The organism is Paenibacillus terricola (assembly GCF_014779765.1).
GTDB classification, from domain to species: Bacteria; Bacillota; Bacilli; order Paenibacillales; family Paenibacillaceae; genus Paenibacillus_T; species Paenibacillus_T terricola.
On the sequence record NZ_JACXZA010000005.1, the window covers coordinates 115,343 to 346,028 of the forward strand.

The following is a 230,686-nucleotide window of genomic DNA, read 5'->3' on the forward strand; positions in this document are numbered from 1 at the left end:
GCGAGAAGCAGAAGCTGCTCATCGCACGTGCGCTTATGGCTAAACCTCGTATCCTTATACTAGACGAGCCTTGTAACGGATTGGATTTATTTTCGAGAGAGAGATTGTTGGAAAGCATCAAGGAGCTCGCGGAAAGTCCAGACGCACCAACGATCATCTTCGTCACACACCATACCGAGGAAATTCTGCCGGTGTTCACGCATACGCTGCTCATTCGGCAGGGAGAGATCGTGCGCAGCGGTCGGAACGAGGATGTACTGACGTCAGATGTGCTCAGCGGGTTCTATGATTCGCCAGTTGTGGTGGATACGCATGGCGAGCGGGTATATGTGCGGATTGCGGACTAAATGATGAAGGACCATGGATAGGTGGCATCCATGGTCCTTCTTGGCATTACTCGTTAAGGCGTGGCTTGCTGGAATGGAGCATCTCTACGAACTTCACGTCCGCAGGGGCGAAAGTAAATGCTGTGAGCTCTCGCGCGGTGATCCATCGGTACTCATCATGATCGGTTAGCGTAATCGTACCGCTTACGTACCGCGCGCGATATGCGATAAGCCGAATATGCGTCGCACCATAGTGATGGTCATTCACACCGAAGAAGGCGTACGGATCGATCTCAATCTCCATCTCTTCCATAAGCTCACGGCGGAGGCAGTCATCTGCCAGCTCACCTTGCTCAATCTTGCCGCCCGGAAACTCCCACATCCCCGCCTGCGACTTGCCCGGCTTGCGCCTTGCGATTAGAATCCGGCCTTGCTCGTCTTCAATGATGGCAGCTGCTACTTGGATCATTATCTCACTTCCTACACAATTGCTTTATTCGCCGCTGGAATTAGTGCTGGCGGCATTTCTTGTTTCAGACGCCAAATGAAACTAATAGGGCGATTACCCTCATGACTCACATACTCTGCCTCACCAAGGAATGTGAATGGCATCGTATAGTTGTTGTCTTCTTTATACTCACGGACGAATAGTGCAACTCGACTTCCGAGTTTCTGGTGATTAATGTATCGCTGAGCAGTCTTCGTCTCCTCTGAAATTCTACTCTGTGACTGCCAGTGAAACAACCGCTCGTTAATCGCATAATCTTCATACAAGGTAGATGGTGAGAAATCCTTGTCGGATTTATTAAGTGTAATGAAGAAAATGTCAGTTCCCTTATCTTCGAAGTATTTGACTCCTTCACGGAAAGCTGGCGCTTTCTCCCCGTTCCAGAACCCAAAGGCGGCCAAAACCTGATCCGTTGAATACCTGCAATGCACATCAAGCGGACAAGGGAACGGAAACTCATTTGCCGCATCTACAAACTCGATATGCTTCGCATTATACCGTAGAATATCCAGGATCTCTTCTCGGAACTCCGGACAGGCAATGATGGACCGGATACCATCCTCAATGCAATTGAAACCATTCTTCCACGGTTCCGAGCGGTAGAATGTATAGTAGAACATATTCAACATAAGTTGCTGTTCCTCGGTTACAGCCTGAATCTCACCCGAAAGATAAGCAATCATAAATTGCAACCATCTGCGGGAATTGAGACTAATTAACGCAGGCAACCGCTTTGTCAAAAACTCCTCGTTCTCGAACTCAAAAGGCGGAAGTAATTCTGCCTCCACAAGCAGACGCCTGAACGAACGATTTCCTGATCTGCCGCCATAAAACTCATATAGCGTCATACCGTGATATCGAACAAAATGATCCAGTGTCAGTTCAAGGCCTGAATCCCCTTCGAAGTATTTGAGCTTATGTACCAAGCTTCTTCGATTCGTAGTAGCTTGCTTCAAATTCCTCAAGATGTGATCCTTCGCCATCTTCTCAAGTTGGATAAAGCTTCCTCTTGGGAGACTGGAAAATCCATTCTCCACATAGTGCTGAACAGAATGCTTCGTTCGACCGAGTATTGCTCTAAGCTTATCATGGAAGTTGTAATCCTTATGCGCTTGTCCAATGAAATCAAGTACAGTCAGGCATTCCTTGCCCTCTGCCAGACGGAGTCCACGTCCTAATTGCTGTAAGAACACCGTTAAACTTTCGGTCGGACGAAGGAATAGCACCGTATTCACCTCTGGAATATCGACACCTTCATTATAAAGATCAACTACGAATATGAATCGAATCTCGCCACTAACTAATCGATGCTTCGCATTTAAACGATCATCATCACTTGAGCCTCCATGCAATGCCATTGCCGGTAATCCTGCTTCATTGAACACCTTAGCCATATAAAGGGCATGCTCAACACCCGCACAGAAGCCAAGTCCCTTCACTTCATCCATATCCGTCACATACTTCTGCAGGCTATTCATGATTTGAGTAGCTCGAATCTTATTGTTCGTATATAAATTCTCGAGCTCATGTAGATCATAGCCACGTCTCGACCACTTCACCTGAGATAAATCGATATGGTCGCTTACGCCAAAGTATTGAAAAGGACAAAGCAGCTTGCGATCAATCGCATCAGTCAGACGAATTTCGGCTGCAATCGTATCGTCGAAGTAGCGCAGCACATCTTTACTGTCCATACGTTCCGGCGTAGCAGTAAGGCCTAACAATATCTGGGGCTTATAGTGAGTTAACAGTTTTTGATACGATGGTGCGGCGGCATGGTGAAATTCATCGACAATAATGAAATCATAATAATCAGCTGTCGTATTCTCAGTTAACTTGATCGAGTTCAAACTCTGGATACTAATAAATAGATGATCCAGCGCTTGGGCCTGGTGATTACCCACGTGAAGCTCGCCGAAATTCAAATCCCTCATGATGAAACGAAATGAGTCCATGCTTTGCTTTAATATTTCTTCTCTATGAGCAACGAACAGTAGTCTCGCTTCAGGTTGACGTTGAGCAAACCTTCTATAATCAAAGGCGGAAATGACCGTTTTACCGACACCGGTCGCAGCTACTAGCAAGTTATTGTGCCTGCCATACAGCGTTCTCTCCGCCTCAAGCTTCTCAAGGATTTCCTTCTGATAATCGTATGGCATGATATTGAAGGTGAAAGTCATCGCTTCATGATCGTTAAGTTGCTTCTTATTCCTACCGAGTGCTTGCTGTAATCGCTCTTCGTGAGTTGGTTCATCCCCAACATAAGTTGTAAACTCTCGATCATTCCAGTAGCTTTCGAAAGTCGCTTCGATTTTCTTCAATACGTCATACGAGTCCTTCTCTGTGACTTTCAAATTCCATTCCAGTCCACTAGTGAGAGCTGGATTGGATAAATTAGAGGATCCAACGTAGGCTGTTGTAAATCCTGTATCCCTTTTGAATACATAGGCTTTCGCATGAAGTCGGGTACGAGTGCTATCGTAAGAAATCTTGATCTCTGTATTAGGAAGTTTGCTCAGCTCCATTACAGCCTTGTAGTCTGTCGCTTCCATGTAGGTCGTAGTAATAATCCGGAGTTGTCCGCCTCTAGCTGTAAATTGCTCTAATTGCTCGATCATGCATCTTAGGCCGCTCCACTTGATGAATGATACAAGAAATTCTATGCGGTCAGCCGTTACGATCTCATGCTGAAGTTCATTGAGCATATTGGGCTCGGAATGGGAACCTGTAAATAACGAACTCTGTGACAAAGGTGTCGTTGGACGAAGCACTTTATCAGCCTTAATCGCCCGTATTGAGTTTAGCTTGGCATAAACATAAGTTAACACTTCTCCTTGTTCACTTAATTGCAGTTCATCATAATCTTGTTGATCAAGACTATTCTTGAGCGTTGCGATTATTTCATTACAAGCTCGGACCTGCGCTAGAACCGCCTCTTCATCGTTCTCAGAGCTCTCGCGGACTGCTTTCAAGGCACGCCGAATAACTGTGGCAATATAGCTGCTTAAAAGCTTCCTTGCTTCCTCCGCGTCCAATGGCTCCTTGCCAATATCGTAGGCAGATGGGTCCAATGCAGCAAGCTGAGTTAAAGTACCGTTATTTAGAATTTGCTCATACAGACCTTGCTTCATGGGATACCTCCATCGCTGCTGTTCATTGCTTTCAACTTAATTCGCCTTAAACCACCTTGTTCCTGGCACTTCGTCGAATTTTAGTAAAACAAAAGAGCCCTAGCATTGCTAAGGCTCTCTTCACTCATTTCTAATTTATTCTATCTCAATTACTGTACCGACCCAGCAACGTCCGGTATACTTCCTTCGGCCTCAGGCCGATCAACTTCTCCACTGGTACACCGTCGTTGAATAAAATAACCGTCGGCATCGACATCACGCCAAAACGCGAGGATAGTTCAGGCGATTCGTCGCAATCGACATAGGCGATGGATACGCGATCCCCTTCCTCTTGCTGCAACTCCTCCAAGATCGGATGCAGCACTTTGCATGGTGGGCACCACTCCGCACTGAAATCAACAAACGTCAGCTTATTCGACTGAATCGCTTGGTCGAAGCTGTTTACGTCAACGACTGGTAGGCTCATCTCTCATTCCTCCACTTGACCCTCAGGCCGTTCATCTAGAATTGACCGAATGCGATCCTCCAGGTTCAGCTTAATGTTCTGCAGTAGCTGGATCTGCGAGTCAATCTCCGCGAGCTTCTCGCGGTAGATCGGCAGCACCTCGTTGCAGAATGCTTCCCTGTTCTTCAAGACGCAGTGCAGAAATCCGGCGATCTGATCCGTCGACAGGCCAAGTTGAAGATATAGCTGTATCGTCCGGACCTGCTCCTCCGCCAGCGGCGAGAATTCCCGATATCCGTTATCGCTCCGCAGTGGAGACAGCAATCCCTGCTCCTCATAATAGCGAAGCGAACGGATGCTGACGCCCGTCCGAGCCGCAAGCTCACCGATTTTCATAAACACAACGCCTCCTGCATGGTCGATTCGAGTTGATTATAAACCGTGACATTGGTGTGAGGGTCAAGGTGTGATTGAAGAAAGGGGCAATTGGAGACTGCCTGAAATAGCGATTTCCAAATCTACTCGTCGAAATAACCTTTCTTATTCGTTGGGGCAGGGATGAACACGCCATATTTGTTGAATTGATTGTTTAGCTTATCGGTTGGTTGTCCAGAAATCTTCAGGCGGCTTGCGTCCGTAGTCTGCACGAGCTGCGATCGATGCTTAATATGGGACAGCGACTCATAGATACGATCATTATGTATAACATGAATCTTATAAGGACTGTTGCTCGTTTGAAGAGTCGTAGATTGCTGTCTGCGGAGCATCCACTGATGACAGGAGCCGCACTGATATGCTTCGCAAGGGGTGTAGATCTTTGCATTGTCTTCTCGTGTGAGACAAAGCTCGATCATTTGTTTCATCAAGGAGTTTCCGCAGTTCACACAGGCCTTTACCTGATCCCCGATAATGAAGTCGATCGTCTCAATGCGCGTCAGTGTAACGTGAACCACTGGGTTACTATGTGTGATCGGTGCCCCTTTAACTGGTGATCGCACAGTTGAGCCTGCTGACTTCGATCGCCCCACCTCCATAACCCTCCAACTGCGATTCGACGCATCCAAGACGGTCTTGAACGCATCCAGCAGATAACCATGATCGCATCGCGCACAATACCACACATCCGCCATCAGGAATGCCGTCTGCCCCTTCCGCTGATTCGACTGGTACTGCAACTCCAGTTTACGGACTTCTAGGAGGCCCTTACAATGCTTGCATTTGGACAGAAAGGCCTGGGTGAGCTCTACGCCCTCGAGTTTGATGACGCTCATGTGAAGAATCCATCCTTTCGATACAGTCAAGAAGACCGGGAGTTGCGGTAATATTTGGGGTATGGATTATTTACCAATAGAAATTATATGCACTAGTATAATGATACATTTTGTCTTCTGCTTCAAGCCGTTAAAAACAAGTTCTCCTTAATTGGTTAGAGATACAGGTGTTATCTGCAGGTCCGCCCACTGCAGAAATTACATTCTTATTAACTTGGTTACCAACTCCACGTTAATGGTATACATCGTCTCGCCTCATAGTGTCAGTATATCCCAATGGACCTAGCCATTGAATTACCAACTCCCACTTCCCATCCCTTAGTTCCCATAAAATAGTCATTTTTACACTGGAAAATATAATAATCCTTAACCCCTTCGTAATAATACAGAACTAGTGAGGAAACGGAAGCATATCCGAAACATACGGCGAAAAAGTAAGGTTTCACTGCCCCCAATTACCCTCTTCCGATATTTTGCCCCGCAATCCGTTCTGTGTCGGAATTGTGTCGGGTGGCTTTCTTTGTAAGCGTGATATAATCTCCATAGTTTGCAATTCGGGAGCAATTTTCCCGGGGGTAGAGAAACCACAACTTACAGAAGCTGGTGATCAAACAAATGTTTCAACTGAAGTGGCTTTGGCACAATTTGCGAGGGGATCGAGCACGTTACATAATCGCACTTATCCTCTCTGTAGTAGGCTGTTCGCTTACGATTATTAACCCGTACATCGGCCAGCGGATTGTGGATACGTTCATCGCGGGTGATGATGCGGTACAGAATCTGACTGACAAGCGGTCGCTGCTTATCGCGTTATGCTTAGGCATGGTCGGTTTCTCGCTGCTGCGTACAGGCTTGGCTTACTTTACAACGCTGTTATACGAACGTTCTTCGCAGAACATGCTGTATCGCGTTCGGATCTTCCTGTACAACAAGATTCAAGGACAAGACATGCACTATTACGATCATAACCGCACGGGCGACCTGATGACGAAGATGACCGGTGACCTTGATATGGTCCGTCACACGATGGCGTGGATTATTAAGACCATCATTGAATCGCTTACGGTGTTCCTCGCTGCCGTCGTCTATTTCTTCTATATAGATGCGGAACTCACTTGGTGGCTGCTCATTCTGTCGCCTCCGATCTTCATTGTGGCATTCATCTTTGCAAGACGCGTTCGTCCGATGTATGGCGATCTGCGGGAGAAGTTGTCCCAACTCAACACGATTACGCAGGAGAATATCGCGGGCAACCGCGTGGTCAAAGCGTTCGCGCGTGAAGAGTATGAAGTACAGAAGTTCACGGAGAAGAACGTCAATTACTCCAAAGCCAATAAGGCTGCGGCAATGGTATGGCTCGATTACTTCCCGTACCTGGAGACGTTCGCGCAAGCTTTCAACGTTATTCTTATGATTGTCGGCGGTATGCTCGTCATGGACGGCCGCATTACATTCGGTGAATTCTCGGCTTTCTCTGCACTCATCTGGGGTCTATCGAACCCAATGCGCAACATCGGTATCATCATTAACGATATTCAACGTTTCTTCGCCAGCCTTACGAAGATCGTCGACGTTTACTACGCGGAACCGCGTATCGTGAACGAGCACAAGATGGAAGCGAAACGTCGTTACAAAGGCTCCATCCAATTCGATAAAGTAAGCTTCAAATACGATAACGCAACCGTTCTGGATGACATCAGCTTCACAGTCAAACCAGGCGAGACGATTGCAATTATGGGCGCAACTGGCTCTGGCAAAACAACGCTCATCAACCTGATTCCGCGTTTCTATGACGTTACTAAGGGACGCGTCCTCGTGGACGGCAAGGACGTGCGTGAGCTGGAGCTCGATGAGCTGCGCGGCAATATCGGTGTCGCAACGCAGGACGTCCTGCTGTTCTCCGACACGATCGACGGCAATATCGCTTATGGCGATCCAGATATGCCGGAGGATGATGTTGTGGAGTTCGCCAAGCTGGCGGCAGCGGATGATTTTATTCGCAAAATGCCCGAGAGCTACAATACGATCGTCGGTGAGCGTGGCGTCGGCCTGTCCGGCGGTCAGAAACAACGTATCGCCCTTGCCCGCGCAATGGCTGTGCAGCCTCCGATCCTCATTCTCGACGATACGACTTCGGCCGTCGACAACGAGACCGAAGAGCATATTCAGAAGAGCTTGCGCGAGCTGGACTTCGATTGCACGAAGATCATTATCGCTCAGCGTGTGTCCACTACGGCGGAAGCGGACCGTATCCTCATTCTGGAGAACGGCCGCGTAATCGAAGAAGGTACGCACAGCGAGCTGGTGGCGAAACGCGGCTACTATTACGAAGTATTCAAGCTGCAGAACGAAGGCATCGGAAGGCAGGCGACTACGCATGGCTAGGAATAAGTTCGACATCGACGAGAATCTGGAGTCCCCCTTCAATATAAAGCACTTCAGACGTGCACTCGTCTATATCCGGAAACAGCAGAAACCAATGATCATCGCCTTCCTGCTGAGCGCGCTCTCGGCAGGGATCGCACTCTCGGCGCCGCTCATTATCCAGCACGTCGTTGACGTAACGATTCCATCCAAGGACAAATCGGCGCTGGTCTTCTGGGCGATGATGACGCTCCTTACGATCATCGTCAGCGTCATTCTAGCGACGATCCGTTCGCGGATCATGACGCGAGTCGGACAAGATATTATTTTCGACATACGTACCGACTTGTTTAAGCACTTGCAGAAGCTGCCATTCCAATACTATGACGACCGCCCGCAGGGCAAAATCCTGATCCGCGTCGTCAACTACGTCAACTCGGTATCCGACGTCCTATCGAACGGTATTATCAACTTCATTCTCGAGATCTTGAACTTGATCTTTATCGCAATCTTCATGTTCGCTGTCGATGTGAAGCTGAGCTTCGTCATTCTCGGCGGTCTGCCAATCTTCGCGGTCGTCATCCTGCTTATCAAGAATAAGCAGCGCCGCGCCTGGCAATCGGTATCCAACAAAAGCTCGAACATGAACGCATATATGCAAGAGAGCATCAGCGGCATTCGCGTTACGCAAATTTTCACGCGGGAGAAGCGCAACGAAGGCACATTCACACGTCTGTCCACGAACTATCGCAACGTGTGGATGAGAGCGATGTACTTCAACTTCTTGATCCCGTTCTCGGTTGATAACTTGGCAACGATCGTTACGACGGCGATCTACTTCGTCGGTCTGGTTACGCTTGGTCCAGAAGAAATCACCTTCGGTGTCATTCTCGCGATGAGCAGCTACGCAGCGCGCTTCTGGCAGCCGATTCTCAACTTGTCCAACTTGTACAACAGCTTCATCAACGCCGTCTCTTATCTCGAGCGTATCTTCGAAACGTTGGATGAGCCAGTGACGGTCAGCGACATCCCGAATGCACGTGCACTGCCGCCGATCCAAGGCCGCATCACGTTCGACAACATGACCTTCGCTTACGATCCGGGTCATAACATCTTGGAGAACCTGACCTTTGATGTCCGAGCAGGCGAGAGCATCGCCCTCGTCGGCCCGACAGGCGCCGGCAAGACGACGGTCGTCAACCTGATCTCCCGCTTCTACAACGTGTCCGATGGCCGCATCCTCATCGACGGTCACGACATTGCGGAAGTGAAGCTGGAATCGCTCCGCAGCCAGATGGGCATCATGCTGCAGGACAGCTTTATTTTCTCCGGTACGATTATGGACAACATCCGTTACGGTCGTCTGGACGCTACCGAAGAAGAGGTTATCGCAGCGGCTAAGACGGTCTGCGCCGACGAGTTCATTCGAGAGTTCGAGAAAGGCTATATGACAGAGGTTAACGAACGCGGTTCGAAGCTGTCACAAGGCCAACGCCAGTTGATCTCGTTCGCTCGTACGCTGCTCGCTAACCCGCGCATCCTCATTCTCGACGAAGCGACATCGTCGATCGATGCACGGACGGAACGCCTGCTGCAGAAAGGTCTCAATGAGCTTCTGAAAGGCCGTACTTCGTTCATCATCGCCCACCGTCTCTCGACGGTTAAGAACTGCGACCGTATCATGTACGTCGCGGATAAGGGCATTGCCGAGTCCGGCTCGCACGATGAGCTGATCGCGATGCGCGGCCGCTACTACAAGCTGTACACGGCGCAGAAGATGGAAGCTTAAGCTCGAATGAGTTAGAATGTACACAAGTGGCCCCCGATCTCGGCTGAGATTGGGGGCTTTTATAACATCGTACAGAGGTGATTATAGATGAGCTTCATGCTTGAACGGATTACCGATAAGGTCGAATGCTTTGAGGCCTATGATATGAAGACGCTGGAGAAGAAGATCGAAGAGCAGATCGAGAAGAACAAATCGCTTATGCTGCAGGTGCACGCTGTCACGCACAACGTTGTGTTTGATCAGAATCATAAGAAGATGCATTACAGCGCGGTGGTGCATTTTAAGGCGTAGATCATCATTCCTTTAACTAGCAAGCGAACGCGGCATGCTCAATTGAACGTTTGGGCATACCGCGTTGTTTGTGACGAGGACATATTTCACACAGCTCACCACTAACTCTTAAACCTTAGATAGCTCGTCCAGGAAGGCTGGTCTCTTGCTATGTTCGTTTCTTAGCTTTCCGACGATCTGAGACTGACCTGACGAGTCGAAAACCTTACGATAACGTTTAATCATAGCGCACACTTGCTTATATTCTTTACGATTGGTGGATGAACCCGCTGCTTTATAGATATAGTTGCTATAAATTCGTTCCACTTCCTCATTGTAGTCAGCAGACAACCTTGCAGCATAATTCTCTATTGCGGAAGGATTCGATCTCACATAGGCTAACATTTCGTCCCGATCATCCTTATCAGAGATCAACTTCAGATAGACATCACGTGTTCGCCAATTTCCGCTCTTCTTCAGTTCGATCAAGATGGCTCGATAGAAGTCCTCTTTATCTCCTTCCGCTAGAGACTCCAGCTCTTGATAGTACGTATAATCTCCATTTAATAAAAGCTCCTGTGCCAACTGCATCTGTTCGTTGCGAAGGGAAAGCTTCTTGTAAGCGGCATAACGGTAATTTTGCCACTTAGACATTAATCCCGCAAGCCTCTGATCCTGTTGTTCTCCCTCTTCAGCTAATTGAATCACACGACGATAATCTTTACCTCTCAACGCTTGTTCAATTGCAAGCTCTCGGAAAGATGAGTATTGAAGATGCTCCTCCATAAACTTGTTCACTTCCTCTAGGGAGCCATAGTCCTTGAGGAGCTGAAATAATAGCTGAAGCAGAGCCTCAACTGTGTAATCCCCATACTTCATCTGAGCAGCAACAGCGATCTTCTGCTCGATAGCTTCCTTTAACTGTTGTCTGAAGCTCTGTTCACACGCAAACTCGGTACAAATTTGGAGCATATCCGTCTCAAAATTGTCCCAGCCTTCAAAAATATCGCTGTTACATACGTTTAGCAGACGCTCGAATATATTTGCCTGGGAAGAGAGATCTTCATCCTGTAGGCCGCTCACGATTGCTCGAATACGTTCCAAGCATTCTTCCACCAGCATGCCGATATCGCCGTTCGAATCATCCGCATATTGGAACGACGCCACGCCTTCTCTCAGCACCATCAAGACAACTTCTAGTGCCGATCCGCTGTCCATTTCGCTATCCGCTTCATCCAACAGGTTCAGCATATCCTGTGCAAAAAGATGCGTATCACGATATGGAATGAATCCTTCTTCTCCCGTGTATTTATCCACAATGGCGTCCATCAGCTTTTTAAGTAACGCAAGCTGCTGAGCACCATCTTTGCCTTGAACATATTTCACCAACAAACTGTTCTTGAATAGATCATCCTGCTCTGCAAGCTTGACAATGATGCGAATCAGTTCTTCTTTGGACAATTCATTCAAAACTTTTATTACATCCTGTTGTCTCTTCATCTAATCCACTCCCGTTACTCCCGACTGTGATTCAGAAACAAGTAACACCATATTGTGATCTGTCTGCCTCGACATTAATGATACAAGCCACTACTCTAAGTTGTAAATCGTATTAGCCGTTCCTCTTGGAATACAAAACATCGGCTCCGCAGCAAACGCCGCAGAGCCGATGTAGCAATCGATTGTATCTTTACTCAAGCATCTTATTACTCCGCATACTTAATCTGGCTCAGCTCAATGAAGTCATCCGCCGCAAGGAAGGTGTTGCCGCCTTCAAGGGCTGCAGCCGCACGAAGCTCGCGCGTCTCGCCATCTGCCGTCGTTGCCTCCGTGCCGCGCAACTTCAGGCTGTACAGGACATCTTCTCCGCTTCGAACCTCAATGTTCTTCGCTGTCGCATTCCACTTGATCTCGTAGCCAAGCGACTCTGCCAGCTTGCGCAGCGGCAGCATGAGCTGGCCGTCCTTCACGAATGGCGCTTCGCCTTCGGAGAGCGCTACTTTCTCGCCATTCACGGACACCCCATCGAGATTCGCCGATACATAACCTTTGTAGCTGTATGGGAATACCATCACCTTAGCTGCAGCGTTCGAAGCCTTCACGCCGTCGATTGCTGCCGTCTCCCAGACCAGCACCTTCTGGCCAGGAATCAGCATGTCGGCTGTAATGATATTTTTCGTCAGATAGGGGTTTAGCGTCGTGTCTGCCGTTACCGTGAATTCCGTGTCGCGATTCGTTCCGACTACAACCGAGCCGTCCTCACCCTTCGTTACGCGTTCGATCTCAGCAAATGTCGGTACCGCGAAGTCAGCCGGAATGCCTGCAAGGATCAGCTCCGCATGGGACATTGGCGGCAAGCTCATCGTCATGGCAGGACCTACGTAAGCATACAAAATTTCATTCTCGCGAATGTCCGATAGCTTCATCGGCATGCCCGTTATGGCATTCAGAATTCGCGTATCTTCGCTAACGTTCACAATGATCGATGGGATATCGCCGTTCTCTTTATCATGGCCGAGCAGGATTCTCTTCTCTTCAATCTTAGTCGCCTCGCCATATACTTGGACGGAAGGCAGTCGATGCGTCTGCCCAATCTCATACAGCGGAGCGCTGATTGGCACTGCTTCAATCGGGGCACTGATTGGTACAGCTGTGATAGGCGCGCTAATCGGCATGATCTCAACTTGTTGCGCAGCTGCAATCGAGGCTCCACCCGTCAGGCAGGATACCGTTGTTAGGACTACAAAAGCTTTCTTCATCTTCTTGTTCATTGTCGTTCATCCTTTCGATTATTGATTATTTGATTGAAATAAATAGGAATATGTTGTAACCCAATCATCGGACAACTTGTATTGGCTATCCCCAATAGAGATTAGGCGCAGCCGAGGCGTCAGCAGCATATCGATTGCCGTGCCGTCTTTCAACACTACGCGAAGCTTATACGTCTCGCCTGGAACTCTTGCCTTCGCCAGTTGTTCGTACTGCTCATTCGTCAGTTTGCCTGCCGACTCGAATGCGGCAATATGTTTGACCCACTCGCGAACTTCCTTCTCGATGCTCCACGCATGCAGCAGCTGGCTGCCGGTATATTCCAACAGTTCCACTCGCTCCACCAGCTTGTTCAAGCGAGCAGCCGCTACATAATCTTTAGCCGCGATGGCGCTATCGTCTGTATGACCTACTAGCTGGACAATATAATAGCGATCATCTCGTGCGACAGCTAATCGGAAAGCAGGATCATAGCCGGGCAGCTTGTAAAGAATGCCTTCCGTCATATACGTCGTGCCGAAATCCCGGCTCGCGTATCCATTCGTTCCGCCGTTCTGCATATCCACCGTAATGTCATACTCCAGCTTCCCGAGCGGCTCGCTCTCTTCCAGCTTCAACTCCGATAGGTCATACGGCTGGCCGTTGTTCAGGAACTCGTACCGACTGCCGTTGTAATTCAGAAACTTACGGACTTCGCCTAACTGAGGTAAATGGAGTCCACGTGGACTGATATCTATCGACATTGGCACAGGAGTGACGATAGGCTTAAGCACGACAATGGCAGGCTCCTCTTCCCCGTTCATGAGCAATGGCAGACCGAATCCGATAAGCAGCGCACCCAGCATAGCCGGCAACGCAATGCGATAACTCCAGCGCCATTGCCGCTTCTGCTTCGACTTCGCTTCGGACGGATTCATAATTCGCTGCAGCATTCTCTCCGTCTGCGTGTTCGTAGGACCTATACGGGCCAGGCGTTCGAGCAGTTCCTTCTCAGTCATCGCTATCACCGCCTATCCTCAGCTTCAAGAGCTTTCTGCCCGTATGCAGCTGCGTGCGGACCGTCGCCTCATTCACGGCAAGCAGCTCCGCGATCTCCTTCGTCTTGTAACCCTCGTAATAAAACAAATATATCGGAAGCCGGTATTTGGCAGGCAGGGCCAGTACCTCGCCAAGCGTATCGTCATGCTTAAGCTGTTCTGTCAGCAGCTTCTGATCGGTCTCCTCAAGCGATGTCCGCATGCGCCTCCACCAGTGCTTCAGCACATTGCGGCTGTGGTTGCGGGCAGTAACGATCAACCAAGCTTTCTCATGTTCATGATCGCGAAAAGCTACGTCCGACTGCATCAGCTTCAGGAAGACGGTCTGCGTCACTTCTTCCGCGTCGACCACGTTCTTCAGCAGCATGAAGCTGACTTTGTAGACGGTGTGGACATGACGCTGGTAGATTTGAGTGATGTCCTTGCTCGTACGCCGCAAGGGCTCCTCCATGATGAATGACCCCCTTCTCTAGTAACACAAACGAGATGCATGAAATGTTTGGTGCAGCTTAGAAAAAATTGATATGAACATTCGGTGGCAAAATGAAAAAGACCCCCGATCTCGATGGAGATCGGGGGTCTTGCGCAACGAATAAGCATTCCTACGTTCCTGTGCCTGCAGGAAGATCAATCCTTATTCGCCGTCCTTAACATGCTTCTATGCATTCCGACATACTCGAAACCCTTGATCAGGGCCAAATCCGCTCGCCTCGAACTTGCCCCGGTAAGAAACCTCGTTGCTCACCACGTCGCCCAGCCAGCCGCCGCCCTTCACCACGCGCATAGCGCCGCTGCTATTGTCCAAGCCGTCTCCGTACCAGTTCCAGCTCCACTCTCTAATATTGCCTGACATATCGTAGAGCCCGAGCTCATTGGGCTTCTTGCTGCCAATGTATTTCGTCGTATTGAGATTGGATTCGATGATCGGCCAGTTCCAGTCGCCCGACAGATACTTCGTACCCGCGTTTCTCCAGTTCCACGACACCTCGTCCGGAGCGTTGCTTCCGCTATACGTATAGCTCTGACTCAACTGGCCTCCGCTTGCAGCGTACTCCCATTCCGCTTCCGACGGCAGTCGATAGCCGTTGGCGTCGGCATTCGTTGTTACGATCCATTTGATCGTATCGTATTCGCTCTTATTGTTCGGATCCTGCTTGCTCTTGTCGATCGTATAATACGGCGTTAACCCTTCCCTGACGCTTTTCTTGTTGCAGTACTCGATAGCGTCATACCAGCTCACCATCTCAACCGGTCGATCGCCGCCCTTAAACTGCGATGGATTGGTCCCCATGACCTCAATCCATTCGCGCTGGGTTACTTCGTACTGACCGATATAAAAGTCAGGCAATGTAATGGATTGCCCATAGAAGTTGGACTTAGTATCCTTGAATGTTCCGCCTTTAACAAGAATGAGCTGACCGGCCTTGGCTTGATCCGCATCGGACTTCGGCGGCGTATTCGCAGGCGAGGCTTGCGAACAAGCGCTGATGGCGGCAGCTAGTAGGATCATTGCCACGCTAACGGATAACCTTCTCATCTCGATATCTCCCATTGGCTTGTCTACAAAAGCATTCGGAAGTGCTTAAGACCGCCGGCGGTGAGCCGGCAGTCCTTCGCCATCCGATTATTGCCGATTACCAGACCGTTACGTTCGAGCTGCCGCTGCTTTGGTAGCCTTCCGTCGCCAGAACCTGATAAGTCCAGCTGCTGCCCAGATTCATGCCTTTGCTCTTCCATGCGTTAACGTGATTAGCGAATGTGATCGCAACGTTGCTGCCCGTTGCACGCTTCGACTGACGAACGCTCCAGTACTGCGTAAACGTTGCCGTGCCATCGATGGAAGGCGCATTATAACGAGTAGCCGTGTAGATATCGTACGTGCCGCCGTCGCTCGATACCGACCCTTTGTACGTTCCCGTAGGACGATAGGTGCCCCAGCTATCTACAACATAATACTCAATGAGCGAATTGCGAGTCCAGCCATAGAGCGTCAGATAGCCATTGCCAGATGGCGCCCATACGCCCGCATTGTAGTTGATCGTCCGTGTAGGTGAGCCTACGGTCCAACCCTTGCCGACGACAAAATTGCCGGTGTTAGACCAATTGACGCTGTAATTGCCGCCAGAACCGTTCACCGCGTTAACCGTGCCGCCGCCGTCCGTCCAATTCTGCCAATAATCAGTTGCCGCACTTGAAGTTGCCGCAAACATGCCCATGCTCATTGTTGCTGCCAGAACAGTCAAAACCGCTTTCTTCGTCCATTTCATCATCACTATAACCTCCTAATATTGTATTAAATGTCACTTGCTGCGAGCATCCTGCATAGCCGTTACCTTAACTCGAGGATCGATTCTAGCTGCAGAGCCTTCTTCGTAACGTGACATAACGCAATGTTATCAGCTTGTCCCCCTTTCGGAATGAGTAATAAAGGCCTGAATCATGTTACGCCTTGTAAGTTAGCCGTTCTCTCTTGGTGCATCTAGATATTACCAAGTAAGCGCATACAAAACACTTTACAAATTTAAGAGTAAGCTTTGTTTTCTATAGATATTTTTAAGAGGAATAAGAAGAAGACGCCCAGGTCAGTCCAGGGCGTCTTCTTCTTATTGTTCATTTCGGTTTCAGCCCGAGGTATGATGCGGTTAACGGACAACGCCCCTCACACAGGAGCAGCGTATCTGCCGCCGCTCAGCACGCTCCTAAGTTTGCTGCCATTGCCTATGCGTGGGCTGCGCCAGAAGGCTACTCGTTGGAAGTGCTGCAGCAAAATTGACGATGCGACCTCGGCAACTCGATCTGCGGCAGGAACGACAGCCACTGCGAGCAGCAGAGATAGGAGGATGCTTAGAAACCTTGTCATAAGTACACCTGCTTTACTATTGGATTTGCGAATTTCCACTGAGCGGATTACGAAGATGCCTTTTTATCGCCATATACGGCCTAGGGAGGATCACCCACTCCACTAGCGTCTCTATTGTTTAGTCTTTATACGGATCAAACTCGTCTGCTCCGGCCATGCACACGCCAATCGGTTTCAGCACATGCATAACTTCGATCGTTTCGGCATGAGCGTCGAGCACCTCTTGCAGCTTCCGGTATACAAAAGGACTCTCATCCGTTCCCGCACCGCGCAGCTCCACTCCGTAATCCCGAACCGCATCCATCATCTGCTTCTGCGAGATTTGGCCGCCGCTGCGAGCACGGGTTTTCCAATTCATCCGACCCGCCGCCTGCGTACGGCTCATCAACCGACCCGCTCCATGAACGGTACTGTAATAAGCATCCCGATTCTCCACACTGTCTTTGCCCTTCACAATAACCGAGATATCTCCCATGCTGCCGCCGATGAATCCTACCTGGCCAGGCGCCGACGGTGTCGCCCCTTTACGAACGACAACAACCTCTCGACCGTTATGCATCTCCTTCCAAGCATAATTATGATGGTTATGTACCTCGTAATCGGCCTCCGCACCTAGTATAGACAGCACCTGACGGATCACATAGTCTCTTCCCGCGTACGCATAACGTCCAGCCAGCTTCATTGCGCGATAGTACATATCACCAAGCTCGCTGCTCAAGTCTAACAGAACGGGAGGTTGATCCATCGTCTCTCCAGGAGCTTTGCCTAGAAATTCTCTGCCTGCTGCAAGATTGAGGAATCCGCTGGCTGTCTTATGTCCGAATCCTCTGCTGCCAAAATGATTCGCGATCCACAGACGCCCCGTCGTCGTCTCTTCGAACAAATCAACAAAATGATTGCCGCTTCCGACCGTGCCAAGCTGGCTCTGCGCCAATGCCTTCAGCTTGTCATGCTCCTGCTTGCCAACCGACTTGTACACATCCCAATCAGGATCGTCGAACAAGTCATGATCGACCTTGTCGTTATTGACTCGACCCACTCCGAAGGAGATACGCCGAGCAATCTCGTCCATTAGGCGCACTAACTTCGGCTTAATGTCTGCCGCTAACAGATTCGTCCGCACAGCCTTATTCCCGCATGCGATGTCATAGCCAACACCGGAAGGGGAGATTTGCCCATCGTAGACAACAACGCCCCCGATTGGCTGGCTGTAGCCTTTATGATGATCCGCCATGAGCAGCGTTTGCACGACATTGCCGTGTTCCGCACATGTTATCGCTTGCGCCAGCGCCCCATCATCTGGTTTTCCCCAGACGCGTACGCCGTTAATCAATTGATAAGCCATAATTTCATTCAACTCCTCTGGGAGTTATCTTCGCATGTTATGGAATAGATGAACATGGTGGAAGTATTACGAGAAAAAAGCGTCCCAAACCTCCCGCAGCCTAGTACGCGGATGTTCGAACGCTTTTTATTCATCAGCTCATGCTGTTACTTCGCTTCATATTCCTTCGTCGCTGTATCCAGCATCGCTTGCCAACTTGAGAATTTCGTTTCTCTTGCCACATGACGATCGAATAACTCATCTTGAATGTTCTTAATCTCCTCGCGCGTATTCGCTTGGAAATTGCCCTTCTCCATAAACGCTTCGAAACTGTTCATATTCGTATACTTCACCATGAACGATTCGTGGAACAACTTCTCGAACGATACATGCTTCGGATCCTCTTGAACCGTCTTCTGACCCTTCAACTCCAGCAACAAATCATCAAATGACATCGGCTTATGCTTACCCAGACGATCACTCCTCAATATTGTGTATTATAGTGTATGACGTTACTTCTGTGCCTTATCCGGCTTGGAATTCGCAGCAGCGGCTGTTGCATCGCTTTTGCCTTTCGTGCCTTTGCTTGTGTAAGGCTTAGGCGCATTCTTCTTTCTATTCGCGCTTGCCTGCCAACGGTTCCAGCCCTTCTTGTCGGTACCTCTGCCTGTGCCCTTGCCCTTGCTCAAAAGATCACTCCATTAATAAACTACTCTTATTCATTGCAATTTGTTCGAATCCTTAAACGCCAGTACGCTTCTTCTGATTATTCGGCTTCTTCTTAATCTGGCTCGTCATCTTCTGAACGCCTGCGTTCAGATGCGATTGCTGCTTCTTGCTCTGGGACTGTGCTTGTTTCTTCTCTTCCAACTTACGTTTCATTGCTTCCGCCAGGCTGATCTTCTTCGGCCCAGTCGGTTCATCGACATTCGGTTTATTGTTGTCTTCCATCGACTTCTTATCTCCTCGCACTGCAATCTTGAATAATCCGTCCATTTCTGATTCGTATCCCTCATGAAATCTTAGCACAATTCGAACATATTCCATAGCTAATAAATAATGGCGCCTCGGCAAAATGAAAAATATGGCTACTTACTCTCTAATAACTTGTCCATTATCCATGGGGGAATTCCATACAAAAGACCGTGCCAATAGGGATCGACCTTCCCTATCAACACGGCTTTTTGAATATCGATCCCTAACATCTTACATGCTTACGTTTAAAACCAAGCTGGTTTTTATCAACGGCCTTCTGAATATTCGCTGCGGTGCTTAGAACAGCGCTCTTGCCGCCTTTGACAACCTCAACAGGACCAATCGCCTCGACCGTCTCAACGGCTTTATCATGGAGAGCCACATACGATACGGCCACTGTATATAAGAAATTACCCATCGAATACTTCGCGCGCAGTGGTGCGTCATGAATCGTATTGCGTACCGTTTCGAGCATTGCGGCGATTTTGCCTTCAGAGAACTCGCTGTCCTTCCGATTGCCGAGCAGCCAACAGTAACAGCTATAGCCCGCCGACATCCGCAGCTCATCGCCGCTTGCAATCCACTTATCCGCGACCTGCTGCGCAATATCCGCTTCCGACAAGGTGACAGACACAACAAAGTCAGACAACATATAGAAGTAAGCCCCGTCCATCCAGCGGTCGTAATCCGCCTCGGTCATCCCGTTCGGATCGGCAATGATGCCGGCGAAATACATCGCGTCATAGTTTCCAGTCGCGTAAAGCTCGTCCGCCAACGCTTGATTGATTTTGATTTTCTTGAAGAGAGGCTTCATCTCGCCAGTCGCCACTCCGAAGAGCGGTTCATGCGCTCCATTGGATAGGTACATTTTCTTCAGCCGTTCCTTGCCCAGCGCTTCGAGCTCCTGCATGACGGATTCTAGATTCATTGGTTTATGCTCCTTTAGCTGTTATATAGAAGTTAGAGAATGACATAAGGCAAAGAGCAGCCTATACGACAAGGCTGCTCTGTTTATGTTGACTCTATTTTGATAAGTGGAATATCCGATTCATGAATTCCAGTCCTCGCGTGCTCTCTTTACTTCTTCAAGGAGTTCTTTTCCTCGTTCAGGTGTCAAGGTACCGGCAGCTTCCACAAGATCATCAATCGCATAATCATCCTCTTGGGTTTCCACCGGCTGCTTATCGGGTTTGGAGATCATGGATAATCCTCCTTTGCCTTAAGTCGGTTAGCCTCATTATAACATACGTAAAGATACTTCTATAATCCCAACGTCAAGAGCTGGTACTCCCACCTACCTCATTTCACCCCCGCCCGATCGCGGAACTCCTGTGGAGTCATATTCGAGAACGCCTTGAACAGTTTGATAAAATGCGGCACGGCCTGGTAACCAACCGTCTGGGCAACCTCGTAGATCTTCTTGTCGCTGCTGCGCAATAGATACGAGGCTAATTCCATCCGATACCGCAGAATAAAATCGCTTAGATTGTTCCCTGTCTCTGCCCGATAAGCTCTTGATAAGTACGCTGGATGCAGATCGATGTGCGCCGCAATCGTCTGAAGCGATAGGTTGTCATTGATATTCTTCTCGATGAACGCATGAACCCGATCCACCAAACCCTTCTGCCTGTCGGACGAATCGGCTGATTGCTCTCGAAGATTGCGCAGGATCATGAACGCCCATTTCTCCAACTGACCAAGCGAAGGCGCCGCCGGCATGAGGCCAAAAGAAGGAGCGCCGAACTCGCTCAGCAGCTTGCCTTTCTTATGCGCCATATATTGATACGCGTTCGCTATCGCGAAATACGCTTCATTCGCATGCTCCGGCGGATAGTTGACGCTCCTCAGCTCAGCGAAAACCTCCGTCAGCTTCTCCTCCGCTTGCACCCAGTTCCCTGTATCCAACAAATGCATCAAGAGTGGCGGCCGATACAGTGACGTCAATGTTCCGATCCGAGGCTGACCATTCTTGCCCGCAAACCGGAGAAACACGCTCTGCCTTTGCTCTTCGATCATCCGCATGCCATCGATAACCGATCGATACAGCTGCGGCACCCCCTCGGGGAAGCTCGCCCAATTCTGAGCGACGATGATCGAGATCGTGCCGCTCAGGAGCGACTCCGCTTTCTTCTTAAGCGCCGCCGCCTGAACATCCATCACATGCTGGAGCATCTGCGCCCTTGTCCCGCTCGCATCCTTCGGCGTAACGAGAAACACGAGATATTCGTTATGATCCCGACAGAACCAGAGATGGAAGTCTTCCCGGAACAGCTCTTCCGCCATGTTCGTAACCGCATATTCGATCAGCCCTTTGTCCATCCGCTCGTATTGCTGAAGCTTACCCTCCAGCCTGACGATGAATAAGCCTGCCTTCTGATGAAGTGGAAAAGGAACATTCAGCAGAAACAGCTTCCGTTCCAGTTCTGCGCATGGAATGCCGTTGTCATACAACAGCCGGTTGAGCAGCTCATTACGGAGAGCCGGAAGGCTCTCGCGAAGCGCGTAAGTATCGCGCTGTTGCTGCTCCTGCAGCTTACGCTCAGAGGCAATCTCTTCGGACAATTGGTTCAGCGTAACTCGCAGCTGATCCGGGTTCACCGGCTTCATCATATAACCGGATGTATTATAAGGAACTACGCTTTGCGCATATTCGAAATCCGCGTATCCCGAAATGACGATAATCTTCGCCTTGCGTCCCATCTCGCGGATTTCCCGGATCAGCTCGACTCCGCTCATCTCGGGCATCCGGATATCGGTAATGACGATATGGATATTATGGTCCCGATAGAGCTGCAGCGCTTCTTCCCCGGAATAAGCCTTATGAATGGCGCCTATGCCAAGCTCGTCTTTCGGAATGGTAGCGGCGATACTATCAACTTGAGATGGGATATCGTCTACGATTAGAACCTCTAGCATCGTTAATCGCCTCCGTCTTTAATCTTCAGCCCAACGCGAAGTCCTCCGAGCGGCGAATGATCGATCATTAAGCCTGACGACGGTCCATAATAATGCTTAAGACGCTGATGAACGTTTCGCAGCCCAAGGCTGTGATCCGCGCTCGTTAATAAGGTCAAGGAATGTCTTAATGCAAGCAGATCGCCCTGCTTCATGCCGACGCCATTGTCCTCTACGACAAGCTCCCAGCCATCTTCCGTCCTGCTGCCGGTAATAACAATCTCGAACTGTCCTCTCTTGCCCTCCATGCCATGCACGATCGCATTCTCGACAAGCGGCTGGAACAGCAGACGAGGCATTAGATTCGACATCAATTCTTCTTCAATATGCTCCTGGTAATGCAAGCGCTCCGACTGCATCCGATGTATCTCCAGATAGTTGCGGATAAGATCCATCTCTTCGGCCAATATCGTCAACTGCTGCTCTGTCCGCGTCGTGTACCGATAGTACTGGCTTAAGTGCTGGGTGAAGGCGATGATGACCTTCGTCCGATCCAACTGCGCCATACTCTGAATATATGCGAAGTTGTTGTATAGAAAATGAGGATTGATCTGCGCCTGCAAATGCTTAAGCGAAGACTCCTTGGCGCTAAGCTGCTCCGCGTACACCTTATCGATCAACGTCTGGATGTCTTCGGACATGAGGTTGAACTGCTCGATCAAATAATGGAACTCGTTATTCGGCCCGCTATTAATTCGATGATCGTACGCTCCTCGCCGAAGCGACTTCACGCCTCGAATCAGATCATTGATCGGCTTCTGCACATTGCGGTACAACAGCGATGCACTTGCGATTCCCATCAACAACAGCAGCAAACCCGCGCCATAGAACGTCAGCTTGCTGTGATTGATCGGCTGCAGCACCTTCTTCATGGGCTGGAAGTCGACCAAATACCAGCCAAGCGAGGATGAAGCGACATAGTTGACGAGATACGGTTCATCGCGAAACGTTATCGTGACAGAACCCTCAGCAGGGTTCTCCGCTTTAATAATATTGAACTGCTCAGCCATTGCCTTGATCAGTTCGGGGTCTAGCTCGCGAGACATGATCGGATCATAATCGGGGTGGTAGAGAAACGGTTGCGAGGCGCTGCCCTGCATGAATCGGTCGAGCATCTTCACCAAATTATCGGCTGTGAACATCACTTCGACATACAAATTCGGATCGCCCAGCTTCGTAAGGGTCTCGAACGGCGTATTAAGCACGCGTACGAACACCTTCTCCGGTCCTCGATCCGTCAAGGCGACGCGATAATCCCACCGGTCATAGACAGAGTCCTTGAAATAGGCAGAATCGTAAACCTGTTTCATATTCGTAGAAGCAACAACATCGGACAGCGGCGAATAAACAGTGAAGTCGTTCTCCCATTCGAAGGAGGTCGACTGCATATCCAGCTTCTGGAGCAGCACCCGCTTCGTCTCCAGCGTGGAGTAATTAGGTTCGGAGGAAGTCCGAAGCTGCAGCTGCAGCGTATCCGGATCCGCCGCGATGACGAAGGCCGCTCGCCACAGTCGGTTCACCTCGACATCCATCTGTTCGACGAAGAAACGAATGCGGTTCAAGTTAATCTGCAGCAGCTCTTGTTCGACAACACGGGTACTGGTCTTGTTCGAAGAATTATACATGGCGATAATCGGGATGAGCATCAGAACGATGACAATCATGACCTTCGTGAAAATATTCATTTTGCCGGCAGGTCTGCGTCTGATTCTGAACATGAGCTCCCCCGATTCAGTTGTATGATAGGGCCGGGAACCATCCGATTAGGATTTGACCGATCCGAGTACGATCCCTTTAACGAAATATTTCTGCAAGAAAGGATAGACGATCAGAATAGGAAGGGCGCCGATGAAAATTTGTGCCGCTTTGATCGTTCGGTTGGAGAAGTTTTCTACACTATCCAATGTTACACCGATGCGCGACAGGTTGTCACTTACAATCATAGAGTGCAAATAGGTGGCTAGCGGATACCCATCTGGATTGGACATATAGATCATCCCGTCAAACCATGAGTTCCAATGGGACACCATCGTGAACAACGACAACGTCGCAATCGACGGCATCGATACAGGCAGGTACACGCTCCACAACACCCTCAGATGACCCGCTCCGTCAATGAAGGCAGCCTCCTCTAAGTCCTCAGGGATCGTACGGAAGAAATTGAGCATCAGAATCATATTCCATACGCTGACGGCAGGCGGAAGCACGAGCGCCCAGATGGAATCGATTAGGTGCAGCTTGCTGATCAGAATATAAGAAGGAATAAGTCCGCCCGAGAACAACATCGTGAAGACGAAGATCCAGATGTAGATCTGGCGCCCCTTGAACTTATAATTCGTCTTGGACAAGCTGTATGCCGCCATCGTTACAACGACCATTGACAGCACGGCGCCAAGCACCGTCCGCTCGACGCCAATCCATAACGACTTCAGAAACATCGCATTGCCAAGCGTCTTCACATAAGCATCGGTCGTAAAGCCGACCGGCCAGAAGTTCACGATATTCGCTGTTGCCGCAGCACGCGAACTGAAGGACAACGCCAATACGTGAATGAGAGGAAGAACGCAGATCAGCGACAGCAGCGCAAGAAAAATCGTGTTCGAGAACGTAAATACGGAATAACCTCGAGAGCGATATTTCATGATGACGAGGAGGCCCCCTTTTTAGAAAATGCGATAGTTAGCAAGCTTGAAAGCCATTCGGTAGCTGATCACGATTAGGATGAAACCGATAAACGATTTGAACAGTCCCACCGCTGTACCGAAGCTGAACTGTCCGTTATTCAGACCTTCGCGATAGACGAACGTATCGATAATATCGCCATGCGAATAGACGAGCGGATTGTATAAGTTCAGAATCTGGTCGAAGCCCGCATCGAGAATCCGACCAAGCGACAACGTTGCGACAACGATCACGATCGGCATGATTAGCGGAACAGAGATCGAGATGACCTGCTGCCAACGGGATGCCCCGTCGATTTCAGCTGCTTCATACAGTGCCGGATTAATGCCAACCAGCGTAGCTAGGAAAATAATTGCGGAGAAGCCGAATTCCTTCCACACGTCGCTAAGCACAACCGTAAACCGGAACCACGAGCCATTCCCCAAGAAGAAGATGCTGTCCACGCCGAACGCGTTCAGCACGCGATTGACGATTCCGCCTTCCGGCGACAGAATATCCAGCATGATGCCCCCGAGAATAACCCACGACAGGAAGTGCGGCAAATAAACAAAGGTCTGCACGGACCGCTTGAAGAATGTCTTGCTCACCTCATTGAGCAGCAACGCGAACACGATTGGAATGATTAAGTTAATGACCAGCTTGAACGCCGAGATAATAAGCGTATTCCAGATGACCTGCTTGCCGTCCGGATACGTGAACAAGTATTGAAAATGCTCAAAGCCTACCCAAGGCGAGCCCTTGATACCAAGCCATGGCTCATAATCTTGGAAGGCAATGACAACCCCGAACAACGGGATATATTGAAAGATAATAACCAATGCTAGAGCCGGCAATAAGAGCAAATGAAACGGCCACGTTTTGCGCCAATACGCTGCCATGATGCACCTTCCTTTATTGCAAAAATGAAGGAGGAGCGAGCCGAAGCCCCCTCTCCTCCTTGTTTAGCTTACTGGCTTACTGGTTCTTCGCGTACCATTCGTTCACTTCGTCCGTAATCTTCTGGCCGCCGTTGTCGAGCCATTGCTTGACGAATTCGTCGAAGTACTCGATCGGCTTCTCGCCGTAGATGATCTTCAGATAGCTCTCAGTCGCGAGCTTCTTGAGCAGTTCGCCTTTGGACTTCATCGTTGCTGTCATTGGACCGGTGAAGTAGTTCTTGCCCTCGCTAACCTCTTGGTTAATGCGAACGCCGGCTGCGCCCAGCTGTCTCTTCTTCATTTGACTTACATCAAACTCCAGCGAGGAGGTAGCTTCAGCGTTCGGGTCTGCTAGGAACTTCTTGACCGCTGCCACGTTCGAGCCCGGAATGCTCGTGAAGTTGCCCAGGATGTTCGTCATCATGTAACGGATATCGAGCGTACCGCCGTCCTTCAGCGGCCATTGTTCAGCTGGAACGCCAGCTGCCTCGTAGTTGCCTTTGACGACTTTACCGTTGAACTTCACGTAATCGTAGCCTTCGAGGTAGCCGTCCTTCCAGCGTGGGTCGAAGTATGGATCGCCTGCTTGCTCCAGCTTCTTCGCGAAGATTTTGTTGAAGTATGCGAACCAAGCGTCGATATGCTGGAAGTCTTTGTTGAACACCGTGAAGCCCTGCGTCAGCGGTTTCTCTGCGCGGCCTACGAGACCAGTTGGACCTGTCGGAAGTGGGAACGGCTCGAAGTCGGCTTTCGGATCGTTCTTCGTTGCGTCGCCCAGCGGCCATTCGCCCATCCAGAATGGACCGAACATGATGCCGGCTTTGCCGCTTGCGGCCAGCTCCGACGATTTGGACGGATCCTTGATGCCCGCTTCTTTGTCCAGGTAACCTTTGCTCATCCAGTCGCGCATCTTCTCTAAGTACAGCTTCGCATCCGGATGAATCGCACCGTAGCTCAGCTTGCCGTCCGCGCCTTTGTTCCAGAACAAACGCACGTCGTACGTATTAATCATTTGGTCCGTGAGGGCGCTGACGATTGCGTCCGTCTGTCCCATCCACGTCCAAGGACCTTCTTTCAGTGGAACAGCCAAGCCGATCGTGTCGTTCTTGCCGTTCTTATCGGGGTCGTTCTCCGTGAACGCCTTGAGAACGTTCTCGAAATCGTCCAGCGTCTTCGGCGGCTGCAGGCCAAGGTTGTCGAGCCAGTCTTTGCGAATCCACATGACCGTACCTTCGTCACCCATGAAGAATGCTGGCAGACCGTAGATCTTGCCGTCCTTCTTCACTTCTCCAAGCGCATAGCTGTACTTCTCCAGCAGCTTCTTATACTCCGGGTGCGCGTATTTCTCAATCGCCTCATCCAGTGGCATCAGCTTGTTCGCCGATAGCAAGCTCTGCAATGGGTCGTTCGATGCAGCGAAAGCATCAGGCAGCTTGCCGCCGCTCGACAGCAGCAAGCGAAGCTTTGTATCGTAATCTTCCGGCTTCGTGACGATGAAATCGAATTTGACGTTAATGCCCATGTTGTCTTTCATCCACCGGATATTCGCGTTGTCTTCCATCGACTCGCCCGGCTTGAACGCATTGCCCCTGGACGTACCGTCGTCCATAAAAGCCGTCGTAATAGTAACTGGCGGATCGTATTTCTGATTCCACAGCTCTCCTGAATTACCGGTGTCTGTAGATTGCGTCGTACCTGTTCCCGTATCGGACTGACTAGTGGATTTGCTTGGCGACCCTTCATTGCTGTCTTTCGAGCAAGCAGCGAGTGTCGGCAGCAGACCGATCGCAACGGAGAGCGTCAACACTTTAGCAAACTTCGCATATCGACTCATAACCTTCCCCTTTTCTATATGGTTGTGGTACATGTTTAATTGTATTGAACTGGTAAAAGCGAGTATATAATTCGTTTTTAACTTGATAGCGTAAAACGTACATGAGGGGATGAGAGGAGGAGGTGAGGTTAAGTAAGGCTAGGGAATACACGTTAGGAGTAACACAGCAAAAAGGAGTGCCCCTTTAGTTATGATTGTAACCTTGGGGTCGACTCCTCGAATTGAACAAAGAATATTTAAAAGAAATACTGAATAACAAGCCCTTTGTCTCGATATTTATCTTCGACTTCCGATAGTTCCATTTTGTTCCTGATATTTTGCAGTGAGCATGTTTCGCAGGATAGACAATCGATTAGCCATGTATCAATGTATATTTGATCCCCTGGAGTATTTGAAGATAATGCATACTCTGCTATTTCCGTAAGTATTAGAGAATCCAAAATATTGGACTTTATCTCATAAGATTCATTACCGTTATACGTCCAATTGCACTTATCGCGGTTATGCTCATATCCGCATTCATTGCACTTCATATTCTCCTCCTGGCCTAGCCGATCGACGATATTTATCAAGTTCCGAACTTTGTTCACTCTTCTAAAACCTACTTTGAAATTATTGGATATATCAAGTCTACATAATAGGCCTATTCCTTTCTAGAACCACATTATTCCGTAAGCTTCTATACTGCCGCTGTTGATCATTGCTTAGTCGTAACGAAATCAACAAGAAAAGCCTAGCCCTCACATAAGGAGGACTAGGCTTTTCTGCTCTCAACCGATCCTTAGGATGTACCGAGCAGGCTTTTGAAATGTCATGGACTTAGTTAACGTTTTATTCATCTATCGACGTGGCTGCCGCTTGATGGGAACCCGTTTCATTGTGGCCCTCGATCCATGTGATCATTTCCTCGCCGTTCATCGGTTTGCCGTAGAAGTATCCTTGCATGACATAACAGCCCAATTGCGTCAGGAATTCAATATGCTCTTCATTCTCTACGCCCTCGGCAATGACATCCAGATGAAGTCGTTCCGCCATCAATATAATTGCATGAATTATGGCGCGTTTGCCCGGCGTATCCAGATCATTCGTAAATAAGCGATCCAGCTTAAGCGCATCGATCGGCATCCGGTCCAAGAGCCCGATAGAAGAGTAACCTGTTCCAAAATCGTCCATCGAAACCCGAACGCCCAGTTTGCGAATGTTCTCGAGTTGATGAATAATATCGTTGACGTCGTAGAAAACCATGGACTCCGTAATTTCAAGCTCCAGATAGTGCGGGTCCAAGCCCGCTTCTTCCAGAACGTTCTGAATCCATTCCAATAAGATGTCGGGTTGAAACAACCGAACCGACAAATTGACCGATACCGGCTGATCAATTCCCCGGGCATTCCACACTCTGCATTGATGGCATGCTTGTTCCAACGTCCATCGGGTCATCGGTATAATGAGTCCCGTCTCTTCTGCAATCGGAATAAATTCGCTAGGCGAAACGACGCCTAACCTTGGATGCTGCCAGCGAAGCAATGCTTCGAACCCGAACAATTGGTTCGTCTTCACATTCCACTTCGGTTGATATACAATAAAGAACTCGTTATGCTCAAGCGCTCTCTGCAAATCCTTCTCCAGTTCCATCTTGCGGATTTCTTGAACGCCCATTTCATCGGTGTACACGCAATACTGGTTCTTGCCGAGCCCTTTCGCTTTATACATGGCCGTATCTGCCGTCTTCAGCAGGAACAGATGGTCGGATTCGTCGATCGAACCGATGCTGATTCCGATGCTCCCCGTAATATATAACTCATTCCCTTCGATTCGATAAACCTTCTTAATGCTCTGGAGGATTTGATTCGCGAGCTGTTCCGCCCGCTCCAGGTCGCAACGTTCCACAATGAATAGAAATTCATCGCCGCCTATCCGGTACGCCTGCTGATCGCCGTGGATAAATTGACGCAGCCGCGCGCCTACTTCATGCACAAGCAAATCGCCGATGTTGTGACCCAGCGTATCATTGATCGCTTTGAACCGATCCAGATCCAGAAACAAGACGCCGATCGGGCTGTCGCTGCCCATATGCGTATCGAAGAAGCGATTCATTGCATTTCGGTTAGGCAAGCCTGTAATCGAGTCCTCATAGGCCATCTTGGCCAATACATGTCGATCGAACAGCATAGCTCCCCAAGATACCATTAAGATGATGAATATGGTGATCGTCACGCCATACAGCAGGAAGAAGTCTACGGATCCGGATGAGGTATGATTCATCGTCATGCCGTCCTCGAAATAGAACCTGGCCGCTTTCATTCCCGTATAATGCATCCCGCAAATCGCGAATCCCATAATAATGGAAGAGAGCCATTTCAACATACTAGACGACGACTGATTCCGGAAACGTAGGAATAGCAATAAGGCAGCATAAGAAGCAACCAGTGCGATGATGGCCGACAAGCCCCACAGCGTTGGGTCATACGTCAATCGGGCGTTCATAATCATAGCTTCCATGCCTATGTAATGCATCGCCACGATCCCGCTGCCCATAATAAAACCGCCTATTGCGATCTTTAACCAATTAATGCTCTTCGGCATCGTGATATAGAACGCAATAAAAGAAGAGATGATGCTGGCTGACATTGAAACAATCGTTAGCAATGCGTCATACTTCACTCCAGCATGCAGATGAAACGCCAGCATGCCGACAAAATGCATCGACCAAACGCCGGTCCCCATTACGAAAGCGCCGGATAGCAGCCAGAAGAAACGAGTTTTTCCTTTCGAATGCGAAATCTTCGCGGCGATATTCAAAGCGGAAAAAGATGCAAATATCGCAATCAATACCGAGAGCGCGACGATATAGTAGTTGTAGCTTCCTTCCATGTCCATTACAATCCATCCTTTGTTCAGCAGCTAGCAGCTATATGAAAGGCTATCTCTCATTCTAGTAGCGCAGTAATTCACCCCTTATTATTACATATCTAACACTACAACTTCTCGACAAATTTCATCAAAAAGGAAATAACAATTTCAGGGCGAATAAAAGAAATTATGCTGACTAACAAAAAGATAACGATCATTGTCATTCTCTTTCTTCTGATTATCACCGGACTGCGGTTAACGTTTCTCGAATTCCAGCGGCCAATCGAAAGTCCGCAAGCGGTCAAGGGTGTTCTCGACCTGCGAGGGCAGATGTTCCCGCATAACGGCAATCTTGCCCTGGACGGGGAATGGGCATTCATCCCTTACAAGCTGTTGATCCCAGAGAACAACGCTTCTATGGAATCGGAACAAACGTATATTCAGGTACCCGACGCATGGGAGCCTTATTTCCCTCACCATGACGGCTTATATCGCTATGGAACTTATCGACTCCGAATACTAGTCGATGAAAACAGCAATCAAAGCCTGCAGTTGCGAATTGATGAGATTCGCACTGCTTCCGCCGTCTATATTAACGGTCAATTGGCTGCAAGAGCAGGGTATCCGTCAGAGAAACCTGCGTTGCAGCAAGCCAGACACACTCCTTATACCGTTGATCTTCCTACTGGCGGTACAAGCATCGATCTTGTGATTCAGGTCTCGAATCATGCCGGTGAAGGCGGCATTACGCATGCCATTCGGCTCGGAACAGTCGAATCGATTCAGCGTTTCAGCCATCTCTCTATCAACCTGCAATTCATGTTATGCATCGTATTATTGGTACATGGCATATATGCCGTCATCCTATATCTGATGGGTGTCGCCAACAGGGGAATACTCTACTTCTCTTTGTTAATCTTCAGCGCCATTCTCAGCGTATTGTGCTCAGACGAGAAACTGTTGATGGTCTGGTTCTCTTTGTCATACGAATTGTTCAGCAAGATTGCGATATTGTCTTATATCGGAATCTCGGCTTTCTTACCGCCGCTTGTGAACAATATGTTTCCGAACGAAGGCAAAGACAGAATATTGCGGTGGTTTGCAGTCTACTGTCTCGCCTATGCAGCGTTCGTCCTAATGGCGCCGTCTACTTACGCGGTTCCGACGATCAAGCTGCTGCTCGGCGCTACGTTGCTGTCCTCTCTGGCTATTGCAGGACGGATATTGAAATCCGCAAACAAGCGAACACAAGACGCCATCTACATGCTGCTCGGCTGTACCGCTGTTGCGACCAACATCGTATGGGCGATCATCGAAGGCAGAACTTCGATCCAGATGATGCATTACCCGTTCGATCTGATCATTGCCGTGTTCTGTCTTGCCGCCTTCTGGTTCAAGCAATTCGTTCGGAAGAACGAGCAGACCAAACAGCTTGCGGACAAGCTGCAGCAAGCCAATCGGCAGAAGGACGATTTCCTTGTTAATACGTCGCATGAGCTAAGAAATCCACTGCACGGAATTATGAACATTACGCAGAGCGTATTAGACGATGTCGTCAATCCGGCAACCGATGATCATCGGCGAAGGCTGGAGCTCCAGCTTACCGTCGCAAGACGCATGTCGCTGCTGCTGGATGAACTGTTCGATGTCGTTCGCCTGAATGAGAACGCCATTCGTCTGCAGATCGGAAGCGTGCGCATACAGTCCGTGGTCGCCGGCGTGCTGGAGATGCTCCGATTCATGTTGGGCGGTAAGCCAGTCACGCTGCAGGTTGGGATCACTGACGCCTTACCTTCTGTTAAGGCCGATGAGAACAAGCTTATTCAAATTATGTTCAACCTGCTCCATAATGCGATTAAGTTTACGGATAAAGGGACCATCACCATCGATGCCTCAATTGAGAACGGGATGGCGCATATTCATATTCGCGACACCGGGATTGGGATGGATGAAGAGACGCGGAACCGAATATTCTTGCCCTACGAGCAAGGCAGTTCGAATCTAACGAGAGCAGGCGGAGGCTTCGGGCTTGGATTAAGCATTTGCAAGCAGCTGGTAGAGCTTCATGGCGGAACAATTAAGGTCGCTTCGATCTCCGGACAAGGTACGACATTCACCTTTACCTTGCCGCTATCGGAGGCTATCGAGCATTCGAGAGAAGCGGAGACCTTCGCCCCTATCGGGCACATTGAGGCTGAGGCCGAGGATGAGGTCGCGGTTGCTGCCGAACGAGCCGAAACTCCCCTCTCAATCGCCGCCAACGCTGAGGAGAACAAATCGAAGATATTGGCTGTCGACGATGACAACATTAATTTGCTCATATTAAGTGACATATTAGGTGCTGCACAATATCGCATAACAACCGTCAATAGCGCCAAGGACGCTATCACTATGCTGGACAGCGAGTCGTTCGATCTCATCATATCGGACGTTATGATGCCTCATATGTCAGGATATGAGCTCACTCGCATCGTTCGGGAACGATTCTCCGTATCCGAGCTTCCGATACTTCTATTAACGGCAAGAAACCGTTCCGAGGATCTCTTCGCCGGGTTTCAAGCGGGAGCTAACGATTATGTAATGAAGCCGGTCGATGCGTGGGAGCTAAGATCCCGGGTGCACGCTTTGACGGAGCTTAAGCTGTCAACCGAGGAACGTATACGGCTCGAAGCCGCATGGCTTCAATCCCAGATGCAGCCTCATTTCATCTACAATACATTAAATTCGATCGCTGCTCTCGGCACGATGGATAACGACAGGATGCTGGCTCTTCTTGATGCTTTCAGCAATTACTTGCGGATGAGCTTTGATTTTCACAACTCTGCACGCGAGATTCCAATCGACCGGGAACTGGCTCTCGTCCGTTCTTATTTATTCATCGAGAAGGAACGGTTCGGAGATCGGCTCCAAGTTCAATGGAACACCGAGGCGGATCTCCAGTTTCTATTGCCGCCTCTCTCCATTCAGACGCTTGTCGAGAATGCCGTGAAGCACGGAATCTTACAGCGCGCCCGCGGCGGAACCATCGTAATTCGAATTGAAGACGATTCGGATAACGTAAATATATTTATCAGCGATGATGGCGTCGGAATGAGCGAAGACAAGCTGCGGCAAGTTCTAAGCCCGACCGGGGGAGACCGAGGAATCGGCTTGACCAATACGAATCGACGCCTGAAGCAGTTCTATGGCAGCGGCCTGCAGATCCAGAGCGCGCCGGGAGAGGGCACTACGGTTCGTTTTCAAATCCCGAATAAACAAAAGGAATGAGCCCGCGCGGGTTCATTCCTTTTGTTTATCATTCCAATTGTCGTACCATTCCGTAATAAACGGACTTGGTCGTTCATCTAGTGCTGTCATCATCGCGTCCTCTAACCAACGATATTGGCGGTGCACCGATAGGCGATTGTTGCTGTCTGCATACAGCTGCATCAATGCAAAGTGCGCCCCTTCCGATTGCGGATAACGGTCGCATATCTCGGTATATTTCTCAATCGCCTTCTCGGGTCTCCCGCTGGTCTGATACCACTCCGCCATTTGAGTAGCAATACGGAGCCATAGCTGATGTAACCGTTGACGTTCGCCTTCCACCCACCAATACTCGGCATCTTGCAAATAATCGCCTGCATACAAGACCATTATTCGCTCATATTCTTCGATCGTGTCATCTGTTATCGGCTGTAAAGAACGGATCTTGCCTTCCCATTCCTCCACATCCAGCACCGCACGGTCCAATTGCAGAACATAACTGTCCGCTATATTGGACAGCTCGACATAGCCGCCCAACGGAATTAACGTTTTCCTAATATGATAGATCGACGTATATAACTGCGAATAGGCTCGATCCGTCTCGTATTCGGGCCATAACAATTCGGCCAGCGCGGTCTTGCGTACGTACTGTCCCCGATTCTGAAGCAAATAGAGGAACAATTCTTGGGCCTTGGCCGTTCGCCATCGGATCGATATAGACGCATCGTCATCGAACCACATCGATACTTGCTTGAACATCGTAATATGCAGCTGCTGCACGGCAGCAGTCGATTCCGCTGATGGTTCTTTCAGACGTTCTTGAACCCGCTGCACCGTCTTCGATAACCGCTCCGGTCCAACCGGTTTCAATATATAATCAAGCGCATTGAGTTCAAAGGCTTGAATAGCATACTCGTTATAAGCCGTTGCGAAAACGATCAATAATTGAGGTTTGCTCTCCAATAACTGTTCAGCCAGCTCGATTCCATTGATTTCGGGCATTTCGATATCCAGGAAGACGACATCGACAGCTTCGCGAAGGATGTATGCTTTGCCGGCCTGCGGATCGATAAATTTGGCTGCGACTTGAACATTGTCGATCTTCGCGAGCTGGTATTCCAGCAAATTCAACGCAAGCTGTTCGTCATCGATGAGGACTACTCTCATGGGCCTGCTCCCTTACTATAGTCAACGTGACCAAGGATGAGTGGGTCAACGCGTACATTTCTTATCCTCGAGATGGGTTGGTTGTGGCTTATCTCTTATTATTTTATCAACAAACGATAGGTCTGGGTTTCTATATATTTGAAAATTATTTAAAAAAAATAAAACCACAGTCATAGTGACCGTGGTCTAGTGGAATTGTCCATCTTCCGTTGATTAAGGCGTTGCTGATGCAACGTTAGTTACAACGTCTCGGTATTCAGCGTGAAGCCTTCGATTACCGCGTCCTCGTCAACCTCGATCATGATGCAGCGTTTGCCCTGATAGTTGACCTGTCTGATGTATTTCAAATCCTGCGGGCTGATCGTAATCGTAGCAACCTTCGTATCGATCTTGATCGATTTCGTAGTGAATTTCGGAATCACGCTGCTCGCCTTGAGTTCAAAGTTCCGATCATCAACGACCGTCTCGAATGCGCGCTCCACCTTCTCACGCGTTACGTTCTCGATCCCGCTTCCGGTCAACATGCGTTCCACATCGACAAAATCAAGCTTCGCGGGTTCTTCTCCCTCGTTCTCCTCGATAACCCGATTAATCTCCTCGTACACCGCAGCGATCGCTGAAGCATCCAACTGCTCGCCCGCTACTTCTTTCACGATATCTTCGAAGATCGCACGCTCTTCAATCGCTGTTATGGACTTCTCTGCCGTCAGCACCTGCTCAACGAAATGCAGATTCGGTTCATGCGCTTTGCCTGAGCAATACAGCACACGATTCACGTCCGAATAGTTGTCCGTCACGCTCGGATAGAAGAAGCCCTGCTCCGGCGTGTTCAATTTGATAATCGGATCGACGAACACACTATAATTGTATACTCGCTCCACATAGTCGAACATAAGAAGCTTCCGTTGGTGTTCCGTCGAATTCACGCTGCACAGAATGAACGGATGCGAGAACATCTCGTCCTTGGAGCTCTCTTCGGACTCTTCGCTCCGCACCCTCGTCGGACGGGCGTATTGTCCGCGCACGAACGTCACGACCGTATCTTTCTCATACTTCGTATCCTTCAGCATTTTCTCCACCAGCAGGATCATCAGATCATGCCATTCATCCGGATCGCCTGTAATGAGCGCTTGGTGAAGCAGCTCTCTGGAAGGCTCCTCCGCATTGTCCTGGAACTTCAACTCGAACATCTTCTGATCCAATTCGCCGGTCAGCAGCTTCTTGAAATTGCCCATATACAGCTCCTGCTTCTCCCGATCCAACAGGGCGAACGGCTGCCGCTCGTAATGGTAAATCTCGCTGCTGTCCTTCATGATGTATACGTTCAATATCTCGAAAAGCTTTAACATCTCATGGTCCAGCTTCAGCTGTTTGCGAATATGTGCGAGTTCCTTCTTATTCATGGTCGGTTGGACAACTCCCTGTATCGTAAAATGAATTCTGGCGTGGAATGACTTCAAATGCAGACTGACATCACAAATAAAATGACATCAACCGTGAAATGACATCTGAAATTTCATTGTACATGAAATTCCACTGAAAGACGAAAAACCCTTCTGGTTGAGCTATATCTATAAGGGAGCATCTATATGAGGTCCATCGACACTCAGCAGTACCATCAAGATGCTGCTCTTGAAAATGCAAGAGGGCCATCCCGAATTGGGACGGCCCATCTTACTGGCAGTATTTATATCAACTCGGATTGTTGCAGCAGCTTCTGCACGATCACAGCTACTTCCGCTCTCGATATAGATGCTTTCGGAGCAAGCTGCGTTGCCGTTCTGCCGCTAATAATTCCTGCTTGCAAGCATGCGGCCATTCCGGCTTGCGCCCACTTCGATACGCTGCCCGCATCTGTGAATGGACGTAACACCTCGTTTGCTTGCACAGCAGGAAGCTTCGCTTTCAAGCCTGTGATCTCCATCGCCTTCGCAAGGATAGCAATGGCCTGCTCCCTCGTAATGCTGTCCGATGGACGGAAGCTTCCATCGTTGAAGCCGTCAATCAGCTTGTACGAAAACGCGGTTTGAACAGCGTCGGCATACCATTCCGTGCCTTTGACATCGGAGAATGGCGAGACTCCATTGGTCGGCTTCAGTCCGAGCGCCCGTACCAGAATCGCCGCAAACTCGGCGCGCGTGATATTCTGGTTCGGATTGAACAGATCGCCGCCAATGCCGCTGATGATCATCCGCGAACCCATATCGTTTACAGCCTTTTGAGCCCAATGACCAGCAATGTCCTTGAATTCAACTGGATGCGAGACTAACGCGTACGTGCTGTTCGTCAAGCTGTTTATCTTCGCATAATACCGACCATCTACTAAGACGATCTTCGTCGGTACGTGACGTACTGTTCCATCGGGCTCGATTACAACGCCGGTCGTTATCTCATTCGGGTTCGTGCTTTCCGGAATAGCAATCGTACGCTCTACATAAGCCGAGAAGTTGGTTACTTCGATCGTAGTATTGTTATATACTGCTTGGACCTTGAAATCGATTGGTGGCGCAACAAGACTAAACGTATCTCTTGCCGCGGCATTCTCGACCACTTCCGCCATACTCGCTGTTGGCGAACCGATCGAAATCAGGATTTTGATATCAGATAGAGCAACGCCCTTACCGATCTGTTCCGATATAGCGTTCATGTTGATCTGCCCCGCCGGCAGCGTATAAGTTCCCTTCGCCGTTACGACTTCGATGACTGCTTGCTTCTGTTCAAGACCTCGGATGATATCGCCAGTTAACTCACCGATTACAACGTCAGACTGAAGCGTAGCCGGAATCGTAATGACAACTCCTTGCCCTGCAGTAGATAGCCGATTCTCCAGCTTCTTCGGATCGATGACAAATGTCGTAACGGATTGCCCGTTCACCTGTTTGGTCGTCAGCGTAGCGATGTTTTCCGGCTTACCGTTAACGAGCACATTTACTTCAGTCGTGGTTGGCCCTGTGGATGTGGAAGAGTCTCCGCCGCTTGGCGCAATGGCTGTATAGTACGCCGTGTACGTAATCACTGCGCTCACCGTCGTCGCTTCAACTTGCGCCTTCGTCAACAGCGTCGTGCCTCCGTCGCTGCTCCAGCCTGCGAACGTATAGCCGCTGTTTGCCGTCACCGTTGGCACCGATGCCGGGCTATTGCCTTCGGCCACTGTCTCGCTTGTGCCGCCGTTCAGCGTACCGTGCGATCCTGCTGCGTATGTGACGACATGTTTGATTTGTGAGTAGTACGCCGTGTACGTTATTGCTGCGTTCACCGTCGTTGCCTCAACTTGCGCATTCGAAAGTAGCGTCGCACCTCCGTCGCTGCTCCAACCTGCGAACGTGTAACCGCTATTCGCTGTTACCGTAGGCACCGCTACTGCACTGCTACCTTCTGCTACCGTCTCGCTCGTCCCGCCACTCAACGCGCCATGAGATCCGGCATCGTATGTGACGACGTGCGTAATCTGCGTATAGTACGCCGTATACGTAATCGGTGCATTTACCGTTGTTGCTTCAACTTGCGCATTCGTCAGCAGCGTCGTACCTCCGTCGCTGCTCCAGCCTGCGAACGTGTAGCCGCCGTTTGCTGTCACCGTTGGTACCGATGCCGGGCTATCGCCTTCAGCTACCGTCTCACTAGTGCCGCCGCTAAGCGTGCCATGCGATCCAGCCGCATACGTGACGACATGCGTGATTTGCGTGTAGTACACCGTGTACGTTATTGCCGCATTCACCGTCGTCGCTTCAACTTGCGCATTCGTCAGCAGCGTCGCGCCTCCGTCGCTGCTCCAACCCGCGAACGTATAGCCGCTGTTCGCTGTCACCGTTGGCACCGAAACTGGACTGCTGCCTTCAGCTACCGTCTCGCTTGTACCGCCGCTTAACGTGCCATGCGATCCGGCATCGTATGTGACGACGTGCGTAATCTGCGTATAGTACGCCGTATACGTAATCGGTGCATTTACCGTTGTTGCTTCAACTTGCGCATTCGTCAGCAGCGTCGTACCTCCGTCGCTGCTCCAGCCTGCGAACGTGTAGCCGCCGTTTGCTGTCACCGTTGGTACCGATGCCGGGCTATCGTCTTCAGCTACCGTCTCACTAGTGCCGCCGCTAAGCGTGCCATGCGATCCCGCCGCATACGTGACGACATGCGTGATTTGCGTGTAGTACACCGTGTACGTTATTGCCGCATTCACCGTCGTCGCTTCAACTTGCGCATTCGTCAGCAGCGTCGCGCCTCCGTCGCTGCTCCAACCCGCGAACGTATAGCCGCTGTTCGCTGTCACCGTTGGCACCGAAACTGGACTGCTGCCTTCAGCTACCGTCTCGCTTGTACCGCCGCTTAACGTGCCATGCGATCCAGCCGCATACGTAACGACATGCGTAATCTGCGTATAGTACGCTGTGTAAGTAATTGCCGCATTCACCGTCGTCGCTTCAACTTGCGCCTGTGTCAACAGCGTTGTGCCTCCGTCGCTGCTCCAGCCTGCGAACGAGTAGCCGCTGTTTGCTGTCACCATTGGTACCGATGCCGGGCTATCGCCCTCGGCAACTATCTCGTTGCTTGCGCCCCCGCTAAGCGTGCCGTGCGATCCGACCGCATATGTGACGACATGTGTAATCTGTATATAGTACGCCGTATACGTTGTTGCTGCGTTCACCATCGTTGCTTCAACTTGCGCATTCGAAAGCAGCGTCGTGCCTCCGTCGCTGCTCCAGCCTGCGAACGTGTAACCGCTGTTCGCTGTCACCGTTGGCACCGATGCCGGGCTATCGCCTTCCGCCACCGTCTCGCTTGTGCCACCGCTCAGCGTACCGTGTGATCCCGCCGCATACGTAACGACATGCGTAATCTGCGTGTAGTACGCTGTATAGGTTATTGCTGCATTCACCGTCGTCGCTTCTACCTGCGCCTTCGTCAGCAGCGTCGTGCCTCCGTCGCTGCTCCAGCCCGCGAACGTGTAACCACTGTTCGGCGCCACCGTCGGCACCGCTAGTGGACTGCTGCCCTCAGCAACCGTCTCGCTCGTGCCGCCACTCAATGTGCCGTGTGTACCAGCCGCATACGTAACGACATGCGTAATCTGCGTATAGTACGCCGTGTACGTTATTGCCGCATTCACCGTCGTCACTTCAACTTGCGCATTCGTCAGCAGCGTCGTGCCTCCGTCGCTGCTCCAGCCCGCGAACGTGTAACCACTGTTCGGCGTCACCGTCGGCACCGATGCCGGGCTATCGCCTTCGGCAACCGTCTCGCTCGTGCCGCCACTCAATGTACCGTGTGTACCAGCCGCATACGTAACGACATGCGTGATCTGCGTATAGTACGCCGTGTACGTAATTGCCGTATTCACCGTTGTTGCTTCAACTTGCGCATTCGTCAGCAGCGTCGTGCCTCCGTCGCTGCTCCAGCCTGCGAACGTGTAACCGCTATTCGCCGTTACTGTCGGCACCGATGCTGGTTTACTGCCTTCGGCAACCGTCTCGCTCGCCCCACCGCTCAACGTGCCGTACGCGCCAGCCACGTAAGTGACGACGTGCGTGATCTGCGTATAGTACGCCGTGTACGTAATTGCCGTATTCACCGTTGTTGCTTCAACTTGCGCATTCGTCAGCAGCGTCGTGCCTCCGTCGCTGCTCCAGCCTGCGAACGTGTAACCGCTATTCGCCGTTACTGTCGGCACCGATGCTGGTTTACTGCCTTCAGCAACCGTCTCGCTTGTGCCGCCGCTAAGCGTGCCTTGCGATCCAGCTGCGTACGTGACAACATGCGTGATCTGCGTATAGTACGCCGTGTACGTTATTGCTGCATTTACCGTTGTCGCTTCAACTTGGGCATTCGAAAGCAGCGTCGTGCCTCCGTCGCTGCTCCATCCTGCGAATGTATAGCCGCTGTTCGCTGTCACCGTCGGCACCGATGCCGGGCTATCGCCTTCAGCTACTGTCTCACTCGTGCCGCCGCTCAGCGTGCCATGCGATCCAGCTGCGTATGTCACCACATGCGTAATCTGCGTGTAGTACGCCGTGTACGTAATCGGTGCGTTCGCCGTCGTTGCTTCAACTTGCGCATTCATCAGCAGCGTCGTGCCTCCATCGCTGCTCCAGCCCGCGAACGTGTAACCACTGTTCGGCGTCACCATCGGCACCGATGCCGGGCTATCGCCTTCGGCAACTGTCTCGCTCGTCCCACCGCTCAGCGTGCCATGCGCGCCAGCCACATACGTGACGACGTGCGTAATCTGCGTATAGTACGCCGTGTACGTAATCGGTGCATTCACTGTCGTCGCTTCAACCTGCGCATTCGTCAGCAGCGTCGTGCCTCCGTCGCTGCTCCAGCCCGCGAACGTGTAGCCGCTGTTTACCGTCACCGTTGGTACCGCAACTGGACTGCTACCTTCAGCTACCGTCTCGCTCGCCCCGCCGCTCAGCGTACCATGCGATCCAGCTGCGTACGTAACAACATGCTTAATCTGCGTATAGTACGCCGTGTACGTAATCGGTGCATTCACTGTCGTCGCTTCAACCTGCGCATTCGTCAGCAGCGTCGTACCTCCGTCGCTGCTCCAGCCCGCGAACGTGTAACCACTGTTCGGCGTCACAGTTGGTACCGATGTCGGGCTATCACCTTCAGCAACCGTCTCATTCGCCCCGCCGCTCAGCGTGCCATGCGCGCCAGCCACATACGTGACGACGTGCGTAATCTGCGTATAGTACGCCGTGTACGTAATCGGTGCATTCACTGTCGTCGCTTCAACCTGCGCATTCGTCAGCAGCGTCGTTCCTCCGTCGCTGCTCCAGCCTGCGAACGTGTAGCCGCTGTTCGCTGTCGCCATCGGCACCGCTACTGGACTGCTGCCTTCAGCGACCGTCTCGCTTGTGCCGCCGTTCAGCGTGCCATGCGATCCGGCCCCGTACGTGACGACATAGGTTGTCGGCGTTTTGTCGATCGTGAAGCTGACGGTCGTCGAGTTGCCAGCCGCGTCCGTTACGACCAACGTGTGCATGCCTTCAGCGCTTACGATACTGCCGCTTGTAAAGGCTGAGCCGTCCAGCGTCGCCGTACCCTCATTGAACGTAATCGTTTGGTCGACTTTATACAAACCGCCGTTCGTTACGCCAATGACGACTGGGGCCGTTTTATCAATGGTGAAATCGATCGTTCTCGTATTGCCGACTGCATCCGTCGCGACTAGCGTGTGCAAACCCTCTGCACTAACCTTGCTGCCGCTGGTGAATACAGCGCCGTCCAGTGTCGCCGTGCCATCGCTCAGCGTAATCGTGCGATCGGTGTTATAACTAGCGCCGTCCGTCACACCTGTAACCGTCGGGGCTGTTTTGTCGATCGTAAAGCTGACGGTGGTCGTATTGCCAGCCGCGTCTGTCACGACCATCGTATGCGCCCCTTCTGCGCTTACGATGCTGCCGCTTGTGAAGGCAGCACCGTCGAGTGTCGCAGAACCTTCATTAAAAATGATTGCGAGGTTGGTATTATATAGACCGCCATTCGTTACGCCAATGACGATCGGAGCCGTTTTGTCGATTATAAAAGCGATCGTTCTCGTATTGCCCGCTGCATCCGTCGCGACCATTACGTACGAGCCCTCAGCGCTAACCGTGCTGCCGCTGGCGAATACAGCGCCGTTCATTGTCGCGGTGCCATCGCTTAGCGTAATCGTTCGGTTCGTGTTATAGCTTGCGCCGTTCGTCACACCCGTAACGGTTGGCGGCGTTTTGTCAACCGTGAAGATGACGCTTGTTGTATTGCCAGCCGAATCAGTTACGATCAGGGTGTGCGTGCCTTCCGCGCTGACTGTGCTGCCACTGATAATAGCTGAGCCGTTCAGCGTCGCCGTGCCCTCATTGAAAACAATAGTTCTATTAACGCTATACACACCGCCGTTCGTTATGCCGCTGACGATCGGAGCTGTTTTATCGATAATAAAGCTGATCGTTCTCGTATTGCCCGCCGCGTCTATCGCAATCACCGTATGCATGCCCTCTACGCTGACTGTGCTGCCGCTGATGAAGGCTGAGCCGTCCAGCATCGCGATGCCGTCACTTATCGTTATCGTACGGTTGGTGTTGTAGCTGATGCCATTCATTACACCCGAGATGGTCGGCGGCGTCGTGTCGATCGTAAAATGCACCGTCGTCACATTATTAGCCGCATCCGTAACAATCAACGTGTAGCCACCTTCCACGCTGACGGTCCCACCGTTAGCAAACGCAGAACCATTCAGCGTCGCTGTCCCCTCGTCAAAGGTAATGGTGCGGTTGGTATTATACAACCCGCCCTCCGTTACCCCAGTAACCACGGGAGGCGTCGTGTCCACTCCACTAAAAATCAGTACCGGTTTATAAGTGGAATTTTCGTTGGGATACACGGTAAAATAGGCCGTATTACTTGTGCCTAAACGCCCGGTCAGCATAAAGGTAAGGTCTGTTGCCCCAAGGGAAACTTTGTTGGTCACGTAAGAGGTGACGTCAAAGTTTAAACATCCGAGCAGCGTATTCGGGATTGGCGTGCAACCTGGCGACGTCGTATCGATATTCGTCGTATTGGGCACCCCTGTGTTGCTGGCCACCAGAATGTTTTGCAGGCTGCTGAGCCGGCTGTCACCGTTAGAGTCAGGAAAATTGTTGAAATTACCCCCCAGATTCTCAAGCCACCCCGTGTTGTCGGACGCCGTAAGCGAAGCGCGAATATCATACGGACTGCTGTTGGCATAAACATAAGGAATGTATACCCTTAATACCACCTTGGAGATGGAAGGCGGCAAGCCCGTATTAAGCTGGTCAAAATTAATCGCCGTTTTCTGGTCGAGAGCGTCAAAGTCAGGTCCAACAATGTTGACGTTGACATTTGCCGCTCCTGGAAATAAACTGTTGGCTGGCAAGCCTGATGAATACGTTCCGAAAGTGTCAACAAAGACATCTTTGTTGGCAGGCTTGATCACATCGCCGCTGGCCTGGACGCGCGGGACGCTCCAGGACAACTGCAGACAAGAAAAAATAATTGCAAATACCAATACAATGGATAACCTTCTGGTCAAGCTGTTCACCTCATATCCTCTATTAAATACTTGCATGCCAATAATAAAGACTTGAACTGTGCTAGACGCCAGGCCACGACTCTTCAAGACATCATAGTTCGAATCCGCAGGATTTGTAGTCCTACTAAAGATGTACGCCTCCACAAAATTGAAGCTGCCAATACCCGATAACCAGTACAAAAGTCTCTCTACTCTTTCTATCGGCTATGACTTCCCTCATCCAAAGCCCTCTATGAAATATTGGATGTACAATAAACAAAAAAACCGTTCATTTGGAAAATGGCAAGTCTCGCTTCCATTTACCAAGGAACGGTTTCTGTATATCTTGTTATAAACAGCCTAATCGATAAAGCCCGATTGCAGCAGCAGCCTGCGGATCACCAATGCGATCTCGGCTCTCGTCATGTTGGCTTTTGGAGCTAGCAGGTCTGTTTGCTGACCAGTGAGCAGCTTGTCGGCTTGCTCCGGAACCGATCGCATTTGTTTCAGCAATCTCTCCAGCACATAATAATCGCAATCGATGCCGTTAACATCGTTCTAACCTCCTGGCCGCTCGGCCGGATGTGCCGGAATGACGAAAGACACCGTCGTCCCTGCCCCTTCTGTGCTTTCTACCTGAATGCCCGTATTGTATAGATGCTTCAGCCTTCTACCGATATTCCACAATCCAACTCCTCTGTGGTCCGCATGCGAATCGGCGTCCAGATTAAGCACTTCTAACCTTCTACGCTCGCTCATCCCGCTTCCATTATCCGCCACAATGAATCGCGTCCCGCCCGCCGCTTCCTTCTTCACCGATATTAGTACATTCCCCCGGTCAAAAGTAGACAGCAGGCCATGCCTGATTGCATTCTCCACCAATGGCTGCAAGATAAGCGGAGGAATCTGGATATCCAGATCCGCCTCCACCTCATATTCGACCTCAAGTCGATTTCCGAAGCGCGCCCGTTCGATATATACGTATGCTTCCACGAGCTCGATCTCGCTGCGAAGCGTCGATAACGAGCTTAATTGTTTGAAATCGAAGCTGTTTCTTAGATAGCCCGAGAGATTCAGCGTCAATTCTTCCGCTTTCAGCGGCTCGACAATGCACAATTCAGCGATCACATTCAACGCATTGTATAAGAAATGAGGATTGATCTGCGAACGAAGAAAAGCGATCTCCGCATTCGCGGCGTTGCGCACGGAAGTCTTCAATCGGGTCAAGCTTCGGACACGTGCCGTCAATTCCTCCGCTTCGAACGGTTTGCCGACAAAGTCGTTAGCCCCGATCTCGAGCGCAAACCTTATGTCGTATGCCATGTTACGCGCCGTCAGCATTAATACGGGAAGCTCGAATGAAGTGAAACGTTCTCTGATCGTCTGAAGCACCTCATACCCCGACATGTCAGGCATCATAATGTCTAGAATTACAAGGGAAAAGTCCGGCGTCCGTGTAAGCTCATTCAGCGCCATTGCTCCTCGATTGACCGTCACGATGGAATACCCCTCTAGACGAAGCAGGTTAATCATCGCTTGCAGGTTGGCGGAATCGTCGTCCACAACGAGAATCCGTTCGTTGGTCCTGCCCTGAATATAGACAGGATAGTCGGATTTCGGAACCGCTGCATTCGGGTAAGCTTCTTTTGCCACTTCCTCTTCCTGCCGCCCCGCGGCGACTTCTAAGAAGGAAGACGAGTGCGGAAGCGTAAGCGTGAATACAGTGCCCTGACCGAGACTGGACTCCAGCCCGATCGTTCCTCCATGCAGCTCCACCAGCTTCTTCGTAATGCTTAGGCCAAGCCCCGTTCCTTCATAGTTTCTCGTCTCCGAAGGGTCCACCTGCTCGAAAGCATTGAATATGCGCTCCCGCATGGACGCCTCGATCCCAATCCCCGTATCGCTAACCAAGATCTCCACCGAATCGCCGACCAGCCTAGCGTTCACAGCCACCTCGCCTCGGTCGGTAAACTTAATCGCGTTCCCAATCAGATTGTGAAAAATTTGAATCAATCGGTTGCCATCCGCTTGCACGGCGGGAAAGTCTTGCGTAATGCCGTTCACCAGCGCAATCGGCTTGCCACCAAGCAGGAACGAATGAATGCGCATGACCGAATCGACAGTCGCTTTTAGATCGACATTACTTTTGAGCAGCACGATATCGCCATGCTTCATTTTGGAATAATCGAGTAATTCGTTGACCAGATTGGCAAGTCTTCTTCCGCTCCCCAGAATAATAGCCAGGTTCTGCGCTTGTCTCTCCGTGACCGGTCCCTCGATTCCTCTCAGCAGCGTATCGGTAATGCCAACAATGGCATTGAGCGGCGTCTTCAATTCGTGAGACGTATTGGATAGAAAATCGTCTTTGATTTTATCGGCTTGCAGCAGCTGGTTCTTCATCGCATCGATCGTATGATAGTTCTCGAAGAAACGAAGAACGATCAGGAAGATGACGACGACGTTGAATACGACGATATAGAACTGCGCGATCCAGAGATTCTCCTTCAAGGATAGAGCAAACATGATGATATCGAGCGAATACAGATTGAAGGAGATAATCGCCATGAACAGCAGCAGCGCTCGGAGTCGGCTGTGAGGCTCGCTCCGGATGAAGAAGATGGCCGATTTCCACAGCATCCACAGCAGCATCACTTCATACATCGCAATGACATAGGCTTGCAGGTCCGTATACATACGGAGGGGAGCCAATACGATCACCACCGCGAAGACGCCTAACACAATCGATATGACTCGCAGCAGCTTTAGAGAAATCATGTTTTTTTGAAACTTATAGAAGAACGTAGCAAGCAGAATCATCGTGATCATCGACACGATATCCTTCGCCCTGTACATCGTTTCAAAGGTAGCGTCCGGCATAAACATCATGAGGGTCCGTTCGTCGATCAAGCCATGATAGACGGCATAGAGCGCACAGATGAACGCGAAGATAAGCAGCGAATAGTCGACGTTGCGGTAAATCGCCGCCGCCGTGAAACAAATCAAATAGATCAGCGCCAAAGCGCCAAGAATCGCAATAACGCCGAATTCGCGCGTCTTGTTCTGCTCCTCGTACTTGATCATCGCGGCCTGCTCGCCGAATCGGAGTGAGATCGGAATACCCGCGCTTATGTAATCATAGTTCGCAACCTGGACAAGGATCTCCGCATCCCCTCGATCCAGCGACACAAGTCCGAACTGCGGCGTGTTGCCCGGTCGATACTTCGCCGCATCCTCGGACGGTTTCCCGTCTTCGAGCAGCTTCTGTCCGTTTACGAAGATCGCGCTCGAGAACCGTATATTGCTTTTCTTTAAAGCAAATACACCGCTGAGAGGCACATTCCGGAGCACCATCCGGTACGTCGCATAACCGTAGGATGGCAAGGATTGGCCGTCAACCATCTTGCTGTCCCATTGAGAGGGCACCTTCATATAGGCGGTGTTCCCAGGCGCGTTATCGCGTAGATCCTCAGGTGTCAGCAGCTTATTCCAATAAAACTCCCAGTCGCCGTCGAGCTTGATGATCGAATCCCGCTCATAATTCCACGAGGATAGATCCATGACCCCATTCTGTACTCGCAGGTCACTAGCTTGCTTATCGCGATTCATCATCATCGACAATGGAATTAGCGAGAATGCGATTAAGCCAAGCAAGCAGACGATTAGCGTTCTCTTCAACAATGCAATCAACTCTTATCGTGTTGTGGTCAGCCGTTCGGGGATAACCGGAACTGGCTGGTCAATGATTTTGACGAATGGTATATTCGACAAAATGTGCAAGAACCCTCCCGTTTTTTTTCACAAGAAGAATGTAACAATTTGGAACAAATTTCCGATAAAGATAAAAAAGAGAACAAATGGGGTGCTAATATGAAAGTTTCTGAATCCAATCCGAATCTTTATCAGCAGATTGACAACCATAGAGCCAGCCGAGATGGCCAGCCACAACTACAACAGGGACAATTGGAAGTAAATCGGCCTGTGATCGACCTATTGCAGATCAGTTCCGAAGCAAGGAGTCTGGCCGCTGATGCGGTTACCGATCATGAGGCTTACAAGTATGACAGTCTGCCGAGCAAGCCAAACGGAGCGCCGGACGATTATCAAGATGGAAGATATCATGAAGCGGTTTGAGCCTGAAACCTACAATCACTTTCATGAAGCCATGAAAGTGAATGCGGAGGATGGCATGTCCATCTTGCTGAGGTTCGCCAAACAAATTCCTAATCATCCGGATTGGTTCAAAATCTATAAAGAAGAGCTGAAGCAAAGCCAGTCCCTGTTGGACTACAAATCTTAAGCTTCTTGTGCAATATGAAGATAAATTCTAGTAGTTGAATGTTGCTAGGGTCTAATTAAGATTCCTCCCGGTATTGGGCACTTATTGACCCGATCACTGATAATCTAAAGGCCGACGATGTCGTCAATAATTGAGTCCCTGCAAATTATAGAGTACATAAAGAAGGCGCATCTCATTCGAGACGCGCCTTCTCGTTTCCAGAGGATGCCTCCTCTAATTCACTTTACTGTTCCTCTACCCCATCATGCTGCTTGCTTTCAAATTCGTCGAGCAATTCACGCGCTTCGCTAGTCGACTTGGTATTCATTAAGTTATTTCTTAATTCGCTTGCCCCTTTAAATCCACGTACATATACTTTGAAGAAACGAGGAATGGGCTTGTACGGACGTGGCTCCAATGCCGAATATTGATCGTGGAGATCCAGATGCAACCGCAGAAGGTTAAGCAGCTCCTCGCTGCTATGATCCCTCGGCTCCTTCTCGAAGGCATAGGGGTTATGAAAAATGCCACGCCCGATCATAATGCCATCCACGCCGTATTGCTCTGCTAGTTTCAAGCCGATCTGACGGTCAGGAATATCTCCGTTGATGGTCAATAGCGTATCCGGCGCCACCTCGTCACGAAGCTTCTTGATCTCCGGGATCAGCTCCCAATGAGCGTCTACTTTACTCATTTCCTCTCTTGTCCGCAGATGAATGGATAGATTAACAATATCTTGTTTCAAGATGTGCGTCAGCCAATCGCGCCATTCGTCAACGGCACTGAAACCAAGCCTTGTTTTTACACTTACGGGCAGTCCTCCGGCTTTGGCTGCTTGAATGATATCAGCTGCAACTTCGGGACGACAGATCAGACCGCTTCCTTTCCCGTTCTCCGCTACATTCGATACAGGACAACCCATATTGATATCTATCCCTTTAAATCCTTGTTCCGCCATGCCGATGCTCATCTGACGGAAGTATTCCGGCTTATCTCCCCATATGTGTGCGACGATAGGCTGCTCATCCTCTGTAAAAGTCAAACGGCCGCGCACGCTTTTGTTCCCCTCCGGGTGGCAGTAGCTCTCTGTGTTCGCAAACTCCGTAAAGAAAACATCCGGTCTTGCCGCTTCGCTCACGACATGGCGGAAAACAACATCCGTCACATCTTCCATAGGCGCCAGTACAAAAAAAGGCCGCGGCAAATCACGCCAAAAATTATTCGTCATATCTAAAACCTCTCTATGGATATCCGTACAACTCATTATCCCGTAATGATAAAAGCAATCCTGTTCATGTTTCTTCTACACTTATAGCATGTTTGAGCACCTAATCACAAACCTCTTTTGCAATTTGGAATAACCTGACGATACACAATAAAAGGGGGCGCAGCCCGCTTAGGCTCGCCCCTCTCTATGTTAGATATAGTTTGATCAATACAATTGTCTATCCAGGTATCGATCACTCGGGAACCCTATATCAATTGACCGATCCCCTTTTCTCACCCACCAACGAGTTCAACCGTTCCAACAGATCGCCACCGCCCGTCAAAGAGATGGAACCGATTTTCTCGCATATTTTCTCGAGGAATTCCAGCTCCTTCAGTCGGAACAACGTCTCATTCTCGTCCATCAGCTTGGCTGTATTAAGCAGGCTTCGGGTCGAAGCCGTTTCCTCCCGACGAGTGATTAGATTGGCCTGCGCCTTCTTCTCCGCGAGGAGGACGGTGTTCAGGATATCTTTCATGTCTCCCGGCAATACGACATCCTTAACCCCCGCACTCAGGAATTGAACGCCGAACGCTTCTTCTTGTTCACGCAACCGAGATAGTACGAACGAAGCAGCATCCTGTTTCCGTTTCAAGAGATCGTCCAGCTTGAGCGTTCCGACGTATTCCCGAAGAAGCAGCTGGAGCTGGATGTGGATCTGCTCGTCGAAGGACTTCAGTTCCAATGCACGCAATGGGTTTACGATCTTATATTGGCATACGAAGTTTATTCGCAGCGTTACTTTGTCCTCTGTCATCATTTCTTGTCCGATCAGATCCATCTGTTGTTGTCTGAGATCAATGGTCCTCACCATAACCGACACCGGACTTTTCCAGAAATAATACTTGCCGGGAGACAGCTCGCGCTGCAAGACATGATCGTAGAACAAAAATCCGGATTCATAGCTCGCAATTTCAAATGGCTGTACATAGACGGACAACTTAGCTACAACGGAACGATCTACCTCAGCAGGCAATTCCGGCTGCCTAGTGTCCGCATGCAAGAAGGTATGTTTCTTGAACATGTTCCAGAAAGCATATGTACCAGACTTCAGCAGCTGCCGGAATTGTCCATCCTCGTAATGCAGGACGTATTCGTGGTCTTGCACGCGTACAATATGGAGCTCTCGCACAAGGTCATCATCATGCAGGAATAGCTGCAAATCTTTGCCCTCGACAACGAACGGTTTAGCAATATTCAACACCGCAACGTTGGATTGAGACCATGACGACAAGCGATAAGTGCCCGGCATCAGCTTCCTCACATAACTACCTTTATCGAAGAGCAAACCGCGCTCGTCAGCTTGAATCGTTATTTTCTTGAACATCTTCATTAACCCCCTTAGTTGTTCGACCAATGGATTAGAATCCCGCTGCAGTTCTGACGGAATCACGTTTGAGATAGGCGATGGACCAGTCGTATGCATGGACATCCAAATAAGAGGGTGACCTGCCTTCAGGCTTCCTTCTTACTCTTCCGTCCAAGCGAAATACCGGACTATCCGCGCTATCGGTATCCACGGATTGCTAAGCCTTGCCGCAGTGCGCTTAACTAGCCGCCAGGGATTCTATCCTAAGGTCTTGACTATAAGTTTGTGCTCGATTGAAAGTCGAGTGTTCTACCAGAATCGCTCTTCAGGCGATTGGGGAATCGAACCCCAAATAGTGGTGATACCTACCAACCGATCGTACAGGATACCGCTGCATAGCATGCACGGCACTGCGGGACAATTCGATATCCTCGCCTCGTTACGACCGTCTGAATAAGAACCAATGCAAGACGTTCTGTCTTACAGGTTCTATAATCACTCATTTCAACCGGAACGAACATGGCGGAAGTATTACGACTGAGCACATAATGCCATTTTTTTCTCAGTGGGTAGCTGAAATAAGTTCACAATAAGAAAAAAGAGAGGCACATGCCCCTCTCTGTCACTATTTGAGAATAGAAAAGAGATGATGCCCGTCGAGACATCACCTCTTATCACAAGTTTACTTTATTGGAGCCTCGAGCTCCGCCTGTACATTCGACCATTCGAGACCTTCATGTCGGCTCATGCTAAGCCCCCAGCGACAACTGTCCGTCAACGCCTACCACTGAACCGTTCGATCGCTTCCTCGGTCACCGGCTCGAAGAGGTTAACGAGGTTGCCATCGGGATCGCGGAAAAGCACAGAACGATTCCCCCACGGCATCTTGGTCGGTTCCTGTACCCAATTATCGACAAACGGCTTCAAGCGCGTGTATTCGGCTTCGACATCGTCGACTCGGAACTCGATAATGACAGTGTGATTGTTGGCCGCTACTACGGAACCAGCTCCGAATAGCTGCGCCGTCTGGGAGTGGCCGATTGCCAGGGTGCATGATGGCACAACGAGTTCGGCAAAAACGGGCGTACAATGCCGTATATCGTGGGCCAGAACCAGCGAAGCTTCCTTAAGGGGTAGTTGAAAAAATTAATTGGCAATGTTCCCCCAATCGATGCAAGAAGTGCTTCGCTTTAATCCTCTTTTTTATTATCTCCTTCTTAATGGGAAACTCATAACGTAACACTACGCCGAACACAACTTGAAGTTCTATAATTTAGCCGACTTTGTCGTGTTACGTTTAATCACAAAATAAACAATTACAGCAGCTAAAGCAGCAATAAGAACACTTAACCCCATAATAAATGTCCAGTTTCTTATGGGATTTGCTTCTTGTTCAACTAGACTAGCAGAACTATCTTCATCGTTAGGATTGATTTGAACTTCTTTCAAGGATTTTATAAACGTACTTACATTTTGCTCTTTTATTTCAACACCAACTTTGGACGAAGGTTCTAGTGATTGTTCCATCGCACTATTGCTATCTAAGTTCACTAATTCTGGAATATACAAAATTTCATTGCTATCTGTTTTTGATGCTACAACAAACTGCCCTTTCAATCTGATTAGTTGAGTCACCGAATCTTTTGAAGTTAGTTTTGAGATGGCTGCAGCTAATTGCTGCGGATCGCCTCCAAATTCGGAAACTACTAGTTTTCCTTCAACGGTTCGATTGATGATCATTGTAGATTTGGGCTGCCTTCGTCATCAATTTGACTCTTCACTTCAGAATATGTAAGAGATCCTACATAACTCCAGCTAGATACGCCAAAATGATACAGCCCAGACTGCACTTCCGTATATGCTTCGCCATCGTTTGTTGGACATCCAGTGGTGCCTTTAACATACTCATCAAATGCGCATTGGCTAATTTCATATCCATAATAACGTAGGATACTTGATCCTGAGGCTGCCCAGCACCAGTTTGTTTTTGCTTGCGTAACAGCAGGGTAACCAATTAAGTTAGTTAATAACAAATTTATTCGATTTCTTCATTGACAATATACTCCCTTAACTAAGAGTTGTTTTATAAAAAGATGAAACAAGAGACGGAAAGAAAATCATGTAAAAGACACCACAAAAAAGTACAAGCTGGCCTGAAACATATACATCATAATCCCTGTCTAATTAGTAAATTGAAAGGAGGTATAGAGATTGTTGTTAAAACTTAAATTGGGGTCACTTTTCCTTTTGTGCATTGTAGTTCTCAGTTCTTGCATGAACCAGCAGGACACTCTCTCATTGAAAGAGGTTGTCGATCAGATTGAAGTAACAGGCGTCGACCTAAAAACTCCGAGTAACAATCAACACCAAATAGAACTTAAAGGTGTATTGCCCCATGAATATTTGATTGGAATCAATGAGGAAGACGGTAATGATTGGGAATCAGTAAGTATATATATCTTTCATTCTGCTAAAGACCAACAACAAGGTACTAAGATATTCAAGGAACAATTGAAAACTGAGCATGCGACAGAATTACCAGTAAATTATGAACAAAAGAATGTACTAATTGTGTATTGGAGCCATTCGAAAGAAAATCCAAGGTTCGACACTAAAATTACATCTGCACTGGATAAATTATAATTCCATTTTGTTGATGATAATGTACTTCTAGATACAATTCACCTCTTTCCAGAAAATGATTTTTCTCGCCTAATAAACAGTTTCACGTATATTAGGGCATTTCAAATTTTACCCAATTAAATGAATTGATAAAATAGGTCACTTGTTGTCTTCCTTCGACAAGGAATTCATCCATAAAACTATGTTATTCAAAAATCTTTTTGTAAATAATCCTATATATGGGTCTATTGATACTTATATTCATAATTTTAGCGTTCCAATCACTAATTTGGTGTTTGTCAATTTTCTATCGAATCCGTCGGTTAGAAAGAACGCCAATACTTTGTACAGGTGACGGGAAGGGGACTGACCCCTTAACGTGAGACAAATCAAAACACCTTCAAGTGAATGCTTCCATGTCATAAGATGTGGAGGACAACTTGGAGGTGTTTTTGCATTGACAACAAGAGTTAGTTACCCAGTAGAAGTGAAGATGTAGGTATTAAGGTTGCGGATGAGCTTGGGATCAAGCATGTGACTCAACTGAAAGTTTGGTTTAAATGGTATCGCAACGGGGATCTTCACCGACTTAAGTAGCCTGTCGGCAAGCAATACAGCTTTGGTAAGGGCCGGAGTTTGCTTCAGACCTTGAGCAAGTGAAAGCAGAGAATCGCTTTCTGAAGCATAAGCCACTTTAACATCAGCATTTATTTGAATGGAATCATGATGATTGCTAAAGATTTTCTCAGAGTAAGCGTTTCCATAGATTCTACTTTTTGACAGGTTGAAAACCTGGTAAATATCCCACATCATAGAGTTGGGCGTTAGTCAAAATGACAACGTGTCCGAATACGATGCGGGTAAGCCGTGGGCCCACCGGATCGAAAAAAAGGAGGATTTTCATTGATGCTAAAACGTTTTGGCAGAGTGTTTGCGTTCCTCTGTTGCTTGGTAATGGTGGCTTCGCTAATAATGCCTACCAGCCTTGCCGCCGCCAGTGACAACATGAAGTACGCAGAAGCACGTGATGGCGACCTCAGTTCTACAACTCCTACAACCTTGCAGGCGGATGTTACGCCGACCGCCATTTTCGGAACTCCAGAACTCGGGTCAAACGACCCACTGTGGGCCTTGACAATGGAACACCCCATCAACAAAAGCACGGTACCCGACGACCCTAGACCCCATGCCACGGGCACAGCCCGAATCCTGTGGGACCACGACTACCTGTATGCCCGCGTAGTTGTGAAGGACAGCAATCTATATAAGGGAGCCGGCGGAGATCACACGTACGACAGCCTGGAGTTTTATGTCGGCAACGGATCCAGCGGCTCAAACCAATGGCGTATCAGCGCGACGGGCGTGTTCTCAGGACAGTCCGCTCAGGGCAGAGCTGCGTGGACCCAGATCACGGATACAGGATATATCGTGGAGATGAGAATACCCAAGAGAACCTTGACCTTAGAGGAAGGCAAGCTTACCTTCGAGGTCTATATCAATAACTCCACGGACAAGGGCGGCGACCGCTATGAAGTCGTTTCCTCTTTCGGAGCTCCGGACACGGGTTATTCCAGCGATGCTTCATTTAAAGACAGCCTGCAGCTCTCTTCAGCCAATGTAGCGGACAACAGATTCTCAATCACCGCCACGGCGGAATCGGGCGGTACAATAACGCCGAACCCACCCGGCGGTGTTCTGAGACTAGCTAAGGGCTCAAGCAAACAATTTACGTTTACCCCTAATTACGGCAAAATCGTGGATACCGTAACGGTAGACGGCAATGCCGTGACTCTATCTGCTGCTGGTACTTATACCTTTACGAATGTTGAGGCTGACCATACCATTGTCGTGACATTCAAGAACGATCCGGACGCGAAGCAGCTTCCCTTTATCGTATGGAATGACAACTTCGCCCGCGGCGAGTACACGACGGCTGTCATCATCGACTTAGGCGATGGGAAGGCGGCGTTAGGCTCCGCGCTTAACCCGGGCTTGTTCACCGTCTCGGCTAAGAACACGACCCTCAGCGGCGACGCGGTGACCTTTGAAGGAACGCGCAAGATCACAAGGGTGTACGCCAATGACCAACCAAAGGTACGGGGCTATAAGGGCACAGTAAGCAATTCCCCGGATTATCAGGAAGGACTGTCAAGCGGCCGTTACATCGTTGTTGAATTGGAGTTTTATTCAGAGAGCGGCGGCAATACAACGCTGGATGGCAGCAGTAACTCGACCAAGCAGGTTTACAACATCGTCCAGAACGACCAGATCCAACTAACAGATGGGAGTTCGCTTCGCAACGTCGTTTTTAACCAGGACAAAGTCGTGAATCCGATCCTTGACAAGTTTACAACACCTACGGGCAATTCGGTCAATCGCGCGCTCTACCTTCACAAGGATGACAACGGTAATGTGGTGCAACGATTGCCGCTGTATGTCTATACTCACGGCATGTCACGCGGCGGTACTAACTCTGAAACAGACCCCAAAGCGGCCATGAAATCCGCCAACGGCTCGGTCGCTCTAATGAAGAAAATGGAGGAAAAGCCCGAGAAATACGCCAGTCATATCCTGAATATTTCCTATAATGGCACATCTACTCCCTCTACAGCCAATGTTAAGAAGGTTATAGACAACCTGGTTGAAAGCGGCGCAGTAGACCCTAACCGTATTTACGTGGCAGGCTTCTCCTGGGGCGGCCTGTATACGAACAGCTTAGTTAACGCCTACCCCGGCTTCTTCGCGGCCGCCGCACCTATGTCTCCGGTAGGCGGATCACCGGACGCGAGCACCAACGACGCGCACGCCAAACTGGCCTATTGGATGTTTATCAACGCTAATAACACTGGCGTATACCAGACTAACCTCGCTAACTATATAAGCACCAATATGCCGAAAATGACCAACGCGAGAGCTTCGCGTTTTGAGAGCAATGAGGCTCTTACATGGCCCTACAATCAATTCGATCAGCCGGGTCAGAGACCGAATCCGGCCATCACACCTCCCCTGCCTGATTATGTAGCGCATGAGGTTGAAGCTGCGGTTCTTTACAACCAGATCACGATGGGGACTTGGAGCATAGCTCCTACTGCGCAGTCCTCTAACTTGCCGGCTTGGAACAATGACTACACAGACGTCTTCGATTGGATGTTCGCGCAGAGAAAAACGGACGGGCCAGGCGCTCCGGGCGACTTCAAGGCAACGGCGGGCGACGGTCAGGTCGCATTGAGCTGGACTGCTCCGACTGACGATGGTGGCAGCGCGATATCGGGTTACAAGGTCTGGTACGGCAGCACGACGCTAGTCACACTGGGTGCGGCGGAGACCAAACATACCTTCACTGGCCTGACCAACGACCAAGCCTACACCTTCAAGATCGTTGCGGTCAATGCGAAGGGTGAAGGCGCGGAGAGCAGTGCAACGGCTACGCCGACGAAGCCAACGACGACTCCTGTTGTGACCGGTCCTTCTGGCAGCACCAGCGGCAATACGGGCACAGGGACAAACACGGTATTGTCGAAGTCGAACTACACCGTGAATACGCCTAAGGATAAACCTGCGGTCACGGACAACAACGGCAACATCACCCTGCCCGGCGGCGGCGAGATTGTGACCAAAGGCGGGACGAAGATTAAGGTACCCGAAGGCACAACGATAGACGCAAGCGATAAGGTGACCATTCCGGCGGACAAGAGCGCCGAAGTGACACTATCCGGCGGCAACAGCACAGTGACCATTCCGGGCGGCTCGACGATAGCGGGCGATGGTACGGTCACCGTGGGCGGAGACGCGCATGTGAAACTGCCGAACGGCAGCCAGGTGGATATCCACAGCGGCTCGAAGATACAGAGCGACGGTACGGTTGTAGTAGGATCGGGCGGTGCGAGTGTCGGCTTAAACAACGGCATGTCGCTGAACATCCATGAGGGTACGGAGCTTGTGTTCGATGCCGACACCCCGCTTGGCTTCCTCGTGAAGTCGGGCAATCCTTACAAGGATGTCAACATCGACAACTGGTTCTACAGCTACGTAAACTCCGCCAACACATTCGGTCTTTTCAACGGCACGACGTCCACGACGTTCTCACCAGGCGCCTCGATGACGCGCGCGATGTTCGTGCAGGTACTGGCCAATCTTGAGAACGTTAACAGCTCCGACTACACGAGTTCCCGCTTCAGCGACGTGACGGACGGGCAGTGGTACACGGCGGCAGTCGAGTGGGCGGCCGAGAGCGGAATAGTCAACGGTATAAACGCAGATCGGTTTGACCCCAATTCAACGATTTCGCGCGAGCAGATGCTGGTGATCCTGTACAACTACATGAAGTACAAGGGCTATGAGATACCTGAAAGCCAATCTAAGTCCTTCGCGGACGAGAGCAAGATCAGCTCATGGGCGTTGGAGGCCGTTAAGGCGCTGCAGGGCATCGGCATTGTATCAGGCAAGCCGGGCAACCTCTTCGACCCCACAGCCACGGCCACCCGCGCCGAAGTAGCCGCTGTCTTCGTAAGGTTCGTTGAATATTTGGGTAAGTAAAGCGTAGACAGAAAAATGGAGACCCTTCCGGCTGGACAATATCCAGTCGGAAGGGTCTCCTTCTATTGTACAAAGTAAATCTCCGGTCTGATGCTGCTAACACACGACAGTAGCATAACGCTTTGGCCTATACCTGCTTCATTATCACTTTGTTCTGCCAATGTCCACTATATGGGTTGCACTTCAAAGAGGCCCGATACCAATAATACCTGCTCAATGAACTATCTCACCAAAAATCACTACTAATTTCTCGCTTACACTTGAAACTTTCTTAGTAGGGTAGCGTCTAATAAATTATCCAGTTGATGGGGGCGAACTATATGAAGGTTACTAGTTACTACGGTGGGTATGCGGATATGGGTTACGTTTACATAGCACCACCTAATGAAAAACTTGATAAGGATATAGCAAGTCGAAATGAAATTACAAAGTTGTTTAAGCCGGAGGAGATTCAAATTCCATACATAACGGGGGATAGCCAGATTTCCTTGTTTATCAGTAAAATGACTATCGCTGAAGATAAGTTTTTCGCAGGTTATCAAAAAGCCTTCGAATCCGAGTACGGGCTTGATTTTGACAGTCATGGATATTTGACGGGGTTCGAACTGAATCTTTCAAAAGACAAATTCGTTGAATTCATTCGGAATCAAGCATATAAAACATTTCATATTGAATGGCATAACAAGCCCTATAATCTAGTAACTTTCGATCACCCGGAGCAGGTTTTTCATTCGGAGAACATCATCTATAAGTTGAATGAACAAGAAGACACTTTTGTTATCGTTCAACTTGAGGAATATGAAAATTACTATCCACAATACTACTATACTACGAAGAAGAAGCCGCCAACTGCTAAGATTAAAGCATTGTTCTCCTCAAGAGAAGACATCTATCCCCTTGAATACTTATTGAAGCCGAAGTTCCATCTCGAAGAAAGCACAACCGTGGCAGTTATCAATAATGATTTATGTTGTGAATTGAATGTATTGCCCCAATGGGATTCCATACCTAATGAAGACCGCGAGAGTCTTATCAATCATTATGTTTGTGAGAACTGTTCAGAAGTTGTACGCATTATGGAATGTATCATACACGGAGTAGAGGATGGACTTCTGTTGAGAGGTACATGTAATTCCTGTAACCATCGGGTTTCTACACATGTTCCGCTTAATCAAATCATATGAAAGACTTGCCTCTTTACATCCTCCTTTTGAATTTCTATAACATTTTAAGTAAGCTATCTACGGGAGATATCCTGCGACATGAAGAAAGGTGCTGATCTTGTCAGCACCCTGTTGGGAGACTTTTAATTAATTGCTTGCTCCCCTTTTGTCACCTACCAATGCGTTCAACCGCTCCAACAGATCGCCGCCGCCCGTCAACGAGATAGAACCGATTTCGCAAATTTTCTCGAGGAATTCCAACTCCTTCAGTCGGAACAACGTCTCATTCTCGTCCATCAGCTTGGCGGTATTAAGCAGGCTTCGGGTTGAAGCCGTTTCCTCCCGACGAGTGATTAGATTCGCCTGCACCTTCTTCTCCGCGAGTAGGACGGTATTCAGGATATCTTTCATGCCTCCTGGGAATACGACATCTTTAACTCCCGTACTCAGGAATTGCATGCCGAACGCTTCTTCTTGTTCACGCAGACGAGAGAGCACGAACGAAGCAGCATCCTGTTTTCGTTTCAAGAGATCGTCCAGCTTGAGCGTTCCAACATATTCTCGAAGCAGCAGCTGGAGTAGCGGCTTAAATCTAAGCAGTTTATTAATATGATCATTTGTGATTTGAACTTCGAGGTTAGATAAACCAGCCAAAGCTATCACTGCCGAATACATTTTTGTCCAATTGTAGCATGTGGATAAAGTCCTTTGATATATTTGAGAAGAAAAAACCGCCTGTGACATTCTCTTCTCACTCTCTTTGCCTCTATGTATGTGTCTGTAGACATCTCGTCTACAGTTTAATAATAGACATCTAATCATTGATGTCTACAAACTGTCTACAATTTCAAATACAGAAATACCCAGTACTCATGCGGACTGGGTATTTCTGTTTGGAATATAAAATAAAATTTGTAATTTCTCATGCATAAACGCCCTCTCTGTTATGGCGTGCGATCTATGGTTGCGGTGACTGTTTCGGAGGACGTAGACGATGGCGAACAAGCAGGAATTTCATGGATTACGTCGAATCTTTCCGAAAAAGGAGAGTGTTTTAATGAACCTCGTTAACCGATATTTTGGTAATAATGTTGTTGTTACGCTGGACACTGGAAAGTCACATCAAGGAATCCTTGAAGATGTGATCGATCCCGAGATTTTTGGTTATGTTAAGGTGTCAGATGGGAACGAAATATACTTAATTCCAGAAGACCAGATTGTAGATATAAGGCCAGCAGCATTGCATTAACTCTATACCACACGTGAACATTGGGCAGGTTCCACCAACCTTGACAAAGGGTTGCCACAAAAGCCTCTTTTTTATTTCCAGTGTTCGGTAATCCTAATTTATAGGATAATCCTGGATTGAACTATTAAGCAGCATCGGGTGGTTAATTGTCGGCGTATATTCAAAAGGAGATAGTTATGTCACCGCGTTCAATTGATGTTTTAACCAAATGGCTATTAGATCACCAATATAACCCTCCAAAAAGCGATGGCAGAAATCAATACATTGCTCTTTCGGAGGAACATGGAACTGCCCTTATACGTACAGTCGATAGAAAATCATACCAACCACATGTTAATTGTGTTGACAGGGCTTCATTCGAAACTCATAAAGCAGTCAAGAACACTAAAGGATATAACAGACTGTTCTATGCATTAAGTTTGAACGGTAATTGTCAACTATTGATTGTCCCCGAGGAAGTTGTTGAAAAATATATATCTATGAAGTGGTTCGTAATTCCACTTAAGCATACCTCTAATAATAATGCTCCATTGCCAGGAATAATTACATTAACACTATAGACTACTGATAACCATATTCCCTCCATAACATAACAGACAGGAACACGGCACTTACAGGCCTAAGACTACTTCTGATTTGCCTAACCTCGTAAGATCGGTGAAAGTCGCCCGAGCATCTCTCTTTTTTCTGAGATCGAAATAACACCTCTGTCAAACAGTTTATGATGTAACGAACAAAGTGCAATCCCATTGGTCCACTGGCTTTAGCAGGCTCTAGTAATTGTCTCAATAGATTGGATGATTCCCCTTCAATCTTATATGTGATGCACTTACGGTTAAATAAAGCCGAGTAAACATAAGTTTACTCGGCTTTATCCGTTTTTCAAAAGCACCACTAGTTAAGTGAGGATGCATAATGTTCTAGACAATCTAGAATTGCTGATTCTCCAGGAGAACGTGGATACAACGTAGTTCCTTGAATTAATGGTGAAATTCCGTAAAAAATTGCATGAGTCAAACAAGAGGTTACAATAACTACAAGATCAGATTTTGCACATACCTCAACCTGTTTACTCATTTTTGTTTCTGCACAAATCCGAATCTTTAGGTTTGGATTACGGTTAGTAATCTCTTTGACCACCCGTTCCGCTGGTCCTGGCCGTAAAGTGAAGATTGAAACAGTTTCGACGGGAACCGTAGCGATCGGATCCACGGGATCTTTCGACTGAAAACGTGTGAGTAAGTTTTGAATCGTATCATGGCTTCCGGCACAACGCTTACCTAGACGAATAATATAATCTAGTTGAGCAGTACTGGTTCCACTACTAGAAATCTGATAGGACCATTCATCCCAGATTTGCTTTATTTCGTCCCCAGCAATGCCATAGTCTAAGAATAGTTCAATTAATTCAAATACATCTGCTGCCATCATAGAGTTTGGCGAAACTTCCAGCCAATCCCGGATATCTTGCCATAACTTATCACGATCCAGCGGGCGGAAGTAAAGAACACTGTTACTCAGCAAGACCAAATTGTGCAGAGTTGGACCATTACATTCACTAGAGGCAATGATGAGATCAATTAGGGCTTGATATAACGAAACAAATTTGCTATTTTGCATGACCAATGCTGAATTCATCTGATCAATGAGTAATCCAATGTGACCGATTGCAATTATTGCTTCGTCCGGATGAGTCGAGTCTAATGCTACTGTTGTGATCGTCTCGGTTAATTGACGAATCGTTTCAACAGAAATCTCCGCCCAATACATATTATCTGTCATAGGTTTTACTTCTTTCACCAATTGACGATCTGAGCCAAATCCCATTAACCAGTCAAACCATTGCTCCCAGCCATGGCAAAATTGGTTAAGCTTGATGGTTTTCCATCTATCCTGTGCACGATGAGCCGGAATCCTGCGGTCAACCTCTATAAACAACTTCACACGACTATATCGATCTAATGAGGAGCGCGATTCAGACTGTTCAAACCATGCAACAATCCAGTCAACAAATTGAGGATTGCCAAAGTTATTCCAGAGATCCCTGAGTGTTTGAATCACCATTGATTCATCTTTGGATAATTCTTGTCTTGCTAACACAATGCCCAGTTCAGAAATAATAATAAGATCGGAGTGGTCGCCTTTAGTGTGATCAGCGAGATGATAAAATAGCAGTCGATGCAAAGGTTGCCACTCGATGTGATTCCAACATTCATCTTGCTTTAAGTTCTCAAGTAGATATGGGATACTATTATTTAGAATTTCTTCGTAATCCACATCGTTAGCTAAAGATTCCCACTTCTCAATCCAATTTTTGAGTGTATCTGGATAGCGTATCCATTCGCGTATATTCCACTCAGTTGCTCCCCTTCGCACAAATTCAACGTTCGAATGAGCACTATTTAAGGCTAGGTTATCAATCCATTCCAACCAGTTCGTTGGCACTCGGTAATATTTTCCATCTCCCTTTAAATGTTCCATTGCGAATTTGAACCAACGATTCGTCTGAAGCGATTGTTGATCCTCCGTACCCAGGGAATCAACTGCCTGCAAGGCTCTGTAACTTGTATCTAGTGTTTGGAGTTCAAATGCACATTTTACCATACTGGCTACCGTCTCTTTTGAAGCAGGCAAACCTTTGAGCAGTTCAAATGCACTAGAATATTCACTTTGAGCGATAAGTTGTTGAATTGTTTGATCAATAGACGTTTCGACTGTAACCGGTGCCCTCTGCGTCAACTGACTATTCCAGTATTGATAAATAGGTTCAAGATCCGTTCCCTTTATTTGCTGTTCAAGATCTTTTATCCATGGTCGCCCCTGACTCTCAGTTAAAGCGTAAAGCATAAATATTTTTAGCACTTCTGGTTTTGTATTACGTTGCGCTTGATAACGAAATAAGGAAGCGAATTCCGGATAAATTTTTTCCTGAAACCGTTCAATCAATAACGTTGGATTGATTTCATAAGATGCGAGTTTTTGTTTATACACTGCTTGAAGAAGAGTCTCAGTTACCGACCATGGTCTTCGCATCTGAAGAAGATCTTTCATCCGAGGCATATTCAGTATTTCATGCCAACAATCAAAAGTGGCTAGTACTTTAAGCCGTAAGAAAAGAATATTCCTAGAATCCAACTGGTATTGGCGCTCTAACTTTATTAATAGTTTATCTGCATCATTCCGCTCTTTTGCTTGTAATGCTAAGTCAAAATCACGTAGTACACGATCAAGTGTAGGTAAAACTTCAGTTGTACGCGCAGGGCGTTTATTCTTCAAGATATACATAAATTGCAACTGTCGAATAATATTTCGGTCGTCCCCACTAAAAGCAAAATAATTACCACTTGATAACTTTTCCACCAAGAGGTATTCAGGTTGATCTGAGGGGCTTGAGATATTTTCAACTTTTGCATAAGTTGAACCGAGAAAAGATCGCCAATCTTCCTGCAAGACTTGGAGATCCTGTTTATTAAATGCAATAGCAAACCATGTAATTGAAGAACTTTTCTTATTCCAATATGGCAGTATTGCCGATTTACTTCCTCTTAATTGCTCAATCCACGGTGCAACCTTTCCATACGTATGACCCGGTTGTTGAATATGCGAAAGCGTAATTTTGTTAGGATCCTCAAAAAAACGATGGATGAAGGACTCAATTTGTGTTGTAATCAAGGTGCTTCATCCCCCCAACGTGCTGCAAATGTAACTCGATTTTCTGCTATTTCCTTGGCATTCGTCACAAGTTGGACATACTCTTCTGAAATAGAAATCCCATTGTAAGTAAAATTCATGGATCCATTCAAGTAAAAATCGTCTGCAAGTAACCCTTTGTTATGGAGCAGTGGACTTGTTTTGATGCTAAATTTGTTGTGTTCACTAATTTTACTAGTTACACGCTCAATAAATAATTCATTATGATCATTGTCACGGGTACCAATTCGAACCGTCGTCCCCATCTCAACCAATCGGGCAATAACATCACTTATGTAGACTTGCTTTCGAGCCCAACTCGGTTCTAATGATGTAAATTGGTTCGATTGGTTATCAATGACGGGTATATCCGATATCCAAGGTGAGACAAGCCATATACAACGACTCGGTGCAATTAACTCCGCGACAAAGAGCGACTGCAAGAGATCAGAAATTTCTCTAGAATGCTGCATTGTATAAATATAGCGAGACGGAGTGTCACTCATGCGATCGCCTCCCGTATATCAATCGAAACAACATAGTAATTCCCTTCCCTACGAATGCCTTCAATACGCGGATAAACATTAAGAAAACCAATATCAATAGGTTCACTTGCAAGAGATAAGATCACTTGACGAAGGCGGTGTAAATGTTCAATGTTTATCGCTAGTCGTACGTGCCCTTGCCGAACTAGCGTTTCTTGAATCGTTTCTTTCCACTGCTCACCTGACAGTATTAAGCTTTCTTGGATAGGCAATGTATCGCGTACAAGTTCCCTGTCCATGGGTACTCTTGGGGCAAATGGATTATAGGCCAACAAAGCACGTGTACGTATGGCATTACCTCTTGGCCACATTAAACTGTAAAGAACTTGAAAACAAAAGTGTGAATTCTGAACCGTTTCGGAATCAATTTGACTCAACGCGTGCAACAACTTGTCTCTGTATACGGAGTCTTGACTGAGAGCGTATGCAACAACACGTGCATCGAGTTCAATCCCTAAACGTTCCTCTTCATAATCCCAAATAGAGATGACTTGATGAAGCAAACCATCGGTTAATGGAGAACTCCCAGGTTTAAGGACTCGGTTTAGTAGCGAATTAAGTACAGGTTTTGTGACTAGGACTCCTTTTTCACGCAAACATTGTTGCATGGTTTTTAGTGCTAATTTAGCCTCCGCGTGATCCACTGCGGATCGAACTTGTTCAAAAGCGAGCTCGACTTGCTCATCTCGCACGGCAAGTGTAACGCTGCGTGACATCTCTGTATTTGCTATCTCTAAATCTGATGGTCCTAATGCGCTCTCAACTAAACGGAAGAACCGGCGGGGATCCTCCTGATACCTCCGCATCACTTCTTCAATAATACCGGCCCCTCCGCCCGTAAGTTCAGTGATCCAAATTACAGAATTTCCACTCCCAGTATCACATGAAGGATCCAAATCAAATACAATATCATCGTTCTGAGCCGATCCACTCAGTTCTTTACATGCTTGTAATATCGCTGCCCCGAGTGTCATATTCCAGCGTTCCACTGCCCATATCTTCCATCCTTCATCAGGTGTCCCCCACAGAACTTCAGACAACTCATACAGTCGTTTATTAATAATTTCATGTTCACTTAGTTCTAAAAGTTGTTGATGTAATCGCTGATAATCACCTTGGTTGTCTTCTTCAATATCACTTGTAGATTGAACCTCAAAGACAACGGATAGGACTCGGTTCATGATTTTTGGTAACGGATGTTTGGCGATTAGCTCGCGTGCCGTTTGTAGATTACATTGATTGATGAGAGATGTTGTAACGAGTGAGGAAATATAAAGTTCCGCGAGTCGCTCCAATTGAAAAACATTGGCAATACCCCTCAACTCTTCGTCATGCATCACTCGATAAGTATAATAAGCTACACGGTATGAGCGAAGTTTATCTTGATTCGAATCGTTTTCTTCAATTATAGATGTGGGGATATGAAAACGAAATGCGATACCATCAACTTCATGTTCGAATCCAAGAGCAACACGTTGTTCCGCAATATAATACTGCGTTTTCTTTTCATAACTTTCATTAGTAACAAATTTTAATGTGTGCTCACCATCTGATGCAAAGCGTTTTACTATAACAGGTTGTTGATTCAAATGAGTATAGAAAGAAATCTCTTCGATAAGAGTACTCCAACTGGAGCCAGAAGGCAGTTCCATTGTTACCCCATTTAAGTTTACATTAAAGGTCTGAGGAGCAATATTTGTACGCCACTTTAAGAACCCATTGGAAGTTGGACTTATGTTTCCAGGAATTAATTGTGTATCATATCTCCATGGTCTTATTAGCGGAATAGTAATCTCCTCCCCGTATTCACGGAAAGACACTTCGCCAATTTCATCATACACAGTACAGAACGTCTTGATCTCAATTGGTTCAATACTATTGGTTGGCTCAAGTGTGGTAGGAGCAACCCAATGACTTTCATCCGAACGATTGACACCAAAACGTCGAGTCACTCTTCCCGGTACAAACGTATTCATCGCCTGTGTGATAGATAGACTCGGAGGTTGGTTTACCTCCCTTTCCTCTCTTCTTTTTGGTGCATGTATTTGTACTTCTGGTAGGGTTAATTCACTAAACAAATTTTGAGGTACGAATTCGGGCAAAGGGGAATTTGCAGTTATTACTTCTTGTTTTCCATCAACTCTTCCCCAATTACTGTCCAATCGGCGTAGCAAAGTTGGTAGAACATTCATCATTAGCGAGCGTGGCGGGTCCCATAGTATCGCCATTAACTGTTCTTTATCTAGATGTAAGGCACTTAACAAATGATTCTCCAGACGCTTACGAGTCGGGTCATGAGTAAGTACCTTTTCAATTAATGTTACGAGTTGGAATCGAGTTGTCATAAACGGTTCACTCGTCGTAGGGCGCGTACAGGTATCCCAAATGCTAATGCGGTACGAGCTCGTTGGTTGAATCATACTAGTAAACCAATCAAGCGTACTAAATACAACTTGCATTCGTAAAATATAACGGTTTTGGACTGGCAATTCTTTTTTTGTTAAAATTGGGTCGAACAAAGATTCGTAGTTTTGATAAGTGAATCTGTCTCGGCCATAATCGGATAACACTGTAATCATCCACGGCCTCATATTCGGATCGCGACCCGCACGGCCCTTACGTTGCAAGTACGCAGCCATATCTAAAGGGGCCTTATGCTGAATAACGGCTCCGACTGCCTTGTCGTTATACCCCACTTCTAAAGAAGCTGTTGCCACAACGACTTCTGCCTCACTAGAAACTCCTATGTCTTGAGAACTCGTACGACCAATTATTAATTTCCGTTCTAAATCGTGCCCCAACCGCTCCGCGAAGGTCCATGCTTGCCCTTCCCTCACCCGATTCGACAAGTCAGAATTGGCACTTGCTCTATAGGCTGCAAGTGGAGGATCATTCATTTCTCTACCGTTTGGAAAACGTCCTTCAGCATCTAGTAAATTGTGATATAACCTGTTGGTCACATCAAGATCATCAGTAAATACAAATACTTTTCTGCCATAATGAGGGGTTTTAATGACGCCTTCTAACATTCGACGCATCAGCATCGTTGTTTGAATACTCGTGGACAACGTAGATGTTATTGAACTTGGATCTCCACGTAGAACCAATTGATATTCATGCCCCGTGGTTTCCATTTCCCCTTGGTTGGCTTGAATCCACTCGATGTTACTTTTTTTGAGACCAGTGAGTTGCCCGAAAAATTGACCTGCTTCCTCTAAAGTCGCAGACAATCCGGTAAAATGAAGGTTGGTTTGTATTGCATGTTGCCAGCGGCGTAATAGTAAGGCCACGTGTGCACCATGCGTTCCGGTATACGTATGAACCTCATCTAATAACACCCATTTTGGTGGTTTCCCATTAAAAGCACCTATTAACCGACCAAACTTTACATTGCTCAAGAAGCGATTCAACATTTCTGTAGTCGTAAACAAAATATCAGGAGGGGTCTTTACAGCCTGCTCTCTTGTTAAAATAACTTCGTCTTCACTTAGGACTGATTGACAAGACGTACAAAGAAGTTTTGCGATTTCATTCTGGATATCCTGAGTTCGCCAATATAAAGCCTCTCCGCAAGTTGGACAAGGCATAAAGGGACAGATATAACCGCTTTTTTGATATGACTCCCACTTTTGAGGTACATCACTGATCGTTTTAGGCGTTGCTCCAAAAATCGCAGCAATCCGTAATTTCCTTTTACCTTTAGATTGCAACCATGCGTCCAATCGGCGAGCCTCTTTATAAGCGTCAGAGAATTGATCCTTTAGTAGTTCATTTCGCGGATAGAGCGCAATAGCACTAATATACGTAGGTTCACTTTTTGATATTAGTGCTCCGATTTTCGTAAAGGCCGGCAAATAAAAGGACAGTGTCTTGCCTGTTCCTGTACCAGCGCATACGATCATGCCTTTGGAGCGATCTTCCTTGCTATCGGTAAACAATTGTCTACTGGATAGTACTTGAAACTGTGAAAGCTTAAAATCGGTTCCACGATCAAGCATGCATTGAATAGCCTCTTGTTCCTGCGTTGTCAGGTATTCTTTTAACTGACTTACTGTTTGCTCGGATGTAAATTTACGCTTAGGGTACTTTCGCTCTTTCACAGATAACCTGAAATCAGAGACCAGTGTCGGGGCAAGATGCCACTTTTCTTTATGATAATGTCGCCATTGCCGTAAACGGGCCATTAAGCGAATTGTTTCCGCCATTCGAGAACGCCAAATTAACCCTTTGCGTCCATGGATCTCATACATTAACCCTTCTTTATAAAGGTCACTTAAGAGTTCGTCCACTGTAAAATTGCTACCGGTTAAACCGATCCATTCTTCTATGAATAACTCCAAATTTGTCTCTGACAGTCCGCCCTCTACAAACCCCCAAGAGAGTAACTCAGTTTCCTTCGTTTCAATATAGTTAAGAAGGACTTGTATCGACCGCTTGAGATTCAAACTAGTCCCTCCTTTCTATTTTTGTAGTTTAATCTTAAATGAATTCAGTACATTTTTTTGATGTAACCATGTCAAAACTTCATCGTTTAGTAAAGAGAGATCGGCTCCTGACGGACCAGACGCTTGTTGTAAGAAAGAAAATACCCGCTCAGGCAATGATTCAATACCAATCGTACGCCAAGCCTTTTCAATGGTACTTTTTAAAAACAGTACACTCTGGACGGACTCTGTGTTACTTGGCAACGATACATATAACTGCTGATACTCGACCAGTTTTCTCCTAATTTGTTCAACATGGTTTTCATATTCAGGAAATTCTTTAACGACATTTAGTATCTCATTAGAAATATTCGGCTTATTTTCATCAAGATATTTGTGCCAAACAATTGTCATCGTTTGAAGCGTATCTTTCTGGAGACTCTTTAGTTTGCTTTCAATTGAAATAAAGACCCTTGGTGTTTTGACCCAATCACTTACTTCTTTATATTGGTTTAATTGATAAACAAGACTATTTAGTAAATCTTCAAATATATTTATAGATGGAACATATAGCTTTGCATTCGAGAATACCGTAAAAATAGCAAATATGGACGCAACATCATCACGTATTTTATTCAGTTCCTGTTGCCGCGTCTGATATGCCTGAAGTTGCTGCTTATCGCGCTGTAACTGGAGCAAGGTAACAGATGAGGAATGTAACTGTCTAGCCATCTGTAGCACACTCATACAGTCTCATCCGCCTCCTTTGCATCAGTCAACATACTAATTATCAAATCGAAGGTCATCTCAATGTTCCCTTTACTTTCTTGTAACTGGTGGACGTCAGTCTCTTTAGATGATTTCTGCAACTCTTGCTGAACCTGAATACTTGACCGAGTTAACGCTTTAACGATAATTTTAAATTGTTCTTCAACCTTTGATTGTAGTGGGGTATTGAGTTTACCCAAGGTTTCAAATACCTTATACTCTGATCCTCCCACATCGATCGCTCTTTTCACGGTTACGTATTCATTAAACCATTCGTTTATTTCGATCCATTTGACTGCGGCTTGAACTTCTTCCCAATCCCCACTAAAATATCCAGTCTCAGTAGCAGCAGCTATAGCTGTTTTTATTTCCGTAAGGAACTGGTCTATGTCCGTTACGTCGCCAATTAGATCATCCATTTGTTTTATCCACTTTTTGCGTTCTTCTTGTTCTTCTTTTACAATACTAAGGAGCGACTTATTGATCTTATGATGAAGCCGCACTAACTTCATGTAATCTGAACTTTGTTGTAGTGGCAGTGATGTCATCTGAAGCGAGGGTACCATTTCATGCAGTGTGCGTTCGATGGTGTAACCATCAATCATACTATAGTTTCGACCTTCTCCTTTGAGACATGTGATTCGTTCCAGAACGATTTTTTTTAGGTCGCTGTAATTCGTTGCGATTTCCGTCTGTAGTTGTTTCCACGTTGAACTACGTCCATATGCACCTTCTTCTTGTTGGGTAAGTATCGAATCAACTACTGATGCTTCATCCGTAAATACGGGATGACCATTCATTCCTGCCCCGATTGCCAATATTTCCACTGCCGCTTTGACGGGACTCCACGATTGTGCTGCATCTACAGGGAGTTGTTTCAGTTGATTTACTACAACCTCTCCCCACTCTCGCAATTGTTGAGTGACTGCTCTAAAGAATCGAGGACCATTTGGAAAATCCCAATTAGAGTAGTGTCTATACATAATGAGGCCCTGCAAAGCAAACTTGGTGTTGAGCCAAGAACGATCATCCGACTTAAGAGGGAGCAAAAGTGTTACCGTATTAGTAGATATATTTGTCCCTTGATTAATAAAAGAAATACTTCGTACTGGCCACAGTTTTTCCTCTAAGTTTTGTAATGACAACAGTTCCGTTGGCCAATCTATGAACGCATTTAAAGCTTCAAAGATGAGTTTACGTAGATTCTGCGCATCAGTAGATCCAAGGCTATTTTTCCGATCTTTTTTCCACCCTTCCACAGCATCCATAAGGTGTACTACGGTCTGCGGGAGCATGTCGGATTGTTCTTCTATTGGTACCGGAGTAATAGTAACGGGATCTTTTTTCTCCGCTGGTTTCTCAAGATCCTTTTCTTGAATCTCAGTTTGATTCGTTTTACTCGTAATTTGCAATGGCGCGATATTAAATGCGCTGTGAATTACAGGATGAATATCGATTAATTGATCTGTATTGGCCCATAATTCAAGCAATACATGCCGCCGAGCACCATTAACGCGATCCTTAGACATAATCTGATCCTGCGTAATAGTTTTGATGCGATTATCACGTTTATTAAAGTGGTGAAACATCGATGGCGATGGAAACTCCCCATTTTTCAGAGCGGGGCCGTACACATCGAGTGTATGATGAAGTACCATATTCAGCATTGTACGAGGATTAAAGTTATCTTCACCACTTGCGCGATCATACATCGTTTCAAGGGCTATCCTGTTAAATGGATAAAGCCCTCGACCATCAATTTGACCAAATCCTTCGTGGCATGCTTTATTATACTCACACCGCGTACAATAAGAGGTGATTTCCTGGTCCGTTTCTGCTTGATACCACTCTAACGTATCTTTCTCTGGAAGACGAACTGCATTCAAATAGCGGGAAGCAAAATCTGACATTCCCTCTCCGGTCATTTGATGTTTGTTAATATCGAGAGAGACCACAAATTTGATACGACTAGTCGCCGTGTCCCCTAAATTACGAAAGTAACCTGTAGTACAAGCCATGGCAACTCGAAGGCGACAAAGAGGACGTTTTTCTTCACCAGGACGAAGCAATAGCGCCTGTAAAAACTGAATATCAATGCCTTGCATCATGGCAAAGTCTTCAATCAGGAGTACCATTTCCATGTTTTGGTTGTGGAACTCTGATCGAATGTCATTTAACAACTGAATTAGGTCATCAGATGAGAAATTAAACATCTTCGCAATGGCCATATCCAGATGTTTATTTAACCAATCAACGGCATGTTTCTGAAACTCCTCATCTTTACGCAACAGTTGATGAATCGTAAATGCTCTGTGACTAGCTCCGCGGGCATCGATTAATCCTATTGGTAAATCATTTACTGTAAAGAGCCTCCTATTTGTAAGTCTCCCTGGTTGTGATTGCTCTCCAATAATATGATGTGTTAATTGATGAATAATTCCATCCTCTTTTAAGAAAGTGGGACGGAACAAGGCATCCATAAGTAGTTCCATGAAATCTTCCAAATCTTCTGTCAAATCCTCATCGACTGGTTTTAATGAAGATGTCTCTGGTTTTGCGCATACAAATAAATTTGTTAGAAGTTCCAGTTTTGCCTGCTCAAACGAATTAGATCCGGATGAGCGATTAATACGCTGGCGATATTCCTCAAATTTCTTACCTTCCAGCCCTTCTAACATTGTTAACAAAATGGACTTTAGATTGGTTTGCCTTGGTATCACTACTATATGCCGTTTATCATTTGTAGGAATCTTCGCTTTTAACCATCTGACGAGATGGGACTTTCCCGTTCCAGCATCCCCTAAAATAGCTGTAAAGATATGTTCAGTTGGTTTAAGAAAGTCAGATAAAAATTGTTGTTCGTTGTACACAGCACCTTTTATATCAGGTTGATACCCCGACGTATGAACATACATTTGCATAGGATGATGAGTCGCAAGTAGTAAATGCGAATCGACATACCAAGCGTCAGGATCAAGAATCCGAGTTAATTGCTCGGGATTCCAGCAAGTTACATTATTCATTGTTTGCATGGTATCCCTCCTAGTGTAAGGTAATCGCGGTCACTCTATGTTCGGTTGTTCCTTCATAGAGAAAATAGGTTGGTGCATCGGATTCATATTCGAATGATACGATATCCTGGTCCTGCAAATGTAGCCAAGCCATTGATGTAGCAGTAGACAACTTATATCTATCTATTGGTTTATCTCGCATTTGCATGACTTCATTCCATATTTCACCTTGCTCCAAAATTGGGATACGTCGTGACACATGATCAACCAAGTCAGTCATTAGAACGGTGCGCTTTTCCTTAAACAACTCCGGAAGAAGTCGTTCGATTAATGACGTGGGATTTGGATAGCAATGAACTGCATTCTTATTCTTTGTGGGCAAGGTAATAAATAATGATAAAAATACGCCCCAATCTTGAAATTGAGTATATTGCGATCCATTTATTTTAAATGGGTCAAGTACGTTTTCTTTACTCAGCAGGGACTCCATCTCTGACCACGTCTTAGGTGGGTTTATTACCGATTGCATGAGAAACCAAGAAAAATTATAGAGAAGTTCTCGGTGCCGACTATTTTCTAGTCGGAAGAGTAATTCTAAAATTGTCCAAGGTAAATTTGCCTCACCACACTCAGGGTCTCGCGCAGTCAGAGGTAAATGCGGATCTAGCGTATACAGGTCACCATCTTTTTTAATCAACTGTAACCCTACACATTCATTTAGTATATCAATCAACATTTTTGTGTCCCCTGTATCACGCAGTTTTTCAGGCATTAGGCTTAGTTGAAGGTGCGTGAGCGTTCGTAACTGTTCCGGGGCGTGTAATAGACTCCTGTAAACGGCACGCACCCTTGAAGGTGATGTATATAGATTACTAAGCAGACTCATAAACCAACCTCTTTCACAAATTCATCCCATTTGTATTGTCTACCCTTCCAAATACTGCTCCAACTTCTCCCTGTTATTGGTTGTTTCGAATGCTCTGGTATAATATATACTAGCTCATTTGAGCTTGCATTCAACGCTCTTTCGATTAATAACTGATGACTATCACTATCAAGTGTCAGCATTAGTGTCGGCAAATATTGTACACGTTCATTAAATGTTTCTCTTTCGAGAGTATGAACGATGATATGTCTTTGTTGCATCTTTTGATCCTCTCTAAAAAGAGGCCCATACGAATGTGGGACTACAAATTGCCGTATTCCTTGATCAGCCCACCAATGAAATACACGCAACCATCGATCTTGTACGATTTGATTGCCGCGTAATACCGCGCTAAAATTCTCGTTGTTATAAAAAATTGCTGTCATTCCACTAGAACCGATAAAGGAGCGTTCTACCCAGGAAGTTAACTCTGTATCAGACTTCCACTGAATTGGGTGAGACTTTTCTTGAAATGTAAACGGATGGAGACCCGCTTGACGGCAGTATGGACATCCTGCGCATGATTCCGCCACCAATGCGCCTTTCCGGTGGGATTTGTATGAAATTTGGTAGATGGACGAGAACAGTAAGGCTACACAAGTTTGCCCCGAAAGCAGACGCTTTACCTGATCCAGCTGCTCGTAATGATTAAGGCCACTTTTAATACGATATGGGTGAATGATAGCCTCCCATCGCTCATCTTTCAAATGGCCATCATCGCGTAGTTTAACTGTGCGCCACTTATCTTGCTCCTTTTCTCTAGCATCCGACCATTCGAAACTTATCAAACCCGTTCGGTTCATTAGCGTAAGGGTACGTAAGTTCCAAGTACGATTCTTATTATTGTCCATGTCGATATCTTTTTCTTCGAAACTTGGTTGGATGTCGATAGGCACTTTTATAACATCCGGGCGTTGCGGATCATTTTTTTTATGCAAAAACATTTGCGTCCATCGTTGCTGCCCACGTTCAATTGATATTAACGCTTCCTTACTTAGAGATGTGGCGACATCGATATCCTCTTCCGTGTACACAATGAGTGATAAACTTGCGATACCATCACGACCACCTCTGCCTACTTCCTGATAATAACGATCTAATGTTTCAGGTACGCAGGCATGAATTACGACTCGCACATCCGCCTGGTCAACACCTAATCCAAAAGCGGAAGTTGCGACCATAATATCAATGTCTTGATTCTTCCACTTTATTATGTAATCCTCACGTGCCTTCGAACGTGTTTTTCCAGTGATACACCCAATCCGGGAATACCCATTTTGTATGAGTTTTTTTTGCCATCGAATGGCATCATCAACCTTGGATGTATATAAGATTAGTGGTCGGGGCAAATGCGCGATGGCTTCCAGAATATATTTTTCTTTCAATGCATCAGCTTGACACTTCTTAAACCAGTATTCAGGTTCTGGCCTCAACTGCACTGCCGAATAGACATCAAAGTGACCAGTCCTACCAAAAAGAGACTCCAAGGTATCCAGCGAACTATTAGTTAATGTTGCCGTTAATAATAACGTCCGAAAAGGAACTGGGCTCTTCGCTAACATATAGGTCCGCCATCCCGCCAACTCTTGGAAAGCGGAACGAAAATCGCTCCCCCACTCCTCTACCATGTGTGCTTCATCAATAACTAGAAGCTTTAAATAACTCTGCTCCACTGCTCGTTGAAGCGAATAATGTAGTGATTGTATGACCGCCTCTGGTGATGTAAATACAATCTTTTGGGTTCCTGATTGTATACGTGTAAGGATTTCTTGGTTTATAGTTCTGCGTTCAGGTGAAGAATAGTATGCCGTTGGATACGGGACATAGGTTGACATCGCGCTTTCTTGATCAATTGCTAATGCGATTGTGGGCACAATTACGACGGTAACTCCTTTTTGTTGTCCAAACATTAAAGCAGGGAGCTGAGCGCACATACTTTTGCCTGTCCCAGTAGGTAGATTAATTACAAGAGATGAATCTGCAGGTGAAGTGATAATACTGCGAATCGCGTCTTGTTGGCTCTTACTTCGGTACTTCGAACGAGATAAAATTCGCACGAAAGGATCCGCTTCAACCTGCTCTCTAGTTTGTCTTACTTCCTTCCGGTACAAGGGAGTTTCTGGAGACAACGATAAGTTCTCTAACCATGACGGAAACCACGAATTCGCTCGTGCAGACAACCATCCTGGCCGAGAAAGACTAATTTCGACTCCGAACTCCTGCCACAATTGCATGGATGGCCATGGAGAAACCGTAGGCACTGTTAGCGATACGGGGGCTCCGTTTTGTTTTTCGGATTCCGTTCGTATGATTTGCCGTAATAATATCGCGATATCTTTTGGTTTGCAGGTATCTTTATTAATCGCATTCATGAACCTACTATATTCCGGTTGAGTAAAGGAAATGTTCTTACGCTCTCCAATGATCCATTCTCTCAAATTACTAAACTCACTCATAGTCCTACCTATTTTCTTAGTATTTTGTTAGTAAGGATTATAAATCCAACCGAATCTAATGTCACTTTAGGTTTTTTAATGCCAGATAAGATTGCATTATTCCATGTTTCTTCTAATGCTAGATCCACATCGGCCATATTATTCTTACTCTGACTGCGTAATTCTAACATATTATAAGCATAGTCCAAGGCGATTTTAGCTGTCCGATACTTCTCCTCACTTAACTGGACGATATCCTCTCGATCTCGAAGATAGTCCTCAGAAACAACTCGCATATTATGACAAATTGGTTTCCACCGGTGCGCTGTTATGATTTGATCTAGATAGTGTAAACGGCTTTTCGTAAGATTCGTATCGTTTCCTCCATCTTCATATCGATTGAACGGTTCCGTCAAAGCGTCCAGAATATACTGCTCTGTTTCACACTGGCCGTTAAGACGAACAACTACGGTTTCTATACGTGGGGGATAGAAGCGGTCCATAATTCGTTTTAGTTGTTGTGAAGACCGACTGGCATGTTGTTTTTGAAGATCTAATAAAGCATCAGTATCTCCCTCAACTACGTAATGAAAGATAAATCCCGCCCAATCATTTTTCCGTTGCCAATCTGGGACTCTTCGCCAGAACGAAAACACAGATCCGCGATCATCCCATTTAATATATTCGTTCATCAAATCTACAAATTGGTGACCTATCCGATATAGAGAAGTATTACGTCGAGTAACAGCAACCTCACGATCATAAGTGGATTCCTGTTCCGTGTTTCCTAGAAATTGCTTTAAATAATTATAGGGTACTAATGTATAGAGATCTGCTTGATACGAGCAAACATTCCTATTCTCCATGTTTACAGGTTTAAATTTTAATGCCTCCAGCACCCACCCCTCAAGCGCATCTCTGAACTCTGTAGAACTCACTTCATGATCATATCGTAATAATTCATCGAAAATATCGGTGCTTTGTTGCTCTATAGCATCAATATCATCCAACATGTGCTGCTCATATATTTTAAGTTTTTCTTCTTCTAATGATTCGGTCAAACTTTCAACCTGCTCCTCAAACCCTTGCATTCCCATTTCATAAGTAGACCGAAGTATGAGAGGTATTTTTTCATCAATTAAAAACTGTAAAGACGAGATGGATTGCTGAAAAACGTTAAGCGACTTATCTAATAATTGTAGCCATGCTTCTTGATAAGAAAGTTCAATTTCCGGCCCAGCAAGAACAGTCATTGCAAATGGTTTAGAACGTCCAATGCGGTCAACACGCCCAATACGCTGTTCAATACGATTTGGCGATAGCGGCAAATCAAAGTGGACAATATGATCTGCAAATTGTAAATTACGACCAACTTCACCAGATGTATCACAAATCAGGAAATTACAATCCTGATCTTCCCGGAATCGGGAGATCTCTTTCTCGATTTGTTGAGGTGTCATATATTTGTCATGAAGAGCGAACTGAGCAGGCATTACTTGCTCGAGACGGATTCCTATTTCACGACAAACAGAAGTATAACTTGTAAAAATTACAACCTTTATATCTTTTTGCTGACGTAACAACTGCATTAAAATAAAACATAAAAGATCAATGCGGTCTCCTTCCTCGCTTGGGACATCGATTACTTCTAACAACTGCTCAAGCAACATTATTTCGCCATCGAACAAAGGAGCACATAACAAGGCCTCCTTTTCATTAGCAGTTAGATCACTTTGCAGATTTTCCATTAACTCCCCTTGTAAGCGACTTTGTATCATCCCCTGTAGTAAGGTCGTGGATGTGCTCCCCCCTTGCCACAGTAACTCGAACAGCGCTTGTTTTGGCCAATTTGACGAATTGGAAGAGTCATGGACTTGAGCTTCAAATCGCCAGTTATCAAGGATTTGGTTCACGTAGGGAGTTCGTTCGTCTAAATCATATTCAAACTTTATTTTTATTTTTGAACCTTGATCTCTTCCATAGTTCATAAAAGAACTCATCGATTCTCTTCGATTTCTAATTAGTCTCCTGTGAAGTCGATATGACTCGGAAAGATGGACCCGAATATTACGTATTAACTCTTTTCTTTCTGAATCTTCTCCTGATCTTTGGTGAAGACGATGCTCAAGATTCTCAACATGATTCATTAAGCGTAGATCATTGTTGAATTCTGAGCGCAATTCGATGACTCCTCGTTTGAGCATACTTATTCGAGCATCCTGGCGAAATGATACGAGCAAATGACCAACTTCTTGGCGCCTTTTGATTAGATTCCTAAACTTTTCCAGGTCATTTATTGAATAATTATCTGGATCAATTAAATGGAGCATTGCTAAATATTCATTTTCATTGTTCAAGACGGGAGTTGCAGATAATAGTAATAGTCCATATGAAGCATGCGCCAGGTTTCGGAAATATTGATAAATGAGTTTATCCTCTTCGGCTTTTGAGAATGCTAACTTCGCTAGTTCATGCGCTTCATCTAGTATAATAAACCCATAGGATTTCAAATCAACCGTACTGATTTCTTCAAAAGTTTTCCATGCAATCCGATTTCCAAATTGATTAATGTAGCAGCGTTCCTCCAATTCCTTCTGCCATTGAACTAGTAAGAATGAAGGTACTACGATCAGCACATTCTCATCCGGTTGATCTAACAAAAACTGACGAATTATAATCCCTGCCTCAATCGTCTTTCCTAGTCCGACTTCATCTGCCAGTATGTAACGGGGTACCGGATCCTCCAGAACACGTCTAACGACTTCAAACTGGTGAGGAAGTAGCCAAACGCTTGAAGAAGCCAGTGCTGTCATCCCACTGTACGCACTTCGCTGTGTAATAATCTCTTTAATGAACGAATGCCGGTAGCGGTAAAAGAAAGCCGTTTCAATTCCTTTAGCACTAATTACTTCAACGGGATCAACACGTGTTCCAACTTTACGAACGTAGATTTCTTTTTGATCTAAATAACGAGAATCGGAATCGGGGAAATCCACTTCATACAATCGACCCATTTTCCTCATAATTCTTCCCATTAACCAGCGATTAACATTTTCATCATAATAGTAGCAGCGTGTCTGACGCTCCAACTTAGCCTTGACTAAAGTGGTTGCAAGAACAGTCTCATTTTCAATGCGATCTATTGAGTAAAAGTGTTCAATTTCCGCAAGTAGTCCTTCTACTGAGATGAGTTTTGCAATTCTCTGCTGATTATTATCTATATATACAAATGACCCATTCTCCATTGTTCTGGTTCCCCCATAAAAAACATACAATTATAAATATTTCCACCAAAAATATAATGAAAAGCGAGTAGTTAGATCCCTATCATTATAAAATAGCAAAAAGACTACTCTAGATGCATATTATTATACATTAGCTCTAGTACTTTAGGTGCACAAAAAAAAACAACCAAAACAAATTCTTGGCTGATTGTTTGATTTTAACTCCCCGCTTACTTCCCCTTAGTAACGTTTGGAGCAGTTGGACTTAAATAAATTTTATGAAATCGACAAAAACACTCCTGTCCACCTTAGTGGGGGGACGACCCATAACACTAGACAAATCAGAACACCTTCAAGTGAATAATGTTAATCTGCTCCATGATCTCGCGTTACGTAACATCAGCTAGTCTCAATTCAATAGCCCTCATCTTCACTTCTAACGGATAACTCACTCTTGTTACCAACGCAAAAACACCTCCAAAGTTGTCCTCCACATCTTACGACATGGAATCTTTCTCTTGAAGGTGTCTTTCCTAAACTATCCTCAACTACCATAGCAAATTATTAAGTTTCAAGACAGTACTTCAAACTGGTATTACATCCAATAAAATAGGACCAGACCAAAGATTAAGTCTGGCTCCTATCCACACTATATTTCATTAACAACAAGTCGAATCTCCACTATCTCAAATAACAATGGGAACTTTTCTTTCAGTTCATCCAATAACTTCCTCCACTGAACTGGTGGAAGTGTACTATGCCCCTTCTCAAGAAGGGATATTAATTGACGTTTGATTGCCGGTCTCAACGAGTCACTCTTCCCAATAATATTGAGCATCTCGTGCAAATCAGTACTGCTATTGCATCCAAGATCATTTTGCAAATGACCTATGATGTGTATCCTCTTCACTTCTTGATTAATCGTTTTGATTAATTGATTTCTGATTTCATAAAAATTGATTACCTGCCATTGAGTAATACAAGTATGCAACTCGTTCCCTACATGTTCTCGTTCAAATAGGCAGTCAGCCAATCGTATTAATCGATTCCAAATTGTTTTAACATTCAATACTTCAACTGTTTGATACTGAGTGCTTAACAACTCTAACAATTCGTTTTTCGGTGTAAGGACCAGACAATTTAGTAGTCTGGATAATCCATCAATCGAAACTAACAACGTATCTTTTTCCTTTTCAAGAATTGCTAATGATGTTTCATCATGGGTAACATTCAATCTCAATACTGATCCAGAATCATGGACGAAAGCGTGCACCTCGAAACAAAGTTCCTTGAATCGAAGACGAAGTTCATGAACTTCATTTTCTAAGTTCTTAAATTTCTCATACATTGTCATCACTTCATCAGAAGTAATTGCTTCTTCTACTACCGTGTACTCTTGATAATCTTTCAGACTATATATCTCTTTCTTGTTAAAATACATCACCATATCTGCCAACTCATGGTACTTCTGTTCGGAACAGCTTTTCAAATAGGGTACCATTGCAAGTCGTTTAAACATTAATTCCTTACATGTAGTGTCTAGTAGTTTTAAGTACTTTTGAAATTCTGTTTTTAGGCGAGTAAGGAAAATGTACAGGGAGGTGTCGCCGATTTGATAGCTCTCCAGCGCTTTTCCCGGCATAAAATCTATTAACCACTCACCAAAATTTAATTGACGGATTTCCACGAGATCCACAGGAAGAAACATATTGTCACGTAGCATAAACCAGTCATGGTACACTTGTTCAATTTGAGTCATTGTCTCTTTACTAAAAGGCGAATGGACGTGACTTATCCAAGATATTTTACTAAAAGAGTAACAAACGTTTGCCCAATCTCTGAGGTGTAATGCAAACTCACACATTGTCATCCCTAATTCATTTTCCAACTTGTCTTTCCACGATAAACGTAAATCTTCGGATTGATAAATCCACATTGCTGTTTCGAGTTCATTCGAAATTTTTTGAAAAACAATTCCTTTTTCGGAATACTTCAGATTGTGGAATTCGGCAATTTGAAGAGCGGCATAGCTGCGATTAATCTTGATTGCCTCATGTTTTTCACTTTTCTCTAATGAAATTGGATATCTTGAACGGTTTATCACCTCCTTCCTCTGAATAATGGCCGTCGATTTCGGTGTATGGGGTCTTGATATGTTTATACTCTTAACAACGTCGTGGACTAAGCCTGAAACACCAAGTCTAACGGACTCTAGCAACTCTATGTTCACTTGTTTGCCTTCAACCCAGTCTCTTATCAATGACTTATCATAACTTGGTTTTACTACCTCAGATACTTCAAAGGTTCTATTATCCTCAAGTTGATGATCATCGAGTTGAACTAAGGGAATGATCTGGTCACCAAGATCATATCCAAAATGATTTAATACTTTTCCCGATATAGCGAATGTATTCTGTCCTTCTTGAGCAAACCATTCTGCATAAGCCTTTATGAACAGATCTGAAGTATCTGCAAATTTCTCTCGATGAACCAAGGATATAACTCGTGTTACCCTTTCCGGATTCCCCTTTTGAAAAAAACGGATCAATTCCTTACTGTTTAAAATCATATACCGTAGTTTACCTTTTCCTAGCGGTATTGCATCATACATTCTGCGTATCATTGAACTATTGAATGGAAGGAGATTAACATTAAGATGTAATTGCTCTTCATTGTCATCATTAGATGACTTGGCAAGAGTAGCGCATTCTTGATAGTGCCGGCATGCAGAGGAGCATGTAAATCCCTGCGACCCTTTAAGTTGCAATAGATAATTCGTCATATACGGAACAACCTGCCCACGATCTAAGTTATAAAACTCCTTACCTGACTCATCAGAGAGCCATAACTTCTTAACGCGATCATTAATGGTATCAAGATTCTGAACACGTTGTGTAAGGTCAAATCCTCTTTCTGAGTCTTGGAGGGCTCCAGGCGTGAGACCAATGACAACATCCCAACCGCCTTCTTCCAACGTAATCAATTGATCCAGAAGCTCTGACGCATAGATATTTACGGATTGCACTAAATCATCTATTAACAATAATGGTCGGATATTACGTGCTCTCAATTGCTCAGTTAATTGTTTAAATAATGAGTTAATATCCCAACCCTCAAATAAAAACTGATCCAACTTTCGTGATAACATTTGTCGAAAAGGTAAGTATTCTAATGAAATCGAAATGGTTGTATTTGATAATAATTCTTTGAACTGTCGGTGATGCAGGACTTCAAGCGGTCTAGTTATATGTCCACGTTGAACTTGCATAGTGAATTCTGTAACGTTTTTCTCAATTATTGGTCTTATCATTAGGGCAACTGGCACTATCTCCTCATCCGAAGGAAGCGTTTCAGCCAACGTAGTCCACACCATCTGGTTGATTAGAGTAATAGGCTTTTTCATTAATAGATCCCAGCGGTGTTCATCGATAGGAATGGACAACGGTATGTTTAACGCCTCATAACATTTCTTGATCAGTACCTGTGGGTTTAATTCAGTACGAGATATCCGAATAACAGGTCGATCTATTTCATTAAGTAACCACTTGTCTTTCAACCAGCAGAGTAATTCTGATTTCCCTGAACCTGTGGAACCAAAGATAAAGAAGAGTCTATTACCAATGGAATCGACTTCTAATAGCTCTTGGTACAACTCCTTTTCCGTTATCTCAGCTGTCAATTGATCTCCTTGATAACGATGCATGATTTGAGGAAAATGAGTTGCTCGAAAATATTCTGATGAATATTCATATCGTTCATCAGCAGTCCCAACAAACAGTCTCAGCGCTTCCTTATTAAGGCACGGAATCATCTTAGCCCACCTTCTTTACTAGTTTTATCCAGTTCCACTCGTTATTTGATCCATACGATTTATAAGGCAAATCCTGTTTGTAACTTAGGCGAAGACAACCTTTTTCATGTAAGGCTATCAGACTAAATATGATCCCTTTGAATATGTTCCCGTCTAACGTAATACAAGGCAATACCGGATCTATGTATTTTTCACAAAACGGATGAAGTCCACCCTCCCATTCACCACTGTCCTCTATAATCTCTTGTATTAAAGTAATCTGCGGTAACGCATAAAAACCTGAGTACGCACGCTGTCCTAATCCCCAACACTCCATTATCCTTTTCCATGCGTTAACCTTCTCATGACCTACGAGAGTTTTAGAAAATTTACTGTTAACTTGATAGTGAATATTGGCAGAAAACATCTTATCAGGTTTTACGAATATTTGTTCATATAGGGAAGCAAATATATAATTCATACTCTCTTCTGTGCCTGTTTTCTCTCTTGCAATCTGTTGCAACCGAACAAAAACCATTTTCAAGTTCCATTCAACATTCTCAATTGGAACAAATCCCTTTCCATCCTTACGAATAAACTTCAGGTCTTCAAGGATAACCAATGCACTTTCGATAAGTGATGATATGTCCCCCTCATCAGAGTACTGATAGTTCTCACATAACCTTATGACATCTATACCAGGTGCTTTTTTTATACTTTTATAGATCACCTCGAGTTCAGGTCCGTAGCACATTTGAAAGAGCATAACCTTCTCCTCCTTTTTTTAACCTGATGTCGTTTAGTTCAATTCGTAGATGATAGTAGTTATGAATAGATCTTAGTTTGCTGTAATCCCTAGGCGAAGGAATAAATAAATCTGCCGGATTGCTAAGACAAATAGGACAGTCACATGGCAAGGGCTCGTTTAATCGTGCACTACTTGGTTTTGCATGGGATTTTTCGATGATATACGTTCTAAACGGTCTACTATAGAACACTTGAAAGAAAACGGCTGCCATTGTCGGTCTAGTTGAATCAAAAGATCGTACACCAATATCAACCATCGCATGCATCTGTGGTATACCCGTTACGCCAAATACGTGAAGATTGTTAGCGCCCACTATATCCGCAGCACATTTGATGAAATCAATCTGAGTTTTGTAATGTTTGGCCAGTAAAGAGCCGATCGCAAAATTTTTAAACCCCATTTTAACAAGCTCATATGCCGAATATGTAATGCTTGCAAGATCATAACCCTGTATAACTCCGACAGGTTCAAATTTATTAGGGAGTCCAGTTTTCTTAAATAGATTTATGTACTCATATGCATTAAAGAGTGTTCGTTCCATCGCCATATATTTTTCTGAAAGTAATACTTTGTTCATCATAGGTTCGTCAAAGTGAACCATTTGAATTGATTCAATATCAACATCACACTCTTCGACGATAGACAATTGCAGGTTAAAGATGTCCTTTAATTTGGGGCGCTCTCTTTGCTTGACATAATAAACTGAACCGCAGTCAATCATGATCCGTTTCGGTTTATTTAAGAATCTCTTTATCGTTCCTCTATTGTCTGGAACAGCACTTACTAACATTGGACAATCAGAAAAGTAATTAGAAAATATTGCATCGCTATGAGACCAACCAACATAGAACTCCACTTTCATTCCCCCTCCTCAATTGATATTAAACGTGATCATTCGTTTACTTACGTGATCTTACGTTATATTTTGAATGCTACCATATTTTTGTAAAAAAGACTACTATTTATCCAAAATAAAAAGGAGCCTTTTTAGGCTCCTTTCATCCATTCTCTCCAAATCTGATATATAAATTCACGATCTGCTGCGTTTATTAAAAACTTCCCTCGCTTACCCACATACTTACTCCAAAAAGGGTTATTTCGGCTAAAGAAGTCACCTACCCAATTTTCGTAGTGAAATTCTTTCGATAATTCCGGTATTACTATAGTTGTAGTGTTCGACCAGCTATCAATAAAGAATCGGAAATAAAAATCCCATGCAAAACTTGCATCTGCAACTGATATACTTTTAAAATTTCTTCGCTCGGATACTGGAAGATACCCAAGGTGAGGATATGTTGACACTAACGTTTTGATATAATCTACTAACCTCTCTTTTAAGAGTGGCCATTCCTCGTCTATGATTTGAAGTGTATTAAAACGCTTCAAGATATCTTGAAGTGAATTTATTGTCAGTAACTTTGTTGAATTCGCGCTTAACTTATCACTCTTCTCTATTAGAAGACTGAATATCTCGCACTCCATTAGACCAGTCTCACAGTAATTCGGCAAGTAATTATTCCGTGGGACAAACAAAACAGGATACTCATCTGTATCATCAGCTGCCGGTAATATAAATTGAAGGATTGGATTTGTAACCATCAATTCATCAATTGAGTAGTTAACAAGTACATCATAGATAATAATAACAAGGTCATTATTCGAAGTCTGTACTTCTATAGTATCCATTTTCAATAACTTAAGTTTAGCTATGGGCATCACACCTAAAAAGATGTTCCCCGTTCTTCTATTCAGTTTTTTAACACCATCAAAAGTGAGAAACATTATGTTGCCCCCAAAATAATATATGCCCTAGTGTATCACACTAGGGCATACATTGCTTTATTGCTTCCACTCTTTTTTCAGTTCTTTGATCTGAGAGTAATATACATGCGTATTGTGGAATCCTCTACGTCGATTTCTATTATTTCCTCGGAACACGACCACATCGATTCCAATTTCTTTACAAATTGGGCATTGGCATTGTTCCCACGGTCGTTCTTCCAACAATTCTCTATACAGATCCTCATGAACCTCACGGTTCTCACCAAGAATCATATCGTATTCCAAAATTGCAGATATGGCTTCGGATAACTGAAGTTCACCCCGACTAAACTTACGAAGCGCTTGCAATGCCTCTTGCTCTAATCGCTTATACTCTGCAAACTCTAACGATCCAGTTCCTTCTGCAATTAATTTTTTAACACGACCAGCAGTTTCTTTAGCCTCCGGAATCCGAATCGCAGTATAGTGTTTCCCTGTAATTGCATGATAGTTATGCCCTGTTCCAAGCCAAGCTCTTCTTAGAGGTGACGAAGAGTCAAAAGATGTAACTCCAAGTTTATGAAATGAACGCATAGTCCGCATGTCTCGTGCAACTCCGAATAGATGCATCCGGAAGTTTGTATTGGGAATTATTGGGGATATCTCTTTTAGAATCTCATAGATCCGATCAGATTGCTCTCTCGCTAATCCACCAAGGGCTATATAGTCATAACCCAAGTTAATCAGATGCTGCACTGCATTTCGAAATGACCCAGGATCCCATCCTTGTACAATACCAATTGGATGAAATTTATATCCCTTTGTTTCTTTGTTCTCGTTATATAACTTTAGGAACTCTTCAGCCATGGACAATGTTAATTCATAACGTTGATTTCTGATCGACTCGTCTCTTTGGAATGCCCCGACAACGAGATGGTCGATAGACACTCCATAATCGAATCCCAGTTCATGATAGTATTCAAGAATTTCTTCCGTTGTATAAGGAGGCATCTCTTGACTGATGTAACTAAAAGCCCCACAGTCACCCATTATCGGATAGTCTTTCGGTAATCGATAAAAGTCATGCATTCCCAATTCCTTCAGCAAAACGCGCTTTTGCTGCGTTGCACCATCAATATTTACTTTAGATACCAGCAAACCATCATACTGAGGCGACCCATGTAATTCGTGTGAGTAAACATCATTAATGAGTGGATTTCTATTTTTATCAGACATATCACTCATGAAATCATAATGCGGATCAACACGGTCATCATTCTCAGGCATAAAGAACATCGGTGCTGCAATGCAGTTTTTTGCAATTAGTTCAGGGGGCACTGGGTACAACTCACTGTAGAACTGGAGTAGTTGATTACCCTCCTCGGTAGTTGGCTTAGATTCATCAAACAACTCCAGTTGCTTTGTTTTCTTATTCAGTGAATTGAGTATATACTCCCGCACATTCTCTGGCGCATTGAGCAATTCATTCAAAGATGCCTCTCGATCATGCAACTCAATGTATCTCAGCATCTGCGAAAACAGAAACCCTTTGATCCCGATTAGCCCAAACCTAAACCTCTTAGCTTCCTGTTCACCTATGGCAAGAACATGATACTGATCCCAATTTAATATTCTAGCTTTACTTGATCCACCTGCAAAGAAGATGGCCCGTTGATGCGGTTCAATCTCAAGCGGCAATTCAATAGATTGGAGATACCTATCACCTAGTAAAAAGAAAATCAAATCATATTCTTTAACTTTTTCCTGCAAGTGTTGAGTAATCAATTGTTGTCTCGCCCATTTTTTGATCGATGATGGATCCATGGTATTGAACGTCACTTCATATGGAACTATTTGATCGTTCTCGGATAGTAGTCCGTATCCTGCAGACACTATAAATAGATCAATCTCTCCACCATTTTGTCGATACTCGTTAATACCAGACATCAGGGCTAAATGTTGACTTCCAGTATACATCTCACCCGCAGGCATCCGATAATCTATTAACTCTGCTTCCCGTTGTTTGAGTCTATTCTTATCCTGGAAATCTTCAAAAACAAGTTGATTTTCCGGTTTATACTTCTTCTCCCCTGTACAGGAGGTTACCACCATTATGCGTGTCTTCATATGCCCCTCCAACACGAAACGAAATATCGCCACCTAATACTAACAAGTTCTTTTTAAGTATTATAGAGCACGAATTCGTGTAATTATACTATTGCAGTGAATGATTAATAAATCTTTTCCCAACTAAACCAAAAACAGCAGCGCCAAACAATTGAATAATTGTTTTTACGATGATTTGTCCTAAAATCGCATATACTACAGCATCCCACGGCAAGAAGTTTGCTCCCAGAGGAGACAAGCCAACGATTACGAAAATAACACTATCTAAAAATCCTCCAACAATACCGGAATAAGCTACTCTCCATGCAAGTGGCAATTTCAATCTGGTATAGATTTCAGTATCCGTAGTTTCAGAGAATAAGAAGGTCAGTACCGACGCAAAGACTATCCACAATGTATCACCCAGTAATGAGGAAGTGATTGCTGACATAACAATAGCTACACCAATTAATAAATACGTTTTCTTCCTTCCAAGATAATTCTGAACTAAATCCCTCAAAATAAACGTTGCTCCAATAATAAATGTGCCAGCAGGTATTATAAATTCACCGAACTGAAACGGAACTGTACTTGCTGTAACAACATTTGCCGATACAATTGCCACCAAGTATAAAAATACTACTGCGTACATCCTCATATTATTCTATCCCCTCGACCGTTTTCGACACTTATTATACACCAGTTACCATAATCCAGCTACCCCTCAACATCATCCACTTCGTTCAAGGGTACTAATTAAACATACTATATATTAATCTATCAATTTCATGTTATTATAAGCAAAACAAATTATTCCCTACATATCCTTAACAAGGAGGATTTCCATGAAAAAATACGGGAAAGTTGCAGTTTTAGCCGTTCAAAAGATACATCAGGATAAAAATATCTACACAATAGACGCCTGGACACAAGCAGCAATAGAAATATTTACAGCTCAAACTACCCGACATAAAAAGGCCTGTCCAAAAAGTACATTTCTTGGATTATGTGAAGCAGGATTAATTAAGGGTATATCCAGTGAAAATATTAAGAATAATCTGCGAAAAGATACGAATAAACAATATGCACTTATCGCTATTTCAATTCTAAAATCAGATCCTTCTTTCGCCGAACGTCCACTTGAGCTTTGGAAAGAAATATGGAATGAGCACATCAAAGAAAACCCAATATCTCATAACTTTCAAATGGATGTTGTGACTGCACTCTGGAACAACGATCTTATTAATACAGCAACAACATCATTAGTCGATGACTTGGTTGGGGTAAATTAGAATTATAGATTCATAGCACTAAAAATGGCGTAGTTGTCATCTCTGATTCAACTACGCCAACCAACTCTTTTACTCACTTATATAATGTAAGCAAAGCCACACTCTCCACATGCACCGTATGCGGGAACATATCCACCGGCGTTACTTCCACTGTCTTGTACCCACCATCTTCGAGCACTCTCAAATCCCTTGCCAGTGTCGACGGATTACACGACACATACACAACCCGTTCCGGTTGCATGCGGATAATCGTATCCAGCAGTGCTGGATCACAGCCCTTGCGTGGCGGATCGACGACGATGACGTCAGCCGCAATTCCTTCTTCACGCCAGCGAGGAATAACAACCTCGGAAGGCCCTGCCTCGAAGTCTGAATTCTTAATACCATTCAACTCCGCATTCCGCTTCGCATCTTCGATCGCCTCTGGCACAATCTCAACGCCATACACGCGACCAGCTTGTCGAGCGAGGAACAACGAGATCGTGCCGATCCCGCAGTACGCGTCAATTACCGTCTCTTTGCCCGTCAGTCCTGCGTACTCCACCGCTTTCCGATAAAGCGCCACCGTCTGAGCCGGATTGACCTGATAGAACGAGCGCGCGGAGATGGCGAAGCGAATGCCGTCGAGCTCATCATAAATAACGTCGCTGCCCCACAGCGTGCGGGTCTCGTCACCGAAGATCACATTCGTATCGCGCGTGTTCACGTTTTGCACGATACTATTCACTTCCGGGAGCGCAGTGCGGATGCCCGCGATCCATTGGTCCTTGTTCGGGATATGCGTCCCATTCGTGACGAGGACAACCATCAGCTCACCTGTGACGAAGCCTGTCCGAACGACAACGTGGCGAAGCAGGCCGCGGCCACTCTCTTCTTCGTAGGCCGTAATGCCAAGCTCCGTACCGATGCGCTTAATATGACGCACGACTTCGTCGTTGCGCTCATGTTGGATCAGGCACGCATCCATATCAATGATGCGGTGGCTGCCCTGCGCATAGAAGCCGCCGATCAGACCTCCAGCGGCGCCGTCTTCGAGATCGGCAATCGCCATTCCGATAGGCACCTGAGCTTTGTTCCGATAGCGCCAAGGCTCGTCCATGCCTACAGTCGGGTGAACGACAACGGAGTGAGCCGGACCATCATCTTGAGCCTCAGCTCTCGCACTTACTCCACTAAGCTCTTCCCCAACATCCTGCCCATCAAATTCCTTCACACGCGGCTTCGCAGCTTCGCCTTCCACATACAGCTTACCGATGCGCACGAGGTTGTCCACGACATGCTGCCGCTTCCAGCGAAGCTGTGCCTCGTAGCTCATATGCTGCAGCTGGCAGCCGCCGCATTGCTTGTAGATCTCGCAAGGCGCGCCGACGCGGTCGGGGCTTGTCTCGATGAGCTCGAGCAGCTTGGCGTAGCCATATTGCTTCTTCACTTTCATCACGAGCACACGCGCTTTCTCACCTGGAAGTGCGCCATGCACGAACAGCGTGAACCCATTCGCACGACCAACGCCTTCACCATCATGCGTCAGACCAATAATGTCGACGACGTACTCTTCATTCTTGGATACTGGAGCATCGACAACCGTCGCCGCTGACATCCGACCTCCATTACGCCCGCCATTGCGTCCACCGTTACGACCATCACGCCGACCTTCACTTCTCTCGAAGCTGCTACCTGCTTCCGCGCTCCGGCCTCGTCCGCCTGCTCCGCCAGTCGAGCCTCCAAACTTCTTATTCCCTGCCGCCGCAGACGGCCTGCCCTTCTTCGTCATCCGTTTCAACACTCCGCTCTACTAGCATCATCTCACCCGGATAGGGTGAATATATACAAAAACCGCCATCCTCCGCGCAACCGCATCAGCGGCCACCGCGCGGCAGGATAGCGATATTACACTAGCACGCCATATTCCATTGTACCTCATCACGCGCCGATTAGGCATTCCCAATTGTTCTCGGATGCACTACCGATAAGTCGAAGTCCCCGACTCATCGACAAAAATATTCAAATGGCTCGGCAGCAGCGAGAACGTGCACGGCAGCGTGCCGCCGTATTCACCATCAAGGTTAAGCTGTACATAGTCCGCCGTCGTCACCTGCAGATGATCCGTCCGCAGGTGAACCACATGCGGATCGTTCAGATGCTCGCCGCGCAGCGCCATCGTCGCGATACGGATAAATTCTGGCAGGTTGCATTTGCGCAAAATAACAACGTCGAACATCCCGTCATCGAAGCTCGCGTCCGGCGCCAGCTTCTCGAAGCCTGCGACGGAGTTGCTGTTGCAGATAAGGAACAACATGATCTCCTCGTGAATTTCATCGTGACCGCGCGCTTGAATGCGCAGCTCGGTCGGGCGAAGCCGGGTCATTTTCTCCAGACCCTTCATATAATAGGCGAGCTGGCCGATCATCGTCTTCAGCTTGCTCGGCACCTCATAGGTCAGCTCCGTCAGAGAGCCACCGCCCGCAATATTAATGAAGTAACGATTATTCGCCACGCCGACGTCGATCGGGCGCGAATAACCTTCAATAATAAGGTCGCACGCATACTCCCAGTTTTTCGGGATACCAAGTGCGCGAGCGAAGTCGTTCGTTGTTCCGAGTGGCAAAATGCCCAGCGGAGGCCGGTTCGGCTTATCCGCCAGCCCGTTGATCACTTCATACAGCGTGCCGTCGCCGCCCGCCGCAATGATCAGATCATAGCCGCGCTCGCAAGCTTCCGCCGCCGCCAGTGAAGCATCGCCGGCTCCCGACGTCGCATGCGTGCTCGTCTCGATGCCGCCGCGCTCCAGACGCTGCAGTAGTTCCGGCAGACGCCGTTTGATTTCTTCCCGACCCGAAGTCGGGTTATAGATTAATCTTGCCCTTCTAATGTTACCGTAAGACATGCCTTACACCTCCAACCCGCGCAGCCATTGGAGCGACTGCCGGACCATCCAACGCGCCACTGCCGAATCAGGCAGCAGCGCTTTGCCGTTATACCGATAGTTGTGCCCCGTCAGCCTTGACGGAATTACCGTTGTCGTAAAATAACCACTGCTCAGGAACAACGGCGCCACCAGCACCGTCTCCTGCGGTTGTTCTTCGAGCATCTCGCCAAGAACACCTGATGCTTCATTAGGCAGCAGCATTGCAGTCCGCGCACGGGCAAGCCCGCCAAGCGCACGTACCTGTTCTGCCAGCATACGCATGCCGCGCTCATACCGTTCATAGAACCCCGCTAGATCATTGCCATGCGCAATGAGCAGCAACGATTCCTGCGACGGGTTGTCCGACAGCTCCTGCAGATTGCTCCACAACCGCTGTGCGATCTCCTCGTCGGCATCGATCGGTACGCCCATCGTCACCCGAATGCCGTCCGGCACATGGAAAGGTTCCATATCGCCTTCATAGTCAGGTATACCACGCGGGAATCCGAACGACTGCGCAATATCTTCCACATGCGTACTGCCCGAAGATATAAATAAAGGAAGCACGAAAAGGTCGGTAACGCCAGCGGCGGCCAACCGATCCACACCATCTTGAATGAGTCTGCCTTCGACAAGCTCGAGATATGAAGCTTCGAACAACACTTCACTCGAGACCTCCGACTGCAAGCTGCTGCCATCTGCAGCAAGTTGCTTAGCTACAGCGTCGGCCGCTTCAGCAGCCGATTCGTCAACAAGCCGTACCCATTCCGCCAACCGCGATCCGTGACTGATAATAAGAATGCCTGGCTTCATACGTTAGCGACCCAGACGCTCCAGCGTCATTTTGTACCCGTCGTTGCCGTAGTTCAAGCAGCGCTTCACCCGAGAGATCGTCGCCGTGCTCGCACCCGTCTCCGCTTCGATCTGGCTATATGTCTGGCCTTTGCCCAGCATACGTGCCACCTCAAGCCGCTGCGACAGCGATTGAATCTCGTTCACCGTGCACAAATCATCAAAGAATATATAGCATTCCTCTACTGTCTTCAGCGTAAGAACCGCCTCGAACAGCTGGTCAATCGCTTTATCGTTCAGCTTCTTCAGCTGCATGCGCGTCACCCCTATAAGGTATGAGAACTAATCTACTCAATTGTAAAGCGTACGTTACGTATAATCAAGCGCTAACGCATTCACGCATTAACGGATGGAAGGGCCTAGCTATGTGAAAAATGCTTCAAAAAAAGGGCATTCGTCCAGTCCGTATGTTCGCCTATGCCATACAATGTACTAAGCATTAGTCTATCGACAAAGGTTGTGATCGACGTGAACGTGCGCAATGGCCCGCCTCAAGGCTATCCGCCGCACCCCTACTACGACCCCTACGCTAGGCAAAATTCGCCCTTCCCCGGCATCAATGAACCTGGACCTGGACCGTTCGGATTCGGGGGCGGCTTACAAAGCGGGGGCGTGCCCGGTGGTCCGGCACCCTCTCATAAGACATCTGGTGCAGCTGCAGCTGAGAACCTGCTCGAAGGCGCCGCCAAATCCTCCTTGCCCGTTGTCGCCAATGCGGCCGAACTTGCTGAGATTGTAGAACCGGTCGAGGGTAAGGCAGGTAAGAAAGAGAAAGGCGGCCTCTTGGCCAATTTCTCGCTCGATAAGATCGGTGAGCTCAAAGGGGTTGTCGACCGTCTGGGCGGGATTGACGGTATCCTCAACAGCGTAGGCAAGATGCAGAAAGTGGTTACCAACTTACAGCAGATGGCACCGCTCATCAAGGTGCTTGCGGGATCGTTCAAGAAGGAGTCCAAATCTTCGCAGAAGTCTTACGACGACGATGATGACATCATCGTAAGACCCAAACGCCGCAAGCGGCGCAAACCCGGCGGCGGCAAAGGCCGCAAGCCAGGCGCTGCAGGCGCAGCCATGAAAGGCAGCGGACCACGTCCGCGGCCCAACGCCAAGAAGACCCGTTGACATCGGGTCTTCTTGGCTGTTCCGGCACACACAAACAAGAGGCTCAGCATCTGCCGAGCCTCTTGGTATATGAATTCTCCACTATCCCCGTGTGCTTAACCCGCGCTTACTTCGCAGCCAGCGTTACGTTGCTCGTCGTTACTGCCCATGTGCCAACCGGCTTCACGGTGTAAGTAACGCCGTCTTTCAACTCGCCGCCGTTCTGTACGTCGAAGATGCCCGTTGCGCCTTTGCGCGTCTGCACACGGTACTGCGCTGTAAGCTTCGAGCCGTCGGAGCCTTCAAGCGTCACCGAGCGGAACGCGAACAGCTCGTCCCCTGGATCCTGCGCCAACGTTACCGTCAGCGTCTTCGAATCCGTCTTCTGTGCCGAAGCGATCGTCAGCGGAGCAATCGGCTGCGCTACGAACGACGGCTGCTTCACCGTGAACCAGTCTGCGGAGACGGTGTAGCGAACGCCTGGCTGCAGCGTCTTGCCTGCTGGCAGACGGAACTTCGGCTCTTGCTTGCCGTCCGTCGATTGCGTGTAACCGACGTAGTTAACCTTGATTGGCTCGCCGCCTTCTGGCGTCAGCACAGCCGTCCGGTTGCGCAGCGACGAAATAATTTGCAGCGTCTGGCCGTTATGCTTGTTGCCTTCCTCCAGCACAATTGCGTCAGCGCCGCGTCCGCCTGCATAAGCAGCGATGACATAACCGTAGTCGACAACGCCATCGCTCAACAGCGCTTCAACCTCGAACGTATCGTTCGTCACTTGGCGCGTATCGTTAAGGCGGATGAGTTCTCCGCTGCCGGTGAAGGAAAGCGTCTGGCTGCCTTTGTACGTCAGCGTGTACGTGCGGCCCTCTTCCATCATCGTAACGGGCACGATGTATTGGTTGACGGAGCCTGTCTTCAACCGCGGTTGGTTGACGATCGTCAGACCGCCGTCGAACTTAAATGTCTCTGCCGATTTCTCGATCGTCTCGTCGTCCAGCGTCATCGGCTGGTTCATCGTTACTTCAAGCGCGATGCCGTCCAGTGCGCGTACTGATACGATGCGAGCATCCGCAGCACGTACGGACTGCTCAGCTTTCACGAGCAGGCGCGCCGTCTCGCCGCGTGTTGCATTTGCTTTGCCGTCAGCTACGCTGGACAACCAGCTTGTAAGCGACAGCGTATCTCGTTGCAGCGCCTTCGCCGCCATGACTGCCAGTTCGCTCTCAGATACCGGTTGGTTCGGATTGAACTTGCCGTCCTTCACATCGATCAAGCCGTTCGCGATCGCCGTGTTCACGAACGAGACGTACCATTTGCCGCTATGCTCGGAACCGAGCGATAAAGCAGCACCGTTAACTGGCTTCAGATCAAGTGCCAGCACGAGCAGCTTAGCCGCTTCGGCCCGTGTAACCGGTTGGTTCGGACGAAGCGAACCATTCTCATAACCTTGGATGACGCCCTGTGCAGCCAATTGCTGTATCGCTTCACGAACTGCCGCATCCATCGTTTCCGTCGACGCCTTAGTTGCAACCGCAACCGGTGCTGCCGATGCGTATCCAGGCACAATCGCCGCCGCCGAGATCGCTGCCGCGAGCGTCCATACCGCCAGTCGGCGTGGTTCCTTCATTCCTTGTACTTTCTTCGTCATTGTCGTTTCCTCCCGTGCGTGATTATGATGAGCGCTGAGCGCTTGCATTCCACTTGCTTGCATCCATCATACCGCCGAGGGTTGAACGTTTCTGAAACAGCCGATTAACTTTTTATAAACAAGCCGATAACTTTTTGCGAACGAGGTAGAGGCGATCAATCGCTTCTATCTCTCGCGAACTACCAGCCTACACCGTAAACCGATAACCCGCTCCCCATACCGTCTCGATAAACTGCGGGTTGGATGGTACGGCCTCGATCTTCTCCCGCACTCTGCGGATATGGACCGCGACAGTCGCAATATCGCCAGCCGAATCGAACCCCCATAGACGCTCGAACAGCTCTTCCTTGCTGAACACCCGATTCGGATTCGCCGCCATGAAGGCGAGCACATCGAACTCGCGTGCTGGCAGAATCACTTCTTCCCCTCGGACATAGACGCGCCTCGACGCTTTGTCGATGACAAGCTCGCGCACCTTGATCTGATCCTGCTCCGGCTCAGCGGCAGCAGCGCGGCTCGCGAATCGCTCATACCGTGCGAGATGCGCCTTCGCTCTTGCGATCAGCTCGCTTGGGCTGAACGGCTTCGTGATATAATCGTCGGCGCCAAGGCCGAAGCTTCGTATTTTATCGATCTCCTCGTCGCGAGCGGACACGATCAGAATCGGCACATCCAGCTTGTCCCGAATAGCGCGGCATACGTCCAGCCCGCTGGTTCCCGGTAGATTCAGGTCGAGCAGAATCAAGTCATAGCTGCCGGACAACGCCATCGCGAGCCCTTCCGCTCCGTCATGCACCAGATCAGCCGCAAACCCATGCAGTTCGAAATAATCCCGCTCCAGCTCCGCGATCGGCTTCTCGTCCTCGATAATCAAAACCCGTTTCATTCGCCGCCACCTGCCCTCATGTCTGCATTTCCTTCTGCCAGCGGCACCCGAATCCGAATCGTCGTCCCTGCGCCAACGCTGCTCTCCGCTTCAATCGTGCCTCCATGGCCTTCAACAATCTGCTTGGCAATGGCCAGCCCGAGACCGCTGCCGCCTGTATGGGTACTGCGTGCATCATCGCCCCGATAAAATCGTTCAAAAACATGCGGCAGCACCTCGCCGCGCATCCCTGCCCCGTTATCTTCAACTTCCAGCACAGCAGCACTCGCGCCAGCATCGATCCCAACCCGCAGCGTGATCCGCTTCATTTCCTTGTCCATAAACTTAGCGCTATTCTGCACCAAGTTATCGACCACTCGCTTCAGCTTAGCTCGATCCGCCATGATGACCGCTTTATCAAACGGCGCCGTATTCGCCGTCATCTCATATTCCACCTGAATGCCCTGCCCCCCAAGCTCGAAGCCGATCTCTTCCGCGGCATCCTGCGCGAACGTTGCAAGATCAATCGTCTCGAACGAATAAGGCTCCCTCTTCAAATCCAGCTTCGAGTACAACAGCAGCTCGTCGACAAGCCGTCCCATATCCGTCACCTTGTCATGGATCGTGCCGACATACTTGTCCAGCCTCTCCGGCGTGTTCGCCAACCCGTCTCGGATTCCCTCGACGTAGCCCTTGATCGTCGCAATCGGCGTCTTCAGGTCATGCGAAATATTCGAGATTAACTGCTTCCGATTATCCTCGTACTGCAATTGGAGCTGGATCGATTCGTTGAGTCGACGCCGCATTTCCTCGAACGTCATGCTAAGTTGCCCGATCTCGTCGCGCGACTGCGGCTTCAACTCGAACTGCAGATCGCCTTCCTTGATCTGTTCGGCCGAACGCCGAAGCACATCAAGCGGCCGCACGATCGAACGCGTCACATATCGGTACAGCAGCAGTCCCGTTAGTAGGATGACCGCCAGCAGTACGACAATGAGTATCGGCAGCAGCGTCCGGACGATTTCGGTCCAAGGACTTCTCTCTCGCATAACGTACAGACTGCCCTGCTCGCCGTTCGGGAACGGGAAGTCGAATTTGGCATAGGAGAAAAACCGGTTGCCAACGTTCAGCGTGCTGCGAATCGTATAGTTCGCGGCATCGTATTGCGGAAGCGCCTCGCCCATCTTCGGCTCTGCGAGCGAAGGCGAAGCGTAAGTAATCGTATCGTCCTGCCGGACGAATAGGCCGGCTTGGACCATTTTGAGCTTAAGGTCATAGGAAGCAAGAAGCTCTTGGTCGTTCAACTGCGCCGGGTCCTGCTTGGCGAGATATTTGAGATCAAGGAAGATCGACTCCTCCTCGTCTGTCAGCGGATGTATCGAATAATGAATATTATAAAAGCTGCTTATGCTGCGCATGTCGCCTGTAACCGCCACCGAACTTAGGAACGCCGTCAAGACGAACAGCACGATCGCAACCGCCACCACGGCCGAGAACGACAGCAGCAGCCGGATTCGGATAGACATATCGTCCTCCCCTTTCTTTCGGTTAGTATACCGCAACCCCTCACGCGTGCAAAAGAAAAATACCTCCGCATGACGACAGCAAGCCCCTAAACGTCCGTTACAGAAAAGAGGCAATCGAACCCAAAGGTTCAATTACCTCACACTTGTAATAACTCCATGCTTTATGTCTACATGCTATGTATTCTTAAATCCAAGTCGTACTGTAAAGCTGTCTCAATAGCTTTTAAGAAAATATCGAATACTTGCTTGCTATCGCTGCTGACAAAGTAATTGCCTAAGCTTGTAATCTCAGGACTGATATCATCTCCCCAAGGCGGCCGCTTCGATAAATCCTCGATATCCCAGATGACCTTGTTTGGAGGAATGTCCATTAACAATTCTCTCGCATTGTTTAATTCCTCCTGAAGAGCAGGAATCTGAGCTTTATCCAGTTGTTCATGGTAGAGGCTCTTCAATAATACCGGATACTTTGTCCCCCAGCCGTTAGGTTCCAAATTGTAGCTGATTGTAGAGAAAAACGAATGAAGGAAATCTCCGGTACCGATAGGAAACCAAAAATAATGGGCTTTCAAACCAACTGTCAATTCAATTCCTCTCCTTAATAGGTCATAAATGTAATGTCAACATTTCCACCAGTCTTACTATCGTATTTACGAACCAAAACATCAAGCATATCATCAGTATATTTTTGTCCTCTTACATCAATTATTACTGATTGTTTATTGTTTTTGGGGAGATGTGTCAGCCTGAGTTTATATTGTTTCTCAATATTATTAGCCAAGTTTGTTCTACCTGTCGAGTTAGTAACAGTATAGTTCTTAATGTCTATGCTATGGCCTTTTTTTATAAAAGTCAGGACGTACACTTCCAGACATTCCGTAACTAACCTCTTGTATTTCTCCATTAATATTCTTGAAGGTTTTCTGTTCTTCATAACCAGTATATTTCTTTGCAAAGCTATTGTGGTATGGGACTTTCCCTTCTCTTGCAGGGTTGTCCAGCTTCGTCAGCCAACTTGGTTTGCCGCCTGTTCCGGGTTTTGCCTTCGCATCCTCCGCACCTATCCTCACGGACTAAGCACTATGCGTCAGCTATGTACTTCCGCCACTTTTCGGTGTACTGGAGACTTTCACGCGTTAGTCAATTGCGCTTCCAAGCGCACAAAAAACCCTCCCGAAGCGCATCACTGCGCCTCGAAAGGGCCCTTCCCATTCATTCCTTACAACAGTCCAGCCGCACGCAGCATCCGTGCGAACACGGTCGCGACTTCTGCGCGGGTTGCGTGGTTGTTAGCGTTGAAACGATGTGCTGTATCGCCTTGCATGAAGCCCTCGCCTACGATGTAAGCTACCGCTTCCTCTGCCCAAGCTGCAATGCTGCCGCTGTCCGTCAATCCAGCAAGTGCATCGCCGCTGCCATCGCCAGCAGCAGGCAGTCCTAGCAATACTGCTGCGCGCGCGAGCATAACGGCCATCTGCTGACGCGTGATTGGCGCATTCGGCGCGAATTGATCAGCCGATAGACCAGTCACCAGTTTCAATGCGAACGCATTGGCGACATCTTTAGCGTACCATGCGCCTGATGCCACGTCTGCGAACGATGGTGCAGTGCCGCCGGCAGCAGCGGCCAAAGCGTCTTTGCCTGCTTGCTGCGAAGAGATCGCGCGGATCAGCAATGCAGTGAATTCCGCACGCGTAATCTCGCCTCGCGGATCAAAGCTTCCGTTCGGACGTCCATTGATAATACCCAGCTTGCTCAGTGCTTCAATATCCTTCTCTGCCCAATGGCCTTGAACATCAGGGAACGTTACGCCCGTTGTACTTGAGCCCGATCCGTTGCCTCCATTGTTACTGCCTGTGCCTGATCCATTGCCTTCGGTTCCAGTACCATTCCCTGTACCGTTACCACCTGTACCGGCACCTGTTCCATTGCCAGTTCCCGAACCGCTGCCATCACCGTTGCCGGATCCATTGCCGTTTCCATTGCCGCCGTCAACCGCCGTACGCGTAATGGACATCGTAATCGTCTTGGTTGCCTGACCTCTACGGTTTTTATCTTCATACCACCCTTGTGCAAGCGTCTCCGCTGTCGGCTCAATGTGCAGAACGAATTTGTTCTCGCCCACTGCAAGCGGAAGCGAATCCAGCTGTACATTGCCATAGGCATCCATTGCAGTGCTCGCAATCGGTTCACCGTTAATCGTGAATGCAACGCCGTACGGTACGACAGCCTTCAGCTTCACGCTTGCTTCCGTTGTGGAGAACGTGATGTCCTCGCCGAATGATTGGCGCGGCATCGTGACGATCATCGGCATATCCACCCAACGCAGCACGTAGTCGTCGACGACCATCTGATTGCCGCCCTGATTCTGAATCTTCAACAGCATATTCGTATTTTCCGAGCTATACGCCCAGTTGCCGTAGTCCGTCGTATCATTCGCGATGCGGGTATGGCTCGTGAAAGCTTCCGTCGCCCAAGTGCCGCGCGTATATTTGTAATCGAGTCTCTTGCCCGCCATCATTTTGAACTTGTACTCGACCACATCGCGATTCGTTGCGCCGCTTGGAACGCTCAGCTTCGTGCCGCTTGCATTCCAGTTATTCAGCTGTTCCGATGCCATGAAGATGTCATCCGTAGCAGGTGTATAAGATGGCAGATGCAAACGAATCGTTACATCGACCATAACCAGCTTCGGCGTCACCGCCTGCGTAACCGACGCCGCACGATTATATGCAGCATCGTACGAAGTGACGTAGTACACGTAATTCTTATCATTGCTTACAGCAAGATCGGTGTATGACACCGCATCCGCACCCAAGCTCGCCACACGTTTGAATGCCGTGTCTCCCGGCGATTGACGGAATACCTCATGACCTACAGGAACCTCAAACGCCGCTTCTCCTTCACCCGCCACAGGCTGCGTCCAGTTCAACTGCACGCGGTTCGATTCCACCGTAATCGGCAGCAGTACAGGCGCCTTAGGTGCTGTCGTGTCGCTCGTATTCGCCAGCGCGTTCAGCGACTGTTCGCTCGATTGCGAGAACGACTCCCCGTTATTCGCCGACACTTTGGCATAATAAGCGAATGTCCCTGTCTCTGTTGGTTCAAAAGCAGCCCAATACACTTTCTCGCCGCTTGCCGTATCCTTCAAGTACCGCAGCTTCGTCTCTGACGCAGTTGTTGCTCCGCTCGCTGCGTTGTAATAGACCAGCTTCGCAATCAATCCGGCCGCTTCCTTACCCGCCAGCGCTGGATCGTTGGTCAAACCATTCGCTGCGATCGTAACTTGAATTTGACCCGTCTTATTGCCTGTTCCGATCGTCAAATCCGGCGCCGCCTGCGTAATCGACACGCTGTCGATCACGAATGCCGGCAGTGCCGATACCATCGCGCTCATCGCGCTTTCAGCCGCACCATGAACAGCCGTCACCGCGTAATAGTATTTCGTGCCGTTCTTAACGGTCTTATCCAAATAGGAAGCCGCCGAGCCTGCCGAATCGGCCGGAACGGTACCTATGAGCGTTACGCTGCCGCCTTCGATTGCAGCTCGATATACATTGTAGCTATCCGCGCCTGCCGTCTCATTCCAAGACAGTGTCACCGTACCATTGCCGCCTGCTGCCGCAAGACCTTGTACGTCCGCTGCCGAAGACAACGCTTGGTCAGAAACCATCATGTAGCCGGTCAGTGCCGGAATCGTCAGCGTAATAATGCCGCCTGCGGATACAACCGCCTTCGCATTCGTGCCAAGCGCATCTGTAAGCGCCAAGCCCGCCGGCAAGTAACCTGCGACATTCGCTTGGATCGTCTGTTCCGTCTCGCTGCGGTTCACAACGACAAGGCCTGCTTCTGAAGCATTCTTCCGAGCATAAGCAATGACATCACCCTGCGCGTAAGCCGTCTTCAGATCACCCGTGCTGAATACATCATGCTCATGCCGCACTTTCGCAGCCGTCTGATACATATTGAACAATGAAGCATATCGGCCTTGACCGCTGTATGCACCGTTCGTGTCCTGTACCCGTTCCCAAGGGAACGCTCTTCTCGAATCCGGGTCCTTCGTGCCTGTGAGGCCAACTTCGTCGCCGTAATAAATCGTTGGCGCGCCTGGGTAGCCCAGCTGGAACAACGCCGTCAGCGCCTGACGCTTGATCGCTAGATCACTCGCTTCATCAGCAATGACGAGATGCTGCTCTTCCCAATCCGGATGGTCCAGCTTCGTAATGCTGCGCGTCGTATCGTGGGAATCGACCAGGTTAAGCATCGACTGCCAAGCCTGCTCCGGATAGTCCTCGCGAATCGACTCAAGCGAATCATTCATCGCCGCTGCATCGCCGTTAATCATGAACCCTTGCAAGGCGGAACGGAAACGATAGTTCATGACCGAGTCGAACTGGTCGCCGAGCAGGAACTTCGTTGCCACGCCCCACTCCTCGCCGAGAATGATCGGATCTTCGATCACATCGCCATTCGTATTCTTACGACCTTCTACCGACTTCACCGCTTCGCGGAATTTCGCCCACGTGCCGCTCGACACGTCAGGCGCTACGTCGAGGCGCCAGCCGCTTGCGCCAAGCCACTCCCAACGCTGCGATACGGTGCTCTGCATCGATGCCGCTGCTTCTGCGTCGCTCTTGCCGGTCAGGTCATGACCGATGACCTCGTCGCGGTAATGGACATTGTTCCATTCGTGTTGTCCTTCCAATGCTACCGTGTCGCCTGGCTGCGGCTCGACCGCATCCATGACCGGCAGCGAATCGTAACCCCACCATGCATCATATTTGTAACGATAATTGCCGTTTGCATCTTGAACCTTCTCGTTCGCTACCGTAAACCAAGTCGTATACGTAAAATCTTCCGGATACGAATAATGCTTGCCCGTCAGCGGGTTGATCTGCGCCGTGAACGAATCGATCACCTGCTGCTCCGCATCCTTCTGCGTCTTGCCGCTGTTCACCAGATTCCACACTTTCGCCCAATACTCGTAAGCGCCGATCTCTGGATATTTCTCATAACGGTCAAAATAAATCGAGTCATCGCCCACATGGTTGAACACGCCGTCCATAATGAGGTGAATGCCTCTTGCCGTCGCCTGCTTCGCGAATTCGCTGAACACGCGGTCCGACGCAACCCTCGTCGCCTCATAATCGAGGCCGGACTTCGGATCGCCAGGCGTGTTATAGACAGGCTTGCCGAACATAGGGTCCAGATGCTTATAGTCCGTCGCATCGTACTTGTGGTTCGAAGCCGCCCATGCAACCGGGTTCAAATAAATTGCCGTAATGCCGATCGACTGCAAGTAATCCAGCTTCTGGCTGACCCCTGCAATGTCGCCGCCGTAGAATTCGTTCGACCATACGCCGTCCGATTTCGCATTCGGATAATACGGAGCATTCTCCGGCGTCGTCCGATCCGGATTCTCCGGCGTATTCGACCAATTGCCCCACACTTGATCCGGCGTTGGATCGTTCGGCACGCCGCCGTCGAAGTATTGGCTCTTCGTCGTCGTAATCGTCGTATTGCTGCCGTCCGCATCATTGCGGACGCCTCGTACCCCGTCTACGACTTTCGCACGGTTGTTCGTCTGGTCGCCGTCGAAGAAACGGTCGACGAACAGCTGATAAACAACCGCATTTTTGATCCAATCCGGCGTCTTATAGCCTGCTTTGTAGATGGTCAGATCGTAAGGAAGCGCGCCTTCGTCCGCCGCTGCGCCTGTACCGCCGCGAACGCCGTTGTCGCCGTATTCCACCTTCGTGCTGCCATCGATCAGAATGAACTTATAGCCCCAGATGCCATACGGAGCCAGCTCTTGCTTCGGAATAACGGCTTCGAAGTAATCTTTGCCGCCTGTCGTCGTCGTCTTCGCCATATCGAATGTGCGAGCGAAGCCCGTTCCATCCGTCAGTTCAACGCGCGCAAGCTCAACGTCTCCTGCTTCCGCTGCGATGCGAAGCGTCAGATCCTGCGTACCTTCCTCGATTGCGCCGAACGGCTTCTTGTATGTAACCGATCGGCTATCGAACACGATCGCATCCTTGTTGATCTGTCCGTCGAAATCTTGATCCTTCGGCTTGTAGTTATGCGACAGCTTCCCAGCCGGCACATCGAGCGTAAAGGTAACGTCCGATGGATCCAGCACGTTCACGAGTAGATTGGAACCGCCCTTGCCATTGGATCCATAGTCGACCGCCCAGCTGTTCCCCATCGTTACTTTCGCTTCGTAGCTGCCTGCCGGCAGCGTGCGCTGCAGCTTATAGACGGAACCGTCGAAGTTGTAATCTACGAACATCTGCTGCGCCGTCTCCGGGCTCCATTCATTCTCGCCGAACACCTTCTGGATGCTGCCCACAAGGCGAGGCCAGTTCTCGAGAGCGACCGATGGCACATATTGCTGCAAATTGTCCACGCCCGGCAAACTGATGCGAGCTTGCCCAAGCTCTTCATTGATATAGAATCGAACCTCCGTCTTCGCTGTGCCAGGCACCGTCATGCTGAAATTTCCGCCTGCATTGCTGAAGCCGTCCCATGTCTCGTTCTTCGTCAGCTTGAACTCGTAATTGCCCGGATCAAGCGTAAGCGCGAACATATAGAACCCGCCCACCAGATGCTTGAACTGGTTAGCTGTATCGTCTTGCTTCCAACCATTGAAGCTGCCTGTCGCATACCAGCGCGTTGTGCCGCCTGGCTGGCTATCCCCGTAATTCGGATCAAGCGGCATTATGGTTCCGCCACCCGCACCGCCCCCGCTATCATCTGCATACGCCCTGCCGCTGGATAACGCGGCGCCTGCGAAGCACTGCACGAGCACTACAAGACAAATGACGAATAGATAGGCTTTCTTCGTTCGATGTCGCATCAACTGTTGTACCTCCCTGGAATCGTATTCATATTGGATCGCACAGTTCGTTACCGCGTCTCTTTCGCTTCCCCGGATCGCTTAAACCCTTATGCTGTATTTTATTCCGCTGCATTGCCAACGGACAGCGCTGTATGATGCTTAAATCAACGCATGATCGTGTGCAACTTTTGTGCAAACGTTTGCACAAATAGCATGAATAAACGATTGACGCTCAGCCCTGTTTTCAAACAGGAACGAGCAGACAATCGACAGTGAGTGACAGCATTCTTGATACAGCAATGGATTTCAAACGATAAGCATAATAATGAGTAAGAGGAAGAGCTTCTTGCTAAGCTGCTGAGGAACCGAAAGAAAGTGGTAACGTTTGCACAATTCGGTGAATCGATCATATCACCGTCTTGTAAGCGTTGTCAACATTCGTTTTGCAATTACATCCCGCTTACTCCCTTAATGACGTATCATTCTTGACGCCTTTACCGAAAATAGGTAAGATGCAATGTGCAACGCTATTCCTACCATATCATGCATAATTCACAGGGAGCATCAATCCATGACATGGAACACCGATCTTACTTTACTTTTATTGCCTATCAATATACTGCTCGCTATCGTTGTCGTCTTCATGGAACGGCGCAATGTTGCGGCTACTTGGTCGTGGCTCATGGTACTGCTGTTCGTACCTGTGCTCGGCTTCGTGCTGTATATGATCCTGGGGCAAAATTTGCGCAGACGCAAGCTCTACCGCTTCGACAAGCGGGATCAGACAGCGCTGCTGTCGCTCGTCGCGGAGCAGGAGCAAATGCTGGCGGAGGGCTGGCCTGGCGACGATGACGGTACGATCGCGGAGCATCGCAAGCTGATCGAGCTGAATCTGACAAGCGCCCGCGCCATGCTGACGCTTCATAATGAGATTGATTTCTTCACCGACGGGCTCTCCAAGTTCGAACGGCTGTTGAACGATATCGCTGAAGCGAAGCACAGCATCTTTATGCAATATTATATTTTCAACAATGATGATTGGGGCCGCAAAATCCGTGACGCGCTGATCGTCAAAGCGAAGGAAGGCGTTCAGGTACGTCTGCTGTACGATGATATTGGTTCGCGCAAGCTGAACACCAAGTTCTTCAGATCCTTTGATGCGGCGGGCGGTGAACGAGCAGCCTTCTTCCCTTCTCGCATCCCATACTTGAACTATCGGATCAATTACCGGAACCATCGCAAAATCGTTATTATCGATGGGCTCATCGCCTACACCGGCGGCTTTAATGTCGGCAACGAATACGTTGGTCTCGATCGCCGCTTCGGCAATTGGCGCGATACGCATATTCGGCTGATCGGCGAGGGTGTACCATCGCTGCAAAGGCTGTTCCTGATGGACTGGAACCTGGCGACGAACCAGAAGATTCAAGGCCTGCCTGGACCGCTGCGGTTGCCGAATACGAAGCATCGGCTGCCGATCCAGTTCGTCGCCGGCGGACCGAGCAGTCAGTCGTTCCATATCGAGAACGCGCTGCTCAATATGATCCATTCGGCCAAGCGGACGATTCTGCTGCAGACGCCGTATTTTATCCCGGACGAAAGCTTGCTCAGCGCACTCCGCGTCGCTGCTTTGTCCGGTGTGCAAATTCATATCATGCTGCCGAAGCTCGCGGACCACATGTTCGTCCATTGGGCGTCCCGTTATTATGTCGGCGAGCTGCTGAGCAACGGCATCAAGTGCTACCTCTATACGAACGGCTTCCTTCATGCCAAAATGATGGTCGTCGACGGCAAGATCTCCTCCATAGGAACAGCGAACTTCGACATTCGGAGCTTGAAGCTCAACTTCGAGGTGAACGCGATTATTTACGATCAGCCGACCGCGCAGCGTCTGGAGGAGATTTACTGGCACGATGTCGAGGAGAGCGAACCGTTCACGCTAGAGGATTACAACAATCGTTCGGCTTGGAGCAAGTTCAACGAGTCGATCTCGAAGCTTGTGTCACCGATCCTGTGAGATAACATCTATCGTTACAGCAAAAAACCGTGCCCGTCACAATGTGACGATGCACGGTTTTTATTTTAGAGGAACAAGAATTTAATAACCTGGAACACGCCAGCCGCAACCACCATCGAGATCGGAATCGTAATGATCCACGATACGACGATCTTGCCTGCTACGCCCCACTTCACGCTGGAGAAGCGCTTCGCGCTGCCTACGCCGAGAATAGCTGACGTAATAACATGCGTCGAGCTGACAGGGAACTTCGTGATCGTAGCCGTCATAATAACGCCGAAGGACGTAATGTCCGCCGCGAAACCGTTGATCGGTTCGATTTTGAAAATCTTCGTTCCCATCGTCTTAATAATCTTCCAGCCGCCGATCGACGTACCGAGAGCCATCGCAACCGCTGCCGACAGCTTGACCCACAGCGGAACGTTATCGGTCTCCTGAATATTCGCCGACATGAGCGCGAATACGATAATACCCATCGCCTTCTGTGCATCATTCGTACCGTGTGCGAACGATTGGAGTGCCGCAGTCAGAATCTGACCTGTCCGGAATCCTTTGTTCAGCTGGTGCGGGCTTTGATTCGCGAATATGACTTTGAACAGCCACATCACAACGAAGCCTATGGAGAATGCAATGATCGGCGATAGAATAAGACCTTGTACGATACTCGTGAAGCCGCCGGCATTGATGCCGTCGAAGCCTTCCGCCGAGATTACGGCGCCAGCGAGGGAGCCGATCAACGTATGGGAAGAGGACGAAGGAATGCCCAGCGCCCACGTCAGCAGGTTCCACAATATCGCCGAAATAAGCGCTGCGATGACGATCTGCTCCCCGTGCTGTAAGGTCATCGGGTCTGCCACCTTGCCGCCAATCGTCTTCGCTACCCCTGTGAAGGTCAACGCGCCGACAAGGTTCATCGTTGCTGCAAGCATAATGGCTATACGCGGCTTAAGTGCACGAGTCGACACGGTCGTCGCAATTGCATTTACTGTATCATGAAATCCGTTAATAAAGTCGAAACCAAGCGCTAAAATAACTACGATTGCGAGAATTACATAGGTTGTATCCATCCGTTATCGCCCTGCCCCTCGTTAGCTGTTACGCATAATGATCGATTCGAGGGTGTTGGCGACGTCCTCGCAGTAGTCGGTCGTTTGTTCGAGCCGTTCGTAAATTTCTTTCCGCTTAATAAGCTCAATCGGATCTTTCACGTTGCTGAACAGGCTCGTAATGCTCACCCGCAGCAGATCATCCGCTTGGTTCTCCAGCTCATTAATGGCAATGTTCGGTTCGCGCATCGCAAGCAGCTTCTTCTGCGTCAGCAGATAGATCGCTTTCTTGATCTGATGCGTACAGCGAACGATGTTGTCCGCGAACAAGGAGATATATTCGTCATGCTCCTTGATCTGGTACATCTCGAAACGCGAAGCGCATGCCTCGATGCCGTCGAGCACATCGTCGAGCGATTTGGTGAGAGCCATAATGTCCTCGCGCTCGATTGGCGTAATGAACGTTTTGTTGAGTTCTGTCAGAATCGTATGCGTATATTTGTCGCATTGTGTCTCGTATTGCTTCATCTGCTTAGCGAATGCACTCACATCCTGCAGCTTCGAGACGTTATCGCTGAAATATTCCACAGCAACAACGAGTGTATCTGCCATCTCCTCTAACGTTCTAAAAAAGATATCTTTCTTCTTGAACATGCTCGATCTCCTTCGTCGATTCGGAAAGTGTATTACGTAACGCGCCGAATTACTTGACCGTTGTATATTTTAACACGCCAGAATGGCATATGTTAAGTTTTCGTAAATGATTTAACATTCCGTTAACAAAACTTTTTAACGTTTTGCCGTTACTTTTTACAGTCTTCCCCGAATCGACAAATTTCACCCATATACCAAATGTTTCTCGAACGTCGGATTGTTCGGAACGATGTGATAATAAGTATGACCCGGCAGCATTGGCAGCTCCTTGCCATCCTTCATAATACGGATGATATCCGTGCCTTGACGCGTCCATTCGCATGCAACGGCTTGTCCGTTCTGGAACAAGACGGCTTTGCCGCCGCTGGTCAAATTCACGCCAAGCCGGCCGTAATCGTCCAGCGTCTTATGGTCGGCGCCAAGCACAACGACATTCGCTGCAGACAGCTGTTCATCATTGTTCTTATCGATATGGGGCTCTCCATTAATGGAGCGCATGTAGAGATTCTTAGCAGCATCGTAAGCGTAGCTGACTTTGTAGTCTTCGAGCAGGAACTTAATGTCGATGTTCGTTGCCGGACCGTCATAGGCGCCTGCGCCTTCAGCAGCAAAAGGCACCGTCGGAATCGTCACTTCGGCCTGGTACTTCTTCTTGTCGGCGCCTGCGCGCATTTTGGTCAGATCAGAATAGAGGTTGTGCGGCGCCTTACGTGTCTTATCACGCCAATAGTATGGGCCTGCGTTCGTAATTTCATCAAGATAGTCCTTGTTATGATGCTGCAGCAAGTCGTAGGCATCTGTGCTTGCGCCAGCGTGTACGATAACGGACTTGTAGGATTCCGCAATGTCGATCAAATAAGGACGGATGCTGCGAATCGGACCAATCGGGTCCGTGAACGTTGAGCTCTGGAACACCGCAATAAGCCGAGTAATGCCGCCTTCTGCGAGCACTTCCCACACGATATCCGCCTGCGTCAGGCCGGATTGCGGTCTTGCGGCTTTGAAATTGTTCACGCTTACGGCAATAGGCCGCTGCTTCAGCTCTTGATCAGCCGGCAGGCCGGTCAGTGGAGCAATGAGCGAAGATACCGGAGCAGGCGGCTCCGACGTCGTATTCGTCTGCTGCTGCGTATCGGAAGGAGCTGGGTCCGTCACCGTCGATTTCGTGCCCCCTTTGCTACTCGATCCGCAAGCGGTCAATCCAAGTGCAGCTACGAGCAATAATGCTGCTATTTGATGCGCTCGTTTCGTCATCATCCTCATGATCCACCCTTCGCTTCTTGTAGGAAATAACACTCTTTGTTTCCATTTAACCACAAAAGTAGACAGCTTGTCTTGTGGGGCGACAGGTTCGGTTTACGGGAGGACGCCAAAAAGCCGCCCCCGAATCCGAGAACGGCTCTTTGCAACCCTATATTAGTTTATGAAGCGTTAGCTATCTCTCTATATGCTCCAATGATGCCACTCTTCATGACGGCGGTCCAGACCGATGAGCCAGTTGCGCGTCACATTAATTGCTTCTTCCTGGTGTTTGCGCGTCGAGTACGTATGATTCGCTTGAAAAATAATTTCTTTGTCGCAAATCCCGTCGCTCCGCGTCCAGAACACTTTCTGATACAGGAAGCTGTAGTCCGCCGGAATAACATCGTCGCTCGTGCCATGGACGAGCAGGACGTCGCCTCCGAATTTCTTCGCTTCTATGAAAGGTTGATGCTCTTGTAAGGAGTTGAAAAATGCCGGCTTGAGCGAGTAACCCGTATAATCCGTGCTGCCCTTCTCGATCGACTCGTCATACCCGCTGCGACCAACGATACGAACGATATCATTAAACGGATAGGCAACCGGCGACCAGAGCACAAGCCGTTTCACTCGGCGATCGCGAACAGCCGTCAGCAGCGCTGTTGCACCGCCTAATGAATGCCCGATTAGAACGACTCGCTGCAAGTCGACCGCATCCATCGAAGTGACATAATCAATCGCTGTACGCGTCTGAGCGATCATCGAATCCAATCCGAGCTCTCCGTAGTTGCCATCGCTTTCGCCGCTGCCGCCATAGTCGAAACGCAGTACATACGAGCCCGCTGCCGCCAACGCTCTTGCCGCTTTCACGAACAGCCGATCTACCCCGATCCGATTGCCCACGAAACCGTGGCATATAATAATCGCCTGACTCTTGCCCTCCGACGCGCCTTCCCCCGTCGGATAATGCAAGGTTGCCGTCAAATTCAAATCCTCATGTTTCAGCAATAATTGCTTCTCCATGTCGCACCTCCGCCAATCCGCTTGTTCATATCGTTCTCCACTCTAGCTTGAGCCAAATTTCCGATCATCATTTCAATTCATTTTCATTTAACTATTATTCCTACCCGTATAGTATGAATTAACTGATTTCAGAATACCATCCCTTCGCATCGTTGTCAACGGATAATGGATAGGTTTTCAATAGGCGCTCATACTAACGGTACAGATGTGCTCAACTAAGGGAGGTACTGCTATGCCCGTATGGATTCATTGGCTTATGGATCATTGGATATCGACTGGGCTGGTCATCGGCCTAATCATTGCTATCGTCTTCGTGTTGTCGAATCGGAATTCACTCTTTTATAAAGAGTAATCAGTAATCCCAAGGGCTGCGCCCCTGGAACCCCCCCTTTCAATATCAACATCAATTTTCTACATCTTAAAACCAATTGTTCTACCCACCCAAACCCTCCCTGCAAGGGAGGGCCCCATGGGGCTCCCGCCCCCTGGACCCCGGAAGGGGATGGTAGCAGAACTGAGGCGCGAGTGAGTTGACTGCGTGCTTGGGGACGCATGCCCCTTGCGGGGCACAGCTTTCTTTCGAGCTCTAAAGTCCTCCATCACTGCAAGGGAGGACTTCATGGGGCTACCACCCCCTGGACCCCGGAAGGGGATGTTAGCGGAACTGAGGCGCGAGTGAGTTGACTGCGTGCTTGGGGACGCGTGCCCCTTGCGGGGCACAGCTTTCTTTCGAGCTCTAAAGTCCTCCATCACTGCAAGGGAGGACTCCATAGGGCTGCCGCCCCCTGGACCCCGGAAGGGGTCGGTGGCATAACTGAGGCTGACGGGTGGTACGACGTGCTTGGAGACGTATGCCCCTTTGGGGCACACGTCTCGATGACAACAAAAAAGCCAGCAGTCCGTATCAGCTCATTAGAGCTGGTACGAGAACTGCTGGCTTTTGTGTTGGAACAGGCGTTGCTCCGCAACGCTTCTTATATCACCGCACCAACCAGAAGTTGTGACCCGAAGGGTCACGCGACTCTTAGCACGTAGTAAATTGCACGCGCCTCTGTTCGCCCTCCATCCCCTTCCGGGGTCCAGGGGTTGGAAACCCATGGGGCCCTCCCTTGCAGGGAGAGTTTGAGTGGGTAGAGATCCCGAGGGTTTGGGTGGGTAGAGAATCTTCATTTTTCAGTCACGTACGGGGTCTAAAGGGGCGGGGCCCCTGTCTCCTAGCGGAGAGCTTTCATTGCGATATCTGTACGCGAGTGGGCGCCTTCAAAGTTGATGACGCTGACGGCTTCGTACGCGCGCGTGCGAGCTTCTGCGATGTCGCGGCCGCGACCGACAACGCCGAGTACGCGTCCGCCGCTCGTTACGAGCTGGCCGTCCTTCGTTGCTGTACCAGCGTGGAAGACAAGAGCGCCTTGCGCTTCTGCTGCTGCGATACCTTCGATGGCGCGGCCTGTTGGATACGACGCCGGATAGCCTTCCGATGCCATAACGACGCATACGTGAGCCTCGTCGCTCCACTCGATCGGGAGGTCAGCAAGCGTGCCGTTCATCGATGCTTCAACGATATCGAACAGTGGCGTCTTCAGACGTGGCAATACAACCTGCGTCTCAGGATCGCCCATTCGTGCGTTGAACTCGATCGTCTTCACGCCGTTCTTCGTCATCATCAGACCTGCGAACAGAACGCCGCGGAACGGACGACCTTCGCTAACCATTGCTTTTGCTGTTGGCTTAATGATGTTCTCGATCGCATCATCGATAATCGACTGCTCGATATGCGGCAATGGCGAGTATGTACCCATGCCGCCCGTGTTCGGGCCTTTATCGTTATCGAATACTTGCTTGTGGTCTTGTGCTGGCGACATTGCGCGTACCGTTTCGCCGTCAACAAACGCGAGGATCGACATTTCTTCGCCTGCCAGGAACTCCTCAATAACGACACTGTTGCCGGAGTTGCCGAACACCTTGTCCAACATCATCGAGCGGAGTGCTTCTTCCGCTTCTTCGAGTGTAGCTGCAACCGTAACGCCTTTGCCGGCAGCAAGGCCGTCCGACTTAACAACGATTGGCGCTTCCTGTTGACGCAGGTATGCGAGCGCTGTTTCGAAGTCCGTGAACGTCTCGTACTTCGCCGTAGGAATGTTATACTTTCTGAGCAAATTTTTCATGAAAATCTTGCTGCCTTCTATTTCTGCTGCATTCTTACGCGGACCGTATGTCGGAATGCCAGCCGCCTCGAAAGCATCGACGATGCCCGCTGCAAGCGGGTCATCTGGACCAACGAAGACAAGATCAACTTGCTTGTTCTGTGCATACGCGATCAGCTCATCGAACTGATTCACTTTGATTGGCGCACATTCCGCCAGCTGTGCGATACCGGCGTTGCCCGGTGCACAGAAAACTTCCTTCACTCTCTCGCTCTTCTGAAGCGCCCAGACGATCGCGTGCTCGCGTCCGCCGCCGCCAATAACTAGAATCCGCATGAAAAGCCCTCCTATAAGTTTTTGCGCAATATGCTCGATTATTTCTCTCGTTTAAATGAACGAATGGACGCCATGCCGCGCATAGCGTCCCTCCGTATGTCATGTTCTGTGAGCTTAGATGTAATCTTAGTGCTTGAAGTGACGAACGCTCGTGAACACCATTGCGATGTTGTGCTTGTTCGCTGCATCGATCGACTCTTGGTCTTTGACCGAGCCGCCTGGTTGGATGATTGCCGTGATGCCGGCTTTAGCAGCCGCTTCAACCGTATCGCCCATTGGGAAGAATGCATCGGACGCCAATGCAGCGCCTTGTGCGTTCTCGCCAGCTTGCTCGATTGCGATCTTCGCTGCGCCGACACGGTTCATTTGGCCTGCGCCAACGCCGATCGTCATGTTGTCCTTCGCGAGCAGAATCGCGTTCGATTTCACGTGCTTCACAACTTTCCATCCGAACAGCAGCTGTTTCAGCTCTTCTTCGGTTGGCTTGCGGTTCGTTACGACTTGCAGGTCCGCTTCCGTCAGGGAGTGAACGTCGCTTTCTTGAACGAGCATGCCGCCGTCAACCGACGTTACGAGCAGCTCTGGCTTGCGCTCGCCAGCCGCTTGCAGCTCGCCCAGCTTGAGCAGGCGGATGTTCTTCTTCTTCGTCAACACTTCGAGCGCTTCTGGCGTGAAGTCCGGCGCGATGATGATCTCGAGGAAAATCTCGCTCAGCAGTTGAGCCGTGTCAGCGCCGATCGTACGGTTCGCCGCAACGATACCGCCGAAGATCGACGTTGGGTCTGCTGCGTATGCTTTTTGGTAAGCCTCATGGATGTCAGCACCGATGCCAACGCCGCAAGGGTTCATATGTTTAACAGCTACAACTGCAGGCTCGTTGAATTCCTTCACGATAGCCAGTGCAGCGTTCGCGTCATTGATGTTGTTGTACGACAGCTCTTTGCCGTGCAGCTGCTCTGCCGTCGTGATGTTGCCATCTTGTGCAAGCGGTTTGCGGTAGAAAGCAGCCTTCTGGTGCGGGTTCTCGCCATAACGAAGGTCTTGTACTTTCTCGTACGTTACCGTGTACTTCTCAGGCATCGGATCGCCAAGAAGCTTGGACAGGTAGTCGCCGATGAGGGAGTCGTATGCCGCTGTGTGACGGAATACTTTGGCTGCGAGACGTTTGCGCGTCTCGAGCGTCGTGTCGCCGCCAGCTTTGACTTCTTCCAGTACTGTCGCGTAGTCAGCTGCGTCAACAACTACCGATACGAAGGCATGGTTCTTCGCTGCCGAACGAAGCATCGTCGGACCGCCGATATCGATGTTCTCGATTGCATCCTCATACGTTACGTCTGGCTTCGCGATCGTCTCTGCGAATGGGTACAGGTTAACGATAACGATGTCGATGTAGTCAAGGCCGAGGTCCTTCATTGCTTGTTGGTGCTCTTCGCTGTCACGGACAGCGAGCAAGCCGCTGTGTACAGCAGGGTGCAGCGTCTTCACGCGGCCGTCGAGAATTTCGGGAAAGCCTGTTACTTCGGAGATACCGATTACCGGTACGCCTTCTTTCTCGAGCAGCGTCTTCGTACCGCCTGTCGAGATGAGTTGAACGCCCAATGCTGCAAGCTCACGGGAGAAGTCTACGATACCTGTTTTGTCCGATACACTAATTAACGCTCTGCGAATAGCCAATTTCATGGCCCTCCTTCAAAAATCTTAATATATCGCAACGATGCCATACGCACCGTTATCGTCTTAATTCTGCTTGCTCACTGGGTAACGCCACGCTGCAGTGCTGCCTACACGCTCATTAGGTGCATTTCTGCACCTAATTCAGCCACACGCGGCGCCTTCGCGCACATTAGGTGCACTTCTGCACCTAAGTCCGCGAGTTTACCCAATCGTCACGCGGCGTCCGTCGAGCGCGACCCGGCCTGCGGCGATTTGCGCCACGACCCAAGGGAACAGTGTCTGCTCTGTCGCGTGAATCCGCTGCGCGAGTGACGCTTCCGTATCGTCCTGCTCTACCTCGACAGTCCGCTGCGCGATGATTGGTCCGCTGTCCAGCCCGCCATCCACATAGTGAACGGTAACGCCTGTCAGCTTCACGCCATATTCGTAAGCTTGTCCAATGCCGTTCACGCCCGGGAATGCCGGCAGCAATGAAGGATGGATGTTGATCATGCGGCCATAATATGGCTCAACAAGCGTTGATGTCACAATCCGCATGTAACCTGCCAATACGATGAGCTCGACGCCGCGGCGCTCCAGCTCCGCAACGATCTCCGCCTCGTAGGCTTCACGGGATGGATAGTCCTTCGGCTTGAACACGAATGTGTCTACGCCAGCAAGACGCGCCCGCTCAACGACAGGCGCCGAAGGTTTATCGCAAACCAAAAGCTCGATGGTCACATCGAGCTTTTGATCCCGTACCGCATCAGCCAGCGCTTGAAAGTTCGTGCCCTGGCCGGATGCAAATACAGCAACACGCAATTTGCTCATTAGACTTCTGCCCCCGTGAACGTCACGATGCGGTTGCCCGCTGTAACGTCGCCGATCCGGTAAGCTTTCTCGCCTAGATCAGCCAGAACGCTAAGCGCTTTGTCCGCTTGATCAGCAGGAACAACGACTACGAGGCCGATGCCCATGTTGAACGTCGTGAACATGTCGCGGTTCGTGATGGAGCCTTTAGCCTGCATCAGGTTGAAGATCGGTTGAATTGGCCACGAGCCGTATTCAACGTTCACGTTCACGCCGTCTGGCAGTACGCGCGGGATGTTCTCGATGAAACCGCCGCCCGTAATGTGCGCCATACCCTTAACCGTTACTTGCTCTGCAAGCGCCAGTGCGGATTTTACATATATCTTTGTTGGTTCGATCAGTACGTCGCCCAGCTTCGCGCCATCCAGCTCAGGAAGCGCGTCCTGCAGGCTGTAGCCGCTTTGCTCAAGCAGCAGACGGCGAACGAGCGAGTAGCCGTTGCTGTGAATGCCGCTCGATGCTACGCCGATAATCGCATCGCCAGGAGCGATCGTCGTGCCGTCGATAATTTTCTTCTTGTCTACGATACCAACCGTGAAGCCTGCGATATCATATTCTTCGCCTTGGTACATGCCTGGCATCTCTGCCGTCTCGCCGCCGATCAACGCGCAGCCTGCTTGTTGGCAGCCGTCTGCGATGCCTTTGACGATAGCTTCGATCTTCTCTGGCTCTACCTTGCCGCATGCGAGGTAGTCGAGGAAGAAGAGCGGCTCAGCGCCTTGCACGATAATATCGTTCACGCACATAGCGACCGCATCGATACCGATCGTGTCATGCTTGTCCATCGCAAAAGCGATTTTCAGCTTCGTACCGACGCCGTCAGTACCGGATACGAGAACTGGCTCCTCGTATTTATCCTTGTTCAGTCCGAACAGGCCGCCGAAACCGCCGAGATCGGTCAGCACTTCCGGGCGGAACGTCCGTTTCACATGCTTCTTCATCCGTTCGACTGCTTCATTGCCTGCCGCGATATCGACGCCGGCTTCTTTATAAGCTTCAGATGACACCAACAGTCACTCCTTATCGTTCGATCGTATACCCGCTAATCGGGTTGTATTAACAGCTGCAGCTCTTGTCCGACGACTCGTCAACCGGTGTCGGGTAGTGGTTGTTGAAGCAAGCCATGCACAGGCCGCTGTCTTCGATATCGTTGCCGATGCCAACCGTATCTACCAAGCCATCGCCGCTTAAGAAATAAAGCGAATCCGCGTTGATCGCCTTGCGAATCTCTTCGACCGTCTTCGACGATGCGATGAGCTCCTTGCGGTCTGGCGTATCGATACCATAGTAGCAAGGGTTTGCAAATGGAGGCGAAGTAATGCGTACATGCACTTCCGTCGCGCCTGCTTCGCGAAGCAGGTTAACGATGCGAAGCGATGTCGTGCCGCGTACGATCGAGTCATCGATCATAACGACGCGTTTGCCTTCAACGATCTTGCGAACGGCGGACAACTTCATCTTGACGCCCTTCTCGCGAAGCTCTTGAGAAGGCTGGATGAACGTCCGACCTGTATATTTATTTTTGATAAGTCCAAGCTCGTAAGGAATGCCCGTCTGCTCCGCATAACCGATAGCTGCCGAAATCGAAGAATCCGGAACGCCAGTTACGATGTCTGCATCAACAAAAGACTCAAGCGCCAGACGTTGACCCATCTTCTTACGCGTCATATGCAGGTTGGCACCATGAATATCGCTGTCCGGGCGAGCAAAATAGATGTACTCCATCGCGCATACCGCTTTGCGCTCTGCTTTCGCGAAACGCTCTTCACGCATGCCGTCGCGATCCAATACCAGCATTTCGCCTGGCATAATGTCGCGAACGAACTCAGCGCCAACAACCTCGAATGCGCATGTTTCCGAAGAGAACACATAACCGTCGCCTAGCTTCGCCATCGCAAGAGGACGCAAGCCGTTCGTATCTGATGCGACAATCAGTTTGTCGTTCGTCATGATCAGGAATGCGAAACCGCCGATAACACGCTGAAGCGCGTCACGAGCTGCCTCGACAAAGTCCTTATCCGAACGTGCGATCAAGTGAGCGATAACTTCCGTGTCGCTCGACGTCTGGAAGATCGAGCCTTTGCGCTCGAGCTCCTGACGAATCTCAGGCGCGTTCACAAGGTTACCATTCGTTGCGATTGCAAGGTCGCCATCACGGTATTTGAAGATGAGCGGCTGAGCGTTCGCCAGCTTGCTCTCACCAGCTGTCGAGTAACGAACGTGACCGATCGAGCGGTCGCCCGTCAGTGTGCTCAGTACATCCTGCGTGAACACTTCTTTCACCAGGCCCATGCCGCGGTGATAATTGAAGTTACGCGGGTTGTCACCCTCAACCGTACAAATGCCCGAGCTTTCCTCGCCACGGTGCTGCAGTGCATGCAGCCCATAGTAGGAAAGGGAGGCAGCGTTCGGGCAATTGAATACCCCGAACACGCCGCACTCCTCACGCAATTTGTCAAAAATATCGTCTCGTCCAATGCCTTCGTTATAATGGTCTCCGGTCCACAGCGTTAGCTGCTTCACTTCATGAGACATGGGATCGCTTCCTTCCAGACCTTCTCCAGTTGTTCAACCGGCGCGTTGACGCCTTGGTTGCCGTTCACTTGAATGTTCAGCGTTGCTGCTGCCGTTACCGTACCGATTGCTGCGTTCACTACGCCACGCTCTTTCAGAAGCGCCTGAAGCTCAGCTGCTTTGTCAGCCTTAGCCGTAAGAAGAATACGCGATTGCGATTCGCTGAACAGTGCATGGTCAGCGCGAAGCTCCGTTGCTACATTAACGCTAGCGCCGAGTCCCGTACCGAAGCACGATTCTGCTACTGCTACAGCCAGACCGCCTTCGCTCAGGTCATGCGCCGAAGCGACGAGGCCAGCGCGGATTGCTTCGAGCACTGCGTTCTGGGTGCGCTTCTCGACTGCGAGGTCGATTTGCGGCGGACGGCCTTCTGTCTTGCCTTGCAGGACGTATTGCAGCTCGCTGCCGCCCATCTCTGCTTTCGTCTCGCCGAGGAGGACGATAACGTCGCCTTCGGATTTGAACGATTGCGTCGTAATATGATCAATGTCGTGCACGAGACCAACCATGCCGATAACCGGCGTTGGGTAGATCGCGCCTTTTGCATTCTCGTTGTACAGGGAGACGTTGCCGCCGATAACCGGCGTTTCGAGCGTTACGCAAGCTTCGCTCATGCCGTCTGCCGCTTTCTCGATCTGCCAGAACACTTCAGGCTTCTCAGGGGAGCCGAAGTTCAGGTTGTCCGTAACCGCGAGCGGCTCAGCGCCGGAGCAAACGATGTTGCGGGATGCTTCCGCTACTGCGATACGTCCGCCCACTTCTGGATCGAGGTATACGTAACGACCGTTGCAGTCCGTCGTCATCGCGAGCGCTTTGCGCGTGCCGCGAATCGTTACAACCGCTGCGTCCGAACCTGGCTGAACAGCCGTGCTCGTGCGAACCATGTAGTCGTATTGGTTGTAAACCCACTCTTTGCTTGCTACCGTCGGCGATCCGAGCACTTGCTTCAGCGCGCCCGTCAGATCCGTTACTTCTGGGTAAGCAGTCGTATCGATCTTCGCGTTCGCTGCATAGTATGCAGGCTCTTGGGACGGTTTGTTGTAAACCGGGCACTCGTCAACGAGTGCTTTAACCGGCATGTCGGCTACTTGCTCGCCTTTGTGGAACAGGCGGAGACGACCGTCGTCCGTTACTTTACCGACCTTCGCGCAGATAACGCCCCAACGATCGAAGATTTCTTGTGCTTGTGCTTCATTCTCAGGCGTTACAACGAACAACATACGTTCTTGCGACTCGGAGAGCATCATTTCGTAAGGCGTCATGTCCTTCTCGCGTTGCGGCACTTGGTCGAGGTACAGCTCGAGGCCGTTGCCTGCCTTCGATGCCATCTCGGAGCTGGAGCATGTCAGACCTGCAGCGCCCATGTCCTGGATACCGAGAACGATACCGGAGTTGATCAGCTCGAGCGTAGCTTCCATAACGAGCTTCTCCATGAACGGGTCGCCGACTTGTACAGCCGTTTTCTTCTCTTCGGATTCTTCCGACAGCTCAACGGATGCGAATGTTGCACCGTGGATACCGTCGCGGCCCGTTGCTGGACCAACGTAGAATACCGGATTGCCTACACCCTTCGCTACACCGCGTTGGATTTTATCGTGATCGATGAGGCCAACGCACATCGCGTTAACGAGCGGATTGCCTTCGTAGCTTTCGTCGAACATGACTTCTCCGCCAACTGTAGGAATACCGATACAGTTGCCGTAGCCAGCGATGCCGCTGACAACGTTCTCGAACAAATATTTAACGCGATCATTCTCAAGACGACCGAAACGGAGGCTGTTAAGCGACGCGATCGGACGAGCACCCATGGAGAAAATGTCGCGGATAATGCCGCCTACGCCCGTTGCTGCGCCTTGGTAAGGCTCAACTGCCGACGGGTGGTTATGCGATTCGATTTTGAATACAACCGCTTGGTTGTCGCCGATGTCCACGATGCCGGCGCCTTCGCCCGGACCCATCAGAACTTTCGGTCCCGTGATTGGGAACTTCTTCAGAATCGGCTTGGAGTTCTTGTACGCGCAGTGTTCCGACCACATAACGCTGAATACGCCGATCTCTGTATAGTTAGGCAGGCGGCCCAAGAATCCGCAGATAAGCTCGAATTCATAGTCGCTCACACCGAATTGCTGATAAATCTTCTGATCAACGATCTGTTGTGCTGTTGGCTCCTTAGCCGTTAACTGCTGCGCCATGTTGTTCCCTCCATGCATTCAAAATCGACGTAAACATCCGTTTGCCGTCTGCCGAACCAAGAATATCAGCGATCGCACGCTCTGGGTGAGGCATCATGCCGACCACATTGCCGCGCTCGTTGCTAATGCCTGCGATGTCATCAATCGAGCCGTTCGGGTTAGCGCCCGCTTTGTAACGGAAGACGATCTGGTTGTTCGATTGAAGCTTCGCCAGCGTCTCGTCATCGCAGTAGTAGTTGCCTTCGCCGTGCGCGATCGGAATGTCGATGATCTCGCCTTCGTTGTATTGATTCGTGAATGCCGTGTTGTTGTTCACAACTTCGAGCAGCGCGCTGTGGCAGCGGAACTTGAGGTTCTCGTTGCGGCGCAGTACGCCTGGCAGCAGGCCGGCTTCCGTCAAGATCTGGAATCCGTTGCAAATGCCGAGAACGAATTTGCCTTGCTCAGCAGCTTTGATTACTTCGTTCATTACAGGAGCGAAGCGAGCGATAGCGCCGCAGCGCAGGTAGTCGCCGTAGGAGAAGCCGCCTGGTACGAGAATTGCGTCATAGCCGGACAGGTCCGTCGCTGTATGCCATACGAAGTCGACCTTCTGGCCGATTGTATCTTCTACTGCTTTGTAGCAGTCGATGTCGCAGTTGGAGCCTGGAAATACGAGTACCGCAAATTTCACGTCTTAGCCCTCCAGTTCAACACGATAGTCTTCAACAACAACGTTAGCCAGCAGCTTCTCGCACATTGCCTTTACGCGTGCTTCCGCTTCCGTTTTATCGTTCGTGTCCAGTTCAAGCTCGAGGTATTTGCCGATACGTACGCCGCCTACTTCTGCGAAGCCCATCGTATGGAGTGCGCCTTGGACTGCCGTTCCTTGCGGGTCCAATACGTTTTCTTTGATCGTAACGTAAACCTTTGCTTTCATTGGGAAATTCCTCCTAAAGGGTTTGTGAATGCTGGCATTCCGCGTTAGCGGGATTGACCTTGCGGCAAACGCTGCATCGGAAGCTATCGCTTAAGGTGCGATGCAATGTGCATTCGCTTGAATGATTGTTGATCTATCGTATCGGCAGACAAGCTGCTGCTGCCGTTCATGCTCATGTATTAACTCAATTCCTTGCCCGTCAAACGACGATAAATATCGCGGTAACGATTCGTCGTCTCTTCAACGACCGATGCAGGCAGCGGAGCTGGCTTGCTGTTCTTGTCCCAATCCGAGCTCAGGAGATAAGTCCGTACCGGCTCTTTATCCATGCTGTCGATTTCCGTGTCGAGCTCATACTTGTCCGTCGCCCAGAAGCGCGAAGAGTCCGGTGTGAAGATCTCGTCGATCAGAATGACTTTGCCATCGATAATGCCGAATTCGAATTTGCAGTCGGCGAGCACGATGCCGCGCTCTGCGCAGTAGCTGTGAGCGAACTCATACAGCTTGATGCTGCGGTCGCGAAGCTCTGCTGCGATGTCCTTGCCAACAAGCTCTTCCATGCGCTCGAACGGGATGTCCTCGTCGTGGCCCACGTCGTTCTTCGCTGCAGGCGTGAAAATCGGTTGCTGGAAACGTTCGTTCTTACGCATGCCTGCTGGCAGTTCGATACCGTTAATCGCTTGCGTCTGCTGGTATTGTCTCCAACCGCCGCCAGTGATATAGCCGCGTACGACACACTCGATGTCGATGCGTTCTGCTTTCTTCGTTACCATGATGCGGTTGCGAAGCAGCTCAGGCTCGGTGATCACGTCGCCAAGCTTGTTGACGTCCGTGTGGACAACATGGTTCGGCTGCATCGCTGCCGTCTGCTCGAACCAGAATGCCGACAGGCTGTTCAGCACATTGCCTTTGTCCGGTACGGCTGGGTCCAGCACGTAGTCGAATGCACTGATGCGGTCCGTTACGACGATCAGGAAATGCTCGCCGAGGTCGTACAGCTCGCGTACTTTCCCTTTGTATACGAGCGGAGCTTTAACATAATCAACTGCCGTTGAGATTGCTTGGGAAGCCACTTGAGACTCATCTCCCTAATTTACCCCAAACCCCACGGGGCTTCTTTTTCTACCCACCCAAACCCTCCCTGCAAGGGAGGGCCCCAAAGAATTCCATCCTCTGGACTCCGGAATGGGCTTGTCTTGCTACGGTGGAGCGTGTCCACGCTTTCTTGCGATGCTCTACCCACCCAAACCCTCCCTGCAAGGGAGGGCCCCAGAGGATCCATCCTCTGGACTCCGGAATGGGCTGTCTTGCTACGGTGGAGCGTGTCCACGCTTTCCGTCCCTGGCGGGACCCGCTCTCATATTTGCGTATCTAGATTTGGTAACACGTGTGCTTCATTATTCGACGCGCCCTAGTTACTCCGTGCTGTAAGCCGCTTGTCGTCCCTTGCGGGACACGCTCTTGGCTAGTGCGTACCTTGTGGGCTTCGCGCTAGCGAGACATCCCTGCGGGATGCGCTGCGCTTTGCATGATTTAAATTGCTTAGTTCAGGCCCAAACGCGTGAAGATCGTGTGCACGTGCTTCAGGTGCCATGCCGGGTTGAATGCATCTTCGATCTCTTCTGCCGACAGCACGTTCGTGATCTCTGGCGTTTCTGCGATGAGATCGCGGAATTGACGCTGCGTTTCCCATGCTTGCATCGCGCGCGGTTGAACCGTGTCGTATGCTTGCTCGCGGCTGAAGCCTTTGTCGATCAGCTTCGTCATGATGCGGCCGGAGAATGGTACGCCGTACGTCGACATCATGTTGCGCTTCATGTTCTCCGGGAACACCGTCAGGTTAGCGATGATGTTGCCCAGGCGGTTCAGCATGTAGTTCAGCAGCATCGTTGCGTCCGGCAGGATGATTCGCTCAACCGACGAGTGGCTGATATCGCGCTCGTGCCAGAGCGGAACGTTCTCGTATGCCGATACCATGTGGCCGCGGATAACGCGTGCCAGACCGGAGATGTTCTCGCAGCCGATCGGGTTGCGTTTGTGCGGCATTGCCGACGAACCTTTCTGACCCTTCGCGAATGGCTCTTCCACTTCACGGAATTCACTCTTCTGCAGCGCGCGGATTTCCGTTGCGAACTTGTCGAGCGACGTAGCTACGAGTGCGAGCGTCGCCATGTATTCTGCGTGGCGGTCGCGTTGGAGCGTTTGCGTCGAGATCGGAGCCGGCTTCGTGCCGAGCTTCTTACAAACAAACTCTTCAACGAACGGATCGATGTTCGCGTACGTACCTACAGCACCGGAGATTTTGCCGAATTGAACGCCGTCTGCTGCACGGTTGAAGCGCTCCAGGTTACGTTTCATCTCTTCATACCAGAGGGCAAGCTTCAGACCAAACGTCGTTGGCTCTGCGTGTACGCCGTGCGTACGGCCCATCATTGGCGTGTCTTTGTATTTCACTGCTTGTCCGCGAAGGATCTCAACGAAGCGCTCGATGTCGGCGCGAAGAATTTCGTTCGCTTGGCGAAGCAGGTAACCGTTAGCTGTATCTACAACGTCCGTCGACGTCAGGCCGTAGTGAACCCATTTGCGCTCCGGACCTACTGTTTCGGATACGGCACGCGTGAATGCGATAACGTCGTGGCGCGTTTCAAGTTCGATTTCGTTAATGCGGTCAATGTCGAACGAAGCGTTCGCGCGAAGTGCTTCTACGTCCTCGCGTGGAATAACACCGAGCTCTACCCAAGCTTCGCATGCGCAAAGCTCAACTTCGAGCCAAGCCTTGAATTTATTCTCCTCGGTCCAAATCGCTCTCATCTCTGGTCTGCTGTAACGCTCCAACATCTTACCTTCACACCTTCCAAATTGATGTTTCTTCTATATATTGCAGCGCCTTGTCCGTATTCTCGGCCAGGACGTTGACATGCCCCATCTTGCGTTTGTGTACCGCGTCTTTCTTGCCATACAAATGAACCTTCGGCGCTACGCCATGTCGTGCAGCCGCCTCATCCGGCTTCGCCATCCGCTCGAGCAGCGGTTCAACATGCTGTCCGAGCACGTTGACCATGACGACCGGCGTAAGCAGCGATGTATCGCCCAGCGGCAATCCGCAGATCGCTCGCACATGCTGTTCGAACTGCGATGTCCGGCAAGCCTCCATCGTATAGTGTCCGCTGTTATGCGGTCGTGGAGCCAGCTCGTTCACATACAAGCCGTCTTGCTCCGACCAGAACAACTCGACTGCAATCAAGCCCGCGACGCCAAGTCCTTCCGCAATGCGAGCGGCTAGCTGCTCAGCTTCGCGCTGGATGTCTTCAGGTATACGTGCCGGAACGATCGATAGGTGCAAAATGTTCTCGACGTGAATATTCTCCGCCGCCGGGAACGTCTTAATCTCGCCTGTCGTGCTCCGTGCAGCAATGACGGACAGTTCCTTATCGAACTTAATGAACTGTTCGAGCACAAGCTCGGTACCCGCCTTCGCCAACGTCTCGTATGCCTCGTCGATCTCGCTCTCGCTCTTAATGACCCACTGGCCTTTGCCGTCGTAGCCCCCTGTAGCCGTCTTCAGTACGCTTGGCGTTCCGAAAGCCGCTACCGCTTCGCGAAGCTCATCTGCGCTGCGAATCTCGCGATAAGGCGCTACTCGCACGCCGGAAGCCTCAATGGCACGCTTCTCGCGAAGACGATGCTGTGTCGTATACAGCAACTCGCTGCCTTGCGGTACATAAGACTCGTCCATCAGCATCGCTGCGACGCCTGCATCGACGTTCTCGAACTCATAGGTGATAACGTCCGAGCGGCGCGCTAGTTCGCGTGCTGCTTCGCGGTCATTGTAAGCCGCAACAATCTGATCTGCTACTTGACCGCAAGGCGCGTCTTCCGTTGGGTCAAGGGCGATGAACCGATAGCCCATGTTGCTACCGGCAATCGCCATCATGCGGCCGAGCTGGCCGCCGCCTAGAATACCGATCGTGCTGCCTGGCAGCAGCGGTGTTGTACGTTCAGACACCCTGTTCGCGCCCCCTCGTTTCATCTTTATAACTGTGCTGCTACAGCGTTTCGCTGCTTGCCAATACCTCTTGCTTGATACGCTCGCGGCGTGCTTCCACGCGCGCCTGAAGCGCTGGATCAAATGCGCCAAGCATCTGAGCGGCAAGCAGGCCTGCATTCGTTCCGCCGGCATTGCCGATCGCGACCGTCGCGACTGGAATGCCGCCCGGCATCTGAACAATCGACAGAAGCGAGTCCAGCCCGCTCAAGTTCGATGACTTGACGGGCACCCCGATAACAGGCAGCGAAGTCTTGGCAGCAACCATGCCCGGCAAATGAGCAGCGCCGCCTGCACCCGCAATAATGACCTTCAAGCCGCGCTCTACGGCGCTCTCGGCATATTCGAACATTAGATCAGGCGTACGGTGTGCGGACACGACCTTCTTCTCGTATTCGATGCCGAGCTCTTCGAGCACGTCGCAAGCCAACTTCATCGTATCCCAATCCGACTTGCTGCCCATAATGACGCCAACTACTGCGGACATGAATCATAACCACCTTTTTATATGAAAATGTAGTCTAAACTAAATTCTTATACGCATATACGCAAACAAAAAAATCCTAAAAGCGCTAATCCAGTATTAGGAAAGGCTTCAGGACTAAAGAGCGGCCGCAGGAGCGATCGACTGAACATCAGGCTTAAGCCATTACAACCCAGCCATAACGACAATCGAAGCTGCTTCCATCTAGAAGCAGCTCTTATAGTCCCGCTATCCGCTCGTAGTCCGGTAATTTAAGGTTTCCGGGTAGATACGCTCGAGCCCTATTCCCGAGTATATACGAACCGATTCATTAGCGCGAAATCGACATTCCGCGCGCCTTCTCTAGTGTAACAAGCCTGCCCAAGGTTGTCAACGACAAAAGACGAACATTCGACCGTTTTTATTATTCGATAGTTCGCCTTTAGCACATATTTGAACCTGTCCGCTTTTGAAGCGCAACTTTTTCCGGTTTTTCACCTTTTTTGACAAACACGCCACCGGTAGGAAGCTGCTGCCTATCAAAGAATAATCGTCTGAAGGAGCGATTATCTATGGAACAACACATGCCAACCTTCCGATAAACGGAGCTTCTCATTCCATTCTCAAGCAATAAGCAGTACATGCCACTCAGGATAGGCAGCATTATCGTTGCAGCCCCTGCCCGTAACGTGTCTTCTGGTAAGTCTGACATTGTTGGTGTCGCCTAGTTTCCTTCTGCTTATTATGCGTATGACGGCCATAATGTTTACTTCCGAATGTAATGAAATGCAGACCTTAGACAAAAAAGCAGTTCCATAAACTTTACAAGAGGCGTCCTCTTCGACACGGATAACAGCTCTTCCACTTACGAGAGGGAACTTGTCGTTAATGGACTAGCTAATGAAGTTGAATGAATTGCCAATGCGGTCAAAATTCCGAACATACTTACGGATCAGTCAGAGGGGACAGACGGCCACCGAAAGCAAATCCATGCCAAAACGATCTGAAATTTCGACAATATTCGCGTGAAAGCGACTGAAGAAGGCTCCCCGGTTCTGCCACCTTCTTCATCGACGCCCTGAACGAGCAAACCTCGTACAGGGCTTATTTGTTGTACGGAGTACAGATTATAGCCGGCTTGGAATACAGTAGTAGCAGCGAATAACGCTGCATAGGGGGGATAGTCGATGTTCATACATGTGGTCCAGCGAGGCGATACATTATGGAAGCTGGCGCAGCGGTACAACACAAGCACCAGCGCCATCGCTTCTGCAAACGGCATTCAGGAGAGTGGCATTCTGGTTCCCGGCCAATCGCTGCTCATTCCGATCTCAGCCGATCAGCATACCGTTAGGCAAGGAGAAAGTCTATGGTCGATCGCTAATCGATATGGTACTACGCCGGAAGTATTAGCGGAGCTCAACGGCATTACATATCCGTTCTACATTTATCCGGGGCAGCTTCTGCGAATCCCCGTTCCCGCTAAACCAACGATTGAGGTTAACGCCTATACCGAGCAGTTCAATGAAGCCGGGGTACGCGAGGTGACGGACATCGGCAGTCTGCTTACCTATCTCAGCCCGTTCAGCTATCGTGTCGCTATCGATGGCTCGCTGTCCGGTCCCGATGATGATGCCTTAATCGAAGCGAGCGTTGACCAGCACATCCTGCCAATGATGGTGCTCTCTAACTTCAAAGACGGCACGTTCGATTCGGACATCGCACATGCGGTATTGACCAACACGGCCATTCAGACCAAGGTTCTGAACACAACGATGGATACGATGCGGCAGAAAGGCTACAAAGCGATCAATATCGACTTCGAGTATGTACCGCCAGCCGACCGCGAAGCCTACAACACCTTCTTAAGACGGTTGAAGGAACGTCTTGCACCAAGCGGCTACTTGCTGTCCACCTGCCTTGCACCGAAGACGAGCGCCGAACAGAAGGGGCGTCTATACGAGGCACATGATTATCCCGCACACGGAAGCATTACTGATTTCGTCATACTAATGACGTATGAGTGGGGCTGGTCAGGTGGCCCACCACGAGCGGTCGCTCCGATTGATGAGGTGGAGAAAGTCGTGCGCTATGCATTATCGGTCATGCCTGCAAGCAAGATTATGATCGGGATGCCGCTGTACGGCTATGATTGGACACTGCCCTATGCGCAAGGCAATGAATGGGCGCCGACGCTAAACAATCCAGAAGTGGTTCGGCGAGCCGCCCAGTACGGAGCCGAAATTCGTTTCGACGGACCAAGCCAGTCACCATTTTTCCGCTATTACGATAATAATGGGGTTCAGCACGAAGTATGGTTCGAGGATGCGCGCAGCGTGCAGGCCAAGTTCAACCTGGTCAAAGCGCAGAAGCTTCGCGGCGTCAGTTATTGGGTACTTGGTACGCCATTCCGGCAAAACTGGGAGCTGCTGCGGGCTAATTTCACGGTCAAGAAGCTCGTGTAATACGACGGGGTTAGCATCCAATGACAACAAAAACGCTGTGCCCCTCGAATGGCTCAGGCGTCAGGCACCTAGCCATTCGACAAACACAGCGAATGTCGCGTTAATCGTTCAACTATTGTATGCCGCTACCCTTCCAGCCATACCGTCTTCTCTGCTGCAGGCTGTCTGCGTCCTTGCAGCTCTTTCATATCGGAGTAACCGATATAGATCAAGCCAACAAGAGACTCGCGCTCGCCAAGGCGAAACGCTTGATGCATCGCCGGATGATACATCGGATCTCCGCTGCGCCAGACGGCGCCAAGGCCAAGCGCATGTGCGGCGAGAAGCAAATTCTGTACCGCCGCATGCGCGGCAGCCAGTTCTTCCGCTTGCACGGCACGCGGATTATCCGAAGGCGAGCACACAGCCGCAATGACGACAGGCGACCGATACGCCTTCGCACGCTCCTTGTCCAGCCGTTCCTCCAGCGCCGCTTCTTCCAGACCGCTCAATCCCTCTTGGGTAATGGCGGCATAGGCATCGCCCAGCACCTTCCGGCCTTCGCCAGTCATAACAATGAATTTCCATGGCTCCGTCAAATGATGATTCGGCGCCCATGTCGCCGCTTCAATGATTTGCTCAATTAAATCCCGATCAACGGGATCCGATTTTACTTTGCCAATACTTCGTCTTGAACGAATTGCATCTAATACGTCCATTGTTTATGCCTCCTTAGCTACATCATTCCTACATTATATCAGACTTCATATAAAGGGAGGGGACGATAGCCGTCGCCTCCCTCCTCTTATGCGCCAGCCTAATACTCGAACCGTTCTGCAATCCGCTTCATCCATACAACCATCAGCGCCGCTTCCTCATCGGACAGCGGCTCTCTGACTTTACGCTCGCCTTCTTCAACGATAGCTAGAGCAGGCGCACGCAGCGCCTGCCCTTCCGGTGTCAAATAAATCCGGTTCGCCCGCGTGTCCTTCTTATCTTGTTCTCTCCGAATGAGTCCCTTCTCCTCTAGCCCCTTGAGCAGAAACGTCGTCGACGCCGGCTGAATGCCAAGCACTTGCACGACTTGCTTCTGCGTAACGCCTTCCTGTTCCCACAGCATCATGAGAACGCCAAGCTGCGAATTCGTAATGCCAAGCGGCTCCAGTCGCTGGTCCAAGTAGTTGCACATATTCCGATAGTTTCGCTTCAACCAATAGCCGAGCTTCGATACTAACAGCTGATCCACTAGACCTCAACTCATTTCCACAAAGTAATTACCCTCATCGTACAATAGAAAGGGAACCGCTGGAAGAGTGATGATTATAGGATCTCGGACGTTTCCGACTCCGCTGCATCGAATGCCTCTAGCGCATTCACGCCGTGCGATAGCACAAGACCTGCATTGACGACGCCTGCTACGAGCAGCGCTTCCGCCATCTCTTCCCGGGTTCCGCCAAGCTCGTGGTAGTGCTTCACATAGCGGGCAATGCTGTATGCACACCCCAATACATGAGCAGCAGCAACGGCAATCAATCCCTTAACTTTGGGTTCCACTACCCCTTGCGCGAATACAACATCAGCAAACCGATCGTATGCTGTGAATGCTGCTGGCGCCTGTGCTCGCAGCTCATTGAAATGTTCCAAATTCGTCATGCTGTATAGCGAGTCGGCGGGATCACCTTTCATTGTCAGAATCGCATTGGCCCCATGGTTCAGCACGCTCTCTGCATTCACGGCACTTGCAACAAGGATCGCTTCTGCAAGCTCATTCATGGAACCGTCCTGCTTCTTGAGCTTGCCGGCATGAACATCTATGCAATACGGACAACCTGTCACATGAGCCACTGCGGCCGCGATCAATTCCTTCTCCCGCATGCTGAGCAGCTTCGACTCGAATGCTGTATGCTCCAGCTTGAAATACGACTTGGCCCCTTCAGGCACGAGCTTCTGCAGCTCTGAGATTCGTGCTAGATTCGAACGTTTATACAAAGATCCATTCATGGGAATCCCCTCCATTTATTGAAATCGATATTATCATATCTAACTAAAAATGGATATTGAACCCATCAAAAGTCCTAATTTAACTCGAATATCAATAAGATCAAACGTCGATTTAGTTAGATCTTTAACTATATTTCATTCTATATCTAACTATTCCTGCCATTGTCGCAGGCTCATGTCACCTCGCCCACAACATGTGCATATGTATGAAGAATAGACTAAGGTCCATCTGTGCAGGAGGTCGTTCCTTTTCCATGTCCGCCCGATATGTCCCCCGCAGACCGATGCATGACGCTAATATGCGCGAGCTTCCCCCAGTAGATCCGGCTAGAATTGAACATTCCGCTCAATCGTTCCAGCCCATGCTGCAGGATGCAACACGGATCATAAGCAGACTAACGGAGCGCTCGTTTGTTATTCCACTCATGACAGCGGCTCAAGCCGGCCACCAACAGGAAGTCGATCGGATGATCAAAACAGCAGCAGGCGCTTCTCGCGCACATGCCAAATATACGCCAAGCGGCATCGTCATCACCGTTGAACCAACGAACGCGAATGAAAGCTGCTGCAATCTGTCCATGACGCTCCGCTGGGGTATCTGATCCGCCTAAACTGCCTATATAACGCACAACACCCCTGCGCCGGTCCGCGCAGGGGTGTTTCGATCCGTGCAGCTTCAAGATTAACCTTGGCTGCCAATATAGATGTAACGGAGAACAACGAGAATAGCCAGAATCCACATCAGTGCATGAATTTTGTAGCCGCCATTCTGGTCGCCCTTCTTCGTTACGTTAGCGATTGCTGCAAGCAGTACATACGATACGATACCGAACGAGATACCGTTAGCGATGTTGTACGTGAAAGGCATAAGCGCCAACGTCAAGAACGAAGGAATTGCATATACCATATCGGAGAAGTCGATGTGTTTCACCGACGACATCATCAGTACGCCGACGATTACAAGAGCTGCTGCCGTTGCCGAACCCGGAACGAGTGCCACGAGCGGCGACAGGAACAGAGCAAGCAGGAAGCAGATACCCGTCGTAACCGACGTCAGACCAGTGCGGCCGCCTTGCGCTACGCCTGCAGAGCTTTCAACGAATGCCGTTACCGTACTCGTACCGAGCACTGCACCGCCGCCTACTGCTACCGCATCAACGAGCATTGCTTTGCCAACGCGCTTCTTGCCTTCTTCTTCGTTCTTCATCAAGCCGGCACGGCTAGCCGTACCAACGAGCGTACCGAACGTATCGAACAACTCAACGAACGTGAACGTCAGAACGACCGAGATCAGACCGGCTTCCATCACGCCGTTGAAGTCAAAGTTCCAGAAGTTCAGTTGGCCGAAGTCAGGAGCCCACGTTTGACCCGACAGCGTGTCGCTTACATTGACTTCGCCCATCAGAATTGCAACAATCGTCGTACCGATGATACCCCACAGAATAGCGCCTGGAACGCGCATAACCATCAGAATCGCAATGAGGAAAATACCGACGATCGTCAGAACAACGCCGTTGTTCTCCAGACTGCCCAGGTGAATAACCGATTCAAAACCAAGTACATCCGTGAAAATGCCTTTCGGAATATCCGTTACGGTGTTCTCAACAGCAACTGTCAGCACACCGCTGTTCTTCAAACCGATAATTGTAATGAACAGACCGATACCGGCAGTAATTGCATGTTTCAAACTTTCCGGCACTGCGGTAATAAGCATTTGACGAACCTTCGTTACCGTCAGCACGATGAAGATCAAACCGGAAATAAAGACAGCCGTCAAAGCGATTTCCGGCGAAATTTTACCATTGGAAGTCAATACCGTTGTTGCAAAATATGCGTTCAGACCCATGCCCGGTGCAAGAGCGACTGGGAAGTTAACGAACAAGCCCATAGCGACTGTGAAGATACCGCCCGCAAGCGCTGTCGCGAGGAACACGCTCGTCCAGTCCAGCCCCGTTGCAGACAAGATGTTCGGGTTGAGCGCTAGAATATACGCCATGGTCATGAAAGTCGTCAAGCCCGCCATAATTTCTGTCCGCACATTTGTTCCGTGTTCCTTTAGTCGAAAGAAACGTTCCATTTTTCGAAAAATCCTCCTTAAAAAATGTGTTGGAACAAACAAAAGAACCTAGGAAAATGCAGATGAATCATCGCACTTCTCCTAGGTTCCTCAAAAACAGGAAAAACATACACGTACGCTGGACCGGCGCACGCGCTGCTCTCCCCATTTTTTTCGTAGCCAGATCATTTACGGTGATCTCGTAGAGACTCTCAAGCCAATTCTTGAGATTATACGAAAAATATTTTGTTTGTTGTAATAATCAGTCTTCATTTTAAGGACGAGCACCCATTATGTCAACGATATTTTACGAACATTAATTCTTGAAAGGGTTTTCAACCTTCGGTAATTGATGGAAAAAGTTCGTTCTGAAGCCCCATATCGGATACATTTCGTAGCTCATTTGGGTGATTATGGTGTATATTTGTAAACCTTAAAGAAGCCCTGCACGCCTTAACTGGCTTGCAGGGTTTTGTGCTGATCAGTCGTATATTCCTTTGCCAGCTAGTATCTTAGGAATGTATTTCTCAACTCGAGCGGCCCGTGTCTTGGACGTCTTAGGGTCCGAGAAATGCAGGAGATAAGCTCTCTGCCGCCCTGCCGTTAACGCTTCGAAAGCATCCTTCAAGCCCTCGACCTCATCCAGTTTCGTTCGGAATTCTTCAGCCATTACGAACTCTGTCGGCTTCTTAAACTCTACGGTCATGCCGGATCTTTCCGCTTCAATCGCTTCATAGATATAGGCCTGCACGGTCGACTCCAGCTTCTCGACCTCTTGCACATTCGTAAAGCGGATCTGGCGTGCTGCTTGCACATTCTCCGTCTGCTGAATGAGCACCTTGTCGGGATCGCTCAGCAGAGCGCCTTTATGAAACAACACTGCGCAATATTGTTTGAATCCGTGGATGAGGACGATGTTCTTCCCCTGCGATGTATAACACGGAACGCCCCACTTCAATTCTTCGGTCAACTGGCAGTTCAGCGCGATCGCCCGCAGCATCTTATACTCCTCTTTCCACTTGCTCCCTCGCTCTATGAACGCATCAACCTTAGGGTTCGTTCTGCTAGCCGCCATTTTCGTTGGACTCCTCTTCACTAACGTAATGATAACTAGTATACATTGTCGGTTAGGTCGTAGAGGAAACAAACTTGAATGGACAACGACTAGTTAGACAGGAAGCTCCCCTTCGTTAGCGTCAGACGATTCGGCTTCTTGCCTATCCTCGAATAGATCCGTCGATAAATAGCTCAAGCCCGTATCCGGCAAAATCACAACAATCCGCTTCCCTTTATTCTCGTGACGTTGCGCCAGCTTCGTCGCTGCCCATATGGCGCTGCCGGACGAAGTTCCTACCAGAATACCATCGGTTCTTGCGACTTCGCGCGCAGCCTCATAAGCTTGCTCTGTTTCAACTTCGAGCACCTCATCGATGATATCGGCATGCACGTTGGCCGGCACACGAGCCTCCTCCTGATCCGAGAATCGGTGAACGCCTGTTATTTCGGCTATTTCCGGATTCTCGGCAGTAGCGATGGACGCATGTCCCGGTTCTACTCCTACTACCTGGATATTAGGGTTTCTGGACTTCAAATACGCGCCTACCCCGCTGATCGTTCCGCCTGTACCTACTGCCGCGACAACAATGTCCACTTCGCCATTCGTATCCTCCCATATTTCGGGTCCCGTTGTTGCTGTATGGATAGAAGGATTAGCGTCATTGTCCAATTGATTCAGGAAAACTGCATTTTCTACATGCTCTGCAAAGTAGGGAGCAATGATTTCTTTGATGACGGCGACGAAATCCCCCTCTGTTCTTTCGATTGCTTCCTCCACGCCGGGGATTTCTGACATGTTTGAAATCTCCGCCCCATATGCTCGAGCGGCCTTTGTACGTTCTTCGCTTACATTATCTTGAATAACGAGCTTAAGTTTATATCCTTTGGCAGCTGCTATCGCTGCAAGCCCGATTCCCGTATTGCCGCTCGTCGTTTCTACAATTGTGCTGCCAGGCTTTAGAATCCCTTTCTTCTCTGCATCCTCAATCATTGCAGCAGCGATACGATCCTTGACACTGTTAGCTGGATTAAAGTATTCAAGCTTTGCTACGATTTCTGCCTCCAGATCATGCTTCTTGTTATAATTCACGAGCTCTAGCAAGGGGGTCTTCCCGATTATTTGCGTGATTGACTTATTAATGTTGTTTGTCGTAATTGGAGTCATGCCTATTTCCTCCCTTGATAGATGAAGTGAGACAACCCAATTGTGTATAGGAATAATCTGTAATCAGCTGTCTTTGAAGCTTATCATTACATGATTTCAATGAAGAAGACCATCAGGGATAGAAACTTTCTGGGCTTCCATAAAAACAATCTATCCTAGGATGAAAGATGAATAGAAGATTGCGAGCTTGCATCAAGATCTTCTATTGGTCAAAGCATGGTGGTCCGAGATAAAATGAACACAACTATAAATTAAATAATTCCTATAAGAAAACAATGCTTAAATCAATACAAACACTATTGTATTTAGAAGGGATGTATCGCTAATGGCTAAATCCGTGAAGGTAACGACATCATGGAATGAGGACGGTTACGTAGAAATTGAGTCGAGAGGACATAAAGTGATTTCTGATGTGCGAGCAGAGCTCGGAGGGACGGACAGGGGCTTGGCTCCAGGTGAACTGCTTATCGGTTCGCTGGGCTCCTGCCAGTTGCTAGTCGCTCAACTGAATGCTAAGCGATTTGATATTGATATTCAGAACTTGGCGGTGGAATTAGAAGCAGAAAGCGTGAATGACGAACACAACGGCAAGTCGCTGTTCCCTACGATCAAATTCAGTATTCGGGTGGAATCCAATTCCCCCGAGGAGAAAGTGAAAGCATTCATCGAATTCGTTGAGAATCATTGCCCAGTAGGCGCAACCTTATCGAGTGCAGTCCAGCTTATTCAGTCCGAGTTGATTGTGAAGAGACCGGAATATCATTAACATAAATGAAGAACGTGCAGGGTCGCCAAGACTCCACACGTTCTTCTTCACATATATTCAGTTGTTCCTATTCCCACTCGATTGTTGCCGGTGGCTTCGACGTTACGTCGTAGACGATACGGTTAACGTTGTCCACTTCGTTAACGATACGAACGGAGATTTTCTCGAGAACGTCCCAAGGGATGCGTGCCCAGTCTGCCGTCATGCCGTCGATCGACGTTACTGCGCGGATGCCTACCGTGTACGAGTACGTCCGAGCATCGCCCATAACGCCTACGCTCTTCATGCCCGGCAGCGCCGTGAAGTACTGCCAGATCTCACGATCAAGGCCAGCCTTCGCGATCTCGTCGCGCAGAATCGCATCGGATTCGCGTACGATGTGCAGCTTGTCCTCTGTCACTTCGCCAAGTACGCGGATTGCAAGACCCGGACCTGGGAATGGCTGACGTTGTACGATTACGTCCGGCAGGCCGCATTCTGCGCCAACTTTACGAACCTCGTCTTTGAACAGCGCCTTCAGCGGCTCAACGAGCTGGAATTTCATATCTTCAGGCAAACCGCCTACGTTGTGGTGCGACTTGATCGTCTGCGCCGTAGCCGTACCGCTCTCTACGATATCCGTATAGAGCGTGCCTTGTGCGAGGAAATCGAAATCGCCCAGCTTAGCGGACTCTTCGTCGAATACATAGATGAATTCGTTGCCGATAATTTTACGTTTCTGCTCTGGATCCGTTACACCCTTCAGCTTGCCAAGGAAACGCTCGCTTGCATCGATCTTAACCACTTTCATATCGAACTTGCCGACGAAAGTCTCCATTACTTCCTCAGCCTCGTTCTTACGAAGCATGCCGTGGTCGATGAACATACACGTCAGTTGGTTGCCGATTGCCTTATGAATCAGCATTGCAACAACCGAAGAATCTACGCCGCCGGACAGACCGCACAGCACTTTCTTGTCGCCGACTTGCTCGCGGATGTCCCGAACCGTGTCTTCGATGAATGTTTCCATGCTCCATGTGCCTTCGCAGCCGCATACATTGAACAGGAAGTTGCGGATCATTTCGTTGCCGTATACAGAGTGACGAACCTCTGGGTGGAATTGCACCGCATGGAAGTTGCGCGATGCATCGCTCATTGCTGCGATTGGCGCATGCTCCGTGCTGCCCGTTACCGTGAAACCGGTCGGCGGTTCAATAACGAGGTCGCTGTGGCTCATCCATACCGTTTGCTTCGCGTCGAGGCCGCTCGTCAGTGCGAATTCAGATACGAAATCAACCTCTGCTTTACCGTACTCGCGCTTACCGGCACGCTCCACTTTACCTTCCAATTGGTGCGACATCATCTGCATGCCGTAACAAATGCCGAAGATTGGAACCCCCAGGTTGTACACTTCTGGATCAACTAGCGGTGAATTCTCTTCATATACGCTCGCAGGACCGCCAGAGAAAACGATGCCCTTCGGATTAATCGCGCGCAGCTTCTCAGCCGAAGTGTTGTAAGGCAGCAGCTCGCTGTATACGCCCAAGTCGCGGATACGACGTGCGATCAGCTGGTTGTACTGTCCCCCGAAGTCGAGGACGACGATGATTTCGTTCGGTTTGTTCATGAGACCCTCCTAATAGTGTGCAGCAGCAAAAATATATATCAACGCCTAAGCCGTTGAGATCGATATTAGAGAATGCTTTACCCTTCGATGGGTACAAGCCCTCCATCATGATTGTAGTCATTATATATAACCACGTTCACGGCAGTCAAGGACAGTCCCCGTCAGCTATGATACCCAATTCAGCATCCTGCAGCACCAGCGCCTCTCATTGACATTGAGAATGAGAACACTTATCATTTTAAAGGTAGTAATGATAAGTATTCTCATACACCTATAGACATCATTTGAATAGAAAGGTGCTGAGGCGTCGTGTTCTCAACTGAACAGCGTCAGCTGATGGAATCCCATTTTGGCCTGACGTTCCAGCCGCATCCGTCCCCGATTGCAGCATTCAAGCTGCGCGATTTGTACGAAGAAGAAGCGATGCAGCGTTTTCTAGACGAATATAATCCTGTCATTAAAGGCTTGGAGCCTGCAGTCGGCGCTATGTATCTGACGAGCAACCTGATTCTGTTCAGCTCTGCGCTTCATTATATGGTCGCATGCTGCGATCACGCTATCGATTTTGCCCCTGAGCATTTTACAGCTGAGCTTATCTATATTGAAGGAACCTACTCGTACTATACCGTTCGTTTCTGCGTAAACGAAGCAGTAGCCATTCCAATCGATCCAAACAATCGCGAGCAGCAGCGCAATGAATTGTTTGCACGTTTGTATGAGCATACCATCCGTCCGCTTATCGAACTGCTCCACCGTCTGACCGGCACGCCAAAGCTGCAAATGTGGGGTTCGTTCCCTCGGATTACCTATACATACGAGTCGCTCATCGCTCAAGAGAAGGACCCCGCCCGCAAACAGCGGCTAGAAGCTGACTTCCATTACACGACCGAGGAGATGCCGCCCGATGCATTCGGGATGAAGCGCAATCCTTACAATCATACGTACCGCTACGTGGACAATCCGCTTAATCCGGACGTCCCTTACCGCATGAAGCCGACCTGCTGCATGTATTATCGTACGGAGGACGGGGAGTACTGCTACACTTGCCCGCGTCTCAAGCCGAAGGACCGCGAGGAGCGCAAGCAGCAAATGATCAAAGAACTCACAGCGAAGAAATCTTAATTGCAATCCTTAATGAATCATCTACAGCCTTGTCTGGCTTACGCCGGGCAGGGCTTTTTTGTTCTACAACAACTCTTCTATAACCCCGCACGCATAGGAATGGCGATTATATCCATAATAAACATGGTATACCACATCCTAATAAGAGATCGCAGGTGATGCGAAATGGCTATTGTTCAACGCAAAATAACATTTCTTCAAGCAGCCATGATCTTCATGCTAGCGAACGGACTCGTCAGTCATGTCATCGTCAACCCGCTGCTGCTCGATGCGTCGGGACGCGATGCGTGGATTACCGTCCTTGTGTCCGGCGCATTCTTCATACCATGGTGCATCGTATTGGCCGTCGCCATGCGTCGTTCCGGACAGCAGAAGCTCATCCCATGGCTTTCAGCCCGCACGCATCCGGTCATTGCATGGCTTTTCGTTCTGCCGGCTCTAGTCTGCCTATACATGATCGGCGGAATGACGGTCTCATACACGACTACTTGGACGATCTCCAACTATTTGCCAGGTACGCCGCCGCTTGCCCTCAGCATCCTGCTCACCGTCACCAGCGCGGTATGCGCCTTATGGGGCATTCGCGTCATTGCGATAACGTCAGGCATTCTGCTGCCGATCGTCGTGGTGCTGGGTTATTTCGTCAGCATCTCCAACATGCCGGAGAAGGATTTCGCTCTGTTGAAACCTTATCTTGAGCACGGCTGGGGCAAGGTATGGAAAGGGATGATTTACGCCGGCGGAGGATATATCGAGTTCGCCTTTCTAATGAATTTGCAGCACCACATCCGTACCAAAATAAAACCTTGGCATATCGTCACCCTTGCCATGATCATGGTCTACATCTCGCTTGGACCGATTATCGGGTCCATTACCGAATTCGGTCCGAATGAAGCGGCGAAGCAAATGACCTCGCCCTATGAGCAGTGGCGTCTCGTCAAGCTCGGCGACTACATCGAGCACGTCGATTTCTTCTCGATCTACCAGTGGCAGGCCGGCGCTGTCACCAGGATGAGTCTCGCTATCTTCCTTATCGTCGACATGCTGCCGATCACAAGGCGAATAACCAAAATGATTGCGATCGGGCTGATCTCGTTAAGTTACATCATCATTGCGGTCATTCCCGTTAACGAATACATCTACTATTTGTTCCTGTATCGTTACTACTTCCCGATATCGTTCGTCGTTCTGCTCATCTCATCGGCGATATGGATGCTGATCTCAATAGTCTCGAAGCCTTCAAAGGAGGTGCAATAATGGCAAACTCAAGCGGCAGCAGCGGCAATGTCAGCTCTTCGAGCGGAGGCAATACGGCCAACATGAGCTCGAGCAATAAAGGCAGTAACACTGGCAACGATAGCAGCAATGCCGGCAACGACCCAAACAACGCTAATCCCAACAATGCCAATAACGCCCGCAATGTCGGCAGCTCCCGCAAATCGAACCATGCAAGCAACGAGCCTTGGACAGAGGAGAGGCTGCAAGGCATATTCAAGCGATACAGCGACGTAAACTTCCAATCCTATCAGCTGGACGAGCAAGGGAATTCGCGAGTATTGCTGTTGATGGCTGAGGGATTGAGCGACAGCTCGATGATCGGCAAGTTCGTCCTGCCGGGGCTTGTCGATATGTACCATGAAGGCATATTAAGCGAATCGAACAAGAAAACCCAGTGGACCGGCGATCTGCCAATGACGCCGATTCAACGATCCGCTACGCCGGAAGAGGTTGTAGAAACAGTATTTCGCGGCGGCCTTCTCATTCTGATCCCGGCGATTCAACTGCTGTTCGCGCTCGATCTAGCCGACCCGCCGAAGCGCGTCCCGTCGGAATCGAATACCGAAATATCCATTAAAGGCCCTCGCGACGGCTTCGTCGAGGAAATTACAACGAATGTCGCGCTCATTCGGAAAAGGGTAAAAAGCGATTCGCTTTGCTACGAAACGTTCATTCTAGGCACGCGGACAAAGACGCGGGTGGGCTTGCTCTATTTTGACGACCTTCTGAATCCGGCGATATTGAAAGAGGTCCGCAAGAGGCTGCAGCAGATCAATATCGATGGACTGTACAGCGTGGGGCAGCTTGAGGAAATGATTTCGGATTACAAATTTTCTGTATTGCCTCTCATGGACTACACCGGGAGGCCGGATTATGCGTTAAGCAGCCTGTTAGCCGGTCGTTTCGTCTTGCTCATCGATGGCAATCCGATGGTCCTCATCGGGCCAAGTACGCTATCGCTTCTGTTGAAATCGCCGGAGGACATCCATTTCAATTTCTTCTATGTCTCGTTCACACGATCGATTCGACTGATCAGCCTGTTGATCACGCTGCTCTTGCCGGGCATTTGGGTTGCGCTCATGGCGTTCCATCAGGATCAAATCCCGTTCCGGATGATGGCCACGATCTCGGTATCGCGGCTCGGATTGCCGCTCTCGCCGCAGATGGAGTTTTTCATTCTTCTTCTGCTGCTCGAAATTTTCCGAGAGGCTGGCGTACGGCTGCCGAACCCGATCGGACAGACGCTTACCGTCGTAGGGGGACTCGTCATCGGCGACGCTGCCATTCGCGCCGGCCTCGTGTCTCCTTCCGTAGTCGTCGTCGGCGCTATAACGGCTGTGTCAGGCGCCACGCTGGTCAATCAAACGCTCAGCACCACCGTCAGCATCATTCGGCTGTTCATTTTCGTGCTGGGCGGCATTCTCGGCATGTATGGCGTCATCCTAGGCATCATTCTGTTCGCTGCCTATACGTCACGATTGCATTCGTTCGGCGTGCCGTTCATGACGCCGTACTCGCCGCTTCGCATCAAGGAATTGCTTGCCGCATTCCTAAGGGTGCCTTGGAAATATATTGCGAAGCGTCCCAGCTCGCTGGAACCGACCGACCCCGATCATCAGCCGGAGACTTCCTCCTGATGGCGCTTCGGAGCAAGTCGCTGCGCCGAATGTCCGCAGCCGCGTTATCGCTGTTGTGCACCCTACTGCTTACGGGCTGCTGGAATTCGAGGGATATTCAGAATCTCGCCTATGTCACGGCTATCGGGATCGATTACAAGGACAACCATTATATCACCTATGTTCAAGTGCTGAACTTCTCCAATATAGCCCGAACCGAAACAAACACAATCGGCAAGCCTGTGCCGATCTGGATCGGCAAAGGGGAAGGAAATACGGTCGTGGATTCGCTTGACGCCATGATGGCGACATCCCAGCTTCGCATGTTCTGGGGACATGTCAAGGCGATCGTCTTCACGGAAAACCTAATGCGCATGGGAATAGTCGATACGTTCAATGCGCTGAACCGTTATCGGGAAATCCGCTACAGGCTGCTCGTCTACGGAACGAAGGAAAAGCTGGAGAATGTGTTCACCAAGAAATCGCTGCTGAATCTTTCCCCGCTTGATACGATCATGTATACGCCGGAACAAACCTATTCGCAGCGTTCATTTATTCAGCCTGTATATGGCCATCAAGTGGTCGCTCGGATAAACGAGCCGGGACAACCCACGATGCTGCCTTCCTTGACGGTTACGAGAGAAATATGGACGGAGGACACGAAGGGCATGCCGCTGCTCAGTATATCAGGCGCCTACTTCTTCAACGACAGGGTTCTATCCGGCTGGCTGTCTTCCGAGGATTTGAAAGGTTCGAGGTGGATTCAGAAAGATCTGAAGCAGGCCATTATTCAAGTCCCGAACAAAGACGAGGTTGCCGCCACTCTAGCTTTGTTAAAGCCAAAATATCGCATTCGACCGATCATCGACAGCGGCAACAAGGTCCGATACGATATCGATGTTCGCATCCAAGGAAAGCTGTTTGAGCTGATCAAAGATACGCCGACACGGAAATTAGAGAAGCTCGCCCAAGATGAGGTTATGCAAGAAATTCAGGAAACGTATCGCAAAGGGCTGGCGGCCCATTGCGACGTATTCAATCTGGAGGAAGCGCTCTACCGCAAATACCCGAAAATATGGCACAGTCAGCACCGCAAAGCGCCCTACCAATTATCGGAGGATTCCCTTCGAAAAATAACGGTGAAGGTGTCCCTACGGAACACCGGCAAATATAAGGGACGGGTGGGCTAACGGCGGAATCGAGCTGCGCTTGCCGATGAGGCTGTCTGTTGCTTTTCTGTAGGTTTAAGACGGTGAGATGATACAGGTGGACATGAAAGAAGCTGTTGCCAGCGCACCGGAGGTGTCTATGGCTCAGCTTCTTTCACTTTCGTTTGCCTATTCAGATGAGCTATGGCGTTACTGCCGCCTTGCTGCGGCGTGCGTGAGAAGCGCCGCGCTGCAGCTGGCGGACAACGTCCGCCAGCTCTTGGACGCTTGGCCCGCGGAATGCGGCGGCTTCGCCGAAGCGCGCGGCTTCGTCCCAGCGCAGGAAGCGGTCCATCGCCGCCGCATCGCCGCTCGTGAGCGGCAGCTGCGCGCTGTATACGCGCGCGCTCTGCGCCGGCGTGCGGGCGCCGAACCGGCGCTCGACGCGCCGCCACAGCGCATCCGATGCGGCGAGATAACTCGCCCGCATCGCGAGCGCGCTCGGCGCGTCAGCGCCTGCTGCGCGCGCATAGCCGCGCAGCGCTGCGGCTACGCCGCGCCGGCGCAGCCGGGCGGCGCCATGCGCCGCCAGCGCGCCGGCCGCGAGCGCGGCTGCGCCAAGCGCCGCGGCCAGCGGCGCTGACGGCGGCCATGCCGCCGTCCAAGCGGCTTCGCCGCCGGCAGCGACACGGCCGGCGGCGTGCCGCACCGCGTGCGCGAGGGCTTCGCCCGCTCGCGCGAGCGCGTCGGCGGTCCGCGAAGCGGCCGCCGACAGCCAGGCACCGGCGCCGCCGTCTTGCGCGGCGCTGGTGCCTGGGGCAGCAGCATCGGGCTGGCTGTGGCCGCCCGATGCGCTGCTGTGCGCTGCGGCTGCGGAAGGCTGAGCAGCCGATGCGCCGCTGAAGCCCGGCGTTGGGTCGAATGGTACCCAACCAACGCCGGGGAAATACACCTCAACCCATGCATGCGCATCTGAATCGCGCACGACATACGACGCCTTACTCTTCGCGCCTGCGCCCGTTGTCGCATTAGCCAGTGACAAACCCTGCACATCGGAAGCCCCGCCAGAGACTCCCGCCGTACCAGCTGCTTCCCCAGCCATTCCAGCAATGATCGCCCCTGCCAACTTATCATCCTCGGTGAAGCTCATCAGCTTATTGGCTGCGCCGGGCCAAGCTCCGTTGCCTGCTCCGAGCTTGGCGCTAGCGAACGTTACACTCCCTGCTCCTCCGGTAGAACGCACCGTCTCTGCAGGCACAGCTCCATCTGTTTCTGAAGCAAGCTCCCCTGGTGCAAAACCTTTCACCCAACGAGCCGGTATCCCCTGCGTACGCAGCATAACGACCATCGCCGTCGAGAAATGAACGCAGTATCCTTGCTGCTGCTCGAACAGAAAATCATCTACAAAATCCGATCCGACCGGCGGCTGATCCGTTTCATCAAGCGAGTACGTGTAATGCGTCTTCAGGAACGATTCCAACGCCTTCACCTTCGCATAGCGAGTCATGCCGCCCCAGCTGTCCTGCCCATCGGCAATGACTTGCGCCGCCATCTCCGAGATGCGTGACGGCAAGCTCGAAGGCAGCTGCGTGTACTGCTTCACAATGGCTTCCGGATCATCTTCGGTCGGCCCTTGCAGGGAGTTCAATCGCTGCAGCAGCTGTTCCTCAGTCAGCGGAGCCTGTGCCTCAACCGTATATGAAGCCACCTTCACGCTGGTGCCTGGCGCAGACAGCGTTCCAGCGTCCTCATCCTCCCAATAGCGAAGCTGCTGACGCGATGGCGAATCCGACACCAACCGAGTGACAATCGCATTCGTCCCCCCTGCAAAAAGCGGCAATCCCGCTTCCGGCGCCGCCAAATGGAACGTTTCTTTCACCGCGCCAATCGAAGTGCCTGGCTCAGCGACAAGCCTGCTCGACCATTCCGTCTCGCTGTTCGCCCATCCCCGTCCGGTATAGATAGATTTGGACGTGCCGCGCCAATACATCGGTTGATCCGATTCCACAGTGAACATCACCTGATTATTCGAAGCAAGTGATTCGCCTAGCCTGCTATCATCGAATCCGTAACCCGTCGTCGACTGGCCGCTGCCTCGCGCGTTCGCCGTCTGCGCCGAATAGCGATCCGACAACCGATCGATCGCTCCTTCCCATCGGTCAGACATTGCCGCTGTCCAAGCGGCAGGCTCCGTAGACCAAGGCTTCTGATAAGCGCCTAGCAGCGCGGCGGCTGCGATCAGCCCGCCCACAACAAGCGCTCCACCCGTCCAGCGGCTCTGCCACCCCGCCATCCGACCCGCTCTTGACCCATTATCTGCATCCAGCCCATATACTCGATGCACGCGTGCCAGCGTAACAGATCCAGCTAACAACAACCATTCAAGCGATGCTCTCGCAACACCCCACTGGGTATCCATGCCAAGCCATTCATGCAGCAGCAGCAGGTAGAGAAGCGTCGCCAGACCAATTCCATGCGATAGCTGTCTTGCCCATATAATAAGCTGCAATGCAGGAACAAGCAGCGCCCAGCCGAGCAGCAGCACAAGCGCCCGCACCTCTCCTGACATCAGCCACAAGCCCCCATCGGCCAGATGCATCGCTTCATCCGTCATACGTGATGGAAAACCCATCAGCCAAGACAGCGGAGACTGCCCTTCCCCATATAGCCGCCACAGCGTCCATCCGATTACGAGAACATTCCAGAAGAATGCGGCAGCAGCACGCCAGCGAAACAGCTCTCCCGCTGCAAAACACAACACCGCAATAAGCAGCGGCGCTGCATCCACCTTCAGACTGCCAGTCGGGCGAGTCCACGGCAGAATCCATTCCAGCAGCAAGCCGTACAACAGAAGACTCGTCCACAGCCGATGGACAAAAGGAACCGCCTCATACAAGCTGCGCTCCTTACGGCGATCATCTTTCACCTTATTACTGGCTTGCCCGCTCATGGCCTTCACCGCCTTCCGCTATTGCAGTCTGCTGCCCGATATCGCTGCTGTCCGGCATCAGAACCCATACGACGCGAATGCCCGCGCTCTCCCAATCGCGCTGACGCGCTCGCATCGCAGCCGAAGGCAGTCGATTCGCCGTCAGCACATGCACCTCGATGCGGCAGCCATTCGACGCTGCATAGGCAGCCAGCTGCTCGCCGATCTCACCGCTTCTCCACTCCGCCGTAATCAACATGAACGTCGCGCCGCTGCTTATTCCTTCGCGTTTCAGCACGGATTCTACGCTTGTTATTCCTTTCTTGCCCGCAACTGATGCGGCAGTAGATGTCGGCTTCATACGCGCCAACCGTTCTAGCGCCTCCCGCTGAGCCGACAGGCGAGAAGACTGCTGTCCGCTCCCGTTACTGACGGTTTGCTCGCTGCTATCCAGCAGTCGAAAAGAGAGTCCGCTGCTTACCGCATATCGAACTTGCGCAGCAGCATAACCGGCGGCAGCATCAAACCAATAATCGTTGCTGTCATACGCTTCTGCTGCCGTATCAAGCAACAGAAGCAGCGCAGGCGGCTGCGAAGCAGATTCCCGCTTCGTTACCCAGCTTCCTCCCCGTGAAGCAGCCCGCCAATCGATATGGCGAGCATCGTCTCCCGGGCGATACGGCTGACGCTGCATCCCTGATCGGTCAGCTACCGTCGTCCGCTGGCGTGGACGCGCACGTTCCGTTCCATGCACATAACCACCGGCCGAAGTCTCGAGTATTCTGCTCTCCGCCGATGTCTTCGACTTGCTGCCTCCAGTCGGATACTCTAAATGGCCTGACCAATCCGGAAGCACAAGGAAGGACGCCCGCTCCATCCTATCCTTCCCCTCTTGCTTCTCCTGGTTCTCATGTTTGCCTTTGTCGTCTTGATTTGCCATCCGTACAGGAACAACGCGCTTTATAGCGGTTAAGCCAAAAGCATCACCGATGGTTATCTCTATTGGACGATATCGATAGGCGCCCCGCGCCAACTCACGAATCGCATATGTGATCTTCCACTCTCGGGCCTGCCATGGCAATCCGACATGACCATAATGAACCGTCCTCTGCTGTCCTCCACTCTCATTCCTGCATTCCTCACGAACGTACACCCATAAGAGCGGAAGCGGCATTCGCATTCGAAGCGTCAGCGTGACCTGCAGCTCGCCGCCCGCCGCCGCCTCCGGCGCCGATAACATACGGAACGCCTCGATGCCAATGACACGTGCGACAAACACAGGAAGCATCCCGACGACGACGATGCCGCTGAGCAGTACGGCTGCGAATAGCTCTGGCATTTGTCCACGCCATGCAGCAGCCGACACGGCAAACATCCAGCCTGCCGTGAGCACCGTCCACATCCAACGCCGCGTCCGATAGATAGGCTGTTGTTGCAACCGTCCTTGCTTCGGCTTGTTCGCTGTTCCATTCAAAGCGCCCTTTACCTTCGTCGTGCTTGCCGCCCGAGGAATACTGCCGCTATTCATCGCCGGCGCCTCCCAGCAACAGAAGCTGGCATCGGCGTACTGCGTATGATGCGCTCCAGTACCGTCGCAGCCGTCTGTCCGGATGCGGCGTAAGCGGGCTGCACCGTCAACCGATGCGCCAGCACCGGCTCCGCCGTCGCAAGCAGGTCGTCCGGCAGCAGAAACCGCCGGCCTTCCATATAAGCTGTCGCCTGCGCTGCCCGCAGCCAATCCCGCGATGCACGCGGACTCGCGCCAGCTTCAAGCTCCATCGCCGCACGCGTCTCGCTCACGATCGCAACCGCATATGGCAGCAGATCAGGATGCACGTGCACCGTTCTGCACTCGCGCTGCATTCTGCGCCATTCTTCTACTGCGATGACCGGCTTCAGAGACGCCGGATCGACCGACCGATTGTCGGCCAGCGCAGCGAGCAGACGCACTTCATGCTCAACCGACGGATAGCCGATCGACAGCCGCATCATGAACCGATCTGTCTGCGCCTCCGGCAGCGCGAAAGTCCCCTCGTAATCCCACGGGTTCTGCGTCGCAATAAGCATGAACGGCTCTGGCAGACGGCGGCTCTCCCCGTCCGTCGTGACGCACCGCTCCTCCATCGCTTCCAGCAGCGCCGACTGCGTGCGCGGAGGCGTACGGTTTAGCTCGTCGGCCAACACGACATTCGCCATAATCGGCCCCGGCACGAATAGGAAAGAGCCGCTTCGTCCATCCCATACAGAGCCGCCTATTACATCGGCAGGCTGCATATCAGCCGTCAGCTGAATCCGCTTGAACTGACCGCCTATGACGGCGGCGAAGGCGCGGGCGAGCATGGTTTTGCCAACGCCCGGCACATCCTCTAGCAGCACATGCCCGCCTGCTAGAAACGCAGCTAGCACCTTCATAATGACTTCCTCTTTGCCATACAGCACAGACCCGATCTTGCTCTTCATCCGCTCCAGCAGCAGCTCCGGCGGCTCATGCCACTCCCCCGTGCTGCTCCGCACGCCCTCGTCTTCCGGCCAACGCTCATAATTCGTCACGGTCGTCATTGCGATTCTCCTGCCTCCTGCCCTAATGGAAATCTCTTATCTAGCAGTCTCTCCGAAAATAGCAATCGTTAGACGCAATAATATGGATTTGATTCTAAACAACAGTTAAAGCTATAATGAATCTATACAATTAGCATCTGGTACTAATAGTTGGTACTAATGAGAAGCAACGTGGAGGGACTATAGATGAACGGATTATTGAACGGGAAGACCGTTGTTGTAATGGGAGTTGCAAACGAAAGAAGCTTGGCATGGGGCATTGCCAAGTCACTGCACGGCGCAGGGGCTAAACTTATTTTCACTTATCGGAAGGAACGCTCGCTCGCTAAGCTGACGGGATTGCTGCAAGACTCGGCAATTGAGCCTCTAATGTGCGTATCCTGCGATGTAAACGATGATGCGAGCATCGAAGCCGCATTCGAGGAAATCAAGCAGCAGACGGGCGTCATTCACGGGCTCGTTCATTCGGTCGCTTTTGCAGAGAAGGATGAATTGAAGGGTGAATACGTCGATACTTCGCGTGAAGGCTTCCTGCTCGCGCAAGACACGAGTGCTTACTCGCTGGTCGCTGTCGCTAGGGAGGCGAAGAAGCTGATGACAGAGGGTGGAAGCATCGTCACGCAATCGTATATTGGAGCAACCCGCGTCGTTCGTAACTATAACGTCATGGGTGTAGCGAAGGCATCGCTCGAAGCAAGCGTTAGATATTTGGCCGAAGACCTCGGCAAATACGGCATTCGCGTCAACGCGGTTTCAGCGGGTCCGATTCGTACGCTGGCAGCCAAAGGCGTATCGGGCTTCAACGACATCATGACGACGATTGAGGAACGCGCGCCGCTGCGCCGCAACATCGATCAGGACGAAGTCGGGGACGCAACGCTGTTCCTGCTCAGCAGCCTGTCGCGCGGCGTTACCGGCGATGTGCTGCACGTCGACGCCGGCTATCATATTCTGGGTCTTTAACAACAACAAAACGGCCGCCCTCTCAGGCGGCCGTTCCTTCTATTAAGTCTATTACTCTATTATTCCATCAGTCTATGAATCTATTATTCCAATAATCCAATTTACTCCGATCTACTTCACAGCAACCGCATCTTCCACACGGATTAGACGACCATTCTCAACGATGATGCTGGTGAGGCATTCGCCCTCCGCTGCAAGCAGCGATTGACCTTTCTCGAAGAAGTAGTAGGCCTTCGGATAAGCAGCGTAACTCGTGACGACTATTCGGCCGTCCTGAACCGTTACATGTCCGTTCACACACTTCAGCTCTTCGCCATCCATGTATAGGAACGTCTTCGTACCGAAGCCCATCAGATAAACCGCGAGCTCCTCACCCATATCCCAGTCGTCGCCGGTTGCGCCAGCGAACAGATCCGGGTTGTCCTCCATGAAGACGGACTGGCCGAAACGGTTGTGCGAGATTCGCGGCTTGTTCATGTTCGGATTCGGCACGCAATAGGTCGATGCCGCCTCGCCGCGTGCAATCCGCTTCGCTGTCGACTCAACATTCCAATCATAGCAGAGGAAGATCGGCACAACCGAACGATACGCCGCTTCCAGGTAAGCCGGGTTCTTCAAATGCTCATAAGCAACCAGCGACGAGTACGAGACCATGCCTCCCCACAACGAGTGTGCCATATACGCGAGCGCTTCCCACCAGCGGTCTGGGTTCTGTGCGCGGTAATCGTTGCTGTGCCCGATATTCGCAAGAATAAGCTCGCCATAACGCGATGCTTCTTCCGATGCTTCCGCTAGACAAAGCGCCTCACACGTTGGTCCGAAGCCGGCATTGTCATAGAAGTGCTCCGTGATCGCCCCGCGATATGATGCGCTTTGTTCTCTCAGCTGAAGGAAGAACGCGTCCCATAATACCGCCAGCTCATCATACAGCGCCTTGAAATCCGAACGACCGCGAAGCACGTCCATCAGATCCTTCATGAAGTGCGTGAACGTACCGGTAAGCTTCGTTTCCTTCTTCTCACGCGAATCTTCATGCAGCCGATCGTCGAAACGAACGATCATAAGCTCAGCCGCCCATCGCAGATACGTATCTGCCGTATTCAACTGCAGTTCGTTATCTTGATAGCGAGAGAGCAGGTAGAATACGTGGCCGATATAGTCGAAGTCGAAGATGCGATAGAACCCGCCGTACAGCTTGACCGGGCGACGGAAATCGCCGTCCTCGAACCATTTGTTCCGAACATACAGCGCAGCGCTCCGCTCCACCTTATGCACCTGTGACAGATTACGATCAGCGATCAAGTTCTTCAGCAGGACAAAAGAAAGCTTGCCGAGCGACTCGCCTTGGTTCGATTCCGGCAGGAATACATGCGGACGTCCCGATGCCCCTTGCTCGTCATACGAATGCGTGCACAAATAGTCTGCCCGCGCCTCGAGAATGTCTGCGATCGGCTCCGATACGTTGAACACGACGAAGTCCGACGTACCATCATCGAGCAGGATGCGAAGCTTAGCCTCGCCTGGCTCTGTAATCGTCATTCCAATCCGATAACAGGAATCGCCTAGCGATTCCACATGCTCCATCACATTCGAGCGAGATGCGGCCCGCTCCAGCTCAACTGCACGGATTCTGCGTCCCACTGGCAGTTGCACCTTCGCTTCGAATGTGCCGCCGGCGATTACCATCGGCTCATAGCTTACAATCGGATGCGAGAGCTTCCCGCCATTGGTCTGGAACTGCTCGGCACTGTCGAACGGCAACATCGTATACGACCATTCGCTAGCGCCCCGCGGCTCGACCTCCACAACCGACGTATAGATGTCGGGATAAATCCAGCTCTGAGCAGGCTTCTGTTCTTCCGGATACATGCCTTGTCCGGCAAGGATCAACGAATGATACAGAATGCCGTCCAGAGACGGCGATACTTGCTCAAGGAACAGATTCTCATAGCGGCAGTAAGCGCCTAGTGAATAGGTGCGTCCTTGCGTGCCGTAGACGCCAAGATGCGGCCCCATATTGCTGCGACGCATGCCTGCGAATTTCGTATAATCATCGGATATCGAAGGGAACAACGCACATGATTGGCTGATGTTCCGATGTACATTCGTATCCTTGAACATGACGTAGGCAAGCGACATCCATACGTAGAACGAATCGACGATCAGAGGTGCATCCCCGCCATTCACCAGCCGGATGCCCCAAGTAAGGGCATCCTCGCGCTTCGTCGAGAAGGTCTGCTCGACCGCAAAACCTTCGAATGGATAGGTGACAATCAATCGATCCGTTTCCTGCTGAATAGATGGCGTAACACCCGCACTCGAGTATACATTTCCCGCCGTCTTCAACTCGAACATGCCGAATAGCTTGTCTTTATCTTGGTAGCCAACCGAATCGATATAGGTACGATCTACAACCCAGTTCATCTGCTCCGGGTCATCGTTTATGAGAAGCTTATCCACGTAGCCTGCCGCATCAATGGCAATCGAGAACGTTTTGTTGCGCAGTAACACAGTAACTCCCCCAGTCTCTCCAAACGTTGTCTTTGTTATCTCTGTTTGCGGAAACGAATCACGTTCCATGATACGCTCGGCAGCAGAGCTTCAAGCCGTCCGTCCGAGAAGCTGGACGTATCGATCTTGCTTGGCGTTACGGCATTAGGCGTCAGTTCCGTATTCTTCGCCTTCATATCATCATTGGTCATCGTAAGGTGCTCAACGAGCTCATAACCTGCGAAGCTGCGCATATCGCACTCGAGCGCCATTGGCTGCTCCAGATGACGGTTCACGGCGAAGATCGTGACTTCCTCCTGCTCTTCATTGAACAGCGTAACCGATTCCAAGTAAGGTACGTCCGTGAAGTCTTTGCTGTCATAGCGTTCCGTCTCGATGACTGGCTTCAGCGCTGTGCCGCGGCCGTACAAAGAAGCGTGCATGAACGGATAGTAGATCGTCTGGCTCCATGCCGCGCCGCCAGTCGTCGTCATGATTGGTGCAATGACATTGACGAGCTGCGCCAAGCAAGCCATGCGGACACGGTCCGAGTTTTTGAGCAGCGTAATGAGCATCAGGCCAACGACAATTGCATCCTCGAACGTGTACACGTCCTCGAGCAACGCCGGCGCGATTTGCCAAGGATCAACCGCTTTGTCCGACTCGAGCGTATGGAACCACACGTTCCACTCGTCGAACGACAGCTTCATCTCTTTCTTGCTGCGTTTGCTGGCTTTCACATAATCAGCCGTAGCGACAACCGTACGGATGAATTCTTCCATATCGAGCGTACGAGCCAAATAATTGGCCGTATCGTTATCAGAGTTGCCATAGTACGTATGCAGCGAAATATAGTCGACATGGTCATACGTGTGCTCAAGCACCGTTTTCTCCCATGAAGGGAACGTTGGCATCGCGCGGAACGAGCTGCCGCATGCGACGAGTTCAATCGTTGGGTCGACCCACTTCATTACCTTCGCTGTTTCAACAGCCGCGCGACCGTATTCCTCAGCCGTCTTCATGCCGATCTGCCAAGGGCCGTCCATTTCGTTGCCGATGCACCATACTTTAATGTTGTGCGGATCCGCATAGCCATGCGATCGACGCAGGTCGCTGTAGTAGCTGCCGCCAGGATGGTTGCAGTACTCGACCAGATTGCGCGCCGCATCCGGGCCGCGAGTTCCGAGGTTAACGGCCATCATGACGTCCGTGCCGACTTTCTTCGCCCAGTCGACGAATTCATTCGTGCCGACGTAGTTCGGTTCAAGCGAGCACCAGGCAAGCTCCAGCTTCTTCGGACGCTCTGCGAGCGGGCCAACGCCATCCTCCCAGTTGTAGCCGGAGACGAAGTTGCCGCCAGGATAACGGACTACAGGTACTTTCAAGGCACGCACCAATTCGATGACGTCTTGGCGGAAGCCTTGGCTGTCCGCCGTTGCGTGACCCGGCTCATAGATGCCACCGTAAACGGCTCGGCCGAGATGCTCGATGAACGAGCCGTACAGCCGGTTATCGACGTCCGCGATGCGGAACGCACGATCGATCGTCATTGTGGACTTAATCGCGTTGCTCATATTCGCTGCCTCCTGAAATTACTGTTTTTTATTTCATACCCGAAACCGAGATGCCCTCTACGAAGTAACGTTGCGCTACAAAGAACAGAACAACACATGGGATGAGCATCAGCATGGCGGCTGCCATCAAATAGTTCCATTCAATAACGTTGAAGGAGTTTTTGAATTCAAGAATACCAAGCGTAAGCGTCTTAATGCTATCGTCGCTAATGAAGATGAGCGGCTTGAAGAAGTCGTTCCAGAAGAACATGAACGCTGTGATGGATACCGTTGTAATGACCGGCTTCGACAGCGGCAGCGTAACCTTCCAGAAGATTTTGTACACACTCAGACCGTCCAGCATCGCTGCTTCATCCAGACTGCGAGGCAGAGCGACGAAGAATTGACGCAGCAAGAAAATATTATAAGGCGATCCGAACCATTCCGGCACGATCAGCGGTGCAAGCGTGTTGTTCCAGCCCAGTTCACGGAACAGCAAGAACTGTGGAACGATCGTAACTTGCGGCGGGATCATCATCGTTGCAAGAATCAGCATGAAGACGATGTTGCTGCCTCTGAAATTAATGCGTGCCAGACCATAAGCAACAAGCGTACTTGATAGAACCGTACCGATAATGCCAAGACCGGTGACAAGCACCGTATTCTTCATATAAGTAAAGAACGGGACACGCGTAAGCACTTCATGGAAGTTACCCCACTGCGGCTTGCTTGGAATCCATTCCGGCGGAAGCATATAGATGTCGATTCCAGTCTTAAGGCTGGACGACAGCATCCATAGAATTGGAACGATCGCCACGATAGAAGCGATAATGAGAATGGCGTAAATGAGCGTATTGTTAATGATTCGTTGGTTGCGGATCGAAGCGGTTTTGCTTGCCATCTGCGATTACCCTCCTTCTATTTGTCATACGTGACGAAGCGCTTGGACAACTTGAGCTGCAGCATCGTTACGATAAAGACGATTACGAACAACACGACCGACAGCGCAGAAGCGTAGCCCATATTGAAGTACTGGAAGCCATTCTGGTAGATGTACATAACGAAGAACAGAGTCGAGTTGTTTGGTCCGCCATCCGTCATGACATAAGCCTGCGTGAACACTTGGAAGCTGGTGATGATGCCCATGATCAGATTGAACAGGATCGATGGCGACAGCATCGGCAGCGTTACGTGGAGGAACTTACCGAAACGTGATGCTCCGTCGAGCTCGGCTGCTTCATACAAATATCCTGGGATATCTTGCAGGCCGGCCAAGAAGACGATCATTGCGCCGCCGAAGCTCCACAAGCTCATCAGGATCATCGATGGAAGCGACCAATGCTCGTTATAGATCCACTCCGGACCATTAATGTGGAACCAGCCAAGCACTTGGTTGATAACGCCGAATTTCGGGTTGAACATCCAGCTCCAGATCATCGCGACAGCGACACCCGAAATAATGGATGGCAGGTAGAGCATGGTGCGGAATACTTTCGCTCCACGAATCTTCTGGTTCACTAGCAAAGCGGCGGTTAGCGCGACTATTAATTGAAGCGGTACGCTGAATAACGTATAGATCGAGGTTATGGAAAGCGATTTATAAAATAACGAATCGTGGAACATCGTTACGTAGTTGTCGAATCCAATAAATTCAGGTGAACTGATCAAATTCCAGCGGAATGCACTTATCGCAAACGAATATAGGACTGGAGCGCCCGTGAACAGCAGAAATCCGATAATCCATGGCGATATGAAAATAAAACCAGCCAGATTGTTTCGTTTCATATTCCCATTCTCCCTCACATTAGACAAGGAGCGGCCGACCATAATGCCGCTCCCTGCACATGCAATTCTTATTTGTTGTTTAGATCGATGATCGATTGCGCTTTAGTCTGGAATGCCTTCATTGATTCTTCAGCTGTCAATTTGCCTGTGTAGATCTGTTCCAGTTGTTTCTCGAATTCATCTGTAATTTGTTTCACGCCTGGTGCGTATGGACCGATACGTCCGTAGTTAACAACATCACCTACAAATGCCGTTCCTGCCGGTTGGCCGGAATCGTAAGGCTTCTGCTCGAGTACCGATTTACGCGTTGGCACATAACCAAGACGCTCGGATACGCCCTTCTGAATTTCAGGACCGCTCAGCCATTTGATAAGCTCCCACGTTTCTTGCGGATGCTTCGACTTCTTCGCGATCGTGAAGTACGACGAGTGAAGGATCGTATTCGCATCTTTGTTCTTCGGAAGCGGTGCAATGTCCCACTCGAAGTTTTTAATATCTTTGTACGTATCCTTCAGCCAGATGCCGTTGCGCGTCATTGCAACCATACCGCTTGGGAACAGGTCGCCGCCGCCGGACATTTCGGCAATGGTTGGTGCAATGCCCTTCTTCAGCGTCACATCTGCCCAGAACTGAATCGCGTTAATAACTTCTGGGGAATCGAAGTTTGCTTTGCCATCCTTGAAGATGTCGCCGCCGTTCTGACGAATCGCTGCTTCTGTCGGCAGCCACCAGCTTGTCATGCCATCCGTGCCGTATTGCGTTACTTTGTTGCCGTCCTTAACTGTCAGCTTCTCAGCAGCCGCTACATAATCGTCCCATGTCCAAGTGCCGTCCGGATACTTTACGCCAGCTTTATCGAACAGCGTTTTGTTATAGAACATAACTTCCGGCGCCAACGTATAGTTCAAGCCGTACAGCTTGTTGTCGAGTTTAGCCAGTTCAAGGGTATTATCGTAGAAGTCGTTCAGATCAAAGGACGTATCCTTCTCAATGAAAGGCGTCAGATCCTGGATAACGCCTTGCTTCGCCAAATCCGGCGTCGTCGTTTCGTACAACGTCATCATGTCTGGTGCTGTACCGCCAGCAATCATCGTCATCAACTTATCTTCATAAGCGTCTGGAATGTAAACTAGCTTCGTCTTGATGTTAGGGTGGGTAGACTCGAATTCAGCAAGCGCCTTCTCCCAGATCTCTTTCTCTCCCCAAATCGACATGCTGATTTCAACTTTTCCGCCGCTTCCGCTTGTGCCGTTCGCTTCCTCTTTACCGCTGCTGCCACAACCAGCAACAACGAGCATCGTCGAAAGTGTTAAGAGTGCTACAACCTTTTTCATGGTGATCAACCCTCCGATTATAGTTGTTCCCTTTGTCTTGTCTTTACCATGCCTACCTACTTTGTTCTAAGTGCAGCCCGTCCAGCCGGCCCTGCACCACCTCCTTTAAAGCGCTTCCATTGCGTTGGCAAAATTAAACGTTTAAACCTAATTCATCATAAAAGGAACAAATATTTATCGATATTCGTTTAAACGTTTAACTTTGTATTCTAAAAAAATGTTTACTGCTTATCCGCTGCTGCCGCAACCGTTTCTCGTTCGATCATTCGGCACTCCAGCTTCGGATTGGATTCCTCTGGCGGGCTGCCATCCAAGATTTCAATCAGCATCGCGATTGCTCGGCTTCCCATTGCTTGCAGCGGAATATCAACCGTCGTAATCTTAGGTGAATAATAGCCGCTGAACTCGCGATTATCGAAGCCAATGACGGATAGCTGCTCCGGAATGTTTACGTTTATTTCCCTGCAAGCATCGATGGCGCCGCCTGCCATGAGATCGTTCATTGCCAGTATCGCTGTTGGCGGAGTCGGCAATGCCATAAGCTCCTTCGCCATCGAATAGCCCGATGAGTATTCCCAGTCACCCGTCTTGATAAGGCTAGGGTCAAAAGGAAGTTGATTGGCCATAATAGCTTTGTAATACCCGTTAAATCTGCCATGTGAAGGCATGGAATCGATCAAACCGCTAATAAGTGCAATTCGCTTATGTCCGCGCTCGATCAAGTAATTCGTCGCTTCGAGCGCTGCGAGTTCATCATCATAATTAACGGAGTAAGCCGACTCCAGCGTAGAGTAGCAGTATACATAGACGACGGGCTTCGCAATATCTATTAGCCCTTTCACATCACGCGTATGAACGCCGATGTAGATAATGCCGTCTACCTGCTTGCTGAGCAGGTCGTCCACCGCTGCGGTAATGATGTGCTTGTAGCGGTCAATATCTTTGAAATGGTTGCCGATTCGCTTATGAATCCGCAGATTCGTAAGGACGATTGTAAAACCGTTCTCCTCGGCATACTCATTAATCCCGTTGATAATTTCCGGTGCGCTGAAGACGGTAATATCCTCAACGATGACGCCGATCGTACTCGTCTTGTTCAGCTTCAAACTCTTCGCAATGTTGTTTGGCTTGTAGTTATGCGCCTCAACAATTTCTAATACCTTGGCTCGTGTCTTATCGCTAATATTACCCCTGCCATTCAACACGTAGGAGACTGTGGCGGTCGACACGTTCGCCAGCTTCGCAATATCCTTGAGCGTGATCAAACCCGTCTTACCTCCCTTGCATCTTATGGCGTCACGCCGTAAGTTAAACGTTTCACTTTTCACACTATATCATCGTGATTTTGTTTTGTAAAGCGTATTCACTACCGTTTTTCGTGACATAAAACGCCATTTTCGAGTTACCGGCAACATCCCGATAGTCCGAAAATGGCGTTAACTAGTCGTTAACTAACGTTAACCTTTTCGTTAACTTAGCAGGGTTTTATCGCTCATTGAATTATGCAGCAGCCCTTAGTTAACGTGTTTATTCCTCGTCCCAATTCCGTGAATGATTCACCTTCTGCCGTGGCTTCCCTGCGCTTGCTCCGCTCCGGCGTTCCTTGCTGCGCTGATCGATGCGTTCCTTACGCGCTTGATGCGCAATCTCCTTGCCTGTCTTCAAGTAGTTGTTATAGCGCCGACGGTCTAGATCGCCAGTCGCTAGAGCCGCAAGCACGGCGCAGCCTTCTTCACGCTCATGGCGGCAATCGCGGTATCGACAATTCGCAGCCAGCGCTGCAATATCGCTGAACGCTTCCTCGTGCCCTTCGTCGGCATGCCATAGCTGCAGCTCGCGCATCCCCGGCGTATCCATAAGCAGCGCTCCGCCCGCAATCGGGAACAGCTCACGATGCGTTGTCGTATGTCTTCCCTTGGCATCATCCTCACGGATGTCCTGTACGCGCATCCGATCCGCTTCGGACAGCCAATTCAGCAGCGTTGATTTGCCTGCTCCGGATGAGCCAGCAACAGCAACCGTCACGCCTTGACCCAAGTAAGGCGCCAGATGCTCCCGTCCTTCTCCATTCATTGCACTAACGACGACGGCTGGCACACTGGCGGGAATGAATGCACGAGTCTGCTCCGCCATTTCTTCCGGATTGGGACATAGATCCGCCTTCGTCAGCACAATAACCGGCTGAGCGCAGCTTCCCATTGCAGCTGTCAAATACCGCTCAATTCGCCGCAGATTAAAATCCTGATTCAGCGCAATGACGAGAAAGAGGAAGTCGATATTCGCACCGATAACCTGCTCCTGCCATTGACTGCCCGCTACTTTGCGGGAAACCGCGGATTGGCGCGGCAGCAGCGCGTGTATGACGACTCGCTCGTCGCCAGGCGCAAGTTCCGCCATTACCCAATCGCCGACAGCTGGGTAATCCCCCTTGCCCGATGCCTCATATTGATAACGTCCAGCCACAGTGCCGAGACGTTCTCCTTCGTTCGTCATCACCCGATAGACGTGAGAGAACTGTGCGGTAACACGCGCCGGCACGAGCGCTCTCGCTTGATGGTGTTCTGCTGCAGCCTCTGCTGCTTTCTTCTCCCATTGCTCATTCCAGCCATACGCTTGCAATACGGAGGTTTTATAACCCTTAATAGGTGTATTATGGTTCAAATGTTTAGCTCCTCTAATGAAATTCATAGTCTTTCTTGAAAATATAATCTCTTTGGTGTCACTCGTTATACTGCAATTTCAGCTTCGTTATACTGTAAGCATGCTCTCAAGGCATGAATCGCCCCATAGTTGTTAGGGCCGTGATTAGCATTGCTGGCGGATGTTCAGCTGTGCGCAGGCTGCAGCCACAATTCGCCCAAAACCAAAAAACCTGCGCGGTCTCCCGGCAGGTTTCCATGCTTGCGCTGACGTATAGACGCACGAAACTAGAGCGCGTCTACACGTCAAACAGCAAAACAAAAAACCGGGGAGACCCAATCGGTCTCTCCCGGTTCAGCTTCCATACACCATGCGTAATGCATGGCGTATGCGTTCATACCGATCACTGTCCATTAACAGTGATCAATATTCGTAAGCGTCCGTAGAGACCGATGGCCATGTAGTTGCTGCGTCGTCATCATTGTTCTCATAGCACATCAGCCTCCTTGAAATTAGTATCACCAGTATATCCCTTAACCGTCAGTTTGTGCAACAACACATTTGATGAATTGGAAATTATTTTACGCCGCGGCCGATGCTGGCGAAACAGCACTTTTATCACCGAGTACGATTTGATCTCCCAGTTGGGACTCAACAACCGTTTTACCTTCGATATGGAGCAGAACTTCGCGCAGGGATGCATACACCTTGCTCTGCTGTACGATTCCTGGCTGTCCGTCACCGGTTGCGAGATCAAAGGCCGTGCCGTCAGACAATACGACATGCACATTCCGATCGGATGCATTCCAGCTTAGCTTGCCGCCCAGTCCGACTATCATATCTCGAAGCGGTATAAGCCAGTCCCCTTCGCCCGTTGCCCAGTACGCACCTGGTTCGAAGAGAAGCGTCCGATCGGCTACGTAAACGACGAGCTCTTTGCCCCCTTGTGCTGCGCCAGCAGTCGTCCCCTCCGTCGATCCACCGTCTACATGCTTACTTATATCTCCTGAGAATACGAATGTACTTGCGCCATTCGCCATTAGCCCTTGACGCACTGCTTTCTCCTCTGCCGACGTTGCTTTCGGACGGCTCCACTTCAGCTTATCCGCGAGGCGGAACGTTACAGGCTCAACAGCTTCTGTTAGAGGTGCAAAGGTGTAGCCTTGCTCTTTATAGTAACGGATAATATCCGGCAACGCCTTCACGGACTCGCCATGGATCGAGCTGTCATGCAGCAGCACGACGGTCTTATCCGACAACTTCGAATTGTGAATGTTCTTAATAATTTCAGCCGCTGGCACTCCTACTCGCACAGAGTCTCCGCTATCGACATTCCAATCGAACATCGTATAGCCTGCCTGCTTCATTGCGTCAAAATACGATTGGTCAAAATTGCCGAAAGTCCCGCCTGGCGCACGTACCAGCTTCGTTCGAATGCCAGCTGCTGCCTGCATTGCATCTTCCGTCTTCACGATCTGTGCAGCGAACTCGCCAAAGCTGTTATACAGCGTTTTATATACATGATCATACGTATGATTGCCAACCGTATGGCCTTCTTCCACAATGCGTTTCAGCATTTCTGGATGCTCATTCACATGCTCGCCGAGTACAAAAAATGTCGCTTTGATGCCTTCCTTCTTCAGAATATCGAGCACCTCAGGCGTCAGCTTGCTAGGTCCGTCATCGAAAGTCAGATAGACGGTACGGCCATTAGGCTTGTCCGGCGCGGTCACTGTATCATTACTGATGGGAGGCTGTTCACCTATCGAACCCGCTTTAATGATGATCGGCTGATTGCCCGTCGTAATCGTTCCTTGCTTGCCGATAGCTGCATCCGTCTGCACCGTACCCGCTTGTTCTTGTATATCAATAGCCTGCCCCGCAGGAGCGACTGCTTGTCCCGCAACAACAGCAACCACTGGATCTGGTGATGGCGCAAGCCATACCTGCTCGTTCACGCTTGCTTCCTCCGCTGCTTCCCCTCTGTCAACAAACCATCCGCTCCACGCCGCTGCACTGATTGCGAATGCCGCTGCAATTACGGCCCTTACGATTCGACGACGAATCATATCCGTCCACCTCGCTCAACATTTCCGGCCTTCCCGGCCTGGTTGATAGATTATATGAGACAGAAGTCTATCAAATGACTCGTAAGAGAAAATATAAATACCTCTATTGATGCTCATATTCCCGCAATCTCTAAGCAAGAAAGCTGCCAGCCTCCTACAACTCATTCCTATCAATTACCCTTGCCTGACATGGACCAATCATCTATCAGCGCCAGCATTCATGATATACTGCCCCCCGCTCTACTTCGTAACAGCCATCCCGTCCAGCAGCGCCTGACCTTCCACTTGCAGCTGGCCACTGTCTCCTCTACCGTCTTCCGCTCATCTGCAATCGCTTGGAGCTCTACGACAAGCTTCAGCTCGAATGACTACCCTAATCCCTTCCCTAAAGACAACAAAAACCGCCATCCACGGGAATCCCGCAGACGGCGGCTGTTAAGCTGCCAGTCTATCTAGCTATTAAAAATCGAAGTCTTCGTCGCGCAGCGTCTCGACATTAAGCGTACGGACATAGCCGTTGCCCTTCTTTGAGAAGAAGTCGTGCTGCTTCGTCCGCGTGCTGATGCCATTGAAGACGATCGGGTTGATGTCTTCCTCTGGGAAACGTGGATCGAGTCCGAGATTCATAAGTGCTTTATTACAGTTGTAGCGCACATAAGCCTGTACTTCGTCCGCAAGGCCTAGTTCCGTGTACAGCTCGCTCGTGTACGCTTCTTCATTCGCATGCAGCTTATCGATAAGCGCGTTCAGCTCATCGAGCGCTTCTTGACGCTCTTCTGGCGTCAGACCGCGGTATACCTCTTGCGCCAGTACGCCAACGTACAGGCCGTGGATACTCTCGTCGCGCAGAATAAGGTCGATAATCTCGCCGCTGCTCGTCATCTTGCCTTGGCCGGCAAGGAAGAGCGGATAGAAGAAGCCGCTGTAGAACAAGTAGCTCTCAAGCAATACCGATGCGGACAGTGCCAGATATAGGCTCTTAGGCGTCTTGATATTGTTGTAATAGACCGAGATCCACTCTGCTTTATTCTGAAGCTTCGGATGGCTCTTCACCCATGCGAAAACGCCGTCGATCTCTTCATTCGTTGCCAGTGTCGTGAAGATACTGCTGTACGATTTGGCATGGATCTGCTCCATCATGCCCATGAACGACAACACAGCCTTGCGCTGCAGCCCGTCGACATGCTCAACGATCTTCGGAATGCCGACGCCGCCTTGAATCGTGTCGAGAAGCGTCAGGCCGCCCAGCACCTTCATATACAACTCGCGCTGCTTCTCGTTCAGCTCGATCCACGACATCTTATCATCCGACAACGGGATCTCTTCATCCGTCCAAAATTGCATAATGTTCTGGTTCCAGAACGTCAACGTAAAGTCGTCGTCCGGGCGGTTCCAGTTAACAGCTTCCAATGCCATCGCTCAACCGTTCCTCTCTATATGGAAGGAGTCGCCATGCCACACCGTCATTAGACGGCGCAGCTAATGCACTCCTCTACGCTCAATCTATTCGTACGCGTGTAGTAGAGCGACTTAAGGCCCTTCTTCGCCGCGTAGATATAGTAGCGGGACAGCTCCCGCGTCGTTACGTCACTGTTGACGTGCAGCACTGTCGAAATACCTTGGTCGATATGCTGGGAAATCTCTGCGATCATATCGATGACCTTGAATTGGTCCATCTGATACGCCGACTTGTAGAAGAAGTAGTTATCCTGCGCCAGGTACGGCATCGGATAATACGTCGTCGAGTTCGCATACGTACGCGTCTCGATATGTTCAACGACCGGCATTACGCTCGACGTCGCATTTTGCACATAGGAGATGCTTTGCGTTGGTGCAATCGCCAGACGGTAAGCGTGGTAAACGCCATGCTTCATAACGAGTGCTTTCAGCTCAGCCCAATCCTCAGGAGATGGAATATGCATCTCGCCGAACAGTTGACGCGCGCGCTCAGTCAGCGGACGGAAGTCAGTCGACAAGTAGCGGTCGAAATAATTGCCGTTCGCGTATTCGGATTGCTCGAAGCCGTTGAAGGTTACGCCGCGGTCGCGGGCAATCATCATGCTCTTCTCAAGCGAGTAGTAGTTCATCATCATGAAGAACGTGCGTGCGAAATCGCGCGCTTCTTCGCTCTCGTAAGCGATTTTGTTCTTCGCGAGGTAGCCGTTCAGGTTCATAGCGCCAAGACCAACCGAGTGCAGCTCTTCGTTCGCCTTGCGAACACCTGGAGCATTCGCGATCTTCGCCATGTCGCTGACCGACGTCAGTCCTTCGATGCCTTCATGGACGGACTCTTTGATTTTGCCAAGATCCATTACGTTCACGATATTAAGCGATGCAAGGTTGCAGCTAATGTCGCGGCGGATAATGTCTTCTTGACCGTAATCGTTAATTTCGGACGTCTCCTGCAGCTGGAAGATCTCCGTGCACAGGTTCGACATCTTGATTGCGCCAATTCCTTTAAGAGCATGGTCTTTGTTGGCATTGGTGCGGTTCATAATATATGGATAGCCCGATTCGAGCTGAATCATCGCAATCTTCACAAGCATGTCGCGCGCGCTGATTACATTCTTCTTCTTCACGCGGTCGTCTGCGAGCAGCGTATCATACATCACATCAAGGTCCATGTCGTCCATATGAACGCCATAAGCCTTATGCACCGAGTGTGGTCCAAATACGACAAGCGGCTTGTTCTGTGCAGCCAGCTCGTAGAATTTGTTCGGTACGATCAGACCGATCGACAACGTCTTCAGGCGGATCTTCTCGTCTGCGTTAATCTTCTTGCTGTCCAGGAACTCCATTACGTCCCAGCCGAAAATGTTGTAATAGCCAGCTCCCGAACCTTTGCGCTGACCCATCTGGTCCGCATAGGAGAATGCATCCTCCATCAACTTCAGTACCGGCATAATGCCCTTCGCAGCGCCCTCTACGCCTTTGATCGCTTCACCGCGACCACGAAGCTTGGACAGGTTAACTGCTACGCCGCCGCCGATTTTCGACAGCTGCATGCACGTGCCAAGCACGTAATTGATCGAGTTAAGCGAGTCATCCATCTCAAGAAGGAAGCAAGATACCATCTCGCCGCGGCGGCTCTTGCCCGCGTTGAGGAACGTCGGCGTAGCCGGTTGGAAACGCTGCTCCATCATTGCTCCAGCCAAACGCATCGCTTTGTCGAAGTCGCCTTCCCCCAAATGAAGCGCTACTGCCGCTACACGGTCCGGATACTGCTCCATGTACTTCGAACGGTCATCGCTCTTCATTGCATAGTCCGTGTAGAACTTCGACGCCGCCATATACGAAGCGAATTGGAATTTAACGCCGTGCGTCTTGCTGAATACTGCCTCAACCTGTTCCTTCGTGTACTGCTTATATACATCTTCATAGAAGTCGTTATCAATCATATATTGGACTTGCTCCGTGAAACTATTGAAGCGCATGCTCTTGGCATCCACTTCTTCCATGAAGGCTGCAACCGCCTCCTGATCCTTCTCTAGACGGAAGAATCCTTCTTCGTTACGCTGCATCAGCTCGTTATTAAGCTCAATATGCCGCAAGTTTATTCACTCCCTGCCGAAATTGATCGACGTCGCGTCCTGTACCCGACAGCTCGAATTTATGAATGACTGGAACATTGTATCGATTGGAAATATCATCTGCGCTCTTCGCGAACGACTGTCCCCAGTTACGGTTGCCGCTTGCCGACACACCCTTCAGTTGGGAGCTGTTACGGCGCAGAAACTTCTCGACACGTTCCGGCACTTGTCCGAATCCGGTCGTGAACGTTACAAGTACGAATGGCTCGTCCACCGTCATCTCTTCTGTATTTCCGTCGTCCAGCGAGACCGACTTCATATTCAGTTTTTCGACAAAGCGGCGAACGTTCCCCGTCCTCGAATCATACACAACCAGCATGTTATTATACCCTCCATATGTAGCAGCCTCTCCCGGCTACCAACTCTATTAAAATCAATATGTAGGTTGACTGAGACAATAATATATCTATATATTGTGCGTGTCAATGGTTCGAAGCCCGCATTTGGCAACAAAAAGTGCTTGACAATCGGAGAGGCCAATAGGGACAAGGGATTGCGGTTTTGTCTGACTTTTCTGTATCCAAAGTCGGATCGATGACGGAGATTGTCGATTGATGGGGAAGGCAATATAAGTGAAAATCGAGGGTGTTTTTCATAAATGTGGAAAAGAAAATCAATGTGAAAAACAGTCTGATTTTCTGCAAATCCCTGTGCAAAGTGAAGCATTAAAACAGCAAAGCGGCCTCCCGGCAGCAGGAGACCGCTTCTATCCTCGAATCTATTTCTTCTATATAGTACGCTTTCATTATTACAGATGCTTGCTGTTTGATGCTGTATGAGTTCATTGTGCAACAGAAGTTGTCCTACAGAAGGATGATTGGACCTGATGATGCTCATCGAACAGAACAGCCAAGTCCTGCGACCAAGGACCGACAAATTCCTAAGCCGCATATAATCGTCTTCAGCCCAGAACGTCTCACCATCAATATGTTGTGGTATTCGCGGAATATTCGAGAAATCGACTCATCATGCTGAATGAGTCAGCAAGCTCTTCTTGCAGCACCTATTGGGGAATTGTCCCTTGAGCAGCCCGCCGGGATCGGCGATTACCGATAACAATCCACTATACCGATTCTCTCTCATCTCATATGTACGTCATATGCACGCCTTACGCAAACACCGCATACGAATGCTCCTACAGCGAATGCAATGATCCGCTGCAGGCGACGCTATAGATCAGTCGTGCGCAAGATGCTGTCTCGTCAGCAAAAACAGCTGCTCGATATGCGTATCATCTAAGGAGTAATAAACCATCTTGCCTTCCTTACGGCGTTTAACGATACGAAGATTGCGCAAATAACGCAGTTGGTGCGAGACAGCCGACTGCCCCATGCCGAGCGCTTCGGTCAGATCGTGTACGCATAGCTCCTGTAAGGATAGCGCATGAATCATTCGAATTCGTGTTGGATCGCCCAGCGCCTTGAACAACTCGGCCATCGCTGACGCCGCTTCATCGCCCAGCAGTTCGTTTCTGACCCGCTCTGCCGTCTCAGGCCCTGTGCCTTCGCATATAGGCTCGCATTTGTCCATCGTGTCCATCGTAATGTCACCACCTGCCCCTATTATACATGGAAATACGTATGCGTTGTCATGCAGGTTGTTCATTACATTAAGGCTTGCGAACAACTTCTTCCACTGGTATGATGGATTTAATTAATATATGAGCAATCATTCATATGTTCTGATTTGGAGGGAGATGCAAATGACCAGCCGCAACAGCGAAGACCAACATAAGTATAACGAGCCTACTAAAGATAAACTCGGACAATCTAAGCATGACCATTCCCATGAAGATCATACGCATGAGGGCTGCAGCGATCATGCACATGTTGAGCATACACATGCTGACGGCCATATTCATGGCGAGACTTGCAATCACTCAGAGGGGCAGAACCCTAAACCTACCCATTCACATGCTCATCATGGGCATTCCCATCAACATCACGGACACAGCCATCACGGACACTCCCATCATGGCCATGTTCATGGCGGCGCTGGCAACCGTCAAGGGCTTGCCGTTGCGCTATGCATTACTGGCGGCATTATGGTGCTTGAATTCTTCGGCGGTCTCATGACCAACTCGCTCGCGCTGCTCAGCGACTCCGGGCATATGCTGAGCGATACCGCAGCGATTGCGCTCAGCCTCGTCGCTTTCTGGTTCGCGGCGAAGCCAGCGACCGCTTCGAATACGTACGGCTATCACCGCTTCGAAATATTAGCGGCCTTGTTCAACGCGCTGACGTTGTTCGTCATCGCTGGCATGATAGCCGTAGAAGCCTATCACCGACTGAATGCGCCGCCAGATGTCGCAGGCTTGCCGATGATGGCTATTGCCGCCGTCGGCCTGCTGGCTAACCTCCTGAGCGCCTGGGCACTTATGCGCAAGGGTGATATCGAGAACAACCTGAACGTCCGCTCAGCTTACCTGCACATTCTCGGCGATGCGCTTGGCTCCGTCGGCGCGATTGTCGCAGCACTTCTCGTCACGCTATTCGGATGGAACTGGGCTGACCCCGTCGTCAGCGTTCTTGTTGCCCTGCTCATTCTGCGCAGCGCATGGGGTATTCTGAAATCAGTGCTCCATATTCTGATGGAAGGTACACCGGAAGGCATCGACTCGGATGAGGTCCGCGAGGCGCTGCTCAGCATAGCAGGCGTTCGTGATGTCCACGATCTGCATATCTGGACGATCACTTCCGGACTTCCCGCAATCAGCGGTCACCTGCTCGTGCAAGAGAATATCGATTGCCAGAACATTCTCCGCGATGCGCTGGCTAAGCTGGAGTCCCAATTCGGCCTGACGCATGCAACCTTGCAGATCGAGAAGTTTGATGGGATGCATGAGCCGCTGAGGGTATAGGGGGACTTCTCCCCTATAGACCCCCTTAAAGATTCAATACTATTAATGAATCAACTATTTAATAAGTCAAACCATTAATTCAAGCGTTCTACCCACCCAAACCCTCCCTGCAAGGGAGGGCCCCCAGGGTTTCCAACCCCGGGACCCCGGAAGGGGATGGTAGCGATACAACGCGTAGGTGTGTTAATACGTGCTGGGAGTCGTGTGACCCTTTGGGTCACAACTTTTGTTCGAGCGTTCCAGAGATTGAGGATATCAATAAATCATATCGAAAGACTTAAACGAAACGTTCAACGAAACAAATAAGAAAACACTTTAATGAAACAAAACAAAAAACTGCCTCCACCCCACTGTCGCGTACAGAGGTTGGAGGCAGCTTTCATTTAGCTGACAATTGCTATTTCGTTTTTGATTTCGATTTGGGCTTGGATGCAGCTTCGATAGCCGCAAGGACGGTATCGACGTGCCCTTTGACCCGAATGTTGCGCCATTCTTCTACGAGAACGCCCTTCTCATTAATGAGGAAAGTCGATCGTACGATGCCCATATAGTCGCGGCCGTACAGCTTCTTCATCTGCCAGACGCCGAACTGCTCGCACACCTGATGCTCGGGATCGGCCAGCAGCACGTATGGCAGCTCGTATTTGGCGATAAAACGTTCATGCCGCGCCACGTCATCTGTGCTGATACCAATGATTACGGTGTTGTGCGCACTCAGCTTCTCACTTGCATCACGGAAATCGCAAGCCTCCTGCGTGCATGCGGTCGTCATATCCTTCGGATAGAAGAAGATGATGACCTTCTTCCCTATATAGTCGCTCAGCGAGATCGACCCGCCGCCAGATCCCTCTAACGTGAAACTAGCGACTTTGCGCCCTAACTCGACTGGTTTAAGCTTCTTCCCCATTGTCATTCCACCTTGTGTCCATCCTACTGTTGATTCCTTCATTATACAGGATGGAAGACGCAGATACGAATCGTCTCAACCAAGCAAGCCGCTTCCGTCTTAATGCCGTTCGACTACGGCAGGCTGTTCCTGCACCTCTTCATGCTTGCCAGGCCAGAAAGCAGCACGTCCCAGCAGCGTCGTAATCGCAGGCACGAGGAACGGTCGGACGATAAACGTATCGAGCAGGACGCCAACTGCTGTCACGATACCGAAGTGTACGAGCACTTGAATCGGCAGCGACGCCAGCACCGCGAACGTACCTGCCAGAATAATGCCCGCCGATGTAATGACGGAGCCGGTCTCGCTTACGCCTTCGCTGATTGCCTGCTTAAGCGGCATCCGTTTTCTTTTGTCCCAAATGCTCGAGATCATGAAGATGTTATAATCCTCGCCGAGCGCAACCAGGAACACGAATGCATACAGCGGGATCGATCCCGACATCGCATCGGCACCAAGCACATAGTGAATAATAATCCAACCAAGTCCCAGCGCGGCAAAATAAGACAGAATAACGGTGCCGATCAAATAAGCCGTCGCCACGACGGAGCGGAGATAGAGCAGCAGCAGCAGCGTGATGAGGCCGATGACGATCGGGATGATGACGCGCGTATCGCGATCGCCCGTTTCCTTCGTGTCATACTGCTCCGCGGTTTGACCGCCGATCCATACGCGATCGTCTGCAGCCGTGCCGCTGCCCGATGACGACAACGCGGCAGCCGCTTCATCATGCAGCTGCGGAATAAGCTTCATCGCTTCGAGCGAATAAGGATTCATCGTCAGATTAACGTTCATCGCGGCGATATTGGCATTCGCCTTGCCCTGCTCCGGTTCAGATACGCTTGCTACGTACGGAAGCTTCGACAGACGCTCCGACACAGCCTTAACATCGCCGCCCTCCGTGTCGACAATGACGCGTACCGGCGCGAGACTGCCCTCCGAGAACTGCTCGCCGATGACCTTGAAGCCTTCGCGGGACTCCATATCGGACGGGAACGAGGACAGAATATCGAATGTTACTTTCACTTGAGAAGAGAAGCCTGCCAATACGCCGAGCAATATGACCGTCGAGAGCACGACAGCCCACGGGCGGCGAACGACGATGCGGCCGATTCGACCGGCGCGAGCGGTTTTCTTCGCCGGCACTGGCTTGCCTTTCTTGCGTGCGCGCTCCGCAATCATCTCCGGCGTGCGCGGCACGAACGGATAGAACGATGCGCGGCCAATAATCGCGAGCAGCGCAGGCACAAGCGTCAGGCTGGCGATGGCCATAATGAGAATCGACAAGCTGAATGGCACAGCGAATCGGTGATAAGCGCCATATTGCGCGAACAGCAGCGCCGACAGCGACAATACGACCGTCAGGCCGCTCATTGCAATAGCGCCTGCGGAACCGGTCAACGCCTTCATCAGCGCCTCCCGCTTGCTCTTCACCTCGCCCAAATGATGACGGAATTGCGAGATGAGGAACAAGCAGTAGTCTGTTCCTGCACCGAACAACAGCACCGTCATAATGGATATGCCTTGGGAGTCGATCGTGATCCAGCCTTCGTGCGCCATCGCGCCAAGAATCGGACTGACGACCATATAGGCGAATCCGACCGCAATAAGCGGAATGAATGCCAGTACAGGCGAACGATAGATCAGCAGCAAAATAATTAAGACAAGCAGTACCGTTCCCAAGAGCAGCGAAACGTCTGCGTTCTTGAACAAGCCGGTCGCGTCGACTTGAATGCCGACAGGACCTGTGATGCGAGCACTAAGCGCGTCCGCCGCGTCCGTCGACGCGTTGAACGGATCGCCGCCCAGCGTCGCCTTCGCCTCTTCGCGAAGCTGATCCAAACTTTCTTTCAGCTTCTCAGTGTCTGCGCTGGATGCGAACAGAACAGGCGTTACGATTGTGCTTCCGTCTTCGGACAGCTCTGCCTGCAAGGCAGGCATCGGCAGCTTGTGAAGGGGCGGCACGCCAACCTGCTCCGGCAGCGGCGCAGCCTCCCACTGAGCGGTCAGCTTCTGCAGCGCAGCCAGGTCTTCCGCGCTTAATCCGCCTTCGCGGTGAAGCACAAGCAGCGCAGGCGTCCCGCTGTCGCTCGGGAATTCTCTTGCGTCTACTGCTGCTGCTTGCACGGATGGCTTCGCATCGCTCAAGTTAGCCGCATTATTCACCTCCTCGTCTCCGACAGCCGGCAATGCAACCGTCAGTACTACCGCCAGCACCAGCCAGATCAGAAGCGTGATCCATCGTCCCCTCTTTCCCGTAACCGTAGAGTAAAGTCGTTCATACATAGCCATCTTGCATCCTCCGTTCAAAGTTCATGCTATAATAAGCGTGTCGAGCTAGTTTTAATTATATATACCGTACGGTTAATTAATCAATGTCTGTATTCGAATTTTTTGTTAAATGAAGGTGTCCAACATATGAAGAATGAACGTCCAACAAAATCGCTCGGTCGTCCGAAACGCAATGAGCAGGATGCTCCGACGCGCGATACGATTATTCAGATCGCCTCCCGCCTGTTCTTGGAGAATGGCTATGAGCCGATTTCCTTGAATCTAATCGCAGAGAAATGCGGCATGACGAAGGCTTCTCTCTATTATCACTTTGCCAACAAAGCGGAGCTTTTCACCGAGTCGCTGATCTGGATGCTGTCTCGCGCTCGCATGAATACGGAGAAGCTGCTGCACGAGGCAAGAGACTTGAAGAGCGGGCTCGAGACGTTGGCCATCATTAAGATGTCCACTCAGCATATGGACTTCGAATCCATCATGCGCGAATCGTCAAGCAACCTGACCGAGGATCAGCTGATCCGGATAAGAGCGACGGAACACAACCTGCACGACGTGCTTGCGATTCATTTTCAGGCTGCAATGGATAAGGGCCATATGCGACAGGCGAACCCGCTGCTTCTGTCGCATACGCTGAGCGCGATGTTGATGCTCGGCAATCGGCAGGAGCCTGCCGATCTGTTCGAATCGGTGCCGGAGCTGGCGAAGGCGATCATCGATCTGTTCTGGAACGGCGTCACGCCGGAGCGTTGATGTGTGGAAAGTTGTACAAAAAAAGGAGCTGTCCCAGCGGTTATCGTCGACGATAATCAGCTGTGAACAGCTCCTTTTTCTACATAAAAGCACGTGTTTGAACTTCCTCTTATAAACTTAAGAGCCCGCTCCGCGATACCGCTTCACGCCGGTATTCCACACGGTCAGCCCGATCGCGAACACAATCAAACCTACCAGCGGTGTATATAAAGCAAGCGAAGCCATATCGTCATGTTTCTCGCCTAGGAAATACGAGGCTGGAATGATGCCCACGAAAGCAAATGGCAGCAACCACGTCAGTACGAACCGGATAATCTTGTTGTAGATGTTAACGGGATAGCGGCCGTAGTTCTGAATGTTGTACATCAGCGGCAGAATGCCCGTTGGCGCGTCCGAGTAGAACGAAATCGCCGTCAATGCCGTGTACAAGCCCATATAGATAAGCACTGCTCCTAGCGTGAACAGCGCCATTACCGGAATGAACCACCAATAGAACGTCAGATCAAGCTGCGTCCAGCTGATGATCATAATGATGATGCCGACCAGCGAACCAAATAATGACGGAGGATCGATATTCTCAAGCATGACTTGGAACAGGTTATGCGCCGGACGCGTCAGTACGCGGTCCATTTCCCCTTTGGCAATATAGCGATCGGAGAAATTCCACAGGTTGAAGAACGTCCCGAAGATGCCGAATGGCACCATGAAAAATCCGTATACGAATACAACTTCCGCCTCCGACCAGCCGCCAAGCGACTCGGTTTGCTGGAAGACGATCAGGATGAAGACGAGGTTAACGCCCTGGAACAACAGATCCGACAGCACCTCGATCCAGAAGTCCGCCCGGTACGTAAGGCGCGTCTTCGCATAGTTCTTCATATATTCCCAGAATAGCGATAAATAGAACATAGCTAACGTTAACCCCCTTGCACGAACAGCCGCGTACGCGCAGCCCGCCACATCAACAGAATCGGTATAAGAAGCACAACGAACCAGATAACCTGTACGCCGAACACGCCCCAAGCGTCTGACAGCGGCGTTCTGCCCGTGAATACGGCACTAGGCAAATAGGTGATAGCCTGGAACGGCAGCCACTTCATCGCAACCGACAGCCAGGCCGGGAAGAACGCGATTGGCACGATAACCCCAGAGAACAGGTCGACAATGACTCTCTTCATGCGCATCATGCCTTCGTTATTCTCCACGAAGAAAGCGAACAGGCCGGTCAACATATTGATCTGCGTATTAATAAGAAAAGCAAAGAACAGCATCACCAAGTAGATTGCCCATACCTTTGGGTCGGTAGGCAGCGATACCGGGAACAACAAGCATACGATGATCATGCCAGGAACCATAAACAGGAGCAGGCGGAACAGACCTTCGCCGAAGCCCTGCATCATTTTCACCGCTAGATATGAATATGGACGGATCAATTGGACTGCGACGCTGCCATCCCGAATTTCATTGGCGATTTCTCGGTCTAGATTGTTGAAATAGAACGCGCGCGCCATCCAAGATACAGCCACATAGGTCGTCATCTGCGCGACGGTGAAGCCCGCCAATACTTGCTTGTCCCCATAAATAGCCTGCCACAAGAAATAATAAGCACCGATATTGATTGCGTAAATAATGATGCCGCTGTAGTAATTCACCCGGTAGGCAAGCATCATGAGAAAGCGGATGCGGATAAAATCAATGTACGCGCTCATCATGACCGATTCGCTCCATTGCTCTCCGAATCCGTTGCAATCTCGAGCGCTGCCGCTGCTGCCGCCTTTGTCTCGGCGCTGCCCGACTGGTAAATTTCACGGACGATCTCGTCGGTATTCGTCTCCATAATTTTGATATCGCGAATATCAGCCGAGGAGCCGACGACGCGCGCCAGCGCATCCGATACATTAATGGCATTCGGCAGCCACATGGCTGCTTCTACCCCATTCTCCAGCGTCCACGTTACACCGTCTAGACCTTCCGTTAGCGCACGCAGACGTTCCATACTTACTGCGGAACCGAATTGGAATTTAATCTCGCGTCCTTTGCTCCAGCGCGACTTCAATTCCTCCAGACCGCCGTCATAAATAATTCGTCCGTCGTCCAGCATAATAACACGAGAACATAATGCTTCGATATCCTGCAGGTCATGTGTTGTGAGCAAAATAGTCGTTCCGTGCTCTTTGTTCATCCCTTTCAGAAACTCGCGGATTTCGGTCTTTACGATGATATCGAGACCAATCGTTGGTTCATCGAGGAACAGGATCGACGGATTGTGCAGCAGCGAAGCTACGAGCTCGCAGCGCATCCGCTGACCAAGGCTCAGCTTCCGAACCGGACGGTTCAGAAGTTCGCCAAGCTGCAGCCGTTCCACCAGTTCATCAAGCCTGCGACGGAAATCGGCTTCCGGCACGCGATACACTTTGCGAAGGAGCTGGAACGACTCGATAACGCCGATATCCCACCAGAGCTGCGAGCGCTGACCGAAGACGACGCCGATTTCTTTCACGAATTTCTCCCGTTCCTTATGGGGAACATAGCCGTTCACCTTCAGCTTGCCGGAGGTTGGGACGAGAATGCCCGTCAACATTTTGATCGTTGTTGACTTGCCTGCCCCATTCTCGCCGATGTAGCCGCAAATCTCGCCTTGCGGGATTTGGAACGTAATATCTTTCACTGCCGTTATTTCCCGATACTCGCGTTTGAACAAATCCTTCAGCGCGCCTCCGAGACCGGCACGATTGTTCTGTACTTTAAACTGTTTGCGTAGATCTTGAACGTCGATTGCAAGCCGTGACAATGTGTGAACCCCTTTCTGTCTTTCCAAATTTACCAGTTTATTATCAACCTTACATCATCTGAATTTATAAACTTTACCAGTTTATATGGATGATTATACGCTGACTGGAAAAGCAATCCTGCCTTCTCTAACCGTTGGTCGTAAGCGCATTTCATCCCGCAGAAATATAAGCTTACATATAAAATAAGCATTTTTACAGTCTTTTATTTCGCTAAAATCGACCCTCAACGAATGGACTCATTCTCAGAAAAGACTAAAATAAAGGTTTTCTCATAATTGCTAATTCAATATAACTTGATTCCATCTACCCCTGAGCTTTATAATTTTATGATGTGTATATCTGTAATTGTTCGAGATGCACAAGAAAGCATACTCCAAAAAGGAGCGACATTCAATGGAAGCGCGTAAGAAAGGGAAACGCAGACCGTGGTGGATGTGGTCATTGTTCGGTTTGCTGATTGTTGTTGCAGGTCTTTTCGTCTGGGCAGCTGTCTACGGAGTAGGCGTCTACAACGCTTTGGACGGTTTAAATAAAAGCGACGAAGAGTCCAAGTTTACGCAATTCAACGATCAAAATACGACAACGGCCGAACCGCCGAAGTGGGAAGGCACTGAGCGCGTCAACATCCTGCTCATGGGCGGCGATGGCCGCGGCTTGGAGAAAAGCCAAGTCGCACGCTCCGATACGATGATGGTCGTATCCATCGATCCAGCTACGAAGAAAGCGCATGTGTTCTCCGTTCTTCGAGACTCCTTCGTCGATATCGAAGGCCATGGCAAAGGACGGATCAATACAGCCGTAACGCTTGGCGGCGAACGCCTGGCGCGCACAACGATCGGGAATCTTCTAGGACTAGATATTCAATATTACATTTATACCGAATTCGAAGGCTTCAAATCACTCATTGATGCAATCGGCGGCATCGATTTCTATGTAGAGAAGGATATGAACTATGTCGACAATGCCGACGGCAATCGTTACGATATCCATCTCAAGCAAGGCCAGCAGCATCTCGATGGCGATCATGCCTTGCAATATGTGCGGTTCCGTCATGACGCGATGAGCGACTTCACGCGGACGGAGCGCCAGCGGGAGTTCATGCAAGCCGTTGCGAGCAAAATCATGTCCGGCTGGAACATCGTTCACATCACGGATATCATCAAGAGCGTCTCCCCTTACATCGAGACGAATCTGACGGTTGAAGACATGCTGAAGCTGGGCCAGCTTGGTCTAGGCGTCAGCGTTGCAGGTACCGAGCAAGTGCCTCCGATGGACCTGATCGGCGAAGATAAAGTCGGCGGCGCAGCGGTTATCGGCATCAAGGACGAGGACAAGCTCCGCGAGTTCGTTCAAGAGGAGTTGGCGAAGGATAAGAATGCGCCAGCTGCAACGGACGGTACGTCGACCGACGGCACGTCCACGGATGGTTCAACGAGCGGCAGTACGAGCGGCTCAAGCTCAAGCTCGACTAGCAAATAACACATGTTAACCCCTTTCAGAGCGGATGGAGCCAAGTAAGCTCTCTTCGTTGGAAAGGGGTTTTATTTATAACCAGGCGGCAGGAGCGAATGCTGGCGGCTAGTGGTATAATAGCGTTTAGGTTTGTACTGCACTAACGGAGGTTATTCAATCATGGCTATGAATCGTGCGCGATCCGCGCAATTGTATGAAGAAGCACTGCAGCATATTGTCGGCGGCGTGAACAGCCCGTCCCGCTCGTTCAAAGCGGTTGGCGGCGGCGCCCCTGTATTCATGGAACGCGCGAACGGCGCTTACTTCTGGGATGTTGACGGCAACCGATACATCGATTATTTGGCCGCATACGGCCCTATTATTACAGGTCATGCTCATCCGCATATTACGGAAGCGATTATACGCGCTGCAACGAACGGTACCCTATACGGTACGCCGACGGAGCTGGAGATTAAGCTAGCCCGTATGCTCAAGGAAGCGATCCCTTCGATGGACAAGGTCCGCTTCGTCAACTCTGGTACAGAGGCGGTCATGTCCACGATCCGTGTTGCTCGTGCCTACACCAAACGGAGCAAAATCATCAAGTTCGCCGGCTGTTACCACGGCCACTCGGACCTTGTACTTGTCGCGGCAGGATCCGGTCCTTCGACGCTCGGCATTCCCGACAGCGCAGGCATTCCGACGAGCATTGCGCATGAGGTTATTACGGTGCCGTTCAACGATATTGATGCGCTTCGCGCTGCACTTGAGCGTTGGGGCGATGACACAGCGGCTGTCATGGTCGAGCCGATTGTCGGCAACTTCGGGATGGTTATGCCGAAACCAGGCTTCCTAGAAGCCCTCTGCAAGGTGACGCGCGAGTTTGGCGCACTCGTTATCTACGACGAAGTTATCAGCGCATTCCGCTTCCACTATGGCAGCACGCAGACGTATCATGCGTTCCCGGATCAAGCAGCTGTTGAACCCGACCTGACGGCACTGGGCAAAATTATAGGCGGCGGCCTTCCGATCGGCGCCTATGGCGGACGCAAAATCATTATGGAGCAGGTCGCGCCGCTCGGCCCTGCTTACCAGGCCGGCACGATGGCCGGTAACCCGGCTTCAATCTCTGCCGGTATCGCATGCCTGGAGGTGCTAAGCGCACCAGGCGTTTATGAAGAGATGGAGCGCCTTGCGATCCGCCTCGCCGACGGCTTCAACGAAGCCGCCGCTCGCCATGGCGTACCGATGACGATCAACCGCATCCGCGGCGCGTTCTCGACTCACTTCTGCGACCATCCGATCACGAACTACGAGGAAGCGCAGCAGACCGACAGCGAGCAATTCGCTCGTTTCTTCCGCGGCTTGCTCGAGGAAGGCATCTGCATCGCACCGTCGAAGTATGAGGCATGGTTCTTGACGACGGCGCACACCGATGCTGACGTTGATGCGACGATTGCGGCGGCAGATCGGGCGCTCAAGGGGATTTGATCCCCTTGAGAACCCCTAATTTTCATTCATTAAAACATAAATCTTCTAAACCATTAAAACCAATTTTTCTACCCACCCAAACCCTCCCTGCAAGGGAGGGCCCCAAAGGTCGTGTGACCTCTGGACTCCTCACAAGGACGGTTTCTTGATTATGAGGGTACGTGCACCGCTCTTGCCGCCTTGCGGCAAAGCTCCTATTCACTGTATCTAGATACGATCCTCCGTCCGCATACTTCATTCGCACATGTCCACCTGTCACCGCCCAATGATGATACTACGGTGGGAGACCACCTGAACCCTGGAACCGGAATGGTGCGGTGTTGGGATTGCGACGGGTGGAAGAAACTGCGTGTCGGGGACGTATGCCCGCTCTTGCCGCATCCGCGGCAAAGCTAATGGCTTGCTGTATCTAAGTACGGTCAGTCGACCGCATACTTACTTCGAACGTGTCCACCTGTCACCGCCCATTGATGGTACTACGGTGGGAGGCCACCTGAACCCTGGAACCGAAATGGAGTGGTGTGGGACTGCAACGGGTGCAAGAAACTACGTGCTGGGAATGTGCACCGCTCTTGCCGCCTTGCGGCAAAGCTCCTGTTCGCTGTATCTAGATACGATCCTCCGTCCGCATACTTCATTCGCACATGTCCACCTGTCACCGCCCATTGATGGTATTTCAGCGGGAGGCTATTGTAACGGACCACAGAGACGCTAATTACAGTTGAAGAGCCTATTTTGAGCGCTAACGGACTTCACAAGCGCTATTTGATCGAAATGTGAGCTTCATATAAGATAATTCGTCTTATAAGTACATGTGAGTCCTTTAGAATCTGAGTTGTTTATTTTGGTGCGAATAGCTGCATCTCAGTCCGTTAGAGCTGGACAGAGACGCATGAGGGCTACTGCGTGTTGGGAGTTGCGTGCCCCTGTGGTGCACGGCTTTCTGTTGGTGCTTTGATAGTGTGTTTGGGAATGAAATAAGCGCTGCTCAGCTTTGCTGAACAGCGCTTATTTCATTTTCAAGACTATATTGTCTACTCCCCTCATAATGGAGACGTGAATATTAAGAAGTTCTTCATAAATTTGATTAACGAATGTTAAGACTTTTTATTTACAATTGTGTTAGGAAACAGATGAGTCACAGGAGGGATAGAAACCGATGGAGCAGCGCACGGTGCTGGTCGTCGACGACGATAAAGAAATACGCGACGCCATTGAGATTTACTTGAAGCATGAGGGCATATCCGTGCTGAAAGCAAAGGATGGATTAGAAGCACTGGAAATGTTGGAGGCAAGTGAAGTACATCTCATCATTTTGGACATCATGATGCCCAGAGTTGACGGTATAACGGCTACCTTCAGAATTCGGGAAAATCGTAACCTCCCTATCCTCATCCTGAGTGCGAAGAGCGAGGACAGCGATAAAATTCTAGGGCTCCATGTCGGAGCGGATGACTATGTCACCAAGCCGTTTAATCCGATGGAGCTTATTGCAAGGGTGAAATCACTGCTAAGAAGATATGTAACATTCGGCTCTTACGAAGGCATCAAGCGAATGATCGATATACGCGGACTTACGTTGAATCAAGACGCCAAAGAAGTAAGCGTGAATGGCGAAGCGGTAAAGCTGACGCCTATCGAGTATAAGATCGTGGAGCTGCTGATGACCAACGCAGGACGAGTCCTCTCCATTCAGGAAATCTATGAACGCGTCTGGAGAGAGCCTGGTTATAATGCGGAGAATACGGTTGCTGTTCACATCCGCAAAATACGCGAGAAGATCGAGTTCGATCCTAAAAATCCGAGATATTTGAAGGTGGTATGGGGCATTGGATACAAAATGGAAAAATAGCACCTTATTCGCGCTCTGCGCTTTCCTGTTGGTCATTGGTTTGAGCGGCCCCATTGCGTTCTTCGATCAAGGGAGCCGTTACCTGCATCGCGATTACTATCGGACACCGGATTTTACTCAGCAGCTTGATCAATTTGCCTCCTACCTGAACTTGTTCGAGCTAAACGCGATCTCCAGGCAGGAAGCCAAATCATCCATCACAATCGTGGATAACGAAATCATCGAATATCGCAACCACCAAGGCTCTCTTTCGGATCAACTCAATAATCTCCGGGACGAATACGAACCTCTCATTCAAGATGCTACCGCCAACAAGAACGATAAAGTTGCTGACTTCTATACGGCTAAACGGGATCAGGAGCAAGAGAATCTGATGAAGCTGTACAAAGATGATGATTATGTCACAGCACTTATTCGCAAGGAGAAGGAACAACAAATCGACAGCTATTACGAGGAGCGAGAATATTCCCGCACTGAATTTAATAATCTTCGGGATCAGTTCGACTATTATTTCCGCAGTGTTCCCACAGGTACTGTACATACGAGTCTAAGCGCTCAGAATGAGTACGCCGCTGTGAATCAATTATTCGGCGACAGCTACAGCTATATCACGGATTACAGGACGGATGTCAACAACTCCTTGCATAACTGGATACAAGGACACGAGCTTCTGAACGACTCCATCGTCCCTTATCGTGGCTATATTGCCGTTCCCAAAACCAGTCCGCTGCTGGATGCTGCCCACAAATACAGACAAGAACAAATCCTCTTGTTCGGCTACTGCCTGTTAGGCACAGCTTTACTCGTCTTATGCCTTCTCCGAATGAGACAATGGTTGGTCGTTCGAACAGAAAGAGAGCGGTTAAAAACGAACTATCTTCAGATTCCTGTGGATATGCGAATACTGCTTCTGGCCGCATCATCCCTGCTGACGATCAATTTGATCGCTCGCTTAGCGGATCAGTTTATCTCCTTCATCCATACACCTATGGTTGACGGCGGAAAGCTTCTATTCATCATCATAATCGCAACGATAGGTATGATGCTGATCCTTCTTCAAGGGCAGCTGTTTACCAATCCGCTAAGCAACCGGAGTGATATCAGACAGGAATGGACTCGTTCCTTGTTGATGCGCGGCGTCATCCGTGCGAAAGCCAATTTCGCTTCAGTAAAGAATCAGGTGAAGGACTCTTTTATTTATCAAAACACGGGAATACGACTGCTTGCTTTCACTTCAATCGTAATTGGAATAGGCTTTATTGAAGGATGCGCGGCATATTCGTTCGTTCGGAGGGGTGACGCCTCATTCTTCTTGTTGTCACCGATTCTCGCCATTGCTGTAATCGCCATGCTGCTGCTATATATTCGGCAGTTTGCCTATCTGAACCGAGTCGCCCAAGCAGCGGATGAATTAGTCGCAGGCCGAACACCTAGCGAGCTGCCTCAGTCAGGAAATAGTGTAGTCACATCGCTTGCGATCAATATCAATGCATTAAGACGAGGCGTTAAGACGCTGCAGAATGAGCAAGCAAAGAGTGAACGGTTAAAGACAGAGCTCATTACTAACGTCAGTCACGATCTGCGTACGCCGCTAACTTCGATTATCACCTACGCAGAGCTATTGAAATCCGAGGATGCAACCGATGACGAGCGAGCTGCCTACGTCGAGATTATCGATCAGAAATCAAAGCGATTAAAGACGATGATCGACGACTTATTCGAAGTGTCAACCATGGCAAGCGGCAACGCGAAGCTGATCCATGCGAAGACAGACCTCGTTCAACTCATGCATCAGGCACTGGCAGAATACAAGGACGTGATGGACAGTTCTGACGTACAATTCCGCATCTCTTTGCCGGAAGAACCGATCTACACGCTTGCAGATGGCCAGAAGCTGTGGCGCGCATTCGATAATCTCATCGGGAACATGGTGAAATATTCGATGAACAATACACGCGCTTATATTGCGATACAAGTATCGGAACGACAAGACGTCATGATTTCATTCAAAAATATATCTAAGTACGAGATCGGCGATAATCCCGATGAACTGTTCGAAAGGTTCAAGCGCGGGGATACGTCACGCCATACCGAAGGGTCGGGCCTTGGACTTGCAATTGCTAAGTCCATTGTTGATCTTCACGATGGCCATCTGATATTAGAAACCGATGGCGACCTATTTAAAGCCTCTGTCATCCTTCCGCTGGAAGTTGCGCAAGCTGCCTCCTGACGATAAGACGCAAAAGCCCCTAATTCTCGCTGAAGCGAGGATTAGGGGCTTTTGAATGAATAAGGCCTTACAGATTAAGATGTGTTTGGGACTATAATCGACTGCTTTATTGTACGGTTTTACAGACTAGTACTTAAGGTTGAATTCTTTGTCTTGGTTATAATTCCGGCTGTAAGCGTAATAGACAAGCCGATAAACAATCTCAGCGAATGCAATTCCGCCTAATACATCTAAGAGCGAGTGCTGTTTGACAAAAACAGTGGATGCAATAATAAGCCATAATAAAACCGACCACATCGTTCGCAGCGGAGCCTTAACGTTCATCTGCCGCTGAAGAGTTATAAATAACAAATAACTAGTCAAACAGTGGATGCTCGGAAAACAATTGTATGGGGCATCCGCTTGATACATAAAATTGACGAGATCATGTATCCTATCATTATTAGGAATATCAGGACGCGGCACATAGGTAGGAAATAACCAGAAACAAATGTTTCCGGCCATTACTGCAATGTTATAAATGATAAGCGTTCTCCAGTAGATCTCCCGCATTCTTATGGCCAGATATATAAAACTTGCATAAAGCACCGGCATCCAGCTCATATAGGGAAAGATGAACCATTCCACAAACGGAATTTTCGTATCTATCCAAGTGTAATCCAACCTACTATTCGCACCAAATCGTTCGCTAATCCAAACATATAACATCCCCTGAACGGGGATCGTGAGTATACCAATCATATGTTTCCATCTCAGCACTAGCTCTCTCATTTGTGCACCTACAGTCTGCATAGAAATGATAAAGCCTGTACGTTCTAAAGAAAAATCCTCTTCCCCCGCTCAAAGCGAAGGTTAGAGGATTCTTCTAGTCATCGTGCCTGTCTGCACATCAGTCTACGAGGACGTATTCTGGAATTTCATTCGACCATTAACCGTGTATCGCCGACTTCTTCAGCTCGCTAATGAAGCTGTCGTGCACTTTGCCGTTCGATGCCGCAACATGGCGTACACCAAGATGGTAGGGTTCGCCTACGATGTCGGTAACGATACCGCCCGACTCCTTGATAAGCAGCGAGCCTGCTGCAATATCCCAAGCATTGAGGCCGTATTCCCAGAAGCCGCTTAAACGTCCCGCTGCTACATACGCCATATGTAGAGCAGCCGATCCGCCGGAACGGATGTTGCGTACCTGCGGCGCGATAGCCTGCAAGCTTTGCATATTCAATCGAGCGTTCTCAGGGCTTGCCGGGAAACCTGTCGCAATCAAACCTTCGCGGAGCGTTCCTTCTTCAGAGACGCTCATTACCTGGCCATGCACATAAGCGCCTTTGCCCTTCTCGGCTACGAACAACTCATCGCGCATCGGATCGTACACAACGCCGACGATTACCTCGCCCTTATGCGCCAATGCGATGGATACCGAGAAGAACGGGAAGCCATGAACGAAGTTCGTCGTGCCATCGACGGGATCAACGATCCACAAGTATTCCTCATCCTGCATTTCTTGCAGCGCCTGCGCCGACGCTTCCGGCCCAGGCTCAACGCCTTCTTCGCCTAGAAAAGAATGATGGGGAAATTGAATCATAATCAGATTACGAATCATTTTCTCTGCGCCCTTGTCCACTTCCGTAACAAGGTCTTGCGCCGAATATTTCAATGAAAGACTCGTATGCTTACCGAGCTTCGTCTTAATCCATTCACCTGCTTTGGCCGCGCAGTTGATTGCAACGGCTGTGAAGCTTTTGCCCCCGATTACGGGCGTGTCCTGTTCGCTCACCATTACGCACCCCTTCCAACAACACACTGCATGATTTAAATTACAATACGTCCTAAGGCCTTCAAAGTTTCGCCTGTTTCGGCATTCAGACCGCCTACATTTCTGACAACCCTTCAATAATGAGCTGCGCCGCCATCACAACAAATGTGACTCGAAGCAGCCACAGCAGCGCTTTTCCCGTCATTTTCGAAGCGATATATGCACCCAACTTGCCGCCGATCCATGCGCCAGGCACAAGCATCAGTACAATCCACCAATTCGTCTCGCCCAGATAGGCGTGCACGCCTGTTCCTAGTATCGAAGATAAGAAAATGACGAACATCGAGGTTGCCGTCGCCACATGCGGCGGGAACCGGAACAGCAGCACCATAACCGGCACGAACAGCGAACCGCCGCCAATGCCGAACAATCCTGAGATTAGGCCCACTAGCAGCCCGACCAGAAGCGCAGGCAGTACGGCATAACCGTACTCATGCGTAACCCCTTTGTCATCCGTGTATGTACGTACGACTGGCCATTGCTTCGCAATTGGCTTCATATAGTCGCGCGCAACCAGTAAACCTGCCATCAGCAGCATGAAAATACCGAATGACAGCTGGAATGCGCCGCCCTTAATATGCCCGGTCAAGGCAGAACCCACCATTGCGGCGGGTCCGCTGGTAATAAACAGCATCCATCCGCTGCGCCAATCGACGCGACGCTTCTTAGCATATGACATCGTTGATGCCAACGCTGTGACAATAAGCACGGCAAGCGAAGTGCCAACCGCCGTTGGATGCTCAACTGTGCTGCCCGTAAGCTCTGCGCCTAGCAATGTCAAAGCCGGCACGATAATGATGCCGCCGCCAAGCCCGACGATGCTGCCGAACACAGCGGAGATAAGGCCCAGCAAAGCAAGCATGATGATCTCCAGCAAACTCGTTCCTTCTTCCTTATGTATATGTCTGGATAGACTGTCCCATCGATCATGGCTGGAGGCCGCCACCCTAACGTGGTGGCAGCCTCCTCTTACAGTTACAACTCAATCGCCGATGGGCCGACGACTCGAACCCGTTCCCCTTGCGCCTGCATAGTGCGAAAATCATCCATTAAGCGGAACACCGCATCGTCCTTCTGCTTCGCTTCCAGCATGCAGTCGATCATCGGCACAGAATCGGCGACCGACTGCAGAAACCGCAGCAGCGGCTCAGGATCCACATAGTCAGCATGACCGCGAGGGTCAGTGACACTCTTCGGACTGGAAGCGTGAATCTTCGGCGGCAGCATCATCGGACCACCGGGCCAATCAGGCGTCGCTGCACCAATCGACTCGATAACATCTGAGTCCTTCGCCAACCGCTCATTCTCTCGCTGCCAAGTACCGATGATACGCGGCCATAGCTCGCCGATGAGCGACTCCTCGGTCTCGCCGCCATCATTGACTGCATGGTGATGAATGTCCAACACCATCGGCACTTCCACTGCCTCAGCAATGCCAAGCGTTTCGCGGACATTAAACGTTTTGTCGTCGTTCTCCAGCGTTACGCGGCGGCGCAGCCGCTCGTCCAGTCCGCTGAACTGTTCGATGAATCGATCGCCCGACACCAGTTTGTCGCCGTAGGCGCCGCCGACGTGGATATTATTTTTGGCCGACTCGTTAAGCCCCATCGCCTCCAGCATCCGCACATGGTATTCCATGTCATTACGGGAGCTGGCCAGCACTTCAGGCCTAGGGGTACTAAATACACAAAAATGGTCCGGATGAAACGATACGCGCATGCCGTTATCACGCACGAAGGCGCCGATCTCCGCGAACTTGTCCGCCAACGCCGGGTATGGATTCCAATCCTTCACCGCATCATGCGTAGCAAGCGGAATAAGCTTGGACGAGAAACGGTACACTTGAACGCCGCTGCCTCGGCAATGACGCAGCAACCGAAGCGTATTGTTCAAGTTCTCCTCAGCCAGCCGCTCCAACTTGCGCAGCGCAGCCTCCCGGTCATCGAGCTTCGAGAAATTCGCGTAGGTCATCGTCCTTGAAGGAGACGCCTTCTCCAGCAGCATGCTCATCGCTACGAATCCGAACCGTACAATCATGCGCCTTGCTCTCCGAAGAACATTTCGTACGCAAGCGCCGTCTGCACGCGCGCTTCTTCCTCCGTCAGCTTCCGAACCAATTCCATCTCAACTTGCGTCACTTCTTCGCCTTGGAAGTTAATCTCCGCGATCGAAGCGACGATGCGAACGATCGCAATCGCTTGGTTGCTCGGTGAATAAGCAATTACCTTCTGGCCTGTCGGGAATACGCGGAAGTCTTTTTTGACCATTTTGCCGCGACCATACTCCAGCAGCTCGTACAGCTCCTGCTCCGACTTGAATTTGCATACGGAATTGAACTCAGTCTGAAAACCCATGATTGTGCCGCCTCCCTGCTCTTTACGAATATGAAATGCTGATAATAGCTTGTCCGATGTGCAAAGCGGTCCCTTAGAGAGGGGAACCGCCGCCGTATTCGATTCGCTGCTTGTCGGCATGACGCTGCAGCGCCAGTTCAATCAGTGTGTCGAGCAGCTCGCTATAAGGAACGCCCGTCTCTTTCCACATGAGCGGATACATGCTGAATGGCGTAAAACCAGGCATCGTATTCACTTCATTGATGAGAAGCTCGCCATCGGACTTACGCAGGAAGAAGTCGACGCGGGACAGCCCCGATCCGTCGATCGCCTGATAAGCGCGAAGCGCCAGCTCACGAACCGCATCCGACGTCTCTTGCGGGATGTTCGCCGGAATTTCCATTACAGAGGTTCCATCAATATACTTTGCTTTATAATCGTAAAAATCATTCGAAGCGCGAATCTCGCCCGGTACGGACGCACGCGGCTCATCGTTGCCAAGCACGCTCACTTCGATCTCGCGCGCATCAACGAATTCCTCTACGATGACCTTGCGGTCGTAGCGGAATGCGAAATCGATCGCTGCAACCAGCTCTTCGCGGTTTCTTGCCTTGGAGATGCCAACGCTGGAACCCAAGTTAGCTGGTTTAATGAAGCAAGGGTAGCCAAGCGAGATCTCGATCTCGTTGATGTGGTAGCTCGAATCCTTCTCCCATTGCGTACGGTTGAAGTAACGGAACATGCACTGCGCGAGCCCTTCGTGCGCGAACACTTTCTTCATTACAATTTTGTCCATGCCAACTGCCGATGCCAGGACGCCAGCGCCTACGTATGGGATATTCGCCATCTCCAGCAGGCCTTGAATCGTGCCATCTTCACCAAACGTGCCATGCAGCAGCGGGAAAATAACGTCCAGCGCGCGGCTCTCGCCGCCTGCTGCGCCCGTCTGCAGACCTTGGAATACAGGTGCCAGCGCAGCGCCTTCTCCGTTATTCCCTTCCAGACGAAGGACAGCAGTGTCCTTCGGCGGCGCCAACAGCACGTCGCCTGAACGCCACTGACCATCCTGCGTAATGTAGAATGGTTTTACCTCGTAACGGTTATAGTCAAATTCGCCCATCACTGCAAGCGCAGTGCGAAGCGATACTTCATGCTCTCCTGATTTTCCCCCGTAGATCAAACCTACGCGAACCTTCTCGCCCATTTCACTTTTCCTCCGCTTGCTCGTAATTACGGCCTTCTAATGAATTATTGCCTTCATTCAGAATTGATCGGCCAGATGAAATAATCGGTATCTTGTCTTCTCCGTCCATGCATATGAATCTTTGTAGTCCCAATAACGATGTCGGCTGGCAACCGTATTGGCGTTGACGAGCGGCATGCCGTCGACATCGAACGCCGTTACAATCGTGCTGTGCTGATAACGGTAATCGCCGTTCCAGTCATAGAGAATCACATCGCCGAGCTGCAGCTGATCTGCGGATTCCACCATCGTCCCCCGCATGCCGCCGTTCTTGCCGGAGGCAAGAAACGATTGGAGCGCATTGGCAACGGCCCAGCTGTAGCTCCAATTCTCACGGCCGCCGCTGCGCCCTTGATACCACCATCCGCTATCTCTTTTACCAGTATAGTGCATCGGCGCATGGCCTGCAAAGATGCACTGGGACACATAGTTCGTGCAATTGACCTCGAACAGCTCATAGGAAGGATTCCCTTCGTTCCACCATCTATCGGCGTAGGCGGCAGCAAGGTCCCTTCGATAAATTTGCTTGGCACGCTGTTTGAATTCGGGCAAAATATCATAATTTAAGAACGGTGCCGAAGGCGGACGAGATCGCCGCTGTTCACCGCCGAACAGAATGTCTCCTTCTTCCGGCAGCAGTAACTGCTCGTTAGCGCCAAATCGGGGACGGCGCTCGGACACGACTGGCTCAACGCGCGTAATGACCCACTTCTTACCGTCTAGCGCCAGCCACAATCGTTCGTGCTCGAGTCTCTCCTCTGTATAGGTTCGGCTTTTCTGTTCCATAATTCGCTTTATACGGAGCTTTAGCAAGACCGAGGTTTCGGCGGCAGACTCATTCACACGGACGATCTCCGCCTTTGTCTCGCTGCGGGAGGACAACACGCCGCGCAGCAGATCGCGTTCCCGCAGCCGCTCAAGACGGCTGCCGAGCCGAAGCAGGTGATCTTGATCAGCGATCAATTCGTCAAAGACAGACGGGTGCTGATCGACCTCCGCTTGGTTGAACAGCTTAACGTACGCATGTACGCCTGTCTTCCAGGTTTCGGCTGCAGGCGGCGGCTGTGGCGGAGACGGCAGCACTTGGCGATGCTGAGGTATCCGCGGCGCTATACCGCCGCGTTTGCCGGCTGTACGACTTGCTGAACGCGGCATGTTCATCCCTCCTGACATCAGGAACTTTGAGACTTAGCTCAAAGTCACTCTGCTTAGCAAATTGCTTGCTTCAGAAGCATCTGCTTATTTACTACCACAAAAGACGCTTCTTCTATCATATGTGGGCAGCAGCCCATTCATGAGAATTGGCAGTCGAAAACCTTGCAAACAGGCTTTACGTAGCCCCATCAATCACGATATACTGTAGTCAGAAGCATTTTGTGAAATCGTGTTTCATCTAGTGAAACGCGACGACAATAGCATTTATCTTTAAGGAGGCGTTATTGTACATGGCTAAGCAAGACCAATACGGCGTACGCTCGACGCTGGAATCCGGCGGCAAGTCGTATGCGTACTACAACCTGCCAGCGCTCGAGAAGCAAGGACTCGGCAGCATTTCCAAGCTCCCATTCTCCATTAAAGTGCTGCTCGAAGCAGCGATCCGTCAATTCGACGGCCGCGGCATCACGGAAGAGCATGTTAAACAACTCGCTACTTGGGCTGAAGCTCGTTCGGACAAAGAAATTCCGTTCATCCCAGCTCGTATCGTTCTGCAGGACTTCACTGGCGTACCAGTAGTCGTTGACCTTGCAGCAATGCGCGACACGGTTAAGAAAGCTGGCGGCGACCCTAAACGCATCAACCCGCTCGTACCGGTTGACCTCGTAATCGACCACTCCGTCATGGTCGACGCATTTGGTTCCCCAGATGCGCTTGAGACGAACATGAAATATGAATTCCAACGGAACGCAGAGCGTTACAAGTTCCTCCGTTGGGCGCAAACGGCGTTCGATAACTTCCGTGCGGTTCCACCGGCAACGGGTATCGTTCACCAAGTTAACCTTGAATATCTCGCATCTGTAGCAGCTACGAAGACGGTTGACGGCGAAACTGTCGTATATCCAGACTCGCTCGTTGGTACGGACTCCCATACAACGATGATCAACGGTCTTGGCGTAGTAGGCTGGGGCGTTGGCGGCATCGAGGCAGAAGCTGGCATGCTCGGTCAACCACTCTACTTCGTAATGCCGGAAGTTATCGGCTTCAAGCTGACTGGCAGCCTGCCAGACGGCTCCACGGCAACTGACCTTGCACTGACGGTTACTCAGATGCTCCGTAAGAAGGGCGTTGTAGGTAAATTCGTTGAGTTCTACGGCTCCGGCCTGTCGAACATCAGCCTTGCTGACCGTGCTACGGTTGCTAACATGGCACCTGAATACGGTGCTACGATCGGCTTCTTCCCAGTCGACGACGAGGCGCTTGCGTTCCTTCGTTCGACGGGTCGCGATGAAGATCAAGTGAAGCTCGTTGAAGCTTATTACAAAGAGCAAGGCATGTTCCGTACGGACGATCTGGCTGATCCAATCTTCACAGACGTTATCGAACTCGACATGTCGACGGTTGTTCCATCGCTCGCAGGTCCTAAGCGTCCGCAAGACCGCGTAGAACTGACAGCGATGAAAGAAGCGTTCAACAGCATCATCCGCACGCCAATCGACAAAGGCGGCTACGGCCTGTCCGAAGAGAAGATTGAGCAGCAGGTTGATGTGAAGCATCCGAACGGCGATGCTAGCAAGATGGGTACGGGCGCTGTCGTTATCGCAGCAATCACGTCCTGCACGAACACATCGAACCCAAGCGTAATGGTTGGCGCTGGTCTCGTAGCGAAGAAAGCAGTCGCTCGCGGTCTGACGAAACCAGGTTACGTGAAATCGTCCCTGACGCCAGGTTCCCTGGTTGTTACGGAATATCTGAAGAATGCTGGCCTGATCGAGCCGCTCGAAGCTATCGGCTTCCACGTTGCTGGTTATGGCTGCGCAACTTGTATCGGTAACTCCGGTCCACTGCCAGATGAAGTTGGTCAAGCAATTGCTGACAACGACATGACGGTAGCGGCTGTACTGTCCGGTAACCGTAACTTCGAAGGTCGCGTCCACGCGCAAGTCAAGGCTAACTACCTGGCATCGCCTCCACTCGTTGTTGCGTACGCATTGGCTGGTACGGTTAACATCGACCTGGCGAACGATCCAATCGGTTACGACCAAGACAACCAACCGGTTTACCTGAAAGACATCTGGCCAACGAAAGCGGAGATCCAAGAAGCAATCAGCACGGCGATGAGCCCGCAAATCTTCCGCGACAAGTATGCCAACGTCTTCACGCAAAACGAGCGTTGGAACGCAATCGACGTACCAGAAGGCGAAAGCTACGAGTGGGATGAAAGCTCGACGTACATCGCGAACCCACCATTCTTCGCGAACCTGGGCGCTGACGTTGGCGACATCGCTGACATCAACGGCTCGAACGTTCTTGCCCTGCTCGGCGACTCCGTTACGACGGACCACATCTCGCCAGCTGGTAACATCAAAGCTGACAGCCCTGCCGGCAAATACTTGATCGAGCATGGCGTTAAGCGCGAAGACTTCAACTCGTACGGCTCGCGTCGCGGTCACCACGAAGTGATGATGCGCGGTACGTTCGCTAACATCCGTATCCGCAACCAAGTTGCACCAGGTACGGAAGGCGGCGTAACGAAATACCTGCCTACGGACGAAGTAATGTCGATCTACGATGCTTCGATGAAATATCAAGCAGAAGGCAAAAACCTCGTTGTTATCGCAGGCAAAGAGTACGGTACGGGCAGTTCCCGCGACTGGGCAGCCAAAGGTACGTTCCTCCTCGGTGTTAAAGCAGTTATCGCAGAGAGCTTCGAGCGTATTCACCGTTCCAACCTCGTGGGCATGGGCGTTCTTCCGCTCCAATTCCAAGCAGGCCAAAGCTGGTCGTCGCTCGGAATTACGGGCCGCGAAACGTTCGATATCCAAGGTCTGAGCAACGACGTTCAACCAGGTCAACTGGTTACGGTAACGGCTACGCGCGAAGACGGCTCGAAGTTCGACTTCCAAGCTATCGTGCGCCTCGACTCCCTCGTGGACGTTGACTACTACCGTAACAGCGGTATCCTGCAAACGGTTCTGCGTCAAATGATCGCAAACATGAAGTAATCTGTTAGGGCGGCCTGCATCGCAACTGCGGTGCAGGCTGTCCGACATTACAATGGCCTGTAAGCCAAGCGGCGAATACCGCTTCGGCTTACAGGCCATTATTTTATCATTCTCCAACTGCAGCTCCATTCGGAAACTCTATGTCGGAAAGATGGACCAGCCTTGCATATCTGCCATTCTGAAGCATCAGCTGTTCATGTGTACCGTCTTCAATGATCTGGCCTCTGTCCATGACAACAACGCGAGTGGCCAGTGAGGTAACGAGGTCCATGCGATGGGTAATAATCAACGCTGTTCTGCCTGCAAGCCAAGGCTTCATCTGCTTCAGAACTCGCTTTTCTGTACTTACATCCAAGGCTGACGTCGGTTCATCCATCACAATTAGATCAGGCTTATTCATATACAATCGCGATAAACCGAGCCGCTGCCTCTGACCGCCCGATAATTCTTCTCCCTGCTCTCCTACACTTGATTCGTACTTGGATACGAGCCGCTCAATATCCTCGTCTATGCAGGCTTGAACTGCAGCCGCTGCCACCTCTTGCTCCCCCGCTGATTCTGCGGACAGACTGATATTCTCACTGACTGAACCCGTGAATAGATAAGGTTTCTGTGCCAAATGCAGCGTATCCGATCGATCATGCAGCTCCAGTGAACGGCTTAACTTGACCGTGCCGGCAGTTGGACGACGCAACCCGCTGCATAGCTCCGCAAAAGTCGATTTTCCTGCCCCGCTTGCACCGACGACTGCAACAATTTCACCTTGTCGAAGAACAAAATCCACCTTATTAATAATTGGACTCTGTACGGTTGAAGGGTGGTACGTCACTTCCTTCATCTCCACAAGCGTTCGCTTATCAGCAGTTTCACCATTCTTCGTAGCCGCTTCCGTAAGTGAGAACAGCTCTTGAATACGTCCGAATGCCCCTCCGCCCTCATAGAGTCGGTTCCACTGCTCTGATAATCCAATGATCGGCCAAATAACCAATTCAAACAGCAGGCTGAACGTTGCAATCATCCCTGGTGAGAGTGCGCCCCGAACAGCAGCAAGACTGATAAGAATCAGCGCGCCAATATGAAGTTGATAGAACACAGCTTCCGTCAGATTGGCGCTAAGACTACGAGTCATATCCAGCTTCCGTCGGACCTGATTCATCCGCTCTCTCTGAGCGGTTATGCGTTGCAGAAGCAGGTCACTCACCCCGTAGATCCGAACGATGTCCATCCCCTGCAGAATCTCTTGGGTCATACCTCGGATATCGCCTTCCATCGCTTGTATTGAAGCGGACAGTCTTTCAATCCGGCGGTCAAACATACGACCAATCAGCAGCAGCAGCGGTGCCCCAATTAAGGCGAATACGGCTAACGATATGTCAATAGTCAGCAGATAGAGGAACGAGATACCAATAATACTGACCACCGTCACGAATTCAATGGAGGCCTCCACGATATCGGAACCGGACACTGTATCCGTTCGAATGCGTGTAATGATATCGCTGCTGGAATAACGCTGCATAGATTCATAGGTTCGATTATGGACGGTGCGAAATAAGTCCACGGACAAATCGCGCCGTACAAGGCCTTGCAATAGGCGAAGCGTATACCGTTGCATGACGATAAGACTTATCGCTGCAACGAGTAGAAACACCGACCACAGGATAGCAGAGGTCAATTCGGCCGCTTTCCCTGCATGTGCCGTATCGATGAATAAGCCTTGCATTCTGGCAATTCCGATATCGAACGTAATATCAACTGCAATGAGGACTGGAAACCATAGTAGAAGCAGCGGATATCTCCTTACATATCTCGTAATAAATAAAAGCTGTGTCCCTAATGTACGAACGGATTGCCAATATGAACGCATGCGAAACTGTTCACCTCTCCTACTTCATTCTCGCTAGTCCAGGCACAATAACGACCTCCTAAGCTTATTAATTGTGCATGCGAGCCTGATTCTGCTACCATCCCGTCCTCCAGTACAATAATCTGATCTGCCTGCTGTGCAATCGACAGTTTGTGCGTGACGAGTACAACCGTCTTCTTGGAGCGGAATTGGTGTAAGGCCGACATCAACTGCGATTCTGTTATTGGATCGAGCGACGCGGTCGGCTCGTCTAGCAGCAAGAGTGCAGGGTTGCGTACAATCGCTCTGGCAAGCGCCATCCGCTGCAGCTCTCCCCCGGACAGCATATTGTCCTCTTTCTCTCTGATTGTCGTCTCGTACGTATTGGGCAGTTGCATAATGCGATCATGAATCTGAGCGATTATTGCGGCTTGTTCAATATCAGCTTGCGTGGCATCAAGCTTCCCGAAGCAAATATTATCTCGTATGGTCCCCGTAAAAAGCAGGCTTGCCTGCGGTACGTAACCGATCTTCGCATGCCACGCTTGCGCAGACTGTTCCTCGAGCGAAGATTGGTTAGTCTCGATCCTCCCAGAAGCCGGCTCGTCCAATTTCGCTAGAAGCCTAAGAAGCGTCGATTTACCGCAGCCGCTTTTACCAAGAATAACGGTCAACTCTCCTTGATTAATCTTCATATCGATCTCGTTCAACACGGACGGTTTGCCTTCGTAGCCGTAAGAAAGCTGAGATACTTGAATCGTCACTCCGGCTGGATCAAGAGTCGCAGGTGACGAATATCCGTCCGTTACTTCTTCAGGCCAATCAAGCAATTTCGCAAATCGACTTGTATGCGAGAGGGAAGCAATCAACTCGTTCCACATTCCCGCAATAGATCGGAGAGGGCCAGTTAACTTGCCGCTCGCTGCCACGAAGGCTGTCAGTCCTCCAACCGTCAAGCTGCCCCGCAGCACTTGGTAACCCCCAAAGCCCAGTATGAACAACATCCCGCCGTACATCAGTCCGCGATTAGCAAAATCGAACATCCCATCGTATGCCGCAATGGCTGTATTTCGCTTTCGTACCGTCTCGATTTTATTTGTAAATTTATTAAGCAGTAGACCTCTGATTGAGAGCGCACGCACGTTTAGCCCGCCTTGGATAGCATCCTGCAGCAATATATCGCTATTTGCCATTTCCTCATGCCTTCGAGCATGATGCCGATTAAGGCGACCGGTAAGAGGATATACCAAGAGAGGGAATGCCACGGCGAACCCAACCATGCCCAGCGCGAGGGGAAGATTCAGCCAACTGAAGTAGGTGAACGATACAAGCAGCTGCACTAGATTGGTGACAAGACGGATTAGTTTATCGTTCAGCCCACTTTGAGCTTCAGCTACCGAATCGGTAATTCTCCCGTACAGTTCCGAACTGTGATATTGTTCTATTTTCATTCCATGTTGGGTCGCGACTTTCCTTAGAAGCTTAAGCTGAAGCCTTGTAGTTGCTCGGTTATCGACAGTCGCCTTCAGCCAAGTAATGACGAGCTGATTTATGAATTGAGCTGCAACTGCAGCTAATCCTATGATCAGCCCACTATAGATAGGCGCGAGCGACTGCTCCGCAGCGCCTGTAATGATTCTTCGCGTGGCTTCGACAATTCCAAGACCAAGCACAGTTGAGAGTAGTGACGTTGCAATAAGAAGACCATAAGCCCCTCTCTCTGAATTAGACTGCCTAAGCAGCCACAGGAAAGAACGGAAGGTCGAATGCATTGTAGTCGATGTTTCCAAATCTGATCTCCTTTTATCGTTAATAGACGATCGGTGGTTGAAGTAGTTGCTACTTGATATCGTATTCGAGGCTTCTGCCCTCATATAGAGAAAAAATAGATTTAAACTGTTTATTCAACACAAAGAGCCGCATCGGTTAGACACCGATGCGGCTCAAATATCGTTTATTTGGAGACATATACGATCTTCTTAATGCTGCAGGAGGATAAATAGAAGCAATTCGCTAGCTGCTCGATCGACTCACCCGATTGAAAACGGTGGCGAATCTCGTTGTTGCGATGACGAATCTGCTGCCGGCTTCCAGACTCTTCGCCCCATTTCTTGCGCAGTTCTTTAAGTTTCGGCACGTACAATAACTCGCCATGCACATACTTCTGTATTTCCTTCAGCAGTTCTTCGGGTAATACTAGATTTGCATTAACATATTTCATCGCGGCTTCCGCTCCTTAAAATAGTGGAATCTTTAAGGGAGCAAAGTAAGCCTACGAACAACCCGGCTAGACTGGGTATTAAACGCGGTTAATGATAATAGTAAGCTCTATACAAATTACCGCTGTTGTCCATAGGACAAACTTTGCATAGAGCTGCTAGGTAATACATGCAGATATGAATTCATATGAATGCGTTCCTCCTTTTGTCTCATTTGATAGATTTTCATATAGTACCTATATTACTACTATTTCACATAATAAACATCCGACTTATTCAACTGCTGCTTTATTGCAGCGCAGCAGCTCGATAAACTCCTGCATTGCACGGGACATCCACTTCTTCGGATGATGCACGAGCAGCAGCGACAGACTGAGCTCAGGGTGTTCCACCGGCAGCACAGCCAGCTCGCCGCGCCGCAGCTCTTCCTCTGCCGCCATGCGCGGCAGAATGGCAATGCCCGACCCTGCACGGACGCATCGCTTGATCGCCTCAGGATTGCCGAGCTCTATGCCAATACGGTAAGGGATGACTTTCGACCGCAGCAACTTTTCGAGCAAAATCCGATAGTTGCAGCTGCCCTCCGTCATCATCCACTCCTGATCGGCAAGATCGACGAGCGTTAGCGGCTGTTGGCGCTGAGGATCCATATTCGAATTCGCAAGCGGGTGATCGGGACGAGCGACAATAACGAGCGGCTCTGATCGAAGCGTTATCCATGAAAGCGACGGATCGTTCGCGGTCGGCTGATGATGCTGATCGAGCAATAGTCCAAAGTCGAGTTCGCCTTCTCTCACTTTGCTTACGATGGCTGGCTCATTCTCCGATTGAAGACGAATCGACAGCTGAGGATGAAGGTTACGGATATTTTGGATAAAAGGGGGCAAATAGTACGCAGCGAGAGAGTCAATCGTGCCAATCGTCATCGTCCCTCCGCCTTGCTGCGCAAGCTTCTCCTTCGACTGTTGGTACAACTCGAGCATTTGATTAGCGATTGATAACAGCTCCTCACCTGCCGTCGTCAGCCGAAGTCCTTTGCCGAAACGCTCGAACAACTGAACGTCGTACGCTTTTTCCAGCTTCTGAATTTGAGTCGTAACGCTGGACTGGGCATAGCCGAGCGCATCAGCCGCTTTCGTGATGCTTTGCCGAACAGCCACCTCGCGAAAGGTGTGCAGATAAGTCAGTTCCATGCTTCACCACCCTTTCTTGCGACTGTTGAATGGATTGTATTATCGAAATTATTGATGCCAGATATCAATTATTATAGATAACAGTGATGGTCCTTGTCATGTTAAAGTTAAACCAATCGATTACGAGGAGGCTGCGGCAATGTTAAGCGAACACCAAATACAAGGTATATTCGTTCCTATCGTGACTCCGTTCCTGCCTAGCGGAGAGCTAGATCTTGCATCGTTCGAGCGAATGGTCACCCAACTGCAGACGCATGATATTCAAGGCATTGTACTCAATGGTACTACGGGAGAGTCGCCTACGGTTGCTTGGGAAGAAGTAAGTACACTCATGCAATCTATGACTGCGATTACGAAGAATAGACCGGGACAGGAGCCTGTAAGAGGATCTGATCAGAACTCGATGCCAATCATTGTTGGCGTTGGCACGAATGACACTAGGGCTTCTGCAAGGCGCGCCGAGATGGCTGGCAGCATGGGGGCGGATGCCGTTCTTGTCGTCACTCCTTACTACAGCCGACCATCGCAAGAAGGTATTGTCGCACATTACGAACAGATTGCAAAGGTCGGCGTACCCGTTCTCGCATATGAGATTCCTTCCCGGACCGGTGTACGTGTAGATGTGAGCACGATGCGGCGCATACTGGACATTGATGGCGTAATTGGACTCAAAGATAGCACGGGCAGCACGGACTTCGTCTCGGCGCTAACTGCCAGCGGAAACAGCAAACCTGTGTTGTGCGGGGAAGACCGGCTGTTTCACGCCATGTTATGCCAAGGCGCCAGCGGCGGAATGCTAGCTTCCGCTCACGTAGAGACAGATTCATTCCTGGAAGTTTACCGATTGGCTACTGAAGGACGGTACAGCGAATCGCTTAACACATTCAATCGTTTACTGCCGCTCATCGAGCTGCTGTTCCGCGAATCCAATCCAGCACCAATCAAATGGCTGCTCAAGCAGCAAGGACTGCTGGCCAGCGATACCTTGCGTCTGCCGATGACGCCGATTACAGCTGGTCTGCAGGCTGATTTGGGTCAGCTGTTGGCGGAAGGACCGTATGTTGGGAAATAAACGCGTATTATAAAAAGCCTTTATCCCGGCTATCCAGCCAGGATAAAGGCTTGTTTCACATTAACGTGCCATCGTACCCATACGACTGGCAGCCTCGATTACAGTTGGCGCGATTTCTCGCATTCGTTCCGGCGTCAAACGGCTCGAGGGGCCCGATACGGATAACGCGGCGATTAACCGCTGATGGCGGTCGTAGATCGGCGCCGAGACAGCAGCAGCACCAGGCTCGCGCTCCTCGATGCTGGTCGCATAGCCATTGCGGCGAATCTCGGTCATCTGGCACTCGAACATATGGCGGTTGACCGCATCAGGCTGCAACGACTCAAGCTCCGTCCATATCTCTGCCTGCGTCGGCTCGTCTGCGAATGCAATCAGTACCTTGCTCGAAGCGCCAACGTAGAGCGGCAGTCGCGCCCCGACAGTTGCAACCCTCCGCACCGCTTGATTGCTCTGCACCGCTTGAATACGGATACGTTCTCCACCGCTTCGTACGTAGAGACTAACCGTCTCGCCCACTGTGTTGCGAAGCCGTTCCATCTCCGGCTGCCAGATGACTGCAGGGTCATCAGAAGACGTCAAGTGCGCGGACAACTCCCATACGCGGAAGCCGAGCCGATAGCGCTCCGTTCCGCTATCCCGTTCTACGAAGCCCCGATCCTCCAGCGTCGACAGCATGCGGTGAACCGTGCTCTTGTGCAGACCGACACGCTCTGCTATCTCAGTCATTGCAAAGTCCGTGCCCAATGTAAAGCATTGCAATATATCAAGCGCCCGTTCGACTGCTCTTACGGTCGATTTGCCTTCCTCTGCCATCGTCACTCGCCCTCCCCTGCCGCTTATTCATTCTATTAAATACCAATAGATTTGGTTAAATATTGTTTCACACAATGAAACATCGTTGCATTTAGTATAACTGAAACCGCGATTAACGTAAAGATAAACTCATTATATTTCAACTATATTACAAACGGCTAACATCTCATCGACATCGATTGACACACTTGTACGATGGTCATACGATGGTAGTACTAACAGACTAAAGCGCTTCCATCGAGAGGGGATGTTCCGGATGAGCAGTACCATTCTACCAACACCATTGCCAGTCAACAGTCTACCGGCACCCATCATACAGCCGCTGCCTTCACCGCGTGCCGTCAGCCGTCGCAAGAGCGGCAAGCATGCCCTGTTCGCTGCTGTATCCGCCGCCGCTGCGCTATGTGTGCTTGCTGTAGTCGCATTCCATGGTTACATTGCATGGATGCTCGCGCACCCGTATGTAGCCCCTCTCTACTCGAATCCGATGGAAGCCGCGGGTCTCCCGTACGAAGACACGGCTTTCCCAAGCAAGAGCGGCCGTACAACCGTTGGCGGTTGGTTCATCCCTGCCTGCGATAACGATGGTCCGCAGCTCGCCGCTCAGACAGCTGCAGCTGCCAGCGTGACGCAAGCTAATGAGTCACAGCGCACCGTTATTTTCAGCCATGGCTATGGTGCCAATCGCGAAGAAACATGGGTCCCGATGTATGACCTTGCAGCGTTGCTGCATCGGCTGAATTACAATGTGTTCATGTTTGACTACGGCTATGCATCCACCGACTATAAAGCGCCGGCAACAGGCGGTTACGAGGAATCGCAGCAACTGCTGGCAGCTGTTCAATATGTCAAAGAGCGCGGCGCATCCGAGATTATCGTCTGGGGCTTCTCGATGGGCGCTGGAACGGCGCTGCAAGCAGGACTTCAGACTGACGATATCGATGCAATGCTGCTCGACAGTCTCTTCCTGCCGAGCCCGGACACGTTGTTCCATAACGTTACCCAAGTGCTGCCGCTTCCCAAATATCCATCACTGCCGCTTATTGAGATGATGCTCCCAGCATTCACAGGCACTTCGTTCAGCGGCATCCCAGCGAAGGAAGTGATGGTGAAGGATTACCCGATCCCGCTGTTCATCATGCATGGAACCGAGGATACGAAAGCCCCATACGAGATTGCGGATCAGATCGCACATCATCAGTCGAACCCGCTGTCGCAGGAGTGGATCGTCCAGGGCGGCAAGCATGAATTGTTGTTCCAAGTTCATGCCAAAGAATATATTCAACGCGCCGCGCTGTTCCTTGGCCAAGTGCATCAGCAGCATGCTGACGCCAATGGTGCTGAGGACGCTGCTCCTGTCGATTCCATCATGCTCTAATGATAAAAGCCTATTCATGGTCCAAAAGCACGACATAGCTCCGCATCGTCATGAATACATCTTAAGCGTATACGTTTGTTCTCCCGTCAATCGGAGTACAGACAATCGGACGCTCAAGTGTCATGAACAAGGAGGCTGATGTCGTGCTTTTTGTATATGGACCACAGACACCGCTTCGACTGCTGGAAGAGATCCGCGATTGGAAAAGGCAAGAAATCGAGCATGCCGCCGTCATTCGCCGATTTGCGCCAGGATTGGAGCAGGAATATGCATGGCTGCTCTCGGAATGGGAGCAGCCGCTTCGTGCGGCTGAACGAGTTGCAGACCGCTGCTTGAACGAAGCGCTCTCGCGCGGGGCGAACGAAGAACCCAGCGAAGAGAAGACCATCACCCGCGCAGAACTGCTGCTGCAGGCTTCTGCGTACCAGTCGCAGCGGTTCGTCGAGCATCTGCTGCAGCTGCTCGAGAAAAGCCCCTCTCTCTCCGCTAATCCGGCAGCCAAATCATTCGTTCTGCATGCCGTGCGCGAATCGAATGGCTTCTTAGGCGTGCAGGATTCGTATCGGTATACACAGCAAGCAGTGTTCGAGAGCAGAAGCCAGTCAGACGATTTGACCGAAGCTGACCGTCTCGCAGACACGCGCAAGGCAGGAAGGAATGGCGCTGTAAGGCCTCGCCCTGCCAAACCTGCACCCGCATATACCAACACTTCTCCCTCGCCCGCTGCCAGCCTGAAGACAAGCGAGTCGACCAGCCCGCAGGTTGCCGTCCATACGCCGCCAGTCGTTCAGCTCGTTGATACCGTAGACGAACGGCCGGAGCCGCCAGCGCCTGCTCCAGGGGCCTCTGAGCCTATACCGAACGCTGTCGCTCATTCAGAATCATCTTCTTTAACCGAAACCGCACTTGGGGCCGCTAATGCCGATAACGAGGAACGCGCCCCTGTGACGCAAGTCCCAATCGGCGGTCATCGTCTCCCTCCGCTTCCATATGCCTACAATGCATTAGAACCTTATATCGACGAAACAACGATGCGCATCCATCACGACAAGCATCATCAGAGCTACGTCGATGGCCTGAACAAAGCGGAGCGTGAGCTGCAGCAAGCAAGACAGAACGGCCAGTTCGATCTTGTCAAGCATTGGGAGCGTGAGCTTGCGTTCAACGGCGCCGGCCACTATCTGCACACGCTGTTCTGGACGGTCATGGGACCTAATGCAGGCGGTCAGCCATCAGGCCCGCTCGCTGCTCAGATCAGGCAGGATTTCGGCAGCTATGAGGCGTTTAAGAAGCAGTTCACCGAAGCTGCGAACAAAGTCGAAGGCGGCGGCTGGGCAATTCTTGTCTGGAGCCCTCGCGCTAGGCGGCTTGAGATTCTAACCGCAGAGAAGCATCAGAACTTGTCCCAATGGGACGTTGTCCCGATTCTGCCGCTCGACGTGTGGGAGCATGCCTACTACTTGAAGCATCAGAATAATCGAGCTAACTATATTACGAGCTGGTGGAATGTCGTCAATTGGCCTTTCGTCAATCAACGCTTCGAACAGGCTAGCAAGCTTATCTGGGAGCCTTTCTGATAGGATTCTACCCACCCAAACCCTCCCTGCAAGGGAGGGCCCCGTGGGTTTAAGCTAATGCTCCCGATGTGGTTTCCTTACGGAAACCTTTACCCCTGGACCCCGGAATCGGGCGATGGCGAGACTGAGATGAGTGTAAGATACTGCGCGATGGGAGTCGTGTGCTCCTATGGGGCACAACTTTCGTTCGAGCTTGCTAGTGTGTTTACAAAGCTTAAAACTCTTATGTAATGAAAAAAGCCTCCGACTCGCCGCTATGTAAACGGTAAGTCGGAGGCTCCTTCATTGCATATTCGATATTAATCTTTAATCAATGCCATAAATTCCGCACGTGCTGCAGCATTGCCATGGAATTGGCCGCGTACAGCAGACGTTACCGTCTTGCTGCCCGTCTTCTTCACACCGCGCGCGCACATGCACAGATGCTCGCCATCGACGACAACCATGACGCCATGCGGCTTCAGTTCTTCCATTAGAATGTCAGCGATTTGCGACGTAATCCGTTCTTGTACCTGCAGCTTGCGGCTGACTGCCTCTACGAGGCGAGCAAGCTTGCTGAGTCCGACGATTTTGCCGCTTGGGATGTAACCGATATGCACCTTACCGAAGAACGGCGCCATATGGTGCTCGCATTGGCTGTAGTAGACAATATCCTTCACGATGACCAGCTCTTCATGCTGCTCATCGAAAGTTACACCCAGCACCTCGCGAGGATCAACCTCGTATCCTGCAAAAATTTCTTCGTACATGCGAGCTACTCGAGCCGGTGTCTCCTGCAATCCTTCGCGTTCGACATCTTCTCCAATAAGCTTCAGTATCTCACGTACATGATATTCGATCTGGTCGCGATTGCTCGTAACCATAGAATTGACGTAATCCTTCTTGCCCGCCATCCGACTTCCTCCTTCCGGACGCGCAGAAACTACCGTTTCTTATCGTTTAAACTTCTGATTGCGCATCATTTGTTGTGCTTTTTTCATTTGCTGGCCATTCAAGTTGTAACCCATTTGCTTCGCCATTTTGGTCAGCATTTCTGGATCGCTCTGCATTTTCTCGAGCTGCTTACGCAGGTAGAAGACTCCTGCGAAGAAACCGCCGGCTGCGCCGACAATCAAAGCCACGATGGCTGTAATTGTAATCCACATGGTCAATGTCACCTGTCCTTATCCCATTCGACTCTTAATAACAGTGTTCAAAAAGTTCGGTTTTCAGCACCAAGAAGGTTGGATCAAGCGGGGAATGAGGATCGGAGCGTAGTGGTTTGCTACGTGAGAACCGGAAGTCTCAGCTTCATCCAAGATTCGATGCCGAATTCACTTCTAGTGTTGCTTCGTGATCAAAAACGGACTTTTTGAACGACCTCTTATACGCGATTCTCGCAGAATGGTGCGTATATAGGCATATTGCATCTAATGATAGCATGATCGCAAATAGAGCGCAAACGATGATTTTTCCTGCAAATGCGTTGATTTACTGCAATTCTCCCGATCGCTCTGACTCAACTGAAAGCGCAGTCATTGCCCGGGCAATCGCCGCTGATGTTTCCTCGTTCGTCTCTGTCGTATATGCAATACGAAGTGCCTCTGCCGCCTCTTCCCCACCGATCATGCCAAGCGACCATGCCGCCGTTCCCCGCAGCTCGGGACGCGGGTCTGTCCGAAGAACGTCGATGAGGGCCGGAACTGCCGATTGTTCTCGAAAATTGCCGAGCGCGATAATGGCATTGCGCTGAATCGGCTTCTTGCCGCGCCAAGCGCCCGATGCCGAGCCGAACTTCTCCTTAAACTCCCGATTGCCAATCGTCAGCAGCGGCAGCAAGAGCGGCTTCGCAAGCTCCGGATCGGGCTGCAGCTCCGGATGATGGGTCCAGTTCTTACCCTTGTTCGCCGGACAAACGATCTGGCATGTATCGCAGCCATAAAGCCGATTGCCGATTTTGCGCATATACGTATCCGACAGCATCGTCTTCGTCTGTGTCAGAAACGAAACGCATTTATTCGAATCAAGCTGACCGGGTCCTACAAGCGCGCCAGTTGGACAAGCATCGATACATTTGTTGCATGTACCGCACTGATCTTCTAGCGGCGTATCCGGCGGCAGCGGCAAATTCGTAATCGTCTCGCCAAGGTATATCCACGAGCCTAGCTTCGGTGAAATAATGGAGCAGTTCTTCGCGCTCCATCCGAGGCCAGCGCGCTCTGCTACAGCTCGATCCGACAATGCGCCTGTATCTACCATACTCATAGCGCGCATTCCTGGCACACGCTCTTCCAACCATTTCTCCAACCGGGCAAGCCGGTCCCTTAATGCGCTGTGATAATCGATTCCCCATGATGCACGCGCAAAAATACCTCTTCGCGCCCCCGGTTCCGACTTCGGCGGATCAGGAAGCTTCGATGGATAGGCGACAGCGATTGCAATGATGGATGCAGGACGATCGAACAGCAGCGCAGGATTCGTTCGCAATTCAATATCCGGTTCTTCAAACCCGGACTCCCGCCCAAGCTCCCGATGCCGAAGCAGCCTTTCCTTAAGCTCCGTGAACGGGTCAGCCGACGCTATGCCGATATCATCGATGCCAAGTGATGGAGCAGCCGCTTTCAACTCTGCTTTCAGCGCTTGCCAATCAAAGCCTGTCCATGTCGGGTCCGTATCCATTTGCTGTTGGCCTTCATCCTGCAGCGGATGCTCCATTCTTGTCCTCACCTCATAACGTTGTAACAGTCTATACAAAACAAAACGGCGCCCCAGCCACCCGACTCCCGGGCTACCCGAACAGGCACCATCTGCATTCGCTCATCTCATAACTCTCTTCCGCTTCTACAACGATCCAAGGTCACCAGTCGGCCAGACGATCCAATCGACGCGTCCGCTGATGCGATCTCGAATAACAGGTCCGAAGGAACGGCTGTCACGGCTTGCTCTGGCATGCCGATTATCGCCCATCACGAAGTAGAACTCATCAGGCACCTCATATGGTCCAAAATCCAGGTCGTCAATCTCCGTGTCTGTGTACGTTGTCTCATCCACTCGTTCGCCATTGCGGTACAGCACCCGATTGCGAATCTCAATTCGGTCGCCTGGGACGCCGATGACACGTTTCACCAGCAGCTTCTTATCAGGATTATCCGATGGATCCTCCAAAATGACGACATCGCCGATTTTGGGATTCCCGAATAAATAAACGAATTTGTTCACATACAGCCAGTCGTGGTCATGCAGCGTAGGCTCCATTGAGTGACCTTCCACCTTCGACAGATGGAACACAAACGCATGGAGCAGCAGCACGATCGTGAGGGCTATCGAGATGGTTTTGATCCATCCCATCCATTGAATCGAAAACCGCTGCACATCATCCAGTTCCGCGGTCGTTTCAGACTCCAGATCGGCCATGATTTCAGCTCCTAAAAGGTTTTTAGGGGTGCAGTCCCCCTAAAAACCTGCATCGTAAGCATAAGCTTAGGTATTTTGGAGTGTTCTTCTCCAAAATACCTTGCATCGTAAGCATAGGCTTTACTTTTGAAGGTGGTTTTCCTTCAAAAGTTACTTCGTAAGCATAAACTCAGGCATTTGGGAGTGATGTTCTCCCAAACACCTTCGTAAACACTCACTTAACTTAAAACTCTGTAAAATCGATCTCCGACGCTTCACGCTGCCAATCCTCATAATATTGGTACACGAGTTCGTCATCGAACGGCGCATCGGCCGACTTAGCGCGGCGAAGCAAACTTTGCAGCCCCTGCTCGACTTTATCGAGGACGATATCCGGATAATGATACATTTGCTTATGCCGCTCGTACTCATCCCGGTCGACGACATGAATACCGCCGTCCGCTGTACGAATGACATCCAGATCATAATCGATATACGTGAATACGTCCTCGTTCTGCATCATGGGAGAAGCGACGTTGCAATAATAGCGAATACCGCCGTCCTCCAGCAGCGCTACGACGTTATACCATTGTCCCGGCATAAAGAACGATACCGCCGGAACCCGGCTCGTCCACAGCTTGCCGTCAGCCTCCTGAATCGGCGTCTGCCGATTGATAAGCACGTGCATGGACTGCTCGGCATGCTCCTTGGCAAGCCGCTCTTGCGGAACAAGCCAATTGCGGTGCCAGAACCGATGCAACCGACCGTTATGCTTGAAGCTCTTGATCATGCATGGCATGTAGTTGTTCATGGCGTCACCTGACTTGCATTCTTTGTACTTCTATTAGTATAAGAAAAGCATATCCGGCCGCCAATTGCAATGGCATGTCGGATATGCTTTCAATGATCGAGACCATCCGTCTCGAATAATTCGTACCCTTAAAGGCGTGACCAGCCTTAGCCTGCAACGATGCTAAGCTTTTGGAACGAGCGGAAAAAATCGGTTGCCGCATAACCAAGCTTCTCATACAACGGCAGCACTTTCTCATTATGCTCGTCGGCCGTAACCATAATCTTAGTGACATGACGATGCTCAAAACGCTGCTTCAATCCATTAATAAGCGTTTTGCCAATCCCTTGGCGCTGGTATTCCGGCAGTACGGCTACGCGATAATAATAACCCTTATTATTGTCGATCGTACCGATAATCATGCCGACAATTTCACCTTCCTCAACAGCAACAAGCACAAGATCGCTATCCCATGACAACTGTCGCCCAAAAGCTAACATTGTCTGTTCGTAGCAATCGTCCGAAAGTACCGTCCCGAGTAATTCGGTTACCGGAACATAGTCAGACAGTTGAAAGGAACGAACGTACATGTGATGGTTACAACTCCTCAGTCGATGTCATAAATTATTCAAGCCTTTATGAATAAAATACGACAAATCTATTTAAATTCCTTCTAAAACTTTAAAAATTCTTTAAAAACTTAAAGAAATCGACCATTTATCGATGAAAGCGCTTAAATTTAAGCGTTTTCATCAGGTTTCGTCATATTTTCTGCACTTTACGGGTCTTTTCGTACATAAATGGCACCCTTTGTGCCCATCCTATTTTCGTTCTGCATGATTCGACTTTCGCAACAACAATGTTGATTTATTCAAGCGAATAAGGGATAATTGTACCTGAATCAACACCTAATTTTGGGAGGTATATCAATGGCTTATCAATTGCCTGCTTTGCCTTATGCTAACAATGCGCTCGAACCGCATATCGATGAAACGACGATGATGATTCACCATGACCGTCACCATAACGCTTACGTAACGAACCTTAATGCTGCACTGGAGTCCGCTCCTGAGCTGCAAGGCAAATCGATCGAAGATCTGATCGCTGACCTGAACAGCGTTCCGGAAGCAATCCGCACTGCTGTTCGCAACAACGGCGGCGGTCACGCTAACCACTCCCTCTTCTGGGAAACGATCGGCCCTAACGCTGGCGGCGCTCCATCCGGTAAATTGGCTGACGCAATCGCTAATGAACTGGGCGGCTTTGATAAATTCAAAGAAGACTTCGCTAAAGCAGCTGCAACGCGCTTCGGCTCCGGCTGGGCTTGGCTTGCTGTTGGACAAGACGGCAAACTGAAAGTATACAGCCTGCCTAACCAAGACAGCCCAATCATGGAAGGCGACACGCCACTCCTTGGTCTGGACGTTTGGGAGCATGCTTACTACCTGAACTACCAGAACAAACGCCCTGACTACATCGCAGCGTTCTGGAACGTTGTAAACTGGGCAGCTGTTGCTGATCGTTACGAAGCAGCATCGAAATAAGCTCGGACAAGCTCTGATGGGCTTCACGCGCCGCATCCTTCATGGATGCGGCGTTTTTCGTATGCGCACTATTATTGCTGTTCAAAAAGTTCGGTTTTCAGCACCGAGAAGGTTGAATGAGAGGAGGGAATGAGGATCGGAGCGTAGTGATGTGCTACGTGAGAACCGGAAGTCTCTGCTCCATTCAAGATTCGATGTCGAATACACTTCTAGTGACACTTCGTGATCAAAGGCGGACTTTTTGAACTACATCTATACAAAATCAATATGGATGGCTCCAATTCCATAGGCAAGAGTACACGCTATCCAAGCATACATTTAACAAGTAAATAGGCGCTTAGCACAAAGGAGGCGTAAAACCGATGTATCCGAACTATTACGGCTACGGATACCCATATGGCTACCCATACGGGTACGATAGCTACTATGGGCAGGGATACGATCCATATGCGCAAGTTGTGGAATATCAAGTGCCGCAGACCGATAGCGACGCCGCGTATTACTACGATCCGCGTGGATTTATGCCTGGACCGCCGCCTAGACCTCCTGGGCCTCCTGGGCCTCCGCCACGGCCGCCTGGACCACCAGGACCACCCGGGCCTCCTGGGCCGCCACCTAGACCTCCTGGACCACCACCTAGACCTCCTGGACCGCCAGGGCCATTCCCGCCTGGACCGTTCCCGCCAGGGCCTGGACCGTTTCCGCCACCTAGACCACCGTTCCCGCCAGGACCAGGGCCATTCCCACCTGGGCCGTTCCCGCCAGGACCTGGACCGTTCCCGCCGCCTAGACCGCCGTTCCCGCCTGGGCCATTCCCGCCAGGGCCATTCCCACCACCTAGGCCACCATTCCCGCCATTCTTCCCGCCAATATTCCCGCCACCGTTCCCAGTGCCAATTCCAATACCAATACCGATTGGACCTGAACCTGTGCCAGTGCCTTTGCCGATACCAACTCAGATCACAGTGCTCATAAATGGCGGAGCTGTATTCCCGAATATTACACAGGTCTACCCAATCGCATTCTTCCCGGGCATTACGATTGCACAGGCGCTGCTGAGCACGGGAGTCGTTTTAATCGGTGCAGGCGGTCAAATCATCTCGGTTGGCGGCATACCGATTACGGATGGCATCAGCTTTGTGCTGACGCTAAACGGCCGTCCAATTCCGTCCACGCTGTTGAATGTACCGCTGCAGCCAGGTGATTCCGTCGAGCTTCAGCTGTTCTTTCGCCCGCCTTTACGGGATGAGAGCGAATACTTGAATCACAATAACATTCAATACGAGGAAGAACGCAACTACATTGATGAAGATGATCTGAACGGCGTCGACTAATAAGTTTTGTTTCAATTTATGGAGTAAAACGATAAAGACTCTGCTCAACGTTCCGCGAACGGCGAGCAGAGTCTTTTGTTACCAATAAGACCTTATAAGAACCCGAATCGATTATCTAGAAAATCCCCTCCAAAATGTGGTCGCTTTTCCTGAAAAGCCTCGAAAGAAACCTTTCAATATGTTATAATCTAAATTAAGCCTATCGAATTACTCTATTTTAGAATCTTATACAGAAAATAAATGATCTGAAGGAGTTGAACCCGCTTGACCCGTATTGTATCTATTATCGCTACTCCGAACCAGTCTTCCAGACTGCTTGGCGTTACAAACTATGTCGAACAGCAGCTTCGTGAACCAAAGTATGAACTGACGACGCTGCAAGTAACGTCGATTCCTGCAGAAGATCTTATCTTCGCCCGCTTCGACAGCCCAGCGATTGCTGAAGCGAATGCACTCGTTGAAGCAGCCGACGCGGTCATTATTGCAAGTCCTGTCTACAAGGCTTCCTACAGCGGCATTCTCAAGACCTACCTGGATTTGCTCCCGCAGAAAGGTCTTGATGGGAAGATCGTCGCTCCTATCTTCATCGGGGGTACCATTGCGCATCTGCTGTCTATCGATTACTCCCTCAAGCCTGTCCTTGCATCGCTTGGCGCTCGTCAATATGTCAGCAGTATTTATGCAACTGACTCACAGGTTACACGCACGGGTCAAGGTAACGATATCGCCTTCGAATTGAATGAGGAATTGACGGCACGTCTTGATCGTACAATCGAAGAACTGCGCATCGACCTCGCGCGCCGCTCTTCCTAGATTACAGCATCAACCAAATAGGGCTGTCTCATGCGTGATTCATCGCATGGACAGCCCTATTTGTTATTTTTGAGCAATACGCTGCCCTTTGCCGCTAAGCAGCTTCAACTGATCATTCTCGTAACCAACGGTATAAACGACTTTGTAAGGCGTGTCGACGAATGCACCATCTACCCGTTCTTGAGCCGTAATGTAAGCAGTGACTACCGCCCGCTCATCTTCCTGCACTTCTACATTCAGATCTTCAATCGTAATGTTCCGCGTGCCGAGGTACCCTTCACGGAACGTTTCGTATGAGGTCGAGGCAATCCAAGTGCTTCCGATCAAGGAATACGCATAGACGTAATCGCCGCTGTTGAGACTGTCATAGAAGTGTGTCACGAGATATGAAGCCATATCCTCGAACGTTACGTCGCCCACGCTGCCTTCTTGGAAAACGTCCGAGTCCATCGCGATATTGTGCGGCAGCTCCGTCATTGGAGAAGCCGACCAGCCTTCGACCAGCGACATGACCTGTCCGATTGGGAGGCTGAAGCCGATTGCACCCTGTTCAGCGCCTGCCGAGTTAATGCCGATAACCTCTCCCGTCTCGCGATCGACTAATGGACCGCCGCTGTTGCCGTGCGCAATTGGCGCAGATATTTGATACATATCTTTATACGAATAAGGGTCGATATCAAGCACTCGCCCTACCCCGCTTATAATGCCTGTCGTTACAGTGTTCTGATAACCGAGCGGACTGCCGATAGCGATGACCTCGTCCCCGATTTCACCGACATGCTCGGTTTCCATGGCAAGCGGCTTCATTCCCGACAGTTCCGGCACCCGGACGACCGCAACGTCCAAGTCTGTCCCGATCCCGATAACGGTACCCTCCAGCTCTCTTGCATCCGCCGTCCTTACCTTTACCGTATGGGCGCCGATAACGACATGCCCATTCGTAATCAAATCGCCTTGATCGTTATAGAGGAAGCCCGAGCCCATCAAGCCATTGTCCGTCTCGATCATGACAACCAACTTCTGCGTTGCAAAAATAATGTCCTTCAGCGTCTTATCGGTTGCCGCTGCATTCGAATCCGCAGTCGGCTGCGCCAGCAGCGGGCCGTTCGTCAACCGATTAGGCACGTCGTTATGAATCTTGACGACACCAACCGTCCCGCCGAGCAGCACAAGCAAGCTTGCGATAATACAGATCCATCCGTTCCGATTCATGTGCAGACCTCACTTATTCCAAGAACCAGCCAGCACGGTCGATTCGAACCTGTGCTTTCTGATAAGCGTTATAGTAAATGTTATCAACGACAGCCGTCTCTCCCGGCTCTACTTGATCCGGAGTTGCATAAATCGTACCGGTGTTGATCACATTGCCTGACGCATCGAGCAGCGTATATTCAACATAAACCGAATAGATCGTCTTCGTCGCTGTATTGCGCAGCTCCGCATGAATATGGATATCCCCGTTCTCATCCAGCGTCGAAGCGAGGTTCTCGACCTCTACTGCCGCCGTACGGTTCCTCAGATCTTCCTCTGCCGCCTTCTGCTGAGCCAGCTTGATTCGCTTCTGCTCCGCATCCTCATACGCCTTCTTCTCGGAAGCGATCTTCTCCTTGAGCGACTTCAACTTCTTGTTGCTGCTGTCGTATTCAAGTCCGATCCCCACCGCAGAAGCCGCATCGCTGAAGCTCTTTCGCTCTAACAGCCGCTCGCCTTCCTGAATCGATAGCTCGCCGATTCGCGATACGATCTGATCATGTACAGTTCCTGCCTCGGCATTGTTAAGACCATCTGCAACCCGCAGCTTAGAGATCAGCTCCTGCACAGATTCGATCCCAGCCAGCTCCGATTGAATCTGCTGGACTGTCAGCTCCGCTTGCTGCTGCTTCAAGCTGGCACGCAGCGGCTCGAACAGCTCCTCTTCGCGCTTATTAAGCGATTGGCTTACCTCATTCAGCAGTCGACTCGATTCTTCGAGCTTGTTGTCCTTTAACAAATCGGTTGCACTATTCAACTTACGTGCCGCATCCGCGGCCTCTTGCACAATGGCCCGGTCAGCCTTCAGCGCCGTAAGCTTTGGACGTACTGCGATCGCCCTATCCAACAGTTGTACGGACAACTCATAGCTGCCATGTATCGCCTGGCGCTTCGCTTCATTCTGCCAGCTGGTCACACGCTCATTTTGCAGCATCTCATAGGAATAATAGCCGTACACGCCCGCGCTGACGAGCAGAGCAAGCAGCACCGGTACGAGCCAAGTATAGATGCGAATTCCGTTTTTTCTCGGGATTAAAGCTTCTTCTCCATCATCCGTCTCACCTGCATTCAACAGATCAGACTCTATCCCCTCGAGCGCCTTATATTCCGACTCGCTGCGAACGCCTTGCGACAACGAAGCTGCCAATTGCTCGGCAAAATGAGGAAGAGCTTCCCCGCTCTCTGCGCCAGCCGCAGCAGCTTCCTGCTCCCCTTCTTCCTCCTTCAGCAAGTCAGAGTCGAGCAATTTACCGCAGTAGCCGCAGTACCGGCCGTCCGGCTGATGGTTCTGTCTTCCGCAGTAAGCACAATACATGATGTTTCACCTCAATATTTGAAGATTCGAACGAATCTACTTGTCCTATTAAAACCAGCAATCTTCATTGTAAAACAATTAATAGGCATATCCAACGTGAGGATAGTCCCAAGGTGACACGGTTGTTGCCATCCTTTGAGAGGTACAGCACGTCTCACGCAAGAAAAACATACCTTGTTCGTACAAGTCAAATCTATAAAGTCTTATATTTCATAAAAATAGCCGTCGAGCGCTCTCGACAGCTAATGAATGGACTAACGTACACCGCTTATCTTAATTGCAACTTGAATAAACACATTATAATCCGAGTAAAGAAGGCTGAACAGCCCTATATTCTGTCAAAAAACTTAACATTTGAAAAACTCGATCCGATTCATCACATCTACTATCGAATAATGCTGCAAATAGGCGATCGCCTGCTTCTCGGCTTCCTTTAATATACCGACCAGCTCTTGCTCAAACCGAGCAGATAATTCGGCCTGATCAGCCACCTGGAGAGCTGCCGCTGTCTGAAGGTCAACGGCTTCATAGATTTCACCTAATGTAATGCTCTCGGCCTGCTTGATTAACACATAACCGCCTTCACGCCCACCCCTGGATGCGACGATACCCGCAGTAACCAGCGATTGCATCACCCGGCGCATGAAGGTTGCATGTGCATCGACGCGGCTGGCGATCGCCGCACTCGACAGTAAACCGCCGCTGCTTGCAAGCCATACTAAGGCGTGGACTGCAACTTTAAAACGAGGTGGCCCTAAATTGACTCCGCGACTGACTGTGCTCATTGGCTCCCCCCTGCTCTATAGACAAACAGCTTCTTTTTTATAGGACAAAAAAAGAGGCACGATCCCAAGGACCGCGCCCAATAAGCCATTGCGCTTCACGGGCATCGAAGCCCGCCGGGGCGCGCCGCCCCCGCTAACCTTACCTAACTTACTAAGACGCACTACATGACTTGCACGGCAGACGAATTACTTCTGACCGTAGTAAGCGTTAGCGCCATGCTTGCGCAGGTAGTGGCGGTCCAGCAGATTCTGATCCATTGGCTGCGTGTTCGGGTTGAGCGCATACGTATGAACGGCCATCTTCGCGCACTCTTCGAGTACGACGGCATTGTGCACCGCATTGTGCGGGTCCTTGCCCCAGCAGAATGGCGCGTGGCTGAATACGAATACGGACGGCACTTGTGCAGGATCGATGCCGCCTTTCTCGAACGTTTCCACGATTACATTGCCTGTTTCATGCTCGTAAGCACCTTGGATTTCCGCTTCCGTCATTGGACGCGTGCAAGGTACTTCACCATAGAAGTAGTCGCCGTGCGTCGTTCCGAGCGCAGGCAGGGAACGGCCCGCTTGCGACCAACTCGTTGCCCATGGCGAGTGCGTGTGCACTACGCCGCCAATTGTCGGGAATGCTTTGTACAGCACAACGTGCGTTGGCGTATCGGACGATGGACGAAGGTTGCCTTCTACTACATTGCCGTCGAGATCGACAACGACCATATGCTCAGGACGCATTTCTTCATAAGGTACGCCGCTTGGCTTAATAACGACCAGACCGCTCTCGCGGTCGATGCCGCTAACGTTACCCCATGTGAATGTAACCAAACCGTATTTCGGCAGCTCCATGTTCGCTTCCCATACGGCTTTCTTCAACGATTCCAACATGAATGAAGCACTCCTCTCATGCCTATCAATTGCTTGCTCCGGATGCCAACTTATAAGGGGTTAACTTATACGGACATCCTGCTGTATTTGCATGCATTAATTATAGGTTGTACGTACAAGTATGTCACGCGTTTTTTTACGTCAAAGCCTTCACCGATTCCCGTTCTACAAGCGTTGGCTCATAGACGACATCCTTCCAAGAACCGCGCGGCGTACGCTGCGTAATAAGCTTCATTAGCAGCTCGACAGCATCCGTTCCCATGCTCGTCTTCGGGTGAGCGATCGTTGTCAGCTTCACCTCTGTCGCGACAGCCAGATTCGAATCGTCGAAGCCGATCATGGACAGATCATCCGGTACAGTCAGCCCGCGACGCCTGATGATGTCGAGCATCCGTACAGCCAGTTCATCATTGTAGCAAAAAATCGCCGTCGGCCGTTCCTCTGCTTCCCGCTCCAGCATACGTTCCAGCGCTTCAAGCGGACGGCTTGTCTTCTCTTCTGACGAATACCGGACGACCCAATCGGCAGCGACCGGCTGCTTGCGTTCACGGAACGCCCGCAGGAAGCCGCGCATCCGATGCACCCCTTGATAGTCATCCGTCTTGAAGAAGCCGGCTATTCGCTCATGGCCCATTCGCAGCAAATATTCGGCCGCCCGATAGCCGCCCATCTCGTCGTCCACCTTCAAGCATGGCGCATCGACATCCGTATACCGTTCGTTCAGCATGACATATGGGATTTGCCGAGCGTCGAGCGCGAGGAAGTAATCGAAGTTCGGATTGCCTTCCGCGCTCTTCGTCGGCTCGATGATGAGACCGGCCAGCGGCTCGTGCAGCATCGACTCTAGACTGTCGCGCTCCTTCGGCTTCTCGTTGTCTGTGCTGGCAAGCAGCAGCCGTGCTCCGCGTTCACGCAGCGAAGACTCGACGCCGCGGACGATCGTCGGGAATATATAGTCCGAAATATGCGTCGTAATCATGCCGATCGTCATGCCAACCGGCGATGGCTTGCGGTCCGCTGCCGTCTGGGATTCCGCGACGAACGTCCCTTTGCCCTGCGTACGATAAAGCCAGCCGTCCTGTTCCAGATCGCCGAGCGCCTGGCGAACCGTCTGCCGGCTCATCTCGAAGCGCCTCGCGATCTCATTCTCTGAAGGAAGCCGGTCATGCGGCTTGAATTGCGCCGTTACAATCCAAGACAATATCTCCTGCTTCAATTGTATATATTTAGGCGTCTGTTGATCCTTCACGACACACCCCATTACGTTAAGTTGTATGCCCTATAGTATATCATACCGTTCACTTGTACGTACATGATTGCCTGCTTTTTTCCGAAATAAGGATGGTGGCGTGTGGATCGCTCATGGTCATGTGCACTTAGGGCAGCAGATAGGTGCTATTCTGCGACTACGGAGTGATAATGCGCATCTAGAACGCTAGTTAGGTGGAATTCTGCAACTACGGAGGTATCTGTTCGCTCAGGCAGCCAGCTAGGTGCATAAATGCACAATATCGTTTGGTATAAAAAGGAAGTGAAAGGAGGCCCCTAACAGCCTTGATCTAACTAACGGGAATGAATCCCCTTGTCCGCGAACCTTGCTCTAATCTCATCGAACTTTCGTCTCGCATCCTCCGAGTCATCAGCCACTAAGATCGAATAACCCATTGAGGGATCCATCGGCCGTGCATGCTCCAGCGTGTACAATTTGTACCGCCTGCGGTGCGGTGTGTAGATTACGTATCCGGTATGGCCAGCTACCGGCTTTAACCCCATCCTTCGCAGCTGTGCTCGAGTGAACATAGCATCCGGCTTATTCTCTAACGTATAGGTTCTCACTGTACACTCTCCCAATAATAAAGCCTTAGCGGCAAGGGGACCCCGTCACTAAGGCTGTTCGTTCAGTACAGCTATTAAGCTTTCGCCACGTCGTAGCCCTGATCTTCGATTGCATCGCGGATCTGATCGAGCGTTACGCTGCCCGGATCGAAAGTCACGTTGACCGTGCCCTCCGCCAAGCTTACCTCACCTTTGGCGCCAAGCGAACTGAGTGCACCTTCCACTGCTTTGACACAATGACCGCAAGACATACCGGATACTTTCAATACTGTTTGTTGAACGGACATTCGAATCTCCCCTTCCATGATATCCTGCTACTTTAATATGATACGTGCCATGCCCTCTCGTCCATGACTCATCCGACCTGAATGACGAACGGTACGGTAACAACGCGGCCTTCCCGCTGGAACTGTCCCCATATCTTATAGATGCCATTGGCCGGAAATACGGTCGAGAACGATGCGGATGAGCTGCCGCTATTCGAATCCTTCGGATGAACGTGCAGATACGTCTCCATATCCTTGGACAAAATAACGACATGCCCCGCCGCTCCCAAATAGTTCTCCATATCCGTCAGCTCTTTACCTGTCTTCTCATCGCGGAACGTATAGGTGAGCGTCGCATTCTCGCCCACTTTCGCCTGGCTGATAGCGAGCGAGAATTCAATACCGTCCACCTTCTGCACAAGGCTGGCGTCAGGCTGCGGAGCAGGAGAATCATAAATAGGTTTGCCGTTGACTGTCAGCCAACCGGCGCGCGTGATGGTCGAGCCGCCAGCAGGAACGAAATCGGCGAACCACTTATACCGCCCGCCAGCAGCGAACTGGGTCATAACGCGGAATACGCCGTCGCCGTCATAACCCGGGTGAATATGCCGGAACTGCTGCATATCCTCGCTGACGATAATAAGATGAAGCAGCTTCTCATGGCTCAGCGCAAACTTCTCTATCGGTTTGCCGTTCTCGCCAAGAATCCGAATCGTCAGTTCTGTTTCCTGCCCAGCCTGCAGTTCCCCTGCTGTAGGTGCGAGTACCGCCTGCACATTCTCGCTCAGGTTCTCTTCTGATGCCGACATATTCATTCCATCATGCGAGGCATGTGAGTCATCACTCAATCCATCATGCTGATGATGAACAGCGCTGCCCGTTCCCAACTCATCGCTCGACGCTGATAAGGGCGGCGGACCAATTTCAACACCAGCCTGAGAATCCGTACTATCCATATCTTCTACTGCGTGTGTGTGATCTGCCGTTGAAGCAGCCGTACTTGCAGCCCGTTCATCACCACGGTCACACGCCGTCAAGGTACTAGCCAACATAACGACCAGCAGCAGCTTTATCGTTTGTTTCATTCGTTCATCAGCTCCATGTTGATATCGTCACGATGGCTGACGAAGACGAAGCCGCTGCAGCCGCAGCGCGTTCAGAACGACTGATACAGAGCTTGCCGCCATCGCAGCTCCGGCAACCCAAGGCGCCAGCAGGCCAGCGGCTGCAATCGGAATGCCGATTGCATTATAGGCAAGCGCCCAGAACAGGTTCTGCCGAATGTTGCGCATCGTTGCCCGGCTTAGCTCAATTGCATCCGCGATCCCGCCCAGATCGCCGCGCATGAGCGTCACATCCGACGTCTCAACCGCTACATCGGTGCCTGTGCCGATTGCGATCCCTACATCGGCCGCGGCAAGCGCCGGTGCATCATTAATGCCGTCGCCAACCATTGCCACCTTATGTCCTTGCTGCTGAAGCCGTTGAATCTCGGCAGCTTTCTGCTCAGGGAGCACTCCGGCGATCACATGCTCAATGCCAACCTGCTGCGCAATCGCGGCAGCTGTCCGTTCATTATCACCCGTAGCCATCCTTACCTGTATGCCCAATGAACGAAGCCGTAAAACCGCTTCACGTGACGATTCCTTGACCGTATCGGCCACTGCGATGAGTCCAGCGAACGAGCCATCGACCGCAGCCAGCATGACCGTCTTCCCTTGTGCTTCAAGCGAGGATTCTACTGCTGAATCCGCAGTTGTCAGATCAACACCGTACCGTTCCAGCAGACGACGTGCTCCAACAAGCAGTTCATGACCTTCAACGACTGCCTGAATACCGTAACCCGGAAGCGCCTCAAACTGTTCTGCATCGGGAAGTGACAGTCCACGAGCTTTGGCGCCTGCTGCAATTGCCTCCGCAACTGGATGCTCGGACAAGCGTTCCGCTGCAGCGACCAGCCGCAGCAGCTCATTCGGATAATCGGCAACAACGTCCGTCAGCTGCGGTTTCCCGTGCGTAACAGTACCCGTTTTATCAAGCACGACCGTGTCGATCCGATGCGTCTGCTCCAGATGTTCGCCGCCTTTGAACAACACGCCCAGCTCTGCTGCCCGGCCCGATCCCGCCATGACGGATGTCGGCGTTGCCAGCCCAAGTGCGCAAGGGCAGGCGATGACAAGAACAGCAATTGCAATCTCAAGCGCTTGCGCTGTGTTGCCCGGCTCGATCCAGATGAACCAGATGGCGGAAGTAATTACCGCAATCGCTACGACAATCGGGACGAATACGCCCGAGATAACATCGGCCAGCCGTTGAATCGGTGCCTTCGAGCTCTGTGCATCCTCAACGACTTTAATGATCTGCGCGAGGGCGGTGTCGGCGCCAACCTTCTCTGCCCGAATCTTCAGCACGCCGTTGCGGTTAAGAGAAGCGCCGATAACGCGGTCGCCAGCACTTACATCCACTGGCATGCTCTCGCCTGTCAGCATCGATTCATCCACCGACGATTGTCCGTCAAGCACAACGCCATCGACTGGGATTGCATCGCCTGGTTTCACGAGCAGCACATCGCCAACAACAACCTGCTCAACTGGCACTACATGCTCTTCACGATCACGCAGTACGGTCGCTGTCTTCGCCTGCAGCTTCATAAGCGATTGAATCGCTTGGGAAGACCGTCCTTTCGCCCGCGCTTCGAACAACTTACCCATTATGACGAGCGTAATCAGAATCGCACTCGTCTCGAAGTACAACTGCGGCCCTTCCGCCATCATTCCGTGTCCGCTCATCGTTCCGCCTGCATTTTGCCACTTGATCGTCTCGTACAGACTGTAGAAGTAAGCCGCAGATGTACCGAGCGCAACGAGCACATCCATATTGGCGCTTCGGTTGCGCAGCGCCTTAAAGGCACCAATATAGAACGGTCCGCCAATATAGAACTGCACCGGCGTCGCCAGCGCTAACTGCGTCCATGGATTCGCCAGCCATTCCGGCAAGTAAATCCAGTCGAGCCATGCAAAGTGCGATACCATCGTCCACAGCAGCGGAAGCGACAAAATAATCGAAAGGAACAACCGATTGCGCTGCGCCGTTGTGCGATCCTTCTTGCTAGCCAGCTGCGCCTCTTTCTGCTTCTGCACCGCCGTATAGCCGAGCTGCGTCACCCTGCGTTCCATATCCATTGGCGACACCGCTGAAGGATTGTATTCCACATGTGCCGTCTCCATTGCGAAGTTGACGGTTGCCTTCTCAACACCCGGCAGCTTGCCGAGCCCTTTCTCAATCCGGTTCGCACAAGCAGCGCAGGTCATTCCTTCTAAGTTAAAATCAGCCGAAGCTGTATCAGCAATCGCTGCCGAAGCCTGGTCGATCTGTTCATTGTTCGCTTGCATCTTCGATCACCTCGCTCATTTACCTTACACTTCTATTGTATACCCCCACCCCCTATATTGTGTCAAGCAAAATTCGCAAATTTATGGGAAAATTCAGAACCTCGGATGTTGCATCGTTTTGGTTCTCATCTGTACCTGACTGTTCCGCAGTAGTACACATCACTACTCCGTGTCTTAGTCATACGATAACAACCCATATAAATAGAGGAAATACTCCCTCTTTATTGAATTTATTAAACAAGAAATGGAAAATACGTGTGAAAGGGTGATGGATATGGAAACAAAAGAACCGATGGTAATGCGGCTCGACATCACAATCCCGGTCTCAGATCAGAAGCAAGCCGTCGACTTTTACGTAAAGTATCTCGATTGTGAGATCGTATGGTGGTTGGGACCGGTTTTATTGAGGCTGCCGAACAAACAAGAGATTCTAATTGTCTCCGATCACGATCCGGACAAGGACAGCATCTGGTATGCAGGTGAACCCGGCTTCCGCACAAACCCATACTATTCGTTGCAAGTCGTTGTCGGAGATAAACTGGAAGAGTTTAGAAACAGGCTCCTTGAGAGCGGCGTCGTTGTAGATGAAATCCATCAAAATGAAGGCGCAGGCAAGAGCCTCAGGTTCTTCGATCCGAGCGGGAATCGCCTCTTCGCAGTTGAGTGGTAGGTTCTATTCCTTGCCTCATCTTCAGATGACACAAAAACAGCCTCAGCTCGATTATTACCAAGCTGAGGCTGTATTATTGTTTACTTCATCAATTTATTCATTGTCGTCAACAGTTCGCTTATAACATCGGTGTCGCCGTCTTGCAGACGCTCCACGACACAGCTGCGCATATGCTCCTCGAGCAGCAGCTTGCCGACGCCATTAAGCGCAGACTGTACCGATGCGATCTGAATTAGAACATCATCACAGTACGTATCTTTCTCGATCAAGCCCTTTAATCCGCGAATCTGGCCCTCAATGCGATTAAGTCGGCTCACGAGGCTGCTCTTCATCTTATCAGAATGATGGCTTTTCCGTACCGCATCATTAGCCGCCGTATGACATGCTTCATGATGATGCGATCCTGCACTGGTGCCAGCGCAAGCTTCTTCCTTCTGCTCATCTGTCGCTGTTCGCATTTCCTCACTCATACCGCTTCCGCCCCCTCGCACGTATTTGCGATCATTCTAACATACCCCTGCTAGGTATGTGAAGGGGACAGACGCTCCAGCATATAAGCCCGCACCGCATCCGATAGATCCGGCCGTTTCAGCGCCATATCGATCGTTGCCTGCACGAAACCCAGCTTATCGCCAATGTCGTGGCGAATACCAACAAACGGGAATGCTTCGATCGGGGAGAATCGATTGAGCCGCACGAGCGAGTCTGTCAGCTGAATTTCTCCGCCTTTGCCCGGCCTGGCATCGTCTAGCAGACCAAATATAGCAGGATCAAGCACGTAGCGGCCAACAACCGCCAGATTAGACGGAGCCTCGTTAGGCGCCGGCTTCTCCACCATGCCGCGTATACGGCCCGAATAGCCAGGACTCTCTAAATCTACGATGCCATACTTATGCGTCTGGTCCATCGGCACTTCCATAACCGCAACGACTGACGATCCTGTCTGCTCATACATATCGATCATCTGCTTCAAGCATGGCGGGTCCGATAGCAGAATGTCGTCTCCAAGCAATACAGCGAACGGTTCATTCTCGGCAAAAGCTTTCGCACTGAGCACCGCATGACCAAGCCCAAGCGGTTCCCGTTGTCGAACATAACAGATGTTAGCAAGCTGCGAGATGCTTCGAACCATCTCGAGCATCTCTTCTTTGCCCCGTTCCTCCAGCTCCATCTCTAACTCTGCAGATTTGTCAAAATGGTCCTCGATCGCCCGTTTGTTGCGGCCGCTTACGATCATGATGCTCTCGATGCCGGATGCGACGGCTTCTTCAACGATGTACTGAATCGCAGGTTTATCGATCAGCGGGAGCATTTCCTTCGGCTGTGCTTTAGTGGCCGGCAGAAACCTCGTGCCTAATCCGCCTGCTGGAATAATGGCTTTACGTACACGTTTTCTCTCCATCATAAGCGCTGCATCCGCCTTTCTTCGAATCGTTCATTTGATGCCATATTGGGAATCGTATGCCGAATCGCGTCTATTCATGATAACCCTCTATCCTGTCGGAAGCGTTATGGCAATGACAGCGCCGCCATCCGCGCCGTTTGGTTCAGCCTCGACCGTACCGCCATGCAGCGTAATGACTTGCTTGACGATCGATAGCCCAAGCCCGTTGCCGCCAATGCTCCGATCGCGCGAAGGGTCCGCCTTATAGAAGCGCTCGAATACACGCGCACGCGCCTCCTCCGAGATGCCGGGACCCGAGTCGCTTACGCGTACCGTCACCGAATTTTTTCCATCATTTTCCTTCATCCATATCGTAATACGTCCGCCCTCCGGTGTAAACTTAATTGCATTGTGCAAAATGTTAAGCCACACCTGATTAAGTCCATCCGCATCCGCATCGACGGTTGTCTCGAGCAAATGCAGCTCCAGCTCGATCGACTTGTCTGCCCACTGCGGCTCGCATGACAACACGACATCCCGCAGTTGGCGGTCCAGCCGAATCGGCTGCGGGTGGAACGGATGATGCTGCGAGTCAAGCGAGGCAAGACGCAGCAGGCCATCGCTAAGCCGCGACATTCTGCCGCTCTCCTGCTTAATAATATCAACGTAATGATTGCGTTCTTCCTCTGTCACATCCGCGCTGCGGAGCGCTTCAGCGAAGCCTCCGATCGATGTCAGCGGCGACTGCAATTCATGCGAGACGCTGGATACGAAGTCTGCCCGCATCGTCTCGATGCGGCTTAGGCTGTCTGCCATTTGGTTAAAGCTATCCGCCAGCTTGCCCAGCTCGTCTTTCCTTTTCATCTTCACGCGAACGGAGAAATCCCCCTTCGCCAGCCGAGTTGTAGCTTGCATGAGCTGTTTAAGCGGACTGACCACATAATGCGCAGCAATGAAGAATAGAAGGGTGCCGACAATCAGCATCGACAGTAACAGCATGTTAGAGGTGCGCATAAAGCTGCGCTCCTGCGGAACTCGGTCAGGAGTAGTCAGAATGGCTAATTCAAGCTGGCCGAATCGGGCGATCTGCCCGACTACAATTTTCTGCAGCGGTCCGGTCGTATCATTCTGCTGCAGGTTAAAGACAACCGTATGACCTTTAAAAATCGTTTGCACCTGCTCAGCAGTCATTTGGCTGCCAATCTCACGAAAATGTTGGCCAAAACCAAACCAGCGTCCATCGGGGCTGACGCCGACGATGGACACATTTTGCAGCCTAGCCGTCTCAGACAAGAATGGCAGCAGCGCGCGTGGCGACGCCACGTCATATAACCGCTCAATGTCGGCAATCGTATTGACTAGCTGCACCGACACCTCGGTGCGAATATCCCGCTTGAACGACTGCGACGTCAGCAGGAATGATGCGACGATGCTCACAAGGACGACAATAAGAAACATCCCGACCAAGCGAACATACAGACTGCGAATGATCACCCCGCCACCTCCAGCCGGTAACCAAGGCCCCGGATCGTCACGATCCGGAAGCCCGATGTCTCCTCTGGGAACCGTTCGCGCAGCCGTTTCACATGGACGTCGACCGTCCGCTCGTCACCTTCATAATCGACACCCCACAGCTGCTCGATAAGCTGTTCGCGAGAGAACGTTTTGTTCGGGTAGCTGGCCATTTTGAACAACAGCTCGAATTCCTTCGGCGGCAGCTTCACGCGTCCTTCGGGCGCCATCACGTCATATTCGACGCGGCTAAGCGCAATCCGCCCCACCTCCACTAGATGCGATGCGACGATCCGGTACCGCTTCAGCAGCGCCTTCACGCGCACCACCAGCTCAATCGGATCGAACGGCTTGACCAAATAATCGTCAGCGCCAAGCTCGAATGCTCGCACTTTGTGAGACGTCTCGCCTTTGGCCGTCAGCATCAGCAGCGGAATATCCTGGCCGTATGTATCGCGCAGCGCCTCGCACAGCGCCCAACCGTCCATCCGCGGCATCATAATGTCCATAATCACCATGTCGGGGCGGACCGATTCCAGCTGCTTCAGCGCATCCTCGCCATCTGTCGCCTGAAGCACATCGAAGCTTTCCCGCTTCAGGAATACGCTCGCTAAGGTGCGAATGTTCGCGTCGTCGTCTACTACTAATATTTTGGCCACAAAGCTCTCTCCCTCATTCCTTGTGATGCTTCGTGATGAGAAAACCTCTATCGAGGCCTTTCGAAGATGAGCGACCGCGTTTAGAGGTAGGTTTTATCGCCAATAAGAATCTGTTCTTTAGAGAGACTCGAAAACTTATTGATTCTTATGTGGTCAAAAGTGGACTTTTTTGAACAACCTCTATAACCGCAGCGTCATGTCGCTGTCCGTTCACGCTATGGATCACTGACTCTATCATAGCATAGCGCTGTCAGCCGCTTCCTTAGAGAAGGCTTAAAATCCATTGACAACTCTTTGTAATAAATCTAAACTTAAGAACAACTTCAACTGTACTCGATTTAAATACAGTTTCACTTCAGGAGGACATTCATATGCACAAAACAATCATTATCGGTACCGGCCCTGCTGGTCTGACAGCCGCAATCTATCTGGCGCGCGCCAATATGGCGCCTCTCGTAATTGAAGGCCCGCAACCAGGCGGACAGTTGACGACAACGACCGAAGTTGAGAATTTCCCAGGCTTCCCAGAAGGCATTCTCGGCTCCGAGCTGATGTCCAATATGCGCAAACAAGCGCAGCGCTTCGGCGCTACGTTCACGACGGGTTGGGTTAACAACGTCGACTTCAGCCAGCGTCCATTCACGATTAACGTCGAGGGCGGCAAGGTATACCAAGCGGAATCGATCATCATCTCGACTGGCGCTTCGGCCAAATATCTCGGCATCCCAGGCGAGGAGACGAACGTTGGGCGCGGTGTCAGCACTTGCGCAACATGCGACGGCTTCTTCTTCCGCGGCAAAAAGATTGTCGTCATCGGCGGCGGCGACTCCGCAATGGAAGAAGCTCACTTCCTGACTCGCTTCGCAACGGATGTTACGCTCGTACACCGTCGCGAAGAGCTGCGAGCATCGAAGATCATGCAGGATCGCGCTCGTTCGAACGACAAAATCAGCTGGGCGCTCAACAACACGCCGCTTGAAGTTGTCGCAAGCGGCATGGGTGTAACGGGTCTGAAAGTACTCAACAATGCAACGGGACAAGAAGAAGTTATTCCGGCGGACGGCGTATTCGTTGCGATCGGCCACACGCCGAACACTGGCTTCCTCGGCGGACAGATCGAAACAGACGATAATGGCTACATTGTTGTAAAGCCAGGTACGACAGAGACGAACATTCCAGGCGTCTTCGCTTGCGGAGACGTACAAGATACGAAATACCGCCAAGCGATCACGGCTGCAGGCAGCGGCTGCATGGCTGCGCTTGAAGCCGAGCGTTTCCTTGAGGAAGCTCACAGCGCTGTGAAAGCTTAATCGTCACGAAATATCATTTCGGACCGGACCTCCGGACGATAATATTTAGTAAATGCAACGTATAAGGGGCTGCACCTTCGGGAGGATATGAATCTACCGATGGCGCAGCCCCTTTTTTTTTATCCTAAACCCAGCCCCAGAAGAAACCGTCCCGCTCCCAAGCCGCCCGCCCCTTATGCAGCTTGCGGAATGCCTTCTTCACATCTTTGCCGATAGACAAGTTGCCATTGTCGTTCACATAGAGGAAAGACTCGCCATAATGGTTGGCGATGTAATTGGTCGCTTCCTCTTGGTGCAAAATCCCTTTATTCTTCAATTCATTCAACATCCATTGTGCAACCTCTTCTGCTGTTACTGTCGTCATATGTCACGCTCCTAAGATTCTGAAATCTGTTTTCTGTTATACTAGTTAGACGATCTTACAGTGCGTGTTCAAGAGTCCTATTTGCAACGGGTTCTTGAACAACTTCTTAAAGCATGGAGGGATATCATCATGAGTCGTACTATCATAGCTATGGGCGGGTATACGCCCGAGCAGCAAGCACGTATTCGAGAGGCAGCAACGGGCTGGGACGTTATTTTTGGCAAAGTCAAAGATCTCGATAGCCGCTTGTTCCGCGATGCCGAAATTGTACTCGGCTACAGTCCTGCTGTAGAGACGGACGGCCTGCTGCCAGAGTCGAAGCTCCGCTGGATTCAAGGCTGGTCGGCAGGCGTCGATAAGCTGCCGCTTGATAAGCTGGCTGCAAGAGGCGTCGTGCTTACCGATGCGAGCGGCGTTCACCCGAATCAAATGTCGGAGACAACACTAGCATTAATGCTTGCTTTCACACGCAATGTACATAGCGCAATCCGCAATCAAGTCGAAGGACGATGGGAGCTCTCGCGCAGCTATGGCGAGATTCACGGCAAGACGATTGGCATTATTGGCGCCGGCGAAATCGGTAATGAGCTTGCGACAATTTGCCGTGCATTCAATATGACTGTACTTGGCGTGCGCCGCAGCGGCAAGCCCGCAGATCCGTATGATCGCATGTACGATATGTCCGGCTTAAGTGAAGTACTTGCCGAGAGCGATTATGTCGTTAATCTTCTTCCTCTAACGGAGGAGACGAATGGTCTGTTCAATGCGGAAGTATTCGCGCAGATGAAACGTTCGGCCTTCTTCGTGAACGTCGGCCGCGGACCTTCCGTTGTGACCGATGATCTGGTACAAGCGCTTCGCGATGGCGTCATTGCCGGCGCCGGAATCGACGTTACGGAACCGGAGCCGCTTCCAGAGGGTCATCCGCTGTGGTCGCTCGACAACGTCATCATTACGCCTCATATCGGCGGTCAGTCCGACCAATATAGCGCGCGTGTAGCTGACCTGTTCATTCATAATTTCAAGAGCTATATCGGGACCGGTCGTCCGGATCGGAATATTGTTGATTATACGCTTAGATACTAAGTTTTTTCGCACACCCACCCAAACCCTCAGGGACGCACACCCTCCCAAACCCTCCCTCTCCCGAGAGGGAGGGCCCCGAGGGCGGCTGCCCTCTGGACACCCGCAGGACTGGTCTAGGTACGTTGGGAGGATTCAGCTTGTGCAGCTGTAACTGGGTACGTTCGAACGTTCGCATACGATTCGATGGTCCTGAGATTCTGTGTGCTGATCCTCGCTTTCGTCCCTTTGGGACACGCTCTACTGTAGGCGCTCCCGCTAGTCGATCCCTGCGGGATCTAAGACCGCAATTAGGGGCGATCCCTGCGGGATCTAAGACCGCAATTAGGGATGATCCCTGTGGGATCTGGGACTGCTGCAGGAAATGATCCCTGCGGGATCTGAGGGCGCAATTGGGACGATCCCTGCGGGATTTGAAACATACTTATTATTGTTAGGAGTGCTTGATCCGATGTCGATTAATCGCCGTTTAATGACGGACTACGATTTTCAAGAAGCGCTTGATAAGCAGTTGAAGCTGCGCGTTTTCCGTGACGATCATATGATCGAGAACGGTGGCGTGCTCGTCCGGTTCGACGACAACACGGTCGTCATCCAAGCGAGCGTCAGCGACGTCTCCTACTACTCGCGCGCAGAGTGCGAGATATTCGAGCTGCGCAAGCGATAGATTGCGTACGCGGAAAAATACGGAGCCCTCACCATTGTCACGCATGTGACATGGTGGGGGCTCTGTTCTTTAGCATACTCTACTTCCGCTTCTGCGCTTCGATCTGTTCGGCCAGCTCGTTGAGATACGTCCAGCGCTCCATCAGCTCTTCGAGCTTCGCTTCCAACTGCTGCTGCTCCGCGATCAACTGCTGAAGCAAGACGGAGTCGCTGCCCGACTCGTCCATCCGCTGCGCGACATTCGCGAGGGCGGTCTCCGTCTCCTCGATCCAACCGTCGATGGACTCGAAGTCCTTCTGATCTTTGTACGACATCTTCAGCGACTTCGTACGTCCATCCGAACCCGCATCCGCCGATGCGCTAGAAGCAGCGGCTGCGCTGCCCCCAGCTTGTTTGCCGCCGGATGCCGCGGAAGCGCCAGACGCTTTACCAACTGCATCATTGTCCGCTCCGTCCCGTGCACCGCCGCCCGTCCGTTCCTCATACTCCGTATAGTTGCCTGCGTGAATCGCGATTTCCGTACCGCCTTCGAAAGCGAACAGTCGATCCACCGTGCGATCGAGGAAATACCGGTCATGGGATACGATGTAGACAACGCCAGGGAAATCTTCCAGATAGTCTTCCAATACCGACAATGTAGCAATGTCCAGATCGTTGGTAGGCTCGTCGAGCAGCAGCACGTTCGGCGCTTCCATCAGTACGCGAAGCAGCTGCAGCCTGCGCTTCTCGCCGCCCGACAAGCGGCTGATATACGTCCACTGCATCGTTGGCGGGAACAAGAAGCGCTCGAGCATCTGCGTTGCCGACACGCTGCTGCCATCCGCTGTCTTCACCTGCTCCGCGCCTTCACGGATATATTCGATGACGCGAAGCGATTCGTCCATCTCTTCGTGCTCCTGCGAGAACCATCCAATCTTCACCGTAGGTCCGATATCTGCTACGCCTTCTTCCGGCTGCAGGCGGCCGCCGATAATCTTGAGCAGCGTCGACTTGCCGCTGCCGTTGCGGCCAACTATGCCGACCCGATCCTCGGGCACCGTCTTATAGGTGAAATCCCGGAACAACGTCCGGCCGCCGAAGCTGTGGCTGACTTGCTCGAGCTCGACGATTTTGCGTCCGAGTCGGGACGATGCGACCGATACGTCCATTTTGCCGCCAGCCTGAGCAGGTGCCTGAGCTTTCAACTCTTCGAACCGGTCGATGCGCGCTTTCTGCTTCGTCGTCCGCGCCTTCGCGCCCCGGCGAATCCAAGCAAGCTCGTTGCGCAGCAGATTTTGCCGCTTCGATTCCGACGCTGCTTCCCGCTCCTCGCGCTCCAGCTTCAATTCGAGGAAACGGCTGTAGTTCGCTTCATAGAAGAAGGCGCGGCCGCGGTCCAGCTCGAGCACCCGATTCGCCACACGATCTAAGAAATAACGATCATGCGTAATCATAAGCAATGCGCCGCGGCGCTTCTGCAGCATCGCTTCCAGCCATGCAACCGACTCGTTATCAATATGGTTGGTAGGCTCGTCGAGAATGAGCAGATCGGATGGCTGTACAAGTGCTGCCGCCATCGCCGCCCGCTTCCGCTGACCGCCTGACAGGACGCCCATCCGCAGGCTGAAATCGTGAAGACCAAGCTTGGACAACGCCATCTTCGCATCGCTTTCCAGCTGCCATGCATTCAGCTCGTCCATCTTCCCGTTCGCCGCCACCAGCTTCTGCTGCTGTGCTTCGTCTGCCGGATTCAGCTCAAGCGCCTCGAGTGCCGCATGATAAGCTCTGACCGCAGCGAGCTGCGGCGAATCGCCGCCGAGCGCATGCTCGAGAATCGTCTCTTCCGGATTGTAAGACGGATTTTGCGCCAGCATGCGCACGATTACACGGCCTGACATCGATACGGTGCCTGAATCCGCAGGCTCAAGTCCTGCAATTACTTTCAGCAGCGTCGACTTACCTGTTCCGTTCACGCCGATAATGCCGACTTTATCGCCTTCCGCAACGCCAAATGAAATATCTTCGAACAGTGTTTTTTCACCATACGTTTTCGTCAAATGTTCAACAGACAATATATGCATCGTTATTCACGCTCTTTTCCGTTATTCACAGCCAACATCCCCTTATTATAACATAATCCCCTTCGGTCAGCCTGTCTGCCCAGCTTGCAATGCAGCCGTACGATCGCTTAAAGTACCAACTAGAAGCAACTAACAAGAAGCAACTTCGGACAGGAGAACGCTATGATCCACTCTATTAGACCGATTACATATATGAAAATGCTGCTTATGCTGCTCGCCCTCACGCTTCTTATCACGCTAACAGGTTGTGCCAAAGGCGAGGCGGAGCTGCATGTCAAAGCAAACGGAACCGCTCAGCTTAATCTAGCCATCACGCTCGACAGCACTTTAATGCAAGCGATCAGCGGCGACTGGCTGTGGGATTCGATCAGCAGCGAGTTGTCCCAACATGGCTTCAAGGTCAATCCGGTGGAGTCCGCAAACAGCGGCAAGACACTGCGTGCCTCCCGTGAAATCGATCTTCGCAAAGGTGCAACCGTGCAAATTCCTGGCGTGGAGGTTACCCGTACAACAGAGCGAAACAGCTGGTGGTACACGACGGAAGCCGTATCCGCCTCTGTCGATTTGACGAAGCTCATCCCTGAGCAGTTAAGCAGCAAGCTCGATGATAAGCTCGCCTCATTGTCCCCGCTCGTTCGGAATTTGGCGCTCCGCCAGATTGGGCTCGACTTTAAGTTGACCATGCCGATACGCGCTGCCACTAACAACGCCGATATCGTATCGAATGGCGGCAAATCGTTAACCTGGCACTTGTCCGCCACGAAGGAGAACAACGTGCAAGTCGAGGTGCATGTTCCGAATATCCGTCATATTGCGATCGCCGCGGGCGCTGTCCTCGTTGTGCTCGCAGCCGCCGTGATTGTACTGGTACGGAAGAAACGCAGACGGAATCGATTGAAATAGTACGGGGCCGGTAGGTGAGATGGCTCATACACCTGCTGGGCCCGTCGATGGGGAGTTCCTTCTGTAGGTGCATAGCTGCACCTACTGGCATCCGCGATGGAAATTTTACCAACTGAAGGTGCACTTCTGCACCTACAGTCACCTGCGGCGTGGATTTCGCCTGCTGTAGGTGTAGAAGTGCACCTATAATGTGATCGGTCTAGTCACACAGCAAAGAGAGCTGTCCCCAAGCGTATGCTGGTGACAGCTCTCTTTGCTGTTCAAAACATCGACTACAACACACTTCCGCCAGGACGACGCTTCGGCAGCACTAGCTCTACCCGCGTTCCTCGTCCGAGCTCCGAATGAACGAGCAGCGAAGCGCCGATGCCGCGCGCACGCTCCTCCATGCTGAACAGGCCGACGCCTTGCGATGGCGTATCTGCCGCAAACCCGCGACCGCTGTCGATGATGATGGCCTCCACGGTCTCCGACAGCTCGTGAATGCTCACCGACAGCTCATCAACCCCCGCATAACGGGCAGCGTTCGTCAGCGCTTCCTGAATGACGCGATACATGACCGTCTCGCAAGCGGAATCTAGTCTGCCTAATAGATTGCAAGTGAAATGCACTTTGATGCCATAATGCTCGGAGTAGTTATCAATATAAGTCCGAATTGCCGGCACAACGCCCAGATCATCCAGCACAGAAGGGCGAAGCTCCCAAGCAAGCGAGCGGACATCCTCCATCATGCTGGAGATTTCGCGCCGCAGCGCGCCAAGCTCCTTATCGGACTCCGCCTGCCGGTCGGCGATCATCCGATCGACTCGAATGAGCAGCGTGAACAGACTTTGGCCGATGCCGTCATGCAGCTCGCGAGAGAAGCGTCTGCGCTCCTCCTCTTGAATGTTCATCACTTTGTTCATCATGCGCAGAAGCTGCTCTTCGGTCTCCTTCAGTTGCGTCACGTCATTGCGTATCGCGAGATATTGAACCGGCCGTCCCTCTTCGTCCAGGAAAGGGACGATCGTTGTTTTGACCCAGTAGAATGCACCGCTCTTCGCTCGATTGCGCAGCTCGCCCTGCCACACACGGCCTGCTGAGATCGTCTCCCACAGCCCGCGCATGTACGCTTTGTCATGATAACCGGAATTGATAAGGCGATGCGTCTTGCCTAGCAGCTCTTCGCGGGAATAGCCGGATACCCGGCAGAACATGTCGTTCACATAACGAATAACCCCATTGGCATCCGTAACCGCAATGATCGACGACTCATCCAGCGCGAACCGCATACGCGACAGCTGCGCGAGCGACTGCTTCAGCCCTGCGCGGAACGTCTCGTCATCGAGATTGCTATCCAACTCTTCAAGCAATCTAGCCACATTATCGCCGATTCCCGACTGGGATCGTTCCTCTGGCAATGTCGATTTCGGATCATGCTCAGTCAAAATGCAGCAGCCCCTTCTTTACCGCATATTTGATCAACTCCGGACGCGTCTTCAGCCCCAACTTCTCCATGACGTGGCTCCGATGCGTCTCTACCGTTTTGACGCTAATGATGAGCTGTTCTGCGATGTCTTTGTTGGCATAACCCTTCGCCATCCACTCCAAAATCTCTTTCTCCCGCTCCGACAGCAGCTCATACGCATCCGGCTGCTCGCCTGCCCGAAGCCGCTGCACATAGTCGCTCATCAACCGTTTGGTCGCTGTAGGCAGCAAGTAGGCATTGCCTTCGGCAACGGTCTGGATGGCGGTGAGCAGCTCCTCGTGCGGCGAGTTTTTGAGAATGTAGCCGGAGGCGCCGGCATGAATCGCCCGGAACAAATATTCATCGTCGTCATGCATCGTCAGCACAAGCACGTATAAATCCGGCAGGCTGCTCTTCAGCTCCGCAATCGCCGTCAGGCCATCCTTGCCATGCGGCATGCTGAGGTCCATCAGCACCACGGTAGGATTCAGCTTATGCGCCAGCCGTATCGCCTCGTCCCCCTCGGACGCTTCGCCAACGACCGTCATCCCTTGACGCCCATCCAGCAGCATGCGAAGCCCAGAACGAACGACCGCATGGTCGTCCACGATTAATAACGTAGTCACTCCCTTACCTCCCGCTATGAATTTATTTCTCTATTATAGGCCATTCTGGCAAAATGAGGCGAGTGCGTTCGCAATATCCGATTCGCTATATGG

Annotated in this window: 177 protein-coding genes, 3 pseudogenes and 2 riboswitches (2 of these 182 cut by a window edge); of the genes and pseudogenes, 41 read left to right on the forward strand and 139 right to left on the reverse strand. The window is 50.3% G+C overall.

Annotated elements, in window-relative coordinates; all coding sequences use genetic code 11:
- On the forward strand, window positions 1-347 hold the final stretch of the coding sequence (locus H8B09_RS19535; protein ID WP_191205261.1) for an ABC transporter ATP-binding protein. It extends 430 nt beyond the left edge of the window; the window shows 347 of its 777 coding nt (coding positions 431-777); its start codon lies off the left edge, out of view; its stop codon occupies window positions 345-347.
- A 46-nt stretch (window positions 348-393) separates the two neighbouring features.
- Here H8B09_RS19535 and mutT read toward each other — a convergent pair whose 3' ends face one another.
- From mutT to H8B09_RS19560, 5 genes are all read right to left on the reverse strand, one after another.
- Window positions 394-795 (reverse strand): 8-oxo-dGTP diphosphatase MutT, encoded by a 402-nt coding sequence (gene mutT / locus H8B09_RS19540; RefSeq protein ID WP_191205262.1) that lies wholly within the window; start codon window positions 793-795, stop codon window positions 394-396.
- Between the two features lie 11 nt (window positions 796-806).
- Complete coding sequence (locus H8B09_RS19545; protein WP_191205263.1) at window positions 807-3,965, reverse strand: DEAD/DEAH box helicase; 3,159 nt, start codon at window positions 3,963-3,965, stop codon at window positions 807-809.
- A 145-nt stretch (window positions 3,966-4,110) separates the two neighbouring features.
- A complete protein-coding gene (locus H8B09_RS19550; protein WP_191205264.1) occupies window positions 4,111-4,431 on the reverse strand; it encodes a thioredoxin family protein in 321 nt (106 codons plus the stop codon).
- Window positions 4,432-4,434: 3 nt separating this feature from the next.
- The gene (locus H8B09_RS19555; protein WP_191205265.1) at window positions 4,435-4,806 is read right to left on the reverse strand and encodes a MerR family transcriptional regulator; all 372 of its coding nucleotides are present in this window, start codon (window positions 4,804-4,806) and stop codon (window positions 4,435-4,437) included.
- Between the two features lie 122 nt (window positions 4,807-4,928).
- On the reverse strand, window positions 4,929-5,681 hold the full coding sequence (locus H8B09_RS19560; RefSeq protein ID WP_191205266.1) for a hypothetical protein: 753 nt from the start codon (window positions 5,679-5,681) through the stop codon (window positions 4,929-4,931).
- A gap of 615 nt (window positions 5,682-6,296) precedes the next feature.
- On the opposite strand from H8B09_RS19560, the gene H8B09_RS19565 reads away from it, so the two are divergent.
- The 3 genes from H8B09_RS19565 to H8B09_RS19575 all read left to right on the forward strand — a co-directional run bounded on the left by H8B09_RS19565 (window position 6,297) and on the right by H8B09_RS19575 (window position 10,125).
- On the forward strand, window positions 6,297-8,066 hold the full coding sequence (locus H8B09_RS19565) for an ABC transporter ATP-binding protein (protein ID WP_191205267.1): 1,770 nt from the start codon (window positions 6,297-6,299) through the stop codon (window positions 8,064-8,066).
- On the forward strand, window positions 8,059-9,834 hold the full coding sequence (locus tag H8B09_RS19570) for an ABC transporter ATP-binding protein (RefSeq protein WP_191205268.1): 1,776 nt from the start codon (window positions 8,059-8,061) through the stop codon (window positions 9,832-9,834). Before H8B09_RS19565 ends, H8B09_RS19570 begins: the two co-directional genes overlap by 8 nt.
- An 87-nt stretch (window positions 9,835-9,921) precedes the next feature.
- On the forward strand, window positions 9,922-10,125 hold the full coding sequence (locus tag H8B09_RS19575) for a DUF2536 family protein (protein WP_191205269.1): 204 nt from the start codon (window positions 9,922-9,924) through the stop codon (window positions 10,123-10,125).
- 108 nt (window positions 10,126-10,233) lie between these two features.
- Here the strand turns inward: H8B09_RS19575 and H8B09_RS19580 are convergent, their stop codons facing one another.
- The 19 genes from H8B09_RS19580 to H8B09_RS19670 all read right to left on the reverse strand — a co-directional run bounded on the left by H8B09_RS19580 (window position 10,234) and on the right by H8B09_RS19670 (window position 30,328).
- On the reverse strand, window positions 10,234-11,604 hold the full coding sequence (locus H8B09_RS19580; RefSeq protein WP_191205270.1) for a hypothetical protein: 1,371 nt from the start codon (window positions 11,602-11,604) through the stop codon (window positions 10,234-10,236).
- A 206-nt stretch (window positions 11,605-11,810) separates the two neighbouring features.
- A complete protein-coding gene (locus H8B09_RS19585) occupies window positions 11,811-12,875 on the reverse strand; it encodes a stalk domain-containing protein (protein WP_191205271.1) in 1,065 nt (354 codons plus the stop codon).
- Between the two features lie 18 nt (window positions 12,876-12,893).
- Window positions 12,894-13,871, reverse strand: a complete 978-nt coding sequence (locus H8B09_RS19590) for a hypothetical protein (protein ID WP_191205272.1) — start codon at window positions 13,869-13,871, stop codon at window positions 12,894-12,896.
- Window positions 13,864-14,361: an RNA polymerase sigma factor gene (locus tag H8B09_RS19595; RefSeq protein WP_191205273.1), complete on the reverse strand. Its 498-nt coding sequence runs from the start codon at window positions 14,359-14,361 to the stop codon at window positions 13,864-13,866. Before H8B09_RS19595 ends, H8B09_RS19590 begins: the two co-directional genes overlap by 8 nt.
- A 207-nt stretch (window positions 14,362-14,568) precedes the next feature.
- Entirely contained in the window at window positions 14,569-15,447 is an 879-nt protein-coding gene (locus H8B09_RS19600; protein ID WP_191205274.1) for an SUMF1/EgtB/PvdO family nonheme iron enzyme, read from the reverse strand.
- Window positions 15,448-15,544: 97 nt separating this feature from the next.
- Window positions 15,545-16,180 carry an endo-1,4-beta-xylanase XynA gene (gene xynA / locus H8B09_RS19605; RefSeq protein WP_191205275.1) on the reverse strand — a complete coding sequence of 212 codons (636 nt, stop codon included), beginning with the start codon at window positions 16,178-16,180 and terminating at the stop codon, window positions 15,545-15,547.
- Between the two features lie 389 nt (window positions 16,181-16,569).
- Window positions 16,570-16,770 (reverse strand): hypothetical protein, encoded by a 201-nt coding sequence (locus H8B09_RS19610; RefSeq protein ID WP_191205276.1) that lies wholly within the window; start codon window positions 16,768-16,770, stop codon window positions 16,570-16,572.
- Window positions 16,771-16,888: 118 nt separating this feature from the next.
- Window positions 16,889-18,115, reverse strand: a complete 1,227-nt coding sequence (locus H8B09_RS19615) for an RtcB family protein (protein ID WP_191205277.1) — start codon at window positions 18,113-18,115, stop codon at window positions 16,889-16,891.
- Window positions 18,116-18,261: 146 nt separating this feature from the next.
- Complete coding sequence (locus H8B09_RS19620; protein WP_191205278.1) at window positions 18,262-18,549, reverse strand: hypothetical protein; 288 nt, start codon at window positions 18,547-18,549, stop codon at window positions 18,262-18,264.
- A gap of 57 nt (window positions 18,550-18,606) precedes the next feature.
- Window positions 18,607-18,783 carry a DUF3934 domain-containing protein gene (locus tag H8B09_RS19625; protein ID WP_191205279.1) on the reverse strand — a complete coding sequence of 59 codons (177 nt, stop codon included), beginning with the start codon at window positions 18,781-18,783 and terminating at the stop codon, window positions 18,607-18,609.
- A 52-nt stretch (window positions 18,784-18,835) separates the two neighbouring features.
- Entirely contained in the window at window positions 18,836-19,045 is a 210-nt protein-coding gene (locus tag H8B09_RS19630; RefSeq protein ID WP_191205652.1) for a hypothetical protein, read from the reverse strand.
- Window positions 19,046-19,292: 247 nt separating this feature from the next.
- Complete coding sequence (locus H8B09_RS19635) at window positions 19,293-19,997, reverse strand: DNA alkylation repair protein (protein WP_191205280.1); 705 nt, start codon at window positions 19,995-19,997, stop codon at window positions 19,293-19,295.
- Between the two features lie 120 nt (window positions 19,998-20,117).
- Window positions 20,118-20,270, reverse strand: a complete 153-nt coding sequence (locus H8B09_RS19640) for a hypothetical protein (protein ID WP_191205281.1) — start codon at window positions 20,268-20,270, stop codon at window positions 20,118-20,120.
- A gap of 98 nt (window positions 20,271-20,368) precedes the next feature.
- Complete coding sequence (locus H8B09_RS19645) at window positions 20,369-21,985, reverse strand: response regulator transcription factor (RefSeq protein WP_191205282.1); 1,617 nt, start codon at window positions 21,983-21,985, stop codon at window positions 20,369-20,371.
- A gap of 2 nt (window positions 21,986-21,987) precedes the next feature.
- Entirely contained in the window at window positions 21,988-23,742 is a 1,755-nt protein-coding gene (locus tag H8B09_RS19650) for a sensor histidine kinase (RefSeq protein WP_191205283.1), read from the reverse strand.
- Between the two features lie 45 nt (window positions 23,743-23,787).
- Window positions 23,788-24,666, reverse strand: a complete 879-nt coding sequence (locus tag H8B09_RS19655) for a carbohydrate ABC transporter permease (RefSeq protein ID WP_191205284.1) — start codon at window positions 24,664-24,666, stop codon at window positions 23,788-23,790.
- A gap of 21 nt (window positions 24,667-24,687) precedes the next feature.
- Entirely contained in the window at window positions 24,688-25,584 is an 897-nt protein-coding gene (locus H8B09_RS19660) for an ABC transporter permease (RefSeq protein WP_191205285.1), read from the reverse strand.
- A gap of 76 nt (window positions 25,585-25,660) precedes the next feature.
- Complete coding sequence (locus tag H8B09_RS19665; protein ID WP_191205286.1) at window positions 25,661-27,457, reverse strand: extracellular solute-binding protein; 1,797 nt, start codon at window positions 27,455-27,457, stop codon at window positions 25,661-25,663.
- Window positions 27,458-28,288: 831 nt separating this feature from the next.
- Window positions 28,289-30,328, reverse strand: coding sequence for a bifunctional diguanylate cyclase/phosphodiesterase (locus tag H8B09_RS19670; protein ID WP_191205653.1), 2,040 nt, complete (start codon window positions 30,326-30,328; stop codon window positions 28,289-28,291).
- Between the two features lie 168 nt (window positions 30,329-30,496).
- On the opposite strand from H8B09_RS19670, the gene H8B09_RS19675 reads away from it, so the two are divergent.
- Entirely contained in the window at window positions 30,497-33,574 is a 3,078-nt protein-coding gene (locus H8B09_RS19675) for an ATP-binding protein (protein ID WP_191205287.1), read from the forward strand.
- Between the two features lie 12 nt (window positions 33,575-33,586).
- Here H8B09_RS19675 and H8B09_RS19680 read toward each other — a convergent pair whose 3' ends face one another.
- The 5 genes from H8B09_RS19680 to H8B09_RS19700 form a co-directional block, all read right to left on the reverse strand.
- A complete protein-coding gene (locus H8B09_RS19680) occupies window positions 33,587-34,720 on the reverse strand; it encodes a response regulator (RefSeq protein WP_191205288.1) in 1,134 nt (377 codons plus the stop codon).
- A 239-nt stretch (window positions 34,721-34,959) separates the two neighbouring features.
- Window positions 34,960-36,123: a DUF4317 domain-containing protein gene (locus H8B09_RS19685; RefSeq protein WP_191205289.1), complete on the reverse strand. Its 1,164-nt coding sequence runs from the start codon at window positions 36,121-36,123 to the stop codon at window positions 34,960-34,962.
- 284 nt (window positions 36,124-36,407) lie between these two features.
- Window positions 36,408-43,757, reverse strand: coding sequence for an InlB B-repeat-containing protein (locus H8B09_RS19690; protein WP_191205290.1), 7,350 nt, complete (start codon window positions 43,755-43,757; stop codon window positions 36,408-36,410).
- 339 nt (window positions 43,758-44,096) lie between these two features.
- Entirely contained in the window at window positions 44,097-44,249 is a 153-nt protein-coding gene (locus tag H8B09_RS19695) for a hypothetical protein (RefSeq protein WP_224753792.1), read from the reverse strand.
- A 45-nt stretch (window positions 44,250-44,294) separates the two neighbouring features.
- Window positions 44,295-47,414: an ATP-binding protein gene (locus H8B09_RS19700; RefSeq protein WP_191205292.1), complete on the reverse strand. Its 3,120-nt coding sequence runs from the start codon at window positions 47,412-47,414 to the stop codon at window positions 44,295-44,297.
- A 138-nt stretch (window positions 47,415-47,552) separates the two neighbouring features.
- Here H8B09_RS19700 and H8B09_RS19705 point away from each other — a divergent pair, with 138 nt between their 5' ends.
- Entirely contained in the window at window positions 47,553-47,867 is a 315-nt protein-coding gene (locus H8B09_RS19705; RefSeq protein ID WP_191205293.1) for a hypothetical protein, read from the forward strand.
- Window positions 47,854-48,033, forward strand: coding sequence for a hypothetical protein (locus tag H8B09_RS19710; RefSeq protein WP_191205294.1), 180 nt, complete (start codon window positions 47,854-47,856; stop codon window positions 48,031-48,033). Before H8B09_RS19705 ends, H8B09_RS19710 begins: the two co-directional genes overlap by 14 nt.
- Before the next feature lie 223 nt (window positions 48,034-48,256).
- On the opposite strand, the gene H8B09_RS19715 is transcribed toward H8B09_RS19710, so the two are convergent.
- The 5 genes and pseudogenes from H8B09_RS19715 to H8B09_RS31445 form a co-directional block, all read right to left on the reverse strand.
- Window positions 48,257-49,240, reverse strand: a complete 984-nt coding sequence (locus tag H8B09_RS19715) for a tRNA dihydrouridine synthase (protein ID WP_191205295.1) — start codon at window positions 49,238-49,240, stop codon at window positions 48,257-48,259.
- Between the two features lie 250 nt (window positions 49,241-49,490).
- Window positions 49,491-50,606, reverse strand: coding sequence for a slipin family protein (locus H8B09_RS19720; protein ID WP_191205296.1), 1,116 nt, complete (start codon window positions 50,604-50,606; stop codon window positions 49,491-49,493).
- A 756-nt stretch (window positions 50,607-51,362) separates the two neighbouring features.
- Window positions 51,363-51,671, reverse strand: a pseudogene (locus tag H8B09_RS19725) (VOC family protein); the annotation flags it as partial.
- A 183-nt stretch (window positions 51,672-51,854) separates the two neighbouring features.
- Window positions 51,855-52,328: a hypothetical protein gene (locus H8B09_RS19730; RefSeq protein WP_191205297.1), complete on the reverse strand. Its 474-nt coding sequence runs from the start codon at window positions 52,326-52,328 to the stop codon at window positions 51,855-51,857.
- Entirely contained in the window at window positions 52,325-52,621 is a 297-nt protein-coding gene (locus tag H8B09_RS31445) for a C39 family peptidase (RefSeq protein ID WP_191205298.1), read from the reverse strand. The genes H8B09_RS19730 and H8B09_RS31445 overlap by 4 nt, the downstream gene beginning before the upstream one ends.
- Window positions 52,622-52,802: 181 nt before the next feature.
- Here H8B09_RS31445 and H8B09_RS19740 point away from each other — a divergent pair, with 181 nt between their 5' ends.
- From H8B09_RS19740 to H8B09_RS19755, 3 genes are all read left to right on the forward strand, one after another.
- The gene (locus H8B09_RS19740; protein ID WP_191205299.1) at window positions 52,803-53,231 is read left to right on the forward strand and encodes a hypothetical protein; all 429 of its coding nucleotides are present in this window, start codon (window positions 52,803-52,805) and stop codon (window positions 53,229-53,231) included.
- A 951-nt stretch (window positions 53,232-54,182) separates the two neighbouring features.
- Entirely contained in the window at window positions 54,183-57,746 is a 3,564-nt protein-coding gene (locus H8B09_RS19750; RefSeq protein WP_224753793.1) for an S-layer homology domain-containing protein, read from the forward strand.
- Between the two features lie 320 nt (window positions 57,747-58,066).
- On the forward strand, window positions 58,067-58,930 hold the full coding sequence (locus H8B09_RS19755; RefSeq protein WP_191205302.1) for a hypothetical protein: 864 nt from the start codon (window positions 58,067-58,069) through the stop codon (window positions 58,928-58,930).
- 126 nt (window positions 58,931-59,056) lie between these two features.
- On the opposite strand, the pseudogene H8B09_RS19760 reads toward H8B09_RS19755, so the two are convergent.
- Window positions 59,057-59,491: pseudogene (locus tag H8B09_RS19760) on the reverse strand (SPFH domain-containing protein); the annotation flags it as partial.
- 412 nt (window positions 59,492-59,903) lie between these two features.
- Between H8B09_RS19760 and H8B09_RS19765 the strand changes: the two are divergent.
- Window positions 59,904-60,158, forward strand: coding sequence for a hypothetical protein (locus H8B09_RS19765; protein ID WP_191205303.1), 255 nt, complete (start codon window positions 59,904-59,906; stop codon window positions 60,156-60,158).
- Between the two features lie 670 nt (window positions 60,159-60,828).
- Here the strand turns inward: H8B09_RS19765 and H8B09_RS31310 are convergent.
- The 15 genes and pseudogenes from H8B09_RS31310 to H8B09_RS19840 form a co-directional block, all read right to left on the reverse strand.
- Window positions 60,829-60,909: pseudogene (locus tag H8B09_RS31310) on the reverse strand (HNH endonuclease); the annotation flags it as partial.
- Window positions 60,910-61,052: 143 nt separating this feature from the next.
- Window positions 61,053-63,830, reverse strand: a complete 2,778-nt coding sequence (locus tag H8B09_RS19775; protein WP_191205304.1) for a hypothetical protein — start codon at window positions 63,828-63,830, stop codon at window positions 61,053-61,055.
- Window positions 63,827-64,354: a phospholipase D-like domain-containing protein DpdK gene (gene dpdK / locus H8B09_RS19780; RefSeq protein WP_191205305.1), complete on the reverse strand. Its 528-nt coding sequence runs from the start codon at window positions 64,352-64,354 to the stop codon at window positions 63,827-63,829. Before dpdK ends, H8B09_RS19775 begins: the two co-directional genes overlap by 4 nt.
- A complete protein-coding gene (gene dpdJ / locus H8B09_RS19785) occupies window positions 64,351-68,838 on the reverse strand; it encodes a protein DpdJ (RefSeq protein WP_191205306.1) in 4,488 nt (1,495 codons plus the stop codon). Before dpdJ ends, dpdK begins: the two co-directional genes overlap by 4 nt.
- A gap of 15 nt (window positions 68,839-68,853) precedes the next feature.
- Window positions 68,854-69,564: a hypothetical protein gene (locus H8B09_RS19790; protein ID WP_191205307.1), complete on the reverse strand. Its 711-nt coding sequence runs from the start codon at window positions 69,562-69,564 to the stop codon at window positions 68,854-68,856.
- Complete coding sequence (gene dpdH / locus H8B09_RS19795; protein WP_191205308.1) at window positions 69,561-72,617, reverse strand: protein DpdH; 3,057 nt, start codon at window positions 72,615-72,617, stop codon at window positions 69,561-69,563. The genes H8B09_RS19790 and dpdH overlap by 4 nt, the downstream gene beginning before the upstream one ends.
- Before the next feature lie 10 nt (window positions 72,618-72,627).
- Window positions 72,628-73,482 (reverse strand): protein DpdG, encoded by an 855-nt coding sequence (gene dpdG / locus H8B09_RS19800; protein ID WP_263576141.1) that lies wholly within the window; start codon window positions 73,480-73,482, stop codon window positions 72,628-72,630.
- Entirely contained in the window at window positions 73,479-75,959 is a 2,481-nt protein-coding gene (gene dpdF / locus H8B09_RS19805) for a protein DpdF (RefSeq protein ID WP_191205310.1), read from the reverse strand. The genes dpdG and dpdF overlap by 4 nt, the downstream gene beginning before the upstream one ends.
- A 26-nt stretch (window positions 75,960-75,985) precedes the next feature.
- Window positions 75,986-79,201, reverse strand: coding sequence for a protein DpdE (gene dpdE / locus H8B09_RS19810; protein WP_191205311.1), 3,216 nt, complete (start codon window positions 79,199-79,201; stop codon window positions 75,986-75,988).
- 628 nt (window positions 79,202-79,829) lie between these two features.
- Complete coding sequence (locus H8B09_RS19815; RefSeq protein WP_191205312.1) at window positions 79,830-82,991, reverse strand: hypothetical protein; 3,162 nt, start codon at window positions 82,989-82,991, stop codon at window positions 79,830-79,832.
- A 1-nt stretch (window position 82,992) separates the two neighbouring features.
- Complete coding sequence (locus H8B09_RS19820) at window positions 82,993-83,736, reverse strand: hypothetical protein (protein WP_191205313.1); 744 nt, start codon at window positions 83,734-83,736, stop codon at window positions 82,993-82,995.
- Window positions 83,708-84,640 (reverse strand): tRNA guanosine transglycosylase family protein, encoded by a 933-nt coding sequence (locus tag H8B09_RS19825; RefSeq protein ID WP_224753795.1) that lies wholly within the window; start codon window positions 84,638-84,640, stop codon window positions 83,708-83,710. The genes H8B09_RS19820 and H8B09_RS19825 overlap by 29 nt, the downstream gene beginning before the upstream one ends.
- Before the next feature lie 125 nt (window positions 84,641-84,765).
- Window positions 84,766-85,560, reverse strand: a complete 795-nt coding sequence (locus H8B09_RS19830; protein WP_191205314.1) for a hypothetical protein — start codon at window positions 85,558-85,560, stop codon at window positions 84,766-84,768.
- A gap of 57 nt (window positions 85,561-85,617) precedes the next feature.
- A complete protein-coding gene (gene dpdA / locus H8B09_RS19835) occupies window positions 85,618-87,666 on the reverse strand; it encodes a tRNA-guanine transglycosylase DpdA (protein ID WP_191205315.1) in 2,049 nt (682 codons plus the stop codon).
- 88 nt (window positions 87,667-87,754) lie between these two features.
- The gene (locus H8B09_RS19840) at window positions 87,755-88,303 is read right to left on the reverse strand and encodes a VUT family protein (protein WP_191205316.1); all 549 of its coding nucleotides are present in this window, start codon (window positions 88,301-88,303) and stop codon (window positions 87,755-87,757) included.
- 187 nt (window positions 88,304-88,490) lie between these two features.
- Between H8B09_RS19840 and H8B09_RS19845 the strand changes: the two genes are divergently transcribed.
- A complete protein-coding gene (locus H8B09_RS19845; RefSeq protein WP_191205317.1) occupies window positions 88,491-88,937 on the forward strand; it encodes a DUF6979 family protein in 447 nt (148 codons plus the stop codon).
- A 73-nt stretch (window positions 88,938-89,010) separates the two neighbouring features.
- On the opposite strand, the gene rlmD is transcribed toward H8B09_RS19845, so the two are convergent.
- The 4 genes from rlmD to H8B09_RS19865 form a co-directional block, all read right to left on the reverse strand.
- Window positions 89,011-90,534: a 23S rRNA (uracil(1939)-C(5))-methyltransferase RlmD gene (gene rlmD / locus H8B09_RS19850; RefSeq protein ID WP_191205657.1), complete on the reverse strand. Its 1,524-nt coding sequence runs from the start codon at window positions 90,532-90,534 to the stop codon at window positions 89,011-89,013.
- 363 nt (window positions 90,535-90,897) lie between these two features.
- Window positions 90,898-91,821: a diacylglycerol kinase gene (locus H8B09_RS19855; RefSeq protein WP_191205318.1), complete on the reverse strand. Its 924-nt coding sequence runs from the start codon at window positions 91,819-91,821 to the stop codon at window positions 90,898-90,900.
- Between the two features lie 3 nt (window positions 91,822-91,824).
- Complete coding sequence (locus H8B09_RS19860; RefSeq protein WP_191205319.1) at window positions 91,825-92,655, reverse strand: sirohydrochlorin chelatase; 831 nt, start codon at window positions 92,653-92,655, stop codon at window positions 91,825-91,827.
- Between the two features lie 3 nt (window positions 92,656-92,658).
- Entirely contained in the window at window positions 92,659-92,949 is a 291-nt protein-coding gene (locus H8B09_RS19865) for a YerC/YecD family TrpR-related protein (RefSeq protein ID WP_110046527.1), read from the reverse strand.
- A gap of 162 nt (window positions 92,950-93,111) precedes the next feature.
- On the opposite strand from H8B09_RS19865, the gene H8B09_RS19870 reads away from it, so the two are divergent.
- A complete protein-coding gene (locus H8B09_RS19870; protein WP_191205320.1) occupies window positions 93,112-93,816 on the forward strand; it encodes a hypothetical protein in 705 nt (234 codons plus the stop codon).
- A gap of 106 nt (window positions 93,817-93,922) precedes the next feature.
- On the opposite strand, the gene H8B09_RS19875 is transcribed toward H8B09_RS19870, so the two are convergent.
- From H8B09_RS19875 to H8B09_RS19900, 6 genes are all read right to left on the reverse strand, one after another.
- Window positions 93,923-95,443 carry an S-layer homology domain-containing protein gene (locus H8B09_RS19875; RefSeq protein WP_224753796.1) on the reverse strand — a complete coding sequence of 507 codons (1,521 nt, stop codon included), beginning with the start codon at window positions 95,441-95,443 and terminating at the stop codon, window positions 93,923-93,925.
- A gap of 187 nt (window positions 95,444-95,630) precedes the next feature.
- Window positions 95,631-96,329, reverse strand: a complete 699-nt coding sequence (locus tag H8B09_RS19880; RefSeq protein WP_191205321.1) for a response regulator transcription factor — start codon at window positions 96,327-96,329, stop codon at window positions 95,631-95,633.
- Entirely contained in the window at window positions 96,326-97,834 is a 1,509-nt protein-coding gene (locus H8B09_RS19885; protein ID WP_191205322.1) for a sensor histidine kinase, read from the reverse strand. Before H8B09_RS19885 ends, H8B09_RS19880 begins: the two co-directional genes overlap by 4 nt.
- Window positions 97,835-98,001: 167 nt before the next feature.
- Entirely contained in the window at window positions 98,002-98,418 is a 417-nt protein-coding gene (locus H8B09_RS19890; RefSeq protein WP_191205323.1) for an immunity 70 family protein, read from the reverse strand.
- A gap of 14 nt (window positions 98,419-98,432) precedes the next feature.
- Window positions 98,433-98,615, reverse strand: a complete 183-nt coding sequence (locus H8B09_RS30590; protein ID WP_224753797.1) for a hypothetical protein — start codon at window positions 98,613-98,615, stop codon at window positions 98,433-98,435.
- A 438-nt stretch (window positions 98,616-99,053) separates the two neighbouring features.
- Complete coding sequence (locus tag H8B09_RS19900; protein ID WP_224753848.1) at window positions 99,054-104,693, reverse strand: alpha-amylase family glycosyl hydrolase; 5,640 nt, start codon at window positions 104,691-104,693, stop codon at window positions 99,054-99,056.
- Window positions 104,694-105,246: 553 nt separating this feature from the next.
- On the opposite strand from H8B09_RS19900, the gene cls reads away from it, so the two are divergent.
- On the forward strand, window positions 105,247-106,692 hold the full coding sequence (cls, locus tag H8B09_RS19905) for a cardiolipin synthase (RefSeq protein ID WP_191205326.1): 1,446 nt from the start codon (window positions 105,247-105,249) through the stop codon (window positions 106,690-106,692).
- A 65-nt stretch (window positions 106,693-106,757) separates the two neighbouring features.
- Here the strand turns inward: cls and H8B09_RS19910 are convergent, their stop codons facing one another.
- The 16 genes from H8B09_RS19910 to purE all read right to left on the reverse strand — a co-directional run bounded on the left by H8B09_RS19910 (window position 106,758) and on the right by purE (window position 125,874).
- Entirely contained in the window at window positions 106,758-107,759 is a 1,002-nt protein-coding gene (locus H8B09_RS19910) for an inorganic phosphate transporter (protein ID WP_191205327.1), read from the reverse strand.
- 21 nt (window positions 107,760-107,780) lie between these two features.
- The gene (locus tag H8B09_RS19915; protein WP_191205328.1) at window positions 107,781-108,392 is read right to left on the reverse strand and encodes a DUF47 domain-containing protein; all 612 of its coding nucleotides are present in this window, start codon (window positions 108,390-108,392) and stop codon (window positions 107,781-107,783) included.
- A 183-nt stretch (window positions 108,393-108,575) separates the two neighbouring features.
- Window positions 108,576-109,649, reverse strand: a complete 1,074-nt coding sequence (locus tag H8B09_RS19920; protein WP_191205329.1) for a DUF3048 domain-containing protein — start codon at window positions 109,647-109,649, stop codon at window positions 108,576-108,578.
- A 186-nt stretch (window positions 109,650-109,835) separates the two neighbouring features.
- Complete coding sequence (locus H8B09_RS19925) at window positions 109,836-110,654, reverse strand: alpha/beta hydrolase (protein WP_191205330.1); 819 nt, start codon at window positions 110,652-110,654, stop codon at window positions 109,836-109,838.
- A 1,214-nt stretch (window positions 110,655-111,868) separates the two neighbouring features.
- Window positions 111,869-113,134, reverse strand: a complete 1,266-nt coding sequence (purD, locus tag H8B09_RS19930; protein ID WP_191205331.1) for a phosphoribosylamine--glycine ligase — start codon at window positions 113,132-113,134, stop codon at window positions 111,869-111,871.
- Window positions 113,135-113,260: 126 nt separating this feature from the next.
- The gene (purH, locus tag H8B09_RS19935) at window positions 113,261-114,808 is read right to left on the reverse strand and encodes a bifunctional phosphoribosylaminoimidazolecarboxamide formyltransferase/IMP cyclohydrolase (protein WP_191205332.1); all 1,548 of its coding nucleotides are present in this window, start codon (window positions 114,806-114,808) and stop codon (window positions 113,261-113,263) included.
- 201 nt (window positions 114,809-115,009) lie between these two features.
- A complete protein-coding gene (gene purN, locus H8B09_RS19940; protein WP_191205333.1) occupies window positions 115,010-115,618 on the reverse strand; it encodes a phosphoribosylglycinamide formyltransferase in 609 nt (202 codons plus the stop codon).
- Window positions 115,618-116,664 carry a phosphoribosylformylglycinamidine cyclo-ligase gene (gene purM / locus H8B09_RS19945; protein WP_191205334.1) on the reverse strand — a complete coding sequence of 349 codons (1,047 nt, stop codon included), beginning with the start codon at window positions 116,662-116,664 and terminating at the stop codon, window positions 115,618-115,620. Before purM ends, purN begins: the two co-directional genes overlap by 1 nt.
- Window positions 116,665-116,713: 49 nt before the next feature.
- Window positions 116,714-118,192 carry an amidophosphoribosyltransferase gene (gene purF, locus H8B09_RS19950; RefSeq protein ID WP_191205335.1) on the reverse strand — a complete coding sequence of 493 codons (1,479 nt, stop codon included), beginning with the start codon at window positions 118,190-118,192 and terminating at the stop codon, window positions 116,714-116,716.
- A complete protein-coding gene (gene purL / locus H8B09_RS19955; RefSeq protein WP_191205336.1) occupies window positions 118,177-120,423 on the reverse strand; it encodes a phosphoribosylformylglycinamidine synthase subunit PurL in 2,247 nt (748 codons plus the stop codon). Before purL ends, purF begins: the two co-directional genes overlap by 16 nt.
- Window positions 120,401-121,096, reverse strand: coding sequence for a phosphoribosylformylglycinamidine synthase subunit PurQ (gene purQ / locus H8B09_RS19960; protein WP_191205337.1), 696 nt, complete (start codon window positions 121,094-121,096; stop codon window positions 120,401-120,403). Before purQ ends, purL begins: the two co-directional genes overlap by 23 nt.
- A gap of 3 nt (window positions 121,097-121,099) precedes the next feature.
- Window positions 121,100-121,342, reverse strand: coding sequence for a phosphoribosylformylglycinamidine synthase subunit PurS (gene purS / locus H8B09_RS19965; RefSeq protein ID WP_191205338.1), 243 nt, complete (start codon window positions 121,340-121,342; stop codon window positions 121,100-121,102).
- 179 nt (window positions 121,343-121,521) lie between these two features.
- The gene (locus tag H8B09_RS19970; RefSeq protein ID WP_191205339.1) at window positions 121,522-122,415 is read right to left on the reverse strand and encodes a phosphoribosylaminoimidazolesuccinocarboxamide synthase; all 894 of its coding nucleotides are present in this window, start codon (window positions 122,413-122,415) and stop codon (window positions 121,522-121,524) included.
- A 469-nt stretch (window positions 122,416-122,884) separates the two neighbouring features.
- Window positions 122,885-124,180, reverse strand: coding sequence for an adenylosuccinate lyase (purB, locus tag H8B09_RS19975; protein WP_191205340.1), 1,296 nt, complete (start codon window positions 124,178-124,180; stop codon window positions 122,885-122,887).
- A gap of 7 nt (window positions 124,181-124,187) precedes the next feature.
- Window positions 124,188-125,372: a 5-(carboxyamino)imidazole ribonucleotide synthase gene (purK, locus tag H8B09_RS19980; RefSeq protein ID WP_191205341.1), complete on the reverse strand. Its 1,185-nt coding sequence runs from the start codon at window positions 125,370-125,372 to the stop codon at window positions 124,188-124,190.
- Between the two features lie 16 nt (window positions 125,373-125,388).
- Entirely contained in the window at window positions 125,389-125,874 is a 486-nt protein-coding gene (gene purE / locus H8B09_RS19985) for a 5-(carboxyamino)imidazole ribonucleotide mutase (RefSeq protein WP_110046560.1), read from the reverse strand.
- A 216-nt stretch (window positions 125,875-126,090) separates the two neighbouring features.
- Window positions 126,091-126,192, reverse strand: a riboswitch (purine riboswitch).
- A gap of 845 nt (window positions 126,193-127,037) precedes the next feature.
- Between purE and H8B09_RS19990 the strand changes: the two genes are divergently transcribed.
- Window positions 127,038-128,315, forward strand: coding sequence for a glycoside hydrolase family 18 protein (locus tag H8B09_RS19990; RefSeq protein ID WP_191205342.1), 1,278 nt, complete (start codon window positions 127,038-127,040; stop codon window positions 128,313-128,315).
- A 125-nt stretch (window positions 128,316-128,440) separates the two neighbouring features.
- Here H8B09_RS19990 and H8B09_RS19995 read toward each other — a convergent pair whose 3' ends face one another.
- The 3 genes from H8B09_RS19995 to H8B09_RS20005 form a co-directional block, all read right to left on the reverse strand.
- Window positions 128,441-129,013, reverse strand: coding sequence for a nitroreductase family protein (locus H8B09_RS19995; RefSeq protein ID WP_191205343.1), 573 nt, complete (start codon window positions 129,011-129,013; stop codon window positions 128,441-128,443).
- A gap of 98 nt (window positions 129,014-129,111) precedes the next feature.
- Window positions 129,112-129,540 (reverse strand): MarR family winged helix-turn-helix transcriptional regulator, encoded by a 429-nt coding sequence (locus H8B09_RS20000; RefSeq protein ID WP_191205344.1) that lies wholly within the window; start codon window positions 129,538-129,540, stop codon window positions 129,112-129,114.
- Window positions 129,541-129,614: 74 nt separating this feature from the next.
- Entirely contained in the window at window positions 129,615-130,295 is a 681-nt protein-coding gene (locus tag H8B09_RS20005) for a carboxymuconolactone decarboxylase family protein (protein WP_191205345.1), read from the reverse strand.
- A gap of 254 nt (window positions 130,296-130,549) precedes the next feature.
- Here H8B09_RS20005 and H8B09_RS20010 point away from each other — a divergent pair, with 254 nt between their 5' ends.
- A complete protein-coding gene (locus H8B09_RS20010; protein WP_191205346.1) occupies window positions 130,550-130,897 on the forward strand; it encodes a YuzC family spore coat inner layer protein in 348 nt (115 codons plus the stop codon).
- Between the two features lie 80 nt (window positions 130,898-130,977).
- Here H8B09_RS20010 and H8B09_RS20015 read toward each other — a convergent pair whose 3' ends face one another.
- The 3 genes from H8B09_RS20015 to H8B09_RS20025 all read right to left on the reverse strand — a co-directional run bounded on the left by H8B09_RS20015 (window position 130,978) and on the right by H8B09_RS20025 (window position 134,572).
- Window positions 130,978-132,372 carry an NCS2 family permease gene (locus H8B09_RS20015; protein WP_191205347.1) on the reverse strand — a complete coding sequence of 465 codons (1,395 nt, stop codon included), beginning with the start codon at window positions 132,370-132,372 and terminating at the stop codon, window positions 130,978-130,980.
- 136 nt (window positions 132,373-132,508) lie between these two features.
- A riboswitch (purine riboswitch) is annotated at window positions 132,509-132,609 on the reverse strand.
- Between the two features lie 223 nt (window positions 132,610-132,832).
- Window positions 132,833-133,426, reverse strand: coding sequence for a YdeI/OmpD-associated family protein (locus H8B09_RS20020; protein ID WP_191205348.1), 594 nt, complete (start codon window positions 133,424-133,426; stop codon window positions 132,833-132,835).
- Window positions 133,427-133,519: 93 nt separating this feature from the next.
- A complete protein-coding gene (locus H8B09_RS20025; protein WP_191205349.1) occupies window positions 133,520-134,572 on the reverse strand; it encodes a PLP-dependent cysteine synthase family protein in 1,053 nt (350 codons plus the stop codon).
- A 325-nt stretch (window positions 134,573-134,897) separates the two neighbouring features.
- On the opposite strand from H8B09_RS20025, the gene H8B09_RS20030 reads away from it, so the two are divergent.
- A complete protein-coding gene (locus H8B09_RS20030; RefSeq protein ID WP_191205350.1) occupies window positions 134,898-135,338 on the forward strand; it encodes an OsmC family protein in 441 nt (146 codons plus the stop codon).
- A 67-nt stretch (window positions 135,339-135,405) separates the two neighbouring features.
- On the opposite strand, the gene guaA is transcribed toward H8B09_RS20030, so the two are convergent.
- A complete protein-coding gene (gene guaA, locus H8B09_RS20035) occupies window positions 135,406-136,944 on the reverse strand; it encodes a glutamine-hydrolyzing GMP synthase (protein WP_191205351.1) in 1,539 nt (512 codons plus the stop codon).
- Between the two features lie 309 nt (window positions 136,945-137,253).
- Here guaA and H8B09_RS31065 point away from each other — a divergent pair, with 309 nt between their 5' ends.
- The 4 genes from H8B09_RS31065 (at window position 137,254) to H8B09_RS20055 (ending at window position 142,150) form a co-directional block, all read left to right on the forward strand.
- Entirely contained in the window at window positions 137,254-138,066 is an 813-nt protein-coding gene (locus tag H8B09_RS31065; protein WP_191205352.1) for a (2Fe-2S)-binding protein, read from the forward strand.
- Window positions 138,067-138,231: 165 nt separating this feature from the next.
- The gene (locus H8B09_RS20045; RefSeq protein ID WP_191205353.1) at window positions 138,232-139,323 is read left to right on the forward strand and encodes an endospore germination permease; all 1,092 of its coding nucleotides are present in this window, start codon (window positions 138,232-138,234) and stop codon (window positions 139,321-139,323) included.
- Complete coding sequence (locus H8B09_RS20050) at window positions 139,323-140,981, forward strand: spore germination protein (RefSeq protein WP_224753798.1); 1,659 nt, start codon at window positions 139,323-139,325, stop codon at window positions 140,979-140,981. The genes H8B09_RS20045 and H8B09_RS20050 overlap by 1 nt, the downstream gene beginning before the upstream one ends.
- Window positions 140,981-142,150: a Ger(x)C family spore germination protein gene (locus H8B09_RS20055; RefSeq protein WP_191205354.1), complete on the forward strand. Its 1,170-nt coding sequence runs from the start codon at window positions 140,981-140,983 to the stop codon at window positions 142,148-142,150. The genes H8B09_RS20050 and H8B09_RS20055 overlap by 1 nt, the downstream gene beginning before the upstream one ends.
- A 160-nt stretch (window positions 142,151-142,310) precedes the next feature.
- Here the strand turns inward: H8B09_RS20055 and H8B09_RS30600 are convergent, their stop codons facing one another.
- Genes H8B09_RS30600 through H8B09_RS20070 form a run of 3 tightly spaced genes read right to left on the reverse strand, consistent with a single transcriptional unit; the run spans window position 142,311 to window position 147,596 of the window.
- Window positions 142,311-145,058, reverse strand: a complete 2,748-nt coding sequence (locus H8B09_RS30600) for a transglutaminase family protein (RefSeq protein WP_224753799.1) — start codon at window positions 145,056-145,058, stop codon at window positions 142,311-142,313.
- On the reverse strand, window positions 145,039-146,565 hold the full coding sequence (locus H8B09_RS20065; RefSeq protein ID WP_191205355.1) for a DUF58 domain-containing protein: 1,527 nt from the start codon (window positions 146,563-146,565) through the stop codon (window positions 145,039-145,041). The genes H8B09_RS30600 and H8B09_RS20065 overlap by 20 nt, the downstream gene beginning before the upstream one ends.
- A complete protein-coding gene (locus H8B09_RS20070; RefSeq protein WP_191205356.1) occupies window positions 146,562-147,596 on the reverse strand; it encodes an AAA family ATPase in 1,035 nt (344 codons plus the stop codon). The genes H8B09_RS20065 and H8B09_RS20070 overlap by 4 nt, the downstream gene beginning before the upstream one ends.
- A 186-nt stretch (window positions 147,597-147,782) precedes the next feature.
- Here H8B09_RS20070 and fabI point away from each other — a divergent pair, with 186 nt between their 5' ends.
- Window positions 147,783-148,559 (forward strand): enoyl-ACP reductase FabI, encoded by a 777-nt coding sequence (fabI, locus tag H8B09_RS20075; RefSeq protein WP_191205357.1) that lies wholly within the window; start codon window positions 147,783-147,785, stop codon window positions 148,557-148,559.
- Window positions 148,560-148,670: 111 nt separating this feature from the next.
- Here the strand turns inward: fabI and H8B09_RS20080 are convergent, their stop codons facing one another.
- From H8B09_RS20080 to nrdI, 11 genes are all read right to left on the reverse strand, one after another.
- A complete protein-coding gene (locus H8B09_RS20080) occupies window positions 148,671-151,070 on the reverse strand; it encodes a hypothetical protein (protein WP_191205358.1) in 2,400 nt (799 codons plus the stop codon).
- 35 nt (window positions 151,071-151,105) lie between these two features.
- A complete protein-coding gene (arfA, locus tag H8B09_RS20085) occupies window positions 151,106-152,623 on the reverse strand; it encodes an arabinosylfuranosidase ArfA (protein ID WP_224753800.1) in 1,518 nt (505 codons plus the stop codon).
- Window positions 152,624-152,651: 28 nt separating this feature from the next.
- On the reverse strand, window positions 152,652-153,503 hold the full coding sequence (locus H8B09_RS20090) for a carbohydrate ABC transporter permease (protein WP_191205359.1): 852 nt from the start codon (window positions 153,501-153,503) through the stop codon (window positions 152,652-152,654).
- A gap of 17 nt (window positions 153,504-153,520) precedes the next feature.
- Entirely contained in the window at window positions 153,521-154,387 is an 867-nt protein-coding gene (locus H8B09_RS20095; protein WP_191205360.1) for a carbohydrate ABC transporter permease, read from the reverse strand.
- Window positions 154,388-154,455: 68 nt separating this feature from the next.
- The gene (locus H8B09_RS20100) at window positions 154,456-155,721 is read right to left on the reverse strand and encodes an ABC transporter substrate-binding protein (RefSeq protein WP_191205361.1); all 1,266 of its coding nucleotides are present in this window, start codon (window positions 155,719-155,721) and stop codon (window positions 154,456-154,458) included.
- Window positions 155,722-155,942: 221 nt separating this feature from the next.
- Window positions 155,943-156,986 (reverse strand): LacI family DNA-binding transcriptional regulator, encoded by a 1,044-nt coding sequence (locus H8B09_RS20105; RefSeq protein WP_191205362.1) that lies wholly within the window; start codon window positions 156,984-156,986, stop codon window positions 155,943-155,945.
- A gap of 262 nt (window positions 156,987-157,248) precedes the next feature.
- Window positions 157,249-158,382 carry a ribosome small subunit-dependent GTPase A gene (gene rsgA / locus H8B09_RS20110; protein WP_224753801.1) on the reverse strand — a complete coding sequence of 378 codons (1,134 nt, stop codon included), beginning with the start codon at window positions 158,380-158,382 and terminating at the stop codon, window positions 157,249-157,251.
- Between the two features lie 560 nt (window positions 158,383-158,942).
- A complete protein-coding gene (locus tag H8B09_RS20115; RefSeq protein WP_191205364.1) occupies window positions 158,943-160,430 on the reverse strand; it encodes a polysaccharide deacetylase family protein in 1,488 nt (495 codons plus the stop codon).
- A gap of 459 nt (window positions 160,431-160,889) precedes the next feature.
- Window positions 160,890-161,840 (reverse strand): class 1b ribonucleoside-diphosphate reductase subunit beta, encoded by a 951-nt coding sequence (gene nrdF / locus H8B09_RS20120; RefSeq protein ID WP_191205662.1) that lies wholly within the window; start codon window positions 161,838-161,840, stop codon window positions 160,890-160,892.
- 56 nt (window positions 161,841-161,896) lie between these two features.
- Entirely contained in the window at window positions 161,897-163,981 is a 2,085-nt protein-coding gene (gene nrdE, locus H8B09_RS20125) for a class 1b ribonucleoside-diphosphate reductase subunit alpha (protein WP_191205365.1), read from the reverse strand.
- Window positions 163,968-164,339 (reverse strand): class Ib ribonucleoside-diphosphate reductase assembly flavoprotein NrdI, encoded by a 372-nt coding sequence (gene nrdI, locus H8B09_RS20130; RefSeq protein WP_191205366.1) that lies wholly within the window; start codon window positions 164,337-164,339, stop codon window positions 163,968-163,970. The genes nrdE and nrdI overlap by 14 nt, the downstream gene beginning before the upstream one ends.
- 253 nt (window positions 164,340-164,592) lie before the next feature.
- On the opposite strand from nrdI, the gene H8B09_RS20135 reads away from it, so the two are divergent.
- A complete protein-coding gene (locus H8B09_RS20135) occupies window positions 164,593-164,799 on the forward strand; it encodes a hypothetical protein (protein ID WP_191205367.1) in 207 nt (68 codons plus the stop codon).
- 397 nt (window positions 164,800-165,196) lie between these two features.
- On the opposite strand, the gene H8B09_RS20140 is transcribed toward H8B09_RS20135, so the two are convergent.
- Window positions 165,197-165,559 carry an ArsR/SmtB family transcription factor gene (locus H8B09_RS20140; protein WP_191205663.1) on the reverse strand — a complete coding sequence of 121 codons (363 nt, stop codon included), beginning with the start codon at window positions 165,557-165,559 and terminating at the stop codon, window positions 165,197-165,199.
- A 163-nt stretch (window positions 165,560-165,722) separates the two neighbouring features.
- Between H8B09_RS20140 and H8B09_RS20145 the strand changes: the two genes are divergently transcribed.
- The gene (locus H8B09_RS20145) at window positions 165,723-166,880 is read left to right on the forward strand and encodes a cation diffusion facilitator family transporter (RefSeq protein WP_191205368.1); all 1,158 of its coding nucleotides are present in this window, start codon (window positions 165,723-165,725) and stop codon (window positions 166,878-166,880) included.
- Window positions 166,881-167,277: 397 nt separating this feature from the next.
- On the opposite strand, the gene bcp is transcribed toward H8B09_RS20145, so the two are convergent.
- Together bcp and H8B09_RS20155 are read right to left on the reverse strand one after the other, a co-directional pair.
- Window positions 167,278-167,787 (reverse strand): thioredoxin-dependent thiol peroxidase, encoded by a 510-nt coding sequence (gene bcp, locus H8B09_RS20150; RefSeq protein ID WP_191205369.1) that lies wholly within the window; start codon window positions 167,785-167,787, stop codon window positions 167,278-167,280.
- A 99-nt stretch (window positions 167,788-167,886) separates the two neighbouring features.
- Window positions 167,887-170,118 carry an MMPL family transporter gene (locus H8B09_RS20155; protein ID WP_224753802.1) on the reverse strand — a complete coding sequence of 744 codons (2,232 nt, stop codon included), beginning with the start codon at window positions 170,116-170,118 and terminating at the stop codon, window positions 167,887-167,889.
- A gap of 126 nt (window positions 170,119-170,244) precedes the next feature.
- On the opposite strand from H8B09_RS20155, the gene H8B09_RS20160 reads away from it, so the two are divergent.
- Window positions 170,245-170,865 carry a TetR/AcrR family transcriptional regulator gene (locus H8B09_RS20160; RefSeq protein WP_191205370.1) on the forward strand — a complete coding sequence of 207 codons (621 nt, stop codon included), beginning with the start codon at window positions 170,245-170,247 and terminating at the stop codon, window positions 170,863-170,865.
- 117 nt (window positions 170,866-170,982) lie between these two features.
- On the opposite strand, the gene H8B09_RS20165 is transcribed toward H8B09_RS20160, so the two are convergent.
- Genes H8B09_RS20165 through H8B09_RS20175 form a run of 3 tightly spaced genes read right to left on the reverse strand, consistent with a single transcriptional unit; the run spans window position 170,983 to window position 173,656 of the window.
- Window positions 170,983-171,774, reverse strand: coding sequence for an ABC transporter permease (locus tag H8B09_RS20165; RefSeq protein WP_191205371.1), 792 nt, complete (start codon window positions 171,772-171,774; stop codon window positions 170,983-170,985).
- A gap of 8 nt (window positions 171,775-171,782) precedes the next feature.
- On the reverse strand, window positions 171,783-172,577 hold the full coding sequence (locus tag H8B09_RS20170) for an ABC transporter permease (protein ID WP_191205372.1): 795 nt from the start codon (window positions 172,575-172,577) through the stop codon (window positions 171,783-171,785).
- Window positions 172,574-173,656 carry an ABC transporter ATP-binding protein gene (locus tag H8B09_RS20175; RefSeq protein ID WP_191205373.1) on the reverse strand — a complete coding sequence of 361 codons (1,083 nt, stop codon included), beginning with the start codon at window positions 173,654-173,656 and terminating at the stop codon, window positions 172,574-172,576. The genes H8B09_RS20170 and H8B09_RS20175 overlap by 4 nt, the downstream gene beginning before the upstream one ends.
- A gap of 394 nt (window positions 173,657-174,050) precedes the next feature.
- Here H8B09_RS20175 and H8B09_RS20180 point away from each other — a divergent pair, with 394 nt between their 5' ends.
- The 4 genes from H8B09_RS20180 to H8B09_RS20195 all read left to right on the forward strand — a co-directional run bounded on the left by H8B09_RS20180 (window position 174,051) and on the right by H8B09_RS20195 (window position 180,682).
- Window positions 174,051-175,136, forward strand: a complete 1,086-nt coding sequence (locus tag H8B09_RS20180; protein ID WP_191205374.1) for an LCP family protein — start codon at window positions 174,051-174,053, stop codon at window positions 175,134-175,136.
- 153 nt (window positions 175,137-175,289) lie between these two features.
- Entirely contained in the window at window positions 175,290-176,600 is a 1,311-nt protein-coding gene (locus tag H8B09_RS20185) for a glutamate-1-semialdehyde 2,1-aminomutase (RefSeq protein ID WP_191205375.1), read from the forward strand.
- A gap of 1,159 nt (window positions 176,601-177,759) precedes the next feature.
- Window positions 177,760-178,452, forward strand: a complete 693-nt coding sequence (locus H8B09_RS20190) for a response regulator transcription factor (RefSeq protein ID WP_191205376.1) — start codon at window positions 177,760-177,762, stop codon at window positions 178,450-178,452.
- The gene (locus H8B09_RS20195; RefSeq protein ID WP_191205377.1) at window positions 178,430-180,682 is read left to right on the forward strand and encodes a sensor histidine kinase; all 2,253 of its coding nucleotides are present in this window, start codon (window positions 178,430-178,432) and stop codon (window positions 180,680-180,682) included. The genes H8B09_RS20190 and H8B09_RS20195 overlap by 23 nt, the downstream gene beginning before the upstream one ends.
- Before the next feature lie 126 nt (window positions 180,683-180,808).
- Here H8B09_RS20195 and H8B09_RS20200 read toward each other — a convergent pair whose 3' ends face one another.
- From H8B09_RS20200 to H8B09_RS20230, 7 genes are all read right to left on the reverse strand, one after another.
- On the reverse strand, window positions 180,809-181,441 hold the full coding sequence (locus H8B09_RS20200; protein WP_318152666.1) for a phosphatase PAP2 family protein: 633 nt from the start codon (window positions 181,439-181,441) through the stop codon (window positions 180,809-180,811).
- Window positions 181,442-181,610: 169 nt separating this feature from the next.
- On the reverse strand, window positions 181,611-182,462 hold the full coding sequence (locus H8B09_RS20205; protein ID WP_191205379.1) for an inositol monophosphatase family protein: 852 nt from the start codon (window positions 182,460-182,462) through the stop codon (window positions 181,611-181,613).
- 91 nt (window positions 182,463-182,553) lie between these two features.
- On the reverse strand, window positions 182,554-183,372 hold the full coding sequence (locus H8B09_RS20210) for a sulfite exporter TauE/SafE family protein (protein ID WP_397376090.1): 819 nt from the start codon (window positions 183,370-183,372) through the stop codon (window positions 182,554-182,556).
- A 101-nt stretch (window positions 183,373-183,473) separates the two neighbouring features.
- Window positions 183,474-184,535 carry a UV DNA damage repair endonuclease UvsE gene (uvsE, locus tag H8B09_RS20215; protein ID WP_191205380.1) on the reverse strand — a complete coding sequence of 354 codons (1,062 nt, stop codon included), beginning with the start codon at window positions 184,533-184,535 and terminating at the stop codon, window positions 183,474-183,476.
- Window positions 184,532-184,852, reverse strand: a complete 321-nt coding sequence (locus H8B09_RS20220) for a hypothetical protein (RefSeq protein ID WP_110045716.1) — start codon at window positions 184,850-184,852, stop codon at window positions 184,532-184,534. The genes uvsE and H8B09_RS20220 overlap by 4 nt, the downstream gene beginning before the upstream one ends.
- 73 nt (window positions 184,853-184,925) lie before the next feature.
- On the reverse strand, window positions 184,926-186,035 hold the full coding sequence (locus H8B09_RS20225) for a D-alanine--D-alanine ligase (RefSeq protein ID WP_191205381.1): 1,110 nt from the start codon (window positions 186,033-186,035) through the stop codon (window positions 184,926-184,928).
- Between the two features lie 57 nt (window positions 186,036-186,092).
- The gene (locus H8B09_RS20230; RefSeq protein WP_191205382.1) at window positions 186,093-187,229 is read right to left on the reverse strand and encodes an amidase domain-containing protein; all 1,137 of its coding nucleotides are present in this window, start codon (window positions 187,227-187,229) and stop codon (window positions 186,093-186,095) included.
- A 290-nt stretch (window positions 187,230-187,519) separates the two neighbouring features.
- On the opposite strand from H8B09_RS20230, the gene acnA reads away from it, so the two are divergent.
- Window positions 187,520-190,234, forward strand: a complete 2,715-nt coding sequence (gene acnA, locus H8B09_RS20235) for an aconitate hydratase AcnA (RefSeq protein WP_191205383.1) — start codon at window positions 187,520-187,522, stop codon at window positions 190,232-190,234.
- Between the two features lie 106 nt (window positions 190,235-190,340).
- Here the strand turns inward: acnA and H8B09_RS20240 are convergent, their stop codons facing one another.
- The 4 genes from H8B09_RS20240 to H8B09_RS20255 all read right to left on the reverse strand — a co-directional run bounded on the left by H8B09_RS20240 (window position 190,341) and on the right by H8B09_RS20255 (window position 195,489).
- The gene (locus tag H8B09_RS20240) at window positions 190,341-192,098 is read right to left on the reverse strand and encodes an ABC transporter ATP-binding protein (protein ID WP_191205384.1); all 1,758 of its coding nucleotides are present in this window, start codon (window positions 192,096-192,098) and stop codon (window positions 190,341-190,343) included.
- Window positions 192,065-193,867, reverse strand: a complete 1,803-nt coding sequence (locus H8B09_RS20245; RefSeq protein WP_191205385.1) for an ABC transporter ATP-binding protein — start codon at window positions 193,865-193,867, stop codon at window positions 192,065-192,067. The genes H8B09_RS20240 and H8B09_RS20245 overlap by 34 nt, the downstream gene beginning before the upstream one ends.
- 164 nt (window positions 193,868-194,031) lie before the next feature.
- The gene (locus H8B09_RS20250; RefSeq protein WP_191205386.1) at window positions 194,032-194,298 is read right to left on the reverse strand and encodes a CD3324 family protein; all 267 of its coding nucleotides are present in this window, start codon (window positions 194,296-194,298) and stop codon (window positions 194,032-194,034) included.
- Window positions 194,299-194,568: 270 nt separating this feature from the next.
- The gene (locus H8B09_RS20255) at window positions 194,569-195,489 is read right to left on the reverse strand and encodes a LysR family transcriptional regulator (protein WP_191205387.1); all 921 of its coding nucleotides are present in this window, start codon (window positions 195,487-195,489) and stop codon (window positions 194,569-194,571) included.
- A 139-nt stretch (window positions 195,490-195,628) separates the two neighbouring features.
- On the opposite strand from H8B09_RS20255, the gene dapA reads away from it, so the two are divergent.
- A complete protein-coding gene (gene dapA / locus H8B09_RS20260) occupies window positions 195,629-196,561 on the forward strand; it encodes a 4-hydroxy-tetrahydrodipicolinate synthase (protein WP_191205388.1) in 933 nt (310 codons plus the stop codon).
- Window positions 196,562-196,621: 60 nt separating this feature from the next.
- Here the strand turns inward: dapA and H8B09_RS20265 are convergent, their stop codons facing one another.
- The gene (locus tag H8B09_RS20265; protein WP_191205389.1) at window positions 196,622-197,374 is read right to left on the reverse strand and encodes an IclR family transcriptional regulator; all 753 of its coding nucleotides are present in this window, start codon (window positions 197,372-197,374) and stop codon (window positions 196,622-196,624) included.
- Between the two features lie 256 nt (window positions 197,375-197,630).
- On the opposite strand from H8B09_RS20265, the gene H8B09_RS20270 reads away from it, so the two are divergent.
- Both H8B09_RS20270 and H8B09_RS20275 read left to right on the forward strand, forming a co-directional pair.
- Window positions 197,631-198,752 carry an alpha/beta hydrolase gene (locus H8B09_RS20270; protein ID WP_191205390.1) on the forward strand — a complete coding sequence of 374 codons (1,122 nt, stop codon included), beginning with the start codon at window positions 197,631-197,633 and terminating at the stop codon, window positions 198,750-198,752.
- Window positions 198,753-198,895: 143 nt separating this feature from the next.
- The gene (locus H8B09_RS20275) at window positions 198,896-200,329 is read left to right on the forward strand and encodes a Fe-Mn family superoxide dismutase (protein WP_318152667.1); all 1,434 of its coding nucleotides are present in this window, start codon (window positions 198,896-198,898) and stop codon (window positions 200,327-200,329) included.
- A 299-nt stretch (window positions 200,330-200,628) separates the two neighbouring features.
- On the opposite strand, the gene folE is transcribed toward H8B09_RS20275, so the two are convergent.
- From folE to H8B09_RS20305, 6 genes are all read right to left on the reverse strand, one after another.
- Window positions 200,629-201,222 carry a GTP cyclohydrolase I FolE gene (gene folE / locus H8B09_RS20280; protein ID WP_191205392.1) on the reverse strand — a complete coding sequence of 198 codons (594 nt, stop codon included), beginning with the start codon at window positions 201,220-201,222 and terminating at the stop codon, window positions 200,629-200,631.
- 39 nt (window positions 201,223-201,261) lie between these two features.
- A complete protein-coding gene (locus tag H8B09_RS20285) occupies window positions 201,262-201,474 on the reverse strand; it encodes a YneF family protein (protein WP_110045726.1) in 213 nt (70 codons plus the stop codon).
- A gap of 325 nt (window positions 201,475-201,799) precedes the next feature.
- Window positions 201,800-202,987, reverse strand: coding sequence for a tRNA epoxyqueuosine(34) reductase QueG (queG, locus tag H8B09_RS20290; protein ID WP_191205666.1), 1,188 nt, complete (start codon window positions 202,985-202,987; stop codon window positions 201,800-201,802).
- Window positions 202,988-203,149: 162 nt separating this feature from the next.
- A complete protein-coding gene (lepB, locus tag H8B09_RS20295) occupies window positions 203,150-203,722 on the reverse strand; it encodes a signal peptidase I (protein WP_191205393.1) in 573 nt (190 codons plus the stop codon).
- Between the two features lie 223 nt (window positions 203,723-203,945).
- The gene (locus H8B09_RS20300) at window positions 203,946-204,512 is read right to left on the reverse strand and encodes a DUF402 domain-containing protein (RefSeq protein WP_191205394.1); all 567 of its coding nucleotides are present in this window, start codon (window positions 204,510-204,512) and stop codon (window positions 203,946-203,948) included.
- A gap of 146 nt (window positions 204,513-204,658) precedes the next feature.
- Window positions 204,659-205,081: a GNAT family N-acetyltransferase gene (locus H8B09_RS20305; protein ID WP_191205395.1), complete on the reverse strand. Its 423-nt coding sequence runs from the start codon at window positions 205,079-205,081 to the stop codon at window positions 204,659-204,661.
- 339 nt (window positions 205,082-205,420) lie between these two features.
- Here H8B09_RS20305 and H8B09_RS20310 point away from each other — a divergent pair, with 339 nt between their 5' ends.
- The 3 genes from H8B09_RS20310 (at window position 205,421) to ssuE (ending at window position 208,182) form a co-directional block, all read left to right on the forward strand.
- Window positions 205,421-206,035, forward strand: coding sequence for a superoxide dismutase (locus tag H8B09_RS20310; RefSeq protein WP_191205396.1), 615 nt, complete (start codon window positions 205,421-205,423; stop codon window positions 206,033-206,035).
- Between the two features lie 362 nt (window positions 206,036-206,397).
- Window positions 206,398-207,369, forward strand: coding sequence for a hypothetical protein (locus H8B09_RS20315; RefSeq protein WP_191205397.1), 972 nt, complete (start codon window positions 206,398-206,400; stop codon window positions 207,367-207,369).
- Window positions 207,370-207,633: 264 nt separating this feature from the next.
- Entirely contained in the window at window positions 207,634-208,182 is a 549-nt protein-coding gene (ssuE, locus tag H8B09_RS20320; protein WP_191205398.1) for an NADPH-dependent FMN reductase, read from the forward strand.
- A gap of 63 nt (window positions 208,183-208,245) precedes the next feature.
- Here the strand turns inward: ssuE and H8B09_RS20325 are convergent, their stop codons facing one another.
- From H8B09_RS20325 to H8B09_RS20365, 9 genes are all read right to left on the reverse strand, one after another.
- Window positions 208,246-209,394, reverse strand: coding sequence for a S1C family serine protease (locus H8B09_RS20325; protein ID WP_191205399.1), 1,149 nt, complete (start codon window positions 209,392-209,394; stop codon window positions 208,246-208,248).
- Window positions 209,395-209,407: 13 nt separating this feature from the next.
- Window positions 209,408-210,748 (reverse strand): FxLYD domain-containing protein, encoded by a 1,341-nt coding sequence (locus H8B09_RS20330; protein ID WP_191205400.1) that lies wholly within the window; start codon window positions 210,746-210,748, stop codon window positions 209,408-209,410.
- 347 nt (window positions 210,749-211,095) lie between these two features.
- A complete protein-coding gene (locus tag H8B09_RS20335) occupies window positions 211,096-211,533 on the reverse strand; it encodes an Rrf2 family transcriptional regulator (protein ID WP_191205401.1) in 438 nt (145 codons plus the stop codon).
- A gap of 186 nt (window positions 211,534-211,719) precedes the next feature.
- Window positions 211,720-212,415, reverse strand: coding sequence for an L-ribulose-5-phosphate 4-epimerase (gene araD, locus H8B09_RS20340; RefSeq protein ID WP_318152668.1), 696 nt, complete (start codon window positions 212,413-212,415; stop codon window positions 211,720-211,722).
- A 136-nt stretch (window positions 212,416-212,551) separates the two neighbouring features.
- A complete protein-coding gene (locus tag H8B09_RS20345; RefSeq protein ID WP_191205668.1) occupies window positions 212,552-213,664 on the reverse strand; it encodes a GntR family transcriptional regulator in 1,113 nt (370 codons plus the stop codon).
- Window positions 213,665-213,978: 314 nt separating this feature from the next.
- A complete protein-coding gene (locus H8B09_RS20350; RefSeq protein ID WP_191205402.1) occupies window positions 213,979-214,251 on the reverse strand; it encodes a hypothetical protein in 273 nt (90 codons plus the stop codon).
- Window positions 214,252-214,325: 74 nt separating this feature from the next.
- Window positions 214,326-214,538, reverse strand: a complete 213-nt coding sequence (locus H8B09_RS20355) for a cation transporter (protein ID WP_191205403.1) — start codon at window positions 214,536-214,538, stop codon at window positions 214,326-214,328.
- 68 nt (window positions 214,539-214,606) lie between these two features.
- Complete coding sequence (locus tag H8B09_RS20360; RefSeq protein WP_191205404.1) at window positions 214,607-215,602, reverse strand: DUF8832 domain-containing protein; 996 nt, start codon at window positions 215,600-215,602, stop codon at window positions 214,607-214,609.
- A gap of 27 nt (window positions 215,603-215,629) precedes the next feature.
- Window positions 215,630-217,909 carry a heavy metal translocating P-type ATPase gene (locus H8B09_RS20365; protein ID WP_191205405.1) on the reverse strand — a complete coding sequence of 760 codons (2,280 nt, stop codon included), beginning with the start codon at window positions 217,907-217,909 and terminating at the stop codon, window positions 215,630-215,632.
- A gap of 274 nt (window positions 217,910-218,183) precedes the next feature.
- Between H8B09_RS20365 and H8B09_RS20370 the strand changes: the two genes are divergently transcribed.
- Window positions 218,184-218,579, forward strand: coding sequence for a VOC family protein (locus H8B09_RS20370; protein ID WP_191205406.1), 396 nt, complete (start codon window positions 218,184-218,186; stop codon window positions 218,577-218,579).
- An 80-nt stretch (window positions 218,580-218,659) separates the two neighbouring features.
- Here the strand turns inward: H8B09_RS20370 and H8B09_RS20375 are convergent, their stop codons facing one another.
- From H8B09_RS20375 to H8B09_RS20390, 4 genes are all read right to left on the reverse strand, one after another.
- Window positions 218,660-219,037: a metal-sensitive transcriptional regulator gene (locus H8B09_RS20375; protein ID WP_191205669.1), complete on the reverse strand. Its 378-nt coding sequence runs from the start codon at window positions 219,035-219,037 to the stop codon at window positions 218,660-218,662.
- Between the two features lie 62 nt (window positions 219,038-219,099).
- A complete protein-coding gene (galU, locus tag H8B09_RS20380) occupies window positions 219,100-219,984 on the reverse strand; it encodes a UTP--glucose-1-phosphate uridylyltransferase GalU (protein ID WP_224753806.1) in 885 nt (294 codons plus the stop codon).
- An 87-nt stretch (window positions 219,985-220,071) separates the two neighbouring features.
- A complete protein-coding gene (locus tag H8B09_RS20385) occupies window positions 220,072-221,457 on the reverse strand; it encodes a sensor histidine kinase (RefSeq protein WP_191205407.1) in 1,386 nt (461 codons plus the stop codon).
- Window positions 221,454-222,134 carry a response regulator transcription factor gene (locus H8B09_RS20390; RefSeq protein ID WP_191205408.1) on the reverse strand — a complete coding sequence of 227 codons (681 nt, stop codon included), beginning with the start codon at window positions 222,132-222,134 and terminating at the stop codon, window positions 221,454-221,456. The genes H8B09_RS20385 and H8B09_RS20390 overlap by 4 nt, the downstream gene beginning before the upstream one ends.
- 371 nt (window positions 222,135-222,505) lie before the next feature.
- Between H8B09_RS20390 and trxB the strand changes: the two genes are divergently transcribed.
- Window positions 222,506-223,444 (forward strand): thioredoxin-disulfide reductase, encoded by a 939-nt coding sequence (gene trxB, locus H8B09_RS20395; RefSeq protein WP_191205409.1) that lies wholly within the window; start codon window positions 222,506-222,508, stop codon window positions 223,442-223,444.
- 124 nt (window positions 223,445-223,568) lie between these two features.
- On the opposite strand, the gene H8B09_RS20400 is transcribed toward trxB, so the two are convergent.
- Window positions 223,569-223,808, reverse strand: coding sequence for a DUF6953 family protein (locus H8B09_RS20400; protein WP_191205410.1), 240 nt, complete (start codon window positions 223,806-223,808; stop codon window positions 223,569-223,571).
- A gap of 129 nt (window positions 223,809-223,937) precedes the next feature.
- Here H8B09_RS20400 and H8B09_RS20405 point away from each other — a divergent pair, with 129 nt between their 5' ends.
- Window positions 223,938-224,894, forward strand: coding sequence for a D-2-hydroxyacid dehydrogenase (locus tag H8B09_RS20405; RefSeq protein WP_191205411.1), 957 nt, complete (start codon window positions 223,938-223,940; stop codon window positions 224,892-224,894).
- Window positions 224,895-225,342: 448 nt separating this feature from the next.
- Window positions 225,343-225,558 carry a hypothetical protein gene (locus tag H8B09_RS20410; protein WP_191205412.1) on the forward strand — a complete coding sequence of 72 codons (216 nt, stop codon included), beginning with the start codon at window positions 225,343-225,345 and terminating at the stop codon, window positions 225,556-225,558.
- A gap of 79 nt (window positions 225,559-225,637) precedes the next feature.
- On the opposite strand, the gene H8B09_RS20415 is transcribed toward H8B09_RS20410, so the two are convergent.
- The gene (locus tag H8B09_RS20415) at window positions 225,638-227,617 is read right to left on the reverse strand and encodes an ABC-F family ATP-binding cassette domain-containing protein (protein WP_191205413.1); all 1,980 of its coding nucleotides are present in this window, start codon (window positions 227,615-227,617) and stop codon (window positions 225,638-225,640) included.
- 162 nt (window positions 227,618-227,779) lie between these two features.
- Between H8B09_RS20415 and H8B09_RS20420 the strand changes: the two genes are divergently transcribed.
- On the forward strand, window positions 227,780-228,520 hold the full coding sequence (locus H8B09_RS20420) for a DUF3153 domain-containing protein (protein WP_224753807.1): 741 nt from the start codon (window positions 227,780-227,782) through the stop codon (window positions 228,518-228,520).
- A gap of 272 nt (window positions 228,521-228,792) precedes the next feature.
- Here H8B09_RS20420 and H8B09_RS20425 read toward each other — a convergent pair whose 3' ends face one another.
- The 3 genes in view from H8B09_RS20425 to H8B09_RS20435 are tightly spaced (at most 33 nt apart) and all read right to left on the reverse strand, a layout consistent with a single transcriptional unit that may run on beyond the window.
- The gene (locus H8B09_RS20425; protein WP_224753808.1) at window positions 228,793-229,947 is read right to left on the reverse strand and encodes a PAS domain-containing sensor histidine kinase; all 1,155 of its coding nucleotides are present in this window, start codon (window positions 229,945-229,947) and stop codon (window positions 228,793-228,795) included.
- The gene (locus H8B09_RS20430) at window positions 229,940-230,593 is read right to left on the reverse strand and encodes a response regulator (RefSeq protein WP_191205415.1); all 654 of its coding nucleotides are present in this window, start codon (window positions 230,591-230,593) and stop codon (window positions 229,940-229,942) included. The genes H8B09_RS20425 and H8B09_RS20430 overlap by 8 nt, the downstream gene beginning before the upstream one ends.
- 33 nt (window positions 230,594-230,626) lie before the next feature.
- Window positions 230,627-230,686: the final stretch of a GAF domain-containing protein gene (locus tag H8B09_RS20435; RefSeq protein WP_191205416.1), read on the reverse strand. It continues 378 nt past the right edge of the window; the window shows 60 of its 438 coding nt (coding positions 379-438); the start codon falls outside the window, past its right edge; the stop codon is at window positions 230,627-230,629.

What these genes read in the sequence shown, in the direction of transcription:
- H8B09_RS20010 (WP_191205346.1), top strand. Translation starts at nt 130,550, where the DNA reads ATGTCCGCCCGATATGTCCCCCGCAGACCGATGCATGACGCTAATATG.
- H8B09_RS20255 (WP_191205387.1), bottom strand. Translation starts at nt 195,489, where the DNA reads ATGGAACTGACTTATCTGCACACCTTTCGCGAGGTGGCTGTTCGGCAA.
- H8B09_RS20100 (WP_191205361.1), bottom strand. Translation starts at nt 155,721, where the DNA reads ATGAAAAAGGTTGTAGCACTCTTAACACTTTCGACGATGCTCGTTGTT.
- H8B09_RS20270 (WP_191205390.1), top strand. Translation starts at nt 197,631, where the DNA reads ATGAGCAGTACCATTCTACCAACACCATTGCCAGTCAACAGTCTACCG.
- H8B09_RS20400 (WP_191205410.1), bottom strand. Translation starts at nt 223,808, where the DNA reads ATGACGACAGTAACAGCAGAAGAGGTTGCACAATGGATGTTGAATGAA.
- purN (WP_191205333.1), bottom strand. Translation starts at nt 115,618, where the DNA reads ATGAGCAAATTGCGTGTTGCTGTATTTGCATCCGGCCAGGGCACGAAC.
- H8B09_RS20090 (WP_191205359.1), bottom strand. Translation starts at nt 153,503, where the DNA reads ATGGCAAGCAAAACCGCTTCGATCCGCAACCAACGAATCATTAACAAT.
- H8B09_RS20370 (WP_191205406.1), top strand. Translation starts at nt 218,184, where the DNA reads ATGGAAACAAAAGAACCGATGGTAATGCGGCTCGACATCACAATCCCG.
- H8B09_RS19755 (WP_191205302.1), top strand. Translation starts at nt 58,067, where the DNA reads ATGAAGGTTACTAGTTACTACGGTGGGTATGCGGATATGGGTTACGTT.
- H8B09_RS19865 (WP_110046527.1), bottom strand. Translation starts at nt 92,949, where the DNA reads ATGCAGCTGAAGAAGCTGAACGATAAAGCGATTGACCAGCTGTTCGAG.
- H8B09_RS19900 (WP_224753848.1), bottom strand. Translation starts at nt 104,693, where the DNA reads ATGCGACATCGAACGAAGAAAGCCTATCTATTCGTCATTTGTCTTGTA.
- H8B09_RS20185 (WP_191205375.1), top strand. Translation starts at nt 175,290, where the DNA reads ATGGCTATGAATCGTGCGCGATCCGCGCAATTGTATGAAGAAGCACTG.
- H8B09_RS19595 (WP_191205273.1), bottom strand. Translation starts at nt 14,361, where the DNA reads ATGGAGGAGCCCTTGCGGCGTACGAGCAAGGACATCACTCAAATCTAC.
- purE (WP_110046560.1), bottom strand. Translation starts at nt 125,874, where the DNA reads ATGTCCGCAGTAGTTGGCGTCATTATGGGCAGCAAGTCGGATTGGGAT.
- H8B09_RS19990 (WP_191205342.1), top strand. Translation starts at nt 127,038, where the DNA reads ATGTTCATACATGTGGTCCAGCGAGGCGATACATTATGGAAGCTGGCG.
- H8B09_RS19635 (WP_191205280.1), bottom strand. Translation starts at nt 19,997, where the DNA reads ATGAATCTAGAATCCGTCATGCAGGAGCTCGAAGCGCTGGGCAAGGAA.
- H8B09_RS20415 (WP_191205413.1), bottom strand. Translation starts at nt 227,617, where the DNA reads ATGCATATATTGTCTGTTGAACATTTGACGAAAACGTATGGTGAAAAA.
- H8B09_RS20115 (WP_191205364.1), bottom strand. Translation starts at nt 160,430, where the DNA reads ATGATTCGTCGTCGAATCGTAAGGGCCGTAATTGCAGCGGCATTCGCA.
- H8B09_RS20155 (WP_224753802.1), bottom strand. Translation starts at nt 170,118, where the DNA reads ATGGCTATGTATGAACGACTTTACTCTACGGTTACGGGAAAGAGGGGA.
- H8B09_RS20300 (WP_191205394.1), bottom strand. Translation starts at nt 204,512, where the DNA reads ATGAACAACTACATGCCATGCATGATCAAGAGCTTCAAGCATAACGGT.
- H8B09_RS20375 (WP_191205669.1), bottom strand. Translation starts at nt 219,037, where the DNA reads ATGCGAACAGCGACAGATGAGCAGAAGGAAGAAGCTTGCGCTGGCACC.
- H8B09_RS20205 (WP_191205379.1), bottom strand. Translation starts at nt 182,462, where the DNA reads ATGGTGAGCGAACAGGACACGCCCGTAATCGGGGGCAAAAGCTTCACA.
- H8B09_RS20160 (WP_191205370.1), top strand. Translation starts at nt 170,245, where the DNA reads ATGAAGAATGAACGTCCAACAAAATCGCTCGGTCGTCCGAAACGCAAT.
- araD (WP_318152668.1), bottom strand. Translation starts at nt 212,415, where the DNA reads ATGTTGGAATCGTTGAAGAAAGCCGTATGGGAAGCGAACATGGAGCTG.
- H8B09_RS19580 (WP_191205270.1), bottom strand. Translation starts at nt 11,604, where the DNA reads ATGAAGAGACAACAGGATGTAATAAAAGTTTTGAATGAATTGTCCAAA.
- H8B09_RS20145 (WP_191205368.1), top strand. Translation starts at nt 165,723, where the DNA reads ATGACCAGCCGCAACAGCGAAGACCAACATAAGTATAACGAGCCTACT.
- H8B09_RS19630 (WP_191205652.1), bottom strand. Translation starts at nt 19,045, where the DNA reads ATGGAAGACAACAATAAACCGAATGTCGATGAACCGACTGGGCCGAAG.
- H8B09_RS19685 (WP_191205289.1), bottom strand. Translation starts at nt 36,123, where the DNA reads ATGAATAAGAAGGAACTCGCACATATTCGCAAACAGCTGAAGCTGGAC.
- H8B09_RS19765 (WP_191205303.1), top strand. Translation starts at nt 59,904, where the DNA reads ATGGCGAACAAGCAGGAATTTCATGGATTACGTCGAATCTTTCCGAAA.
- nrdI (WP_191205366.1), bottom strand. Translation starts at nt 164,339, where the DNA reads ATGCTGGTTGTGTATGATTCGAGGACGGGGAACGTTCGCCGCTTTGTC.
- H8B09_RS19575 (WP_191205269.1), top strand. Translation starts at nt 9,922, where the DNA reads ATGAGCTTCATGCTTGAACGGATTACCGATAAGGTCGAATGCTTTGAG.
- H8B09_RS19660 (WP_191205285.1), bottom strand. Translation starts at nt 25,584, where the DNA reads ATGGCAGCGTATTGGCGCAAAACGTGGCCGTTTCATTTGCTCTTATTG.
- H8B09_RS19880 (WP_191205321.1), bottom strand. Translation starts at nt 96,329, where the DNA reads ATGAAACGGGTTTTGATTATCGAGGACGAGAAGCCGATCGCGGAGCTG.
- purK (WP_191205341.1), bottom strand. Translation starts at nt 125,372, where the DNA reads ATGAAACGAGGGGGCGCGAACAGGGTGTCTGAACGTACAACACCGCTG.
- H8B09_RS19610 (WP_191205276.1), bottom strand. Translation starts at nt 16,770, where the DNA reads ATGACAAGGTTTCTAAGCATCCTCCTATCTCTGCTGCTCGCAGTGGCT.
- H8B09_RS19870 (WP_191205320.1), top strand. Translation starts at nt 93,112, where the DNA reads ATGCCATACAATGTACTAAGCATTAGTCTATCGACAAAGGTTGTGATC.
- H8B09_RS20365 (WP_191205405.1), bottom strand. Translation starts at nt 217,909, where the DNA reads ATGCAAGCGAACAATGAACAGATCGACCAGGCTTCGGCAGCGATTGCT.
- H8B09_RS20325 (WP_191205399.1), bottom strand. Translation starts at nt 209,394, where the DNA reads ATGAATCGGAACGGATGGATCTGTATTATCGCAAGCTTGCTTGTGCTG.
- H8B09_RS19650 (WP_191205283.1), bottom strand. Translation starts at nt 23,742, where the DNA reads ATGTTCAGAATCAGACGCAGACCTGCCGGCAAAATGAATATTTTCACG.
- purD (WP_191205331.1), bottom strand. Translation starts at nt 113,134, where the DNA reads ATGCGGATTCTAGTTATTGGCGGCGGCGGACGCGAGCACGCGATCGTC.
- H8B09_RS19830 (WP_191205314.1), bottom strand. Translation starts at nt 85,560, where the DNA reads ATGTTTCTCACTTTTGATGGTGTTAAAAAACTGAATAGAAGAACGGGG.
- purB (WP_191205340.1), bottom strand. Translation starts at nt 124,180, where the DNA reads ATGTTGGAGCGTTACAGCAGACCAGAGATGAGAGCGATTTGGACCGAG.
- H8B09_RS19550 (WP_191205264.1), bottom strand. Translation starts at nt 4,431, where the DNA reads ATGAGCCTACCAGTCGTTGACGTAAACAGCTTCGACCAAGCGATTCAG.
- folE (WP_191205392.1), bottom strand. Translation starts at nt 201,222, where the DNA reads ATGGCGGGCAAGAAGGATTACGTCAATTCTATGGTTACGAGCAATCGC.
- trxB (WP_191205409.1), top strand. Translation starts at nt 222,506, where the DNA reads ATGCACAAAACAATCATTATCGGTACCGGCCCTGCTGGTCTGACAGCC.
- galU (WP_224753806.1), bottom strand. Translation starts at nt 219,984, where the DNA reads ATGATGGAGAGAAAACGTGTACGTAAAGCCATTATTCCAGCAGGCGGA.
- xynA (WP_191205275.1), bottom strand. Translation starts at nt 16,180, where the DNA reads ATGATGAAATGGACGAAGAAAGCGGTTTTGACTGTTCTGGCAGCAACA.
- H8B09_RS30600 (WP_224753799.1), bottom strand. Translation starts at nt 145,058, where the DNA reads ATGAGCGGGCAAGCCAGTAATAAGGTGAAAGATGATCGCCGTAAGGAG.
- H8B09_RS19570 (WP_191205268.1), top strand. Translation starts at nt 8,059, where the DNA reads ATGGCTAGGAATAAGTTCGACATCGACGAGAATCTGGAGTCCCCCTTC.
- H8B09_RS20420 (WP_224753807.1), top strand. Translation starts at nt 227,780, where the DNA reads ATGATCCACTCTATTAGACCGATTACATATATGAAAATGCTGCTTATG.
- H8B09_RS19620 (WP_191205278.1), bottom strand. Translation starts at nt 18,549, where the DNA reads ATGTCATTTGATGATTTGTTGCTGGAGTTGAAGGGTCAGAAGACGGTT.
- H8B09_RS19585 (WP_191205271.1), bottom strand. Translation starts at nt 12,875, where the DNA reads ATGAACAAGAAGATGAAGAAAGCTTTTGTAGTCCTAACAACGGTATCC.
- H8B09_RS19875 (WP_224753796.1), bottom strand. Translation starts at nt 95,443, where the DNA reads ATGACGAAGAAAGTACAAGGAATGAAGGAACCACGCCGACTGGCGGTA.
- H8B09_RS20240 (WP_191205384.1), bottom strand. Translation starts at nt 192,098, where the DNA reads ATGCGTTCATATTGGCAATCCGTTCGTACATTAGGGACACAGCTTTTA.
- H8B09_RS20190 (WP_191205376.1), top strand. Translation starts at nt 177,760, where the DNA reads ATGGAGCAGCGCACGGTGCTGGTCGTCGACGACGATAAAGAAATACGC.
- H8B09_RS19840 (WP_191205316.1), bottom strand. Translation starts at nt 88,303, where the DNA reads ATGAGGATGTACGCAGTAGTATTTTTATACTTGGTGGCAATTGTATCG.
- H8B09_RS19675 (WP_191205287.1), top strand. Translation starts at nt 30,497, where the DNA reads ATGCTGACTAACAAAAAGATAACGATCATTGTCATTCTCTTTCTTCTG.
- H8B09_RS20050 (WP_224753798.1), top strand. Translation starts at nt 139,323, where the DNA reads ATGGCAAACTCAAGCGGCAGCAGCGGCAATGTCAGCTCTTCGAGCGGA.
- H8B09_RS20065 (WP_191205355.1), bottom strand. Translation starts at nt 146,565, where the DNA reads ATGAATAGCGGCAGTATTCCTCGGGCGGCAAGCACGACGAAGGTAAAG.
- H8B09_RS19860 (WP_191205319.1), bottom strand. Translation starts at nt 92,655, where the DNA reads ATGAAGCCAGGCATTCTTATTATCAGTCACGGATCGCGGTTGGCGGAA.
- guaA (WP_191205351.1), bottom strand. Translation starts at nt 136,944, where the DNA reads ATGAACAAACCGAACGAAATCATCGTCGTCCTCGACTTCGGGGGACAG.
- H8B09_RS19790 (WP_191205307.1), bottom strand. Translation starts at nt 69,564, where the DNA reads ATGAGTGTGCTACAGATGGCTAGACAGTTACATTCCTCATCTGTTACC.
- mutT (WP_191205262.1), bottom strand. Translation starts at nt 795, where the DNA reads ATGATCCAAGTAGCAGCTGCCATCATTGAAGACGAGCAAGGCCGGATT.
- H8B09_RS19665 (WP_191205286.1), bottom strand. Translation starts at nt 27,457, where the DNA reads ATGAGTCGATATGCGAAGTTTGCTAAAGTGTTGACGCTCTCCGTTGCG.
- H8B09_RS19565 (WP_191205267.1), top strand. Translation starts at nt 6,297, where the DNA reads ATGTTTCAACTGAAGTGGCTTTGGCACAATTTGCGAGGGGATCGAGCA.
- H8B09_RS20045 (WP_191205353.1), top strand. Translation starts at nt 138,232, where the DNA reads ATGGCTATTGTTCAACGCAAAATAACATTTCTTCAAGCAGCCATGATC.
- H8B09_RS19715 (WP_191205295.1), bottom strand. Translation starts at nt 49,240, where the DNA reads ATGACGAATAATTTTTGGCGTGATTTGCCGCGGCCTTTTTTTGTACTG.
- H8B09_RS20250 (WP_191205386.1), bottom strand. Translation starts at nt 194,298, where the DNA reads ATGAAATATGTTAATGCAAATCTAGTATTACCCGAAGAACTGCTGAAG.
- H8B09_RS20360 (WP_191205404.1), bottom strand. Translation starts at nt 215,602, where the DNA reads ATGAAACAAACGATAAAGCTGCTGCTGGTCGTTATGTTGGCTAGTACC.
- arfA (WP_224753800.1), bottom strand. Translation starts at nt 152,623, where the DNA reads ATGAGCAACGCGATTAAGTCCACAATGACGATCGATCGTGCGTTCCGC.
- H8B09_RS19555 (WP_191205265.1), bottom strand. Translation starts at nt 4,806, where the DNA reads ATGAAAATCGGTGAGCTTGCGGCTCGGACGGGCGTCAGCATCCGTTCG.
- H8B09_RS20315 (WP_191205397.1), top strand. Translation starts at nt 206,398, where the DNA reads ATGTATCCGAACTATTACGGCTACGGATACCCATATGGCTACCCATAC.
- purL (WP_191205336.1), bottom strand. Translation starts at nt 120,423, where the DNA reads ATGGCGCAGCAGTTAACGGCTAAGGAGCCAACAGCACAACAGATCGTT.
- H8B09_RS19855 (WP_191205318.1), bottom strand. Translation starts at nt 91,821, where the DNA reads ATGTCTTACGGTAACATTAGAAGGGCAAGATTAATCTATAACCCGACT.
- H8B09_RS20170 (WP_191205372.1), bottom strand. Translation starts at nt 172,577, where the DNA reads ATGATGAGCGCGTACATTGATTTTATCCGCATCCGCTTTCTCATGATG.
- purS (WP_191205338.1), bottom strand. Translation starts at nt 121,342, where the DNA reads ATGAAAGCAAAGGTTTACGTTACGATCAAAGAAAACGTATTGGACCCG.
- H8B09_RS19655 (WP_191205284.1), bottom strand. Translation starts at nt 24,666, where the DNA reads ATGAAATATCGCTCTCGAGGTTATTCCGTATTTACGTTCTCGAACACG.
- H8B09_RS19915 (WP_191205328.1), bottom strand. Translation starts at nt 108,392, where the DNA reads ATGTTCAAGAAGAAAGATATCTTTTTTAGAACGTTAGAGGAGATGGCA.
- H8B09_RS20070 (WP_191205356.1), bottom strand. Translation starts at nt 147,596, where the DNA reads ATGACGACCGTGACGAATTATGAGCGTTGGCCGGAAGACGAGGGCGTG.
- H8B09_RS19545 (WP_191205263.1), bottom strand. Translation starts at nt 3,965, where the DNA reads ATGAAGCAAGGTCTGTATGAGCAAATTCTAAATAACGGTACTTTAACT.
- H8B09_RS19910 (WP_191205327.1), bottom strand. Translation starts at nt 107,759, where the DNA reads ATGGATACAACCTATGTAATTCTCGCAATCGTAGTTATTTTAGCGCTT.
- bcp (WP_191205369.1), bottom strand. Translation starts at nt 167,787, where the DNA reads ATGGGGAAGAAGCTTAAACCAGTCGAGTTAGGGCGCAAAGTCGCTAGT.
- H8B09_RS20055 (WP_191205354.1), top strand. Translation starts at nt 140,981, where the DNA reads ATGGCGCTTCGGAGCAAGTCGCTGCGCCGAATGTCCGCAGCCGCGTTA.
- H8B09_RS20285 (WP_110045726.1), bottom strand. Translation starts at nt 201,474, where the DNA reads ATGTGGATTACAATTACAGCCATCGTGGCTTTGATTGTCGGCGCAGCC.
- H8B09_RS19885 (WP_191205322.1), bottom strand. Translation starts at nt 97,834, where the DNA reads ATGTCTATCCGAATCCGGCTGCTGCTGTCGTTCTCGGCCGTGGTGGCG.
- H8B09_RS20405 (WP_191205411.1), top strand. Translation starts at nt 223,938, where the DNA reads ATGAGTCGTACTATCATAGCTATGGGCGGGTATACGCCCGAGCAGCAA.
- H8B09_RS19925 (WP_191205330.1), bottom strand. Translation starts at nt 110,654, where the DNA reads ATGGAGAAGCAATTATTGCTGAAACATGAGGATTTGAATTTGACGGCA.
- dpdH (WP_191205308.1), bottom strand. Translation starts at nt 72,617, where the DNA reads ATGCAAACAATGAATAATGTAACTTGCTGGAATCCCGAGCAATTAACT.
- H8B09_RS19750 (WP_224753793.1), top strand. Translation starts at nt 54,183, where the DNA reads ATGCCTACCAGCCTTGCCGCCGCCAGTGACAACATGAAGTACGCAGAA.
- lepB (WP_191205393.1), bottom strand. Translation starts at nt 203,722, where the DNA reads ATGGCCGATCTGGAGTCTGAAACGACCGCGGAACTGGATGATGTGCAG.
- H8B09_RS19720 (WP_191205296.1), bottom strand. Translation starts at nt 50,606, where the DNA reads ATGTTCAAGAAAATAACGATTCAAGCTGACGAGCGCGGTTTGCTCTTC.
- H8B09_RS19825 (WP_224753795.1), bottom strand. Translation starts at nt 84,640, where the DNA reads ATGAAAGTGGAGTTCTATGTTGGTTGGTCTCATAGCGATGCAATATTT.
- H8B09_RS20265 (WP_191205389.1), bottom strand. Translation starts at nt 197,374, where the DNA reads ATGGCAGAGGAAGGCAAATCGACCGTAAGAGCAGTCGAACGGGCGCTT.
- dpdA (WP_191205315.1), bottom strand. Translation starts at nt 87,666, where the DNA reads ATGAAGACACGCATAATGGTGGTAACCTCCTGTACAGGGGAGAAGAAG.
- dpdK (WP_191205305.1), bottom strand. Translation starts at nt 64,354, where the DNA reads ATGAGTGACACTCCGTCTCGCTATATTTATACAATGCAGCATTCTAGA.
- H8B09_RS19710 (WP_191205294.1), top strand. Translation starts at nt 47,854, where the DNA reads ATGAAGCGGTTTGAGCCTGAAACCTACAATCACTTTCATGAAGCCATG.
- H8B09_RS20330 (WP_191205400.1), bottom strand. Translation starts at nt 210,748, where the DNA reads ATGTATTGTGCTTACTGCGGAAGACAGAACCATCAGCCGGACGGCCGG.
- purF (WP_191205335.1), bottom strand. Translation starts at nt 118,192, where the DNA reads ATGTCTCATGAAGTGAAGCAGCTAACGCTGTGGACCGGAGACCATTAT.
- H8B09_RS19730 (WP_191205297.1), bottom strand. Translation starts at nt 52,328, where the DNA reads ATGATCATCAATCGAACCGTTGAAGGAAAACTAGTAGTTTCCGAATTT.
- H8B09_RS20310 (WP_191205396.1), top strand. Translation starts at nt 205,421, where the DNA reads ATGGCTTATCAATTGCCTGCTTTGCCTTATGCTAACAATGCGCTCGAA.
- H8B09_RS20335 (WP_191205401.1), bottom strand. Translation starts at nt 211,533, where the DNA reads ATGAGCACAGTCAGTCGCGGAGTCAATTTAGGGCCACCTCGTTTTAAA.
- H8B09_RS19920 (WP_191205329.1), bottom strand. Translation starts at nt 109,649, where the DNA reads ATGATGACGAAACGAGCGCATCAAATAGCAGCATTATTGCTCGTAGCT.
- cls (WP_191205326.1), top strand. Translation starts at nt 105,247, where the DNA reads ATGACATGGAACACCGATCTTACTTTACTTTTATTGCCTATCAATATA.
- H8B09_RS19845 (WP_191205317.1), top strand. Translation starts at nt 88,491, where the DNA reads ATGAAAAAATACGGGAAAGTTGCAGTTTTAGCCGTTCAAAAGATACAT.
- H8B09_RS20220 (WP_110045716.1), bottom strand. Translation starts at nt 184,852, where the DNA reads ATGGGTTTTCAGACTGAGTTCAATTCCGTATGCAAATTCAAGTCGGAG.
- H8B09_RS19670 (WP_191205653.1), bottom strand. Translation starts at nt 30,328, where the DNA reads ATGGAAGGAAGCTACAACTACTATATCGTCGCGCTCTCGGTATTGATT.
- dpdG (WP_263576141.1), bottom strand. Translation starts at nt 73,482, where the DNA reads ATGAGTCTGCTTAGTAATCTATATACATCACCTTCAAGGGTGCGTGCC.
- H8B09_RS20020 (WP_191205348.1), bottom strand. Translation starts at nt 133,426, where the DNA reads ATGGCGGCTAGCAGAACGAACCCTAAGGTTGATGCGTTCATAGAGCGA.
- H8B09_RS19645 (WP_191205282.1), bottom strand. Translation starts at nt 21,985, where the DNA reads ATGCTAGAGGTTCTAATCGTAGACGATATCCCATCTCAAGTTGATAGT.
- H8B09_RS19560 (WP_191205266.1), bottom strand. Translation starts at nt 5,681, where the DNA reads ATGAGCGTCATCAAACTCGAGGGCGTAGAGCTCACCCAGGCCTTTCTG.
- fabI (WP_191205357.1), top strand. Translation starts at nt 147,783, where the DNA reads ATGAACGGATTATTGAACGGGAAGACCGTTGTTGTAATGGGAGTTGCA.
- H8B09_RS19600 (WP_191205274.1), bottom strand. Translation starts at nt 15,447, where the DNA reads ATGAGAAGGTTATCCGTTAGCGTGGCAATGATCCTACTAGCTGCCGCC.
- H8B09_RS20355 (WP_191205403.1), bottom strand. Translation starts at nt 214,538, where the DNA reads ATGTCCGTTCAACAAACAGTATTGAAAGTATCCGGTATGTCTTGCGGT.
- dapA (WP_191205388.1), top strand. Translation starts at nt 195,629, where the DNA reads ATGTTAAGCGAACACCAAATACAAGGTATATTCGTTCCTATCGTGACT.
- H8B09_RS20095 (WP_191205360.1), bottom strand. Translation starts at nt 154,387, where the DNA reads ATGAAACGAAACAATCTGGCTGGTTTTATTTTCATATCGCCATGGATT.
- H8B09_RS19590 (WP_191205272.1), bottom strand. Translation starts at nt 13,871, where the DNA reads ATGACTGAGAAGGAACTGCTCGAACGCCTGGCCCGTATAGGTCCTACG.
- H8B09_RS20025 (WP_191205349.1), bottom strand. Translation starts at nt 134,572, where the DNA reads ATGACTCCAATTACGACAAACAACATTAATAAGTCAATCACGCAAATA.
- H8B09_RS20015 (WP_191205347.1), bottom strand. Translation starts at nt 132,372, where the DNA reads ATGGAACGTTTCTTTCGACTAAAGGAACACGGAACAAATGTGCGGACA.
- H8B09_RS19615 (WP_191205277.1), bottom strand. Translation starts at nt 18,115, where the DNA reads ATGGCTTATCAATTGATTAACGGCGTACGCGTCTGGGGAAAACCAGAT.
- H8B09_RS20230 (WP_191205382.1), bottom strand. Translation starts at nt 187,229, where the DNA reads ATGCCGCGTTCAGCAAGTCGTACAGCCGGCAAACGCGGCGGTATAGCG.
- acnA (WP_191205383.1), top strand. Translation starts at nt 187,520, where the DNA reads ATGGCTAAGCAAGACCAATACGGCGTACGCTCGACGCTGGAATCCGGC.
- uvsE (WP_191205380.1), bottom strand. Translation starts at nt 184,535, where the DNA reads ATGATTGTACGGTTCGGATTCGTAGCGATGAGCATGCTGCTGGAGAAG.
- H8B09_RS19995 (WP_191205343.1), bottom strand. Translation starts at nt 129,013, where the DNA reads ATGGACGTATTAGATGCAATTCGTTCAAGACGAAGTATTGGCAAAGTA.
- H8B09_RS20140 (WP_191205663.1), bottom strand. Translation starts at nt 165,559, where the DNA reads ATGGACACGATGGACAAATGCGAGCCTATATGCGAAGGCACAGGGCCT.
- H8B09_RS19820 (WP_191205313.1), bottom strand. Translation starts at nt 83,736, where the DNA reads ATGCTCTTTCAAATGTGCTACGGACCTGAACTCGAGGTGATCTATAAA.
- H8B09_RS19640 (WP_191205281.1), bottom strand. Translation starts at nt 20,270, where the DNA reads ATGATCTCCAAACCCGATAAGCAGCCGGTGGAAACCCAAGAGGATGAT.
- H8B09_RS20410 (WP_191205412.1), top strand. Translation starts at nt 225,343, where the DNA reads ATGTCGATTAATCGCCGTTTAATGACGGACTACGATTTTCAAGAAGCG.
- H8B09_RS20305 (WP_191205395.1), bottom strand. Translation starts at nt 205,081, where the DNA reads ATGTACGTTCGTTCCTTTCAACTGTCTGACTATGTTCCGGTAACCGAA.
- dpdE (WP_191205311.1), bottom strand. Translation starts at nt 79,201, where the DNA reads ATGGAGAATGGGTCATTTGTATATATAGATAATAATCAGCAGAGAATT.
- H8B09_RS20030 (WP_191205350.1), top strand. Translation starts at nt 134,898, where the DNA reads ATGGCTAAATCCGTGAAGGTAACGACATCATGGAATGAGGACGGTTAC.
- H8B09_RS20165 (WP_191205371.1), bottom strand. Translation starts at nt 171,774, where the DNA reads ATGTTCTATTTATCGCTATTCTGGGAATATATGAAGAACTATGCGAAG.
- H8B09_RS20225 (WP_191205381.1), bottom strand. Translation starts at nt 186,035, where the DNA reads ATGGGCGAGAAGGTTCGCGTAGGTTTGATCTACGGGGGAAAATCAGGA.
- H8B09_RS20180 (WP_191205374.1), top strand. Translation starts at nt 174,051, where the DNA reads ATGGAAGCGCGTAAGAAAGGGAAACGCAGACCGTGGTGGATGTGGTCA.
- H8B09_RS20005 (WP_191205345.1), bottom strand. Translation starts at nt 130,295, where the DNA reads ATGAATGGATCTTTGTATAAACGTTCGAATCTAGCACGAATCTCAGAG.
- rlmD (WP_191205657.1), bottom strand. Translation starts at nt 90,534, where the DNA reads ATGTCAGCGGCGACGGTTGTCGATGCTCCAGTATCCAAGAATGAAGAG.
- queG (WP_191205666.1), bottom strand. Translation starts at nt 202,987, where the DNA reads ATGGATACGGACCCGACATGGACAGGCTTTGATTGGCAAGCGCTGAAA.
- H8B09_RS19680 (WP_191205288.1), bottom strand. Translation starts at nt 34,720, where the DNA reads ATGAGAGTAGTCCTCATCGATGACGAACAGCTTGCGTTGAATTTGCTG.
- H8B09_RS19815 (WP_191205312.1), bottom strand. Translation starts at nt 82,991, where the DNA reads ATGATTCCGTGCCTTAATAAGGAAGCGCTGAGACTGTTTGTTGGGACT.